Here is a 227,989-nt window from a genome sequence, read left to right on the forward strand (position 1 = left end):
TCCTCGAAGTCTACGGATCTGAAAGATCCTTAAAATGCGCGGGTGTAGCTCAGTTGGTTAGAGTGCCGGCCTGTCACGCCGGAGGTCGCGGGTTCGAGCCCCGTCACTCGCGCCATTTTATTCTCCTCCAGATCAATCGTCAGACTTCGCAAGGTACCCAAGGGTATTTTTGCCTTTTGTCAGCTCCGTTAAGAAGCTTCCGCGATGTCGCTCTTTGCTTCGCTTAATGTGCTGACTGCATCCTTTTGTCACATTGCATTTCCCGTCAAATTTCTTGTCAATCAGGCTCAAGTCTTGATGACATTTTTCGCCATTTTTTTGTTCCATTGTGGACAAAAATTTGCGACGATTGGGTATGATGCGCAAAATGGATATTGCCTAATCGATTGAAGTGGTTAGCGGTATCTTTAAGGTTTTGTGTGCATATAATGGGGCAAGAGAATTTGGTGTCCAAGTCACGATTGGCTTGAAATGGCACTTAATCTCTTGCAGAGAGAGCGTGGCTGCGATAACCACAGCGGCGTTGCAACATATTTCGGCCCTATGGATTCCACTGACCATAACGGCATGCTCGACGCTCGGTCGGGCAAGGAAGAGACAATGACTGAACTCCTCAGTTCCTACATTCCGATCGCAATCTTCATTGGTATCGCGCTTGTCATCGGTTTGGCGCTGTTGATTGCGCCTTTCGCTGTTGCCTACAAGAACCCCGATCCGGAAAAGCTATCCGCTTTCGAGTGCGGCTTTAATGCGTTTGATGATGCGCGCATGAAGTTCGACATTCGGTTCTATCTGGTGTCGATCCTGTTTATCATCTTCGACCTTGAAGTCGCTTTCCTGTTCCCGTGGGCAGTGTCCTTCGGTGAAATTGGCTGGTTCGGTTTCTGGTCCATGATGGTATTCCTGGGTGTTCTCACCATCGGCTTTATTTATGAATGGAAGAAGGGGGCACTGGAATGGGCGTAGTTCAAAACGACACGCTTGTCGCACCAAAGCCCAAGGGCATTATCGATCCCGCCACAGGCAAGCCTGTTGGCAGCGATGATGGCTACTTTACTGAAATCAACGACGAACTGGCCGACAAAGGCTTTCTCGTTACGTCCACGGACGAACTCATCACCTGGGCCCGTACCGGCTCCTTGATGTGGATGCAGTTCGGTTTGGCGTGCTGTGCTGTCGAAGGTCTGATGCAGGCTTCCGGTCCACGTTATGACATGGAGCGCTTTGGTGTTGCTCCGCGCGCTTCACCGCGCCAGTCTGACGTCATGATCGTTGCTGGTACGCTGACCAACAAGATGGCGCCTGCGCTCCGCAAGGTCTACGACCAGATGCCTGAGCCTCGTTACGTCATTTCGATGGGCTCCTGCGCAAATGGCGGCGGGTATTACCACTATTCTTACTCTGTGGTGCGTGGCTGTGACCGCGTGGTGCCAGTCGATATTTACGTGCCGGGCTGTCCCCCCACGGCAGAAGCACTGCTGTACGGCGTGCTGCTGCTGCAAAAGAAGATCCGGCGTACCGGTACGATCGAGCGTTAAGGGCAGAGGACAGAGAAGCAATGAGCGAAGCTCTTAACGATCTTGCCGCCTACATCAATGAAGCGCGCGGTTCCCTGCTGGAATCGTCGGCCATTGCCTATGGCGAACTGACGCTGAACACGACACCGGAGCGCATTATCGCGCTTCTGACATTCCTGCGTGATGACGTGCAATGCGGTTTTGTAAACATTATCGACATCTGTGGTGTTGACTGGCCGACACGCGAAAAGCGTTTTGATGTCGTCTATCATCTGTTGTCGCCGCGCCAGAACTTGCGCGTTCGCATCAAGCTCCAGGTCGCGGAAGATGAAGCCGTTCCATCGGCCACGTCTGTCTTCGTGGGCGCAGAATGGTTTGAGCGCGAAGCTTGGGACATGTATGGCATTCCGTTTGAAGGCCATTCGGACCTGCGCCGCATTCTGACCGATTACGGCTTTGAAGGTCATCCGCTGCGCAAGGATTTTCCGCTCACGGGCTTTGTGGAAGTGCGCTATGACGATGTTCTGAAGCGCGTTCTTTACGAGCCGGTCGAGCTTAAGCAGGAATTCCGCAATTTCGACTTTCTCTCCCCTTGGGAAGGAACAGATTATGTTCTTCCGGGCGATGAAAAGGCAAAGCCATGACAGAGCATAACGTCCGCAATTTTACGATCAACTTCGGCCCGGAACACCCGTCTGCGCACGGCGTGTTGCGTCTCGTTCTTGAACTCGACGGCGAAGTCGTTGAGCGCGTTGATCCGCATATTGGCCTGTTGCACCGTGGCACGGAAAAGCTGATCGAAAGCAAGACCTATCTTCAGGCTTTGCCGTATTTCGACCGCCTCGATTACGTCGCGCCGATGAACCAGGAGCATGCTTTCGCGCTCGCCGTCGAGAAGCTGCTTGGTCTTGAAATCCCGATGCGCGGCCAGTTGATCCGCGTTCTTTTCTCGGAAATCGGCCGCATTCTTTCGCACATCATGAACGTCACGACCCAGGCTATGGACGTCGGCGCCATGACGCCGCCGGTCTGGGGTTTCGAAGAGCGCGAAAAGCTCATGGTGTTTTACGAGCGGGCTTCGGGCGCACGTCTCCATGCTGCCTATTTCCGTCCGGGTGGCGTTCACCAGGACCTGCCGCCTGAGCTTGTCGATGATATCGGCAAGTGGTGCGATCCGTTCATCACGTTCCTCGACAATGTCGAGGGTCTGTTGACCGAGAACCGCATCTACAAGCAGCGTAACGTCGATATTGGCGTCGTGTCGCTCGAAGATGCGTTTGCATGGGGCTTCACAGGCGTCATGGTTCGCGGCTCAGGCGCTGCATGGGATTTGCGTCGCGCACAGCCCTACGAGTGCTATTCCGATCTCGAATTCGACATTCCTGTTGGCAAGAACGGCGATTGCTACGACCGTTATTTGATCCGCATGCAGGAAATGCGCGAATCGATCAAGATCATGAAGCAGTGCGTTGAGCTTTTGCAGGGCAAGCACCGCGTGGGCGCCGTGTCATCGCTCGACGGCAAGGTTGTTCCGCCAAAGCGTGGCGAGATGAAGCGTTCGATGGAAGCGCTCATCCACCATTTCAAACTCTACACTGAAGGCTATCACGTTCCAGCCGGCGAAGTGTATGCAGCGGTCGAAGCGCCCAAGGGCGAGTTCGGCGTGTATGTGGTGGCCGATGGTTCCAACAAGCCTTATCGCTGCAAGATCCGCGCTCCGGGCTTTGCACATCTGGCAGCCATGGATTACCTTTGCAAAGGCCATCAGCTTGCTGACGTGACGGCTGTTCTCGGCTCTCTGGACATCGTGTTCGGGGAGGTTGACCGCTGATGAGATTGCCGCTGGCCATATCGGCTTTTGTTGCCGCGACGGCACCCGTATTCGCCCAGACGGCGGACGTGGGTGTTTCTTCGCAGGCAGGCGGCGGTTCATCTTCTGTCAAGCAACTTCTGTCACAGGGATACGAGATCAAATCATCTCTTCCCAATGGCGGAAAATTTATTGTGTTCATGCAAAAAGACAAAACGGCCTATGCCTGCGAATTCGTCACGGTGACGAGATCGCGGTGCGAGTCGTTAAACTGATGGGGCGTGAGGTAGTATGTCCGTTCGTCGACTAGCCGAAGACCAGTTCCAGCCCGCCGGGTTCGCGTTCAACGCGGATAATAGCGCGTGGGCGGAAAAAACGATCCAGAAGTATCCGGATGGACGTCAGCAGTCAGCGGTTATTCCGTTGCTGATGCGCGCACAGGAGCAGGATGGCTGGGTTACCCGCGCCTGCATCGAGAAGATCGCCGACATGTTGGATATGGCCTATATCCGCGTGCTTGAGGTCGCTACTTTCTATACGCAGTTCCAGCTGAAGCCAGTTGGTACCCGTGCGCATATTCAGGTCTGCGGCACAACGCCCTGCATGCTGCGCGGCTCTGAAGCACTGATGGATGTCTGTCGCCACAAGATCCACCATGACCCGCTGACGCCCAATGAAAGCGGTACGCTTTCGTGGGAAGAGGTGGAATGCCAGGGTGCCTGCGTCAACGCGCCAATGGTCATCATCTTCAAGGATGCCTATGAGGACCTGACGCCGGAGCGGCTGGAAGAAATCATTGATACATTCGAGGCAGGCAAGGGCGATACCGTCAAGCCAGGCCCACAGATCGACCGGCATCTTTCTGCTCCGATCGGTGGTCTCACCACCTTGACGGAAGAGACGAAGCCGGATCGTTCCAATCTGGACAAGCCAGCGGAAGCGCCAGCTGCCGACGCCGCAGCGACAACGCCGCCTTCCAATGCGGCCAAGCCTAAAACCGACGCACCTGAGACTGATCCGAAGCTGAAGACACCTGCAACGGATCCGAAGGCAGCAGAGGCGAATGTCGAGGCGTCCGAGAAGGAAAACTCCGGCAAGAAGCCGCAGTGAGAGGTCAAGCATGTTAAAAGATCAGGATCGCATCTTTACCAATCTCTACGGCCTCAAGGACACGTCTCTTAAAGGCGTGATGGCGCGTGGACATTGGGATGGCACCAAGCAGATCATTGAAAAGGGCCGTGACTGGATCATCAACGAAATGAAGGCCTCCGGCCTTCGTGGTCGTGGTGGTGCGGGCTTCCCGACAGGCCTGAAATGGTCCTTCATGCCCAAGGAGAGCGATGGCCGTCCACACTATCTCGTGGTCAATGCCGACGAATCCGAGCCAGGCACCTGCAAGGACCGCGAAATCTTGCGCCACGATCCGCATACGCTGATCGAAGGCTGCGTGATTGCCGGTTTCGCCATGAGTGCGCATACGGCTTATATTTATGTTCGCGGTGAATATATGCGCGAACGCGAAGCGCTTCAGGCGGCAATCGACGAGTGCTATGACGCTGGCCTCCTTGGCAAGAACAACAAGAACGGCTGGGATTTCGATATCTACGTTCACCACGGCGCAGGTGCCTATATCTGTGGCGAGGAAACGGCACTGCTCGAAAGCCTTGAAGGCAAGAAGGGCCAGCCGCGCCTCAAACCTCCATTCCCGGCCAATATGGGCCTCTACGGCTGCCCGACGACGGTCAACAATGTCGAGTCCATCGCCGTTGCACCGACAATCTTACGTCGTGGCGCGTCCTGGTTCTCCTCCATCGGCCGCCCAAACAATGTCGGCACGAAACTATTCATGGTTTCAGGTCACGTCGAACGTCCTTGCACCTTCGAAGATGCGCTTGGACTTTCGTTCAAGGAACTGATCGAGCGTCACTGTGGTGGCATTCGTGGCGGATGGGATAATCTTCTCGGCGTCATTCCAGGCGGCGCATCGTGCCCCATCGTTCGCGGTGAGGACATGAAGGATGCCATCATGGATTTCGATGGCATGCGTGAAGTGAAGTCGTCCTTCGGCACGGGTGGCATGATCGTCATGGACAAGTCCACCGACGTCATCAAGGCCATTGCCCGCATCGCGGCGTTCTTCAAGCACGAAAGCTGTGGCCAGTGCACCCCTTGCCGCGAAGGCACGGGCTGGATGTGGCGCGTCCTGGAACGCATGGTCAAGGGCAACGCGCAGAAGCGTGAAATCGACATGTTGTTTGAAGTCACCAAGCAGATCGAGGGCCACACCATCTGTGCGCTAGGCGATGCTGCTGCATGGCCGGTTCAGGCATTGATTCGTAATTTCCGTCCGGAAATAGAAAAGCGGATCGACGAATATACCTACAGGGCCATGGATGACGGCGCTGTGCTTGAGGCTGCCGAGTAACACCGGCCAAAGTAACGCCCGAAGGGTGTTGCGAGAGGCGGGGATCGGGTGTACCGGTCCCTTATATCGTTAAAGCGTCTTGCGGATTTTGAGTCTGCTCGATGTCATCAGGATTTGTTGCGGAACGCATGAGACGGTGCGGGACGGACAGGCAACAGGACGTAAGTAGGACCATGACAAAGCTCAAGGTTGACGGTAAAGAGATCGAAGTCCCGGATCATTTCACGCTGTTGCAGGCGTGTGAGGAGGCTGGTGCCGAAGTTCCTCGCTTTTGTTTCCACGAGCGTTTGTCGGTCGCGGGCAATTGCCGCATGTGTCTCATCGAGGTGAAGGGCGGGCCGCCAAAGCCTGCGGCATCTTGCGCTATGGGCGTGCGCGATATTCGCGGTGGCCCCAATGGCGAACTGCCAGAAGTTTTCACCAACACGCCTATGGTCAAGAAGGCCCGCGAAGGCGTGATGGAATTTCTTCTCATCAACCATCCGCTTGATTGTCCCATCTGCGACCAGGGTGGCGAATGCGACCTTCAGGACCAGGCCATGGCCTTTGGTATTCCTGGCTCGCGTTACTCTGAAAACAAGCGCGCCGTAGAAGACAAATACATCGGGCCGCTCGTCAAGACGGTCATGAACCGCTGCATTCACTGCACGCGCTGCGTTCGTTTCACCACCGAAGTTGCTGGCATCTCTGAACTTGGCCTGATCGGCCGTGGCGAAGATGCCGAAATCACGACGTATCTCGAGCAGGCGATGACGTCGGAGCTTCAGGGTAACGTCGTTGATCTTTGCCCGGTTGGTGCGCTGACATCGAAGCCATTCGCCTTCACCGCCCGTCCATGGGAACTCGGCAAGACCGAAACCATCGACGTGATGGATGCCCTTGGTTCTGCGATCCGCGTGGATACACGTGGTCGCGAAGTTATGCGCGTCATGCCGCGTGTCAACGAGGCAATCAACGAAGAATGGATTTCCGACAAGAGCCGATTCATCTGGGATGGCTTGAAGACACAGCGTCTCGACAAACCTTATGTCCGCAGGGATGGCCGCTTGCAGCCAGCCACATGGGGTGAGGCTTTCGGCGCTATCAAGGCCGCTATGGCTTCGACATCGGGCGAAAAGATCGGTGCAATCGCTGGCGATCTGTCCACGGTCGAGGAAATGTTTGCGCTGAAGTCGCTGCTGGCATCTCTCGGCTCCACAAATATCGATTGCCGTCAGGATGGCGCAGCCCTTGATCCATCGCTGGGTCGTGCGAGCTACCTGTTCAACGCCACCATCGAAGGCATCGAAAATGCCGACGCTCTTCTCATCATCGGCTCGAACCCACGTTTCGAAGGTGCCGTTCTCAATGCGCGCATTCGCAAGCGTTGGCGTCGCGGCGGTTTCCCGATTGGTGTGATCGGCGAAGCTGGAGAATTGCGTTATGATTACGAATATCTCGGTTCTGGAACGGATACTTTGTCTGATCTGGTCAGCGGTGGACATAGCTTGATCGAAAAGCTGAAGGCCGCGAAGAACCCGCTCATCATTGTAGGGCAGGGTGCCTTGTCACGCGAAGATGGCGCAGCTGTTCTGAGCGCTGCAGCAAAGCTCGCCGTTTCCGTAGGTGCTGTATCTGCTGAGTGGAACGGCTTCTCTGTTCTTCACACGGCTGCTGCTCGCGTTGGTGGTCTGGACATTGGTTTCGTTCCTGCAGACAAGTCTGCCAACGCAGCGTCCATCGTTGCATCTTCGGAGGTTCTTTTCCTTCTTGGTGCCGATGAGATCGATCTTTCTGCCAAGGCAGCAAAGCTCACCGTTTACATCGGATCGCATGGTGACGCTGGCGCAATGGCTGCCGATGTCATTCTGCCTGGTGCTGCCTATACCGAAAAGTCAGGTATCTGGGTCAACACCGAAGGTCGGGTCCAGATGGGGAACCGCGCCGGTTTTGCACCGGGTGAAGCCCGTGAAGACTGGGCGATCCTTCGTGCGCTTTCCGATGTTCTCGGCAAGAAGCTGCCATTCGACTCGCTTTCGGCACTGCGCGCTCAACTCTACATTGCGCATCCGCATCTTGCTGATGCTGATGAGATTGCTGTTGCCAACGGGGCTGATCTCGAGGCTCTGGCTGCAAAGGCTGGAACTTTGTCCAAGGCGGGTTTTGCTTCGCCGGTTAAGGACTTTTATTTGACGAACCCGATTGCGAGAGCGTCTGCTGTCATGGCCGAGTGTTCCGCATTGGCCCGCAACAACTTCAAGGCTGCGGCAGAGTAAGGGTAGGGGATTATGGACTCGTTTTTCTGGAGCTACGTCTGGCCAGCGCTGATTATTGTCGGCCAGTCTCTGCTGCTTCTCGTTTTGCTGTTGGTGTCGATCGCCTTTCTTCTTCTGGCAGACCGTAAGATCTGGGCTGCCGTACAGTTGCGCCGTGGTCCCAACGTTGTTGGTCCCTTCGGTCTCCTCCAGTCGTTCGCCGACCTTTTGAAGTTCATTCTGAAAGAGCCGGTCATTCCATCGGGTGCCAACAAGGCAGTTTTCCTGCTGGCTCCGCTGGTTGCCGTGACGCTGGCGCTGGCAACTTACGCGGTCATCCCGTTTGCGGATGGTTGGGTGATTGCCAATATCAATGTCGGGATTCTCTACATCTTCGCGATCTCTTCGCTTGAAGTCTACGGCATCATCATGGGTGGCTGGGCGTCGAACTCGAAATATCCTTTCCTCGGCGCGCTTCGTTCTGCCGCACAGATGGTGTCCTATGAAGTCTCCATCGGCCTCGTTATTGTCACTGTTCTGCTCTGCGTTGGTTCGTTGAACCTGACAGATATCGTCAACGCTCAGCACACCGGCATCGGCACATCGCTTGGCTTGCCGTCATCCTTCTTGGATTGGCATTGGTTGCCGCTGTTCCCGATGTTCATCATCTTCTTCATCTCGTCGCTGGCGGAAACAAACCGTCCACCGTTCGATTTGCCTGAAGCTGAATCGGAACTTGTCGCAGGTCATATGGTGGAGTATGGCTCCACTCCGTACATGATGTTCATGCTGGGCGAATATGCGGCCATCGTTCTGATGTGCTGCCTCACAACCATCCTTTTCCTTGGTGGCTGGCTGCCTATCGTTGATGTGTGGTTCCTGAACTGGGTACCGGGTATCATCTGGTTCGTCCTCAAGGGCGGCATGGTCTTCTTCATGTTCGGCTTGGTGAAGGCATTCGTCCCACGTTACCGCTATGACCAGTTGATGCGTCTTGGTTGGAAGGTCTTCCTGCCTCTGTCACTCGCAATGGTTATTATTGTTGCATTCGTACTCAAGCTGACGGCGGGAGCGTAAGATGTCCGCAGTCCTCGCTTGCAGATTTGGAGGTTGATATGGCCAGTCTTTCACAAGCCGTCAATTCGCTGTTCCTCAAGGAATTCGTAGGCGCGTTCTTCTTGACGATGCGCCACTTCTTCAAACAGAAGGCAACAGTGAACTATCCATTCGAAAAAGGCCCGGTCAGCCCGCGCTTTCGTGGTGAGCATGCACTTCGTCGTTATCCCAATGGCGAAGAACGCTGCATCGCTTGCAAGCTGTGCGAAGCGATCTGTCCTGCCCAGGCGATAACCATTGAAGCCGGCCCGCGCCGCAACGATGGCACGCGCCGCACGGTTCGTTACGATATCGACATGGTAAAGTGCATTTATTGCGGCTTCTGCCAGGAAGCCTGCCCGGTCGATGCGATCGTGGAAGGCCCGAATTTCGAATTCGCAACCGAGACCCGCGAGGAGCTGTATTTCGACAAGCAGCGGCTTCTCGATAATGGCGATCGTTGGGAACGCGAAATCGCTCGCAACCTTGCTCTGGATGCGCCTTACCGTTAAGGCACATCCTTGTTTCGAAGCGCTGCTTCGAAGTGGGTAAAACAGTCACTGCCTGTCGGTTTTCGCTGACGGGAATAAAACGGGCATACGGCTTTTCGGCCGTGTTTGTCCGGTGAGGACAAAAAGGCACCAACATGGGTCTGCACGCTGTATTCTTTTACATATTCGCCTTCGTCGCAGTTGCGTCCGCGTTTATGGTCATCGCTTCGAAGAACCCCGTTCACTCGGTGTTGTTCCTCATCCTGACATTCTTCAACGCAGCGGCGCTTTTCCTGCTGACGGGTGCAGAATTTCTGGCCATGATCCTGCTGGTCGTTTATGTCGGCGCTGTGGCGGTGCTGTTCCTCTTCGTCGTCATGATGCTGGATGTAGACTTTGCAGAACTTCGCTCAGGCGTGCTGCAATACGCTCCGATCGGTGCGCTTGTCGGCATCATTCTGGCGGCCGAGCTCATCATAGTCGTTGGCGGCAGCGTGCTTAACCCGCAGGCAGCGAAATCGATCACCATGCCGATCCCCAACCCGGCAGAGCGCGCCAATACGGCAGCACTCGGCGATGTGCTCTACACCAACTACGTTTACTTCTTCCAGCTTGCCGGTCTGGTGCTGCTGGTTGCGATGATCGGTGCAATCGTGCTGACACTTCGCCACCGCACCGATATCAAGCGGCAGGATATTGCCACCCAGGTTGGTCGCGATCCCAAGACCGCTGTCACGACAGTCAAGGTCAAGCCGGGTCAGGGCATCTAAGGCGCGAACGGATCCAAGGAAAACATATTATGGAAATCGGTCTTTCCCATTACCTCACGGTCAGCGCGGTCCTCTTCACGATCGGCATCTTCGGTATCTTTCTCAACCGTAAGAATGTCATCGTTATCCTGATGTCGATCGAACTGATCCTGCTTGCGGTCAACCTCAACATGGTCGCGTTCTCGTCCTTCCTGAACGATATTGTTGGCCAGGTTTTTGCGCTGTTCATTCTGACTGTTGCTGCTGCGGAAGCCGCCATCGGTCTTGCAATACTCGTTGTCTTCTATCGCAACCGCGGTTCCATTGCCGTGGAAGACGTCAATATGATGAAGGGCTGATAAGGCTATGATCTACAAAGCTATCGTCTTTCTTCCGCTGATCGGCTTCCTGATCGCTGGCCTTTTCGGCCGCTCCATCGGCGCCAAGGCTTCGGAATATGTCACCACCGGCTTGATGATCGTCGTCGCGATCCTGTCGTGGATCGTCTTCTTCGATGTCGCGCTTCTGAGCCATGAAGCCGGTGAAGTCATCAAGGTGACTGTGCTTCGCTGGATCCAGTCCGGTGGCATAGACGTCGAATGGGCGTTCCGCATCGATACCTTGACGGCTGTGATGTTCGTCGTCGTCAACACCGTGTCGACCCTGGTTCACCTGTACTCCATCGGGTACATGCACCATGATCCGCACCGTCCGCGCTTCTTTGCCTATCTGTCGCTCTTCACCTTCGCCATGCTCATGCTGGTTACATCTGACAATCTGTTGCAGATGTTCTTCGGCTGGGAAGGTGTTGGCCTGGCGTCCTACCTGCTCATTGGTTTCTGGTACAAGAAGCCCTCTGCTTCCGCTGCTGCCATGAAGGCCTTCATCGTCAACCGCGTCGGTGACTTTGGCTTCATTCTCGGCATTTCCGGTCTTTTTGTGCTGTTCGGTTCGGTGAACTTCGAAACGATCTTTGCTGCCGCAGGCACCTACCTGCCTGCCGATGGCGCTGCCTCTACCGATGTCGTCATCAATCTGTTTGGCATGCAGCTTGACAAGGCCCATGCGTTGACAGGCGTTTGCCTTCTGCTCTTTATGGGCTCGATGGGTAAGTCTGCTCAGTTCCTGCTGCACACTTGGTTGCCAGACGCGATGGAAGGCCCAACACCTGTTTCGGCACTCATTCACGCCGCAACCATGGTTACGGCCGGTGTGTTCCTTGTCGCACGCATGTCTCCAATCTTCGAACTTTCGCCAGATGCGTTGACTTTCGTCACGCTCATCGGCGCGATCACTGCCTTCTTTGCGGCCACCGTCGGCCTGGTTCAGAACGACATCAAACGCGTTATCGCCTATTCGACCTGTTCGCAGCTCGGTTACATGTTTGTCGCACTTGGCGTTGGTGCCTATGGCGCAGCGGTCTTCCATCTCTTCACGCACGCCTTCTTCAAAGCGTTGTTGTTCCTTTGCGCAGGCTCCGTCATTCACGCTGTGGATGGAGAGCAGGACATGCGTCACATGGGCGGTCTGCGCAAGCACATCCCCATCACGTTCTGGACGATGACGATCGGCACACTCGCGCTCACTGGCGTTGGTATTCCGGGCACCATGTTCGGTTTCGCAGGCTTCTTCTCTAAGGACGTGATCATCGAATCCGCCTATGCATCGCACAATGCGGTCGCAGGCTTCGCCTTCACGCTTCTGGTTATCGCCGCGCTGTTTACCAGCTTCTATTCCTGGCGCCTGGCATTCATGACGTTCTTCGGCAAGCCGCGCGCGTCTGCTGATGTCATGCACCATGTCCATGAATCGCCGATGGTTATGCTGATTCCGCTGTTCATTCTGACTGTTGGTGCAATCTTTGCGGGCGTCGCCTTCGAAGGCCACTTCTTCGGCCATGAATATGCAGAATTCTGGAAGGGCGCTCTGTTTACGCTTCCGTCCAACGAAATCCTCGAAGAATTCCACCATGTCCCGTTGTGGGTCAAGTGGAGCCCGTTCTTCGCCATGGCACTTGGTTTCGTGACCGCTTGGTACATGTATATCAAGTCGCCTGAAACGCCTAAGCGTCTGGCAAAGACCCACCATGGCCTTTACCAGTTCCTGCTCAACAAGTGGTACTTTGACGAACTCTATGATTTTCTCTTTGTTCGTTCCGCTAAGGCGTTCGGTCGCTTCCTGTGGAAAAAGGGCGATGTCGCTGTCATCGACCACTACGGACCTAACGGTATTGCCGCGCGCGTGGCTGATGTGACCAACCGCGTCGTTCGTCTGCAATCCGGTTACCTCTATCATTATGCCTTCGCGATGCTGATCGGCATTGCCGGGCTTGTCACCTGGATGATGCTCGGGAGTGCCCTCTGATGACCGATTGGCCTATTCTTTCAACGGTCACCTTCCTGCCGCTCGTCGGCGTGGTGCTCTTGCTTCTGACGAATGCGAATGGTCCATTCGGCCGCCGCAACGTCCTGAACGTATCGCTGCTGACGACTGTCTTTACCTTTGTCGTTTCCCTGTTCATCTGGATCGGCTTCGACAATTCGAACCCGGGCTTCCAGATGATCGAGAAGCATGCCTGGTTCGGTGATCTCGCAGCCTATCATCTGGGCGTCGATGGCATCTCGATGCTGTTTGTGATCCTGACCACATTCCTGATGCCCTTCTGCATTCTGGCCAGCTGGAACTCGATCGAGAAGCGTATCAAGGAATACATGATCGCCTTCCTTCTCCTGGAAGTCGTGATGATCGGCGTGTTTGTCGCGCTTGATACGGTTCTGTTTTACGTTTTCTTCGAAGCAACGCTGATACCGATGTTCATCATCATCGGCGTCTGGGGCGGCAAGGATCGCGTCTACGCATCCTATAAGTTCTTCCTCTATACGCTTCTGGGCTCGGTTCTGACCATGCTCGCTATCATGGCGATGTATTGGCAGGCTGGAACTACCGATATGACTATACTTCTGAAGCACGGCTTTCCGGCTGGCATGCAGACGTGGCTCTGGCTTGCTTGTTTTGCAGCCTTCGCGGTGAAGATGCCGATGTGGCCTGTTCACACTTGGCTTCCGGATGCCCACGTTCAGGCGCCGACCGCTGGTTCCGTCATTCTGGCGGGTGTCATGCTGAAGCTTGGCGGTTATGGTTTCATCCGCTTCTCGCTTTCCATGTTCCCGATTGCATCGGATTACTTCGCGCCGTTCGTCTTCACTCTGTCTGTCATCGCCATCATCTACACGTCGCTTGTTGCGATGATGCAGGACGACATCAAAAAGCTGATTGCCTATTCGTCTGTTGCGCACATGGGTTACGTCACGATGGGTATCTTCGCCGCCAATGTTCAGGGCGTCCAGGGTGCGATCTTCCAGATGCTGTCGCATGGTATCGTCTCGGGCGCGCTGTTCCTTTGCGTAGGCGTGGTCTATGACAGGCTGCACACCCGCGAGATTTCCGCTTACGGCGGTCTCGTCAACAACATGCCGAAATATGCGGTTGCCTTCATGGTCTTCACCATGGCCAATGTCGGTCTGCCGGGCACATCGGGCTTCGTGGGTGAGTTCCTGACCATCATCGGCGTGTTCCGGGCCAATACCTGGGTTGCACTCTTTGCCGCAACTGGCGTCATCCTCTCCGCGTCGTATGCGCTGTGGCTCTACCGCCGCGTCATTTTCGGCGCGCTGGAGAAGGAAAGCCTGAAGGCCATGCTCGACCTTTCGACCCGCGAAAAGCTTATGCTGTATCCGCTAGTGGCGCTGACGATCTTCTTCGGCGTCTATCCGGCACCGGTTTTCGATGCTACGGCAGCGTCGGTGGACCTTTTGATCAATAATTATACGGCCGCATTGCAGGCAGCGCAGAATGTTGCGCTTTCTCTGAACTGACGACAGGACCCGTAGGACATGACCGCTGAAATTCTTTTTGCCAGTCTGCGCATCGCGACGCCCGAGCTGATCCTTGCGGTCGGCGCTCTGGCGCTGCTCATGATTGGGGTCTTCTCCGGGGACAAGTCGACCAACACGGTTACGGGTCTCGCCGTAGCGCTTCTGGTCGTCGTTGGTCTGTGGATCATCTTTGCACCAGCCACTGGCGAAGCCTTTGGCGGTGTTTACGTGGCCGATGCCTTCGGCAATTTCATGAAGATACTGGCGCTAATCGGTGCCATTGTCGCCATGATCCTGTCTGTCGGCCATAGCCGGGTCGAGCCTATCGGGCGCTTCGAATTCCCGGTGTTGCTGGTTCTTGCAACACTCGGCATTCTCCTGATGATCTCTGCCAACAACCTGATCTCGCTCTACATGGCGCTGGAATTGCAGTCGCTCGCGCTCTACGTCATCTGCGCCATCAACCGCGAAAGCCTGCGCTCCACAGAAGCCGGTCTGAAGTACTTCGTCCTGGGTGCACTGTCTTCCGGTATGTTGCTCTACGGCATGTCGCTGGTCTATGGCTTCACCGGCAACACAGGCTTCAATGAAATCGCAGCAGTTCTCTCCTCTGAGGCACGCTCGCTCGGCCTCGTCTTCGGTCTGGTCTTCGTGCTTGCTGGTCTGGCGTTCAAGATTTCTGCCGTGCCATTCCACATGTGGACGCCTGACGTTTACGAGGGTGCACCAACGACCGTTACGGCCTTCCTGGCTGCTGCGCCAAAGGTCGGCGCAATGGCTATCCTGGTCCGTATCGTGATTGATGCGTTCCAGCCTGTCTTTGGTGATTGGCAGCAGATCGTCGTTTTCATCTCCATCGCGTCCATGCTGCTCGGCGCTTTCGCTGCCATCGGCCAGCGAAACATCAAGCGTCTGATGGCATATTCTTCCATCAGCCATATGGGCTATGCGCTTGTTGGCCTCGCGGCCGGCAGTGAAGCTGGCGTTGCTGGCGTGCTGCTTTACATGGCCGTCTATATGGGCATGACGCTTGGTACCTTCGCCTGCATTCTCGCCATGCGCCGCAAGGATATTGGCAATGTCGAAGATATCAATGATCTCGCAGGCCTTGCGTCGTCCAACCCGATCATGGCGCTGGTCATGACCATCATGATGTTCTCGCTCGCTGGCATTCCGCCGCTGGCCGGCTTCTTCGGAAAATACTATGTTTTCCTCGCAGCCATCGAGGCGCATCTTTACCCGCTCGCCGTTATCGGCGTCATCGCTTCGGTTGTCGGTGCCTATTACTATCTGCGCATCGTCAAGGTAATGTGGTTCGATGAAGCGAAGGGTGGCTTTGAAAAGGCAGCGATTGAATTGCGTGTCGTTTACGCACTCTCTGGCCTCTTTGTACTCGGCTTTATTCTCTTCGGCGGTATGCTGGGCAACGCGGTAACAGTCGCAGCAAAGACGTTCTTTTGAGCGACACGCGAATGAAAACGGGCCGGGTGTCAAGGGATGACTTCCGGCACGAGGCGGTGACGGAAACGTCATCGACCAATATTGAGTGTTTTGCCCGGGCAAGGGCAGGTGATGGCGGCAATCTCTGGGTTACCGCCATCCGTCAGACCGGCGGGCGGGGCCGCCGCGGCAGGCCATGGGTGTCTGAGCCCGGCAATCTCTACGCCTCCCTTCTTCTCATCGATGCAGCTCCCATGGAGCATATTGGCTCTCTGCCGCTGGCCTTCGCGCTGGCGGTTTATCGTGCCGTGGCCTCTGTGCTGCCGGTTGGTTCTGCGCCACTCGAGATTAAATGGCCTAATGATATTCTGATCGGTCGCAGGAAGACCTGCGGCATTTTGATGGAAGCGGAAACATTGCCGGATGGGCGCTCGGCACTCGTCATCGGCATCGGCATCAATATTGCCCATATGCCCACTGATCCGGCTTACCCAGTAACTCGCCTTGGTGAACACGGCGCTACCTGTGGGCCGGATGAGCTTTTTGCGCATCTGTACCGTGAATCCGCGCATATTTTGCAGATGTGGAATCGCGGGCAGGGCGTGGCAGATGTCATGCGCCTGTGGCGCGCGGCGGCCTGTGGCATCGGAGAACCGATCACTGTTAATTTGCCGGATCGTTCTATACACGGGCGTTTTGCTGGAATTGATGATAAGGGTTTTCTGCTGCTGGAAGAAGATGGCGGTCCTACCCGCGCCATCGCGGCTGGCGATGTGTTTTTTGGTTGATCTGCACGGTGCGTGAAAGCGCCGAGGTTCGACATTGTAATCTGGAGCATTCCTGCTGCTCGGTAAATGTAGGACGCACGCTTGGCCACGCATCGGCCATCTCGGTGTGATTGATGAAAACCGATGCTTATCGCCTCGCTCTCGCACGTCCTTGCACGTGACGGTGCCAGGCATGATTGGACGAACACAGTAATGACGACAAAAGACGAATTCGTATTCTTGCCGCTGGGCGGGGTCGGCGAAATTGGCATGAACCTGGCGCTCTATGGCTACGGCCCGGCGTCCAAGCGTCAATGGATCATGGTGGATTGCGGCGTAACATTCGCAGGGCTTGATCTGCCAGGCATCGATCTCGTATTGCCCGATATCAGCTTTATTGAAGCGCAGCTCGCAAACCTCAAAGCTATCATCATCACCCACGCGCACGAAGACCACTATGGTGCGCTTAACGATCTCTGGCCGAGCCTCAAAGTGCCGGTCTATGCGTCCGGCTTCACCGCTGGCATGCTGGAAGCCAAGCGCAATTATGAGGGGACCCGCGCAGAAATTCCCATCACGCCGTTCAAGGCGGGTGATCGTATCAATGTCGGTCCGTTCGAGATCGAAGCTGTCGGCGTCAACCACTCCATTCCTGAGCCTATGTCGCTCGTCATCCGCACGCCGCTTGGCAATGCCGTGCATACCGGCGACTGGAAGATCGACCATGCGCCCTCGCTTGGACCGTTTACCGATGAAGCACGCTTCCGTGCCATCGGTGAAGAAGGCGTTCTGGCCATGATGTGCGATAGCACGAATGCGCTGCGCGATGGTGTCTCTCCATCCGAAGAGCAGGTCTCTGAAGGTCTGCGGCAGATCATTGAAAATGCCGAGGGCCGCGTTGCGGTCACCACCTTCTCATCCAATGTCGGGCGCATTCGCTCCATTGCCCAGGCGGCGGAACGTGCAGGACGTGAAGTGCTGTTGCTCGGTAGTTCGCTGAAGCGAGTGGTCAATGTCTCGCAGGATCTCGGCATCATGGAGGGCATTAAGCCGTTCCTCGCCGAAGATGAATTTGGTTACATTCCGCGCAACAAGGTTGTCATTATCCTCACCGGCTCGCAGGGTGAGGCACGTGCGGCGCTCGCTAAGCTTTCCCGCGATGAGATGCGTAATGTTGCCTTGGCTGCTGGCGATACGGTGGTGTTTTCCTCCCGTGCCATTCCCGGCAATGAAAAGGGTATTCAGGACATCAAGAACGGCCTGATAGAGCAGGGCATTCACATCATCACGGATAATGAAGCGTTGGTTCACGTGTCCGGCCACCCACGCCGCAGCGAACTCTTGCAGATGTATGAGTGGGTAAAACCGCAGATCTTGGTTCCCGTTCATGGCGAGGCTGCGCACCTGGTAGGGCAGAAAGAACTGGCCGAGCAGGCTGGCATCGGGCAGGTTCCGAAGGTCCGCAACGGCAATATTCTGCGCCTTGCGCCCGGTCCAGCCGAGGTTATCGATGATGCGCCGCATGGCCGTATCTTCAAGGATGGCCGCCTGCTGGGCGATTTCGAAGAAATGGGCATTGGCGATCGTCGGAAGCTCTCCTTCGCCGGTCACGTCTCCGTCAATGTCCTGCTGGACAGCCGCTATGATTTCCTGGGCGATCCCGATGTCATTCCATTCGGCCTGCCGGAATTCGATGATGAAGGCGAAGCCATGGAAGACACGCTCTATGATGCCGTGCTGGGTGCGGTCGAAAGCATTCCGCGTGCGCGCCGCAAGGATTTGAATATGGTGCAGGAATCGGTGCGTCGTGCCGTTCGCGCCGCCGCCAATCAGGTCTGGGGCAAGAAGCCAATCGTCACGGTGTTCGTCACCAAGGTTTAAGATCGGTCGCAGCTATTTGGAAGGGTAAGCATGCTTGGTCGTATCAACCATATCGCAATTGCCGTGCCGGATCTGGCTGCGGCAGTTTCCACCTATCGTGACACGCTGGGAGCTGCGGTTTCGCAGTCCCAGCCTTTGCCGGAACATGGCGTGACGGTTGTGTTCGTAGAGCTTCCCAATACCAAGGTGGAATTGCTGGAACCGTTGGGTGAAAAATCGCCCATTACGGCGTTTCTCGAAAAGAACCCATCGGGCGGAATGCACCATATCTGCTATGAGGTGGAAGATATCATCGCCGCGCGCGATCACCTCAAGGCAGAGGGTGCGCGTGTGTTAGGGGACGGAGAGCCGAAGCTCGGCGCCCATGGAAAGCCGGTGCTTTTTCTTCACCCGAAGGATTTTTTCGGTACATTGATAGAGCTTGAACAGATCTGAAACCCAAAGCGGGTTTGATCTGCATCGCGAAAAGGCGTCAAACGACGCAGGAGGATGAGTGCATGCAGTGGATTTCGGCCTTTGCCGTCTTTTTCATCGTCTGGTGGACCATCCTGTTCGTGGTCCTGCCAATTGGACTGCGCACACAGTCTGACGATGGCAATGTTGCGCTCGGCACCGTTGCCAGTGCACCGGCACGCTTCCGGGGCGGGAAGATCGTGCTGCTGACAACGCTGATTTCTCTGGCAGTCTGTGCACTTTGGTATGCAGTCACGTGGTATGCCGGCTTCACCATGGATGACCTGCCACGCATTATCCCGGTTTATGACTGATTTCTGTCATCCCGCTGTCATGTAGAGACGGCATACAGCCTCAGACCGATAAACTGCAAATTGACAATCACAAATTTGCCTTGATTGATTGTGCCGATTTGCTTATCCGGCAAAAAAGCAAAAAAAAACAAGGCTTTTCAGCCTTGTTTTTCAGTTTCGCGTGATCTGTAACCGTTGCCGGGGCAGCGAATGAACGCGCCTAAGATCTCATCCTCCCAAGACTGACCGCGAAATAGACAAGAATTTAAACTCCCTGCCTCTTTTGTGAGCTGAAACTAGCCCAAACATTAAACCTTGTCACCCAATTTTTTGTAAATTTGTTACAGTCGGCAAAAAAATTCTCCTGGCGCGATATGTCGCATGTACGGGGCAAAATTATTCCTCCTGTGGCCGATCAGAGGCGAAATCTGTCTAAAAGCTGTCGTAAAACTGACACGAATTGGGTTTGTCAGGGGCTTTTGCAAGGCTGAAATTCCGTTTTTTCAACATGTGTGCACGATCTCTTGAAAACGCTGGTAGAACTCGGAGTTTGGTGGCGTCAAGACCTTGGTGTGCGGGTTTCCTTCTGGTTCGGAAACCGCTATGTACGGCGCAAATATCCCGTTATTCCGGCGATTCCCGCGTAAATGCGAGGCTTCGTCACAAAATGGAATCCACCATGCGTCTTAGCCGTTACTTTTTGCCCATCCTCAAGGAAAACCCCAAGGAAGCCGAGATTGTCTCGCACCGCCTCATGTTGCGTGCGGGCATGGTCCGCCAGCAGAGCCAGGGCATCTATTCCTGGCTGCCGCTGGGCAAGCGCGTTTTGGATAAGGTCAACAAGATCGTGCGGGAAGAGCAGGATCGCTCTGGCGCCATCGAGCTTCTGATGCCAACGCTTCAGACGGCAGAGCTGTGGCAGGAGAGCGGTCGCTATGATGATTACGGCAAGGAAATGCTGCGCATCAAGGACCGTCAGGACCGTCAGATGCTTTACGGTCCGACCAATGAAGAGATGATCACTGATATCTTCCGGTCCTATGTGAAGTCTTACAAGACCCTGCCGCTGAACCTCTATCACATTCAGCTCAAGTTCCGTGACGAGGTACGTCCGCGTTTCGGCACGATGCGCTCGCGTGAATTCCTGATGAAGGATGCCTATTCCTTCGACCTGACCAAGGAAGACGCGATCCATTCTTATAACAAAATGTTCACGGCTTACCTGCGTACCTTCTCTCGTCTTGGCCTACGCGCCATTCCTATGCGGGCCGATACCGGCCCCATCGGCGGCAATCACAGCCATGAATTCATCATTCTGGCCGATACGGGTGAGTCCGAGGTATTCTGCCACAAGAGCTTTCTGGACCGCGGCATTCCGTCTGATGATACGAATTTTGACGATGTTGATGGCTTGCAGGGCGTCTTCAATGATTGGACGACTGACTACGCCGCGACATCTGAAATGCATGATGAAGCCGCATTCAACGCCATTCCCGAAGGCGAGCGTCTTTCGGCGCGCGGTATCGAAGTCGGTCACATCTTCTATTTCGGCACGAAATATTCCGAGCCGATGGGTGCGAAAGTGCAGGGTCCAGATGGCAAGGAACACCTTGTCCACATGGGTTCCTATGGCATAGGGCCGACACGCCTTGTTCCCGCCATCATTGAAGCATCGCATGATGAGAACGGAATCATCTGGCCAGAATCGGTTGCTCCGTTCGATGTCGTCATTATCAACATGAAGGCTGGGGATGCCGCCTGTGATGCAGCCTGTGAGAAGCTGTATTATTCGCTGAGCAACGCCGGCAAGGATGTTCTCTACGACGACACGGACGATCGCGCTGGCCAGAAGTTTGCGACGGCTGACCTCATCGGCGTGCCGATGCAGATCATCGTCGGTCCTCGCAGCGTCGCGGCTGGTGAAGTTGAAGTTAAGACCCGCAAGACCGGCGCACGTGAGACCGTGACCGTTGAAGCGGCTATGAACAGGGTACTTGGCTGAGAAGCCAACAAGGAGAAGACATGGCAAAAGCCGAGGCTGATACCGGTGCAGGCCCATCCGCAAAGGACCAAGGCGCCCGGCCATTTTCGGCCTTCGAGCGCATGGTGGCTTGGCGCTACCTGCGCTCGCGCCGCAAGGAAGCGTTTATCTCCGTCATCGCAGGGTTTTCCTTCGTCGGCATCATGCTTGGCGTTGCGACGCTGATCATCGTCATGGCGGTTATGAACGGTTTCCGCACTGAGCTGATTTCACGTATTCTCGGCATCAACGGCCATATGATCGTGCAGCCCATCGATGCGCCGTTGAAGGACTATGACGAGCTGACGAAGAAATTCGCCGCTGTTCCTGGCGTCACCATGGCGCTGCCATTGGTGGAAGGCCAGACGCTCGCATCCGGTCGCGGCGGTGCTGGCAGTGGTGCGCTGGTGCGCGGTGTGCGCGTCGAAGACATCGAAAAGATCAAGGAAGTCTCCGGCAACATCAAGGTCGGAGATCTCGTCGGCTTCATGTCAGGGCAGGGCGTCCTCGTCGGCTCCCGCCTTGCATCATCTCTCGGTGTTACCGCTGGCGACCAGATTACGCTGATATCACCAGAGGGTGACGTGACGCCGATGGGCGTCAATCCGCGTGTCAAATCCTATACGATCGCGGGCGTCTTCGAAATCGGCATGTCCGAATATGATGCCTCGATGATCTATATGCCGCTGTCTGAAGCGCAGCTCTATTTCAACGCTGAAGGCATCGTCCAGTCCATCGAACTCTTCGTCACTCACCCGGATAATGTGGATGGAATCAGGCCGTTGGTGGAAACGGCGGCTGGACGGCAGGTCTATATCACCGACTGGAGACAGCGAAACCAGACGTTCTTCTCCGCCCTTCAGGTAGAGCGGAATGTCATGTTCATGATCCTGACGCTCATCGTGCTAGTGGCGGCGCTTAACATCATTTCCGGCCTCATCATGCTGGTCAAGGATAAGGGCAGCGACATCGCTATCCTGCGGACCATGGGTGCCAGCGCCGGCTCCATCATGCGGATTTTCTTCATGACGGGTGCGGCAATCGGTATTGTCGGCACATTCGCGGGCGTCGGCCTTGGCGTCCTCGTCTGTCTAAACGTAGAATCGATCCGGCAGTTTTTCTCCTGGATTTCGGGCACGGTTCTGTTTGACCCTCAGCTTTATTTCCTCAGCCAGCTTCCGGCAGAAATGGAATTCAGCGAGACGATGACCGTGGTCATCATGGCGCTGACACTGTCATTTCTGGCAACGATCTTTCCGGCCTGGCGGGCCTCCAAGCTCGACCCGGTTCAGGCCTTGCGTTACGAATAAGGACCGCATCACACAATGGCACAGAAAACAGCGTTGCGGCTTAAGGGCGTGGAACGGACTTACGGACAGGGCGAACACAGCCTGTCCATTTTGAAGAATGCCGATCTCGAGCTGAAAAGCGGAGAGATTGTCGCGCTGGTCGCACCATCGGGCACGGGCAAATCGACATTGCTGCATCTGGCTGGCCTCCTGGAGCACCCGGATGCTGGCGAGGTTTCCATCAATGGCAAGCTTTGCGATAATCTTTCAGACGAAGAGCGCACATCCATCCGCCGCAGCGATATCGGCTTCGTCTACCAGTTCCACCATCTCCTGCCGGAATTCACCGCGCTTGAGAACATCATGATGCCGCAGCTCATTTCCGGGCTGCCGCATGCCGAGGCCAAGGAGCGTGCCAGCGCGCTTCTGGATTACATGCGCATAGGCCATCGTGGCGATCACCGCCCATCGGAACTGTCGGGTGGCGAACAGCAGCGCGTGGCAATTGCCCGTGCGGTCGCCAACGCGCCGCTTCTGCTTCTGGCGGATGAGCCGACAGGAAACCTTGATCCGGAAACGGCGTCCTATGTGTTCGGCGCGTTGGAGGCGCTGGTCCGCCAGTCAGGTCTCGCAGCACTCATCGCCACGCATAACCACGAGCTTGCTGGCCGCATGGACCGCCGCGTCACATTGAGCGAAGGCAAGATCGTCGAGTTCTGACGCGAACCGTCTACTCCCATAATCTACCAAGACCACAACAGGCACATCCGCAGAGACCGGATGTGCCTGTTGGCGTTTGTGGCGTTGAATTTCCCGGGCTGCGACATCTGATCGCTTCTGCTGCGCCTGCGGGGATGTAGCCTGCGCTTTATCCAAATTCACTAACGCCCCGCGGGCTTTCAAAGGGGGAACCCCCGCGAGTCGCGATGCGTTCATATTACGAGAGTCGAAAAAGACATTGACATCAGAACTAAATGGGAACAAAGTTAGAACATAGAGAGTATGGAGAGACAAATGACTGACATCATCCGTGATATTGCTGCATTCGCTTCCATCGCCGTCTTCGTTGCCAGCTTCGGTGTCATCCTCACTTCCATGTGAAGTGTGACTGTCGTTTCCGTTAGAAATGACGTGTAAACCTTGTCCGTGCCTGTAGACTCTGGTCGAGGAAAAGCCGAAAATCCCGTGACTCAGAATGACGGGATTTTACGAGATGGGCGATATTACAGTTACCGGCGCAGACGCTGGAAAAGACATTCAGACGCCCGGCTTCGTGCACTTGCGGGTTCACTCCGCTTACTCCCTGCTCGAGGGCGCCTTGCCCTTGAAAAAGATCATGTCCAAGGCTGTGGGCGATGGTCAGCCTGCTATTGCCATTACCGATACCAACAACCTCTTTGTCGCTCTCGAGTTCTCCGAAAAGGCTCGTGACGAGGGTTTGCAGCCGATCATTGGTTGCCAGATGTCTATCGACCTGCAGGACGCTGGCGATGATAAGCGCGGCAACAACAGTCTTGCAAAATTGCCAGCCATCGTCGTTCTGGCGGCAGATGCTAAGGGTTATGAGCGTCTCGTAGACCTCATCAGCCGTGCCTATCTTGATGGAGAGGACACCGGTCCTTCCGTCTGCATCACGAAAGATTGGTTGGATGAGGGGGATAATTCTGGCCTGATCGTCCTCAGCGGTGCATCCGGCGGGCCTATCGACATGGCGCTGAGAGAGGGCCATGCGGCTCAGGCCACAAAACGCCTGCTGACACTGAAAGAGCTTTTCGGTGATCGCTTCTATATCGAACTGCAGCGGCAGGGCAATTTTGACCGCGCCCACGAACGGCGCATGGTGGCACTTGCCTATGAGCATGACCTGCCTCTGGTTGCCACCAACGAGGCGTTCTTTCCATCGCGCGCTGATTATGACGCCCATGATGCTCTGATGGCGGTTGCCCACAATGCCATCGTGTCCGATGACACACGCTTTCGCCTGACGCCCGATCATTATCTCAAAAGCCGCGAAGAGATGATGGCGCTGTTTGCCGATCTTCCTGAGGCGCTTGAGAATACCATCGAGATCGCGCAGCGCTGCTCCTATGTGCTGAAGAAGCGCGGGCCGATCCTGCCGCGCTTTACCGGCGCAAGTGAAGACCCTGACGAGGCTGACCGTGCCGAGGGTGCTGAACTGCGCCGTCAGGCCGTCGAGGGTCTGGAGCATAGGCTATCGGCGCTCGGCATGGCGCCGGGCTATACCGAACAGGAATATCGCGACCGGCTGGATTTCGAACTCGGCGTTATCGAGCGCATGAAGTTTCCGGGCTACTTCCTCATCGTTGCCGACTTTATCAAATGGGCCAAGCTGCAGGATATCCCCGTCGGCCCCGGCCGTGGTTCGGGTGCGGGCTCGCTGGTTGCCTATGCGCTGACCATTACCGACGTCGATCCGCTTCGTTTCTCGCTCCTGTTCGAACGCTTCCTGAACCCCGAACGCGTGTCCATGCCCGACTTCGACATCGACTTCTGCCAGGATCGTCGCGAAGAAGTCATTCGCTACGTTCAGAAAAAATATGGCCGCGAACAGGTCGCGCAGATCATCACCTTCGGTTCGTTGCAGGCCCGTGCGGCGCTGCGCGATGTTGGTCGTGTGCTGGAAATGCCCTATGGGCAGGTGGACCGCATTTGTAAGCTGGTGCCGAACAACCCGGCCAACCCCACGCCCTTGTCCAAGGCCATCGAGGAGGAGCCGCGCTTTCAGGAAGAGGCGGACAAGGAGCCCGTCGTTGCTCGCCTTCTTGATATCGCCCAGAAGATCGAGGGGCTTTACCGCCACGCCTCCACCCACGCCGCCGGTATCGTGATCGGCGATCGCCCGCTTTCCAAGCTGGTGCCCATGTATCGTGACCCTCGCTCGGACATGCCGGTCACCCAGTTCAACATGAAATGGGTCGAAAGTGCCGGTCTCGTCAAATTCGACTTCTTGGGTCTGAAGACGCTCACCGTTTTGAAAGTCGCGGTGGATTTCGTTGCGCGCAAGGGCATCAAGGTTGATCTGGCTGCGATCCCGCTTGAGGACGTGAAGACCTACGAGATGCTGTCGCGCGGTGAAACCATTGGCGTGTTCCAGGTGGAAAGTGCGGGCATGCGCAAGGCGCTGATCGGCATGCGGCCTGACTGCATCGAGGATATTATTGCGCTGGTGGCGCTGTATCGTCCGGGTCCGATGGAGAATATCCCGGTTTATAACGCCCGTAAGCATGGCGAGGAAGAGATCGAGTCGATCCACCCGACCATCGATTACCTGCTGAAGGAAACCCAGGGCGTTATCGTCTATCAGGAACAGGTGATGCAGATCGCTCAGGTTCTCTCGGGCTATTCGCTCGGTGAAGCCGACCTTCTGCGCCGCGCCATGGGTAAGAAGATCAAGGAGGAGATGGACCAGCAGCGCGAACGTTTCGTTGAAGGCGCGATGCGCAACGACGTCTCCAAGGCGCAGTCCAACACCATTTTCGATCTTTTGGCGAAGTTCGCTAATTACGGCTTCAACAAATCCCACGCAGCAGCCTACGCCATCGTCTCGTACCAGACGGCCTATATGAAGGCACATTATCCGGTCGAGTTTCTGGCGGCATCCATGACGTTGGATATGGCCAATACGGAAAAGGTCAACGACTTCCGCCAGGATGCGGGCCGCATGGGCATCGAAATCGTTGCCCCTTCGGTGCAGACATCTCACCGCCGTTTTGAGCCGGGCGAAAACCGCATCTATTATTCGCTGGCTGCGCTGAAGGGCGTGGGCGAAGGCGCGGTCGATCATATTGTCGAGGTGCGCGGTGAAACGCCATTTGCAAGCCTTGAAGATTTCTGCCTGCGCATTGATCCCAAGCAGGTCAACCGCCGCGTTCTGGAAAGCCTCATCAATGCGGGTGCTTTCGATTGCTTTGGCAAGGATCGTGCCGAACTGATCGGCGGGCTGGACCGCATCATCGGTTATGCGCAACTGGCGCAAAGCCGGCGCGTTAGCGGCCAGCACGACATGTTCGGCTCAGGCGGGGCAAGCGGTCCGGAAAAGCTGGTGCTGCCAGCGTTCCAGCCATGGCTCGCCTCGGAAAAGCTGCTGCGCGAATATCAGGTGCTAGGCTTTTACCTCACCGCGCATCCACTGGATACGTATCGCGCCATTCTCGATAAGCTACGCGTGCAAAACATCGCAGACTTTACCGCCTCGGTGAAACAGGGCGCGACTGCCGGTCGCTTGGCTGGCACCGTTACCGGCAAGCAGGAGCGCAAGACCAGAACCGGCAACAAGATGGGCATCATCACCTTTTCGGACGCATCCGGCCAGTATGAGGCTGTGCTGTTTTCCGAAGGTCTGGCCCAGTATCGCGATCTGCTGGAGGTCGGCAAATCGCTGGTCATCACCGTTCAGGCTGAAGAACGCCCTGAGGGCATCGGCCTGCGCATTCAGACGGCGCAATCGCTGGAAGAACGCTCGGTGCAGATGCAGAAAGCACTGCGGGTTTATTTGCGCGATTCAGGCCCTATGAAGACTCTGGCGCATCACCTCAACCGGGGCGATGGCGCGGTGTATTTCGTGCTGATCAAGGATGACGGGCAGCGCGAGATTGAGCTCGAACTGCCCGGAAAGTACCGTATCTCACCTGAGATTGGCGCTGCGTTCCGCTCCGCACCTGGCGTCGTGGATGTTGAACTGATCTGACGCTTAAAACAGGCGCGTATACGGGTATGCGTAGCCGCCGCGGTCAACGAAGCCCTGGCGCGAAAGGCATGCTCTAACCGCGACAGTGTAATAGGTCGATGTGGTGTATGCCGTCCCACGTGGCGGTGTGCTGGCTTCCGCTGTGCATTTCATCACGGCGCGATCAAAAATGTCCAGTATGATAGGATCGCTCGTCACGTCAGGGCCCGCATAGATCCGGTAGTTTAGCGGCGCTTCGGCAGCCGATACGCATGCGAGGCCAAGAAGGGCTGCGGCAATATATTTGAAGTTCATCTGCTGGCTCTCCACGTTGTCATGTCGAGCCATTGCAACGCTTGCCACTCCACTTCGTTCCCGCAGGGCGTGCAGCCTGTCAGATCGGCCCGTCGCGGGTAATGGTAATGAAGTCCGTTCCCTTGCCAGTCTCCAGCCCGTGGCTCAGATCCGCAATGGTGATGGAACTGCCGGTCGTAAGGTTAGCCTCAAGCTCTGCACGGATTGAAACGGGAATTTCGAGACGATCCAGCACCGACTTAAGTGGGTTCGGCAGGCCGGGCGCATCCGCCACATCTATGCCGAGGCGCCTGCGTGCAGCCGTGGGAAGATGGTTTTCCAACGTCAGCCCGTTCCATTTCGCCTCGTCGCCATCCATATCGATCACTTCGAAGAAGTGCGTGCCGAGCGCCACATGCGGGTCCTTGATGTGAAGGGGCGCCTCAAACAATGGCTCGTGATCCCTGCGCACCATGATCTGTCCATTGGGTGCCGCGTCCGCGCCCGCAGATTCATAAAGCGCATCGATGAATTCATCGCTCAAAAGCGGGCCTGTCGTCTTGATGTTCTTCCAGCGTTTGAAGCCATTCACGGCGCTGATCGTCATCTGCCCCGAATAGCCATCTGCCACGCCGGCATCGAAGCCGATAGCGGTTAGAAGACGTTGTACGTCGATGATTTTCTCACGCTCGCCACGGCGGGTGATGAGAACGCGAAGCGGCAAAAGGTTGGTCGGCCTTGATGCTTTGGGTTTCACCGAGCTTGTTGTCTCGTAGACAGCCACCTCAACCAACTTCAGTGACGCATCGAAGTTTGAAGGGCGCAACTCCACATCAGACAGCATCAGCCCTTTGTCAGGCGTGCTGTGCGGCTGGGGAAGGGCAGGGTGCTCTATGGCGCGTGGCACGACATCGGCATCCGATATGATGACATGCACACCACGCCCTGTCATGCCAAACAGGTTCTTCGCGAATTTGGCTGGCAGGCGAACGCAGCCGTGAGAGGCGGGATAGTCAGGTACATGCCCCTCATGCAGCGCAATGCCGGACCATGTCAGCCGCTGCATGAACGGCATGGGCGCGGCGGAATAGATGTTGGATTCGTGATATTTCCGCTTGTCGAGAATAGAGAAGATGCCGCTTGGCGTCTCATGGCCGGTCTTGCCGGAAGAGACTTTCGATGTCGCGATTAACGCGCCGCCATCATAAAGAGACAGCGTCTGCTCGCTCTTGGAAATAATGACCTGCAAGCTGCGCGTATCGCCCGCCAAGGCGGTATGCACCAGAAGAGAGGTGGAAAGGAGACATGCTCCGACAAAGGCACGCAACATCATGTGTCACTCCAACGCATTACAAATCATGGCTTTTCGGAAAAGACATGGGGGAGCCTGACGACCGACCAAACCATGCGCGGCGTCTTGATGCGAAACCATAACGGTCGGAATTTAAGGAAACTTTTAAATAGTCATCACGCCTGCGTGTCGGGCGACTATTTTTGGGTGCCGAATGTATAACCTGTTTCAACAGCACCCTTGCCAAACTTGTCGCGCAGCTTGTCCATCGCAGCCTCCGCTGCCGCCCTGCGTCCGGCATTGATATCAACGAGGTCAGGCGGGTCGGCCAAATCTCCCTTGCAGAGGTCGGTCACGCCAATGCCGATAAGGCGGAACTTGGTCCCGTCAGTTTCCTTTTCCAGCAGGGAAATGCCCGTGCGGAAAATCCTGTCGGCCAGTTGCGTCGGGTCTTCCAGCCGCTTGTTGCGGGTGCGGGATTTGAAGTCTGAGGTCTTCATTTTCAAGACGACCGTATGGCCCGCCACTTCGTTCTTCTTCAATCGCCACGCCACTTTTTCCGAGAGTGACCTCAAAATGGAAACCAGCTCGTCATGGCGGGATATGTCATTGAAGAATGTGGTCTCGGCGGAAACGCTTTTGGCCGGATCATTGAGGTGCACATCGCGGTCATCAATGCCGCGGGAAAGGCGATAAAGACGCTGCCCCATAGTGCCGTAGCGGCGCATCAGGACACCTTCATCCATCTGCTGCAGTTGCGAGATTGTGCGGATGCCATCCGCTTCCAGCGTTGCGGCAAAGGCCTTGCCCACACCCCATATGGTTGTCACCGGGCGGGGACCAAGAAACTCCATCGCCTCTTTTTCCCCGATCACCGAAAAGCCGCGTGGCTTTTGCAGGTCGGACGCTACCTTTGCCAGAAACTTGCAATAGGAAAGGCCGACGGAGACAGAGATGCCGATTTCCTTCTCCACCCGGCGTGCAAAACCGGCCAGCACCCGGGCAGGCGGGTCGTGGTGCAAGCGCTCGGTGCCGGAAAGATCGAGAAATGCTTCATCGATGGAAACAGGCTGCACCAGCGGTGTCAGATCCTCCATCATGCTTCGGATCTGTTTTCCGACCCGGCTGTATTTCTCCATGTCAGGCCGCACGACCACGGCCTGCGGGCAGGCCTCCAGCGCCTTGAACATGGGCATGGCAGAGCGCACACCATGAATGCGGGCAATGTAGCAGGCCGTGGAGACGACGCCGCGCTTGCCGCCGCCTATAATCACCGGCTTGTCTGCCAGTTCAGGGTTGTCGCGCTTTTCCACAGAGGCATAAAACGCATCGCAATCGATATGGGCGATGGAGAGATCGTAGAGTTCGGCGTGATAGACGAGGCGAGGGCTGCCGCATCGCAGGCAACGCCTTGTGCCCACCGGCTGGCCAGCCAGACAGTCACGGCAGAAACCGGGATCGTAGTGCGTCGACAAAGCGGCCATGGCTCGAAACAAAGAGTGAACGTTTCGCACCATAGTATGTTATGGGTATAGTCTCAAGAGATGGAGAGACGCCGCTGGCTCAAAACTCGCCTGATCCCAGGCCCGGTCCGGAGAACTTATGCCACGCCGCCTCCACATCTTCGGGCTTCGTGCCGGTCACCTCGCAAAACGCCATGAGGTCAGGTTCGTGGCTCATCAGAAAGTCTACGAGGCCCGCCAGAAAACCGGGATCGTTGACGGCCTGTCGCAGCATGTTGGGCTGCAAGCCGGTGAGAGCCAGAAATCGTGCAAGCATATCCGGTTCGCTGGCGAGCCAGCCAAGTATGGCAACCGCCGTTTCATGACTGTCTTTGGGCGCGCGTCCGCTGTTTTTTGTGTCGTGCAACATTTGTTTACTGAAGTTACCTATTTCTCAACCAAATCCCCATAGCGTGCATGCTTCGGGGACAATGGAATCGCTTCTCAGGCACACTATATGTCTACGAACTGGTTTCAAAGTGAAACAAGGACTGATCGCATGCCCAAACAGGTCATGATAGTTGAAGACAATGAGCTGAATATGAAGCTCTTTCGCGACCTGATCGAGGCGTCTGGTTATACAACCATCCAGACCCGCAATGGCATGGAAGCACTTGAGCTGGCACGCAAGCACCGGCCTGACCTCATTCTCATGGACATTCAGTTGCCAGAAGTCTCCGGTCTGGAAGTGACCAAATGGCTGAAGGAAGATGACGAATTGCACGTCATTCCCGTCATTGCCGTTACGGCCTTCGCCATGAAGGGTGATGAGGAACGCATTCGCCAGGGTGGATGTGAGGCCTATGTTTCAAAGCCCATTTCCGTGCCAAAATTTATTGAGACCATCAAAACATATCTGGGCGACGTTTAAGTCGGGGCTAGGCAAATGACTGCGAGAATTCTGGTCGTCGATGACATTCCAACAAACGTAAAGCTTCTTGAAGCGAGGCTTTCAGCGGAATATTTTGACGTCCTGTGTGCAGATAATGGCGCGCGGGCTTTGGCCATCTGCCAGACAGAGCAGGTCGATATTGTTCTTCTGGACATCATGATGCCGGATATGGACGGCTTCGAGGTCTGCGAGCGGCTGAAGGCAAACCCTGTGACGGCGCATATTCCCGTGGTCATGGTCACCGCCCTCGACCAGCCGGCAGATCGCGTGCGCGGTCTAAAAGCCGGTGCCGATGACTTTCTGACAAAGCCCGTCAACGATCTGCAATTGATATCCCGCGTCAAGAGCCTCGTGCGCCTGAAGACGATGAGTGACGAGTTGCGCGCGCGCGTGAAGACCGCCCAGAACATCAATGCGGGTGATCCTATTTCCGAAAGCGCGCAGATCGAAAAGCCAGGCCGCGTCCTGCTGATTGACGAACGGCCAAGCTCGCAGGAACGCATCATCAAGGCTCTCAAGCCCGTTGCCGAGGTTTTCGCTATTAGCGAACCGGCTGCGGCTCTGTTTGAAGCAGCCGAGAATGACTATGAAATGGTCATCGTCAATTCGAACTTCGAGAATTTCGATCCGCTGCGTCTTTGCTCGCAGCTGCGCTCTTTGGAGCGAACACGGTTCCTTCCGTTGCTTCTGGTCACGGAGCAGGGCGATGAGGCGATGATCGTTCGCGGCCTGGAACTGGGGATCAACGACTATATCGTTCGCCCCATTGACCCCAATGAGCTTGTGGCGCGCACGCTGACGCAGATCAAGCGAAAGCGCTTCAACACCAAACTGCGGGAAAATCTGGACCAGACCATCGAAATGGCCGTGATAGACGCTCTCACGGGGCTCAACAATCGCCGCTACCTCGATAACCACCTCAAGGTGCTGTTCACCCGTGCCGCTGCACGCCAGCGTCCTCTGTCCGTCTGCATCACGGATATAGACCGCTTCAAGGACGTGAATGACACGTACGGGCATGATGCGGGCGACGAGGTTCTGCGGGAATTTGCTTCAAGACTGCGCTCGACCGTTCGTGGCGCGGATCTGGCCTGCCGGTACGGCGGCGAAGAATTCGTCGTGGTCATGCCGGATACGCCTGTTGATATGGCCGCTGCCGTGGCCGAGCGACTGCGCTCGATCATCGAAGGCGCGCCCTTTACGCTGCGTTCGGGCCGCGAGTTGCACATCACAGCATCGCTCGGCATCGCCACCAATGCGCAATCAGTGGAAACCCCTGAGGCGCTGATGCGGCAGGCGGACATGGCGCTCTACGAGGCGAAGACAGCCGGGCGCAACCGTGTCGTCGCTTCTGCCGCCTGAGTGACGTTCAACTCATCACAGAAACAGAAACTTGGTTTCACCTGGTCAGTACCGGTGAAGGGACAAGTTTTGTCTGTCGACAGTATAATTTAATTTCTCTGATTAAGAAGAAGCTGTTTGATTTAACTATTAATAATACTTACTGTGCGTTGTAATGCTTTAATTGGACGGAAATTCCGTATCATCCTGGGATATTTAACCATATCCAGAGACAACACAGCGATTTGATTAATAATCTGTTGATTTAGTTCGAGTGTTACGCGATAGTCCACTCACAAAAAAACTATCTGCACTTGCAGCAAACTTAAGCCGCTGCAATCATGACGATAGATCGGTAATTTGGACATCTGCTTTTCTTCAGGAAAAGCTTATATGCTTCAGTTACCCCATGGTGCTCAGGTCCGCCGCATTCCTGGGTCTTGGGGTTGGTCGACCGGTGATGCTTTGAATGGTTCCTCGTACTGTCATTGCTGTCCCGGTCGACCCACTTTTCTCTCTCATCTCCCACACACACACTCTCTCTACCTATAACGCTCGGCTGGTGGCTCGTTCGCGTTTCCGTGCGCGTCCGCATCTGACGGGCGCCCTGAAGTGCTGTGCTGGGCTATAAAAGGGCAGGCGCGGTGGGCTAAATGCGCGCAACAAAAAACGCGCCTCTGAGGGCGCGTTTTTGGCAGTTCATGGATAGAAGATTACTTGATCTTCGTTTCCTTGAATTCAACGTGCTTGCGTACGACTGGATCGTACTTTGTCTTCGTCATCTTGTCCGTGAATGTACGGCTGTTCTTTGTGGTGACGTAGAAAGTACCGGTGTCGGCCGTCGACAGCAGCTTGATCTTGATTGTTGTAGCTTTCGCCATGGTCGTCCTGCCTTTAACAAATAGTGAGTCCGCGGCCCTGTTGGACCCCGGCTAAATCTGGCGCGAAACTACGGATCGCGCCTGAAAAGTCAAGTCCGATTTGATCCGAAAACCGAACGCGCAATGGAAAGCACCACGTATAGCCCGAAAAACATCGCCAAAGCCCATGCAAAACCATCTGGTCCGACAATATCCATGGAGATACCCACCGTCTGCGGCCCGGCAATGGTGCCAATGGCATAACAGAAGATGAAGGCGGCATTGGCGGCCACAAGGTCCGAGCCGGTGAGGCGAGAGCCGAGATGAGTAAGGCCCACCGTATACATGCCCGATACGCAGCCACCCCACAGCAGCAGCATCGATGAGAGCAGCATCCAGTTATCCACCAGCAAAGGCAGCGCAAGCGTGCCTATGACGCCTGTGAGGGCCATGAGGCCCAACAGGACGCGTCTGTCCTTGATGCGGTCTGAGAGCATGCCAATGGGGATCTGGAACGCCATGTTGCCGATGGCCATGACTGTGAGAAGCAAGGCCGCCTGTGATTCGCTGAAACCTTCTCGAGTCGCATAGACTGGGAAAAGAGAAAGCCCGCCCGCCTGCACCGACCCGTAGACAAAAGCGGCGGCAGAGGCCATCGGCACCAGCCAGATGTAACGGACGAAATGGTGATTGGGCTTTTCATCAAGGCTGGGGCTCTCATGGCGTGCGAGATAAATTGGAATCGCCGCCAGAAGGATGATGGCCGCCCCTAGAAGGAAAGGGGTGATTCCCTCACTGCCAATCGCTGAAAACAGCAATGGCCCGCCCGCAAAGCCAACCGCCATGCCGGTGGCGTACATGCCCAGCACCAGGCCGCGCCGTTTGGGTGGCGCTGCGGCGTTGATCCAGAATTCCGACAGGATGAACAGCATGGTCGTTGCGCCGTGGAAGACGATTCGCAGCGGAAACCACATCCAGAATGCTTCTGCGAAATAAAATCCAAGCGCGCTGATGGCGGAGACGACGACGGCAGTCATCATGGTCCGCGCAACACCGAATTCATGCGCCAGCCTGCTGGTCATGGGTGCCGCGATCATGGCTGCAACGCCCGCCATGGCGGTGTTGAGGCCGATCATCGTTGAAGAGATGCCGCGTTTCTCAAGGATGATACTCAAAAGCGGCAGCCCCAGACCGATGGCGATGCCCACGGCGCTGATGGCGGATATGGCGGCTATGAGTGAGGGCCAGTGAATATCATCGGCGTCACTAGTCGGATGGGACATGTAGACCTTTATAGAAAGCCACGAGTAAACGTGCCGCGACGCTCAAAATATTGTCGCACCGGGCTCTCGAATTGCAATGAACGATCACCTATCACGAACTTTGTGACATCTTCGAGAACCATGCGCGTAATGGGCGCCATGTTCACACCGGAATTGTCCTGGATGTCAAGCCATTCGAGATGCTGCAGCTCATCTGAATCCCGGGCCGCCATCGGCTCTATGCCCACTTCATCCGTAAAACAGCAGAAAAAGCGTGTGTCATATCGCCTGATCCGGCCGGGAGGTGTGATGGCGCGTGCAACGAACCGCAGGCAGGACAAGTCAGGTCCGGTCCGGTGCTTCCTTGCTCATCGCTTCGAAAGCGAAGCCCCGTCTCCTCGTGCAATTCGCGCAGGGCCGCGAGCGCCAGCGCCCGTGCACGCTTCTGCGACACCGCTCTTGACGATGCGCGCATGAGCTTGTCGAGAACGACGGGGTGCAGATCGCTGGCAAAGGGCAGGGTGCTGTCTTCACGGTCGCGCTTGCCACCGGGAAAGACGTAAACGTCAGGCATGAACACATGCGCGCTCGAGCGTTTCCCCATCAGCACACGCATTCTGGGCGTCGATCTGTCCATCAGCAGGATCGACGCTGCATCTTTCGGGCGCAGATAAGGTGCTTTTTCAGCGGCGTGGTCGAGCGTCACAATGGCCGGATCCGATCAGTGAGATGAACCATCAATCTGCTTTTTCTCGGGCTCATCACCGAAACCATGCATGCGCAAGGCCCACTGCCAGCCAATGACCGCGCCTTTGATCGGCTGGATCGTCAGCAGCGCGACGAGAACAGTGATCGGCACCCAGATCGCGAAGTGGACCCACATCGGCACCAGAAACACCGTATCCGTCATCATGAAGCCGCCAACAGCAATGTGGCCGAGGATCGTGATGGAAATATAGGGTGGCAGATCGTCCGAGCGCTGGTGGTGCATATCCGCGCCACAGGAGGCGCACTCATCCACCGGCTTCAACCACTTACGAAACAGGTGGCCGTCGCCACAGGCCGGGCAACGGCTCAGCATGCCGCGCTTGATGGAGCGCCCGACAGGACGAACTTCCGGCGTACCGCCATACTGCACTGTCTGCGTCTCGATCGTCGTCATGCGCTTCATCCTTGCTCTTGCAGATCTATCTGCGTCTGCGTGGCGGTCTCGTGCCGGGTGTCGGTCCGCCACTGCGCCGTGTTGTCTTGTGGAACGAGCGTGTCGCTGCGGGCAGTTTCTTGCCTTCGCTCAACGCTTCGAACCGCAAAGCACCGGCCAGAGGTACCGCTTCCGCCAGACGAACCTGAATGGTATCGCCCAGCTGGTATCCAAGTCCCGACTTTTCACCCGTCAGCGCCTGATGCGCCTCATCATAGATGTAATAGTCTCGACCCAGCGTAGATATAGGAATGAATCCGTCAGCACCAAACTGTGGAAGCGCGACAAATAGTCCGGCTTTTGTCACGCCACCAACGCGTCCCTCGAATTCCTCGCCCACGCGCTCGGAAAGGTGATGCGCGATTAACCGGTTTACCGTGTCGCGCTCCGCCGCCATTGCACGACGCTCGAAGGTCGAGATTTCCGCCGCGATATCGGCAAGCGTTGCCTCTTCCTGCGGCGTGATGCCGCCTTCACCCAGACCCAGCGAACCAACCAGCGCCCGGTGCACGATCAGATCGGCATAGCGCCGGATTGGTGAGGTGAAGTGCGCATACTTCATCAGGTTGAGGCCGAAATGGCCGATATTGTCAGGGCTGTAGATCGCCTGGCTCTGAGAGCGCAGCACCATCTCGTTGACAATGATCTGGTGCGGCGTATCCAGCGCGCGGGCCAGAATGCCGTTGAAGGAATTGGCGCGAACCTGCCCGCCCTTGACCAGCGAAAAGCCGATGGTGGTCAGAAACTCGCGCAGCACTTCCTGCTTGGCAATGGTCGGCGCATCATGCACGCGGTAAACCAGCGGCTGCTTCTTGCCCTCAAGCGTTTCGGCTGCGCAGACATTGGCCTGGATCATCATCTCTTCGATCAGCTTATGCGCGTCGAGACGTTCAGGAACATGCACACGGTCAACCGTGCCGTCCGCTTTCAGAATGATCTTTCGTTCCGGCATATCCAGCTCAAGCGGCTGGCGGCGGTCACGGCCAATCGCCATGATCTCGTAGGCATGCCACAGGGGCCGCAGGATCGGCTCCAGCATCGGGCCGGTCTTGTCGTCGGGGTTGCCGTCGATTGCCGCCTGCGCCTGCTGGTAGGAAAGCTTGGCCGCACTCTTCATCATGATGCGGTGGAACGTATGGCTGGCCTTGCGGCCTTCCTTCGAAAACACCATGCGAACCGCGATGGCCGGGCGATCCAGCCCTTCTTTCAGCGAGCAGAGGTCGTTGGAAATCCGCTCTGGCAGCATCGGCACGACGCGGTCGGGGAAGTAGACAGAATTGCCGCGCTTCAGCGCCTCGCGGTCAAGTGCGGAACCAGTGCGGACGTAATAGGACACATCCGCAATCGCAACGGTTACGATCACGCCGTCAGGATTATCGGGAGATGGATCAAGCTCGGCATAAACCGCGTCATCGTGGTCTTTTGCGTCAGCCGGGTCGATGGTGATGAGCGGCAGTTTGCGCCAGTCTTCACGGTGCGCCATCGTCGCGGGCTTGGCAGCATCCGCTGCCGCCAGTGCGTCGGATGGGAAAATGTGTGGAATGCCGTGGGCATAGATGGCGATCATCGAGATCGCCTTCTCCGATGCGACAGAGCCGACCACCGACAGAACCTTGGCGCGTGGCAGCCCATAGCGCCCGCTGTTGCGTGAGGTTTCCACCTCCACCAGATCGCCGTCCTTGGCACCACCGACGCCATCGGGATCGATGACCATTTCTTCGCCGCGTCGCTCGACCGGCATCAAACGGCCACCGCCACCAGGTGTTTCCTTGAACACACCGAGCGAACCGCCCTGACGTCTGTCGATCAGCTTGATGATCCGCGCCGTATAGGCAGGGCCACCCAGCTCTTTCGAAGGGAAAATCTTCGCCAGTACGCGGTCACCAAGACCGCCAACGGGAACCTTGCCCTTGTTGCGGTCGGCAGAGGATTGCCGGATGGTCACAGCTGGGGCTGCGCCCTGATCGTCAGGCCATTCGGCAGGCCGGCCAATCAGTCCGCCATCCTTGTCGCGTGTGGTAATGTCCAGCACCGTCACCGGCGGCAGACCACCCGGCTTCATCAGGGATTTGCGGCTCTTGTGCACCATGCCATCGGTCTCAAGCTCCTTGAGCAGAGCCTTGAGAATGATGCGCGTTTCACCCTTCAGCCCGAAGGCCTTGGCGATTTCGCGCTTGGAGGCCTGATCGGGATGCTCGGCGATAAATTTCAGCAGCACGTCGCGCGGCGGAACCTCACCATGGATGATGCCCGCAGACTCGAGGACTTTTTTTCCGCGACCGGTACGGCCGAAGCCATCGCCCGCCGAGCCGGATGTCTTACGCGGTGCTTTGCTCAAGATTCTGCCTTCTTCGCTTTTGGAGCAGCCTTTGGTTTGGCTGCTGTTTTCGGCTTTGCAGCCGCTTTTGGTTTCGCTGCCGCCTTCGGCTTGGCCTTGGCTTTCGTCTCGCCATCGGCGCTCTCAGCCTTGACTGCCTTTTTAGGCGCAGCTGCTTTCTTGGCTTTCACGGGCTTGCCTGTGCTGCCGGTGCCGGTCTTGGCAATGCGCTCGGCAATCAGCACAAGGGCTTCGTCAAGCGTCACAGTGTCAGGAGCCTGCGCCTTGGGAATGGTCGCGTTGACCTTGCCCCAGTTCACGTAAGGCCCGTATTTGCCATCGCGAACGGTAATCGCGCCGCCATCGGGGTGGTCGCCCAGTTCCTTCAGCGCCGCCGGTGTCGCAGAGCGGCCACGTCCGGGCGATGCCTTCTTCTCGGCAATCACGGTCACGGCACGGTTCAGGCCGATGGAGAACACATCTTCGATGCTTTCCAGATTGGCATAGCCACCATCATGCAGCAGGAACGGTCCGTAACGACCAAGGCCCGCCGAAATCATCTTGCCCGATTCCGGGTGCTGGCCAATGTCACGCGGAAGGTTGATCAGCGCCAGCGCCTTCTCATGGTCGATATCTTCAGGCTTCCAGCCCTTGGGCAGCGACGAACGCTTGGCTTCCTTGCCCTCGCCACGCTGAATGTAAGGTCCGAAACGGCCGGAGCGCAATGTCAGCTCTTCGCCGGTGTGCGGGTCTGCACCCAGCGCCTTCGGCTCATTGAGCGCGGCAGCATCGGCTTCCGCTCCGTCAGAGTTCAACTGGCGCGTGAAGTTGCATTCGGGATAATTGGAACAGCCAACGAAGGCGCCGTATTTGCCGAGCTTCAGCGAAAGGTTGCCCGTGCCGCAAACCTGGCAGATGCGCGGATCGGAACCGTCTTCGCGGGTCGGGAACACCAGCGGTGCCAGAACCTCGTTCAGCGCGTCGAGCACGTTGGTAACGCGCAATTCCTTGGTGTCTTCAATCTGTGCGTAGAAGTCCTTCCAGAAATCGCGAAGAACCTGCTTCCAGTCCAGCTCACCTGCGGAAATACGGTCGAGCTTTTCTTCCAGATCCGCCGTAAAGTCGTATTCGACATATTTGGTGAAGAAGCTTTCCAGAAACGCCGTAACCAGCCGCCCGCGGGAGTGCGGGATGAGCTTGCGCTTGTCGACAATGATATATTCGCGGTCGCTCAGCGTTTTCAGCGTGGCTGCATAGGTGGAAGGGCGGCCGATGCCAAGCTCTTCCATCTTCTTGATCAGCGATGCTTCCGAATAACGCGGTGGCGGCTCGGTAAAGTGCTGGCTGGCATTGATCTTCTGCTTGGCAAGGTCTTCGCGGGCATTGATCTGCGGCAGACGGCCATCTTCATCACCATCGTCGCTCTGCTCGCCATCTTCCTTCTGGTCGGTATAGGCAGCGATAAAGCCATCGAAACGAATGACCGAACCGACAGCGCGAAGGCCTGCAGTCTCGCCCTTGTTTTCGGCCAGAATCTCAACCGTCGTGCGCTCGATTTCAGCCGACGCCATCTGGCTGGCAATGCCGCGCTTCCACACCAGTTCGTACAGACGCAACTGGTCGGCATCGAGGTACTTCTTGACCTGATCGGGCGTGCGGCTGAAGTCTGTTGGGCGGATCGCTTCGTGCGCTTCCTGGGCGTTTTTGGCCTTGGTGGAATAGATACGAGCCTTTTCCGGCACGTAACGGGCGCCGAATTGTTCGCCAATCGCGCCGCGCGCAGCTTCGATCGCCTCAGGTGCCATCTGCACGCCGTCGGTACGCATATAGGTGATCAGACCGACGGTCTCGCCGCCAATGTCGATACCTTCATAAAGGCGCTGGGCAACCTGCATGGTGCGCGAGGCTGAAAAGCCCATGCGCGAAGAGGCCGCCTGTTGCAGCGTCGATGTCGTGAAGGGAGGGCCGGGGTTACGCTTGACGGGCTTCGCCTCAACCGTATCCACGGTGTAGGTCGCGGCTTCCAGCAGCGTCTTCAGGCGGGTCGCATCATCGCCGGTCTTGACCGATCTTACTTGCAGGCGCTTGCCATCGGCAGAGACCAGCTTTGCCTCGAAATCATCGCCACGCGGCGTCTTCAGAAGGGCGGAAATGTTCCAATATTCTTCGGAAACGAAGCGTTCGATTTCCGATTCGCGGTCGCAGACGAGGCGCAGCGATACTGACTGAACACGGCCAGCCGAGCGCGCACCGGGCAGCTTGCGCCACAGAACCGGGGACAGGTTGAAGCCAACGAGATAATCCAGCGCACGGCGGGCAAGGTAAGCATCCACCAGCGGAATATCGATGTCACGCGGATCAGCGACCGCATCCAGAACGGCCTTCTTGGTGATGGCGTTGAACACGACGCGCTTCACCGGCTTGTCGCCAAGCACCTTCTTCTTTTTCAGGAGGTCGAGGACGTGCCAGGAAATGGCTTCACCTTCGCGGTCAGGGTCGGTTGCGAGAAACAATCCGTCCGATGCCTTCACGGCATCTGAGATTTCCTTCATGCGCTTTTGCGAGGCCGGATCGACCTCCCATGTCATTTCGAAATCCTGATCGGGAAGCACGGAGCCATCTTTGGCGGGAAGATCGCGAACGTGGCCAAACGATGCGAGTACCTTATAGCCGGAGCCGAGATACTTATTGATCGTCTTGGCTTTTGCCGGGGATTCTACGACGACGACGATAGTCATATTTTCTTCTTTCGGAACTTGCCCGTTAACATGCGCCACAGCTTTTCAGCCATCAGCGGCGCGACCTTTATTTCGACATGGACAGGTAATGCGCTTCGGTCAAGAGGCAAGCAACGTTTTTCTGCCATTACACCGTTATGCAACCTTTTGGCGACCGGATTGCATATTGCAATTCAGGATAAACAAGTTATGGTTGCCTGCATGGGGTGATGCTCTTTGGAAGACATCGCGTTTTGTCGGGTTGATCGGGGTAAACATGGGTGTGAATGCAGACAATAACAACAAGGGCAAAGACGCGCAGATACCGCCAAACATTGCTTATATCAGTCAGATGCTTTCAGAGTTGCGGTATGTCGCGAAGGTAGAGGGTGCCGACATGCTGCTTTACCTGATTGAAATGGCTTACATTGAGGCAGAAGACATTAAAACTGGTCGTCGCAAGCTGTCAGTCAGCCATATTGATCGAAACCCGCCCCTGGGAATGCCGATTTAACCGCCCCGCTATATCAAGCTCCAGAAGCACGAGATAGACAGTCGAGGCGGGCAGGCCTGTGTGGCGAATAATGTCATCCGTCTCAACCGGCGAGGGTCCGAGTGCGGATGCGATGATGCTGCGGTCATCCTCACGGGGTGGTGAAATCTCCATATCTTCGGCGCTTTCCTTGGCAATGTGCTGGAATGGCAGGGATGGCTCCATGAGTGGTCGCAGCGCGTTCAGAATGTCCGCTGCCTCCGTCACCAGCATTGCCCCATCCTTGATCAGCCGGTTGGTCCCGTGGCACCGAGCATCAAGGGGTGAGCCCGGAACCGCAAAAACCAGCCGCCCGAATTCGCCCGCCAGTCTCGCGGTAATCAGCGAACCCGAGCGGTCCGCCGCCTCCACAATCAGAACGCCCATGGAAACGCCTGCGATCAGCCGATTTCGGCGCGGAAAATCTCTGGCGCGCGGCTCCCAGCCAAACGGCATTTCACTGATGCTGGCGCCGCCATTTTCATAGATTTCATCCAGCAGACGCAGGTTTTCCGGCGGGTATGGCCTGTTCAGCCCGCCTGCCAGCATGGCGACGGTGCCGGTGGAAAGGCTGGCAGTGTGGGCCGCCGCATCGATGCCGCGAGCAAGACCGGATGCAATCGTATAGCCTGCTTGGCCGCATTGGCGCGCCAGCATGGCCGCAAACTTCGAACCATTGATGGAGGAATTGCGTGATCCGACAATGCCGATGGAGGGGCGAACCGCCGTGCGGCCTGAGCCCTTCATGGAAATGATCGGCGGCGCGCCATCGATTTCGCGCAGTGCCGGTGGATAATCCGGCTCGCCAATGCCCACGAATCGCGCGCCGAATTGTGCGGCGGCTTCGATCTCCCGTTCAACTTCTGAAACGGAGGCAATGCGCGGGCTGCGCGCCGATCCGCCCCGGCGGGAAAGATCGGGCAGGGCGTCCAGCGCCTTTTCGGCACTGCCGAAGTGGTTGATCAATTCCCGGAACGTCACCGGACCGATATTGTCGCTGCGAATGAGCCGAAGCCAGGCAATGCGTTGCCGGTCGTTAAGCGCGATGCCGCGCTTCGTTTCGCCGTCATGCGGCATGTCTTGCCCCCATCAGGGCAAGACGCTTGCGCCTCAGCCCTTCTTCCCGATTTTGCTTTCCGTCCCCGCCAGCAGCCGCTTGATGTTTTCCCGGTGCATGTACCAGGAGATCACGCTGAGCAGCGTCACCAGCAGAGCCGTCTTCTCAGGCCCTAATATCCACAATGCAACCGGAATGACAAGCATTGCAACCAGTGCGGAAAGAGATGAGTATTTTGTGATATAGGCGGTGGCGATCCAGATCGCCGCAAAGGCCAGCATCATCAACGGTGCAGCCCCCAGAAGAACGCCGATATAGACGGCAACGCCCTTGCCACCCTTGAAGCCGAGCCATACGGGAAACAGATGCCCGAGAAAGGCGAAGAAGCCCGCAACCAGTGAGGCCTCGTAACCCCAGAGGGCATTGGCGATCAGCACCGCTGCCGTGCCCTTCAGGGCATCCAGCAGCAATGTGGCGGCTGCCAGCTTCTTGTTGCCGGTGCGCAGCACATTGGTCGCGCCGATATTGCCGGAGCCGATCTTGCGAACGTCACCCAGACCGGCTGCGCGGGTCAGGATGAGGCCGAATGGGATTGAACCCAGCAGGTACCCCACCAGCGCTGCGAGCGCCAGCAATGCTGGCGCGGTTTCCCAAACAGTCAATGCGGTCATGGATGTCCCCTCAGTCCCGTCGAGTCTTTTATTGGTTGAAATAGACCAGCTTGCCTGCAACATAGGTTGCAACGGCGCGGCCGGTAAAGCGTGCATCTTCAAACGGTGTGTTCTTGGACCTCGACACCAGATTTTTCTCGGAAACCAGCCATGGCTCGTCAAGATCGATCAGCGTGATATCAGCCTTCGCGCCCGGTTTCAGCGTTCCGGCGTCCAGCCCGAAGATCTGCGCGGGGCGGGTGGAAAGCGCATCGATGAGGCGCATCAACGGCACCTGGTCGCTGTGATAGAGCCGAAGAGCGGCCGCCAGCATGGTTTCAAGGCCAATGGCACCGCTTGCCGCATCCGAGAATGGCAGGCGCTTGGTGTCCACATCCTGCGGATCATGCGATGAGACGATGATATCGATCGTGCCGTCCTTCAACGCATCCACCATGAACATGCGGTCGTCTTCGGAGCGCAGCGGCGGGGAAAGTTTGAAGAAGGTGCGATACTCGCCGATATCGTTCTCGTTCAGCGTCAGATGGTTGATGGAAATGCCGCAGGTCGCTTTCACGCCCCGCGATTTTGCATGCGCAATCGCTTCTGCCGATTCCCGCACGGAAATCTTGGCGGCGTGGTAGTTGGCACGGGTCAGCGCGGCGATGCGCAAATCCCGCTCCAGCGGAATGATTTCGGCTTCGCGGGGAATGCCTGAAAGCCCCAGCCAGCTCGCAAACAGGCCCTCATTCATGTCGCCATGGCCGATATAGGGGTCGCGGGTCTCCAGTGAAATCACCGCGCCCAGTTCTCGCGCATAGGTCATGGCCCGGCGCAGCACGGCGGTGTCTTGCATGGCCTTGCGGCCATTGGTGAAGGCAACGGCCCCGGCTTCGCGCAGCATGCCAAATTCGGTCATTTCCTCGCCGCGCAGACCCTTTGTCAGCGCCGCTGCCGGATAGATATTGACCAGCGCCTTGTCGCGCGCCTTCTTCTTCACGAATTCCACAAGCGCAATGTCGTCGATGACGGGATCGGTATCCGGCATCACGATCATGCTGGTCACGCCACCCGCTGCCGCAGCCCGCGAAGCGGATTCAATGGTTTCGCGGTGTTCCGCGCCCGGCTCACCCACAAACACGCGGGCATCCACCAGACCCGGCGCTGCAATCACGCCGCGTCCATCATGCACGGTCGCATCCTCGGGTGCACCCTGGTTTTGCGCATCCTTGCCAGCAGCCAGAATCGTGCCGTCAGCGCCGATGATGATCGTTCCGACCTCATCGAGATTGCGGGATGGATCGATGATGCGGACATTCTTGAGAACGGTTGCGGCGGTCATACGCGCTCTCCCTGGTTTTGCGAAAGAAGAAGGGTTTCCATAACGGCCATACGCACGGCCACACCCATTTCCACCTGGCTTTCGATCACGCTCTGCGGGCCATCGGCCACTTCGGAGGCAATTTCAACGCCACGGTTCATCGGGCCGGGGTGCATCACCAGCGCGTCTTCCTTGGCGGCTTTCAGCTTTTCGGCGTCCAGCCCGTAATAATGAAAATACTCGCGCACCGAAGGCACGAAGGAGCCGGACATGCGCTCGCGCTGCAGGCGCAGCATCATCACCACATCGGCGCCCGCAAGGCCTTCCTTCATGTCGTGATACACTTCCACACTCATCAGGTTGATGCCGGAGGGCAGGAGCGTTGGCGGTGCAACGACTCGCACCCGAGCGCCCATCTGGTTCAAGAGGATGATGTTGGAGCGGGCAACACGCGAATGCAGCACATCGCCGCAGATCGCTACCGTCATGCCAGAAAGCGTGCCCTTGGCGCGGCGAATTGTCAGCGCATCCAGAAGTGCCTGCGTCGGGTGTTCATGCTGGCCATCGCCGGCATTGACCACCGAGCATGCCACCTTTTGCGCCAGAAGGGCGGCAGCACCAGCGGAAGAGTGGCGCACCACCAGCACATCTGGCCGCATGGCATTCAGCGTCATGGCCGTGTCGATCAGCGTCTCGCCTTTCTTGACGGACGAATTGCCCACCGACATGTTCATCACATCGGCGCCCAGCCGTTTGCCGGCAAGCTCGAAGGATGATTGCGTGCGGGTCGAGGCTTCGAAAAACAGGTTGATCTGCGTCAGCCCGCGCAGGGTCGATGTCTTCTTCTCGCGCTGGCGGCTGATTTTCACAGCCTCGTCAGCTTTGTCTAGAAGAGTGGTGATATCCTGATGGGAAAGCCCCTTGATGCCAAGCAGGTGGCGGTGGGGATAATAGACCATGGAATATGTCCTCCGGGTCACAATAGCGCCTGTCCCGGCGCTCTGGCTTTGGTTATCGGGTCTATAAAGACAGGTGGCTTTGTCGGCAAGCATGCGATAAGCCGGGGCAGACCTAATACATGCAATAAAATGCGAATCCCGATATAGCCACGCGATGACGAATATGAACCGGACAGAAGAACAGCTCGCCGATTTGAACCAGCCTAGCCTCTGGTCCGGCATCAATGCCTATCGCACAGACCCGCTGATTGTGGATTTGACATCCAGTCTTTCGCGCCCTCTGCGAGATGAATTTGATCAGATCGGCCGCTATGTGACCTCCTCGGAAGCGCAGGAACTGGCCCGCATGGCCAATGTCAGCGAGCCGAAACTGCACACCCACGGCCCACGCGGAGAGCGGCTGGATCAGGTGGAATTCCACCCTGCCTGGCATGCGCTCATGCGCCGCTCCATGTCCTCAGGCCTGCACAGCAGCGCCTGGGAAAATACGCCCGAAACCCGTGGCAACGAGCACAAGGCACGCGCCACCAAATTCTACCTTACCTCACAGCTGGAAGCAGGGCACCTGTGCCCGCTGACCATGACCCATGCTTCCGTCGCCGCGATGATGTCATCGCCACGCGTGCAGAAGGAATGGGCACCGAAGATTCTCTCGCGCAAATATGATTCGTCGCAAAAGCCCGCCATGCAGAAGACAGCCGTGACCATCGGCATGGGCATGACGGAAAAGCAGGGTGGTACCGATGTGCGTGCCAACCGCACCACGGCAGAACGCGTGGGCGAGGGCATCTATCGCCTTTCCGGCCACAAATGGTTCCTGTCTGCCCCCATGAGCGATGGTTTCGTCATGCTGGCGCAGATGGGCGATGGCATGGGCTGCTTCCTCGTACCGCGCTTTCTGGAAGACGGTTCGGCCAATGGCCTGCATTTCCAGCGCCTGAAAGACAAGCTAGGCAACCGCTCCAATGCGTCAGCCGAAGTCGAGTTCACCGATGCGTTCGGCTATCTGCTGGGCGAGCCCGGTGGCGGCATCAGCACCATTCTGGATATGGTCACACTGACCCGGCTTGATTGCGCGCTTGCCTCCTCGGGCATGATGCGCGCATCGCTGGCGGAGGCTGTGCATTATGCCCGTGGCCGCAACGTCTTCGGCAAGGCGCTCGTCGCTCAGCCCATCATGACCCGTGTGCTGGCGGATATGGCGCTGGATGTGGCGGCTTCAACCGCCTTGTCCTTCCGTCTGGCTGCTGCGTTCGATAGCGCCCGAAACAATCCGGCAGAAGCGGCCTATGCCCGTGTGATGACGCCAATTGTCAAATACTGGTGCTGCAAGATCGCGCCTCCCTTGATTTACGAAGCCATGGAAAGCCTCGGCGGCAACGGCTACATCGAAGATCGCCCCATCGCCCGCCATTATCGTGAAGCTCCCGTCAATGCGATCTGGGAAGGTTCCGGCAACGTCATGGCACTGGATGTGCTGCGTGTTCTCCAGCGCGGTCGGGATCTCTTCGATCTCGTGTTCGAAGTGCTGGAACGCGATCTTGGCCCCTCTGGCAAGAAAACCACCGATGTGTTGCGCGCCGCAATCGCGCTGTGCGAACGCGACGAGGGTGCTGCCCGCATGCTGGTGGAACAGTTCGCGCTGGCCGCTGCCGCTGCGGAGCTTTGCCGCATCGGTGCCGGTCGCATTGCCGATGCTTTCCTCGAAACACGCCTCGCAGGCGGTTTCCGCCACACCTACGGCATGCTGGATAGCCGCTTCGACGCGTCCTACATCATCGATCTGCTTTATCCACCGGCAAACTAAAACCTAAGGCGCCGCCGGTTACAGTGTGACCGGCAGCGCTTTGAAAAAACAAAAAGGCAGGTGCACGATCAATGTGCACCTGCCTTTTCTCATTCAAGCTGTGTGTATCAGAACTCTTCCCAGCTCTCCTGGGGTTTGAGAGCCGCATTTCCATTGGTGGCGTAGGAAACAGTCTTCTTCATGGGCCGCGCCGGAGCAGGCGCCGAGGAGGGGGCTGGACGACGGCTCGGTGCCGAGACGGCAGAGCGCTGGTCCGTGTTGCGAACGCCAATGTTGAACTCTCCGATCAACGCGAACAGACGGGCCGCTTCATTTGCGAGCGTATGGGCGGCCGCGGATGTTTCCTCAACCATTGCCGCATTCTGCTGCGTGCCCTGGTCCATGGTGTTGACGGCGATGTTGATCTCTTTCAGACCTGTTGCCTGTTCGCGCGAGCTTTCAACAATGGCGTTAACGTTGCCATCGACCTCCACGACCTGTTGAACGATGTCCTGAAGTGCTGTGCCGGTATCCCCAACCAGTGACACACCGTTTTTGACGTGGCCGTTGGAGGCGTTGATGAGCGTCTTGATTTCCTTGGCAGCTTTTGCAGAGCGTTGCGCGAGTTCACGCACTTCCTGTGCAACAACGGCAAAGCCCTTGCCGGCCTCGCCAGCGCGTGCGGCTTCAACACCAGCGTTCAGTGCCAGCAAGTTGGTCTGGAAGGCAATTTCATCGATGACGCCGATGATGTTGCCGATCTCGCCAGCCGATTGCTCGATCTTGCCCATGGCCTCGACAGCCTGGCTGACGACCTTTCCGGAATACTCGGCATTTTCCTTGGTCTTGCGTACCAGTTGGCCGGCATCGTGAGCGCGGTTGCTGGAATCGGAGACAGTCGTGGTGATTTCTTCCAACGCCGCAGCCGTCTCTTCAACGGAGGCCGCCTGCTGCTCGGTGCGTTTGGCCAACTCATTGGAGGCTGTCTGAATCTGGCTCGATGCCGCTGAAATCGCTCCAGCATTCTCGAGAATTGTCTCCAGGGTTTTACGCAACTTGGCCGACGTAGCGTTAAAGTCAGTCCGCAAGCGTTCTAGCGCGGGAAGGAAAGGCACGGCAATCTGCTGTGTCAGGTCGCCTTCGGACAGGCTCTGCAGACCATCAGCCAGTTGCGCAACATTCGAGACGCGCTCGCTCACATCGGTCGCAAACTTCACAACCTTGAACACTTTGCCATTCATGTCGAAGATGGGGTTGTACGAGGCCTGGATATAGACCTTCTTGCCGCCCTTGCCGAGACGCATGAACTCATCCGCCACGAATTCTCCTGATGCCAACTTGGCCCAGAACTGGCGGTATTCCGCGCTCTGAGTGTAAGCAGGCTCGCAGAACATAGCGTGTTTCTTGCCCTTGATTTCGGAAAGCTGATAGCCGAGGGCATTCAGGAAGTTTTCGTTCGCATTCAGGATTTCGCCATCAGGCGTGAACTCGATGGTAGCCTGCGCGCGGGAAAGCGCGTTGAGTGTGCCCTCATCTTCCGCCGCTTTCAACTTCACCGCCGTGATGTCAGTCGCAAACTTCACGACCTTGTAAGGCTTGCCTCCACGAAAAACCGGATTGTATGAAGCCTGAATCCAGACTTCCTTGCCGTCTTTCGCGATGCGCTTGAACTGACGGCTGTCATACTCGCCACGGCCGAGCTTGGCCCAGAAAGCGCCATACTCAGGTGAATTTGCCTCAGCTGCGTCTACAAATACCCGGTGATGTTTCCCAACGATTTCCTGCAATTGGTAACCGAGCGCACGACAGAAATTCTCGTTCGCTGTCAAAATTGTACCGTCAAGCTTGAATTCGATGATAGCCTGAGACTTGCTCATCGCCTCAAGTACGGCTCTCGCATCCGCACCGCCAAAACCCAGCATTCCATTCTCCAACGTCGTATTCGCTCGCCGCTTGTCCGATGTCCTTCAGACGCTAGAGAGCAGGCCTTGCTTCATTTTGGCGATTGTCACTTAGACATGTTTACAAGCTCTAAATTATCGGCTCGATATTTGCATTTATTGCTGATTTTAGCAGCATTTTGCTCAGATGCAGCTTTGCTATTCTTGAGTTCCAACAAGAGATGCAACGAGGGGGCGAAATTTAGTATTGAAGTTCTTTAATTTGGACATGCCTGCAAGCATCCATACTGCATGATGATGGCAAAAAGGTCCGGTATTTCCAGTATCTTACAATTGTTCGATGCGTGCAAAAACGCCGTTTTTCTCTATCCAACGGTCACGTTAAACGCCAAGTCTTCATAAGGTCTCTGGTGTTTGTCATGCTGCAAAGAAGGCAGGTGCAATCAACATTCATCTGCCTTCTTTTACTTTCAAAATGCGTGTCTTAGAACTCTTCCCAGCCCCCTTGGGGTTTGAGTGCTGCGTTGCCGTTGGTGGCATAGGAAACACTCTTCTTCATGGGCCTCGCCGGAGCGGGCGCCGAGGAAGGGGCGGGACGACGGCTTGGTGCCGGGTGTTGATTCCTATTGCGGGCACCAATGTCGAACTTTCCGATCAACGGTAGCAGCCGGGCCGCTTCATCCGCCAGGGTATGGGCCGCTGCCGACGTCTCTTCAACCATTGCAGCATTCTGCTGTGTGCCGTGGTCCATGTTGTTCACGGCGACATTGATCTCTTTCAAGCCAGTCGCCTGTTCGCGGGAGCTTTCGACAATGGCACTGACATTGCCATCGACCTCCACGACCTGTTCGACAATCTCCTGAAGGGCTGCGCCGGTGTCACCCACCAGAGACACGCCATTCTTCACGTGGCCGTTGGAGGCGTTGATGAGCGTCTTGATTTCCTTGGCAGCCCTTGCAGAGCGTTGCGCAAGTTCACGCACTTCCTGAGCGACGACAGCAAAGCCTTTGCCAGCCTCGCCAGCGCGTGCCGCCTCAACACCGGCATTCAGTGCCAGCAGGTTGGTCTGGAACGCAATTTCATCGATAACACCGATGATGCTGGCAATTTCTCCGGCCGACTGCTCGATCTTGCCCATGGCTTCGATAGCCTGATTGACGACCTTGCCGGAGTATTCGGCATTTTCCTTCGTCTTGCGCACCATCTGCCCGGCCTCGTGAGCGCGGTTGCTGGAATCGGCGACTGTAGTGGTAATTTCCTTGAGCGCCGTCGCCGTCACCTCCACGGAGGCCGCCTGTTGCTCGGTTCGTTTTGCCAACTCATTGGAGGCGGACTGAATCTGCCGGGATGCCGTTGAAATCGCACCAGCGTTTTCAACAACGGTCTCCAGTGTGCTGCGCAGCTTTTCCGAGGTCGAGTTGTAGTCAAGCCGCAGGCGCTCCAGCGCAGGCAGGAAGGGGCTGGTGATCTGCTGTGTCAGGTCGCCTTCGGACAGGCCCTTGAGAGCGTTGGCCAACTGATCGACATTGTTGACGCGTTCGGTCACATCGGTCGCAAACTTCACGACCTTTAGCACCTTGCCATTCATGTCGAAGATGGGATTGTACGAGGCTTGAATGTGGACTTTATTGCCGCCCTTACCCAGACGTGTGAACTCGCCGGCCACGAATTCTCCAGCCGCCAGCTTTTGCCAAAACTGCTTGTATTCCGCGCTCTGGGTGTAGGCAGGCTCGCAAAACATCGCGTGTTTCCTGCCCTTGATTTCCGAGAGCTGGTAGCCGAGGGCGTTCAGAAAGTTGTCGTTCGCGTTCAGGATCTCGCCATCGGGCGTGAACTCGATGGTGGCCTGTGCGCGGGAAATGGCACTCATCGTGCCACTGTCTTCAGCGCTCCTCAGTTTCTGCGCCGTGATATCGGTCGCAAACTTGATGATCTTGTATGGCTTGCCACCACGAAAAATAGGGTTGTAGGAAGCCTGAATCCAGACCTCCTTGCCGTCTTTGGCAATGCGCTTGAACTGGTGGCTTTCGTACTCTCCACGGCCAAGCTTGGCCCAGAAGCCGCGATAATCGGGGGAATCTGCCTCCAGACGGTCGACAAACAGCCTATGGTGTTGCCCGACGATTTCGTGCAGTTGGTAACCCAGCACGCGGCAGAAATTTTCGTTTGCCTTAAGAATTGTACCGTCGGTCTTGAATTCGATAATCGCCTGAGACTTGCTCATTGCATCAAGCACGGCCTTCGCGTCCGCACCGCCGAAACCCAGCATTCCATTCTCCATGTCTGGTAAAATCGCATCGTTTCCACGTTCATCAGCTGCTTGGGGAGGCTGCTTGCGTTAGAAACTTATTATCTGATAACTTAACGATAAGACCTGAATCACAGGTAAATTTTTTGCACATCACGCTACGTAAGGTATTGTTTTTATTCGCACAATTAGCCCGAGTGTTTATTGCGCCTGAAAAACTTCCTGCAACTCAAAGTGCGTAAAAAGCGACAATGAAACGAAACGACGAACTGCACTTAACCTTCTCTGATGCTCGCCCCGCTACAGAAGTCCACACGGCAAAGAGCTGGCGTGGGGTATCCGTGCAATATTCCCGGCTTCATCTGCCTGCCGAATATGAGTTTCGCTGGGAGGGTGAAAGTCACTATCTGGCCCATCATGATCTGGTGCTGCTGGATGGGGAGATGGAAGTTTCCGGCGAACGGCCGGTTGCCGCGACCGACTTGCGGGATTTGATGACGTATGTCCCCAAGGGGCAAACAATTGAAGGCTGGGCAAAACCGGTAGACCGCCTGAACGCGTTTACCGTCGTCTGCTTTGACCCCGCCGTGATGGAGGAGGAGTTGCAGGCGGAGTTTGCGCGTTTGGAGCTGCGGGCGAATATTTACTTTCAGGACAGGGAACTTGGTTCAACGATGCGCAAGCTCGGCCACATCATGGCTGATCACGAACGGCCATCCTCAAAAGTCTATTCGGAAACCGTCGGGCTTACCGCTGCTCTGGAAATGGTGCGACTGGGCGCGCAGAACCCCGCAAAAATTGGCGGGTCCGGCCAGCTTGGCCAGACGCAGTGCCGTCTGTTGACGGATTATGTTGAGGCTAATCTCTCATCCGATATCGGGCTTGATGATCTCGCGGCCATCACCGGCTTGACGCGGTTTCATTTCTCTCGCGCGTTCAAAGCAACGTTCGGTGAGCCGCCTTATCAGTTCGTCATCCGCAAGCGGATCGAGCGGGCGCAGTCGATGCTGGCGAAAACGCGGCTATCCATCGCAGAGATCGCGACCGCTTGCGGCTTTGGCAGCGCAAGCCAGCTGGGGCGCTCGTTCCGGGATGTGGTGGGACAAACCCCACTCTCATTCCGCCGCAGTACCTGATACTTTCAGTTATTTTCGAGGCAATCTTTCGTCGCAAACGTCGCTTCTTCAACTCATCCACACATTCCTTCGCCTTCCGGGCTCCTCGCACATTGCCGTGAAATTAACCCTTTGCTAACTGCGTTAGTAACGTCACCACGCGGAGAGTTGCGGAAACATGCTGGCAATCAATGAGACCTCTGGCGAGGCTGTTTCCGAAAAACGCATCCGGGATCGCGCCGCGACCGAACGCTCTATCTTCAATGCGGCAAAAACGCTGCTCGCGGAGGAGGGGTTTCAGGGCTTTGGCATCAATGCCGTGGCGCGCCGCGCTGGCTGCGACAAGCAACTCATCTATCGATACTTCGGCGGGCTGGAAGGTCTGGTTGCGGCCATCGGCGAAGACCTGGGTTCCTGGGTGAAGGATCGCATTCCCGAAGATACCGGCGGCATGTTTCTGCTGACCTATGGCGATCTCATGGAAAAGCTGGCGCTCTATTATATCGAGGCGCTGCGCAGCGATCCGCTCGTGTGCAAGATCATCGCCTGGGAAGTTTCTGAAAACACCCCGCAGGTGAAGCAACTGGCAGATGCCCGCGCCAAGGCGCTGGCCAAGTGGCTGGAAAAGATGCGCGGCTCGCTTCAGGCCCCGAAGGGTGTGGATACGGCCACCGTCAACGCCGTGATCTTCGCGGCCATCCAGCACCTTGTCATCTCGTCGGTCACATCGGGACAGTTTGCCGGCGTTGCGCTGAAAACGCCCAAGGATTGGGACAAAATCGGCACAGCCGTGAAGCGAATCGTTCGCGGCGTTTACGGTTGAGAGAGCGCGATCAAACTTGCTCGGCAAAGCGTGCCCTTAAATAGCTGCTCGCGCGTTAATGCCTCAAGCGGAGAGCTTATCCACAGCCCTACGCCGTTTGTTAACCATAACACCAACTTCCATTTGCCCGTCTGGAGTGACGGGATCATTGTGTTAAGAAATCATTAACCATGCGCCTGTGGGCGTGTGAAAAGGAACCGCCGTGACCCGATGGATATCCTTGATCGTCATGATGACGTTCTTCGCAATGCTGCCGTTGGACATTGATGTTCCGACGGTAAACCTGTGCCTCATGGCTTGCCTGCGCTGGGCCGTTCTGGCGATTGCGCCCGAACCAGTCTTTTCACGGGAGCAGATGGCATGAAGTGGTTTCTGATTCTCTGGGCTGGGCCCGTCGCGTTTCTGGGTGCCTGGTACGGGCTGTCCTACAACGACATGAGCTTCGGCTTCTTCATGCTCACGCGCCAGTCGCATGATCTGGTGTTCCAGATTTACGGAAACATCCTCGGCATCCCGCCGGAAACCATCCCGCCGCTGGTGGCACGCGCCATCGCGATGGATAGCCTTATCGTCATGGCCATCATCGCGTTTCGCAAGAGAAAAGAAATCGCTGCATGGTGGCGCAAGCGTCAGTCCGCAAAGGCGGAAACATCTCGTCCTAGCGCCGAAAGCCTGTCCAGCGCACCTTGAAGAATGAAGCTGGCGGCCGCCGAATCGATCCGCTGCGCCCGCTTGGCACGAGACACATCCATTTCCAGCAAAGCCCGCTCAGCGGCCACGGTGGAAAGCCGCTCGTCCCAATAGACGAAAGGCAGGGCAGTCTTGTCGCTCATGGCGCGCACGAAAGCCCGCGTTGCCTGAACACGCGGCCCGGCGGAACCATCCATATTGGTTGGCAGGCCGATGATGAAGGCAGCAACCTTTTCCTTCGTCGCAAAGTCCAGCAGAAGCTCTGCATCCTGCGTGAACTTGATGCGCTTGAGAACCGGGCGAGGCGTGGCAAAACGCCGTGACAGATCGGACATGGCAAGGCCGATGGTCTTGGTGCCCAGGTCCAGCCCCGCAATAGCCTGTCCTGGCTGCAGAAAAGTTGCCAGTTCCTCAATCGTCAACGTCGCCATGGATAGGTCTCAGCGTTTGCGTACAAATTCGGTGCGCAGCACGAGGCCCTTGATGGCATCGTGACGGCAATCGATTTCTTCGGGATTTTCCGTGAGGCGGATGGACTTTATAACCGTGCCCTGCTTCAACGTCGTGCCCGCACCCTTGACCTTCAAGTCCTTGATGAGGGTAACGGAATCACCATCAACCAGAAGCGTGCCGCTGGCATCGCGCACCTCATTGCCCTTGGCAGCCTGGGCCGCAACCTCTGATGCAGGGCGCCATTCACCTGACGCTTCGTCGTACACATATTCGTCGTCATCGGCTGCCATTTGTCACTCCAGAATTTGAGACGGTCCAGTTGTATAGCCCGTCCTATGTCATAATATATCGGTAACACAAAGGAGAACCTCCATGAAACTGACCTGGCTTGGTCATGCCGCATTCCGCCTCGAAACCGGTAAAGCAAAAATCCTCATCGATCCGTTTCTCACCGGAAATCCCAGCTTTGCCGGGCAGGATGCCAAGGACGCTGCCAACGGCATCACCCACATTCTGCTCACCCACGGTCATGGCGACCATGTGGGCGATACGATCCAGCTGGCAAAGGACACTGGTGCTACAGTGCTAGCCAATGCTGATCTGGCCACATGGTTGGGTTCGAAGGGCGTATCCCGGCTGGAAATGGGCAATACCGGCGGCACAGTCGGTTTTGACGGATTTTCCGTCACATTCACCAATGCGCTGCATTCTTCATCGCAGATCACAGAAGATGGCGTCAGCCATGCTCTGGGCAATGCCAACGGCTTGATGCTGCATTTCGAAGACGGCCCGACCGTCTATCACATGGGTGATACGGACATCTTCTCCGACATGGCCCTGATCCAAGAACTGCACGAGCCCGACATCGGCCTCGTTCCCATCGGCGACCGTTTCACCATGGGCGGCGCGGTCGCGGCACTGGCCTGCCAGCGCTTCTTCAAGTTCCGCAACGTCATCCCCTGCCACTACGGCTCGTTCCCCATGATCGACCAGACCCCGGAAAAATTCGTCAACGGAATGGAAGGCGGGCAATCCCGGGTGGATACGCCAAGCGCTGGACAGGCATTGTCGTTCTGATCTGAAAACAGACTTCATCTACCCATGTCAGCCATCGAGAGATCAAAAGGGCTGACATGGGCGAAACATCCGGCTCCAGACGCGGCAGGTCTGCTGCGAGATATCTCGCCAAATTCGGCGCTCATCCAGACCGTTCCCGGTTGCGAACTTCGGGCGCGGTCATTATAGCGGGTAGGAAAATTCTTGACTGGAGTAGAACCATGTCCGTCGATCTTGCCACCGTAAAGCGCGTTGCGCGCCTTGCCCGTATTGCCGTCAGCGAAGACGAAGCCCAGAAGATGCTGGGTGAGTTGAATGGCATTCTCGGTTTCGTGGAGCAGCTTTCGGAAGTGAATGTCGATGGCGTCGAGCCGATGACATCCGTCACCCCCGTTGCCATGAAGAAGCGCACAGATGCGGTGAGCGATGGAGCCAAGGCCGAGGATATCGTCGCCAATGCGCCGAACACGGACCGCAATTTCTTCCTCGTCCCGAAGGTGGTCGAGTAAGCCTAAAGCCGGTTTGCTCCCGCCCGTCCGATTGATATAATTCGAAAGCCGTTGCCGATATGACCGACCTGACCAGCCTGACCATTGCCGAAGCCCGCGACAAACTTGGCGCCAAGGAATTCACCTCAGTTGAACTGACGAATGCCTATTTGTCCGCCATCGAAACGGCCAATGAAAAGCTGAACGCCTATGTGGCGCTCACTCCTGATATGGCGCGCGACATGGCGAAGGCCTCCGATGACAGGCGTGCTGCTGGCGCAGCTGGCGCGCTGGAAGGCATACCGCTCGGCGTTAAAGACCTTTTCGCCGTGCGCGACGTGCATACGCAGGCCTGCTCGCATGTACTGGATGGCTTCAAGCCGAAATACGAATCCACCGTGACCCAGAACCTGTGGGATGCCGGTGCTGTGATGCTCGGCAAGCTCAACATGGATGAGTTTGCCATGGGCTCGTCCAACGAAAGCTCCTATTACGGCCCAACCGTCAACCCGTGGCGCGCCAATGGTTCGGATAAGAACCTCGTGCCCGGCGGCTCTTCCGGTGGTTCGGCAGCCGCTGTTGCCGCGCATCTGTGCGCCGGTGCCACTGCAACCGATACTGGCGGCTCCATTCGCCAGCCCGCAGCCTTCACCGGCACTGTTGGCATCAAGCCAACCTATGGCCGAGTTTCGCGCTGGGGCATTGCCGCTTACGCGTCCTCGCTTGATCAGGCTGGCCCCATCGCCCGCGATGTGCGCGATGCCGCAATTCTGTTGAAGTCCATGGCCAGCGTCGATTCCAAGGATACGACGTCGGTCGATCTGCCGGTGCCGGATTACGAACAGGCCATCGGCCAGTCGCTCAAGGGCCTCAAGATCGGTATTCCCAAGGAGTACCGCGTTGATGGCATGCCGGAAGAAATCGAAAAGCTTTGGCAGCAGGGCATTGCATGGCTGAAGGATGCCGGCGCCGAGATTGTCGATATCTCCCTGCCGCACACCAAATATGCGCTGCCTGCCTATTACATCGTGGCCCCGGCTGAAGCCTCGTCCAACCTTGCCCGTTACGATGGCGTCCGTTACGGCCTGCGCGTCGATGGCAAGGACATTGCCGACATGTATGAAAAGACCCGCGCCGCCGGTTTCGGCTCGGAAGTCAAACGCCGCATCATGGTCGGCACCTACGTGCTCTCGGCCGGTTATTACGATGCCTATTACCTGAAGGCCCAGAAGGTACGCACGCTCATCAAGCGCGACTTCGAAACTGTCTTCCACGAGGGCGTCGATGCCGTTCTAGCCCCGATCACCCCATCCTCGGCCTTCGAAATCGGTGATAAGGAACTGGCGGCAGATCCGGTCAAGATGTACCTTCAGGACGTCTTCACCATCACCGTCAACATGGCCGGTCTGCCCGCCATGTCCGTCCCCGCCGGCCTGGATGGCAAAGGCCTCCCCCTCGGCCTCCAGCTCATCGGCAAACCGTTCGAGGAAGAAACCCTGTTCAAGACTGCCTACGCAATCGAACAGGCCGCAGGCAAGTTTACGCCTGCTAAGTGGTGGTAAGCGGACACAAAATTCGACCCATGACAGAGGCCGATCGCATTGCGGTCGGCCTTGTTGGTTTTACCGCTTGAACGTTCAATTGGACGTGAATGTTTATCGGGCGTAGGTCTGCGAGTCTGGCTCCCCATCAGGTAGGGATATAGGCAAGGCGCACAGACGGTTCGATCTTCCTCCTTGTGGGGGGAAACGCCGGGCAGGGCAGGAGGGGATTAGCCACACCCGCAATCCTAACCCACCAAAAATCCCTCCCCCAAAAAACTTAAATTTATTTTCTCAATGTCCCCAACACCCATGCCTAAAATCTACACGCGTCCCTGACGGCAGTGTATCGCGAGACATTGCAGGCAGGGGAGCTGGGAGCGTTGAATTTTGCCCGGAACGTGCGGGCGAGGCTCGATGCTGCCATGAGTGCAGGCCTCGGTCGGTGCTTCAACCATTCACTGTTGGAGCGGCGGCTAAGGCTTGATGGATGACGATTTGGGGCACAGCCGGGACCATTCACGGCTCAGCTGCTGCCCTAAGACTTTTCGACGCAAAGGGCCACGCAAATGCGCAGCCACAGAATGAACCATACCAGAGACGCAACAGCATTTGCGTGAGCTCTCCGGGTCGAATGAACATGCCACGGGCGCCAGCGCGCCGCGTGAATGCTGACGTGTGTTCAGGGGATTTTTGAAAATCGAATCTTTGTACAAAAGCGCTGTGTGGTGGTAAGATGCCGCATGTTCACAAAACGTTGGGAGGCGTGGCCGTGAAATCATCGATATTGTTCAAGGAAGACAATTCTGTTCGCCCGGATCCCGATCATAGATCGCGCAAGACGGGGGCGAATGACAATCTACGCAGTCTGGAATTCGAGGCAGACGGGCAGGGGCGCGATTGGCGCTTGCCGTGCTTAATCGCCGCCATTTCAGCGGCTTTTGCCGCCTTCATCTTCCTGCCGATGTGGTAAGCCGCGCAGACGAGAGATTTGTGCTTGAAAAAGCCCGGTTCGGCCTTTAGCCCCATAGTCTGGACAATCTGGCTGGATGGGTAGCTGACGAATGGCAATGAATGAACCGGTCGATGCTGTGCCGAGAGCCTTTCTCGGGGTGGATCGGTCGGCAACGGAGCAGAAGTGGATGTCGCGGCTGGATCAGGCCGGGCAGAACCGTGCTCTGGCCATGTCGCAGGTTCATGCCATTCCCGAGCTGATTGCCCGTGTGCTGGCAGGCCGTGGTGTCGGCGTTGATGATGCACTGGCCTTTCTGGACCCCACCATCCGTTCCCTCATGCCCGATCCACTGACGCTGACGGATTGCGAAAAGGCGGCCACACGCATTGCCGCCGCCATTAAGGGCCGGGAAAAGGTTGCCATCTTCGGCGATTATGACGTGGATGGTGCCTCTTCATCCGCGTTGATGTTCCGCTTCCTGCACCATTTCGGGCTGGAGCCGGAAATCTACATTCCTGACCGTATTTTCGAAGGTTACGGCCCCAACCCCGCCGCCATGCAGCAGCTTGCCGCCAATGGCAACACCCTCATCATCACCGTCGATTGTGGCTCCACAAGCCATGAGTCGCTGGCAGCTGCGCGCGATGCCAAAACCGATGTGGTCGTTATCGATCACCACCAGGTTGGCACTGAGTTGCCGCCAGCCGTGGCGCTGGTCAATCCCAACCGTGAGGACGACCTTTCGGGGCAGGGGCATCTCTGCGCGGCGGGCGTCGTTTTTCTGGTGCTGGTCGCCACGCTGCGCGTATTGAAGGACGCGCGCGACAGCCGCGCCTATACGCTCGATCTTCTGTCCCTGTTGGATATTGTGGCGCTTGCCACCGTGTGCGACGTGGTGCCGCTCAAGGGCCTGAACCGCGCCTATGTGGTGAAAGGCTTGATCGCCGCCCGCCATATGAAGAATGCTGGCCTTGCCGCCCTTTTCAAGAAGGCTGGCCTCGGTGGGCCTGTCACGCCCTATCACTTCGGCTTTCTGGTCGGCCCACGCATCAATGCCGGTGGCCGCATTGGCGATGCGGCGCTCGGCAGCCGTCTGCTGACGCTGGATGACGAATCGCAAGCCGAAATCATTGCGGAAAAGCTGGATGAGTTGAACCGCGAACGCCAGGCCATGGAAGCTGCCATGCTGGCCGAAGCGGAGGCAGAGGCTCTCTATGAATATGGAGACGGCACCGGCGCTGGCGTGATCGTCACGGCGCGGGAGAACTGGCATCCTGGCATCGTCGGCTTGCTGGCCTCCCGCCTGAAAGACCGCTTCCGCCGCCCGGCCTTCGCCATCGCTTTTGACTCGCAGGGTAAGGGCACAGGCTCCGGGCGCTCCATCAATGGCTTCGATATGGGCAAGATGGTGCGCAACGCCGTGGATGCCGGTCTGCTGGTCAAGGGTGGCGGTCACGCGATGGCAGCTGGACTGACGGTGGAGCGCGCCAATCTGGGGCGCCTGCGCACCTTCTTCGAAGAAGCGGCGCAGAAGACGGTCTTCCAATTGGTCGAGAACAGTGTGCTGAAGATCGATGGTGCCATCGGCGCATCCGGCGCCACGCTGGAGCTGGTAGAGCAGATGGAGCAGGCAGGCCCTTTTGGCTCCGGCCACTCGCAACCCATCTTCGCCGTGCCCGCCCATCGCCTGCGCGATGTGCGTATCGTCGGCACGTCCCACGTCAAGATCACGCTTGAGGCCATGGATGGCTCCCGGCTGGATGGCATCGCATTCCGTGCCGCAGACGCGCCTCTCGGCCAAATGCTGATGAACGCCCGGGGACGCCAAATCCACGTCGCGGGCACGTTGGGTGCAGATCAATGGCAGGGACAGAAAAGGGTGCAGCTGCGCGTGCTGGACGCCGCTCTCGCGCCTTAAACAGCGCAGGACGCAGACGAAGTCTTCAGCCGGAAGCCATTACAAACAGCTTTAACTGACGCGTCTATTACGATGAAATGATTAGAGAAGTGGTACGCCCTAGGGGAGTCGAACCCCTCTTTTCAGAATGAAAATCTGACGTCCTAACCGATAGACGAAGGGCGCATACCTTGTGTGGCGCCCTTATAGTCAGGCACTGGATTCTCCGCAAGCGCCTATTTTCATTTTTTTGCATTTCGATGACATTTTTTGTTCCAGCATGCAGCAAGGCTGTGGAAAACCCGCGCAACATCAGGATGATGCGGCGTAAAGCACTGTCACAAATGAAAATGGGAGAGGGGGAAGCGTGGGATTACATCGGGGTACAGGGGGCGTTCCCACATTGTAACCCCACGCCTCATCGGGGGACGTGGGAATAACGGACAATCCAGAAACTGGTTCCGCAGGTTTTGCAAAATATTTGCGGCCCAATTCAAAAACAAAACCGCCCGCAGACATCTCGTCGCGGGCGGCTTGAAAACTAGTTATCACCGCATGGTGATAATGGGATCGCTGGATGGCGATTACAGATCTACGTCGAGGATGGCCATGGAGAAATTGTAAGAGCGGTCGCCGTCTTCGTCATCGATATAGACGACGCCAAGGAATTCTTCGCCAGCATAAACTTCGGCCGAATCGTCCTTGCGTGGGCGGGCCTTCACAACCATGTTTTCATTGAAGGTACGCTTGAAATAGGCGTCGAGCTTTTTGATTTCTTCGGCTTTCACCACTGTTCTCCTGTGCGGTTCACGTTGCGCCGCTTTTGGCATGGCTTAAAGGCGAAAGTAAAGTGGAGCTGTAAAAACGCACAGCTCCGAAAGCCTAGATATCCGCCCCGACGATCTGATCCATGATGCGGGATGGCTCGCTGCATCCGGCTTCGCCAACCACACGCGCTGGCACACCGGCAACGGTTGCGTTGGGCGGCACGGGCTTGAGAACGACGGAGCCCGCGGCAATGCGCGAGCATGCGCCGATTTCGATATTGCCAAGGATTTTCGCACCCGCACCAATCAAAACGCCGCTGCTGATCTTGGGGTGGCGGTCTGCGCCTTCCTTGCCGGTGCCACCAAGGGTGACGCCATGCAGAATGGAGACATTGTCGCCAATGACAGCGGTTTCACCGACGACAAGGCCAGTGGCGTGATCGAGGAACATGCCCTTGCCGATGCGCGCTGCAGGGTTGATATCGGTCTGGAAAACGCTGGAGGCGCGGCTTTGCAGATAGAGCGCAAAATCACGACGTCCCTTTTGCCACAACCAGTGCGCCAGCCGGTGCGTCTGAATAGCCTGAAAGCCCTTGAAGTAAAGGACAGGTTCCAGAAAACGGGTGCAGGCGGGGTCGCGGTCATAGACCGCCTGAATATCCACGCGCAGAATGGAGCCCCATTCCGGCCAGTCTTCCAGCATTTCTTCAAATGTCTGGCGCAGCAGCACGGCCTGCATGTCGCGGTGGTCCAGCAGTTCGCAAATGCGATAGGTGACGCAGGCTTCCAGCGAGTGGTGGTTCAAAATTGTGGAATAGAAAAAGGCCGATAACAGCGGATCCTGCGCTGCCGCCGCACGTGCTTCGTTTTGTAGACTTCCCCAGATGGGATCAACCACGGAAAGGTGCTCCTGCTGGCGTGCCTCTGTACGTGCGACCATAACTGGTCTCCCTCGATTTCGTGCCGTTCTTATACAGAAAAAACTGTTGCCTAGAAATGGTGATTTACCAACGCGGTTAAAGACGCGAAAGCATCAGTTTTTCTGACAGAGTTTTGGATGGAATTATCTTGATCGCGGCTAGGCATCGATCTCGCGATAAAACTCCAGCACGGCTGCCTTGAACACGCGGTCGCCAACGGCCAGCATGTGGTCGCGTCCGGGGATGTCGATGGCTTTCGCATGCGGCATCAGATCAGCAAGTTCCTGGCCTGAACCGGCAATATCATCCTTGGTGCCAACGGCGATCAGCGTCGGAACGTCGATCTTTGCCGCTTCATCGCGGGTCACCAGAACGCGAGAGGTTTCGATGCAGGCAGCAAGGGCAATGCGGTCGCTTTTTGTCTGATCGGCGAAGGCACGGAACATGCGGCCGCGCTCGTGGGTCACGACATCAAGCGAGGGCGCGCGAAGAGCATCCGCAATCGGGTCCCAATCACCCACGCCATCCACCATGCCGATGCCGAGGCCCCCAAACACCAACGAAAGCACGCGCTCAGGGTGAGCCATGGCGAGAAAGGCGGAAATCCGCGCACCCATGGAGTAGCCCATGATATGGGCCTGTGAAATGCCCAGATGATCAAGCAGGCCGATAGCATCTTCCGCCATGGTGGCGGGGTAATAGGCATCGGAATCATGCGGCTTGTCGCTTGCGCCATGGCCGCGATTATCCAGCGCAATAACGCGGTATCCGGCATCGCCCAGCGTCTTCAGCCAGCCGGGGTGCACCCAGTTGACGGAGGCGCTGGAGGCAAAGCCATGGATGAGCAGAACCGGAACGCCTGATGGATCGCCCTCATCGAAATAGGCCAGTTGCAGACCATCGCGGGTGAAAGACAAATATTGCGGCACATTGAGATTCATCAAGCACATCCTTTTTTGCGCAGCATATGTCAGGAAATCGATGCGTTGAACATATTGCGCGATGATTTCTGTGGAGGTCAAAAGCATTTGAGGTTACATATCCGCAAAAGCTGAGCTTCCGCTCAATGATGAAATCGCATTTGGAGACGATTATGGCCGGGCATACCATTCCCCACTTCCAGAACGACGGCGGACATCGCATGATCGAAATCGGCGTCAAGGAATTCATGTGCACGGGCGCATCCGTGCCGTTTGATCATCCGCATATCTTCATCGATATGGGTGATGACAATGAGAAGGTCTGTTCCTATTGCTCGACGCTTTATCGCTATAATCCGGCGGTCAAAGCCACGCAGACAAACCCACCCGGTTGCGTCTTCCATGTGAAGGCCGCCTGAGCTTAGCTTTTAGACCTCATCATCTAGATTGGGGCTTTTCATGCCCGTAAAATCTGTGGCCCCCGTAAAATCCGTGGCCATTGTCGGTGCCGGTATCGCCGGTCTGACCGCGGCCCTTTCTTTTGCCCGGCACGGCATCCGGTGCGATATCATCGAGCGGGCCGAGCGGCTCGAAGAGGTTGGCGCGGGCCTGCAAATCTCGCCTAACGCGAGCCGGATATTAAGTGCGCTCGATGTGCTGCCGCAGATTGAAAAGCAATGGCTAGAGCCCGACGCGGTTAACCTTGCGTCCGGGCATTCCCTCAAGCAGCTCGTCTCACTGCCAATGCGGCAGGTTGCGCGGCAGAGATGGGGTGCGCCTTATTGCGTGATGCACAGGGCGACCTTGCAAAATGCGCTTCTGGCAGCGGTGCGGCACAACCCGCTCTGCCGTCTGCATCTGGGAAAGCGGGTGGATGCAGCCGACCCGGCTACCCTTTCCGCGATGACCCTTCAGGAATATGACCTGATCGTGGGTAGCGATGGGGTCTGGTCCAGCGCCCGTTACGCCATTGCAGGAAGTCCCGCCGCGACCTTTTCCGGCAACATCGCTTGGCGCTTCACCATTACCGCCGATCAACTGCCCGATTTTCTGCAAAAGCGCAGCGTTACGGCGTTTCTTGGTCCATCGGCGCATCTGGTGGCCTATCCGCTGGCGGAAACCGGTGGCTTCAACATCGTCGCCATCGCGACGGGCGCTAACCCCGGTGATACGTGGAAGGCAGAGGCGCAGTGCAAGCAGCATGCATTGCTGCTGAACCAGTTTCGCAACTGGCACCCGGCCTTCGCACATGTTCTGGAAGCTGTGACAAAGCCAACATTCTGGCCATTGTTTCAGGCCGGAGAGGGCAGGTGGCAGAACGGACGGGACACGGTGCTGATTGGCGATGCGGCCCATGCCATGATGCCATTCGCTGCTCAGGGTGCGGCCATGGCCATCGAGGACGCATTCGAGCTTGCCACATTCGTTACCCGCAAAGACAATCTTGGCGAGGCGCTGGCTCAGTTCGAAGCGCATCGCATTCCCCGGATTACGAAGGCACGCAAGCGGGCGGCGCTCAACAAATTTGCCTACCACGCACGCGGGCCGATGCGGCTGGGCCGCGACCTGATGCTCTCGATCAGGCCGCCAGAAGCGTTTCTGGCGGATTTTGATTGGCTCTATGGCTACAGAGCCGAAGGGCTTTAAGTCGCCGCCGCTGCGAATCCGGCTTCCAGATCGCGCTTCAGATCGGCAACATCTTCCAGGCCGATTTGCAGACGAATGAGTGGACCTTCGCTCGGGCCTTTTGCCACGGTGCGATCCCGCACGGACACGGGCACTGCCAGCGATTCGTAACCGCCCCAGGAAAAGCCGATACCGAAGATCGACAAGGCATTGAGGAAGGCGTGCGATGTCTCGGTAAAGCGGTCTGCTTCAGCCTTCAGGACGAAAGAAAAGACGCCGCTTGAGCCTTTGAAATCACGCTTCCAGATGTCGTGGGTGGGGAAGCTTGGCAAGGCAGGGTGCAGGACCTGCAAGACGTCATCGCGCTCTTCCAGCCACTTGGCGATCTCTAGTGCGCTTTTCTGGTGATGCTCCAGCCGCATGCCCATGGTTCGCATGCCGCGCAGAACCTGATAGGCATCATCTGACGTGACGCAGAGACCCATATCGCGGTTGATATCATGCAGCTTTTTCCAATGCTTCTCATTGGCTGAAACAAAGCCCATCAGCACATCGGAATGGCCCGCGGGATACTTCGTGGCGGCATGGATCGATACATCGACGCCGTGTTCCAGCGGCTTGAAATACAGCGGCGTGGACCACGTATTGTCCATGGTGACGACACAATCATGACGGTGGGCGATGGATGCCATCAGCGCCACATCCTGCATCTCGAAGGTGTTGGAGCCGGGGGCTTCCAGATGAAGCAGTCGCGTGTTGGGCCTGATCAGCGCTTCGATACCTGCACCGATAGCCGGATCATAATATTCTACTTCCACGCCGAACTGCTTGAGCATGGTGTTGCAGAAGCGGCGGGTGGGGAAATAGACGGAATCAACGATGAGAGCATGGTCGCCAGCCGAGAGATAGGCAAGGAACGGCACCGTGACGGCGGCAAGCCCGGATGACAGGAGAATGGTGCCCGCCGAACCCTCAAGCGCGTTGATCATATCGCAGAGCGCATCGGTGGTCGGTGTGCCGTGCGTGCCATAAGTATAGGCCTGATCCTCGGACACAAGCGTCTGCGCATCTGGAAACAGCACCGTCGAGCCGCGCACGATCGGCGGATTGACAAAGCCGTGGTTGCTGGCCGGATCGCTGCCAAGATGAGCAAGCCGCGTGTTGATGCCGGCGGCGTCGAGGAATCCGTCTTTGAATTTCATGCTGTATTGTCTCTCAATGATGTGTCGTTGGAAAATGTGACGCAAAGCCCGCCTTGGTCAAGACTTCGTTACCCTGCGCACAATTGTTTGAGGATATTTCCATCCCGCCTATACATTTCCCGATATGGCCAAGAGCATGCCCCGAAGTCACGCATATTAGGTGTGACGCACGCAAAAATTCAGTCTACCTGCCTGACAGCATGAGCAGAATTTAATCTGTTTTAGCGCATTTTATAGTCATATGCCCATAAAACGGACGGTATTTTAAAAAATCCGTTTTTTGGACACAATTATTGGGGGTGAGACTTGACCCTGACTGCGATTGCGATTGTGATAGGTGCGCGCACCGGGAGGTGAGGCGGGGAGCTTAAGCGTATACGACAAGATATACCGCTTTCTTCCGTGACGAATTAAGAAACAAAGGTTGGGAAAAAAATGAAAAAGGCAATTCTGTCAGCCGCCATTGGCGCAGCAGTTCTCGGAGCTGCATCGGCTGCATCTGCCGCCACGCTCGCAGACGTCAAGGCAAAGGGCTTTGTAACCTGTGGCGTGAGCTCCGGCATTCCAGGATTCTCTAACCCGGACGACAAGGGCGAATGGTCTGGTATCGACGTTGACTATTGCCGTGCGATCGCGTCTGCCGTTTTCGGTGATGCAAAGAAGGCAAAGTTCGTTCCGCTCACATCCAAGGACCGCTTCCCTGCGCTTCAGTCCGGTGAAGTCGATGTTCTGACACGTAACACCACATGGACAGCCAGCCGCGATACATCGCTCGGCTTCAACTTCCGTACCGTCAACTACTATGACGGCCAGGGCTTCGTCGTAAAGCAGGCGCTGAACGTTAAGTCTGCTCTCGAGCTTTCCGGCGCCGCCGTCTGCGTTCAGCAGGGCACGACAACCGAACTCAACCTCGCTGACTACTTCAAGACCAACAACCTTCAGTACAACCCTGTTGTATTCGAAAAGGAATCCGACGCGACTTCCGCTTACGATAGCGGCCGTTGCGACGTTTACACGACCGACCAGTCCGGTCTCTATGCCATCCGTTTGAAGATGAAGACACCAGACGAAAATATCGTTCTGCCTGAAATCATCTCCAAGGAGCCGCTTGGACCTGCCGTTCGCCAGGGCGACGACCAGTGGTTCGACGTTGTAAGCTTTGCTCACTACGCCATGGTCAACGCTGAAGAGCTTGGCATCACCTCCAAGAACGTTGACGAGCAGAAGACTGCCGCCAACCCAGACATCAAGCGTCTGCTCGGCACTGAAGAAGGCACCAAGATCGGTACCGATTTCGGCCTCACCAACGAATGGGCATACAACATCATCAAGCAGGTCGGTAACTACGGCGAAGTGTTTGATCGCAACGTTGGTGCCGGTTCTCCGCTGAAGATCGAACGCGGTCTGAACGCATTGTGGAGCAAGGGCGGCCTGCAGTACGCACCGCCAATCCGTTAATATCCTTTAAAACGGCATTCTCGGGAGGCAGGGCTAACGCTCTGCCTCCTGGCACACAATAAGCTCGCAAAGAGCAAAGAGAGGGAAAGGTGCCGATGGCAGGCAATGCGCTCCAATCGCAACCGTCGAGCGCAAACAGCGCGACGTCCATGATCAATGATCCGCGTGTGCGGGCGATTTTTTATCAAATTATTACTGTCGTTCTTCTAGCGCTGTTCGTGTGGATGGTCGCATCCAACACCGTTCATAATCTTCAGCGTTCCAACATTTCTTCAGGCTTTGGCTTTCTCGAAGGCAGAGCTGGTTTCGACATCGGCCAGTCGCTTATCGAGTACAACAACGACAACACGTTCGGACGTGCGTTGATCGTTGGTATTCTCAACACGCTTCAGGTTGCTATCCTCGGCATCATTACCGCGTCGATCATCGGTTTCATCGTCGGTATTGCGCGCCTGTCTCGCAACTTTCTGATCTCGAAGCTGGCGCAGGCCTATGTGGAACTCTTCCGCAACATTCCGCCGCTGCTCGTCATTTTCTTCTGGTACAAGGGCGTTATCACCATTCTGCCGCAGGCGCGCGACTCGCTGCAACTGCCGCTGGGCACCGTTTTGAACAACCGTGGTTTTTTCTATCCCAAGCAGGTCTGGGGCGACGGTAGCTGGTTGATTCCGCTGGCATTTCTGGTCGGCATCGTCATCACCTACTTCGTCTATCGTTGGGCGAAAGCCCGCCAGATGAAGACCGGCCAACCGTTTCGCACCGGCCTTGTGGGCACAGCCATCATCATCGGCCTGCCGCTTGTGACGTTCCTGGCATTGGGCGCGCCTCTCACCTTCGATTATCCGGTTGCTGGACGCTTCAATCTGACCGGCGGATCGGTCATCGCTCCGGAATTCCTGTCTCTGTATCTTGCTCTGTCGTTCTACACGGCATCCTTTATTGCCGAAATCGTTCGCGGTGGCATCAAGGCTGTGGCAAAGGGACAGACGGAAGCAGCTGATGCGCTGGGCTTGCGTTCCAGCACGACAACACGCCTCATCGTTGTTCCTCAGGCCATGCGGATCATCATTCCGCCGCTGACGAGCCAGTTTCTGAACCTGACCAAGAACTCCTCGCTTGCGGTCGCCGTCGGCTTTTCTGACCTGGTTTCCGTGGGTGGCACCATCCTCAACCAGACCGGACAGGCTGTCGAAGTCGTCGCGATCTGGCTGGTGGTCTACCTTTCATTGTCGCTGACAACCGCGCTGGTCATGAACTGGTTCAACGCGAAGATGGCGCTGGTGGAGAGATAAGCAATGACAACAACAACCACCTCTTACGTTCGTGCCAACATGGCCGCCGCCGAGCCTGCGCCCTCCAGCCAGGTTGGTGCTATGCACTGGCTTCGCACCCGGCTCTTTGCCACGCCCAAGGACGCGATCCTGACTTTGCTGGCAATCGCGCTTCTGGTCTATGTCATCCCGCCGATGGTGAACTGGCTGTTCATCGATGCGACATGGACAGGTGCAGACCGCACGGCCTGCCTGACCGTTGCCCAGGGCGGCGCTCTGCCGGATGGGCAGTCCGGCGCATGCTGGGCTTTCGTGAATGCGAAGTTCGAGCAGTTCATGTTCGGGCGTTATCCACTCGAAGAGCGCTGGAGACCGCTTCTGGTTCTGGCGAGCTTCACTGTTCTGCTGATCCCGATGCTGATTCCGAAGGCACCGCACAAGGCACTGAACGCACTTCTGCTGTTCATCGTCCTGCCGTTCGTGTCCTTCTTCTTGCTGGTGGGTGGCTATTTCGGTCTGCCGGTTGTGGAAACACAGCTGTGGGGCGGGTTGATGGTGACATTGATCCTGTCCTTCTTCGGCATCACCGTCTCGCTGCCTTTCGGCATCATTCTGGCCCTTGGACGGCGCTCCAACATGCCGGTCATCAAGACGCTCTGTGTGACCTTCATCGAGGTGATCAGAGGCATTCCGCTGATTACCGTCCTGTTCTTCGCCAGCATCATGCTGCCGCTGTTCCTTCCCGATGGCTGGACCTTCGACAAGTTCCTTCGCGCGCTCGTCGGTGTCTCGCTGTTTGCCTCGGCCTATATGGCGGAAGTCATTCGCGGTGGCTTGCAGGCGATCCCGAAGGGACAGTCTGAAGGTGCGGATTCTCTGGGTCTGAACTATTGGCAGAAGACACGTTTGATCGTTCTGCCGCAGGCGTTGAAGCTCGTCATTCCCGGCATCGTCAACACCTTCATCGGCCTGTTCAAGGATACCTCTCTCGTGTCGATCATTGGCATGTTCGACCTTTTGGGTATCGTCAATCTCAACCAGTCGGATGCGAACTGGGCGACACCTGTCACACCTGTGACCGGTTACATCTTCGCCGGGTTCATATTCTGGATATTCTGCTTCGGCATGTCGCGCTACTCGCTGTTCATGGAACGGCACCTCGACACCGGACATAAGAAATAAGGGGAAAAATCATGGCAGAAGCTCACGCACAAAAACTCGCCGTTTCATCGACTGACGTCGCGATTGAAATTACCGGCATGAACAAGTGGTATGGCGATTTTCACGTTCTGCGTGACGTCAACCTCAAGGTCATGAAGGGGGAGCGCATCGTTGTTGCCGGTCCGTCCGGATCTGGCAAATCCACGATGATCCGCTGCATCAACCGTTTGGAAGAGCACCAGTCGGGAAGCATCCAGGTCGATGGCATCGAGCTGACCAACGATCTGAAGAAGATCGATGAAGTGCGCCGCGAAGTCGGCATGGTGTTCCAGCACTTCAACCTCTTCCCGCATCTGACGATTCTGGAAAACTGCACGCTGGCTCCGATCTGGGTTCGCAAGACACCCAAGAAGGAAGCCGAAGAGATTGCGATGCACTATTTGAAGCGCGTCAAGATTCCTGAGCAGGCCCACAAATATCCCGGTCAGCTTTCCGGTGGTCAGCAGCAGCGCGTGGCCATTGCACGCTCGCTGTGCATGAAGCCGAAAATCATGCTGTTCGATGAGCCGACATCGGCTCTCGACCCTGAGATGGTGAAGGAAGTTCTGGATACGATGGTGGGCCTCGCCGAAGACGGCATGACCATGATCTGCGTGACCCACGAAATGGGCTTTGCGCGTCAGGTCGCCAACCGTGTGATCTTCATGGACCAGGGCCAGATTGTCGAACAGAATTCGCCTGCCGAATTCTTCGACAACCCGCAGCACGAGCGCACACGTCTGTTCCTGAGCCAGATCCTGCATTGATCGGCTGACATCATATGGAGTGCAAAAAGGGGTGGTCATCGACCGCCCCTTTTCGTTGTCCAGTTCAGCTTCCGCCGTGAATTAGCGCGACATCAACGTCAGCGCAGTCATCTTGCCGAGCAGGGAGCGGGTGACGCCGCCAAACAGCATTTCCCACCAGCGGGAATGACCATAGGCACCCATGACCAACAGGTCGATGCTGTTATCCGACAGGCGTTGCTCTATGGCTTTCTCTGGTGCCAGGGTGTGTGCACGTTGCTCCGACGTGACCACGACATTGATGCCATGGCGGGCAAGCGTTGCGGCGATCTCGGAACCGGCCAGTTCGGCTGATTGAGTTTCATTGTCTTCGGCGCCTACGGAGAAAATCTCGACACTTTCGGCGGCAAGCAGGAAAGGCATTGCATCGAATGTGGCGCGGGTGGCCTCGCGCGAGCCATTCCATGCAATCATCACTCGCCGGACAGATTTGGGCGATCGCAGCACATGCGGCACGAGCAGAATGGGGCGACCAGTCTCGTAAAGAAAATTATCGAGATCCAAGCGGCTGTCGGAGATCGACGAGTCCGTTGACTGCCGGGCGATGACGAGATCGGCGCAGCGCGCGCTTTGGATTGCGGCACTGGACCCGTATCCGACCGATGACATGCCGGTCCGCCATTCGCTAGATATCTGTTCCGCCGCCATCTTCGCCTTGAAGATGGCGGTGAACCTCGGGCTGGAGCTCTGACGCTTTGGAAGTCACCATCCTCGGGTTGAGCCGAGGATGGTATGGAAATTGGGATTACCCCCTTCGACCTCAGTGGTTTCCTGATGAGCGACTTCCTGCATGGCCTGGATGGTCACAGGATCGGGGAACTCCATGGGTGCTACCAGAGGAGCCGTCTCGGCAGTTTCCATATGAAGACCGATGACGTGGGACGCATAAGTCTGGGCGAGCGTCGCTACGAAGTCCCCCAGCCCATGCGCATTTTCTGCAGTGTCCATGACTGCCAGTATCGTCTTATAACCCATGACCTGTCTCCTCATCGTGATAAGCGGGATTATCCCAGTGCCAGCACAAAGGTTGTGTCAGGCCTCATCATCCAGTCGGATCGGCTTGATGGCCTTGATCGCGATCAAATTTATGCGTTACTGAGTGTTTTACGCTGACTTTGCGGCCTTTTCGCGGGCGATCTCTTCGATCATCGCGGTCACGTCCTGAACCGCAGCGTTGAGAGCGGCTGCATCGCGCGCGCGCACGATGATTTCGGTGGAGAACCGCTGCCCATCATATTTAGGGTAAGAGCCGATGCTCGTTTCCGGATGCGCCTTCTGGATCCCGGCAAGCGGTGTTCCGATGTCGCCTTCCGCAAACGGAGAGTAGACAGCATTCGAGAGAATTTTCGCTCCCGTGCTCAATGTGGGGAGAACGTTATCCAGCATGGCCTGGAAAATATGCGGCACGCCCGCCATGACATAGACATTCTCGACAATGAAGCCGGGCGCTGTGGAAACCGGATTGGCAATGTGTTTCGCGCCACGCGGCATGCGCGCCATGCGCTTGCGGGCATCGGTAAATTCCAGCTCTCTCACGCGGTACATATCCCCCAGCAGACGCATAGCATCTGCGTCATGCTCGCACGGCAGGCCGAAAGCGACCGAGACCGCATCTGCGGTGATATCATCATGCGTTGGGCCAATACCGCCCGAGGTAAAAACATAGTTATAGCGGGCACGCAGTGCGTTCAACGCTTCGACGATATCGGCCTCCTCATCCGCGACAATACGCACTTCCTTGAGATCGATACCCGCCATTGTGAGCACATCTGCGAGATGGCCGATATTCTTGTCTTTCGTGCGCCCGGACAGGAGTTCATCTCCGATCGCGAGCATGGCTGCAGATACGACTTTGGAAGCGGGGGAGGGTGCGGACATGAGGGTGCTCTTTATGGGGGAATGGCGATTGAAACCGAGCTGAGCCTAACGCCCCTGCCAGCGAATGCAATAAGCCGAATGGAATAAGATGTGCGGAAAGGCCCGCCCAATGGAAAGGCTTAAACCTCAAAAACAAAATGCGGCCCAGAGGCCGCATTTTTGTTATCGCTATACTGCGTAGCGTCGCTAAATTTGAGAATTAAATGCGCTTACAGAATGGGGTTAACCATCATAAGGCAAGTAATAACGACAAAACCAAGCAGTGAAACTTCAAGCAGACTGTTAAGACCGTCGCGCATCGCTTTTCTCTCCATCGTTCGTGGAAGAAGAACGTGCAATCGTTAACGGAGTTCCATGACGGGGCTGTGAATTATGCGGAAATTATGTCCATCAGCCGCGCGTCACGATTTACATGACAGCCAGAGAGAAGACCCAGTGTCCGACGATGCTGAGAACGAGGCATGCGACGAAAAGGATAAAAACAAATTTCTTCATGGAAGGGGACGCCTCGGTCTTTTTGATTTTGCTCACATCTTATCTTGGAAAGGCTGTGACCTTAAGCGGGAAAATCCCACTGCGTCATTATGACTTTACGTCAAGCCCGGCCTCGATGGCCGCCTTCACGAAGGCCTCACGGGCATCCTCTGGCTTTTTCTTGCCAGCATCAACAGCCGCGAACACCAGCAGGGCACGATCCAGCATTTCGCCATCTTCCGCTGGCCAGTCCTCGATCAGCGCCCATGAGGCAGCCTGGGTGGACTCGATACTGACGTAAACGCCGGGTTCTTCCAACGCGACGAGAACCGGCTTCTTCCAAGGCGTCTGCATGATGTTTCCTGTGATTTCACGATTGGAAACAGCGTTTAGAAGCTTATGCCGCCCACATCAATGGGCAATCGCGCCTAGTCGTCACGACCAAAGAACGACCAGTCGCGAATGATACGTCGATCGATGATCTTCAGCGAGCGGTCTGGCTGGATCTGGTAGGTTTCAATCACCCGGTCATCGAAGCGGCGAAAGTTGTGAGTGAATGTGCTGCCGATAGGCGACTTCGTCAGTTTGGAGCGTGGCTGACCCTTATAGGTAATGCTGCCGGGAATAGGATCAACGCTGTAAGTCGTAATGGGCGTCGTGCACCCGGCAAGACCAAATGCCAGCCCTGCGCACAGAGTAACAGCGGATAATTTCATGGGTTTCTCCCGATAAACACTGGCTTACGCTTGAATACGCAATTGCCAATGGCGAGTAAACTGGCTGGCATTGCCGATGTTCCGCTGCGTGGGAACTTTGTGATTCCAGCCAGTATCGCGCTCAGCCTGCATGGCGAAAGCCTTGAAAGCGGGAGATTTTAGAACTTGATGCCGAGGCCGATGCGCAAAGCCTGCTGGTCTATCTCAGCATCCAGTTTGGCACCGCCAAGGGCGGGGAAAACAAAAGAGTTGTTACCGAAATTGGTGTAGCGATATTCAAAATGGCCGAAAACCCGGTCCGTAAATGCGTAATCGAGACCCGCGCCAAACGTGTAGCCAGTAAAATTCTCTTGTTCTTCTTCCCCGCCGGCGACTGACGCATAGGCGCTTCCGACCGCCCAGCCAGCCGTGCCGTAAAACAGCGCCCGGTCTCCCGCGTAGCCGATGCGGCCGCGCACTGAGCCCTGCCAATCCAGGCCATAGTTGATATCGGTGGCTGCCAGGAGAAGATACGATGTCTTGTCGCTCCGGTTCTTCTCAAGGTCTGCCTCGATGCCGAGCACCAGATTATTGTCGAACTGATAGTTGAAACCCACAAAAGCGCCGCCGACCGCGCCATTGAAGTCAGTCGCAAGGCCCGCCAGCCCTCCAATCGTGCTGTCCTGACTGTTCCGGCTATATCCGCCCTGAACGCCGACGGTGAAGCCGGTCCATGAAAAAGCCACTGCATCCTCGGCCTTGGGCGCGCGCGGCATTTTAGTTGCGGCGTCGCCAGCAATTGCCGTTGAAGCAGCAAGGGTAAAAAGAATGGCTGTAAATGTCTTTTTCATGAATCGATTCCCCGGTGTAATGGGGATTCAATAACTCAACGCCAAAAAAGCGCCATGGCAAAAATGCAACTCAGGCGCGGAAGCGTAACCCAGGATTGCGCGAGGCTGGATTCGAGAAATTTATGCAATACAAACCCTGACTGCAAAAGGTTTGTGAATATATCGACTGGTAGTTTGTGGTGATTTTTTTGGAGGCCTCGCCCGGAATTGAACCGGGGTACGAGGATTTGCAGTCCTCTGCGTCACCACTCCGCCACGAGGCCTCACGTGCCTGATTGCTCAAGCATGGCGGGGATTTAGAACGAATCCATTTTCCGCGCAATAGGGTAGGATTGAAAAAAGAAGGTAAGCTTTGTGGAAAACCGCGTCGCCGCCATTTGGGAGACGCGGTTGTCTCGTCTGCGTCAGATCCGGCCGAGGAGAACGAGGATCAGCACAATCACCAGAACGAGGCCCAGACCGCCTGACAGACCGTATCCGTAATTGTGGAAGCCCCAGTTTGGCAGGGCGCCGATGAGGAAGAGGATAAGCAGGATAACGAGAATTGTGCCGAGCATGGTGGCCTCCAATGTTTTGTGTCGTCTCTGCTTGCAAGAATGATTAGGCAGATAAAAAGTTCCTGAATGGGCAATCCGCATGGGACGGGCGCCGGGGAAGGGGTGCGAAATTGCAAGGCGGGGCGGCAAGCCGTGTTTTTAACGGTTCCGGTGTATGCTGGCGCTTGAAAGCATCCGCGCGGGCAATTAAGACGGTAGGCAACCGCAGTCAGAATTTAAGGCTGCTCTCGAGCTTGTATTGAGGCGAAACGACATGATGGACTTCGAAAACGCACGCGGCAAAATGGTGGACAGCCAGTTGCGCACGACAGACGTGACCTCGCATTCTGTACTGAAGGCATTTCTGGCCGTGCCGCGGGAAGAGTTCGTTCCTGCCGACGTGAAGAAGATCGCCTATGCAGACGAAGATCTCCAGATCTGTCCAGCAAAGGACGGGCAGGCGGCTCGTTACATCATGAAGGCATCGCCTCTGGCCAAGATGCTGCAGCTCGCAGCCATCACCAAGGATGATGTGGTGTTGGAAATTGGCGGCGGCCGCGGCTATGTGGCCGCTATTCTGTCGCAGTTGGCAGGCTCCGTCATCTCGCTTGAGCAGGATGAAGAGTTGAGCGCCATCGCCACCGCGACGCTCTCTGCGCTGGGTTATGACAATGTTTCGACGGTGAAGGGCGAGCTTGCGCGCGGCCATGCAGCGGATGCGCCCTATGACGTGATCTTCATCAGCGGTTCTGTCGAAGAGGTGCCAGCAGCACTTCTCGAGCAACTGGGTGATGGCGGACGTCTGGTGGCTGTCGTTGGTTACGGCAATTCGGCCAAGGCAATGGTTTATCGTCGTGACGGCAAGGGCACATCGTCCACGGCGTTCTTCAATGCTTCGGTCAAGCCGGTTCCGGGCTTTGCCAAGGCACGCGAATTCGTTTTCTGATCAGTTACGCTGTTCAAACGTCATGCAATGCCGGGCCGTAGGGTCCGGCATTTTTGTTTGATTGCCCATTCCATCGAAATAAAGCTGTGCAGTGAGCAGCTTGAGGGGGCCTGACGGATTCATTTCTTCTTCACGGTGTCATACAGTGTGGGTGATTCGGAAGCTGACCATCTTCCGGTGTGAATATGACAATCGAGGATGAACAATGGCTCAGTCCAGCGTCGCGCGCGAACCATCGATGGAAGAAATTCTGGCGTCCATTCGCCGGATAATCGAAAGCAACGAGCCCGCCTCGGCTGATGCTCTATCTGCGCCTCTGGCTCCTGCCTATGACGAATATCAAGACTCGGATTCGGCCTATGCGGCAGAACCTGCAAGCCCGCCTGCCCATGTGCCGCCTGCGGCCAATCAGGGCTATGGCGCGCGCCAGCAGCACGAGCCGAGCATGATCGAACGGGTCGATATGGCCATGGCTGATTCCGGCGAAAAGACAATGTCTCTGGCTGATGTTGCCGCCCGCGTGCGTGCAGCGGCAGACCGCAATGCGGCCCTCGGCCCGCAGGGCGTTGCCGCCCAGCAGCGCGCGGCTGAAGCCGCTGCGGCCTCCCAGCCAGCGCCTGTTGCCCAATCCTATTTCCAGCAGGAGCGCCCTGCGCCAGCACCACGCCCGACAGACATGCGCCCCTTGCTGAATGCTGCACAGGCCCGCCCGCAGCCACAGGCGGTGCCAGCCTACACGCCGCCCGCAGCGGAAGCGCCAGCACCGGCACCGCAGATGCCTTTGCCCGTATGGGAAACCATGGAGCTTCGCGGCGCCGTGGAGCCGGAACAGTCTTCTGCGCCCGTGCCGCAGGTCGTTGCGCAGCAGCCTGTCAGCGTTGCGCCAGAAAAGCCGCAGAGCGAAGATCGCCTGTCGCTCAAGCTGATTTCGGAAGCCGCAGGTGCGCAGATCGCGCAGTCCTTCGGTGAGCTTGCCGAACTTTTCGACGGCGTCGAGCGCCCAACCATCGAAGAGATGGCGCAGGACATGTTGCGCCCTATGCTGCAGGAGTGGTTGGAAGACAACCTTCCGACGCTGGTGGAGCGGTTGGTGCGCGAAGAAATCGAACGCGTGGCCCGCGGCCCGCGTCGCTAAGAGCGAATTCAGACCCCATCAGGCCGCTCCATCACCTTGGGGCGGCTTTTTTGTTTGCAGCGCTTTGCCGTTGAAATGTGCAGATGCTGTTGACTCTCGACCCCCCATCCTTATTTAAAAATTCATCCCTATGGTGCGTCACGTTTTGTCAGATTCGTGAAACGCTGTAGTTTCTTTGAATTGTCGCGTGTGATTACCGTAAAACTGCTCCATTGTTTTGCGCAACATGCTCTGGAACTCTAAAATTCAGGTCCGTAAATGCTCGAGAAGACCTACGATTCCGCATCCGTAGAACCCAAGATCGCCAAGGCTTGGGATGATGCAAACGCGTTTCGCGCTGGTGCTAACGCAAAGCCCGGCGCTGAAACGTTCACGATTGTCATCCCGCCACCGAATGTGACCGGCTCGCTCCACATGGGGCATGCGCTGAACAACACGCTTCAGGACATCATGGTCCGCTTCGAGCGTATGCGCGGCAAGGACGTGCTGTGGCAGCCGGGCATGGACCATGCCGGCATTGCCACGCAGATGGTTGTCGAGCGCAAGCTGATGGAAAACAAGCTTCCTGGCCGTCGCGAGATGGGCCGTGAGGCTTTCGTCGAAAAGATCTGGGAGTGGAAGGAAGAATCGGGCGGGTTGATCTTCAATCAGCTGAAGCGTCTGGGCGCATCCTGCGACTGGTCGCGTGAGCGCTTCACCATGGACGAGGGGCTTTCCGAGGCCGTTCTCGAAGTCTTCGTTACGCTCTACAAACAGGGCCTGATCTACAAGGACAAGCGCCTTGTGAACTGGGACCCCAAGCTGCTGACGGCGATTTCCGATCTGGAAGTCGAGCCGCAGGAGATCAAGGGCAATCTCTGGCACTTCCGCTATCCGCTTGAAAAGGGCGTGACCTACGAATTCCCGGTTGCTTTCGATGAAGAGGGCAAGCCGACCGAATTCGAGACCCGCGATTATATCGTTGTTGCGACGACCCGGCCCGAGACGATGCTGGGCGATACCGGCATTGCTGTTAATCCGGAAGACGAGCGTTACAAGGGTATCGTAGGCAAGCATGTCATTCTGCCGATCGTCGGGCGCAAGATCCCGATCGTTGCGGATGATTATGCCGATCCGACCGCCGGAACCGGTGCGGTGAAGATTACGCCTGCGCATGACTTCAATGACTTTGAAGTTGGCAAGCGCGCGGGTCTTCGCGCCATCAACATCATGAATATCGATGGCACGATCTGCATCAAGGAAAACGAGGACTTCCTCGAAGGGCTGGATCATCCAGCCGCTCTGCATGGCGCATGGGACCGTCTGGAAGGGCAGGACCGTTTTGCCGCGCGCAAGATCATCGTGGAAATCTTCGAAGAGGCTGGTCTGCTCGACAAGATCGAGCCGCACAAGCACATGGTGCCGCATGGCGACCGTGGCGGCGTGCCTATCGAGCCGCGCCTGACGGAACAGTGGTATGTGGACGCCAAGACGCTGGCAAAGCCCGCGATTGAGAGCGTGCGCGAAGGCCGCACCAATTTCGTGCCGAAGAACTGGGACAAGACCTACTACGAATGGATGGAGAACATCCAGCCGTGGTGCGTTTCCCGCCAGCTGTGGTGGGGACATCAGATTCCCGCATGGTACGGCCCGGATGGTCAGGTCTTTGTTGAAAAGAGCGAAGAAGACGCGCTACAGGCGGCCATTCAGCACTATCTGTCCCATGAGGGACCATGGAAGGCATGGGTTGAGGAGAAGCTTGAGAACTTCAAGCCGGGCGAAATTCTGACCCGCGACGAAGACGTTCTCGACACATGGTTCTCGTCTGCTCTGTGGCCATTCTCGACGCTGGGCTGGCCGGAAAAGACGCCGGAAGTTGCGCGCTATTACCCGACCAACGTGCTCGTGACAGGCTTCGACATCATCTTCTTCTGGGTTGCCCGGATGATGATGATGGGCCTGCACTTCATGAAGGACGATGCGGGCAACCCCGTTGAGCCGTTCAACACGGTCTATGTCCACGCGCTGGTTCGTGACAAGAACGGGCAGAAGATGTCGAAGTCCAAGGGCAACGTCATCGATCCGCTGGACCTGATTGACGAGTATGGCGCGGATGCGCTGCGCTTTACGCTTGCCGTGATGGCAGCGCAGGGCCGTGACGTGAAGCTGGACCCGGCCCGCATCGCTGGCTACCGCAACTTCGGCACCAAGCTGTGGAATGCGACCCGCTTTGCCGAGATGAACGGGGTGAAGCGCGACCCGCATTTCATTCCTGAAGCCACGACGCAGAAGATCAACCGCTGGATTTTGACCGAGCTTGCCAATACGGCAAAGGAAGTCACAGGCTTTATCGAGAACTACCGCTTCAACGATGCGGCAAGCTCGCTTTATCGCTTCGTGTGGAATCAGGTCTGCGATTGGTATCTGGAACTGCTGAAGCCTGTGTTCAGCGGTGACGACGAAGACGCCAAGAGAGAAGCGCAGGCTTGCGTGGCCTACGTGCTGGAAGAAATCTACAAGCTGCTGCACCCGTTCATGCCGTTCATGACGGAAGAGCTTTGGGCGCATTCAGCGGGTGAGGGCGAAAGCCGTGCGGACCTGCTGTGCCACACGGATTGGCCAACACCTGAGTTCCGCGATGATGCGGCGGCGGCTGAAATCAACTGGCTTGTCGATCTGGTGTCGGGCATTCGCTCGACCCGTGCAGAGATGAATGTGCCACCGGGTGCCACCGCACCGCTGGTGATTGTTGCGGCAAACCCGACCACGGAAGCGCGCCTGGACCGCCATTCAGCGGCGATCCGCAGACTGGCCCGTGCAGACGAGATTCGGGCCGCTGATGTGGCTCCGAAGGGTTCTGCACAACTGGTGCTGGGCGAGGCGACCGTGTGCATTCCGCTCGGCAACCTCATCGATGTCGCGGCTGAAAAGGCGCGTCTCGACAAGGCTATTGGCAAGGCGGAAGCCGAGCTGGAGCGGATCGACAAGAAGCTCTCGAACGAGAAGTTCGTGGCCAATGCAGACCCTGAGGTCGTCGCTGCGGACCGCGAGCGAAAAGCCGAGCTTGATATGCAGGTGGCAAGCTTGCGCACCGCGCTGCTCCGTGTGAACGAAGCCGGATAACATTCAACATTTGGCCGCCTTCGGGCGGCCAAATTGTTTGCGCGTCATTTTTGTGGTGATGGCAGAGATTTATCGCGTAACAACGCGATCAGGGTGCTGCGAAATCAAAATAGCCGCAGACCGGCACGTGGTCCGAGGGCTTTTCCCAGGCGCGGACGTGCTTTTCAATCGAGACGGACTGGAGCTTATCAGCTGCCTGCGATGACAGCATGAGGTGATCGATGCGGATGCCGTTGTTCTTTGGCCATGCGCCAGCCTGATAATCCCAGAACGTATAAAGTCCAGCCTCATCGGTCGTGGCGCGGGTGGCATCAACAAGGCCGAGATTTTCCAGTTGCCGGAATGCGGCGCGGGTCTTGGGCAGGAACAGCGCATCGCCTTCCCAGGCGCGTGGATCATAGCAATCGAACGGTTCCGGGATGACGTTATAATCCCCGGCTAGAATGAGGGGTTCTTCAAGAAGAAGACGGTCCTTGGCGTGAAGGCGCAAGCGCTCCATCCATGCCAGCTTGTAGGGGTATTTGACCGGATCATCAGGTGGGTTGCCGTTCGGCAGATACAGCGAGCAAACGCGGATAACGCCGCCTTTGACGGAAAAGACGCCTTCGATGAAGCGCGCCTGTTCATCCGCATCATCACCGGGCAAGCCGCGATGGATTTCATCCGGCATCATCTTGGAAAGCAGCGCGACGCCGTTGAAACCCTTCTGGCCGTGGGTTTCCACATGGTAGCCAAGCGCCTCTATTTCGAGGCGGGGAAAGTTCTCATCGACCGATTTGATTTCCTGAAGGCAGGCAATATCCGGGCTCGAATCCTTCAGCCATTGGCAGAGGTTTTCGATACGCGCCTTGACGCCGTTGATGTTCCAGGTGGCAATCTTCATCGGACATTCCATTTTCGCTACGGTTTGTATTTAAACCATAGCCACGCGAATGCCACCCGTTTTCGCAGTTTCAACAGGCTATAAGCGACGTGGATCAGACCGAAAAGCTGGTGCCGCAGCCGCAGCTTGCTACTGCGTTGGGGTTCTTGATCTGGAAGGACTGGCCTAGGAGGTTATCGACAAAATCGATCTCGGAGCCTTCCATGTAGACAACCGACATGCTGTCGATCAGCACCTTGGCATTGTCTCTGGAAATCACGAGGTCATCGTCCGTCGGCGCGCCGTCAAGATCGAACTTGTAGGAGAAGCCCGAGCAGCCGCCGCCTTCGACGGAGACGCGCAGGGACTGCTTGCCCTCTTCGGACGAAACGATCTGGGCGATTCGCTTTGCAGCGGATTCTGAGAGTGTAATCTGTGTGGTCATGTGGTTTCTCCAACCGGGGTCAAGAACCGGAGAGCGGTGTTTTTCTGTCGAGCGATTATAAACCAGTCAAATTAACGGTCTATAGCCGTGTTGCGCGGCGATGACGCTTTGCTGCAACCTTCGAGATAGGTATGAAGGGTAAAGGCAAAGGTCAATGGCAAGACCGCGTGATAACGTTCAGCAGGAGAACGAATGATAATCGATCAGCGTGCACTGGGTTTCGGAAGCGGAGAGCGGGCGGTTTATGCCACCGACCCATGGACGACGCGCGGACGCCTGTTTCCCGAGACATCCAGCCTGACGCGCTCCGAGTTTCAGCGTGACCGCGACCGCATCGTTCACACAACCGCCTTCAGACGCCTGAAGCACAAGACGCAGGTGTTCATCAGCCCTGATGGCGACCATTACCGCACGCGGCTGACGCACACGGTGGAAGTGGCGCAGATTGCCCGCGCGCTGGCTCGCGCGCTCAAGCTGGATGAGGACCTTGCGGAAGGCGTGGCGCTGGTTCACGATTTTGGCCACACACCCTTTGGCCACACCGGCGAGGACGCGCTGGACGAGATGCTGAAGCCCTATGGCGGCTTTGACCACAATGCGCAGTCGCTGCGCATCGTGACCAAGCTTGAGCGTCGCTACGCCGAATATGACGGCATCAACCTGACATGGGAAACGCTGGAAGGGCTGGTGAAGCACAACGGCCCGCTGGTGGGCGAAAACGCCCATGGAAGCCACGGCCCGGTTGCCCTGCCCATTCTGGAATATTGCGCGTTGCAGGATCTGGAAATCGGCACATTTGCCAGCCTAGAAGCGCAGGTTGCGGCCATTGCCGATGATATCGCTTACAACACCCACGACATCGATGACGGCCTGCGGGCAGGGTATCTGACCTTCGACATGCTGGAGGAGGTGCCTTTTCTCAGCGGCCTGATGGCAGAAGTTCGCGGCAAATACCCGAATCTCGAAGATGATCGCTTCGCCCATGAAATCATGCGCCGCCAGATAACCCGCATGGTGGAAGACGTTATCGGCGTTGCGCAGCAAAACCTTTTGAAGCTGAAGCCGACTTGCGCCGCCGATATCAGGGCTGCCAGTTTCACGGTCGCTACGTTCTCGCCTGAGATGGCCGAAACAGACAGGCAAATCAAGAAGCTGCTGTTCAAGCATATCTACCGCCATGCCGATATCATGCGCATCCGGGCAGGTGCCACGCAGATTGTGACCGACCTGTTTCACCGTTACATGGAAACGCCAGCGGAAATGCAGAGCCATCATTGGGTTGATGTCATTTCAGGCATGAGCGTGGGGGCAAAAGCCCGGCATGTGGGGGATTATCTGGCCGGTATGACCGACAGTTATGCACTGAAAGCCCACCAGCGCCTGTTTGACCACACACCCGATTTACGATAGGCAGCGGCACCGCAGAACCGGTTTTTCAATGCCGGAACCTCAAGAGACAGCCTTCGCGCAGGTATATTATCATGAACCTTTTTGCCGATTTCGATACCAGAATCAAAAACGCGCTTGAGACGATCGACCTCGTCAAAGCCAACCGCGATGCTGTCGATTTCGGCCGAATCACCGTGGAGTCGCCGCGCGATCCAAGCCATGGTGATGTTGCGACCAACGCCGCCATGGTTCTGGCCAAGCCGCTGGGCACAAATCCCCGTGCGCTGGCAGAGCTGATTGTTCCGGCACTTGAGCAGGACGAGGACATTGACAGCGTCAATGTTGCCGGTCCGGGCTTCATCAATATCCGTGTTTCCGTGGCCTACTGGCAGCGGCTGCTGGCGGGCATGATCGGGCAGGGCGACAATTACGGCCGCTCGACTGTGGGTGCAGGCAAGAGCATCAACGTTGAATATGTCTCGGCCAACCCGACTGGCCCCATGCATGTGGGCCACTGCCGTGGCGCCGTGGTGGGCGATACGCTGGCAAACATTCTGGCGTTTGCCGGATATGGCGTGACCAAGGAATATTACATCAACGATGCTGGCTCGCAGATCGATGTGCTGGGCCGTTCCGTTTTCCTGCGTTACCGCGAAGCGCTGGGTGAAGATGTGGGTGCGATCCCGCCGGGCCTCTATCCCGGTGATTATCTGGTGCCGCTTGGGAAATCGCTGGCGCAGGAATTTGGCACAAAGCTTCGCGCCATGCCGGAAGACCAGTGGCTGCCCATCATCAAGGACCGGGCCATCGATGCCATGATGGCAATGATCCGCGAGGATCTTGCCGCGCTCAACGTCAAGCATGACCTGTTCTATTCGGAGCGCACGTTGCATGCGGGCAATGGCGGACCCATCCAGTCTGCTATCAACGATCTGACCTTCAAGGGCCACGTCTATAAGGGAACCCTGCCGCCACCAAAGGGTGAGCTGCCGGACGACTGGGAAGACCGCGAACAGACGCTGTTCCGCTCCACGGAAGTGGGCGATGACATGGACCGCGCGCTGATTAAGTCAGACGGTTCCTACACCTATTTTGCCGCTGACGTTGCCTATTTCAAGGACAAGTATGATCGCGGCTTCGGCGAGATGATCTATGTTCTGGGCGCTGACCACGGCGGCTACGTGAAGCGGCTGGAAGCAGTTGCGCGGGCTGTCTCCGAAGGCAAGTCCAAGCTGACGGTTCTTCTGTGCCAGATGGTCAAACTTTTCCGTAATGGTGAGCCGGTTAAAATGTCGAAACGCTCCGGCGATTTCGTGACATTGCGCGACGTTGTGGACGAGGTTGGACGCGACCCTGTGCGATTCATGATGCTCTATCGGAAGAATTCCGAACCTCTGGACTTCGATTTTGCCAAGGTAACGGAGCAATCCAAAGATAATCCGGTATTTTATGTGCAGTATGCGCATGCCCGCTGCATGTCTGTTTTCAGGCAGGCGAAAGAGGCATTTCCGAACCTGGATGTTGCCACGGCAACGCTGGTTGATGGTGCGTCTTTGATTAGCGATATCAATGAGTTGCAGCTTATTGCTAAACTGGCTGAATACCCTCGTCTGATCGAATCTGCGGCGCTCAATCACGAGCCGCATCGTCTGGCTTTTTACCTGTATGATCTGGCCAGTTCCTTCCATGGACACTGGAATAAAGGTAAAGATCAGCCAGAATTACGTTTTGTTAACGATAAAAACCGAGAATTGAGCGTTGCCAGATTAGGGCTGGTGAATGCTGTCGCAAACGTACTGCGGTCGGGACTGACGCTTTTAGGAGCGGACGCACCTGACGAAATGCGATAACATCTCACCATTATTTGCTCACAATACGCTGGCAAGTGCTGTGATGCGTAGATGGTGGAACACGTAATGGTCGAAAAAAATGTCGCGTATAACCGGGATAACCGGGCAGATGAGTTCGCTGACAACGATCCCTTGGCGCAATTGGCCCGTTTGGTTGGCCAAGAGGATCGCCCATCCCATGTTGCTTCCCCGGCTGCGCAGCATCCGGCGCAACGTCGGGAGCCTGAATTCAATCTCGAAGACGAACTGCTTCGCGAATTCGCGATCTATGATTCGCCACGCTATGAGCCCGTAGCGCTGGATGCGGCAAACGATACTCGTTCTCCGGTTCCTGCCAACGAATTCATGCAGCGCGTCGAATCCGTGTTCGCCCGCAAGGAGCCAGAACTGGCACCGCCAGCGCCTGCACCTGTGGAACACTATGCGCCAGCCGAAACGGAAGAGTTTCTGGTTGCCGAGCATGGAGCTCAGCCAACTGCCGCGTCCGACCTGCGTGATGAGTTCAGCGATGACCCTGAACAGGTAGCAGCACTGTTTGATGTTGCGCACCGTCAGGCGCCAGCGCCGCAGCCGTTCTACCAGGACGTCATCGAACAGGCACCTCAGTACGTCGAGCCAGCCGCCTATGTCGAGCCAGAGCCACAGGTTGAGCAAGCCTATTACGCTGAGCCTGTCTACGCCGAACCGGCCTTTGACATTCCAGCGCAGTCGCAGCTCGACGCATCGGTTGCGAACCAGCCGAACTGGGAGTTGATGGCTGAAACCTCTGGCGAGACGGCCATTGACCTGGCCAGCGAGCTGGAGCTTTCCGTTGCTGAAGACGCATCCGTCGCAGCACCCGTTCAGACATCCCCATCCATCGCCCGTCGTTCTTCGTTGGATTATTCCAGCCTTCGTCTGCCGCTTGCCAATTTCGGCGCGCCACGTGCAGCACCTGTTACGCCCAAGGCTGAAGAGCCAGCAGCCGTGGCGGCGCAGTTCGTGCAGCCGGTTGAAGCACCGGTCAGCCACGTTGAGCCTGTCTTGCCTGCCGGACAGAAGCTGTCCGCAATGGATGAGCTGATCTTCGACGTCGCGAAATACGAGATCGGCACGAAGGATTCTCGCGTTGCAGAGCCTGCAGCGCGCATTGAGCCTGTGGTTTCTGTCGCGCCGCCAATCGCTACGGCACCCGCCGCGCAGCCTGTTGCACCGCAGCCAGCACCTGTTGCCAGACGGGAAGAGCCAGCCTTCGTGGCAGCACCCGTTCAGCCTGTCGCAGCACCGGTTGCGACCGCGAAGTCCGAACCTGCATTCGAAGAGTTCAAGGATGATGACTTCGAACTGGCGCTCGATGATTTCGATTTTGATATCGACCTCTCCGAGATTGCCAACATTGATGTGGCTGTAGCTCCACCTGCAGCGCCTGTTGTTGCAGCCCGCCCTGCGCCGGTCGCGCCAGCACCCGTTCAGCCAAAGCCTGTTGCTGCTGCACCGGTGGCCGCTGCTCCTGTTGCACGCGTGGAGCCGCCGCGTCCGGCTGCGCCTGTCGTAACCGCGCCGCCAGCCACTTTGGACAGCCTGCCATTCGACCCATCGCAGATTGGCGAAACGGAAGACCAGACGGAAACCATCGCCGAGATGGAAGTTCCTGAGCTGCCCGTCGGCGTTTTCGAGCCAAAGCCTGCGCCACGTCGCCAGGAAGAAGATCTTGATCTTGATACCGAACTGGCAGCGCTCTTTGCACCGGCCATGTCTGGCGGGCTTGATCGCCACAAGAATGCCGCTGCCACGCGTCAGCCTCAGCCAACGCAGGATGAGGTGGATGAATTTGAACGTGCGCTGGAGCAGGATTTCCGCCGCAGCATGGAAGAAGCCGCGAAATCCGGCTCCTACACAGACCGCGTGACTCCAACCGATCTGGCCCAGAACGTGCGCTACGAGGATGAGGAGCGGAGCGGTGGCCGTCGCTGGTTCGTGCCAATGGCCGCTGCCATCGGCGTGTTGCTTGTTGGCGGTGGTACCTATGCGCTGATGTTCGGTGGCTCATCGAGCGAAGGCTCGAATGGCGCACCTGTCATCATCTCCGCCGATAGCGAACCGACAAAGGTTGTGCCTGATAATCCGGGTGGTCGTGTTGTTCCGAACCAGGACAAGGCGGTTTATGACCGCGTTGCCGGAGCCGCACCTGCGGACCCCAAGCAGCCATCGCTGATCTCCAGCAACGAGCAGCCCGTGGATGTCGTGCAGCGCACGCTGATCCCCGAGCAGCTGCCGCTTGAGGGCGAAAACGAAGACATGGAGGCACTGGCCTCGACACCGGTGGGTGAGACGGAAGATCCGCGCTTGCTGTCTCCGGAAGAAAAGGCACGGTCTGAAGAAAATCAGGGTGGCTCGCCTGTCAACGTATCGCCGCGCAAGGTTCGCACGATGATCGTTAAGCCTGACGGCACTCTTGTTGCGCAGGACGTACCAGCTCCCGCTGCACAGGCTGCGCCGCAGGCTGACAAGATCGACGAGCTTGCCGCACCGAAGGCCACGTCTGCCGCAGAAGCTGCCCCAACCGTGATTGCCGCGTCGCGTGTTCCTGTCGCACCAGAACAGCCCGCTCAGCCACAGACGCCTGCAGCTGCGCCAGTTGCAGCCGCACCGAAGCCTGCACAGACGGCGGCTCCGCTTCCGGCCTCTCGCCCGTCGGCCCAGCCTGCCAATGTAACGGCAACGGTGACCAGCGAGGGCAACGTTCGCCCGGCAGCGCCTTCGCAGCCTGCGCAGGAAACTGCCGCTGCGCCAACGCCTGCCACCAACACGTCCTCGACGGGTGGTTACTATGTGCAGGTTGCCTCGCTTCCAAGCCAGGCTGAAGCACAGAAGTCCTATCAGAGCCTGTCGGCAAAGTTCGGCTCGGTCATCGGCGGCCGTGGCGTTGATATCAAGGCTGCTGAAATTGCCGGAAAGGGCACGTTCTACCGCGTCCGCATTCCAGCCGGTGACAAGAACGAAGCGGCAGCACTTTGCGAACGCTTCCGCTCTGCCGGTGGCAGCTGCCTCATCGCCCGCTGATTTGGGGTGACAAACATTGAAGCCGGGACGTTGTCGCTCCCGGCTTTTTCATGCCTACCGATTTCCAAGCAGGATACATCCATGACCGACACAAAAGCTATGATCCTTGGCTGTAGCGGCCTGACACTGACGGATGACGAGATTGCGCTTTATAAGGCCGAGCGTCCCTGGGGCTTTATTCTGTTCGGGCGCAACATTGGCGACGCCAAGCAGATTGCCGATCTCGTTGCCTCCATGCGCGATACCGTCGGGCGTCCCAATGCGCCTGTGTTGATCGATCAGGAAGGTGGTCGCGTTCAGCGCATTCGCCCACCCATCCTGCAATCCTATCCCAATGCTCAGGCGCTGGGAGAGATCTATCGGCGAGACCGCAGCCAGGGCCTGAGAGCTGCGTGGCTGATGTCGCGCCTGCATGCCTTTGACCTGATGAAGCTTGGCATCAACGTGGATTGCCTGCCTGTGCTGGACGTTCCAGTCGAAGGGGCAAGCAATGTCATCGGCAACCGTGCCTATGGGTTCGATCCGGCGCTGGTATCGGCCATGGGGCAGGCGGCGGCGGATGGCCTGAAGGCGGGCGGCATGCTGCCTGTCATGAAGCACATTCCCGGCCATGGGCGAGGCATGGTCGATTCCCACCATGAATTGCCGGTGGTTGATGTGCCACTGGCCGAGCTGGACGCGCATGATTTCGTGCCCTTCCGCGCCCTGAACAAGGAACTGATGGCGATGAGCGCGCATCTTGTGTTTACCGCCATTGATGCCGAGCGTCCGGCCACGACATCGCCAGTCGTTATCGAAGAGATCATCCGCAAACGGATCGGCTTCGATGGTCTCCTGATCTCTGACGACAGCTCGATGAATGCGCTGAAAGGCACATTGGGAGAGCGGGCGGCGAATATTGTTGCGGGTGGCTGCGATATAGTCTTGCATTGCAATGGCGTGATGGATGAAATGCTTCAGGTCGTGAGGGAAGTCCCTGTTCTTTCCGGCAAAGCTCTGGAGCGTGCGCGCGCTGTCGAAACCGGCTTCCCGGTTGCTGATGGTGCGGATGAGGCGGCGCTGCGAGACGAATTCAACGCCATGCTGGCGGTTGCCTAAGAGGCAGCCCGGCCGGGCGGCTTCAAGGATCAGGCCCGGTGGACGAATGAATGGCGGCAGATAAATCGCGCGGCGGTGTGCCGATGGAGAAGCTCTGGGAGGATATCAAGCCAGAGCGTGCCACAGGCGAATCCGCTTTCATGATCGATGTGGCGGGCTTTGAAGGCCCGCTCGATCTGTTGCTTCACCTTGCCCGCACCCAGAAGGTCGATCTTTCGCGCATTTCGGTGCTGGCGCTGGCTGAGCAATATCTCGTTTTTGTGGAGCGTGCGCGCCAGGTGCGTATCGAGCTAGCAGCCGACTATCTTGTCATGGCGGCGTGGCTTGCGTTTCTAAAATCCAAGCTGCTCATTCCGCAGCAAAGCAAGGATGAGGGCCCAAGCGGCGAGGAAATGGCGGCGACGCTTGCCTTCCGGCTGAAGCGGCTGGAAGCCATGCGGGATGCTGCGGAACGGCTGGTTAACCGCCACCATCTGGGCCGTGACGTGTTTGCCCGCGGTGCGCCCGAGCATATTCCCCATAAGAGCCGGTCATCGTTTGAGGCAAGCCTCTATGACCTGTTGAGCGCCTATGCGAACCTGCGACAGCGTCAGGCGATTACGCAGGTCACTATCGAAAAGCGGCAGGTCTGGTCGCTGGTGGATGCGCGTGAGTTGCTGACCTCCATGCTGGGCGATATTGCGGAGTGGACGGAGCTGGATGGCTATTTGCTGCAATATGTTGCCGACCCCACCATGCGGGCAACAGCGATGGCGAGCGCCTTTGCCGCATCTCTGGAGCTGGTGCGCGAGGGTTCGCTGGAAATCCGCCAGGACGGAGCCTTCCAGCCCATCTTCATGCGCAAGGGATCTGGCCGGGAAAGGACAGATGATGTCAAATGAACTGGACCTCGATAACGACGCCGCATCGAGCCAAGAGCAGACGAGCGGTGCGAGCGTGACCGAGCGACAGATGAGGGAGGCCGAACGCATTGCCGAAGCTCTCGTGTTCGCATCCGCACAACCGGTCTCCGAGGCCTTCATTGCCGAGCGCGTGCCAAAGGGAATCGATGTCGCCACGCTGATGGCTAAGCTGAAGGGCCATTATGGCGAGCGCGGCGTCAATCTCATTCAGGTCGGTGGAAACTGGGCCTTCCGCACGGCTGGCGATCTATCATTCGTGATACGAACCGATGAGAAAGAGCCGAAAAAGCTCTCCCGCGCCGCATTGGAAGTGCTGGCCATCATCGCCTATCACCAGCCGGTGACGCGGGCGGAAATCGAGGAAATCCGGGGTGTTCAGACCTCTCGGGGAACACTCGATGTGTTGATGGAAGCCGGGTGGGTGCGCTTTCGCGGACGCCGGAGAACGCCGGGAAGACCCGTTACCATGGGCACGACCATTGAGTTTCTCGATCATTTCGGGCTGGAAGAATTGCGCGATTTGCCGGGGCTGGACGAGCTGAAGGGGGCAGGGCTGCTTTCGGGCCGCATTCCCTCCAACTTCGGTATTCCCTTGCCCTCCATGAGCGATGAACTGACCGAGGATGAAGATCCCATCACGCAGCTCGACCTTGAGGAGCTCGGCTTGCTCTCGCCCAGTGGCGATGAGCCGGAGAGGTGATCGATCTATCGATGCCGGGTAGATCACAAAGAGTTGCCAGCATTTGGTAATTGCAGGATTTATAGTGTGTTATCGTTTGTTGAATCACCATTTTGGTGTTTGAAAAACCGCCGCAAACGTCTTACATCGGTGCAAAGCAAAATTCAGGGAGTTTGCGTTATGGGTTCTTTTAGTGTGTGGCACTGGCTGATCGTTCTGGTGATCGTTCTTGTCCTGTTTGGCCGTGGCAAGATTCCCGAATTGATGGGCGATGTCGCAAAGGGCATCAAGAGCTTCAAGAAGGGCATGGCAGACGAAGACGGCACGCCGCGCGCTGCTGACCGCGACACAACGCCTGAGCCGACCACCACCGTTCACGCCAAGACTGTCGACCATAAGGCTGACGAGCTCAAGTAAATGATTTTGCGGCGCGGCGTTGAACGCTGCGCCGTAACACTGCGCATGTCAGGAGCTTTATGATGTTGGATATCGGCTGGAGCGAGCTGCTGGTGATTGCGGTCGTATTGATCGTCGTCGTCGGACCCAAGGACTTGCCGCCCATGATCCGCGCCTTTGGCAAGACCATGGCTGGTTTGCGCAAAATGGCGGGCGACTTTCGCTCACAGTTCGATGAAGCCTTGAAAGAGGCCGATATGGACGATGTGCGCCAGACGATTTCGGACGTGCGCAATCTCAATCCGACAAATTCCATTCGCGATGCGATGAACCCGCTTCGCCAGCTGGGAAATGATCTTCGCAACGACCTGAACGGTGTAACAACATCGTCCATAGCCACGAGCGCGCCTGAGGGTGCTCCGGCTGTCGATCTTGCTGCTCCTGAAATGAAGCTGCCTGACGGGCCACCGCCGATGACAACGCCGACAGCTGTGGCTGCTGCAGCGGCAACGCCAGCAACCGTCGCTGCGTCACCTGTCACGGCAATGAATGCAACACCTCTTGTGACCACGCCAGCAGTCGATCCAGGCGAAAAGCCCAAAGCCCCTCGCAAGCGTGCCGAGAAATCCGTGCAGGAAATCGAGGCCGAAAAGGTCGCAGCAAAGCCCAAGCGCGCAGCGAAGACCGTTTCTGCAAAAGACGAAGCGGCAAAGCCTGCCCGCAAGCGTGCAAGTGCCGCCGAGCCGGGTAGTGTCGCCTTGAGCAAGGATGCGCCCAAGCCCAGCACGGCGAAAGCTGCGAAAGCGGCGGTCGAGGCTGCAGCGCCGATGGTTGAGCTGGCAAAATCGATGGTCGAACCAGCTGCTACCGGGGCATCCGCTGCGAAACCAGTGAAGAAGGCCAAGGCCAAAAAGGGTGAAGCATGACTGCCGATACCGATGATAAGCCGCAGCCGCTTATTGAACATCTCATGGAGCTGCGCACGCGGCTCATCTGGTCCCTTGGTGCATTCTTCGTCGCCTTCATTGGCTGTTTCGCGGTTGCAAAGCACCTCTTCAACCTGCTCGTCATTCCATATAAATGGGCGGTCATCTGGGCCGGGCTGGACGTCGCCAAGTCGTCGCTGATCTACACCGCGCCGCAGGAATTCTTCTTCACGCAGATCAAGGTCGCCATGTTTGGCGCGCTGGTGATTTCCTTTCCGGTGATCGCTTCGCAGCTTTACAAGTTCGTGGCGCCGGGCCTTTATAAGAACGAGCGTGCGGCCTTCCTGCCGTTCCTCATTGCTTCGCCGCTTCTGTTCCTTCTGGGCGGTGCGCTGGTCTATTTCTTCTTCACGCCCATGGTCATGTGGTTCTTCCTTGCCATGCAGCAGCTGCCGGAAGATGGTGAAGTTGCGATTTCGCTGATGCCGAAGGTGTCGGAATATCTCAGCCTCATCATGACGCTTGTCCTGTCCTTTGGTCTGGTGTTCCAGCTGCCTGTGGTGACAACGCTTCTGGCGCGTGTAGGGCTGCTGACAAGCCAGTGGCTGCGCGAAAAGCGCAAGTTCGCCATTGTTGCCGCCTTCGTGGTGGCGGCTGTGCTGACGCCGCCGGACCCGATGTCCCAGATCGGTCTTGCGTTGCCCGCAATCATTCTCTACGAGATTTCCATACATTTGGCACGACTCGTGGAGAAGAAGCGCGCTGAGGAAAATGCAGGCCGTGAGCTTGAAAATTCCAGTGACGACTGACGATATTCGTCAGTATCTTCTTCAGACGCCGGGCCATGTGTCCCGGCGTTTTGTTTTTCAAAACATGATGTAAATTACGGTCTGGAACCACGATGCACGACATTAAATGGATACGCGAAAACCCTGAAGCTTTCGATGCCGGGCTTGCTCGCCGCAATGCAGAGCCGCAGTCCGCCATGCTGATCGCGCTGGATGAAAAGCGCCGCTCCGTGATCCAGACCCTGCAAGACATGCAGTCCCGACGCAACCTGGCCTCCAAGGAAATCGGCGCTGCGATGGCGCAGAAAAATACCGAGCTGGCTGAGAAGTTGAAGGCCGAAGTGGCTGACATCAAGGACACCATGCCACGGCTGGAAGAAGAGGACCGCCAGGTTTCGGCAGAACTCAACGATGCCCTGTCGCGCATTCCGAACATTCCATTCGATGATGTTCCCGTTGGCAAAGACGAGCACGACAACATCGTTGCCCGCGTTGTTGGCCAGAAGCCCGGCTGGAACCATCCGGCCAAGGAACATTACGAAATCGGTGAAGCCCTCGGCTACATGGATTTCGACCGTGCTGCCAAGCTTTCCGGTTCGCGGTTCACGGTGCTGACGAGCCAGATCGCTCGGCTGGAGCGCGCGCTTGGCCAGTTCATGATCGATCTGCACACGTCGGAGCATGGCTATACGGAAGTGTCCTCGCCACTGATGGTTCGCGATGAGGCGATGTATGGCACGGGACAGCTACCGAAATTCGCCGAAGACCTGTTCCGCACGACCGATGGCCGCTGGCTGATTCCGACTGCCGAGGTAACGCTGACCAACCTTGTTGCCGGTGAGATTCTCGACGCTGAAAAGCTGCCGTTGCGCTTCACGGCGCTGACGCCATCCTTCCGCTCGGAAGCCGGTTCGGCTGGCCGCGACACACGCGGCATGCTGCGCCAGCACCAGTTCTGGAAGTGCGAACTCGTGTCCATCACCGATGCAGAAAGCGCAATCGAAGAGCATGAGCGGATGACGGCCTGTGCGGAAGAGGTGCTGAAGCGCCTCGGCCTGCATTTCCGCACCATGACGCTGTGCACCGGCGATATGGGCTTCGGCGCGCGCAAGACCTACGATCTGGAAGTGTGGCTGCCGGGCCAGGACACGTACCGCGAAATTTCGTCCTGCTCCGTCTGCGGCGATTTTCAGGGCCGTCGCATGGATGCGCGGTACCGGGGCAAGGGCGAGAAGGCGACGAAGTTTGTCCACACGCTCAACGGCTCCGGCACGGCTGTCGGTCGCTGCCTGATCGCCGTTCTGGAAAACTACCTGAATGAAGATGGTTCGGTCACAATTCCGGACGTGCTGCTGCCTTACATGGGCGGCCTGACGCGCATCGAAAAGGCTGCTTGATAAGCCTGGGAGGACAATCATGCGGATTTTGCTGACGAATGACGACGGCATTCATGCCGAAGGGTTGGCGGTGCTGGAGCGCATCGCCCGCACGATCTCTGACGATGTCTGGATCGTTGCGCCGGAGACGGACCAGAGCGGGCTTGCGCATTCGCTGACGCTGTCTGAGCCGCTGCGACTGCGCAAGATTTCCGACAAGCATTACGCGCTGCGTGGCACGCCGACCGATTGCGTCATCATGGGCGTGCGCGAAGTGCTGCCGGGCAAGCCGGACCTTATCCTGTCAGGCGTCAATTCCGGTGCCAACATGGCCGATGACGTGACCTATTCCGGCACGATTGCGGGGGCTATTGAAGGCACGCTGCAAGGCGTTCGCTCCTTTGCGTTGAGCCAGGCCTATGCCTATACGGGCAACGCCGAACGGGTGGTGCCTTGGGAGGTTGCCGAGACCTATGCGCCTGATCTCATTCGCAAGCTGATGAATGTCGAGCTGCCCAACGAAACCTTCCTCAATCTCAACTTCCCTAATTGCGCCCCTGCCGATGTGCAGGGTGTGAGCGTGACGGGGCAGGGCAAGCTGGATTTCGGCATGACTGTCGAGCAGCGGCAGGATGGGCGAGGAATGCCCTATTATTGGCTGCGCTTTGGTGAGCGGTTGGGCACGTTCCTTGACGGTACGGATATCCATGCGGTCAAGGCGGACAGGATTTCGGTTACGCCGCTCAAGCTCGATCTGACCGACTACACGGTGAAGGATCGCGTCGCGAAGGCGCTTGGGCTGGGAGTGGACGGTTGAAATCCGCCATGGTGGAAAAAGAGGGCTTTGCCGCCCTCGTCCTGCGGCTGCGGGCCGAAGGGATTTCCGACATTGACCTGCTGACCGCTGTGGAGCAGACGCCGCGTTCGCAATTTGTGCCTGCGCAATTTGCAGCTGACGCCTATTCCAGCCGAACCATTCCCATCGATTGCGGTGCCTTCATGGAAAGCGCCGATATGGCCGTGAAGCTGGTTCACCGCCTTCAGGTCAAGCCCGGCCAGCGTGTGCTGGAAATCGGCACCGGCAGCGGTTTCATGACCGCTGTTCTGGGCAAGCGGGCAGAGCGTGTGGTTTCCATCGACCGCTACAAGACGCTGGTGGACATGGCGCACAACCGGATGGATGACCTCGGCATTCGCAATGTCGTGATTCGCCAAGCCGATGGTACGAACGGGCTGGTCGGCGAGGGCACTTTCGACCGGATCATCTCCACGGCTGCGTTTCCTACCCTTCCGCGCTTCTTTACCGAGCAGATTGTCTCGGGCGGCATGATGATCGTACCCATCACGATGGAAGATGGGCGCTGCATCATGACCCGTTTTTCCAAGACCGGCAGCCGATTCGAGTGCGAAGAAATGTTCGAGGCTCCCTACCTGCCGATAGAGCCGCATATCGCCCGATATTTGTAACATATCGGGACACTGCGCCACGCGCCGGGGTGCGGGTGGCGTGCAGGATTGATTTTATTCAAAATATTGCATGCGCGCTGTTTTGTGCAGGAACCCCCTGCCAAACAAGGCTTTCCGTTGGGCGCATGGTTATCGAATTGTCAAAAATTATCAAAACTCTATGCCGTTTTAACGACGTGGTAACACTAACACGCTTTAATCATCTCCATCGACGCATGGTTTTCCCGAGACGGGAGAGGGGCCTTGCAAAGTGTAATTCAGCCGGATCGATCCCGATGCGGTGGTTGGCGTCAGTGTAGATCGAGTCATGCGTATGAGTAATTCGCCCAAAATCGGAAAATCAATCGCAAAGATGTTCGCAGCGGCATTGCTGGCAAGCGTCGCAACGGGTTGTAGTTCGGACGCCACGCGATTTGGCGGCCTGTTTTCCGGCGGCCCGGACCAGATGACCACGGCATCCATTCCATCTCGCAGCGGTAATGTGCCAGCGCCTGTTCCGCAGAACGACATGGGCGGCGGCGGATACGCGTCTTCCGCACCGCAGGGCGGCTACGCCAACCAGAATTCTGGAATGAATCAGGCTTATCCGGCTTCCAACGGTGGTTATGGTTCGGTCCAGCCTTCGTCGGCGCGCGCGGCCTCGTCCTCGGCATCTGTCCAGCGACAGGAGCTTGCGGCACCATCGCCTGCGACACGCCGCGAACCAGCAAACCGCAGCGAAGCCATGGCTCAGCCAATGCCAACGGGCAAATCCACAGCCGCGCCTTCCATGGCTTCGGCACGTGTCAATTCCAACACGGCAGATACGCTCTCCACCGGTTCCGTCAAAGCTGCCGATACCGGCTGGCACACCGATGGTGCGTCTTCGGTAACGCTGAAGTCCGGCGAAACGATTGCGACGCTGTCCAAGCGTTACGGCGTGCCTGAGAAGGCTCTGCTTCAGGCAAACGGCCTTTCCAGCGCCTCTGCTGCTGCGCCCGGTCAGTCCGTCATCATTCCAAAGTTCGGTCAGTCTCGTAACGCCGCACGTGTGGCATCGGGCAATATCGATCTGAGCAAGGACAATAACGGCCCTGCGCCAACACGTGGACCAGAGCAGAACGTCGCTGTTCTGCCAAGCCAGAATGCCGCCCGTGACAAGGCTTCGGCAGAGGCCGGAAAGCTGACGCCTCCCGGCGGCAAGCCGCTTCCGCCAACGGGTGGATACAAGGTTCAGTCAGGCGATAGCCTTGCAAAGATTGCCCGCGCTAACGGCGTTTCGGTTGCAGACCTGAAAGCTGCAAACGGCATCACCGATGGCAATGTGCGCATTGGCCAGACGCTCAAAATCCCGGGTGCAGGCACTGACGGCATCAAGACGGCATCGGTTCAGCCACAGGCACCAGCCGCTTCCAAGCCGGTCGAGGCCCCAGTTGCTGCGGCCAAGGTCGAGGCACCAAAGGCACCAGCTGCCGCAGATGCGAGCGTCAGCGATGTCGAGAAGAAGTCCGACATGGCGTCACTTGCGCCTGAGTCCACGGGCATCGGCAAATATCGCTGGCCGGTTCGCGGCGCTGTGATCTCCGGTTTCGGTGAAAACGTCGATGGCAGTCGCAATGATGGCATCAACATCTCTGTGCCAGAGGGTACGCCGATCAAGGCTGCTGAAAACGGTGTCGTCATCTATTCCGGCAACGGCCTGAAGCAGCTGGGCAACACGGTTCTGATCCGCCACGACGATGGTCGTGTCACGGTTTACGGCAATGCGGCAAACCTTGAGGTCCAGCGTGGCCAGAAGGTTCAGCGCGGCCAGACCGTTGCCACTTCAGGCATGACGGGCAGCGCCAAGCGTCCACAGGTTCACTTCGAAGTCCGCAAGGACGCGACACCTGTGAACCCATCCTCTTTCCTTGAATAGGATCATCCTTTTTCCTTGATCAGGTATTGCGTCTCAAGGATAGGAAAAGCCGGGCTTGTGCCCGGCTTTTTCGCATTTCAGGGTTGGTTCAGCTTAGGTCTCGTCAGGCCGACCGTGCGCTCGATGAAGTCGGCAATGGTTGCCGTATCATCAAGATCGAAGACCGGCAGCGGGGTGTCAGGCACGGCGTGGTCGGCGGCGATGGCGATGATATTTAAATCATTGGGTGCGAGCGGCTCGGTCTTTGCCGCGTCCCGCCTTCGGGCCTCGATCTTTGGAATGGGCTCGTATTTGTAACCTTCGATCAAAACCAGATCGCACGGGGCGATGCGGGAGAGGATTTCCTCGAAAGACGGCTCCGGCCCGCCGCGCAGTTCGTGCATGATGGCAAAGCGGGTGCCTGAGACGATGGTAACTTCGTGCGCGCCAGCCTGCCTGTGCCGCCAGCTATCGGCACCGACCTTCTCGATATCGAAATCGTGATGCGCGTGCTTGATGGTGGAAACACGATAGCCGCGAGCGGTCAGCTCGGTCACGATGCGAACGGCAAGGCCGGTCTTGCCCGAGTTTTTCCATCCGGAAATGCCAAATACTTTCCGCGTCATTCAGACAGGCTCCTCAGAAATGTCTCGGCGGTTGCGAGTTCATCCGGCGTGTTGATGTTGTAGAATGGGTCGATGGAGACCGTTGCGCTTTCGACCGGGGGAAAGGCCACGCCAAGCGTGACATGCCGCGCCATGTAGCTGCGGATACGGCGATTGTTGTCATCCTCAAGCCATTGCTCAAGATCGTCAGCAATCGAGACCGGCCACAGCCCGAAGACCGGATGAACATGGCCGCTGGAGGCGGCGATGACGATGGCGTCGCTACCCGTGATGTGCTGTGTGAGTTGCGCCGAAAGATCCGCCGGAAAGAACGGACTATCGGCCGGCACAGTCAGGAAATGCGTGGCCTGCGGGGCATGGGCCGCAAAGTGGCGCATTCCTGCCAGAATGCCTGCCAGCGGCCCGGCGTGACCGGGCTTTGTATCCGGCACTAGGGGCAGGGCGAAAGCGTGGGCCCAGTTTTCCGGGGCGTTCAGCACAAGCTGTGACACCTGCGGTGTTACCCGATCAATCACATGGGACAGAAGAGGCCTTTCGCCGAGGTGGCTGAGCGCCTTGTTCGTGCCCATGCGGCGCGATAGTCCACCGGCAAGGATAAGGCCAGGCAGCGTATCTGTTTGGTTCATTTCATGCCTCGTATATGGCGATTCTCCTGCATGCCTGTATAGGCACTCGCTGCCAGCGCAAGAAGCGCGTTCACCGTCATGACTAGCAATAACGGCGTTGTGCCTGCTTCCTTTGAAAGCAGCGAAGACGCAAGGACGGCCAAAGCAGCGCCACCACCAATGGTCAAGGCACCGCCGAGGCCGGATGCCGAACCGGCCAGATGCGGTTGGACATTGACCATGCCAGCATTGGCGCTGGGCAATGTCACGCCATTGCCGAGGCCGATCAGGGCAAGCGGAAGAAAGAATTCGTAATGGCTGTTCAGCCCTAGATAGGACAGCGCTAGCGCAACGAAAATGCCGGCTGCGGCAATGGCGTTTCCTGCCAGCATCATGCGCGAGATACCGATGCGCTGCGCATAGCGCCCGGACAGGAAGTTGCCGAACATGTAACCGCCCGCCATGAAGAAGAACTGCATGCCCAGCACCGCGGGTGACAGGCCGTAAAGCACATTGCCAACGAAGGGCGCGCCACCCAGAAAGGAGAAGAACAGGCCGGACGAGAATGTAGACGTTAGCGCGTAGCCCCAGAAGCGGCTGGAGCGAAGCAATTGCGGCCAGGCGTTGAACTGAGCGGAAAAGCTGGCTGATTTCTGTGTGTTCGTTTCGCCAAGGTCGAAAAAGACCAGGGTGAAGATCGCCGCGCCGCAAAAGGCGAGCAATATGAAACTGGCGTGCCATGACGCGAATTCATTCAGAAAGCCGCCGATGGTGGGGCCGACCATGGGAACGACGGACATGCCCATGGTGACGTAACCAATCATCGACGCCGCCTGATCTGCCGGAACCATATCTCGCACCACGGCGCGCGCCAGTACGAAGCCTGATGCCACGACAGCTTGCAGCATGCGCCCGATCATAAAGACGGTGACATTGGGTGCAAACGCGCAGATGAGGGTTGCGATAACCATGACGGCAAGAGCAACAAGCATGACCGGGCGACGCCCGAAGAGATCCGATAGCGGGCCGATGACGAGTTGCAGAATAGCTGTGGTTGCCAGATAGCCCGAGACGGCAAACTGCATGACGGCGTAATCGGTCTCGAAATAAACGGCCATGGCGGCAAGCGACGGAAGGAAGATGTTCATGCTCAGCGCTGCAACGCCTGAGATCAGAACGAGCGTCGCAATATGCGGCGGCGTCGACCGCTTTAAAAAAACGACCGCACTCATGGTATTCTCGTGGATGTTTTCGCGAGCGGCGGCTGGCGGCGCCTGCTTTCGCGATAGAAAGTGTAAAGCCCTGAGGCAACGATGATGGCCGTGCCGCTAAGGATAAAGGCGTTCAACTCTTCTCCAAACACGAAAAAGCCTATGGAGAAGGCCCAGATCATGCTGGTGTAGCGGAACGGTGCCACGAAGGCGATTTCACCCCGGCGCATGGACAGAATGACAGCCTGATAGCCGATGACAACGAGAACGGCAGAGGCGAAGAGGTGCGACCAGATATAGCCGTCCATCGGCTGCCAGCCGCCGAAAGGCAGGACGAGGGCTGCGCCAAACAGCGTGTTGACGATGGCGGTGGTCATGGTGACTGTCATGGATGGCACATCGGTATACATGCGCCGCGTGAGCAGATCGCGCCCGGCGGTAACGAAGACAGCACCAACGACCAGCAAGGCTGCCGTGGTGAAGCCATCGGGGCCCGGCCGCAGAATGATGAGCACGCCCGCGAAGCCGACCAGAATGGCGCTCCAGCGCCGCCAGCCGACGGGTTCACGCAGGAAGATGGCGGCACCCAGTGTCACAGCCAGCGGGAGCGATTGCATGATGGCCGCCACATTGGCAAAGCCCATGACCGCCAGCGCGCTGAGGTAAAGAATGGATGCCGCAACCTCGCACAGGCAGCGAGCGACGATGATGGGCCGCAGCATCATTTTGATCGGTCGCAGCGCTCCCATCTGACGGGCAATGACATAGACCAACACGCAGGTGATGATGCCACGCACGAAAAGGATCTGGCCTGTGTTGATGTAGGGCGTGACGGATTTGGTGAAGGCGTCATTTATGGTGAAGCAAGCCATCGCGAGCGTCATGAGCAACGCGCCGCGCGTATTGTCCGTCAGTGCCATTTTATTCACATTCCCAGATACAACGGTGTCCGCGACGGTGCTAGGCACATCGTACGACTCCGCCCACTCCTCTTACATTGAATGCGTGGCATGCTGCCGAGGCGAATTCAATCGAATTATATTGGAAGACGGAATAAAGCTTCGCGTCAGACGGGTCTGGATTCCGAAAAGGCCATCAGCCGCCGGTCACACTCATGTGGCGGGCAACAGCGGGGCGCTTGTGGGTGCGGTCTATGATGAAATCATGTCCCTTCGGCTTGCGCAGAATGGCATCATCGATGGCCTGTGACAGAAGCGCATTGTCATCCGAAGCGCGCAGCGCCGTGCGGAGATCTGCGGCATCATCCTGGCCTAAGCACATATAGAGCGTTCCCGTGCAGGTGAGGCGGACACGATTGCAGCTTTCGCAGAAATTATGCGTCATTGGCGTGATGAAGCCAAGGCGGCCACCGGTTTCCTTGACGCGGACGTAGCGCGCGGGGCCGCCGGTCTGGTAGCCGATATCATCAAGTGTGAAACGCTCTTCCAGCGATGCGCGCACCTGCGACAGCGGCAGATATCGATCCGTGCGGTCTTCCTCGATTTCGCCCATCGGCATGGTTTCGATGACGGTCAGATCCATGCCGCGCTCATGGGCGAACTGCATGAGATCAGGAATTTCATGCTCGTTGAAATCCTTCAGCGCCACGGCGTTTAGCTTGATCTTGATACCGGCGGCGAGGGCCGCATCGATACCGCTCATGACCCTTGAGAAATCTCCCCAGCGGGTGATCTGCCGAAACTTTTCAGGATCGAGCGTATCCAGCGACACGTTGATGCGGCGAACACCGCAATCGAACAGTTCTGTAGCGTGAGTTGCCAGTTGCGACCCGTTGGTTGTGAGGGTCAATTCGTCCAGCGTACCGGCCTGCACATGGCGACCGAGGTCACGGACGAGATGCATGATGTTCTTGCGCACGAGTGGCTCGCCGCCTGTCAGCCTGATCTTGCGCACACCCTTGGAAATGAAGGCGGAACAGAGCCGGTTCAGCTCTTCCAGCGTCAAAAGATCCTTCTTGGGCAGGAAGGTCATGTGTTCGGACATGCAGTAGGTACAGCGAAAATCGCAGCGATCCGTAACCGACACACGCAGGTAGGTCACGGCGCGGCCGAAGGGATCGACCATCGGTGCCGTGCTTTCCGTGAGGGAATTCGCGTGGGGCAGCGAACCGAGAAAGCTGTTCAAACTGAAGTCTCCAGTGCATTCTTTGGGAGGCGGGCGAAGCTTGGGCCTTCATGTAGTGTCTTGCCCGCAGAGCGGCAAGGTCATAAGTGTGCAGTATATTATCATGTTGCGGAAATGAAAAATGAGTGATCCCTGGCCAACGGAACTGCGCGTCTCGAAAGACAAGCGACATCTTGTCGTGACATTCGACAACGGCGCCTCTCATGATCTGCCCGCCGAGATGCTGCGCGTGCTCTCGCCTTCAGCAGAGGTTCAGGGCCATGGGCCGGGGCAGAAGGTTACCGTTCCGGGCAAGCGCAATGTTGGCATCCGCGCCGTTGTCGCTACGGGTAACTATGCCGTGCGCATCGCATTTGATGACGGTCACGACAGCGGGATTTTCACATGGAGATATCTGCTGGAACTTGGGCAGACGGGTGACACACTGTTCTCTGAATATGAGCAGGAGCTGAAGGAAAAAGGCTTGAGCAGGGAGCCTAAACTCCGCTAGCAGACATATACGAATTCACGCAGGGACAGGGGTGACACTTGGCAGTCGAGGGAAATGCAAACGATCTGGCGCAAGTGGTCGTCCTGTTGGCGGCGGGGGTTATTGCGGCCCCTATTTTCAAACGAATAGGCCTCGGTTCGGTTCTAGGCTATCTCGCCGCCGGTCTTGTCATAGGTCCCTTCGGTTTCGGTGCCTTTTCCGATTCACAAGCCATCATCCATATAGCCGAACTTGGCGTGGTGATGTTTCTCTTCATCATCGGGCTGGAGATGCAGCCATCGCGGCTGTGGTCCATGCGCAAGGATATTTTCGGGCTCGGTGCCTTTCAGGTGCTGACCTGCATGGCGGGCCTGACGATGGTGGGCCTCGCGCTCGGCTTCTCGCTTGTGCCGTCCTTCGTTGCGGGCACAGGCTTCGTGCTGACATCGACTGCTATCGTCATGCAAATGCTGCAGGAGCGCAACAGCATGTCGACGCTGAAAGGCCAGCGCATCATCGCTATTCTTCTGTTTGAAGATCTGGCCATCGTGCCGCTTCTGGTCCTTGTCGCGTTTCTGGGTGCAGGTGGTGAAGCCGTGACGCTGACGGAGCGGATGACCTCCATCGGAATCGCACTTGCCGCCGTCGTGGCGCTTGTCGTCGCAGGCCGCTATCTGCTCAACCCGTTCTTCCGGCTTCTTGCGGCATCCGGCGCGCGGGAAGTGATGACGGCGGCGGCCTTGCTGGTGGTTTTGGGTTCAGCACTTTTGATGCAGGTCAGCGGCCTTTCCATGGCGATGGGCGCATTTCTGGCGGGTGTTCTCCTGTCTGAATCCTCCTTCCGGCATCAACTCGAAGCCGATATCGAACCCTTCCGCGGCATTCTTCTCGGCCTGTTTTTCCTTGGTGTGGGCATGGCCATCGATCTCACCGTCATTGCCGCCAACTGGCAACTGGTGGTGATGAGTGTCATCGCCTACATGCTCATCAAGGCGCTGTTGATTTACTGCGTGGCACGGATGCTGGGCACGTGCCAGCGCGAAAGCATAGAGCGGGCCGTGCTGATGGCTCAGGGCGGCGAATTCGCGTTCGTGCTTTATTCAGCAGCCGTCGCCGCTGGCATTCTTGATACTGAGGCCAATGCGGTGCTGACGGCGACCATCATCATTTCGATGATCCTGACACCGTTGATGGTGATTGCCCATGATCGCATCATGCCCAAGCATGTTCCCGATACCGGCGATCTGGATTTGCCGGAAAACGTTGAAGGCAGCATTCTGATGATCGGCTTTGGCCGGTTCGGCCAGATTGTCAGCCAGCCGCTTCTGGCGCGTGGATACACGCTGTCGCTCATCGATAAGGACGCAGACTTCGTGCGCGATGCAGCCGGTTTCGGCTTCAAGGTCTATTACGGCGATGGCTCACGGTCTGAAATTCTGCATGCGGCAGGGGCGGGGTCGGCGCGTGCGGTGCTGATCTGCGTGGATGACAAGGATGCTGCCGTCCGGATCGCCGAAATTGTGAAGCACGAATTTCCCTTGGTGCCGGTGTTGGCGCGCGCCTATGATCGAGGCCATGCGCTGGATCTGTTGAAGGCGGGTGTCGATTACCAGATTCGCGAGACCTATGAGTCAGCTCTGGATTTCAGTGGAAAGGTATTGACCGCCATTGGCGAGGAAGCCGATCTTGCCGAGCGGTTGGTGGAAGAATTCCGCGATGTCGACAGAGAGCGGTTCGCGCTCGAGGTCGTTGGCGGTATCTATGCCGGGCGCTCGCTGGTGCGCGGCAATTCTCAGCCAGCCGACCTCGTGGCTGCCCGCACGGCCCGCGAGCGTGCAGAACGAGAGGCCCGCGAAGAGGCGCAGGAGCAAGGCTGACGCGCTATGCGAGGCAGGGAGATGACGTCATGACAATCATCCGTTCCGTAGACGAACTGAGAGCTATTTATGGCGAGGTGAAGGAAACCTCCTACACCAAGGTCACCGAGGCGCTGACCCCGGGTTACAGGCGGATGATCGAGGCGTCCCCCTTCATGGCGCTGGCGACCGTGGGGCCAGAGGGATTGGACTGCTCACCGCGTGGTGACAAGGGCGGACTTGTTCGGGTTGTTGATGATAAGACGCTGATGTTACCCGATTGGCATGGTAACAAGCGTGTCGACTCGCTGACCAACATCGTGCGCGATCCGCGCGTCGCCCTTCTGTTTCTGGTTCCCGGTTCCAACACAACGATGCGTGTGAACGGAACGGCAGAGGTGTCAATCGACCCTGAATTGCTTCACAGCTTCGAAATGGATGGCAAGCACCCGCGAACGGTCGTTGTTTTCACCATTGATGAGGTCTATTTCCAGTGCGCGCGCGCATTGCTGCGTTCGGAACTGTGGAACCCGGATAATTTCGTCGATCCTGCATCTCTACCGACGCCCGGCGCGCTGGTGAAAGATGCAAAGGCGGATTTCGATCAGGAAACCTATGATCGTGAATGGCCAAAAATTGCCGAAAAAACCATGTGGTGACAAAGTGGGGAGAGACGCGGCAACGCGCCTTACGACTTGTAAATGAGCCAGCTTTTTCCAGCGTAGCTTTTTTGCATTCCGTCCTGAAAGAGCACCGTGCGATTACGTCCCGTTTCCTTGGCGTGGTAAAGTGCAATATCGGCATTTGCGTAAAGCTCGCCGGGATTTTTCGCTTGCGATGCCAGCGTGTAGCCTAGAGATATCGTGACCTGACCGTAGTCGATTCCTGTTTTCGAATGCCGGAACGGGGTTTTTTCAAGCGTCGTGCGAATCCGCTCGCACATCCCGTGGATTTCTTCCTGGCTGCTGCCTTCGAGAATGATGGCAAACTCCTCACCGCCACTACGGGCAACAAAGATATCCTTGCGCACGCAGGCGCGAATGACCGAGGCCACGCTTGCGAGGATCTTGTCTCCTACAGGATGACCGAACGTATCGTTGATACGCTTGAAATTATCGACATCCACCACCACAAGCCCCGAAAACTGCAGGCCGATAGAGCTGTCATACATGGAGGCCAGCTTTTCATCGAAAGCGCGACGGTTGGAAAGCCGCGTCAAGGAGTCGGTGTTGGCGATGCGCTTGTATTCATCAAGCTCAAGGCGAACCTGCTGCATTTCCTCGGCGTGACGATCAACATTTTTCGCAGTGGTCTCGTTTTCCGCCATCTTGTTTCCCGTCGCCTCGACAAGCATGGCGACGGCGGTGCGCAGAAGATGGGTACTTGCGTGGTTCTTGTCCGCAATCTCGGCGCGGGTCTCATCCAGAATGCGATTGTAGTTCTCAAGATTCGCCTGTTCGTGCTGGAGGACGCCCAGTACCCGGCTTAGCTCTAGTGCCAGCTTTGCTCGCGCCGATTCGAGAAGTTGGCTGTGGTTATGATCGAAATATCTCGAGCCGAGCTCGTCCAGCTCTTCTTGCGTCGCATTATTGCCAAGCGCGGCGAGATCTTTGGTCAAATCGGGGTTGGAGCCAATATAGGCTTCATAGAACAGCGTGTAATTCCGCGGAATGGGAACGATACCCATATTGCGCATCGCAAACAGAATCTGCGCGGAGATATCCAGTCCTCTGGACGTTGACGGCATCTTCATCAAGTCACTCCCGGCAATAGGCGCGTTTACATCCGCGATCATCATAAAGTTCTAATGGAAATCTTGATTGACGAAAATCGGTATTTATCGAAAATGCAGATATTCCAGTATGTCCCCGGCTTTGTAAGGCCTTGTTTTTAAATAATTAGATTCGCCTAACAAAATCTTTGGTAGCAACCCAATATCATTACGCCGACAAATTTATAGTGGTAATTTCTTATAGTCCTATAAATTTTCTTGGTGTTTTAAAATTCGTCAAGAAAATCAGAAAAAATGGAGGCGGATCATGAGAGCCGCCTCCATGGTTTTGGTTTATTTAGGGCCGATCATGTTCTCTGGACGAACATACTGATCGAACTCCTCATTGGTCAGATAGCCACCGCCGACAGCCTCTTCGCGAAGCGTCGTGCCGTTCTTGTGCGCGGTCTTGGCGATCTTGGCGCAGGCGTCATATCCCAGCTTTCCGTTGAGGGCTGTGACGAGCATCAGCGAGTTTTCGACGCCTTTTTTGATGTTGTCTTCACGCGCTTCAATGCCGACGACGCAATTGTCTGTGAAGGACACGGCCGCATCGCCCAAAAGTTGTACCGACTGCAGGAAGTTATAGGCCATCATCGGGTTGTAGACGTTGAGTTCGAAATGACCCTGGCTGCCTGCGAAGGTGATTGCCGCCTGGTTTCCGAAGATATGAGCGCAAACCTGGGTCAGCGCTTCTGACTGCGTCGGGTTGACCTTGCCCGGCATGATGGACGAGCCGGGCTCGTTTTCAGGCAGTGCCAGTTCACCAAGACCGGCGCGCGGGCCGGAACCGAGGAAGCGGATGTCGTTGGCGATCTTAAACAGCGCGGCCGCAGCGGCGTTGATCGCGCCGTGAGCAAAGACCATGGCGTCATGGGCTGCCAGTGCTTCGAACTTATTGGGGGCCGTAACAAAAGGAAGGCCGGTGATCTTGGCAATCTCTTCGGCAACCTGTTCCGCAAAGCCGACGGGCGCGTTGAGACCTGTACCGACAGCGGTGCCGCCCTGAGCCAGTTCATAAAGACCGGACAGAGTGAGTTCGATGCGCTTGATGGCGGAAGCGACCTGCGCTGCATAGCCGGAAAATTCCTGGCCGAGCGTCAGTGGTGTCGCATCCTGGGTGTGGGTGCGGCCGATCTTGATGATGTGGGCAAAGCCCTTGGCCTTTGCATCCAGTGCAGCATGCAGGTGCTTGAGGCTTGGCAGCAGGTGGTGCACCATCTGCTCGGCGCAGGCAATGTGCATGGCCGTTGGGTATGTGTCGTTGGACGACTGGCTCATATTGACGTGGTCATTGGGGTGAACAGGCTTCTTGGTGCCCATCTCGCCGCCGAGCATTTCAATCGCCCGGTTGGAAATGACTTCGTTGGCATTCATGTTGGACTGCGTGCCGGAACCCGTCTGCCAGACCACGAGCGGAAAGTGATCGTTGAGCTTGCCATCGATGACCTCCTGTGCGGCCTTGATGATGGTTTCGCCAACCTGCGCATCCAGCCCGGCCAGTGCCATGTTGGTGCGGGCGGCGGCCTGCTTGACGATGCCGAGCGCACGAACGACGGATGCGGGTTGCTTTTCCCAGCCGATCTTGAAGTTTCCAAGCGAACGCTGTGCCTGGGCGCCCCAGTAACGGTCGCTTGCAACATCGATCGGGCCAAATGTGTCGGTTTCAGTGCGTGTGGCTGTCATCAGTCCTGCCTCTCCTGTGTATCCCTCCGGCAAGCCAGCTTTTCGCTTAAGGCTTTGCGCGCGGGCCGACATATAAAGGGATAGCGCAATCATGGAAAGCCTGTCGCAGCAGCCGGACACCATATTTCGCCACGGATTTGAAGCCGCGCATGGCTTGGTTCCGAAAGTCCGGCAGCGTGGCATTTGGGTCACGTTACTGGAGGCACGTAAATGACGCTGAAAGTGCCCCTGCGTGACGAAAACTTGTTTGCTCAATGATAAGAAACTAAAGAGAAATTTAACTATTCTGGCCAAACGTGGAGCCCACGCCAGCACGATTTTTTTCGTGCTGGAAACCCATGTCTGATAAAGGATCGGCCTTCTTCCGTTTCTTCCCAAAAGAAGACCAATCAGCTAGACAGACACATACTTCTCATATGCGCATCGATGAATGATGGCGCGGGACGCGGCGAGGATTACATTGAAAATCACATCAGGAAAAATATCGGCAGCATGGATCTTGGCTCTCGGTCTTTCCGTTTCGGCTGGCGTGCCAGGCACAGCCAGTGCCGTCACTCTCATGGATCTCCTGCGTGGTGGACCGGGCAAGGTTGAGCGTGAGCGTGAGCGTCAGGATCGCGGTCTTCCGGGTGTGACTCAGCCAGGCATCGCTGCCACCCGTGATGTGGACCCCGAGCCGCTGCCACGCGTGGCTGGCCCGCGTTATTACACCTACAAGGCAGACAGCACGCGCGTCATCGACAGCTCAAAGTTTTCGTCTGGTCTTGCCGGTGTCAAGGTTTCCGCAACGTCTGACGTCGCCAAGGCTGTGGAAGCCTATTACAACGCCGGTGGCGCGCCTATCTGGGTGTCGAACGGCGATCTGAGCGAACGCGCAAGCGCCGTTCTCGCATTCTTTGAAACGGTTGGTGACAGCGGTCTCAACCCTGCCGATTACGCCGTTTCCGCGCCATCGCAGGATGTGACCGCCAGCATTTCGGCAGAGCCGCAGGCGCAGGTCCAGAACGTTTCCGTAGCCGCCGAGCAGAACATTCCACCTGCGATGATGCAGTTTGAACTGGCATTGTCCGTCAAGGTTCTGACCTATGTGCAGGATACGGCCCGTGGCCGCGTCGACCCGAACAAATTGTCGGGCTACCATGACTTCAAGCGCAAGACGGTCAATCTGGCGCCTGTGCTGAAGCTTGCCAGCATGAGCCCTGACGTCGGCGCCTATCTTCGCAGCCGCGAGCCATCCAATGTTGAGTATCAGTCCCTGAAGGCGGAGCTTGTTAAGCTGCGCAACGAGGACAAGGATAACACCAACAGAATCGTGGTGCCGAACGACCTCGTTCTGAAGCCGGGCGAAAACAACGCCGAGATGGCAATGGTCGTCAAGGCCATCGAGCACCGCTCATCCGCCAGCTTGAAGACTGAACATGCCATGACATTGGCCGGATACCAGCAGACGCCGGAATACACGCCTGATCTGGTTGATCTCGTAAAGTCGTTCCAAAGCGAAAAGGGCCTGAAAGCCGATGGCGTAATTGGCCGTGCCACCGTGCGTGCCATGATCGGCGACAGCAACGAAGCCAAGATTGCGAAGCTTGAAGTGGCAATGGAACAGGTTCGCTGGCTGCCAGCAGATCTGGGTGACCGCTTCGTGTTCATCAACCAGCCCGCATTCATGGCTTACTACCATAATGAAGGGAAGGAAGATTTCGGAATGAAGGTGGTCATCGGCTCCAAGGCCAACCAGACCTACTTCTTCCAGGATGAGATCCAGACCGTGGAATTCAACCCATATTGGGGTGTTCCACAGTCCATCATCGTCAATGAAATGCTGCCTAAACTACGCCGCGATCCATCCTATCTGGATCGTCAGGGTTATGAAGTTTCCGTCAATGGACGCGCCGTGTCTTCGTCGAGCGTTGACTGGTACGGTTCGACAAACGCGATTTCCGTTCGCCAGCCACCCAGCAGCGACAATGCGCTCGGCGATCTGAAAATCCTGTTTCCGAATGCGCATGCCATCTACATGCACGACACGCCAGCCAAGAGCTTCTTTAACCGCGACATGCGCGCACTCAGCCATGGTTGCATTCGTCTGGTCGATCCACGCCGCATGGCCGCTGCCGTTCTGGGCACGACCATCGACAATGTAGACAAGCAGATTGCCGCTGGCCAGAACCGCGCAGTGCAGGTGCCAGGCAAGATCCCTGTCTATGTCGCATACTTCACAGCATGGCCGGACAAAGACGGCCACGTGCAGTATTTCGACGATGTATATGACCGCGACAGCTCTGTCATGAAGGCCTTTGACGCGACGACCAAGACGCGCTCATCGTCTATTTGACGACCAGCGAGTAAAAACGGAAAGCGCCTTGACGGGCGCTTTTTTATTATCAAAAGGCAGGGGCCATGCGGGACATTCAGACGGTAATCGATTCCATTTGCAAGCACATGCAGACTCGTCTGGGTGAGGGCAAGGTTGCCGATTATATCCCGCAACTGGCCAAGGTTGACCCCAAACAGTTCGGCATTGCCGTGACCACGGTGGAAGGCGAAACCTATGTGGCGGGGGATGCCCGGGTTCCGTTTTCCATTCAGAGTATTTCCAAGGTCTTCATGCTGACGCTTGCGTTGGGCAAAGCCGGTGAAACTGTGTGGAAGAGGGTGGGGCGCGAACCATCCGGTTCGTCATTCAACTCCATCGTTCAGCTGGAGCGAGAGGCGGGCATTCCGCGAAACCCCTTCGTCAATGCTGGCGCCATCGTCATTACGGATATGGTTCTGGCGGGACATCAGCCGCGCGAGGCCATTGGCGAATTGCTGCGTTTCATTCAGTATCTGGCCAATGACGATACGATTTCCATCGACAACTCAGTCGCAAAGTCCGAACAGACGACGGGTTTTAGAAATCTTGCGCTGGCCAACTTCATGCGCAGTTTCGGCAATCTTCACCACCCGGTAGAACATACGTTGGGCGTCTATTTCCACCAATGCGCCATTTCCATGAATTGCGTTCAATTGGCGCGGGCAGGGCTGTTTCTGGCCAATCATGGCCGCAACCCGGTCACGGGCCACTCCGTGGTATCGGACAAGCGGGCGCGGCGCATCAACGCGCTGATGCTGACGTGTGGGCATTATGATGGCTCTGGTGACTTTGCCTATCATGTCGGCCTGCCGGGCAAGAGCGGCGTCGGCGGCGGCATTCTGGTGGTCGCACCCGGGAAGGCGTCCGTCGCCGTGTGGTCTCCGGGGCTGAACGAGGTTGGCAACTCCGCGCTGGGTTCGGCTGCGCTGGAAATGCTGGCCAACGAAATGGGCTGGTCCGTATTCGGGGCTTGATCTTCGCGGCATATGCGGGCATTGCCTGAGGCAAGGACGCTTCAAACGTTCAGGACCAAGCGAGATTGCCATGACCATTGCCGCAGAAATCGATGACATGCCAGAGGGCGTCGAGCCTGATGAGCAGGGTGGTGCTCATCCGCTGTTTGCGCATGTGCCGCAATCCGTCTCGTTCAACAAGCTGCGCAAGCGCCTGCTGCGCAATGTGCGCCAGGCCTTCGATGATTTCGATATGCTGAAGGGTCAGAAGCGCTGGCTGGTGGGCTTGTCAGGCGGCAAGGACAGCTATGGTCTGCTGGCGCTGCTGTTGGATCTGAAATGGCGTGGCCTGCTGCCGGTTGAGCTCATTGCCTGCAATCTCGATCAGGGCCAGCCCAACTTTCCAAAGCATATATTGCCGGAATATCTGACCAAGATCGGCATGCCGCACCGCATCGAGTATCGCGATACTTATTCCATCGTGAAGGAAAAAGTGCCTGCGGGCGGCACCTATTGCTCGCTCTGTTCGAGGCTGCGCCGCGGTAATCTCTACCGTATTGCGCGCGAAGAAGGTTGTGATGCACTGCTTCTTGGCCACCACCGCGAAGACATTCTCGAAACCTTTTTCATGAACCTCTTTCACGGTGGGCGGCTGGCCGCCATGCCGGCCAAGCTGATGAATGATGAAGGCAACCTGATGGTGCTGCGTCCGCTGGCCTATTGCGCAGAAGACGACATGGCGAAATTTGCCGCAGCCATGGAATTTCCAATCATTCCCTGTGACCTGTGTGGGTCGCAGGACGGCTTGCAGCGAAATGCGATGAAGGACATGCTGGCGGATATCGAGCGGCGCATGCCTGGCCGCAAAGATGTGATGTTGCGCGCGATGGCGCACGTCAATCCGTCCCATCTTCTTGACCCTAAGCTTTTTGATTTCGCGGGCCTTGCTGTCACGGAGCCGTCACGCTTGGAGCTTACGTGAGCACAGCATTTCATCCTTAAAAGAAGCCCTTCATGACCATTTCCGACTCCGATCTCGATTACCTCGTTTCCATTGTCGCCGATGCGGGTGTAACTGAAATCATGCCACGCTTTCGCAACCTCAGTGCCTCTGACGTTTCGGAAAAAACCTCGGTCATCGATCTCGTCACTGAAGCTGATCTTCTGGCGGAAAAACGCATTACCGCTGCTTTGCTTGAACGTTTTCCAACAGCCCATATTGTCGGTGAAGAGGCCTATGATGCCGACCGTTCGGTCGTGCCCGCATTGGTCGATGCTCCCTTGGCTTTCGTGATCGACCCCATTGACGGCACGTTCAATTACGCCTCTGGCCTGCCAGCCTTCGGAACATTGCTGGCTGTGACCATCAAGGGTGAGACGGTTGCCGGCATCATCCATGACCCTATAATGGGTGACACGATTGTTTCCGTGAAAGGTGCTGGGGCAAGGTTGATACGCAAGAACGGCGCTGAGGCGAAACTTGATGTAGCCAAGCCGGTCGATCTTTCACAGATGGTTGGCGTGTTTTCGTGGGGGCATAGCTTCGAGGAGCGCCGCCCGGTTATCGCTGCCAACATGACGAAGGCCAAGATGGCGCTTTCGCTGAATTGCTCGGCGCACGAATACTGGCTTGTTGCCAGCGGCAAGATAGACTTCATAGGCCATGAAAAGCTGATGCCCTGGGACCATTTGGCCGGTGTGCTGACCCACCAGGAAGCTGGCGGATATACTGCTAAATTCGATGGCACGCCCTATCGTCCCGGAGATCTGGCAGGCGGTATCCTGTCCGCCCCTGACAAGGAAAGCTGGAAGATGCTGCGGCGCGAAATCGTCGGCCTATGATTTGAGACCAGTTGTAACGCATGTCGCTGGCTCTAAATGCCTCACATTGACGCGACATGCCTTGAGGAAGGAACGACCCATGACCGTGGAACTCGACATCGCATCTCTTGCCAACGCCCTGCAAGAAGCGGCGGCAGTGGAAATTCTGCCAAGGTTTCGCAATCTGGGTGAAGGCGATGTGCGGATCAAGACTGAGGCCATCGACCTTGTGACGGAAGCTGATGAGGCTGCGGAACGCCTGATCCGGGCACGCGTTGCCGAGTTCATGCCGGATGCCCTGTTTGTGGGCGAGGAAGCAGTGGCCGCTGATCCATCCCTGTTGACGAAGCTTGGCGAGGCGGATCTGGCTGTGGTGGTCGATCCCATCGACGGCACATTCAACTTCGCTGCTGGCCTGCCGCTTTTTGGCGTCATGCTGAGTGTGATTTCCAAAGGCGAGACTGTTGCTGGCCTGATCTACGATCCGATGGGCAATGACTGGGTGATCGCCGAGAAGGGTTCCGGTGCGTGGTTGTGCAGCGCCGATGGCTCACAAACCCAGATGAGCGTCGTGCCACCGCCAGAGCTTTCGCAAATGGTGGGCATTGCCAATACCGGCTATTTCGAAGGCGACGTGCGCCGCCGCCTGCTGAACAATCTGGCCGATGTGCGCCTGTTCACGAGCTATCGCTGCGCAGCGCATGAGTACCGCATTTTCTGCGGCGGCCACATGCACTTCCTGATGTACAACAAGCTGATGCCCTGGGACCACCTTGCCGGCACCCTGATTTCGCAGGAATCTGGCGCTTACGCAGCACGTCTGGATGGTTCGCCTTACCTGCCACACCATGTCGATGGCGGGCTTTTGCTGACGGCGAACGAGGAAACCTGGGAACTGCTGCGCGAGAAGATTTTCACGGTCTGAGCCAAGGCTCTGCCGTACAAACGAAAAAGGCGCGGATGTTACCATCCGCGCCTTTTCTTTATTCCGCATGTTCAATGCGTGGGTTTGTTCTGCGGCTGGAACAGGACGCCCTTTTCGCCGAGCAGTACGAACAACAGCCCCACGACCGACACGATGAAGAAGCCAGCCACCATGGGCAATGCCGTGCCGTTATAGGCCTGGCCGATGACCGCACCGATCAGCGAGCCGCCAATCGTGCTCATGAAGCCGATGACCGATGAGGCCGTGCCAGCGACGTGGCCAAGCGGTTCCATGGCCAGCGAGTTGAAGTTGGACCCGATAAGGCCGAACTGGAACATGGCGAGCGCAAACATCACGATGAAAAGTACGAATGGCATGGGCTGTGGCCCGTACATCTGTGCCAAGAGCCACACGAAGGTGATGACGATGAAGCCGATCAACGATCCATGCGACAGCTTGCGCATGCCAAAACGGCCAACGAGCTTGGAGTTGAGGAACGAGGACAACGCCATGAAGAGTGCGACGCCCGCAAAGGCGGCGGCAAACCAAGGCCCCAGTCCATAAATGCCCTTGTAAACCTGCTCCGCCGAGTTGATGAAGCCGAAGAGCGCACCAAAAATGATCGTGCTGGCTATGGTATAGCAAAGCGCTATCCGGTTGGTCAGGACGATCTTGAAGCCCTGCAAGACAGAGGCGACGGTGAGCGGACGTACATCTTCGGCATGCAGGGTTTCTGGCAAGCGAAGATACATCCACAGGGTCACGATGGCGGCAATGCCAGCCATGAAGCCGAAGATCAGGTGCCAATCACCGAAGAACAGAACGATCTGTCCGGTCCCAGGCGCGATAACGGGCACGACCATGAACACCATCATGATCAGGGACATGACTTCCGCCATCTGCCGTCCGCCATAGATATCGCGAACGATGGAAATGGTAATGACGCGCGTTGCAGCCGAGCCGATGCCCTGAATGAAGCGCAGCACGAGAAGGCCGGCAAAGGACGGCACGAAAATAACGGCAATGGACGAGAGGATATAAATCGCCAAGCCGACCAGCATGGGCGTGCGGCGACCGAAACGGTCAGCGAGCGGCCCGTAAAAGAGCTGCGAAATACCAAAGCCTATCAGATAGGCCGAGATGACATATTGACGGTGATTTTCATTGTCGACGCCAAGCGAAGCGCCGATCTCCTGCAAGCCAGGCAACATGATGTCGATTGCCAGCGCATTGAGCGCCATCAACGCCGCTGCCAGCGCGATGAATTCCGTACGCCCCATGGATATGGTGCGCGCCGGATCTGATTGTGAAGGATTTGTCACAGAATTTGTCCCAATAGAACGGCAAAGGCGTTGCTTGGGGCAACGCCTAGACAGGTTTTTAAAAGTAGGGGGGCCGGTCTGGACCGGCCGGAATCATGCCGCGCCGCGGACGCTGATACCCTGTTCCTGAAGATGGTCCTGCAGTTCGCCGGACTGGAACATCTCTCTGATGATGTCACAACCGCCGAGAAACTCGCCCTTGATATAGAGCTGAGGGATGGTGGGCCAATTGGAGTAATCCTTGATACCCTGGCGCAGATCTGCATCGGCAAGCACGTTGACGCTCTTGTACTGCACGCCGAGGTAATCAAGAACCTGAACGACCTGACCGGAGAAACCACACTGTGGAAACTGTGGGGTACCCTTCATGAAAAGCACGATATCGTTGCTCTTCACTTCTCCGTCGATCATTTCGTGAATGCCGCTCATGGCCATATCCTTTCACATGCGGTTCAAGGCCGCTGCTTCGTTTGTTCTTAGATAACACGGGAGCGCACGATTTCCAGCCGTTAATGGCAAAAAATCAAATGTGCCAAAAACCGGCGTCGTCAGATATCGAGATTTTCCGCAAATGCCGAGCGATCCTGAATGAAACGGAAACGCGCCTCGGGCTTTGAACCCATGAGATTATCAACGGCTTCGCGGGTTCCCTCAAAGTCCACATCATCGATTTCCACCCGCAAAAGCGTGCGCTTGGACGGGTCCATGGTGGTTTCCTTCAACTGCGCCGGCATCATTTCGCCAAGGCCCTTGAAGCGACCGATCTCGACCTTCTTGCCCTTGAAAACGGTCTCCATCAGCTCGGCGCGGTGCGCGTCGTCGCGGGCATAGACAGTCTTGGCACCCTGACGGATGACGTAGAGCGGCGGAACGGCCAGATAGAGGTGGCTACCGCGAATGAGCTCAGGCATCTCCTGATAGAAGAAGGTGATGAGCAGCGAGCAGATATGCGCACCGTCCACGTCGGCATCTGTCATGATGACGATGCGTTCATAGCGCAGATCCTCATCACGATATTTTGTGCGTGTGCCACAGCCCAGCGCCTGAATGAGATCGGCAATCTGCTGGTTGGCAGACAGCTTCTCGCGGCTGGCATTGCCAACGTTGAGAATTTTTCCGCGAAGGGGCAGAATGGCCTGATTAGCGCGGTTGCGCGCCTGTTTGGCCGATCCCCCAGCCGAATCACCCTCGACGATGAACAGTTCGGCACCCTCGGCAGTGTTCTGCGAACAATCCGCGAGCTTGCCGGGCAGACGCAGCTTGCGAACGGCGGTCTTGCGGTTGACTTCCTTTTCCTTGCGGCGGCGCAAACGCTCTTCGCAACGCTCGATAACCCAGTCCAGAAGCTTTGCCGCTTCATTGGGATTGCCAGCCAGATAGTGGTCGAACGGATCGCGAAGCGCGTTTTCGACGATGCGCTGTGCTTCCACCGTTGCCAGCTTATCCTTGGTCTGGCCCACAAATTCGGGCTCACGAATGAAGACCGAGAGCATGCCGACAGCCGAAATCATCACATCATCAGTGGTGATTTCGCGGGCGCGCTTGTTCTGCGTCAACTCAGCGTAGTTCTTCAGGCCCTTGGTCAGCGCAATGCGCAGGCCAGCCTCGTGGGTGCCGCCTTCGGGCGTGGGGATTGTGTTGCAATAGGAATGCAGCTGGGCATCACCGCCGTACCAGGTAACAGCCCATTCCATGGCGCCGTGGCCACCGGTCTTTTCCGTTTTGCCAGCGAAGATTTCGCGGGTGACGGTGAAGTCCTTGCCAAGCGTAGCCGCCAGATAATCCTTCAACCCGCCGGGGAAGTGGAAAACCGCCTTTTCCGGAATGTCACCATCCGGTGGCACCATGCCGGGGTCGCAGCTCCAGCGAATTTCCACGCCGCCGAACAGATAGGCCTTGGAGCGCGCCATGCGGAAAATGCGCGCTGGTTCAAACTTCGCGTGGTCGCCAAAAATTTGCGGATCGGGGTGAAAGCGAACGCGCGTGCCACGGCGATTGTGCACATCACCCAGCTCTTCCAGGCCACCCATGGGAATGCCGCGAGAAAAACGCTGGCGATAAAGCTTGCGGTTTCTGGCGACTTCCACTTCGAGAAGGTCCGACAATGCATTGACCACAGATACGCCAACGCCGTGCAGACCGCCGGATGTTTCGTAAGCCTTGCCATCAAACTTGCCGCCCGCATGCAGCTTGGTCATGATGACTTCGAGCGTGGATTTGCCCGGAACCTGCGGATGATTTTCCACCGGAATACCGCGGCCATTATCGCTGACCGTCAGAAAGCCTTGCGCATCCAGATGCACTTCGATGAAATTGGCGTGGCCAGCAACAGCCTCGTCCATCGAGTTATCGATGACTTCGGCAAAAAGGTGATGCAGCGCTTTTTCGTCCGTGCCGCCAATATACATGCCCGGCCGCATGCGCACCGGCTCTAGACCTTCGAGAACGCGAATGGAGGACGCGCCATATTCCTGTTCGGAAGACGTAGTCACAGTGGCAGGCTTCGGCGTGCTCGCAACTGCCTTTACGGCAGGCGCAGGCTTGGCCACGGCCTCCTTAGGCTCCTGTGGCATGGCTACGGGTTGGCTTGAAAAAAGATCGTTGCTATCGTCCATTGTGCCCAGTTCAATCAGAATTTGGCCATGCGAGCAGGCTTATGATCTGCCACAGACGGCAACGCATACTTGCTGCTCAAGCACGGATGATCGGTTTTCGCGTATCCGAGGATTGCGCCGCGCACGCCCGGATGGCAAGTGTTGTGGCCGAATTGAATGGGTTCCTCAAGGCATGTCCACAGCTATTTTCACCTTTTGTACTCTTATTTGCCTGTCTGTTGCCATCGTGCCAGCCTCGGCGCAAAACGCCAACGGACCTCTGAAGCCGTTCAAGGATGAGCTGTTTTCAAGCCAGACGGTACTTGCCACCGGCGATGGTGGTGCGTCACAGGTCATCGATTATCAGGAAATGCGCGATATCAACGGCCGCGATGAGACGCCGGAACGCCGCGTCAAACGGCAATATGTTGATCTTTCTCCAAAGAGATTCCAGACGCTGGAAACGATTTCTGTGGAGGGCAGGGCGCTTGATGTTGGCCGCGTTGGCCCAGCCTCCGGCCAGGCATTTACCGTGATATTTATCCACGGCCGTGGCGGAGACCGGCGGTTGGGCATGAATGACTACAGCTTCGGCGGAAATTTCAACCGGCTGAAAAACCTCGCCATTGCCAATGGCGGCACCTATTATGCGCCGAGCGCCCGCAGCTTCGACCAGAATGGCGTTGATGACATGGCGGCATTGATTGCCGAGGCAAAGGCGAAGTCCGGCGGGCGACCGGTTATTCTCGCCTGCGCCTCCATGGGCAGCTTCCTGTGTTACGGCATCAGCCGCGATGCGCAGGCCGTGGCGAATTTGAAGGGCATGGCCATTCTGGGCGGCGCGGTTGATCCCGATTTTCCCAAGAGCGCTTTTGCCAAGGCGAAAAAGCCGGTGTGGTTCACCCATGGCAGTGCAGATACCACGTATTCGGCAGAGCAGCAGGCCGCCATGTTCCGCACGCTGCTGAAGGCCGGACAGCCCGTGCGTTTCACGCTTTACCAGACGGGAACACACGGCACGCCCGTGCGCATGACGGACTGGCGCGCTGTTCTGAACTTTCTGGTTGCGCACTAAGCAGAATTCTCGCCTTGCACTCTTAAATACGTGCAGGCTGCTGAGAATTTAACCAAGGTTGTGAACCAAAAACGTTCTTTTTTGTACCAAAACGTGGGCTGAGCCTTTAAGAGAAAGAGGAATAGGCCACGAACAGGCACTCGTCATAATCGAGCGCTTTTTTAGCTAGAAGGAATGGATCGCATATGACCCCTGATGTTCGCCCGCTCGTCGCTGGAAACTGGAAGATGAACGGAACACGCGATTCGCTCGATCAGATCAAGGCGATGGCAGAGGGTGTCAAAGGTCCGCTTTCCGAGAAGGTGGATGCGCTGATCTGCCCGCCTTCGACGCTGCTCTATGTGGCGACAGCGCTGTGCGATGACAGCCCCCTTCTCATCGGCGCGCAGGATTGCCACCAGAACCCTTCAGGGGCCCATACGGGCGATATTTCCGCTGAAATGATTGCCGATTGCTTCGGCACGCATGTCATCGTCGGCCATTCCGAACGCCGCACAGATCATGCCGAAACAGACCATCTGGTGCGGATCAAGGCGACGGCTGCCTATGCGGCTGATCTGGTTGCCATCATCTGCACTGGCGAGACAGCGGATGAGCGCAAGTCTGGCCAGACGCTTGATGTGCTCAAGCGCCAGCTTGCGGGCTCCGTGCCGGATGAAGCCGTAGCTGAAAACACCGTGATCGCCTATGAGCCCGTTTGGGCCATCGGCACCGGTCTCACGCCCACCACGCAGGATGTGCGTGAGGCGCATGCCTTCATGCGCGACGAGCTTGTGAAGCGTTTCGGCGCTGAAGGGCAGGGCATGCGGATTCTCTACGGCGGCTCTGTCAAGCCAAACAACGCGCTGGAGCTGATGGGCGTCGAAAATGTGGATGGCGCGCTGATTGGCGGCGCCAGCTTGAAAGCATCCGATTTCCTCTCCATCTATGCCGCGTATGAGCAATTGACGGCTTGATATCGTCTTTCGTCTCTCAGGGGGTTGGAATACGCTTTCGCCTCATGTAAAGAGCCGCAAACTTCTTCATTGTGCTCCAAACGGGGCATGGAATGGATTGTCATGCAGAACGTACTGATTGTTATTCATCTCATGATCGTGCTGGCGCTCGTCGGCGTGGTCCTGATCCAGCGGTCCGAGGGCGGTGGTCTTGGTATCGGCGGCGGCTCGGGCTTCATGTCCGCACGCGGCACCGCAAATGCCCTGACGCGCGCAACGGCCATCCTCGCGGCTTTGTTCTTCGCAACATCGCTCGGCCTTGGCCTTCTCACACGCTACGAATCGCGTCCCACAGATATTCTGGATCGTATTCCGGCCACGCAAGGCCAGGGTAACGGCATTCTGGATACGCTTGGGCCTTCGTCGTCCACGCCTGCAGCACCTGCACAGAACGGCGTCCCATCGTCCACGAATGGTGCCGCTGCACCGGCAACGCCCGCTGCACCGGCAACGCCCGCTGCTCCGGCACCGGCCACGCCCGCTCCGGCAAATCCAAACGCAGTTCCAACCGGTCAGTAAACCCGGTTGATGCATAACGCTCCGGCAGGCCAAAAGCCTGCCGGTTTTCTTTTGTTCATATTCCGGCCAGGCTTTGCCCTTCATCAACAGGTGAATGCGGGCTTTCAGAAATTTGGGCTGGCGGAATCACTCTTTTAAAGGTAAGCGGTAAATCCCATGGCGCGATATGTATTCATCACAGGCGGCGTGGTCTCCTCACTTGGTAAGGGCATTGCGGCCGCAGCACTCGGAGCGTTGTTGCAATCCCGTGGTTACCGGGTGCGGCTTCGCAAACTTGACCCCTATCTCAATGTCGATCCCGGTACCATGAGCCCCACCCAGCACGGTGAGGTGTTCGTGACCGATGACGGCGCGGAGACGGACCTCGATCTCGGTCACTACGAACGCTTCACGGGGCGCTCGGCTACCAAGACCGATAACATCACCACGGGTCGGATCTACAAGAACATCATCGACAAGGAACGGCGCGGCGATTATCTCGGCGCGACGGTGCAGGTCATTCCGCACGTGACCAACGAGATCAAGAATTTCGTGACGGAAGGTAACGAGGAATACGATTTCGTCATCTGCGAAATCGGCGGCACGGTGGGCGATATCGAAGCCATGCCGTTCATGGAAGCGATCCGTCAGGCCAAGAACGACCTGCCACGCGGCACGGCCATCTTTGTGCATCTGACGCTGATGCCTTACATTCCGGCAGCCGGCGAGTTGAAGACGAAGCCTACTCAGCACTCCGTCAAGGAATTACAGGCGCTTGGCATTCACCCGGATATCTTGCTGGTACGTGCTGACCGGGAGATTCCCGAAGCTGAACGCCGCAAGCTTTCGCTGTTCTGCAACGTGCGTCCTTCCGCCGTTATTCAGGCGCTGGATGTTGCCAATATTTATGACGTTCCGATTGCCTACCACAAGGAAGGCCTCGACAACGAGGTTCTGGCTGCATTCGGCATCGAGCCTGCGCCCAAGCCACGCCTTGAGCAGTGGGAAGAGGTCTGCAACCGCATTCACACGCCGGAAGGCGAGGTAACGATTGCCATCGTCGGCAAATATACTGGCCTGAAGGATGCGTATAAGTCTCTGATTGAGGCGCTGCACCATGGTGGCTTTGCCAACCGCGTGAAGGTCAAGCTGGAATGGATCGAGTCGGAGGTCTTCGAAAAGGAAGATCCTGCACCCTATCTGGAAAAGGTCGACGCCATTCTCGTGCCCGGTGGGTTCGGTGAACGCGGCTCTGAAGGCAAGATCCGCGCAGCACAGTTTGCCCGCGAGCGTCAGGTTCCTTATTTCGGCATTTGCTTCGGCATGCAGATGGCGGTCGTGGAAGCGGCGCGCAATCTCGCTGGCATCGCGAACGCATCGTCTACCGAATTCGGCACCACGCAGGAACCAGTCGTTGGCCTGATGACTGAATGGGTGAAGGGTAACGAGCTTGAAAAGCGCAATGCGGCTGGCGATCTCGGCGGTACGATGCGTCTCGGCGCTTACAAGGCTAAGCTCAAGAAAGATACGCGGATTGCCGATATCTACGGCTCCACGGATATTTCCGAACGCCACCGCCACCGCTATGAAGTGAACGTTGATTACAAGGACCGCCTCGAAAACTGCGGCCTCGTCTTCTCCGGCATGTCTCCGGATGGCGTTCTGCCTGAAACGGTGGAATACCCGGATCATCCATGGTTCATCGGCGTGCAGTACCACCCCGAGCTCAAAAGCCGCCCATTGGACCCGCACCCTCTTTTCGCCAGCTTCATTGAAGCGGCCTTGGAGCGCAGCCGGTTGGTTTGAGGCATCCGTGTGCTGAGATCAAAATGCAGAAGGCCGCAGCGATGCGGCCTTTTTTTGTTGAGTTCATTCACGGCATATCTGCCGTTGAGCGCTAGGCCTGACCAATAGCGATGACTGGCCTGATGGCGCCGAAAAGGGCTTTCGCGAATATCCCATAAATTTTAAGAGTATTTAAATGGTCGCTGTTTAGTCGTTAACCAGACAGGTTCACCGAGCCGCGATGATTGCGAGCGATGGTTGTCATCAATCATCAAAATGCCGATTTCTCCGTAGTAGCGCTGGCTTAGACCAGTGAGCGCGTTCTTGCGTGCTGCTACGCGTTTGGCGATCAATAGGGCTCTCAGAAAATAATGTCATTTCTTAAAAACGCGAGCATACGCGCGAAGATACTCGCTCTCGTCCTGCCCTTGTGTGTTGTAGGGTTGAGCGCGACGGCTTTTATGGCAAATAGCTTCAAGAATGCAGATAAAAGCTACACGGATTTTATATCCAATGACATGGCCGGTGTTACGGCGATGTCTCGCGCGAATAGAAATCTTGCCGCTACGGCCTATAGCGCTTACCAAACCTTGGCCTATGGTCGTGACACTGGTGGCATGAAGGCAGCAGTAGCGCTTTATGCTGATGCCAAAGCCAAGCTCTTTGATCGGCTGGAAACGACGGCAAAACTTCTGCCCGCAGAAAAGCAAACTATTGACGCGTTCATTTCCAGGTCAAAAGATGTGGTTGCTTTGACCGATGAGGCCGTCAAGCTGGGCGCGAACGATCAGGATGCTGCTGCCAACACCGCTCTGGCGAAAGCAGATTTGTTGATCGGGCCGCTTGCAGCAGATGCAGCCAAATTCCTGGATAAGGTGATGACTGATGTGGCAAGCAGAAGTCACGCACTGAGCGATCAGACTGGCTCAACGATCCTGTGGTCGCTGGCAATTGTCGGTCTCACATTCGCGCTTGGCATCATTGCTTCGCTCGTGGTTGCTGCCAAGGGCATTACCACGCCGATTTCGAGCTTGTCCAAGCGCATGATAACGCTGGCCAATGGCCAAACAGATGCGCCAGTTGATGGGCAGGATCGCAAAGACGAAGTCGGACAAATGGCGCAGGCTGTTGCAGTGTTCCGTACCAATGCGCTGGAAACCATTCGCCTTGAAACGGAAGCCGAAGCAAACCGCAGCATGTCTGAAAAAGAACGTGCAGCCAATGAAGCGCAGAAGGCTAAGGATGCTGAAGAAACGCAGTTTGCTGTCGATAATCTGGCCAAGGCACTCAACCGCCTGGCGGACGGCGATGTTGCCTATCGCATTGAGACACCATTCGCTGCGCATCTCGATACGCTTCGCGCAAATTTCAACAGTTCGGTCGGCAATCTGAACGACGCTCTGCGTGCTGTTGGACAGAACGCCCGTGGAATTGACGCCGGTGCGAACGAAATCCGCTCCGCCGCTGATGATCTTTCCAAGCGCACCGAGCAGCAGGCAGCCTCTGTTGAACAAACAGCTGCCGCACTGGAAGAGATCACCACAACGGTGAAAGACAGCAGCAGCCGTGCAGAAGAAGTCGGCCATCTTGTTTCCAAGGCCCGTCAAGGCGCTGAAAAGTCCGGCGACGTCGTTCGTCAGGCCGTGACCGCCATGAACGAGATCGAACGCTCCTCGGGTGAAATCACCAACATCATCAGCGTTATCGATGAGATTGCGTTCCAGACCAACCTTCTTGCCCTGAACGCCGGTGTCGAAGCCGCGCGTGCCGGTGAAGCAGGCAAGGGCTTTGCGGTTGTTGCGCAGGAAGTTCGCGAACTTGCGCAGCGTTCCGCCAAGGCCGCCAAGGAAATCAAGGCATTGATCACTACATCCGGCGAGCATGTCCGCTCTGGCGTCAACCTTGTTGGCGAAACCGGTCGTGCGCTTGAGGTGATTGTCAGCGAGGTTCAGGAAATCAACCGCCACATCACCGCGATTGTTGAATCGTCGCGTGAACAGTCGGTCGGTCTTCAGGAAATCAACACTGCCGTCAACACGATGGATCAGGGCACGCAGCAGAACGCGGCCATGGTCGAGCAGTCCACAGCTGCCAGCCACAGCCTTGCGAAGGAAGCCGCATCTCTCAACCAGTTGCTGGCGCGCTTCAATGTTGGAAACAGCGAAGGCGCAAGCCGGAGTGTTCCAACTGCCCCGGCACCAAAGGTTGCGTCCAACCACTCAAGACCCGCAGCATCACCAGCGCGCGCCCTCGGCCGCAAGATCGCCAGCGCCTTCGGCGGCGGTGCATCGTCTGCCGCAGTCGCACCGGACACGTGGGAAGAGTTTTAAGCTCTTGTGCGAATCCAACGGCTAGTGCGCTCCACGGCACACGGCCAACACAATAAGTGAAATACAAAGGGCCGCAGTGATGCGGCCCTTTTGTATTGAAGTACGGTTTGCGCCAAAGGAAGCCATAGATGGTTCTGATGGTTTCGTGCTATTGGCATCCAGGTTTTGAAACTAGCACCTATCCTCGGTTACAGCATACGGGGTCTACACGAGTAAGGATCGAGCATTGGCCCGCAAGAATAGAGATGAATTCGTTTCATGGGACGAGCCTGCGCCTGAGCCGGTATTCTGCCCGATGTGCGAGCGCGTTATCCCGGAGGATCAGAGAGACGAGCATCATCTCGTTCCCAAGAGCAAAGGTGGAAAGAAAACAGTTTCCCTGCACCGTATCTGCCACGACCAGATACATTCGATCTTTACCGATGCCCAACTCGCCAAGAAGTTTTCGACGATCGAAGCCATTTTGGAAGATCCTGCGGTGGAGACATTCGTGACTTGGGTGAGAACCAAGCCGCCAGGCTTTTCGGATTCTGCAAAAGAATCACGTCAGTCATTCCGTCGAGGCCGCTAGTCGTACCCGGCTAGAGTTACAGCCGGGATAGAATGCTGCCTTAACGGAAACGCGCCACAAGCGGACCTCGTTGAGGCCGGGCAATCGTAAACACCTGCCAGAATTTGGCGCTTTCCTTTCGCAATAAGACATTCGCGCGTCGTGTCGTCACCATCATTGGCAGGACCGATCGTCTATAACATCGATTATCTGCGGGTCTTACTTGGGAGCGAGTTGGACATGAACCCGGCACATGATCGTCTTGTTGGCATCTACATGGTGATAGCTTCAGCGGTGATGTGGAGCACAGCCGGCCTTTTCGTGCGCATGGCGGATATGGATGTATGGTCCATGGTTGCCTGGCGCTCGGGCTTTGCGGCAATCAAGCTCGGGGCCTTCCTGCTTGTTAGACAGAGGACCACCAAGCGGCATCCGCCAAAGACCTTTGGGCTACCAGGTGTTGCGGCATGCGTGGTGTCAGCCGTCACGGCGATAAGCTATATTGCCTCACTGCAATGGACGACCGTGGCTAATGTCATGACGGTCTATGCCACTCTGCCCTTCGTGGCGACAGGCATTGCCTTTGTGTGGTTGCGAGATCAGGTGACGTACCGCTTTGTCATCGCAGGTTGCGTCGCTTTCATAGGGGTGGCGATTTCAGCTGGCGCGGCGGTTTCGGCAACCGATTTCATTGGAATCCTTGCGGCGTTTCTCATGACCGCCGGTTGCGCGACGCAGATTGTCATCGCTAAGCGTTTTCCCAGTATGGATTCCACGCTGATGACGGTCTGTGCGGCTATCTTATGTTTATGTGTTGCTCTGCCCTTCATGCAGTTTTCGCTTCCTGCACCAACACAGCTTATCGCCTGCGCTTTGTACGGCGTCCTGACGACAGGCGTGGGCTATATTCTCCTGCTCCTAGGCTCTCGTCGCGTCGGCTCCGGGGAAGCTGGTCTGCTTTCAATGCTCGATGTTGTGCTCGGCCCTCTTTGGGTCCTGCTGTTCTATAACGAGTATATCTCGCTTCCTGTTCTGGCTGGCGGGGCGGTCGTGCTGACAGCCGTAGTTTGGTACCTGATAGCAGACCGCAAGACGGTCGCTGCAGCGGCTTCAACCACGCCTTAGGGCCAAGGGGCAGGATCAGGATTTCTAAACCAACGAAAGAAAGTGCGCGCCTACCTCAGCCTCACCACTAAACACTCGCCACCAGCCTGCAACTCCTCAGCAAACGGCGCACGCACAATCAGGCAATCCGAGCCTGCCATGATCTTCATCATCGAGGAATCCTGCTTCGTGAAGGTTTCGACGATGGGTTGGCCGTTTTCGTGGCCGATGATGCGGGCGCGCAGATAGTCCTGGCGCTGGTCGTTGGCTTTCAGCGTGGTGGCGGTTCGAGCGGTCATTTCGCGGGAGGTGGGCTTGCGGTGGCTGAGTTTTTGGATGAGTGGTTCCAGAAAAAGGAGGCTGCACACGAGGCTGGCGACGGGGTTGCCGGGCAGGCCCAGCACCTGCATTTTGTCGATACTTCCGACCATCAGCGGCTTGCCGGGGCGCATGGCGATGCGCCAGAAATCCAGTGCCATGCCCTGCGCTTTGAGTGCGGCCTGAACGAGATCATGATCGCCAACCGATGCGCCGCCAAGCGTGACCAGCACGTCGGCTTTGGCGGCGATGGCCTTGTCGATGGCTGCACAGATGAGAGCTTCGTTATCGACCACGATTCCGAGGTCGAGAATGTTGGCACCGGCCTTCCGCGCTAATGCGGCGACGCCGAATGTGTTGGAGGCGACGATTTGCGCCGGATTGGGCGTGCCGCCGGGCGGCACGAGTTCATCGCCGGTGGCGAGTATAGCCACAAGCGGTTTGTGAAACACCGGCAGCGACGCATGGTTCATGGCAGCGGCGAGGGTGATATCTGTGAAAGTCAGTTCCGTTCCGGCCTTGAGAACGGTTTCTCCCTCGGCAAAATCCTGCCCACGAGGACGGATATGTCGCCCCTCGGTGACTTGGAAAGTCGTGCGGATTTGGCCCGCGTCAAGCACCTCGGCATCTTCCTGAATGAGAACGGCGTCGGCACCTTCTGGCAATGGTGCACCGGTGAAAATGCGCACGGCCTCGCCTTCGCTAACGCGACCCGCAAAGGCGTGTCCTGCCGCGGCTTCACCGATAACTGTCAGCACGGAGCCGATCTGCGGGGCATCCACAGCCCGCAGCGCGTAGCCATCCATGGCAGAGGCATGAAACGGTGGCTGGGTGAGGCGGGCTTGCAGATCATGCGCAAGCACGCGCTGGTCTGCGCTCTCAAGCGGTACGGTTTCCACTGAGGTGATGGGGGTCGCCGCAGCCAGCAATCGGCTTTGAGCCTCCGCAACGGGCAAAAGAGGTTTCATGTGGTGTGTCCTCTTCCTTGTGGGAGCGATGCAGGTTGCAGAACTATGAGACGCCTTACGCCTTGTAGTGGCCGGATTTGCCGCCGGTTTTTTCCAGAAGGCGAATGGAGCCGATTTCCATGCCCTTATCAGCGGCCTTCGCCATATCGTAGATTGTGAGGCACGCGACGGATACGGCGGTCAGGGCTTCCATCTCGACGCCCGTCTTGCCGGAAAGCTTGACGGTCGCTTGTACGCGCAGGCCGGGCAGGGCGTCATCCTCGGTAATATCGACCAGGATTTTCGTCAGCAGCAGCGGATGGCAGAGCGGAATGAGGTTCGAGGTCTGCTTGGCGGCCATGATGCCAGCCAGCCGCGCTGTGCCAATGACATCGCCCTTCTTGGCGTTGCCTTCGCGGATCAGCGTCAGCGTCTCAGGTTTCATCTTCACGAAACCTTCGGCGACTGCAACGCGGGTGGTTTCGGCCTTTTCGCCGACATCGACCATGTGGGCTTCGCCGGAGGCACCGATATGCGTGAGCTTCGCGTCGTCGCTCATTCCGCAGCCATCGCGTTTTCGCCATTCAGCAGCGCACGCGTGGCGGCCGTTACATCGGTCTTGCGCATTAGGCTTTCGCCGACGAGGAATGTCGTGATGCCCGATGTCTGAAGGCGCTTGCAGTCTTCGTATGTAAAGATGCCGCTTTCACCGACAAGCAACTTATCCGCCGACACCATGGACGCCAAACGCTCGCTGACATCAAGGCTGACCTCGAATGTGCGCAGGTTGCGATTGTTGACGCCGAGAAGCGGAGAGGCGAGTTTGAGTGCCCGCTCTGTTTCTTCCTCGTCATGCACTTCCACCAGCACATCCATGCCAAGCGAGAAGGCTTCGTCTTCAAGACGCTTTGCTTCATCATCGGAAAGAGATGCCATGATGAGCAGGATGCAATCAGCACCCCAGGCGCGGGCCTCATGCACCTGATAGGTCTCGAACATGAAATCCTTACGAAGCGCGGGCAGGGAACAGGCGTTGCGAGCGGCTGTCAGAAATTCTGGCGCGCCTTGAAAGCTCGGCGTATCAGTCAACACGGATAGGCAGGCCGCGCCGCCAGCTTCATAGGCTTGCGCGAGCGAAGGCGGATCGAAATCCGGGCGGATGAGACCCTTGGATGGGCTCGCCTTCTTGATTTCGGCAATCAGGCCGAAGGCACCGTCGGCCTGCTTGCGCTTCAACGCATTGTAGAAACCGCGCGGCGGCGTCTGGTCAGAAGCCATCGCCTTGAGATCATTAAGTGAAACCCGGGCCTTGGCCGCCGCGATTTCCTCGCGCTTATAGGCTTCGATCTTCTTCAGAATGTCGCTCATGGCTTTGCCCTATTCTTCGTTCGAAACGGCAATCAGCCTGTCCAGCGCAGCCGCAGCTTTGCCTTCGTCCAGGGATGCGCTCGCGATTTTCATGCCTTCAGCCAGCGTTCCGGCCTTGCCGGAAACAACCAGCGAGGCTGCCGCGTTGCAAAGAGATACGTCGCGATAGGCATTTTTGTGACCAGCCAGAACTTCGCGCAGCGCCGCCGCATTGGCAACGCCATCGCCACCCTTGAGGTCATTGATGCTGGCGGGTTCGACGCCGAAATCCGCAGGCGTCAGATCGAATGTTCTGATGTTGCCGTTTTCCAGCGCCGCGACATGGGTGGTGCCTGTCGTGGTGATTTCGTCCAGACCATCGCCATGCACGACCCAGACCGATTCTGAGCCAAGATCACGCAGCACTTCGGCCAAGGGCACAAGCCAACGTGGGGCAAATACGCCAAGCAACTGCTTTTTGGCGCCCGCCGGATTGGAGAGCGGGCCGAGCAGGTTGAAGATTGTGCGGGTGCCAAGCTCGACGCGGCTTGGGTTCACGTGGCGCATGGAGGAATGGTGACGCTGGGCGAACATGAAGCCCAGACCGGCCTCGGTCACGCAGCGGGTGATCAATTCTGGCTCAATATCGAGCTTCACGCCGAGCACCGAGAGGGCATCAGCCGTACCGGATTTCGAGCTCAAGGCCCGGTTGCCGTGCTTGGCAACTGGTACACCAGCTCCAGCCACAATGATGGAGGCCAGTGTGGAGATGTTATAGGTGCCGAGACCATCGCCGCCCGTGCCGACAATATCCATGGCATCGGCGGGTGCCGTGACAGGCAGCATGCGCGAGCGCATGGACGAGACCGCGCCGACGATTTCATCCACCGTTTCACCGCGCACCCGCAAGGCCATGAGGAAAGCGCCGATTTGCGATGGCGTTGCCTCGCCGGACATCAGCACGTCAAAAGCCTGACGTGCCTCTTCCCGGTTCAGGCTTTCGCCATTGGCAACTTTCGCAATCAGCGGCTTCAATTCAGCCATGTCGTCACGCCCCCTGGTCTACGATTTTAGTAAGCAGCCGTCATAGCCTGATCTGCCGCAGCCTGATTGATGGTCACACCATAATCATTCTGCAACCGGTTGACCATCTGGTCGAGCATGTCGTCGCCAGCGGCACTTGCCATGGCTGTGACCTGCTGATCGCTATCTGCAAGCGCTTCGGTCGAGGTGCTGGTGTTGACTTCGGTGACCTTGAACAGGATGCGGCTGGAACCTTCAGTATCCGGCGCGGTGCCGACGAGGCCATCTGCGCCCGCGAAGACAGCTGCCACGGCCTGCTGGCCGAGAACGGCATCTTCACTTGTGCGGCGAAGGCCCATCTTGTTTTCAACGGAAAGGCCCATCTCGCCGGCAATTGCAGCAAGGGTTTCGCCCTTTTCAGCGCGCGCCTTCAACTCGTCCGCCTTTGCCGCAAGTGCTGTGCGCTGCTGCTCGGCAGTCCAGTCGGCTACAACCTGCTCCTTGACTTCGCTCAAGGTACGGTCACGCGGTGGCGTAACCTGCTGGAGGTCAAACCACACATAGCCATCACGACCGATATTGACGGCTGGCGCATCCGCACCTTGCTCAGCCTTGAACACTTCAGCAACCAGGGCAGGGGTCGGCAGGCTCTCGATAGGGTTGCCCTTCTCGTCTTCGCCCTTTTCATCGATGGCGTTGACAGTGACGGGCGTCAGCTTGAGCTGCGTTGCCGCGTCGCTCAGCGAAGAACCGCCGCCGCGCAGATCTTCGTAGCGGTCATGAACATTGTTCAGCTCTTCCGCTGCATTTGTCGTGGCGAGGTTGGTGCGAATTTCTTCCTTCGCCTCATCCAGCGTCTTCATGCTTTCATTCTTGATGCCTGTGACGCGCAGGATGACCGGGCCAAATGCGCCATCGACCACAGGCGAAACGCCGCCATCCTTCTGGATAGCAAAAGCTGCCTCAGCAATGGACTGATCTGGCACGGTGTCTTTCGTGAACTCGCCAAGGGTTACGTCTTCAGGGCGCTTGCCCTGATCCTTCACCACCTGATCGTAGGTCGTGGTGCCAACGCGAATCTGCGTTGCAGCGGCTTCCGCCATTTCCTTGTCGGTAAAGGTCAGCTGCTCGATGGTGCGGCGACCAGCCGTGCGGAAATTGTCTTTGTTCGCATTGTAAAAATCGGAAATCTGCTGATCGGTGATTGCGGCCTGATCGGCAATATCGGAAGGCTCAAGCTTCACATAGGTGAACTTGCGATATTCCGGAGCGCGGTACTGCGCCTTGTTCTTTTCGAACCATGGAGCAAGAACGTCGTCGCCTGGTGCCTTAACCGGATCGATATTGGCGTTGGAGAGCAGCACATAGTCAATCGAGCGCTGTTCATCGCGATACTGCTTCAGCGCATCCACCAGCACCTTCGGTGCGGTGAAACCATCCGAAATCGCATCAACGATCTGCCCGCGTACGGCAACCTTGCTGCGTTCTTCGACGTAGTCGTCTTCATTGAAGCCGGCACCACGCAGGCGCTGGCTAAACAGAGCGCGGTCAAACTGGCCGCCCGGAGCCTTAAAGGCAGGATCGTCCGCAATCAGCGTGGCGAGGCGGTCTTCCGAAAGCCCGAGATTCATGTCCGATGCGAGCTGATCAAGTGCAGCACCTGCGGATAGCTGGCTGAACACCTGACGGTCGATTCCAAACGCCTTGGCCTGTTCCGTCGTCAGCCGCGTGCCGAACTGGCGGCCCACATCTGCGAGCTGGCGCTGATAGGCAAAACGAAACTCGTTCTGCGTGACCGCCTGGTCCCCAACTGTCACGACAGAATGCGAGTTAGGAGACACCAGAGATGCGGAAACGCCCCACACGCCGAAGGAAAGAACGAGAAGGAGAAGAAGGATCTTCGCCGCCAGGGTACGAGAAGCATTTCTCAGGGAATCGAGCATCGTTATGCAAACCTCACAATATCAGCCCGTTATGCCGGGTCTATGGGGCTTCCTTAAATCAATCCACTTTGAAATTGAAGGCTAAATACCGCTGAAAATGGCGCAAGCTCAAACGAAGGCGTGAGTGGGAGCAATTGCGCGGCCCAAACAGGCGCAACCACGTGGGCGGGCACAAAAAAACCGCCTCGGATCAGGCGGTTTTGTAGGCGAGGTAGACAAATCCAGCCGTGACGGCCTTAAAAGGATTTGCTGCGCTCAAGCATTTTTCTGAACTGCTCGTCTTCTTTCTTGGACTCGATCACGGCTGTCATGACAGACGCTACGAACATGGCACTGATGAGGGCTGCAAGCAAAGTCAAGAAAGTAAACATGGAGAATCTCCAGAAAAGTGGATGATTACTCCCGCTCGATCAATAGTAATTCATATATTGAGTGCGGGATGTGAGCTGTGGAAAGTCCGGGCCGTTCTGAGCCGACTTTTCGCTGTGAAGGCTGAACATGACGGCGACCATCGCGATAACCAGCATGGTCCAGGCTGTGCTGATGACGCCAATTTTAGCCGAAGTAGACTGTTTTTCTTTGGAAAACATGTGCTTGTTCCTTACCTGCGATTTCAACGCGCAATCTCTGATCCGGTTCCGCGTTATTGTTAAAAATCGATTAGCATTGCGCCTCTGAAGCGTTGTTGAATGCTTCGTTCATCTGCCGTTCAGAAAATCGGCAGTTTGCGTCAATCCATGAAAACGTATTCGACAGCAAAAGATGTTGCGATTGTCAGCATCATCATGAACACCAGCATTTCCGTCTCCGTGAGGGCATCTTGCCCGTTCGCCATTCGATGAGACCTTTATAGTGGCCTGCTTTGAAGCCGCGCTGAACGGGGTATTCATGTGATGTTCACTCCGCAGTTTGGCCGTTGAGGCAAGCTTACGGTCTTGCGAAGACCGGGCTTCCATGACAAAAGGCGGCACAACCAACGTTAAGTATCGGGAGCGATATGACGATTGCCTTTTACCCCGGATCATTTGATCCGATGACCAACGGACATCTGGATATATTGATCCAGGCGTTGAACGTTGCGTCAGAGGTTATCGTTGCTATCGGCATTCACCCCGGCAAGTCGCCCATGTTCAGCTTCGAGGAACGGGCTGACCTTATTCGTCGCTCGATGAACGATGCTTTGCCGGAAGCGGGCACGCGTCTACGGGTCGTCTCATTTTCCAATCTGGTCGTGGATGCCGCTCGTGAAAATGGCGCGACGTTGCTGGTGCGTGGCCTGCGCGATGGCTCTGATCTCGACTATGAAATGCAGATGGCCGGTATGAACAGCCAGATGGCGCCGGATATTCAGGCGATCTTTCTGCCTGCGGCAACGGCATCACGGCCCATTACCGCCACATTGGTTCGTCAGATCGCAGCAATGGGCGGTCGTGTAGAGTCCTTCGTGCCGAAAGCTGTGCTTGAAGCCCTTAACAGCAAGCTGAAACGCTAGTTCAGCCATTATTCTGGAGCCAATTCCAATGAAACTGCTTCGCTATGCCTTTGCCGGCGCACTTTTTGTCAGCGCCGTTGCTGCCAGCACATTCGCTTCTGCTGCTGAATTTCTGACGATCCAGCTGAAAGACGGCCCCGTCGTCATCCAGCTCGCGCCCGAAGTTGCGCCAAAGCACGTTGCGCAGATCAAAGCGCTGGCTGAAAAGGGTGCCTATGACAATGTCGCGTTCCACCGCGTCATTCCAGGCTTCATGGCCCAGACGGGTGATGTGCAATACGGCAATATGGCCAAATCCTTCGATGCCCAGCGCGCAGGAACAGGCGGCTCGGACCTTCCGGACCTTCCCGCCGAGTTTTCCAAGACACCGTTTGAGCGCGGCACGGTTGGCATGGCCCGCTCTCAGAGCCCCAACTCTGCCAACTCGCAGTTCTTCATCATGTTCGATCAGGGTTCGTTCCTGAACGGACAATACACCGTTGTCGGCCAGGTTGTATCCGGCATGGAATTTGTCGACAAGATCAAGAAGGGCAAAGGCGGTAACGGCGAAGTTTCCGATCCTGACCGCATGGTCAAAGTTACCGTCGGCAAGAAATAAAACCGGGCGAAGACGCCAAAACTAGGAGAAATATCATGACCGAGATCAAAGATCCCGAAAACACCCTCATCATGGAAACCACCAAGGGTAAAGTTGTCATTTCACTGTTGCCGGACGTAGCTCCTGGCCACGTTGCTCGCATCAAGGAACTGGCAACTGAGAAGGCCTATGATGGCGTCGTGTTCCATCGGGTAATCAACGGCTTTATGGCGCAGACCGGCGATGTGAAATTCGGCAAACAGGGTGAAAGCCTCAGCCGGGCCGGTACGGGCGGCTCCGATAAGCCGAATCTGAAAGCTGAGTTTTCCAATGTAAAACACCTCCGCGGTGTTTGCTCAATGGCGCGCTCCAGCGATCCAAATTCGGCCAACTCGCAGTTCTTCATCTGCTTCGACGATGCAACATTCCTGGACAAGCAGTACACCGTGTGGGGCCAGGTCATCGAAGGCATGGAGAATGTCGATCTCATCACGAAGGGTGAGCCGCCGAAGAACCCTGATTCCATCGTTTCCATGCGCCTTGCTTCTGAAGCTTAAGCGTAGGATATAGACATTTAGCCCGCCTCGCAGGCAACTGCGGGGCGGGTTTTGATATTCAAGAGCCCCATCATGCGTGTAGACCTTTTCGACTTCGACCTTCCAGATGAGAATATTGCGCTTCGCCCGGCCAATCCGCGCGACATTGCGCGTTTGCTTGTGGTCGATCCGAATGCGGACGGCATGACGGACCATCAGGTTTTCGATCTTCCCGGTTTTCTGAAACCCGGCGATGCGCTGGTGTTCAACGATACGCGGGTGATTCCCGCCCAGCTAGAAGGTGTGCGGCTGCGCGAGGGTGCGCCGGAAACGGCTGTTTCCGCCACGCTGCATTTGCGTGTTGATGCCAGCCGCTGGAAGGCTTTCGCGCGACCCGGCAAGCGCATCAAGCAGAATGATCGTATCCGCTTCGGTTACGAGCGCGACAATGCCTGCGGTCTGGCGTTTCTGGAGGCGACGGTTGAGGAGAAAGGCGAGGAGGGTGAAATCACCCTGCTTTTCGATTTGTCCGGTCCGGCGCTTGATGAAGCCATCGCATCTGTCGGCCATATTCCGCTTCCGCCTTACATCGCGGCCAAGCGTCCAGAAGATGCGCAGGACCAGACGGATTACCAGACCATCTATGCCCGCGAAAAAGGTGCTGTTGCGGCACCCACGGCTGGCCTTCATTTTACGCCCGAGCTTTTCGAAAAGCTCGATCAGGCCGGTGTGGAACGCCACTTCGTGACGCTGCATGTGGGCGCGGGCACGTTTTTGCCCGTCAAGGCTGATGACACCGAGGAGCACAAGATGCACCTTGAAATCGGCTATGTATCCGAAGAGACGGCAGTGAAGCTGAATGCTGTCAAGGCGCGGGGCGGGCGCATCATCTGCGTCGGTACCACCTCGCTACGCCTGATCGAGAGTGCGGCGACCGATGAAGGCCAGATCAAGCCTTGGTCCGGTCCGACAGGCATTTTCATAACGCCGGGATATCGCTTTAAGGCGGTCGATATTCTGATGACGAATTTTCACCTGCCGAAATCCACGCTGTTCATGCTGGTCTCAGCGTTTTGCGGGCTGGAGACGATGCGCAAGGCCTATGCCCACGCGATCTCGACCGGCTACCGTTTCTATTCCTATGGCGATTCCAGCCTGCTTTTCCGGAAGAACTGATGCAAGAGAACTTTACCTTCACCCTCAAAGCAACCAGCGGCGGCGCGCGCCTTGGCGAAGTGGCCATGCCACGCGGCGTCATCCGCACACCGGCATTCATGCCGGTCGGCACGGTTGGCACCGTCAAGGCCATGTATCTGGATCAGGTGCGCGATCTGGGTGCGGATGTCATTCTGGGCAATACCTACCACCTGATGCTGCGGCCCGGCGCAGAGCGCGTGGCGCGACTGGGCGGCCTGCACGAGCTGATCCGCTGGCCGCACCCGATCCTGACCGATAGCGGCGGGTTTCAGGTCATGTCGCTCTCGGGGCTGCGCAAGCTTGATGAGAAGGGCGTAACGTTCAAAAGCCATATCGATGGCTCTTCTCACCACATGTCACCGGAACGCTCAATCGAGATTCAGGGGCTGCTGGGTTCTGATATCCAGATGCAGTTGGACGAATGCATTGCGCTGCCAGCCGAGCGCAAGGAAATCGAGCGTGCCATGGAAATGTCGCTGCGCTGGGCAGAGCGTTGCCGCGTGGCGTTCGGCGAACAACCGGGCAAGGCGATGTTCGGCATCGTGCAGGGCGGCGACCAGCCAGATCTGCGCATACGCTCAGCTGAAGCATTGAAGCAGCTTGATTTGAAGGGTTACGCAGTTGGCGGCCTTGCTGTGGGCGAGCCGCAAGAAGTGATGCTGGGAATGCTCGACATTACCGTTCCCGCTCTTCCAAGCGAAAAGCCGCGTTACCTGATGGGCGTGGGAACACCGGACGATCTGCTGAAATCCGTGGCACGTGGCATCGATATGTTCGATTGCGTCATGCCGACACGCTCAGGCCGTCATGGTCTGGCCTTCACGCGCCGCGGCCGCGTCAACCTTCGCAATGCCCGCCATGCGGAAGACATGCGTCCGTTGGACGAACAGTCCAACTGCCCGGCATCGAGGGATTACTCTCGCGCCTATCTGCACCATCTTTCGCGCTCCAACGAAGCGCTGGGCGGCATGCTGCTCTCCTGGCACAATCTCGCTTACTATCAGGAACTGATGCAGGGCATCCGCAAATCCATCGAAGAGGGCCGCTTCGCGGATTTCTACGCCGAGACCATTGAAATGTGGGCAAAAGGCGATATCGATCGCCTATGATGTCATTTATGGCCGGATCGAATGGATTTGCAGACTTCGCCCTATGTTCTGTTTCGTGATGACAAGACCGGCACGGTAACGCTGTTTACCGAGCCGGAAGAACTTATCGTCGCCAATGAGGCGGAAGAGTTCTTTCCGGCACTGGAGCGGATGCAGGCTGCGCGTGCTGGCGGCAAATATCTTGCCGGTTACATGTCCTATGAAGCCGGATATCTTCTTGAGCCTAAGCTGGCACCGCTTGCGCAGGTTAAGCGGGACGTGCCGCTGCTGTGCTTTGGTGTGTTTACAGCACCCTCCAGTGACATATCGCCACCACCGTCTCTCATGAATGCCGACGACTTTCTGAGCGATCTCAAGCCCGGATGGACCCTTGACGAATACAGCGCGCAATTTGCAAGACTGCACCAGCATCTGCGGCAGGGTGATTGCTATCAAGCGAACCTGACCATGCCGATCAATGCACGCTGGTCGGGCGATCCGCTGACCGCGTTCTGGTCGCTGATATCTCGGCAGCCGGTCAAATACGGCACGCTTCTCGATTTCGGTGGCCCTGTTATCCTCTCTCGTTCACCTGAGCTTTTCTTCTCCTTGAAGGATGGTTGGATCGAGACTCATCCCATGAAGGGAACGGTCAAGCGTGGCGCATCGCCGGAAGACGACGCCGCATTGATCGCGACCATGCTGGAGGATGAGAAGACGCAGGCCGAGAACCGCATGATCGTGGATCTCTTGCGCAATGATATCTCTCGCATCATCGAAGTCGGCACACTTGAGGTGCCAAAGCTGTTCCACATCGAAACCTATCCCACCGTGCACCAGATGGTGAGCCATGTGCGGGGCAAGCTTTTGCCGGATATGACCGTCACGGATATTTTCTCCGCACTCTTCCCATGCGGTTCGATAACGGGTGCGCCGAAAATGCGGGCCATGGAAATTCTTCACGATCTGGAAACCGGCGCCCGGAACGCCTATTGCGGCGCAATCGGCATGATGTCACCCGATGGAGATATGCGCTTCTCGGTGTCGATCCGCACCATCACGCTGTTTGAGGATGGCAAGGCTACCTTCAATGTAGGTGGCGGCATCGTGTTCGATTCGGTGGCTGAAGCGGAATATGAGGAGTGCCTGCTAAAGGCGAAATTCGCGACGGGTGACAGGCAGCTGGCTTAACCAGCGCCGGGACCGCTTGCAGAGAACCTGACCTTGTAGATGTCCTCCGGCGCATGGCACCGAAGGAAAATTTTGGTTGATTGATCAATCAATCAATAAACGACAACGCCACGGATGCTTTCGCCCGAATGCATCATGTCGAAGCCCTTGTTGATGTCTTCGAGCGGCATGGTGTGGGTGATCATTGGGTCGATCTGGATCTTGCCTTCCATGTACCACTCGACAATCTTCGGCACGTCGGTGCGGCCACGCGCGCCACCGAAGGCGGTGCCCATCCAGTTGCGGCCTGTGACGAGCTGGAACGGGCGGGTGGAGATTTCCTGTCCCGCACCGGCCACGCCGATGACGACCGATTTGCCCCAGCCGCGATGCGATGATTCCAGCGCCTGACGCATGACCTTCGTGTTGCCGGTGCAATCGAATGTGTAATCCGCGCCGCCGATTGTGTCGCCGTTGCGCTTTGTCAGATTGACAAGATAAGGCACGATGTCGTCGCCAACTTCCTTTGGATTGACGAAGTGCGTCATTCCGAACTTTTCACCCCAGGCCTTGCGGTCGTTGTTGATATCGACGCCGATAATCATGTCGGCACCGGCAAGACGCAGGCCCTGTAGCACGTTGAGGCCAATGCCGCCGAGACCGAAGACGATGGCAGTGGAGCCGATCTCGACCTTGGCGGTGTTGATGACAGCGCCGATGCCCGTGGTCACGCCGCAACCGATGTAGCAAATCTTGTCGAAAGGCGCGTCGGGATTGACCTTGGCCAGCGCAATTTCCGGCAGAACCGTGAAATTCGCGAAGGTCGAACAGCCCATATAGTGGAAGATCTTGTCCTTGCCGATGGCGAATCTGCTGGTACCATCGGGCATCAAGCCCTGGCCCTGGGTGGCGCGGATGGATGTGCAGAGGTTCGTTTTACGGCTAAGGCAGGAATAGCATTCACGGCACTCCGGCGTGTAAAGTGGAATGACGTGATCGCCCTTCTTCAGCGACGTCACACCCGGGCCGACGTCAACGACGATGCCCGCACCCTCATGGCCGAGAATGGCTGGAAACAGGCCTTCCGGGTCTGCGCCTGAGAGCGTAAAATCATCCGTGTGGCAGATGCCGGTGGCCTTGACCTCGATCAGCACTTCGCCAGCGCGTGGTCCTTCAAGCTGAACCGTCATGATTTCCAGTGGCTTGCCTGCCTGAACAGCGACTGCGGCGCGAACGTCCATTTGCGTCTCCATGATTGCTTTGTAAATTCAAAACGACTTTTGCCCGACCTCAGCGGTTGGAACAAGTGCGAGAACCGACATTCGTTAAACTTCTAACACCGCTGTCCGTTTGGCGGCGCGGCGCTCTCGCCAGATGATGAATAGGCCTGACGCAACTATGATGACGATGCCGAGCCATTTCGATGCGGTGGGGAAATCTGAAAACAGCACGTAGCCCAGCACGGTTGCGGAAATGATTTCGAAATACTGAAACGGGGCGAGCAGGGACACGGGTGCCAGACGAAATGCCTTGACGACGAGGAGGTGCATGTAGCCGGATATGGAGCCGAGCAACACAAGCAGAACGAGGCCATGGCCCCAGCCGGGCAGCGCCATTTCAAAATTCACATCGCCGAGCCCGTGGCCTATCAGCAAGGCAGCGCCCATGAACACTGTCCCGGCAATGCCAGACATGGTCTGCATAACGAGCGGGCTGTCCGCATCTCCCATTGCACGGTTGAGAAACAGATAGAGCGTGAAAAGGAATGCGCAGGCAACCGGCAAAAGCGAGGTCCAGCCGAAGACTTCGAAGCTGGGCTGTATGACGATCATCGCGCCGATGAAGCCGACGGCAATGGCCGACCAGCGCATCCAACCGACCCTCTCGCCCAGAAACAGCGCGGACATCATGGTCAGCAGAAAAGGCTCAACAAAATAGATGGCGAAGACATCTGCCAGCGGCATGTATTTGACCGCCGCGAAGAAGCAGAGGCTGGCCGCCGCATGCAGCACGCCGCGCAACAGGTTCAGCCACGGGCGTTTGGCCGCCAGCAACGCCTTTGGCGACATGATCATCAGCAATGGAAGTGTGCAGACGAGCTGAAAGAAGAACCGGTAGAACGTGACCTGCGCAGGAGACATGCCTTCGCTGACCGCCATATATTTCGCAATCGCGTCCATGATCGGCAGCACGATCATGCAGCCAGCCATGATCAGCATGCCCTTCAAAGCGTTTGGATTTGTTAGGGATGAGGTCATTCGATCACCATTTGTTCCGAAAATGACCTACATCTGAGTCTCAATGCCGTTGCAACCGGGATGATCGAAAAACTGGATCTAAGAAAGAGCAGGTTCGCATAAGCGCGGATCTTGCCCGCATGGCCTCAATGCCATGCGGGTCGCTTCACATCATTTGTCGCGCGTTACGGACATTTCACCGAAGATGCGCGCCATTTCCTTCTGAACATTCTCGTCTGTGGAACTGCTCGTGTTTGCAGGAGCAACGCGTTCCGGCTCAACCTTTCCACCAAGTTGCTCAAGGGTCACGGCAGGCGCGCCAGCGGCATTGTTCCGGGCTATTTCCGCCTCGAGAAAGCTTTCGAAATCACTGGTCAGCTGATCGCCGAAAACAGCGCCATTTTCATCCGGCGCGAGTGGGGCGGGTTTGGCCAGGCTTGCCGTAGCCGTGATGGGTGCCTCGGCGCGGTATGTCGGCAGCACGCGCTCCCTTGCGGCTTCAAGAAAGTCGACAGCACTGTTTTGATCGATGACCGGCACGGTGAAGGCAGGCTCCGGCTCAATTGAAGGCGTTGGCGCAGGCGCTTGCACTACGGGCGGTTCCTGCACGGTAGGGGCTGACGGTTTTGGCCTCGCAACGGGTTCGGCTGCCACGGCTGCCGGTGTCATCGCAGGCACTACGGCTGCGGTGAGCGGCGCAGACGCGGGCTCTCTGGCAAAGCTTCTCGGCGCGTTTGAGACGTCTGGAACGGGTTGTGTTGCTGGTGGCGCTGGTCTTGGTGCGGGCTGGGCTGGGGCCGCGATGCTTGCCGCAGCTTGGGAAGGAGCGGGCCTTGGTGCTGGCGCTGGTGCTGATGGTGCAACGGGCGCAGGTGTTGGCCTCGCAGCGACAGGCGGTGCTGGCTGTGGAGCAGGCGAGGGGGCGCGTGCCGGTCTTGGCTCAGGCTGGGGTGCTACTGCTCTCGGTGCCGCTGGCACAGGCGTGCGCATCTCTGTCTCGGTGCTTGGCGCCAGTGCTCTTGTCCGTTCGGCTGCAATTGCCTTTTCGGGAGCCGTGGTTTCAAGCATCGCATTCTGAGGCTCTTGCACATCCTTCATGAAAGGAATGGCACCGATGCCGCTCTCGATCACGATATCTGTCGGGCCGCCGATCATGACGAGATGTTCGACATTGTCCCGGCGAACGAGAACGAGCCTGCGGCGCGCATCTACGGCTGTTGCATCCAGAACCTGCAAGCGGGGTTGGCGATTTTTGCCGCCGCGAATGAAGGGCGAAGATCCGCCACGCCGGCGAATGATCCACAAGATGATTGCTAAGGCCAGAAGTGCCGCGCCGACGCCAACGACAGCAACGATGAGGTTGTTGCCATAAGCGCCGATAAATTCGTCCATCATGGAGCCAATCCCTTTGGTCTTTTGTCGGTCAAATGAATGTCGCACCTGAAGTCATCAAGCTATTTGGTGCGAAAAGACGATTTTTTTCCGTTGAGTACAAGTTTTTATGCGTTGGACTTAGCCAAATTGCTGAGCATTTCAACCGTCCTCAACGCTTCGACGTGGCAAAGGTGCCACGCGAGCCCCGATATCGCATGAAAAATGTTGCATTCGCTGTGTATTGACAAAGGTTTATGGGGGCTTGGAGCTTTTTGACATTTGAGCGAATTGCTACAAGGGATAGACAAAGACGATTCCGTTCGGGGCATTTGTGCCCGAATGCGCAGGGATCGGCAAAACTGCAAGGGTTAGAGCCTCAATGACCAAGGTCAGCCAAGCCAGCGACAATGATTTTCCGTTGGTGGACAGGCGCGCCAGATCAGGCACCCTGTTGCGCATTCTGTTGCTTGCACTTGTGCTTGTGGCTGCTGCCGTGGGTTTTGTCTATTTCAAGGACTCGCTTGAAAATGAGGTAGTCCTCGGTATCCTCGGCATTCTTGCGATGCTCGGTATCTTCTTTCTGGTGTCTTCCGCCATTGGCTTCATCGAGGTCATGCCGCAATCCCAGTCCGATGGTATGGCGAGGCGCTTCCTCTCGTCCCACCCCGATGGAACGCTGATCACCGATATCAAGGGTCGCCTGGTCTATGCCAATGCGACCTATTGCCAGATGACGGGCGCGACACGGGCAACCGACATTCAGAGCCTCGAAACATTGCTTTCGAAGGACAGGGAATCGACCGAGGCGCTGTACCGGCTGATCAACGGCCTGCGCGATGAGAAAAATGGCTATGAGGAGTTTCGGCTGCTCAGACCCTTGAGCGAGACGAAATCTCAAGCCGGTCCGCACTGGTATCGCCTGAAAGCGCGTCTTTTGAAGGACACCAGCGACAACACTCTGCACGTGTTTCAGATTGCCGATATCACGACTGAACGCGAAGATCAGGAGCGGTTTTTCCGCGAATTGCAGAATGCCATTGACTATCTCGACCACGCTCCTGCTGGCTTCTTTTCGGCGGGCAAGAAGGGCGAGATCGTCTATCTGAATGCGACGCTCTCACAATGGCTCGGAATTGATCTGGCGCAGTTTTCACCTGGATCGCTGACGGTATCCGATATCGTGGCCGGGGAAGGCATGGCGCTGATCGAATCTGTTCATCCGCAGGCGGGCACAAACCGCACTGAGATGCTGGATCTGGACATGCGCCGGGTCAACGGCCAGAGCATGCCAGCGCGGCTGGTGCATCAGGTCACCGCCACGCGCGATGGTGCGCCGGGCGAAAGCCGCACCATCGTGCTCATGCGTTCAAAGGGCAAGGAGGATGCCGAATCGGCGTCCGCCATGCGGTTTACCCGTTTCTTCAACAACACGCCGATGGCGATTGCCTCTCTGGATGGTGAAGGTCGCATTCTGCGTACCAATGCGCCGTTCCTCAAACTGTTCTCGGGCATTGTCGGGCGTGACGATATCGACAATGGCGTCGTTCTGGATGCGGTGCTGCTGGAAATTGACAAGCCAAAACTGTTGCAGGCCATCGAAGCCGCAAAGGACGGTCAGGGCGATATTCCGCCTTTCGACTCGCGCCATCCGACCGACGAGACACGGCACTTCCGTTTCTATGTTCACGCCGTGCTGGATCAGGATGACGAAGCGCCGGAAGAGGTTGCCATTGTTTATGCCATCGAAGTGACCGAGCAGAAGGCGCTTGAGACACAGATGGCGCAGACGCAGAAGATGAATGCGGTCGGCACGTTGGCTGGCGGCATCGCGCACGACTTCAACAACGTTCTGACAGCCATTCTGCTGTCGTCGGACCACCTTTTGCTTCAGGCGCGCCCTGCGGATGCAAGCTTTGCAGACCTTATGGAAATCAAGCGCAATGCCAACCGCGCGGCTGTTCTGGTGCGCCAGTTGCTGGCTTTCTCCCGCAAACAGACGATGCGTCCGGCCGTGCTGAATCTGACCGATGTCATCGGTGATCTCAGGATGCTGGTTGACCGGTTGATTTCCGGCACGAATGTCAAGCTTGAGGTGGACTACGGTCGTGACCTGTGGCCTGTCAAAACCGACCTTTCGCAGTTCGAGCAGGTGCTGATCAACCTTTGCGTCAATGCGCGCGATGCGATGCCGCAGGGCGGAAAAATCAAGATCATTACTCGCAATATGGCTGCGGATCAGGTTATCGCGCTTGGGCGTGCAGACCTGCCGCAGGAAGATCTGGTCATGATCGAGGTGGCCGATACCGGCACTGGTATTCCGCCCGAAATCATGGACAAGATTTTCGAGCCCTTCTTCACCACGAAGGAAGTGGGCAAGGGGACAGGCCTTGGTCTTTCGATGGTCTACGGCATCGTCAAACAGTCGGGTGGATATATCTATCCCGATTCCGAAGTGGGCAAAGGCACAGCCTTCCGCATCTTCCTGCCCCGTCACATTATCGAAGTGGTGCATCAGACCGAAGAAGAGATCGCTGCACGCACAATCGCAGATGCCGCTGCCGCAAAGGATGTGGGAAAGGCAGAGCTGCTTGATCTGACGGGCAAGTCCGCTGTCGTACTGCTGGTTGAGGACGAGGAAGCGGTGCGCCGTGGTGGCAAGCGCATGCTGGAAACGCGGGGCTACACCGTGCATGAGGCAGGCTCCGGCACCGAGGCGCTTGAGGTGCTGGAAGAGCTGGAAGGCAAGGTCGATATTGTCGTTTCGGACGTCGTGATGCCCGAAATGGATGGACCGACGCTGCTGCGCGAGCTTCGCAAGACCTACCCGGACATGAAGTTCATTTTCGTTTCTGGATACGCGGAAGACGCCTTCGCCAGAAACTTGCCCGCCGACGCCAAATTCGGTTTTCTTCCTAAGCCATTCTCCTTGAAGCAGCTTGCTGTTGCCGTGCGTGAAATGCTCGATAGTGAAAATTGACAGGCCACGGGACTTCAAATACCCTGATTTCCGGGTATTTGGAGATAGTGCGTTGACAAGCTGGCCTATCAAAGCCTTGCGTCTCCACTTTCGCCATTTGGAGGCGCAAAATTTACGATGACCTGCTGATACAGCTGCAGAATAACAAGACTCTGGACGAAGTCGGAGACACGCTGGCCGAAATTCAGGCTCTCTTCGGGTTCCGTTGCTACTACGTGCTCGATATGTCGCGTCTGGTGGCAGAGGAGCCAATCTCCTCACTCTTCCCTTTTAATATCGCATCTTCCATCGTCTACAAACTGGACGAGGGGCTGACGGATTTTGCGTCCCATCTCTTCACCCATTCACCTGATACGCTCGGGCCGTTTCAGTGGCAGCTCGACGAGTTGGAAGCCATGGGCTGCGCCCCACCGGCCATGTTGAAATCATTCCGCGGTTTCGACCTCTCCATGGGGGCGGACTTTCCGGCCTTGGGCATGTTCGGTGCGCCACGGATCATCGGTTTTGCAGGCGCCAGGCCAGCGCTTGATGTCGATGAGCTGGAGAGCCTGAGCGTTTTGATGTTCCAGCTTCACGCCCGCCTGACGGTGATCGGAAACGCGCGAACGGAAAAGAAGGCGCCTTTGACGAGCCTTGAGCGAGAGATTCTCAGCCTCGCATCAGATGGAGAAAGCTTCGAGACAATTTCAGCGCATATGGAATTGTCGAGCCGCACGATCAATTATCTTGTTGATTCCATATGCAAGAAAATGGAGGTGGCGACGGTTGAGCATGCCGTTGCGTTGACGTTGAGACGGCGGCTGGCATCGTGAGGCGCTATTTTCAGCAGGCAGCCGCGTTTCGGTGAACTGTTTCATCGCGGGAACGGATTATTGATTGCAGTGCGGCGCAAGGGGCTTAAAATCACGTTCTAACGACCTAAATAGAGGTCAGCGAAATTCTGGCGCGCGCCAATATGGAGTGGAGCGTGTTTGATCTGGAGAATGATAAAAAATGATCGAGAAGTCGATCTACATGCAAGGTGATGGTGAAGGGGAAGATGGCGGTACCAACCGTGGCACATCTGTTATCACCCGCACGAAACCTAAGACAAAAAAGCCCAATCTATACCGTGTTCTTTTACTGAACGACGATTATACTCCCATGGAGTTCGTCATTCATATTCTGGAGCGTTTTTTCCAGAAGGACAGGGAAGGGGCAACCCGCATCATGTTGCATGTACACCAGCACGGTGTCGGCGAATGCGGGGTGTTTACATATGAGGTCGCAGAGACAAAAGTAAGTCAGGTCATGGATTTCGCCCGACAGCACCAGCACCCGCTTCAGTGCGTCATGGAAAAGAAATGAGGATCGCAACGTGCCAACTTTTTCCCCAAGTCTAGAGAAGGCGCTGCATCAGGCACTGACCTTTGCTAACGACCGCCACCACGAATATGCGACGCTGGAGCACCTTTTGCTGGCGCTGATAGAAGATGCGGATGCAGCAGCCGTGATGGGTGCATGCAACGTTGATCTCGACGCGCTTAAAAAGACAGTTGTCGATTATGTCGACAATGAATTGTCCAACCTTGTGACGGGTTACGATGAGGATTCAAAGCCGACTTCTGGCTTCCAACGTGTGATCCAGCGCGCCGTGATTCATGTTCAATCATCCGGTCGTGAAGAAGTCACTGGTGCCAATGTGCTGGTGGCGATCTTTGCCGAGCGCGAAAGCCACGCCGCTTACTTCCTGCAAGAGCAGGAAATGACGCGCTATGACGCCGTGAACTTCATTTCTCACGGTATCGGCAAGCGTCCCGGCACATCCCAGACCCGCACGCCACGCGGTTCCGAGGAGAGCGAGAGCGAATCCAAGCCACCACGCAGCAGTTCTGACGACGACAATGCGGCGCCCAAGAAGCAGCCGGATGCGCTGAAAGCCTATTGCGTCAACCTCAACGACAAGGCCCGCAACGGCAAGATTGATCCGCTGATCGGTCGCCATGCCGAGGTGAACCGGACGATCCAGATCCTGTGCCGTCGTTCCAAGAACAATCCGCTTTATGTTGGTGATCCCGGCGTTGGCAAGACGGCGATTGCCGAAGGTCTGGCCAAGCGCATCGTGGAAGGTAAGGTTCCAGAGGCGTTGAAGAACGACACGATCTTCTCCCTCGATATGGGCACGCTTCTGGCAGGCACCCGTTATCGCGGTGACTTCGAAGAGCGTTTGAAGCAGGTCGTCAAAGAGCTGGAAGAATATCCAGGTGCGGTGCTTTTCATTGATGAAATCCACACCGTGATCGGTGCTGGCGCGACTTCGGGCGGGGCTATGGACGCCTCCAACCTGCTCAAGCCTGCTCTGTCCTCGGGTGCAATCCGCTGCATCGGTTCGACCACCTACAAGGAATATCGCCAGTTCTTTGAAAAGGACCGCGCTCTGGTGCGTCGCTTCCAGAAGATCGACGTCAATGAGCCATCCATCGAAGATGCAATCGAGATCATGAAGGGTTTGAAGCCCTATTTCGAGAGCTACCACCACCTGCGTTATTCCAACGAAGCCATCAAGGCGGCGGTTGAGCTTTCGGCCCGTTATATTTCTGACCGCAAGCTGCCGGACAAGGCGATCGACGTCATCGACGAAACCGGTGCCGCCCAGATGCTGTTGCCGCCATCCAAGCGTCGCAAGCTGATCACCGAAAAGGAGATCGAGGTTACAATTGCGACCATGGCTCGCATTCCGGCCAAGACGGTTTCCAAGGATGACGAGATGGTTCTCGCCAACCTTGAGAAAGAGCTGCGCTCCGTGGTTTATGGCCAAGATATCGCGATTGAAGCGTTGTCTACCGCCATTAAGCTTGCACGTGCGGGTCTTCGCGAACCGAACAAGCCGATTGGCTCCTATGTGTTTTCCGGCCCGACTGGCGTGGGCAAGACCGAAGTTGCCAAGCAGCTTGCTGCCTCGCTCGGCGTGGAAATGCTGCGCTTTGACATGTCGGAATATATGGAGCGGCATACGGTTTCGCGTCTTCTGGGTGCACCTCCCGGCTATGTCGGCTTCGATCAGGGTGGGCTTTTGACCGATGGTGTGGATCAACATCCGCACTCTGTGGTCCTGCTCGACGAAATCGAAAAGGCTCATCCAGACATCTACAACATCCTGTTGCAGGTGATGGACCACGGCTCGCTGACGGACCATAACGGCAAGAAGATCGACTTCCGCAACGTCATTCTGATCATGACGACCAATGCGGGCGCATCCGAGATGGCCAAGTCGGCCATCGGTTTCGGTTCTTCCAAGCGCACGGGCGAAGATGAAGAGGCGCTCAACCGCCTGTTCACGCCGGAATTCCGCAACCGTCTGGATGCGATCATTCCGTTCTCGCCGCTTCCGACTGCGGTTATCCACAAGGTTGTGCAGAAGTTCGTCATGCAGTTGGAAACCCAGCTGTCCGAACGCAATGTGACCTTCGACCTGCACGAAGACGCCATCGCGTGGCTTTCCGAGAAGGGCTACGACGAGAAAATGGGTGCGCGTCCGCTCGGTCGCGTCATTCAGGAGCACATCAAGAAGCCGCTCGCCAATGAGATCCTGTTCGGGAAGCTCAAGAAGGGTGGCGTCGTCAGCGTGTTCGTGGGTAAGAATGATGACGGCACGGATGGCCTGAAGCTGAATGTTCTGCCGGAGACTGCGCCGGTAAAGCCCAGGCCTGAAGCTGAGCTGAAGGCGGCAAAATCGCCCGGCAAATCCAAGGCCAAGGCAAAGGTGGTAAAGCCTGAGCCAGAGGCCGAGGTTGTGGCTGCTGCGACGGACAAGACGACCGAGGAGGTCGCTCCCCGCCGCAAGGCAAACACAGTGCCGAAGGTACCAAAAAAGAAGTAAGCTGCGTTCAATTCCGACGCGTTCAATGCTACAGACCAGTGCCGGGCCTCTTGCCCGGCACTTTATTTTTGTCGATACCGGATATCCACATGGATCTAGAACGCGATGCAGACTCCGCTTACCTCTGGTTTTTCAGAGGCATGAAGGGGATTTTTTCGCTGCCCTCGCTCATTCTCATGATCTCCTTTGTGGGGTTCAGCGCATTCGCGCTGGAATCAGGCGTTCCGCGCGAAGAAGCGGTTTTCATGACGCTGGTCATCTGGGCCTTGCCTGCCAAGATGATCCTCATTGGTGCAATGACCAGCGGGGCGGGGTTAGCGACATGCTTTCTCGTCGTCACCCTGTCATCCATCCGCATGATGCCGATGGTGGCTTCCATCGTGCCGGAAATGCGCACCGCCAAAACGCCGACCTGGATCCTGCTTTTTCTTTCGCATTTCGTGGCGATCACGGCCTGGGTCTATGCCACGCAAAATCTCACCAAGGTGCCGAGGCCTGCGCGTGTGGCATGGTTTATCGGCTTCGGCATGACACTGACACTGGTGAATGCCGCTATCGTCGCCATCTGCTATGGCGTCGTGGCAGCGTTTCCGCCGCTGGTGGCTGGCGTGCTGTTCTTCCTGACGCCGGTCTACTTCATTTCCTCGATCTGGGCGTCGGCCAGACACAGCGTCGTCAAGGTGGCCTTCGTCATCGGCGTGATCGGCGGCCCGCTATTTGCCGTTATCGAGCCGGAATTCGACATTCTCTATGCCGGTATTGGCGGTGGAACGCTTGCCTACCTGATTGACCGCTTCTGGTTTCGCCGCAAAATCGAGCCTGTTACTGTGGAGGGAGAGCCATGATGACCGATGCGTGGTGGGCGCCCTATCTCTTTATCGCGATTGCAGGCTGGATTGCGACAGACCTCTGGCGCTGGCTCGGTGTTCTCGCCGGAAACCGCCTGAAAGAGGGATCTGAGGTCTTGAACTGGGTCAGAGCCGTCGCAACGGCCCTCGTCATGGCCGTGACAGCAAAGCTGATCGTCTTTCCGACAGGTGTTCTGGAGCAAACGCCGCTTTGGCTGCGAATAGGGGCGGCTGTCGTGGGGTTCGTTGCGTTCCTCGCAAGCGGCCAAAAAGTCATCGTCGGGGTTGTGGCGCCGCTGGCTATCCTTGCGTCCGTTATGGCGTTTTTAATGTATTGATGATTAGCGTTCGCGTGTAAGAGATATCGAAACTTTTCTTCGCGTGGAGCGCATGTTTCTTCAGCCAGTTGAACGTTTTTTATTTATAATTATCTGCGCTTTAGCGATCTTCGATATCATTGCTGTGAACCATAAATCAATTAGCCTTGATATCACGGGCTATGCGATCAGTCTGGCAATGGGCTTGGTGCCTCTGATCATCGGACAATATTATAGATTTCTTGATCGAGATGAACGGTTGGGAACCGTTCTCACCGCGTCCGGGCTCTACATCCTGTTTTCGATCTTCGCCTCCATCTTCAACTACATGTTTCTGCCGATATCGTTCGCCCCGATCGACGCGATTCTAATAAAGACCGACGGATTGATGGGTTATAGCTGGCCCACGATTGTTACACTGGCGGCATCCTATCCGTGGGCAGGAACAGCACTTTACTTCGTTTACATGACCACCCTTCCGCAGTTGCTCGTGATCCTTATCGTGCTTGGTTTCACAGGTCAGCAGAAGAGGCTCCATTGCTTCCTGGTCACGGGCACGATTGGGGCACTTTTGAGTATCAGCTTCTGGGTGATTTTCCCGACATTCGGAGCGAAAGCCTATCACAGCTTGCCGGAATGGGTCACGCTTGCGATACCTTTAGCTGTCAATCCTGCATATGGACAGGAGTTGATGCGGTTGGGAGCTGAGGGCGTTCAATATCTTTCGCCAGCAAATATCCTGGGGCTGATCGGCTTTCCATCGTTTCATATCTTCATGGCGCTCATGTCATTCGTCTTCGTCCCAAGGCATGTGTTTTTTATCGTGACAATTGGCACGCTTAACATACTCATGTTGCCCGCGGTGCTGGTCCAGGGTGGCCATCACCTAACTGATATTTTCGGTGGCATAGCATTCTTTGCCATCGTCTATCCAATTTCGCGATCCATTGTGAATGCACTTACCAAACACGATACGCCGACAGGTGCATCACAAGTATCGGTCCCGGTGACGAACGGCTAAGCGCCGATGTTGCCGAACTAGAGCGCCGCCTTGATACGCTCCGCATGCTCTCTCAACATATCCCCATCCGCCATCGCACCGCTATGCGGCTTCATGGGCTCTGCCTCGTTGCGGGGTATGACGTGGAAGTGCAGGTGGAACACCGTCTGGCCTGCGGCGGGTTCGTTGAACTGCGCGATGTAAACGCCATCGGCATCGAATGCCTGCTTGGCGGCAATGGCGAGTTTTTGAACGACGGCGATTGTTTTAGCCAGAATGTCAGGGTCAGCGTCCAGAATGTTGCGGGAGCCTGATTTGGGAATGACGAGCAAATGGCCCGGCGCCTGCGGCATTACATCCATGAAAGCCAGCGTGTGTTCGTCCTCGTAGACCTTTGCGCAAGGGATCTCGCCGCGCAGGATCTTGGCGAAAATGTTGTTGGTGTCATAGGTGGATGTCATCAAATCTCTCCTCAGGCAATCAATCGTCGGTTTCGGGGCGCTCGCCCTTGCGGAAAGGGCTGTGCTCGTCAAGATAGTCCCCGATCTGCTCCACCTCGTTTCGCTCGCGCTCAAGATAATCGGCAATGGCACGGCGAAGACCTGGGTGGGTTATGAAGTGCGCAGAACGGGTGGTGACCGGTGTGTAACCCCGTGCAAGCTTATGTTCGCCCTGTGCTCCAGCCTCCACACGGGCAAGGCCACGCGCCAGCGCGAAATCTATGGCTTGATGGTAGCAGACCTCGAAGTGGAGGAACGGGTGGTCCTCGATGCAACCCCAATGGCGGCCGTAAAGCGCCTGTCCACCGATGAAGTTGATCGCGCCCGCAATATAGCGGCCTTCACGCTTTGCCATGACCAGAAGAATATCTTCCGGCATGCGCTGGCCGATCAGGGAATAGAATTCGCGGGTAAGGTAAGGACGCCCCCATTTGCGGCTGCCTGTATCCCTGTAGAAGGCATAGAACTGGTCCCATATGTCTTCGGTCAGATCGCTGCCCGTCAGCCAGTCGATCTCTATGCCATTTTCGAGAGCGGCGCGGCGCTCCTTCTTGAGGCCCTTGCGTTTGCGAGAGGAGAGCGCATCGAGAAAATCTGTGTGGTCCCGGAAGCCATTGTTGATGAAATGAAACTGCTGGTCGGTGCGGGGTAGGAAACCTTCTTGCACCAGCGCATCCATGTCGTCATCGGGGGCAAATGTTACGTGCGCCGAGGAAATCTCGATCGCCTCCGTCACCTGCCGTAAACCGGAGGCCAGAACCTGCCGGAAAGCAGCATCGTCGATACCAGTTGTGAGAAGCCGTGGTCCGGTTGCAGGCGTGAAGGGAACCGAGCATTGCAGCTTGGGATAATAACTGCCGCCCGCCCGCTCCAGTGCATCCGCCCATCCATGGTCGAACACATATTCGCCCTGGCTATGGCTTTTCAGATAGGCAGGGATCGCGCCCTTCAATTCTCCCTCACCATCTTCCAGAAGCAGATGGTGGCCCCGCCATCCGGTCTTGGCTGTAGCGGAACCGGACTCTTCCATGGAAGAGAGGAAAGCATGGGATATGAATGGGTTGTAGTCATCTGTTCGCGTAAGTTTTGAAGTCCCGGAAAGCATGTTCCAGCTTTCCGGGGCAATGTCCTTGAAGGACTGTTCTACGCGAATGGAATATTCATCGCTCATGCGCTGGCTGTAACGCCTTCTCTTGGGTCGAAACCTTCAAACGTCATCTGGTCCGCATATTTATAGGTATTCGCGCGACCGGTTTCATCCCGCACCGTCCAGGTAATCACGGGAATCCCGAGTTTTCTTTGGGCATCGATGAAGCGGTTGGGCAGATGTGACCAGGCATAAGAGATGAAATCAAGGCCGATCTGCATGGCTTCATCATGCTTGAAAAAGTCTTCAGGCTTTGCGCCCTCCGCCGTCAGGCCAAGTGGCCAGGGCGAACCAGCGGCCTTGAGGTCTTTCAGCAGATGACGATCAAAGCTCATCAGCGCGACATGACCTTCGTAGCCTTCAAGCTCTTCGAGAACCGCTTCGGCAAAGCCGATATCGACATTGTCGCCCGCACGGCCCTTAAGTTCCAGAACGAGTGGGACCCTGCCGCCGCAGAGCTTCAACAACTGCTTGAGCGTCGGCACACGGTCTTTGGTCTGCCCGACGGACAACATGCCGAGTTCGCCAGACGTGCGCTCCCGCACATCACCCTTGATGCCGGTCAGGCGGCTCATCTCGTCATCGTGGAAGACGACGGGAACGCTGTCTGAGGCCAGCTGCAAGTCACATTCGATGGCGAAACCCGCGTCGATTGCGCGAGAGAACGCCGTCAGGGTGTTTTCCCAGACGGTTTTGTTCTGATCATGATAGCCACGATGAGCGACGGGAGTGGCGGTGAGCCAGGAAAGTTTCAGCGTCATACGTCAATTTCCACGATGGCGTCGATTTCGACTGCGGCATTGAAGGGCAGGGAGGCCATGCCCACGGCGGCACGCGCATGTTTGCCAGCATCGCCCAGAACATTGGCGATCAGGTTCGATGCCCCGTTGATAACAAGATGCTGCTCGGTGAATTCAGGTACGGAAGCGACAAATCCGTTCAACTTCAGAACGCGGCGGACCTTCGAGAGGTCGCCGTTGAGCGCGGCTTTGACTTGCGCGAGAATGTTCACGGCGCAGAGTTCGGCTGCGCGCTGCGCGGTCGCAACATCGACATCGCGGCCAACATGGCCCGTGACCGCAATCTTGCCGGATTCCATCGGCAATTGACCTGAAATGTAAAGAAGATTGCCGCTTATTGTGTAGGGTACATAGTTTGCAGCAGGCGCCGCGGCGGCGGGCAGGGTGTAGCCAAGTTCCTTCAGGCGAGCTTCGATGGCATCCGACATTTTCGTCTCCGCTTTTGTTGTAAATCTTTCAAAAATCCGGCAGACAGATCATGATGTCCAGAAGCCGGGCGATTGCTTGTACAATATGAGCGGTGAGTCCAACAGGAGATATTGAATGTTTGTCAGGAACCTTGCCATCGCACTTGGCTGCGGCACCCTTTTGGTGATGCCCGGTGTCGCAAGTGCTGTGCCTGCCTCCGTTCCCAACCTGATCTCTCACCGCGCCGTCTATGACCTGGAATTGAAGGATGCGTCCGATCGCTCCGGTATCGAGGGCATGACCGGCCGCATGGTGTATGAGTTCACCGGCTCGTCCTGCAAGGGTTACAAGACCGACTTTCGCTTCGTTACACAGATCAATACCGGCGACGCGGTGCGCATGACAGACCAGCAGACCACAACCTTCGAGGACGTTGCTTCGCAGAAGTTCACCTTCGCGACCAAGTCATTTACGGATGAAAAGCTGGACAAGGAAGTGACGGGTTCTGCCGCGGACCAGAACGGGGCTATGAAAATCGACCTCGTCAAACCCGATGCACGGACAATCGATCTGGACGCTGGCGAGTTTCCGACCGAGCACATGGTACAGGTCATCGAGAACGCGAAACTCGGCAAGCGCATTTTCGAATCCCGCGTTTTCGATGGTTCTGATGACGGCGACCAAAGCCTCATCACCTCGACCCTGGTTGGCAAGCAGCAAACGCCCGGTGATGCGGACCCGGATGCTGGCAAGGCAGGTGATTTCGCCAAGACCTCGTTCTGGCCGGTGACGATTGCCTATTACAATGACAAGTCCGCCACCGATTCGCTTCCGATCTACCGCATATCGTTCAAGCTCTATGAAAATGGAATCACACGCGATCTGACCATGGATTACGGTGACTTCGTGCTGACGGGAAAACTGGCGAAGCTTGATATTCTTCCGCCCGAAAGCTGTGAAAAGCAGCCACTTCGCTGATCATATCGGCTAATTTCGCATATTGACTTGCGTTTCGTTGAAACAGTCTGTATGCGGCACACCATTCCACACGCGAAGCTTGGGATGTTCCGGGAGAAATCCGGATCATTCCGCCCGGTGGTGCCAGTTTGCTGGCGCTGTTTGCTTCGCGGGGGTTAAACCGGAAAAGGATAACTAGGCATGGCATTGCCCGATTTCTCTATGCGTCAGCTTCTGGAAGCTGGCGTTCACTTTGGTCACCAGACACATCGCTGGAACCCAAAGATGAAGCCGTACATCTTCGGCGACCGCAGCAACATCCACATCATCGACCTTGCACAGACAGTTCCTTTGCTGTCGCGCGCCCTTCAGGTCGTGTCTGACACGGTTGCCCGTGGCGGTCGCGTTCTGTTCGTTGGCACGAAGCGTCAGGCTTCTGAAATCATCGCCGACAGTGCAAAGCGTTCTGCCCAGTACTACGTCAACTCGCGTTGGCTCGGCGGCATGATGACCAACTGGAAGACGATTTCGAACTCGATCGCACGTCTGCGCAAGGTCGACGAAATCCTCAACTCCGACGCATCTGGCTACTCCAAGAAAGAGCGCCTGAACCTTGAGCGCGAACGCGAAAAGCTTGAAAAGGCTCTCGGCGGTATCCGCGATATGGGCGGCGTTCCTGATCTGATGTTCATTGTTGACACCAACAAGGAAAAGATCGCCATCGAAGAAGCAAAGCGTCTGGGCATTCCAGTCGTTGCGATCATCGACAGCAACTGCGATCCAGACCAGATCGACTTCCCGATTCCCGGCAACGACGATGCTTCGCGCGCTATCTCGCTCTATTGCGATCTGATTGCCCGTGCAGCTATCGACGGTATCGCACGTCAGCAGGGTTCTTCCGGTCGTGACCTCGGCGCGATGGAAGAAGCACCAATCGAGCCAGCGCTCGAAGACGAAGCTGCTCCTGCTGCTGATACGACTGCCTGATAAGGCTACAGGCGGCGCTGATTTGCCGCCTTCTCCATGAGACGAGACAAGGCCGTTCTGGACTAGAAAAGTTCGGCGGCCTTGTTCGTTTCCATCACGCCGTTTGCTTGGCAGGGCGTGAATTTTGACGTTTCGTGATGGCCTCTTCATCAGGCTGTCACAGTTCCGGGTACATTCGTTCCCAAAATCCGATTGAGGTCTGGCCGCATTCGTGCCGTGACCGACGAACCGACAAGAGGCACACAATGAGCGAAATCACAGCCGCAATGGTAAAGGAACTGCGCGAGAAGTCTGGCGCAGGCATGATGGATTGCAAAAAGGCGCTGTCCGAGACCGGTGGCGACATGGAAGCCGCAATCGACTGGCTGCGCGCCAAGGGTATCGCCAAGGCTGACAAGAAGTCTGGCCGTACGGCTGCTGAAGGTCTCGTTGGTATCGCATCTGCCGGCCACAAGGCTGTTGTCGTTGAAATCAACTCCGAAACCGACTTCGTTGCGCGCAACGATGCGTTCCAGGACATCGTTCGCGGCATTGCATCCGTTGCTCTGACAACAAACGGTTCCGTTGACGCCGTTGCTGCAGCAACCTACCCAGCAACCGGCAAGTCTGTTGCAGACACCATCAAGGACGCAATTGCGACCATCGGTGAGAACATGACGCTGCGCCGCTCGGCAATGCTCGAAGTTGAGCATGGCGTTGTTGCGACCTACGTTCACAATGCAGCTGGCGACGGCATCGGCAAGCTGGGCGTTCTCGTTGCGCTGAAGTCTGAAGGCGACAAGGCCGTTCTGACATCCATCGGCCGCCAGATCGCAATGCACATTGCTGCGACCAACCCGCTTGCTATCCGTTCGGAAGAAGTTGACGCGGCTGTTGCCGAGCGTGAACGCAATGTCTTCATCGAGCAGGCTCGCGAATCCGGCAAGCCAGAAGCCATCATCGAAAAGATGGTTGACGGCCGCATGCGCAAGTTCTTCGAAGAAGTCGCTCTTCTGTCGCAGGCATTCGTCATCAACCCTGACATCACCGTTGGTGACGCCGTCAAAGAAGCTGAAAAGGAAGCTGGCGCGAAGATCGAAGTTGTCGGCATGGCTCGCCTGTTGCTGGGCGATGGCGTCGAAAAGGAAGAAAGCGACTTCGCAGCTGAAGTTGCTGCTGTCGCCAAGGGCTGATCTATTTACCCAAATACGGGAAAACTATGGGGCATCGCGTGACAACGCGGTGCCCTTCGTGTATCGGCGTTGCGGTTATATCCTGCAGCGGCTAGCAATCATCCAGATTCGTCGTGCGCTGTGGTTTTTCAAGTTTCGCATGTTGCGATGTTTCGCCGGCCATTGCTGCGAGTTCACGCATTCCATGCCTTAAGGAGTCATGATGTCTTCCAAGCCGCTTTATAAACGTGTTCTTCTCAAGGCGTCGGGCGAAGCCCTCATGGGCGATCAGGGTTTCGGCATCGACGTTGCTGTCGCGGACCGCATCGCATCTGATATTGCCGAGGCGAGAGCCATGGGTGTCGAGGTGGGTGTTGTCGTTGGCGGTGGTAATATCTTCCGCGGTGTTGCCGTGGCATCCAAGGGTGGAGACCGGGTGACGGGCGACCATATGGGTATGCTCGCAACCATCATCAACGCCCTGGCGCTCGCGACATCACTGCGCAAGCTCGATATCGACACCGTGGTGCTTTCTGCCATCGCCATGCCGGAAATCTGCGAGAGCTTCTCTCAGCGCGCGACGCTTTCGCACATGGCGCAAGGTCGCGTCGTGATTTTCGCCGGTGGCACCGGCAACCCGTTCTTCACCACGGATTCGGCTGCGGCCTTGCGCGCCGCCGAAATGGGTGCTGAAGCGATCTTCAAGGGCACTCAGGTTGACGGCATCTATTCTGCCGACCCGAAGAAGGATCCGACGGCCACGCGCTTCGAGGAGTTGACGCATTCGGAAGTTCTCGCCAAGGGACTGGCCGTCATGGACGTAGCAGCCGTTGCACTGGCGCGGGAAAACCACATCCCGATCATCGTCTTCTCGATCCACGAAAAGGGTGGTTTTGCGCAAATATTGACGGGTGGCGGTCGCAAGACCATCGTACACGACAAGTAACACCCGGCGCTGATTCCACGCTACACATAAGGCCGCGAGCGCCAAGAACTGATGGAGTATGAAAATGAGTGATGTTGACCTCAACGATATCAAGCGCCGCATGGACGGTGCCATCAATGCATTCAAGAGCGACATTGCATCGCTGAGAACCGGCCGCGCTTCTGCCAACATTCTCGATCCGGTCACGGTTGATGCCTACGGCTCCCGTGTGCCGCTTTCGCAGGTCGCAAACATCACGGTTCCAGAAGCGCGCATGCTGGGTGTGAACATCTGGGACAAATCGATGGTTGGTGCGGTTGATCGTGCCATCCGCGAATCCAATCTTGGTCTGAACCCGATCGTTGATGGCCAGAACCTCCGTATTCCTCTTCCAGAGCTGAACGAAGAGCGCCGCAAGTCTCTCGTGAAGGTCGCGCATGACTACGCGGAGAAGGCCAAGGTTGCCATTCGGCACGTCCGGCGCGATGGTATGGACGGCCTGAAAAAGGCTGAAAAGGATGGCGACATCGGCCAGGATGAAAGCCGTGCAAAGTCTGACAAGGTTCAGAAGATGACGGATGACACAATTTCGGATATTGATCGCTTGCTTGCTGAGAAAGAAAGAGAAATCATGCAGGTATAGTTGGTCGCAGACCAACAGCATATTTCCCTGTCAACGCCACGCTGCTTAAACTGGATCGAGATGTCGGACACTAGCCGTTCCTCACTACCCGAGCATGTTGCCATCATCATGGATGGCAATGGGCGTTGGGCCAAGCAGCGTGGGCTTCCGCGCATCATGGGCCATAGACGTGGCGTCGAAGCTGTGCGCGAAACGGTGCGGGCCGCGGGCGAATGCGGCCTGAAATATCTGACGCTTTTCGCATTCTCCTCGGAAAACTGGCGCAGGCCAGAATCCGAGGTGAGCGATCTCTTAGGGCTTCTCAAAGCCTTCATTCGCCGAGACCTTGCCGATTTGCACAAGGAAAATGTGCGGGTTCGTATCATTGGAGACCGGCAGAGTTTGAAGGATGACATCCGCAGCCTGTTGATCGAAGCCGAGCAGATGACGGCCGCCAACACCGCACTGACGCTGGTCATCGCCTTCAATTACGGTTCGCGCGATGAAATAGCCCGCGCGGCTGCTTCGCTGGCAGCAGATGTGGCTGCAGGCGTGTTGAGCCCGTCTGACGTCGATGCTGACGCGATCTCTTCGCGCCTCGACACCGCCGGAATGCCGGACCCCGATCTCATCATCCGCACCAGCGGCGAAGAGCGGCTATCCAACTTCATGTTGTGGCAGGCGGCTTACGCTGAATTTCTCTTCATTCCTGAGTACTGGCCGGACTTTGACCGCAAGACGTTTGTCTCAGCCATTGACCAGTATATGACGCGTGATCGCAGGTTTGGCGGCCTTTCGAGCCAAGTCGCTCTGGCGGGTGCCTAATGAGCCGGGAACTGAGGCTAAGGCTTATCTCTGGCATCGTGCTCGCCGCCGTCATACTCACAGCCACCTGGTACGGCGGAATGATGTTCCGCCTTGTCGCCGGGGTTCTGGCGCTGTTGCTCTATTTCGAGTGGAGCACCATCACCAAGCTGTCCGATACCAATCCGACGGGTTATGCCTGGGGCTGGTTTTCGGTAGCGGTCATGGCTGGCAATACGATTTTCGGCGAGTCTTCGCTCGATCTGCCCCTTCTGTCAGGTTTCGCGCTCACCGCAGCGCTCTTTCCGGTCTTGCGCGGTCGCAACTGGTGGCTGGTGGGCGGCATCGTCTATGCCGGTCTCAGTGGCATTTCCCTGGCGGCAATTCGCGGTGACGAGCTGACGGGCTTTGCAGCCATGGTCTTCGTCTTCGCCATCGTCTGGGCTACAGATATCCTGGCCTACTTTGTTGGCCGTGCCATCGGTGGTCCAAAGCTTGCACCGGCCATATCGCCGGGAAAGACGTGGTCGGGAGCCATAGGCGGCACGGTCTCTGGCGTCGCTGCGGGCTCGGCAGTGGCCTATATTGATCACGGTCGCATCGGCATGGGCATCATTGGCCTTGCGCTGTTACTATCCGTTTTCAGCCAGATCGGCGATCTCTTCGAATCCTTCATCAAACGACGTTTCAAGGTCAAGGATTCCAGCAATCTCATTCCCGGACATGGCGGGTTTCTGGACCGGGTTGACGGTCTTGTTTTCGCCTGTTTTACCGTATTCCTCATTGCTGTCGTTCATGCGGCGATAACAGGTGATGTGCCAGGTTCGGGCAGCGGAATTCTTCCGGGATTCTGACAAGCGTAGAGCGGCATTAGCGAAAGGCTAGACACATATGGAAATGGTGACGGCGACGGTTGGTTTTTTGACCGGGTACATGGTGCCGTTCATTCTCGTCCTTTCCCTGCTCGTTTTTGTTCATGAAATGGGACATTATCTGGTTGGGCGCTGGTGCGGCATACGATCCACAGCTTTTTCCATCGGTTTTGGACCTGAGCTGATCGGCTTCACCGATAGTCGCGGTACCCGCTGGAAGATCTCGGCAGTGCCCTTGGGTGGCTACGTCAAGTTCTTCGGTGACGAAGACGTCGCCAGCAAGCCAGACAAGGATTCTCTCGCAGGTTTGACGCTGGAAGAGCGTTCACAGACACTTGGCGGCGCAAAGCTGTGGAAAAGAGCGGCGACCGTTGCTGCAGGGCCAATCGCGAATTTTCTTCTGGCGATCCTTATTTTTGCGGCACTTTTTGCAATTTACGGGCGGATGATTTCAGATCCGATCGTATCTGAAGTGCGGGAAAACAGCGCGGCGCAAGTTGCAGGTGTTCTACCGGGTGACAGGCTGGTTGCAATCGACGGCGAAAATGTCAGGACTTTCGAAGACGTTCGTCGCTACGTTGCCGTCCGGCCAGCCACGCCGATCACGGTAACGGTGGAGCGCAATGGGCAGCAGCTGGACTTAGGCATGGTCCCTACGCGGACCGAGACGACAGACCAGTTCGGTAACAAAATGGAATTGGGGATCATCGGTATCGTGACCGATCAGACCCGCGGAAACTTCAGGCATATCAGCTTTTCCCCAGGGGAGGCGCTGGTTGAAGGTGTGCGTGAGACGGGCCATGTCGTGACCGGAACCTTTGCCTATATCGGCAATCTGGTGACGGGGCGCATGAATGCAGACCAACTCGGAGGACCTGTGCGGGTCGCTCAGGCTTCGGGCCAGATGGCATCGCTTGGCTTTGCAGCTGTCATCCAGCTTGCAGCGCTGCTTTCGGTGTCGATCGGCCTTTTGAACCTCATGCCTGTGCCGGTTCTGGACGGGGGGCATCTCGTGTTTTACGCCATCGAGGCCGTGCGGGGAAAGCCGCTCGGTTCCGGCGCGCAAGAGGTCGCATTCAGGATTGGTCTTGCGATGATCTTCAGTCTGATGGTATTTGCTACATGGAATGATATCAGCAGCTTGATTGGCTAAATCGCGCTTTTGAGGCTGTATTTTAAGGGGTCGTTTACCTTGTTTTCATGCGAAAGTGGCGATTGAGCCACGGTCGCACGCGAAGTAAACAGAAATTAACGGTCGGGCTTGCTTGTAGAGGAAAAGCAGGTAAAAACGACGACAGATGGCCGGAGTCGGGTTCCGCCCGCTGAGGGACAACGGGAAAAGGTAAGAATTGAAAATGAAGGCTGGTTCAAGATTTTTGAACGCGGTGTCGGCGGTTGCGCTGTCTGCTGGTGTTTCTTCGGTTGCGGCTCTCGGAGTTGTTGTCTCCGCTGGTGTTGCCAATGCGGCTGTCATCAGCAAGGTTGATGTTCGCGGTGCTGAACGCGCCGGTGCAGACGCTGTGCGCTCCAACATCACGATCGCTCCCGGTCAAAACTTTTCCAACGCTGACATCGATGAATCGGTCAAGCGCCTTTATGCGACGGGATACTTCTCCAACGTCAGCATGAGCGTTTCTGGCAAGACTCTCGTTGTTACGGTGAGTGAAAACAATCTCGTCAACCAGGTCGTGTTCAACGGCAACCGGAAGATCAAGGACGACAAGCTTCAGGGCATCGTTCAGACCCAGTCTCTCGGCCCATACGACCAGACGCTGGTAACGGCCGATATCGCTCGTATCAAGGATGCATATGCTGCGATTGGCCGTAGCGATATTCAGGTTACGACGCAGGTCGTGAACGTCGGCCAAGGCCGCGTGAACCTCGCTTTCGTCATCAACGAAGGTGAGCGCACAAAGATTGCCCGCATCGATTTCGTTGGTAACAATGCCTACAGCGATGGTCGCCTTGCTGCCGTTCTGAACACCAAGAAATCCAACATGCTGTCGTTCTTGACGCGTAAGGATGTCTACAATGAGGACAAGCTGCGCGCTGATGAAGAAGCGCTGCGCCAGTTCTATTACAACCGTGGCTATGCCGACTTCCGCGTGACGTCTTCGGACGCCGTGCTGGACGAAGCCACCAACGAATACACCATCACCATCAATGTGGATGAAGGTCAGCGTTACGCATTCGGTAATGTGGCTGTTGAATCCACAGTTCCTGGTGTTGATGGCTCGCAGTTGCAGGGTCTGGTCGAAACCAAGGCTGGTTCCGGTTACAGCGCCAAGGAAGTTCAGCAGAGCATGGAAGCTATTTCCAAGCGCGTTTCCGCTGAAGGCTATCCATTCGCTCGCGTCACTCCGCGTGGCGACCGTGATATGGCAGGCAACACCATTGGCGTGACCTACATTGTTGATCAGGGTGAGCGCGCTTATGTCGAGCGTATCGAAATCCGTGGCAACACACGTACACGTGACTACGTGATCCGCCGCGAATTCGACATCAGCGAAGGCGATGCGTTCAACCAGACGATCATCTCTGCTGCCAAGCGTCGTCTTGAAGCTCTGGGCTACTTCTCCAAGGTTAACATCGGCACCTCGCAGGGCAGCGCGCCCGACCGCGTCGTCATCGTTGTGGATGTTGAAGATCAGGCAACCGGTTCCTTCGGTATCGGTGCTGGTTACTCGCAGAACGATGGCGCGCTTCTCGAAGCCTCTATCGAAGAGAAGAACTTCCTCGGTCGCGGTCAGTACATTCGTATCGCTGCGGGTGCCGGTCAGGATGATGCGCGTAGCTACAACCTGTCCTTCACAGAGCCATACTTCCTGGGCTACCGCCTTGCTGCAGGTTTCGACCTCTTCAAGAGCCAGAGCTCGAGTGAAGATTATTATGACTATGACGAGCAGGGCTTCGCGCTTCGCGTAACTGCGCCGATCACAGAAAATCTGGCGACGACGTTCAAGTACACCTACAAGCAGATCAATTATGATGGCCAAGGTGACTGGGATACTCCCGGTAATCTTGCTTCGCCTTACCGTGATTTGATCGCCGGTGGTGACTGGACGCAGTCCATCATCTCCAACACGCTGGCTTACAATTCTCTCGATGACCGCAACATGCCTCGCGATGGCTGGCAGGGTGCGTTGACAAACGAATTTGCCGGACTTGGTGGCGACTCCGAATACTACAAGATCTATGCTAAGGCTCGCTACCACCACACGCTCTCTGATGAGTATGACATCATCGGCTCGATCACAGGTCAGGCTGGTTATGTTGCACCGACAGGTGACAATCTCCTCGTATTCGACCAGTTCAAGATCGGCGGACGTGTGATCCGTGGCTTCGAGAATGATGGTATCGGTCCTCGTATCAACGGCGACTCCATCGGGGGCACGACATATTTCGCAGCTTCTGCTGAAGTGACTGCGCCTATGCCTGGCATTCCTGAAGACTTCGGTCTTCGTGTTGCTGGCTTCGTGGATGCTGGTACTCTGTACGGTAACAAGGTCAACGTTTCCGGTGGTGAGACTGTGCAAGACGACAGCTCTATCCGTGCATCCGCTGGTATCGGCGTCATGTGGGCTTCGCCATTCGGTCCTCTGCGTGTAGACTACGCAGTACCGTTCATGAAGGAAGACTACGACGAAGTGCAGAACTTCAGGTTTGGCATGTCCAACACTTTCTGATATCGGCAGTCCAGAACTGCAAGTTTGAACGTTCTGGAGTATTCGGTTGATGGAATATAATGCTTTTTTTCCGCCCCACGAAGGCATGCGATTGAAAGATATCGCTGACCGTCTTGGGGCGGAACTGTCTGATGAAACGGCAACTGATCGTATGGTGCGTTCCATCGCACCCGTTTACAGGGCCAAGTCTGATCAGTTGTGCTACATCCTGTCTCGGAAGAACCGTGAGGATATCGAGACCTGTGACGCGGCAGCGATCATCTGTGATCCTGCGCTGCAGTATCTCGTGCCAGCCCATATTCCGGCTCTGATTACCAAGCATCCCCATACGGTATTTGCGCAGGCTGGCGCCTTGCTGCATCCCTCAGCCATGAAGCCATCGGCTGTTTGTGCGCAGGACGAAGAAATTTCGCCTCTCGCGCATATTCATCCCTCTGCCAAACTTGAAGGCGGTGTGATTGTCGAGGCCTATGCCGTCATCGGTTCCAACGCGAATATAGGCTCCGGCACACGAATCGGACCCGGCGCCATCATTGGTGAAGAAGTGCAGATCGGACGCGATTGCACGATTGCCGGTGGCGCGAGCATTCTCTCGTCGCTGGTTGGCAATGGCGTCATCATCCACAATGGTGCGCGCATTGGGCAGGATGGCTTTGGTTACGCCCCTGGTCCGCGTGGCATGCTGAAGATCGTGCAGATCGGCCGTGTTATCATTCAGGACCACGTCGAAATTGGTGCAAACACCACGGTCGATCGCGGCACGATGGATGACACCATTATTGGTGAAGGCACGAAAATCGACAATCAGGTCCAGATAGGCCACAACGTTCGCATTGGCCGCCATTGCGGTATCGTCAGCAAAGTCGGTATTGCCGGCAGCACGCGGATTGGCGATGGCGTGATGATCGGTGGTGCCAGCGGCATCAACGGACACATTTCGATTGGCGATGGCGCGCAGATTGCCGCGATGAGCGGCGTCGTTGCCGATGTGCCAGCTGGAGCAAAATATGGCGGCGTACCAGCGCGGCCTCTGAAACATTTCCTACGCGACATGGCAGAACTGCTGGCGCGCGCCGAGGAGCGAGACAAGAAGACAGGAGAGAAGAATGTCTGAAGAGACGAAGACGGTGCTTGGCGCGGCTGACATCCTTGAAGTGATGAAGCTGCTGCCACATCGTTATCCCTTTTTGCTGATCGACAAGATCATCGATATCGATGGTGATAGCTCCGCGACCGGCATCAAGAATGTTACGGTCAATGAGCCGCATTTCACCGGCCATTTTCCAGATCGTCCCATCATGCCTGGCGTGCTGATTGTTGAAGCCATGGCGCAGACGGCCGGGGCCATCTGTGCCCGCAGGCAGGGTGATGGCGGCCATCTCGTTTACTTCATGACGATCGACAATGCACGCTTCCGCAAGCCTGTCGTGCCGGGCGATCGTCTGGAGATTTACGTTGTGAAGCAGCGTCAGCGCGGTAATGTCTGGAAATTCCATTGCGACGCCAAGGTCGATGGTGTGCTGGTGGCTGAGGCGGATATCGGCGCGATGATGATCCCCGAGGGTCAGCAATGAGCAAGATCGCGGCTTCGGCCAGGGTTCATCCGTCTTCATTCATAGAAGATGGAGCTGTGATCGGTGAAAACGTCGTCGTTGGTCCGTTTTGCCACGTTGGACCTAAGGTGACATTGCATGATGACGTGCAACTGCTCGGCCACGTTGTTGTGCTGGGCTGCACGACTGTGGGCAAAGGCACAAAGATCTGGCCATCTGCCGTGATCGGCGGCGATTCGCAGAGTGCCCATCACAGCGCGGTTGATACAACGCTCGTCATCGGTGAAAACTGCACTATCCGTGAAGGTGTTACAATGAACACCGGCACGGTAGAGCATGGCGGAACGACGGTTGTCGGTAACAACAACCTGTTCTTGGCCTATGCGCATGTGGCCCATGACTGCCGTTTGGGCGACAACATCATTCTGTCCAATAACGTCATGCTGGCTGGCCATGTGACGATTGAGGACCGCGCCATTCTGGGTGGCGGCTCTGCCGTGCACCAGTTTACGCGCGTTGGCCGTCAGGCCTTCGTTGGTGGCCTTTCTGCCGTCAGCTATGACGTCATTCCTTATGGCATGCTGAATGGAAATCCAGGTATTCTGGGTGGTTTGAACATTGTCGGGATGACCCGTGCAGGTATCGAGCGCGCGGAAATTCACAAGGTTCGCCGCGCCTACAAGCAGATCTTCGAAAGCGAAGGCAATGTGCGCGCCAATGCTGCCGCCATTCGTGAAGAGTATCTGGATTGCCCGCAGGCGCTGGAAGTCATCGATTTCATCGCGGCTGCCAATGAGCGGGCCATTTCGTCGCCCAACCGGGGAAAATAGCGCGTGCCACAGGATGCGGGGCGTCTGGCGATCATAGCAGGCAGCGGCTTTCTGCCATTTTATGTGGCGCAAGCAGCACTCGACGCAGGCGAGACGCCCTTCATCATCCGCTTGCAAAACCAGGCCGATCTGGATTGGTCGGCGTTTGAAAACGCATGCATCAGCGTGGGTGATGTGTCGAGCCTCGGAAGGCTCATGGCGAGCCATGGCATTGATCGCGTTGTGCTGTCTGGCGCGGTATCTCACCGGCCTGAATGGCGGGAAATTCGCCCCAATTTCAAAATGATTGCAAAGATGCCGTCCATCATCCGCACGCTTCTGTCGGGCGGAGATGATACGGTGCTGCAAATGGTGATCGGGCTGATTGAGGCGCAGGGTGCGCGTGTCATCGGCGCACATGACGTCGCACCGGGTCTACTTGCCACAACGGGCTCTTTGGGAAAAATCGAGCCAAGCGATGAAGACCGGCGGGATATTGCCAAAGCGGCGAAGGCGGCACTCGCGCTCGGCGCGCTCGATGTGGGGCAGGGTGCGGTCTGCGTCGGCGGCCGTCTGGTTGCGCTTGAGGGCGTCGAAGGCACCGATGGCATGTTGGCAAGGGTCGCTACATTGCGTGCCGAAGGCCGCATTTCCAGCCGTCGAAAAGGTGTGCTGGTCAAGCTGTGTAAGCCGCAGCAGGATATCAGGGCCGACCTGCCCACCATCGGCCCATCGACCGTGCACAATGCCGCTAAGGCGGGGCTTGCCGGCATTGCGGTGGAGGCGGGCAGGGCATTCGTGCTGGATCGCGAAGCCATGTTGCAGGCCGCCGATGAAGCCGGGCTGTTCGTTTGTGGTATCGATACAGGCCTTGCGGGAGAAATGATGTGAGTGACACGGTTCTGAAACTGGCTGTCATTGCCGGTGAAGTCTCTGGCGATCTCTTGGGCGCTGATCTGGTTCGCGCCTTGAAGGTGCAATATCCGGGCAAGGTTGAGCTGATTGGCGTTGGTGGCGATGGCCTGACCAGCGAAGGACTATCATCGCTATTCGATTATTCCGAACTGTCGATCATGGGCTTCACGCAGGTTCTGAAAAAACTGCCGCAGCTGATTGCGCGAATAAAAGAAACGGCAAACGCGATAATTGCAGCCAAACCAGATGTGCTGCTGATTATTGATAGCCCGGACTTTACGCACCGTGTGGCGCGTCGTGTGCGCAAAGCCATGCCGAACCTGCCTGTAGTCAATTACGTGTGCCCCAGCGTTTGGGCCTGGAAGGAAAAGCGTGCGCCGGCAATGCTTGGCTATGTCGACCACGTTCTGGCGCTGCTGCCATTCGAACCAGGAACCATGCGGCGTTTGGGCGGCCCGCCCACGAGCTTCGTCGGCCACCGCTTGAGTGTTGATACTGACCTGTTGTCTGTTCGTGAGCAGCGCGCTGAACGGGCGCTACCAAAGGATGGGGAGCCGAGAACCATTCTTTTGCTGCCCGGCTCACGCTCAACGGAAATCACGCGGCTGATGGAGCCGTTTCAAGCGGCTGCGGCTGCATTTGTGGAGCGCAACGGGCCGACACGATTCGTGCTTCCTACGGTTTCGAGACAGGAAGCGCGGATACGTGAACTTGCCGCATCTTGGCCAGATCATATCCGCCCTGAGATTGGAGTGGACTCAGCATTCAAGTGGAAGGCTTTTGCTCAGGCCGATGCGGCGATTGCTGCATCCGGCACGGTCATTCTGGAGCTTGCGCTTGCCAATGTGCCGGTTGTTTCCGTTTACAAAACGGACTGGATCTTCACCATGTTGAGCAGGCGTATAAAAACCTGGACTGGCGCATTGCCAAACCTGATTGCCGATTATGCGGTGGTTCCGGAATATATCAACGAGGTTGTGCGCGCAGGCTCCATGTTGCGCTGGGCTGAGCGCCTTTCCACCGATACGCTGCAAAGGCAAGCGATGTTGGAAGGTTTTGCGCTGGTTCGTGAGCGTCTGCAGACAGAGCGTCCGCCGGGTGAGGTGGGGGCAGAGATATTGCTTTCAGTTTACCGCCAAAAGTCCGGTGCTGCGATCACGGCTTGATCCGCCCAATATTTGACCGTGATGAAAAATTTCGCTGTCTAAAAAATCATCATTGGTCATCGGAGCACATTTAAGTTCCATCGCGAAGGCCGTTTTTCAAAGCTACACCAGAATGGCACGCACCTTGCTTTCTCATCTTGTATGCAAGACAGACATACAGCCGAGACAGATCAGAGTGCGATAGAACAGGCCATATTTTCCGGCATCCTGTCTGCACGCATATGCCCCGGCACCCGGCTGGGCGAATCGCAGCTTGCGGAAATATATGGCGTTTCCCGTACCAAGATTCGTGAAGTCATGATGCGGCTCGTTACGCGCGGTGTCGTTGAGGTCAGCCCCCGTCGCGGCTGGTTCGTGGTGGAACCATCAGCCGAACAGGCGGTAATGGTGTATCAGGCGCGGCGCGTTATCGAGTTTGGCCTGCTGCGCACCATGACAAGCCTTTCTCCCGCCGGACGCCAGATACTTCTTGATCATCTGGATGAAGAGCGGGAAGCGCTCGCCGTGGCCGATCGCCAGCGGCTCACATGCCTGATGGGCGATTTCCATATCCGCATTGCAGAGATTGTCGGAAACGACATCATTATCGATCTTCTGCGGGACCTGACCGCACGCACAATCCTCATTTCGATGCTTTATCAGTCCGATTTCCATGCTGCCCAATCCCATGAAGGGCACTGCCGCATTTTTGAGGCGATGGATGCGGGCGATTTCGTGCGCGCAGCAGAGCTTGCCGTCACGCATCTGGATGAGGTCGAGACCGGGCTGGATCTCACGCGCCAGCGAGACCCGCTCCGGGACCTTCGCAGTTCACTATCCCTACCACCCCTTCATATTGCCAACTCATAGGAGAATTTGAAATGTTCAGCAGACGCATATTTCTCGCCACTATTGCCATTGCAGCCACCTCCAGCTTCGCAGCACCCGTCTTTGCAGATGCCTTGAGCGACATTTCATCTCGCGGTGCGATCCGCGTTGCCGTTCCGCAAGACTTTCCTCCATTTGGCAGCGTTGGCGTTGATATGGCCCCGCGTGGCTATGACATTGATGTGGCCAATCTGATTGCCGAAAAGCTGGGTGTGAAGACCGAGCTAGTGCCCGTAACCAGCGCAAACCGCGTGCCATATCTCCAGACCAACAAGGTCGATCTCGTCATTTCGAGCCTCGGCAAGAATGCAGAGCGTGAGAAGGTGATTGATTTCTCCGTGGCCTATGCGCCGTTCTTTAATGGTGTGTTCGCGCCTGACGCCGTCAAAATCGAAAAGGCAGAAGATCTCGCAGGAAAGACGATTGGCGTCACACGCGGTGCGGTGGAAGATCTGGAACTGACGAAAATCGCGCCAGCCGATGCTACCATCAAGCGCTATGAGGACAATAACGGCACGATCTCGGCATTCCTGTCAGGCCAGGTCGAAACCGTTGCCACCGGCAACGTCGTTGCGGCCGCGATTCTCGAAAAGAACCCGCCAAAGCGCCCGGAGCTGAAATTCCTGATTAAGAACTCGCCTTGCTACATCGGTCTTAACAAGGACCAGCCCGCTTTGCGTGAAAAGGTCGATGCCATCATCGCTGCCGCGAAAGCTGATGGCAGCCTGAATGCCATTGCACAGAAGTGGCTGAAGACGGATCTGCCGAAGGATCTTTAAGACCAAAGAGAATGCGCGTCCCGGGTTTTCGGGGCGCGTTTTCCGTCTTATCTCGAAAGGACCGAACGTGAATTACACCTTCGAGTTTGGGTGGCTTCTCGAATATTACCCTGCAATCGTGAAGGGAGTGTTCATCACTCTTCAGTTGATTGCGATTGGTGGCATTCTGGGAATCACTCTTGGTATCATCTGCGCCTGGGTCCGTGCGCTCGGGCCACGCTGGCTGCGCCCGCCCGTTGCGCTTTATGTGGAATTGATCCGCAACACGCCGTTTCTGATCCAGCTCTTTTTCATTTTTTTCGGTCTGCCATCCCTCGGCTTGCAGATGACGGAACTGACCGCCGCCAATATTGCCATGGTCATCAATCTGGGTGCCTATAGTTGCGAAATCATCCGCGCCGGCATTCAGGCAACGCCGAAGGGCCAGTTCGAGGCCGGTGCAAGCCTTGCCATGACGCGCTTTGAAACGTTCCGTCATGTTGTGCTGGTGCCATCGCTGCAGCGCATCTGGCCCGCTCTGTCGTCTCAGGTGGTCATCGTCATGCTAGGTTCCTCCGTCGTGTCGCAGATTGCGGCCGAGGACCTGACCTTTGCGGCCAACTTCATCCAGTCGCGCACATTCCGCGCTTTTGAAGCCTATATGGTCTCGACGGTCATCTATCTCGGGCTTGCGATTTTGCTGCGACAGATCCTGCTGGTGCTGGGCGGCTTTATATTCCCCCGAAGGAGCGTCAGATGATTGAGTTTTCCACTTGGGACATATTGAGAAACCTGCTTCTGGCCGCACGCTGGACGGTGCTGCTGTCTCTGGTTTCGTTCATTGGCGGGGCGATGGTTGGCCTCGTCTTGCTGTTCATGCGCATTTCCAAGAAAAAATCGCTTCGTCTCTTCTCCAAATATTATGTCGAGCTGTTTCAGGGCACGCCTCTTCTGATGCAGCTGTTCATTGCCTTTTTCGGGCTCGGGCTGGTTGGCATCGATGTTCCTGCCTGGCTGGCTGCGGGAATAACGATCATTCTCTGGGCCGCAGCCTTTTTGACAGAGATATGGCGCGGCTGCGTTGAAGCCGTTGCCAAAGGCCAGTGGGAAGCATCCGCAAGCCTTGGCATGGGGCGCTTCCAGCAGATGCGCTACGTCATCCTGCCGCAGGCCCTGCGGGTAGCCATTCCGCCGACCGTGGGCTTCGCCGTTCAGGTCATCAAGGGAACAGCGGTAACGTCGATCATCGGCTTCGTGGAGCTCTCCAAGGCCGGTACCATTGTCACCAACGCCACTTTCCAGCCCTTCACCGTTTATGGCCTCGTTGCCCTCATCTATTTCGCGCTGTGCTGGCCATTGTCGAAGAGCAGCCAGATTCTCGAAAGGAAGCTTAATGTCGCTCATCGAAATCACTGAAGTCCGCAAGAGCTTTGGCAGCAACGAGGTGCTGAAAGGCATCAACCTCGATATCGAGCCCGGCGAGGTGATCGCCATCATTGGCAAGAGTGGATCCGGCAAATCAACGTTGTTGCGCTGCATCAATGGTCTCGAGACCATCTCGTCTGGTGCAATTTCAGTTGCAGGTGCCCAGTTCATCGACGATGAGCTTCATCTGAAAGCGTTGCGGTTGAAAGTCGGCATGATCTTTCAGCAGTTCAACCTTTTCCCTCATCTCAATGTTGGGGAAAACGTCATGCTTTCTCAAACTGTTGTGAAGAAAACGCCGAGGCCTGAGGCGGAAGCCTTGGCGCGCAAGATGCTGGAGCGAGTGGGCCTTGCCCACAAGTTCGATGCCTATCCCGATGAACTCTCTGGTGGCCAACAGCAACGAGTCGCCATTGCCCGCGCACTCGCGATGCAACCCACAGCGCTGCTCTGCGACGAGATTACATCGGCCCTTGACCCGGAACTGGTCGCTGAGGTTCTGGCCGTGGTGCGGGAGCTGGCGGCGGAAGGCATGACGCTGGTGATGGTCACGCACGAAATGAAGTTCGCCCGCGATGTCTGCTCTCGCGTTGTCTTCATGCACGAGGGAAAAGTCCACGAAATTGGCCCGCCGGAAGAGGTGTTCTCAGCGCCTAAGACAGCGGAGTTGAAGCAATTTCTGGGTGTGACGGCCCATTGATAAGCGTCGTTTTCAACACCCGTCCAGACAAATAAAAAAGCCGGGCGTTGACCCGGCTTTTCTTTGAATTCTTTGCTTCCGCGCTTAGCGCTTGGAAACTGGCAGGTAATCGCGCTTTGCTTCGCCGGTGTAGAGCTGGCGAGGGCGACCGATGCGCTGCTGTGGGTCTTCGATCATTTCGTTCCACTGTGCGATCCAGCCGACGGTGCGGGCGAGCGCGAAGAGAACAGTGAACATGGTTGTGGGGAAGCCGAGCGCCTTCAGCGTGATGCCGGAGTAGAAATCGACGTTCGGATACAGCTTCTTCTCGACGAAGTAAGGATCGGACAGAGCGATCTTTTCCAGTTCGAGCGCAACCTGCATGATCGGATCATCCGAGTTGCCGGTGGCTTCCAGCACTTCGTACATCGTCTTTTGCATAATCTTGGCGCGCGGATCGTAGTTCTTGTAAACGCGGTGGCCAAAACCCATCAGGCGGAACGGATCGTTCTTGTCCTTGGCGCGGGCAATGAACTCGGGAATGCGATCAACTGAACCGATTTCGTTGAGCATGTTGAGCGCAGCTTCATTCGCGCCGCCATGGGCGGGGCCCCAGAGGCAAGCGATACCGGCAGCGATACACGCGAACGGGTTTGCACCAGACGAGCCAGCAAGACGAACAGTCGAGGTCGACGCGTTCTGCTCATGGTCGGCATGCAGGATGAAGATTCGGTCCATGGCGCGGGCCAGAACTGGATCAACCTTGTAGTCTTCGCATGGAACGGCAAAGCACATGTTGAGGAAGTTAGACGCATAATCCAGATCGTTCTTCGGGTAAACGAAGGGCTGGCCAATGTGGTACTTATAGGCCATTGCCGCAATTGTCGGCATCTTCGCGATCATGCGCAGCGACGCGACCATGCGCTGGTGCGGATCTGTGATGTCAGTGGAGTCGTGATAGAAGGCCGAGAGAGCGCCGACCGTGCCGCACATGACAGCCATCGGGTGGGCGTCGCGGCGGTAACCGGTGAAGAAGCGGCTCATCTGCTCATGCACCATGGTGTGGCGCGTAACCCGGGTATCGAAGTCCTTCTTCTGTGCGGTAGTCGGCAATTCGCCGTAAAGCAGCAGATAGCAGGTTTCGAGGAAGTCACCCTGTTCAGCCAGTTGCTCAATGGGGTAGCCGCGGTGAAGCAGCACGCCTTCGTCACCATCGATATAAGTGATCTTGGATTCGCAAGAGGCAGTCGACGTAAAGCCGGGATCGTATGTGAAGGTGCCGGTGTTTTTGTAAAGCGTTCCGATATCTACGACCTTGGGTCCGATCGTGCCTTCCCGGACAGGGAGATCGACCGTGCTATCGCCGAGGGTCACTTTAGCGCTTGATTCCGTCATACCATACCTCCGATATATGCGGGCGATGCGGGATGACGCACCAGCCTGTTAAGCGTTACCGATTAGCTATATGATCCTAGCCATGATGCCAAGCTATCCAACTGGCAAATTGTGCATTGCGACACGCCAATATCCCAAAATGGTGCGATTCCGAGGCAGAGTGTTTCATTCTAGGTCAATGCTTCCTTAACTCAGCAAATGGTTGCAATAATACTTTGAGAGTTGCAAACTGAAAGGCTACGGCAGGGGGAGCCGGGCTTTGAATACGCAGAACGAAAAATATTACTTTAGCGAGACCCAGGCGAGGTTCGTTCCGCATGGAGAACTCGATGACTTGCTGTCGCCCCTGCATACCTCGAGTGGTAGCGCGCTTCGAAAAGATGAGCAATCGGACTTACGTCTAGGGGCGATGGCGCGCCTCAGGCGCGTGTTGAATAGATGTATTGCTGAAGAGGCAAACCACCGCCACGAGTTCCTCTTCATACCCGTGTTGGTCGCGGCAGGAGCCGCCCTCTGGTTCAGCCTGCCGACCACACCGCCGCAATGGCTTCTGTTTTCGCTTGCCGCATGTGCCATCACCATCGTTTGCGCCCTGTCTTATAGGCAGGGACCCATCTCCATGGCTTTGAAGGCTGGGGCGCTTGTGGTGCTGGGCATGGTTTTGGCCGATGGGCAGTCACGGCGGGCGGGCACGATCATTCTCGATACCCCGGTAACGACCGAGATTGCCGGAACTGTGGAACGCCGCGAGCTGGATGCAAGGGGGAACTGGCGATATGTCGTTGCGCTGAAGCAGACATCAGCCCCGCAGCTTGCCCGCGCGCCGCAAAAGGTTTCGCTGGTTGCTCGCAGCCGTCATGAAGCGGTAGCGATCGGTGCGTCGATTACCGGCAAGGCACGCCTGTCACCGCCTTCCGGTCCAGCTCTACCGGGGCTGAACGATTTCGCCTTTGGCTCCTATTTCGGTGGCATTGGTGCAACCGGATTCTTTTATGGCGCGCCGCGAGTGTGGACGGATCCGGCCGGCGAGGCGAAAGGCGGCACGTGGGCAGGGGCGGCGGATCGGCGGCTTTATGCGCTGAGAAGCAACATAGCCAACCGCATTCGCGACCTGATCGGCGGTGATGCCGGAGCCTTTGCTGCATCGATTGTCACCGATGAGAGACGCGCCATATCAGACGAAACAATGGAGGCTTTGCGCATCTCGGGCCTCGCGCATATCGTCGCGATTTCCGGGCTGAACATGGCGCTCGCGGCCGGTATTTTCTTTGTTGGCATGCGAACCGTATTCAGCTTCTTTCCCGGCTTCTCGCAACGATGGCCCGTGAAGAAAATCTCCGCCTTTGCGGCACTTCTCATGACATTCTGCTACTATCTGATATCAGGCTTTGCCGTCTCTGCGGAGCGAGCCTGGCTGATGATGTCGATCATGCTGGTTGCGGTTCTGGTGGACAGGCCATCGATCAGCGTTCGAAATGTTGCGCTTTCCGCCATCGTCATCATTGTCTTGTCTCCCAACGAGGTGATGGGGCCGAGCTTCCAGATGTCATTTGCTGCGACGCTTGCTCTTGTGTCGGGCTTCGCGGCCTGGAGCCGGTGGAGAGGAGAACGCGAGCGCCCTGTTATCGCGCATCCGCCGTGGTGGCTCAGCGCCGCTTCTAAATGCGCAACCATCATTGGTGGTGTAGTCGTGACATCCCTCATTGGCGGTCTTTCAACCGCGATCTATACCATCGAACATTTTCACCGCATCACAACCTATGGGCTTGCCGCAAATCTGGCGGCGATGCCCATCATGTCACTCATCGTCATGCCGTTTGCGCTGATGGGCATGCTGCTCATGCCGTTCGGGCTCGATGGACCATTCATCAAGGTGATGGGGTATGGCATGGCAATGGTCATCGACATCGCGACAACGGTGTCAGGCTGGGGCGGGGATGTGACGATTGGACGGCAGAACAGCTGGTTCCTCGCTGTGTCGACGACAGGTTTTCTACTGCTCGCCCTTTTACGCACCCGGCTTGCATTGATCGGACTACCCTTCGTTGCGGCGGGCTATGTGCTGCTGAGCGCGGAGCAATGGAGCAGCAAACCGGACCTTTTGATTTATGAGGATGGGTCGCTCGTTGCTCTTTTGACTGACGATGCCGTGGCAACCACAAAGCAGCGGGCATCGGGCTTCATCTATGACCAGTGGGCGAGGGCGCTGCCCCTGCCGGAGCGCCACATTCCAGCTGACATGCTTGACGCAGAAAAGTCACCAGATGGTGATGACGAGGCTGGGGATGACGCGCAAACCGGACGCCGCAAAACGCTGACGGACCAAGACAAAGCGAGAGAACGGCAGGAAATGCAGCGGGTTATTCTCAAAACAGATGGATTCACCTGCCGAAAAAACAGCTGGTGCATATCGAAATCCAAAAGCGGCGTCAGTGTTGCGGTGGTGCTCGACAGTGCATTCGCGGGATTGGCCTGCGATATCGCCAATATTGTCGTCACGACACGCAGCGTTCCCTTCAGCACCTGCCGTTCCGGCGCCATTCTCGTCACTGAGGAAACCTTGCGTCGCACCGGTTCTATGGAGCTATGGCTGGGCGATGCAACAAAGCCCGTCCTGACAGCAAGAGCTGCCATGCTGAGCGATGATCGGCCATGGACGGTGCACCGTCATTACGACTGGCGCGACAAAAGCTTCAACACAGTAATTCCGGCCCATATCGAACACCTGCTCGCAGTCCGCCCATAGCCATCGCACCTCTGAACGTGCCGCTGCACGTCACGACGTGACAGCGCGCAAATCCGCTAGCCATTCCCCCACATTCCGCGCCTCGGCCTCATGCGCATCATCGCGCCACGGTTCCAGAAGGGCTGCCTGTTCCCATTCTCGCATTGCCGGAAGGGATAGGAGGTGATCCATATAGTTCTTAGACGCGGCAGACAGCACAGTTCCATATGTCTGGAACCGAAACGCAACCGGGCAGAAAAACGCATCCACAGCCGTGAATTCGGCCCCGGCCAGGAATGGACCGCCATGGGCTGCCAGCCCTTGCTGCCACAAGGCGTCGATCCGGGAAATATCTCTCCGCAATGCTTCGGATATGGAAGATGGCCGTATTCTAAGACCAACGCTCATCGGATGGTTGTTGCGCAACGTGGAAAAGCCCGCATGCATTTCCGCAGCGGCAGAGCGAGACCAGGCCCGGGCCTTGGCATCCGCTGCCCAAACGCCATCATGCTTTTCCGCAAGATATTCGGTGATGGCGAGCGATTCCCATACGGTCAGATCGCCATCCACAAGACATGGAACTTTCGATGTCGGTGAAAACTCCGAAAATGCATGGTCCTTGTCATCGAAACGCATGAATCGCTCAGAAAATTCAATTCCGAGCGTGCGCATCAGCACCCAGATTCGCAGTGACCAAGACGAGTAATTCTTGTTGGCGATGAAAAGTTGATACATGAGCAGCGCTCCTGAAAGGCAGCGATCAAAAAGAAGAAGACTATCAATAACCCAGAGAATTTCTTGCATAAAGCCATGCACAGCGATGGCATCATTCAAATTATTTGATGGCCGTAACCAGCTTGGCGATCAATGTGGGTCACAAACGGCATTCTAAACGCAGCAGCCAATTCCCATGCAAAATCTCTGCCGCTATAACGGAAATCCGCTACAAAGCACACAATCACAGTGGAATGGATACCCGGCTAATAAGTTTCATCCTTGTTGTCGCTGCGTGGTGACTTGAGGCCCCGCGAGCGCAACAGAATTAAGACTCCGTATGAAACGCGCGTGCAGAGCTTTCCAAGCTGATCAGTGATAACGCCTGATCAGACCAACCAGCTTTCCCTGAATCTTGACTCTATCCGGTCCAAATATGCGGGTTTCATAAGCAGGGTTCGCAGCTTCCAGTGCGATAGAGGCGCCGTTGCGACGGAAGCGCTTGAGCGTTGCCTCCTCTTCGTCCACCAGAGCCACGATGATATCTCCGGGATTTGCGGTGCTGGTATCCTTGATAATGACGGTATCGCCGTCAAATATACCGGCTTCGATCATCGAATCGCCTTTAACCTCAAGCGCGTAATGCTCGCCTGCACCCAGCATATCCATCGGCACGACCACATCATGAGTGTTGTTCTGGATGGCGGAGATTGGCACGCCCGCTGCAATGCGTCCCATGACCGGTACGCTGACTGATTCGGAGTTTCTGCTGTTGGAAGATGATGGCTGAGGCCGTTGTTCGACCGCTGCAGCTTTGCCCAGACTGCCTTCAATAACGCTTGGCGTGAAGCCGCGCTGTGGCTTTTCTGGGGGTGAATATGATTCGGGAAGCTTGATAACCTCAAGCGCACGGGCTCTATTTGGTAGCCGGCGAATGAAACCGCGCTCCTCCAAGGCTGTGATCAACCGATGGATGCCTGACTTGGAGGCAAGCTCGAGTGCATCCTTCATTTCATCGAAAGATGGTGGCACGCCGGACTCTTTCATTCTCTCATGAATGAATAGAAGCAGTTCCTGCTGTTTGCGCGTGAGCATGAAGAGACCCTTGACGATTCGAGGCGGAGATTCGGGAAACAAATACAGAACGAACACTATCTGTTCCATATGTGTTCTGCAATCCCTTAAAACTCAGTGAAAGTACAAACGAGTTTCAACGTTGCCCACAATCCCGCCGAATACCGCTCCTATACCGTGACTCGCTGTCGGCTTACTGCTACATGCGTTGCTAAGATCGGGCGTGATGCCCGTGCACTGTTTCATTTGTTCCAAGGGAAAACCATGAGTGCGACGAACAATCTGAAGGTCATTGCCGGCGAGGGCGCTGGAGCGGTCTCTTTCTCGAACACCGAACGATTTTCCCTGATTGCCGGTCCGTGCCAGATGGAAAGCCGCGACCATGCTTTCATGATTGCCGAAACGCTGGCCGAACTCTGTGGCAAGCTGGGAATCGGTCTGGTTTACAAATCATCCTACGACAAGGCCAACCGCACCTCGCTTTCGGGCCAGCGTGGCATTGGCATCGACAAGGCGCTTGAAGTTTTCGCAGAATTGAAGGCGCAGTTCGGATTTCCAGTCTTGTCGGACATTCACACCGAAGAGCAGTGCGCCATTGTCGCGCCCGTCATAGATATTCTGCAGATTCCGGCATTTCTCAGCCGTCAGACGGACCTGCTGGTGGCTGCTGCAAAGACCGGCCGAGTGATCAACGTAAAGAAGGGCCAGTTTCTGGCACCTTGGGACATGAAGAACGTGCTGGCCAAGCTAAATGACAGCGGCAACTCCAATGTGCTGCTGTGCGAGCGTGGTGCATCCTTCGGCTACAATACTCTAGTGTCGGATATGCGCTCACTGCCAATCATGGCATCGCTCGGTGCGCCAGTGATATTCGACGCGACCCATTCGGTTCAGCAGCCGGGCGGGCAGGGTGGCTCGACGGGCGGTCAACGCGAATTCGTGGAAACATTGGCACGCGCGGCGGTGGCAGTTGGTGTTGCCGGTCTTTTCATAGAAACGCATGAAGACCCTGATAATGCGCCATCCGATGGCCCCAACATGGTTCACCTGAAAGATATGCCGAAGCTTCTCGAAAAACTTCTGGCTTTCGACAATATCACCAAGTCCACCTGATAGTTCGGCGCCGAGAGGCGTCGAAGGAAACCATCGCGCAGGACGGGGCTTGTCATTGTAATTTCTTCCGCATCGGCTACAGCGGAAGACGACCACCAAACGACTCGCCGCTCTGGCGACGTGTTTTTATCGCAAGCCGGAATCTGAAACTTCTTCACAGGTTCCCTCATGCGCTTTAAGACATGCACCTGAAAAACACTGTTCCAATCCTAAGGGAGAGATCATGACAGCCATTACCGACATTATCGCACGCGAAATTCTCGACAGCCGCGGCAACCCGACCGTTGAGGTAGATGTCTATCTTGAAGACGGCTCCTTCGGCCGCGCAGCGGTTCCATCGGGCGCATCCACCGGCGCACATGAAGCTGTAGAGCTGCGCGATGGCGGTAAGCGTTACCTCGGTAAGGGCGTCGAGAAGGCAGTCGAAGCCGTCAACACGGAAATCTTCGATGCGCTGGGCGGTTTCGATGCCGAGAGCCAGATCCATGTCGACCAGACGCTGATCGAACTCGACGGCACGCCGAACAAGTCGCGCCTCGGTGCAAACGCCATCCTCGGCGTTTCCTTGGCTGTTGCAAAAGCTGCTGCCGAAACCACAGGCCTGCCACTCTATCGTTACGTTGGTGGCCCAAACGCGCATCTGCTGCCGGTCCCAATGATGAATATCATCAACGGTGGCGCGCATGCCGATAACCCAATCGACTTTCAGGAATTCATGATCATGCCAATCGGCGCGGAAAATATCCGTGACGCGGTGCGTATCGGCGCTGAAATCTTCCACGTTCTGAAGAAGGAACTGTCTGCGCAGGGTTTCAACACCAATGTGGGCGATGAAGGCGGCTTTGCGCCGGGCCTGAAGAGCGCACCGGAAGCACTCGATTTCATCATGAAGTCCGTTGAAAAGGCTGGTTACAAGCCAGGCGAAGACGTGGCGCTTGCTCTCGATTGCGCCTCGACGGAATTCTTCAAGAACGGCAAATACGTGATGGAAGGCGAAGGCCGCACGCTGGAGCCTGAAGCCATGGCGGATTATCTCGCCGAGCTGGCCGGTAAGTATCCGATCATCTCCATCGAAGACGGCATGGCCGAAGACGATTGGGACGGCTGGAAGTACCTCACAGACAAGATCGGCAAGAAAGTTCAGCTGGTTGGCGACGATCTGTTCGTGACCAACTCTGCCCGCCTTCGTGACGGCATCAAGATGGGCGTCGCCAATTCGATCCTCGTCAAGGTCAACCAGATCGGCTCGCTGACGGAAACGCTCGACGCTGTTGAAACTGCACACAAGGCTGGCTACACGGCTGTCATGTCTCACCGCTCTGGTGAAACAGAAGACTCCACAATTGCCGATCTTTCGGTTGCCACCAACTGCGGACAGATCAAGACGGGCTCGCTTTCGCGCTCTGACCGTCTGGCCAAGTACAACCAGTTGATCCGTATCGAAGAAATGCTCGGCCCACAGGCCGCCTATGCAGGCCGCTCCATTCTTCGCGGCTGATTTCGATATCGATATGACACGACGAAAAGCCCGGTTAACGCCGGGCTTTTTTGTGCGCTGCGGTCGGAGCGTGCGTTAAGGTCAACGGATGGTTAAGCATATGTCGCTATGATGCCTTCAGTAACGCGTTTGAAGGCTGTTTCAGAGTATGTGGACCAAGCATCACAAGAAAAGACGTTTTGGCCGTCTTGTCGTTCCGGCAATCACGGTCGCGTTTCTCTCCTATTTCGGGTATCATTCCATCCATGGTGATTTCGGGCTGAAGGCTGCGGAGCAGCTGGAGAGGCAGCGCGTCGCCCGTTCGGCAGAATTGGCCAAGCTTACCAAGGCCCGCACGGCGCTGGAGCGCCAAGTTGAGCTGATGAGTGATGGCTCGCTGGAGCGTGATATGATCGATGAGATCTCGCGCTATCAGTTGAACATGTCGCGCGCCGACGAAATCGTCATCATGAACACATATTTTTGATTAACCGAATTTCAGTTAATCTCGTTTTTTAATTTATTCGCAGTCACTTAGGGCGAATACGAGCCATGCGTTTATGCCATTGCTGCTTCGCGTTTTCTTGCATATGGTGCGATCCGATCCAACCATTCTAAATGGCAACTCAGGGAGGGATGTATGGCGCCGCGAAAAAACGCGACCGTATCCGGCCGCAAGACCACGGCAAAGACAGCCGCTAAGGAATTTACCGGCCAGAACACGCCGGAGTTCGGCAAAGATGAAGAGCTCCACGCGTATCGCGAGATGCTGTTGATCCGTCGATTCGAGGAAAAGGCCGGCCAGCTTTACGGCATGGGCTTCATCGGCGGCTTCTGTCACCTCTACATCGGGCAGGAAGCTGTCGTTGTGGGCATGAACATGTCGCAGAAGGAAGGTGATCAGGTTATCACCGCCTATCGTGACCACGGCCACATGCTGGCTGCTGGCATGAGCGCACGTGGCGTCATGGCTGAGTTGACCGGACGCAGCGGCGGCTTGTCAAAGGGCAAGGGCGGCTCCATGCACATGTTCTCCAAGGAAAAGCATTTCTACGGCGGACACGGCATCGTCGGCGCGCAGGTTTCGCTCGGAACCGGTCTGGCCTTTGCGAACAAGTATCGCGGCAATGACAGTGTGTCCGTCGCCTATTTCGGCGATGGCGCGGCCAACCAGGGCCAGGTCTATGAGAGCTTCAACATGGCTGCTCTCTGGAAATTGCCGATCATTTACATCGTCGAGAACAACCACTACGCCATGGGTACATCGACTGCGCGCGCAACCGCACAGTCCAACTACTCGCTTCGTGGTGTTGGCTTCGGTATTCCGGGCATGCAGGTTGATGGCATGGATGTTCGCGCCGTCAAGGCTGCCGCTGATGAGGCGCTGGAACATTGCCGCTCCGGCAAGGGTCCGATCATCCTGGAAATGCTGACATATCGTTACCGTGGTCACTCCATGTCCGACCCGGCGAAATACCGTTCCAAAGACGAAGTGCAGAAAATGCGCGCGGAACATGACCCAATCGAGCAGGTCAAAGCCCGTCTCCTTGAAAAGGGCTGGGCTTCTGAGGATGAACTCAAGGCAATCGACAAGGATGTTCGTGACATCGTTGCCGACAGCGCGGAGTTCGCCCAGAACGATCCGGAGCCGGATGTATCCGAGCTCTACACCGATATTCTGCTCTGATTTGGGAAGGGAGACATCATGCCTATAGAGATTCTCATGCCCGCCCTTTCCCCAACCATGGAGGAAGGCACGCTTTCCAAGTGGCTCAAGAAAGAGGGTGACAAGGTTGTTGCTGGCGACGCGATCGCTGAAATCGAAACAGACAAGGCAACGATGGAAGTCGAAGCCGTGGATGAAGGCACGATTGGCAAGCTGCTGATCGAGGCTGGCACCGAAGGCGTCAAGGTCAACACAGCGATTGCTGTGCTGCTTCAGGATGGCGAAAGCGCAGATGATATGTCTGCTGCATCCGCTCCCAAGAAGGAAGAGCCAAAGGCCGAGGCTTCCAACTCCGGTTCGGACGCTGCTGGTGGCAAGACCCGCGAAGCAACGGAAGAGCCTTCTGCTGCCAAGGAAGCAGCCAAGGTTCCTGCCGCACCGAAGATCGAAGTGGCTGCCGACCCTGACATTCCAGAGGGCACCGAATTCGTAACGCAGACCGTGCGTGAAGCATTGCGCGATGCGATGGCGGAAGAAATGCGCTCTGACGAAAACGTCTTCGTCATGGGCGAAGAAGTTGCCGAATACCAGGGTGCCTACAAGATCACTCAGGGCTTGTTGCAGGAATTTGGCGCCAAGCGCGTGATTGATACGCCTATCACCGAGCACGGTTTTGCCGGTATCGGCGTCGGCGCTGCGATGACGGGTCTGCGCCCGATCGTTGAATTCATGACATTCAACTTCGCCATGCAGGCCATTGACCAGATCGTCAACTCTGCTGCCAAGACGCTCTACATGTCTGGCGGTCAGATGGGTGCGCCGATGGTGTTCCGTGGTCCGTCTGGCGCTGCTGCCCGCGTTGGCGCACAGCACTCGCAGTGCTACGCGGCATGGTACAGCCATATCCCGGGCCTCAAGGTTGTCATGCCGTATTCGGCTGCTGATGCCAAAGGTCTGCTCAAGGCTGCGATCCGCGATCCGAACCCTGTCGTCTTCTTGGAAAACGAAATTCTTTACGGTCAGAGCTTCGAAGTACCGAAGCTGGATGATTTCGTGCTGCCAATCGGCAAGGCGCGCATTCACCGCAAGGGCAAGGACGTTACCATCGTTTCCTTCGGTATCGGCATGACCTACGCCATTAAGGCTATCGCGGAACTGGAAAAGCTCGGTATCGATGTCGAACTCATCGATCTGCGTACAATTCGTCCGATGGATCTGCCAACAGTTATCGAATCGGTCAAGAAGACCGGTCGTTTGGTGACGGTGGAAGAAGGCTTCCCGCAGTCATCGGTCGGTGACTTCATCGCCAACCAGGTCATGCGCGCTGCATTCGATTATCTTGATGCGCCGATCTTGACGATTGCTGGCAAGGACGTTCCGATGCCTTACGCTGCGAACCTTGAAAAGCTTGCTCTGCCGAACGTTGATGAAGTTATCGAGGCGGTCAAAACCGTCTGCTACAAGTGAAGGGGGAGAGTGTGAGTAAAATCAAACAGATCCTCCCGGCCACTGAAAACTGGCACCGCGTTCTCGGTTCCAAGGATGCCCCGCAATTCGAGCGGGTTATCTTCTGGGCTGTGGTCAATGACGGCGAAGGCGATGTTGTTGTCGGCGTTCCGCGTGAGAACATCGGTGTCATCGGTGCCGTCAGCGAATGGCTGAACGACGTTGCGGGATATATCGAAATCGAGCCATCGCAGATCAGCCGGCTCGTGGAGCATCCCGAAGAGTTGGAACAGTATAATCTCGTTTGGGGGGAGGGCTAGTCATGCCTATCAACATCACAATGCCTGCCCTGTCTCCGACGATGGAAGAGGGTAATCTCACGAAGTGGCTCGTCAAGGAAGGCGACAAGGTCGGTCCTGGCGACGTGATTGCCGAGATCGAAACAGACAAGGCGACCATGGAAGTGGAAGCCGTGGATGAAGGCATCGTTGCCAAGCTCGTCGTTCCCGCCGGTTCCGAAGCGGTCAAGGTCAATGCCGTAATCGCCATTCTCGCCGCCGAAGGTGAAGATGTGGCCGATGCTGCCAAGGGCGGCGGTTCCGCACCTGCAAAGGCAGAGGCGAAAGCCGAGGCGCCAAAGGCTGAAGCTGCCAAGGCTGATGCACCCGCGGACGTGAAGGCTGAAGCAGTACCTGCCAAGGCTGAAAAGCCTGTTGCTGACCAGGGTCCTGCGCCTTCCACACCAGCTCCGGTCTCCAAAAGCGGCGAGCGTATCTTCGCTTCGCCTCTGGCCCGTCGACTGGCGAAGGATGCCGGTCTTGATCTGTCTGCTGTTTCCGGTTCCGGCCCGCATGGCCGTATCGTGAAGACAGACGTGGAAAAGGCAGCAGCTTCCGGCGGCGCAAAGGCGGCCCCTGCTGCTGCACCATCGGCTGGTACTGCGGCTCCTGCGCCTGCCAAGGGTGCGTCGGACGAAAGCGTGCTCAAGCTGTTTGCCGAAGGCTCCTACGAGCTTCTGCCGCACGACGGCATGCGCAAGACAATCGCCTCGCGCCTTACGGAATCGACGCAGACGGTACCGTCCTATACGGTATCGATGGAATGCGAACTCGATGCGATGCTGAAGCTGCGCGCCGAGATCAATGCGTCCGCACCGGTGAAGAAGACCGAAAAGGGCGAGGTTCCGGCCTTCAAGCTTTCCGTCAACGACTTCATCATCAAGGCCATGGCGCTTGCTCTGCGTGACGTTCCGATGGCGAATGCTTCGTGGACATCGACGGCTCGTGTTCTGCACAAGCATGCCGATGTTGGCGTTGCCGTATCGATCCCTGATGGTTTGATCACGCCAATCGTTCGCAAGGCCGAGACAAAAACCCTGTCTGCCATCTCCAACGAGGTCAAGGATCTTGCCAAGCGTGCGCGTGACAAGAAGCTGAAGCCGGATGAATACCAGGGCGGCACGACATCCGTGTCCAACCTCGGCATGTTCGGCGTCTCGTGCTTCACGTCCATCGTCAACCTGCCGCAGGCATCCATCGTGTCGATCGGCGCTGGCGTAGAGAAGCCGGTTGTTCGTGGCGGCAAGATCGAAGTTGGTACGGTGATGACGGCAACCTTTGCCTTCGACCACCGCGTCATCGATGGTGCGCTGGGTGCAGAACTTGCGTCTGCCTTCAAGCGCTACATCGAAAACCCAATGGGTATGCTGGTCTAAAAAACGCGGAGCCGAGAACCGATCAGGTTTTCGGCTCGCTCCATTCGGGAGGCCGACGTGACGAAGAACGTTCTCTGCTATGGCGACAGTCTGACATGGGGATATGATGCCGAAAATCTCGGGCGTCATGCTTATGAAGACCGTTGGACGAGTGTCCTGCAAAAGGCGCTGGGCGCTGGTGTCAATGTCATCGCCGAAGGGCTGAACGGCAGAACGACGGCCTATGACGATCACTTGGCGGATTGCGACCGCAATGGCGCGCGCATCCTGCCAACATTGCTGCACAGTCACGGCCCTCTCGATCTCGTCATCATCATGCTCGGCACGAATGACCTGAAACGTGGCATCGGAAGCGGCAACGCTGTTGGTGCTGTGAAAGGCGCAGAGCGGCTCATAAATCTTGTGCGCAGCCACGTCTGGTCTTTTGATGGTGAACAGCCCGAAATCCTGCTCGTTTCCGCGCCGCATATTTGCGAAACGGGCAATGAAATGTTTGCGGCGATGTTCGTAAACGCCATCGAGCAATCGCAGATGATGGGTTCGCTGTACCGGGATCTGGCGGATGAAAAGGGCTGCGGCTTCTTTGATGCGGCATCCGTAGCTGTCACCACGCCGGTTGATGGCGTTCATCTTGATGCAGAAAATACGCGTGCAATCGGACGAGGCCTCGAGCCCGTCGTTCGCATGATGCTTGGACTTTAAAAGAAATTGATTGAGGCGGCGACCATGTTTCGCCCTCAAGAAGCAAAGACAGGAAACAGACATGGCTCAGTCTTATGACGTCATCATCATCGGTTCGGGTCCGGGCGGGTACGTCACGGCCATCCGTGCGGCACAGCTTGGCCTCAAGACTGCGATTGTCGAGCGTGAACATCTGGGCGGCATCTGCCTGAACTGGGGCTGCATTCCCACAAAGGCGCTGCTTCGCTCTGCCGAAGTTCTGGATAATTCCAACCACGCCAAGAATTATGGCCTTAAGCTTGAGGGTACCATCACGCCGGACGTGAAGGAAGTGGTCGCCCGTTCGCGTGGCGTCTCAGCGCGCCTGAATGGCGGCGTGGCTTACCTGATGAAGAAGAACAAGATCGACGTTATCTGGGGTGAGGCAAAGCTGACCAAGCCGAACGAGATTGTCGTCGGCAAAATTTCCAAGCCAATCGTTCAGCCACAGAACCCTGTTCCCAAAGGCGTGCTGGGTGAGGGCACCTATACGGCAAAGCACATCATCGTTGCGACCGGTGCGCGTCCGCGTGCGCTGCCCGGCATCGAGCCGGATGGCAAGCTGATCTGGACTTATTTTGAGGCGATGAAGCCAGATTTCCTGCCGAAGTCCATCGTCGTTATGGGTTCTGGCGCCATCGGCATAGAATTCGCGTCCTTCTATCGCTCGATGGGCGTGGATGTAACGGTTGTGGAATTGATGGCCAACATCATGCCGGTCGAAGATGTGGAAATCTCCGCATTCGCTCGCAAGCAGCTGGAAAAGCGCGGCCTCAAGATCATCACCGAAGCCAAGGTTTCCAAGGTTGAGAAGGGCGCTGACTCGATCACGGCCCATATCGAAACCAAGGATGGCAAGGTGCAGACGATCACTGCTGATCGCCTGATTTCAGCTGTCGGCGTGCAGGGCAATATCGAAAACCTCGGTCTGGAAGCGCTTGGCGTCAAGACGGATCGCGGTTGCGTGGTCATCGATGGCTATGGCAAGACCAATGTTCCCGGCCTCTACGCCATCGGCGATGTGGCCGGTCCGCCAATGCTTGCTCACAAGGCAGAGCATGAAGGCGTGGTCTGCATTGAAAAGATCGCCGGTCTGCCCAACGTACATTCAATGGACAGACTGAAGATCCCCGGCTGCACCTATTGCAACCCGCAGGTCGCCTCTGTCGGCCTGACAGAAGCCAAGGCAAAGGAACAGGGCCGCGAAATCCGCGTCGGCCGCTATTCCTTCGCGGCCAACGGCAAGGCGATTGCGCTGGGCGAAGATCAGGGCATGGTCAAGACCATCTTCGACAAGAAGACCGGCGAGCTGATCGGCGCTCATATGGTTGGCGCTGAAGTGACCGAGCTCATTCAGGGCTTCGTGGTCGCCATGAACCTTGAAACGACCGAGGAAGAACTGATGCACACCATCTTCCCGCATCCGACGCTTTCGGAAATGATGAAAGAAAGCGTGCTGGACGCCTATGGACGTGTGCTGAACGCATAACATCTGCCCGTTACCCGGCATTGCCTAGCAAAGCCGGGTACACCATATGTCGTTGAAATGCGATTGACGGAGTTTGAAGATGGAAAGTGTTGGCTGGATAGCAGCAATCATCATCGGCGGACTGGCGGGTTGGCTCGCGGGTAAGCTGATGGATATGCGCTTTGGCATTTTCATGAATATCGTTCTCGGCATCGTCGGCTCTGTCGTTGCGGTCGCAGTGCTACGGACATTCGACGTTTTCGTGCAGGACAGCCGTCTAGGCTATTTCGTCACATCTTTCCTGGGCGCGAGCCTTCTGTTATTTCTCGCCAAACTCGTTAGGCGTTGAACCGCGACAAGCGGTGGAAGCAGGTTTCTATGGTCACTATTCTCGACAGGACATCGCAGGACGACAAGCGCGTTCGCCACCCGGAAAAGGCGCATCGTCCCGACACCGAAGTTATGCGCAAGCCGGAGTGGATTCGCGTCAAGGCGCCGACATCCAAGGGCTACCACGAGACACGCGAGCTGGTGCGTTCGCACAAACTTGTCACCGTGTGCGAGGAAGCCGGCTGTCCGAATATCGGCGAATGCTGGGACAAGAAGCACGCCACCTTCATGATCATGGGCGAGATCTGCACACGCGCCTGCGCCTTTTGCAATGTCTCCACTGGCAAGCCAAATGCGCTTGATATGCTGGAACCGGAAAACGTTGCCAAGGCCGTCAAGCAGATGGGCCTCAACCACGTGGTCATCACCTCTGTCGACAGAGATGATCTGGCCGACGGTGGAGCCGAGCATTTTGAGAAGGTGATCTGGGCCATTCGCGCAGCATCGCCCGGCACAACGATTGAAATTCTGACGCCAGACTTTTTGAAGAAGCCCGGTGCGTTGGAGCGGGTCGTTGCCGCCAAGCCAGACGTTTTCAATCACAACATGGAAACCGTTCCGGGCAACTATCTGACGGTTCGCCCCGGTGCGCGTTACTTCCACTCCGTTCGCCTTTTGCAGCGGGTGAAGGAACTGGACCCGACAATGTTCACCAAATCCGGCATCATGGTCGGCTTGGGCGAAGAGCGTAACGAAGTGCTTCAGTTGATGGATGACCTTCGCACTGCCGATGTCGACTTTCTGACCATCGGCCAGTATCTGCAGCCGACCAGAAAGCACCACAAGGTGGAAGCCTATGTGACGCCGGAAGAGTTCAAGTCCTACGAAACGATTGCTTACACCAAGGGCTTCCTGATGGTGGCATCCAGCCCGCTCACCCGTTCCTCGCACCATGCGGGTGATGACTTTGAGCGCCTGCGCGCAAACCGTGAGCGCAAGCTTCTGGCAGCGGCTGAGTAATCCTCAGCCCGCTTTTGGCGGTCGATGCGCTTGCATGCACAGCAGCACGCTGAGCACGACTGAAACAATCGCTGCAGCTTCGATCAACGTTGGACCGCGCTGTTCCCACACGAAGCCGTAGAGAAGCGCAAACAGCGTTTCGAACAGGATCATCTGGCCGACCATCGTCAGTGGCAGAAGACGGCTCATGCGGTTCCAGAACGCATTTCCTAAGATCGAGGCCGAGATGCCGAGACCAACCGCGATGGATGCGAATTGAAACCAATCGGCATTGCTGTGGACGTTTTGGTTGAAGGCGAACGCGGGCACCGCGACAACCAGCGCCAGAGCACCTGTGACCACGCCTGTCATGAGGTTCCATTCATCGGCGCTGACATCATGAAGGCGTGTAAGCCAGCGGGCGTTTCCAACAGCAAATGCAGTCCATGATGCGAGAGCGCCGATGGCGCAGACAAGACCGATGATCTTCGTCGGATCGAGACTGCCTTGACCTTCAAACAGTGACTGCCACGAAATTCCAAAAATGCCGATGGCTCCAAAAAGAAGCGATGGCCACAACCGTTTCAGCGACACCGCGCCATGGTCGCGGCTGCCGATGATGGAAATGGCCACGGGCATGAAGCCGATGATGATGGAGGTGAAGGCAACGCCGCTCAGTTGGACGGCGGTTGAGATCAGGAAATAATAGGCGATATTGCCAATTAAACTAAGCCAACCCAGAGCGAGCCATTCGGCCTTGCCGAAACGCGAAGCTACACGCCGGATTTTAGGGGCGATAAGCACCAGTGCCAGCACTCCATATGTGAGATATCGCGCAGTCGAAAGCTGCAAGGGCGTGAAGCCGGCCGGGATCAGTTTCGGAGCCAGAAAAATGCCGCCCCAGAGTGCGCCCGCCATCATTCCGTAAAATACGCCCAGTCCCGTCTTGTTCATGCCATTTCCATCCGTTGCATGGCGCTGTTTGCCACGGGGTGGAATGCCTGTCTTGACATAAACTACTGTGACAGCGCTGAAAATTCACGACGATAGGCGGCGGGTGTCGTTCCCAAAGCTTTTTTCATGGCGCGGGTGAGGGCGGTCTGGTCGGAAAAGCCTGCTTTATCGGCAATCTCTGCAATGGGCAGAAGCGTGTTGGTGAGGTAATCGCAGATTTTGCGCATGCGGATATCGGCCAGCCAAAGATGTGGTGTTTCATCGAACTTCTCGCGGAAAATGGCATGCAGGCGGCTGACGCTGATTTCAGCCTGTTCGGCCATCCGCTCAAGGCTCCACGGCATGAACGGGTCGATTTCGACAATCGTTCTAAGCAGCGAAACTCGGGACAAAACATCCGGGGTCTGATCCGTCAGGCTGCCAATCAGGATAGGTGCCCAAGCGATGCTGGCCTTTGCGTTCTGTTCGTCTCTTTGCAACAAGCCGTGCATATAATGCGTCAGCCTGCTCGTTCGGGGCTGGATATCGAAAAATGAGTTTGATGAGAATGTTTCAAGCATCTGCGCAGAGACTGCTTGTTCGCTCACATCAACGATCAGAGATCGGTTCAGGCCCGTTGCGACCTGCGTGTGTGACGTGCCCTTGTGAACAAGTGCACCCTTCAAAGGTGATAATCTTTGCTGACGTCCGCAAACATCTATGTCCAGTTGGCCTGACAGGGGGAGAACGATCTGCACGAAGGGATGGCGCTCATCCGGGGTCTCGCCACGATAGGAGCGCAGGTCGACTGATACTGTCGGCATTGATCGTCCTCCTGGATATCAAACCGAACGTGGCCGCAAGCTGACCGGTCGGACTCCGTTCGTCTCAGATTTCAACTTCCTGCTTTACCGTCGATTCGCCACGCTTGCGCTTGCGCAGAACAGGCTTGTTCTCTCGTGCTTCGCACTTGGCCACATCAATGAGATAAGCCAGCATCGGCATGCTGTTCATGGATGCAAGTTGCTTCGCGGATTCGAGAAGGTTGATGATATTTGCAAAGTCGTCCATCGTATCACTCGGCTGTTTGGTTGCACCCAAGGCTGCAATCGGTGGTGTTCAATAACGCCCAGCCCGGCCAGCTTGCAATAGTCAATTTCTGCAAACAGCCATGCGCGGAGTGGGCAAGATGAACCTTCTGGATGATATCGAGCAGGCTGCCCGGCTCGTATCCAACGCTGCACGCGTCATGGTGCTGGGCAATTCAGGCGCGGGGAAGACTACGCTCTCGAAAAAGCTATCTGGTCATCTCAACTGCCAATATTTCTCGATAGACCGCGATGTGAGGTGGCAATCCAACTGGACGCAACGTGACAGCGCGGAGCAGCGCAGAATTTTACACGATATAGTCGGGCGCGAACGTTGGGTGCTGGATGGCGCCAATCCATCCACACTGGATATCAGATTGCCGCGTACCGATGTCGTTATCTGGATGCGCCTGCCAAGGATGACGTGCCTGATGGGTGTGGCGCGGCGTGTGGTGAAATATTACGGAACGGTGAGGCCTGATATGGCGGAAGGCTGCCCGGAACCGCTGCCAAATCGTGAGTTCCTGACCTATATCTGGAACTTCGAGAAACATCATGCTCCGAAATTCATTCGGAATTTTGAGCTGTACGGGCCTGAAACACCAATATTTCAGGTGAAATCTCGAGCGCAGGCAAGCAAGCTTCTTGATCTTGTAGGCGCAGCGCATTAACTGCCCCTCATGCCGCAATTCGAAACCCGCCGCCCTGTCAAGCACTCCCCCGAACGGATGTATAATCTCGTTGCCGACGTGGAGAAATACCCGGAATTTCTGCCACTTTGTGACAGCTTAACTGTTCGCTCGCGCAAGGAGCGCGACACAAAGACCTTGCTGGTTGCGGATATGACGGTTGGTTATAAAGCCATTCGCGAAACCTTCACGACCCAGGTTTTGTTGAAGCCCGAGGAATCGGCCATCGACGTGAAATATCTGGATGGTCCGTTCAAATATCTCGACAATCGCTGGCGTTTCGAGCCCGGTGAGAATGGCGGCTGCTCGGTCTATTTCTTCATTGATTATGAGTTCAAGAGCCGGTTACTCGGCGCTGTGATGGGCTCTATGTTCGACCGTGCATTTCGAATGTTCGCGGAAGCTTTCGAAGCGCGCGCCGATAAGATTTACAAGGACTGATGAAGTTCCAGCAGCATTTCGAGCGCCGTCTTGACGGTGGCGAGGCGAACCTGCTCGCGCCCTATATCGCCATATCGCATTTCTCGAAGAAGCATATGCCCTGAACGCCCTTTTGCGGCGAGATGCACAAGACCGACGGGCTTGGTGGCCGTTCCACCGCCTGGACCCGCGATGCCTGTTACCGCGACAGAAAACTTAGCCTCTGAGCGGTAAAGCGCACCGTGGGCCATCTGGAGTGCGGTTTCCTTTGAAACCGCGCCGAAAGCCTCCAGCGTCGCAGCGCTGACCCCAAGCATGTCCATCTTGGCATCGTTGGTATAGGTGACGAAGCCACGGTCCACCACGGCTGACGAGCCCGAAATCTGCGTCAGCGCAGCGGCAATTAATCCGCCGGTGCAGCTTTCCGCCGTTGAGACCATATGACCGGACGCGGCAAATTCCTGCACGATGCGTTGCGCCAAAGCCTCAATGTCTGTCGGAAACAGGCTCATTGCGGCCTCTGCAGATAGACGACCGTCGCCGTTGCGATTGCTGCGATACCTTCACGCCGCCCGACGAAGCCAATGGTCTCGTTTGTGGTTGCCTTCACCGAGCAGCGGTCCAGCGAGATATCAAGAATAGCGGAAAGGTTCTCGCGCATGGCTTGCCGATGTGGGCCTACCTTTGGTGCTTCGGCAATCAATGAAACATCCGCATTCATGATGGTGCCGCCATGGTCACGGACGATTTTCGCCGCATGCTCCAGAAAAATCCGTGATGCCGCGCCCTTCCACTGAGGATCGGAAGGGGGGAAATGGTCGCCAATATCACCCGCACCACAGGTGGCGAGCAGTGCATCCGTCAACGCATGAAGCGCCACATCGGCATCCGAATGGCCCATCAGTTTCTGATCATGCGGAATGAAGACGCCGCACAGGGTGACGCCGTCGCCGGGCACGAGTTGATGCACATCGTAGCCATTGCCAGTGCGCACATCAGGTAACGCAGCGCCAAGCTTTTCATCAGCCATGGTAATATCCCGTTTCAGCGTGAGTTTAACATTATCGACAAGGCCTTCCACCAATTGAACGGGAATGCCAGCCCATTCGGCAATCGCCGCATCATCGGTAAAATCAAGCCGCCCCGATGCGGCAGCGGCCTGGTGTGCCTCGAATATGGATGGGTAGTGAAAGGACTGCGGCGTTTGCGCAGCATAAAGGTTGCTGCGAGACACCGTCTCGCCCACGAAACCATCATGGCCGCGCTTCAGCGTATCAGCCACCGGCACCGCTGGCAAAACCGCTTTCGCGCCTGCCGAAAGTGCTGCGGTGATCCGTTGCAGCAAAGGTGCATCAATGAAGGGGCGAACTGCATCATGGATCATGACATTGATGATGCCGAGCCCATCCAGTGCTTCGAGACCGGCAAGAACCGATTGCTGACGCGTCGCGCCACCCGTCACCGTCGAGAGACTATCTTCAGCATTTAGCCTTCTGGCGATGGGCTCGAAAAGCGCGGCGTCGTCGGCGTGGGTGACGACTACGATTTTTGCTGCATGCTCCCAGCCCAGAAAGCGCTCCAGAGTGTGTTCAATGACGGGCTTTCCGCCAATGAGGCGATACTGTTTCGGCCCCTCTTGCGGAGAGCCAGCGCGTTCGCCGCGTCCCGCCGCAACGATGACGATTGCTGTTGTCATTGCACTTCCCTGCATTGAACCCATGTCATTTATGCATTTCTTCAAAGGTTTACACGGGGTTGTCTAGCGTTTTAGAAAACGATTGGCCAGTCAGAATGCCGGACATGATGCACGCATCGAAAGCCCGCGATTAAGCAAATTCCATTTTGCCCTGTCGCAAAACAAGGCACGAAAAAAACAAATGAAAATCCGTGCAAAAGTGCTTGGCAACCGCCCAAACACTGTCTAAAAATAATGCAAATTTTAGAAATGCATGAAAGTTGACCATTTGCCCATTTCAACGCTGGCAGACCCATTTCAGATTGATACTGTGACGGTACGCAACCGCGCGGTACTGGCACCCATGTCCGGCGTAACCGACCTACCGTTCCGCAAGCTTGCCTGGCGGTTCGGTGCAGGACTGGTGGTGACCGAGATGGTAGCCAGCCGTGAACTCGTCGCCAACAGGGGCGAATCATGGGCGAGGCTGAAAAATGCGGGCATGGTTCCGCATATGGTGCAGCTTGCGGGACGCGAGGCGCATTGGATGGCGGAGGCGGCAAAAATTTCTGCCGATAACGGTGCTGGCATCATCGATATCAATATGGGTTGCCCGGCAAAGAAGGTGACCGGCGGTTATTCCGGTTCTGCGCTTATGCGTGAGCCGGACCACGCGCTCAGCCTCATCGAAGCGACAGTGAAGGCTGTCAACGTGCCGGTGACCTTGAAGATGCGGCTGGGCTGGGACGATGATTCCATCAATGCACCAGAGATTGCTGCGCGTGCTGAAGCCGTTGGTGTGAAGCTCATCACCATTCACGGCCGCACACGCATGCAGTTCTATGAAGGCCGCGCCAATTGGGATGCGATCAAGGCCGTGCGCGATGTCATATCCGTGCCGCTGATTGCCAATGGTGACGTGGAAACGTCTGCCGACGCCAGCGAAATTCTGCGCCGTTCGGGCGCGGATGCTGTGATGGTCGGGCGAGGGACTCAGGGTCAGCCCTGGCTGCCGGCGGTTCTTGCGGGCCATGCGCCGCCAAAGGCTGAAGAGATCGCCGACATCGCCGTCGAACATTACGAATTGATGCTGGAATTTTACGGTATCGAGGCCGGACTTCGTCATGCGCGCAAACATCTCGGATGGTATTTGGATCGGTTTGCGCCAGACATGAAAACAGATGACAAGGTTGCCATCATGACATCTAAAAACACCATGCAGGTGACAGAGCGTCTGCGCTCCGCCCTGCAGCAGGGTGCGGAAATCTCCGCCGCGAGGAAAGCCGCATGAGTGGCGATACCGCACCTCCCGGCGGCGGGGCAAACAACGCGCTTGCCATGGCTGTTCTCAACGCCGTGCAGAACCCCGTCATTCTCGTGGATGGCGAAGGCTTCATCGCTTTTGCAAACTGGGAGGCGGAGGCCTTTTTCGGGGCAAGCGCCACGCATCTGGCACGCTATCGCATCTCCACCTTCATTCCCTTCGGCAGTCCGCTTCTGGCCTTGATTGATCAGGTCCGGGAGCGCCGTGCGCCGGTCAACGAATATCGGGTAGACCTGTCATCGCCGCGTCTTGGGCAGGATAAGGTCGTCGATCTCTATGTGGCACCTGTTGTCAGTGAGCCGGGTTCGGTCGTCGTGGTGTTTCAGGAACGCTCCATGGCCGACAAGATTGATCGCCAGTTGACGCATCGCGCTGCTGCCCGTTCGGTCACCGGCCTGGCATCCATGCTGGCCCATGAAATCAAAAATCCGCTCTCCGGCATTCGCGGTGCAGCACAATTGCTGGAAACTTCGGTGCCCGACGAAGACCGCTCGCTGACGCGGCTGATCTGCGATGAGACGGATCGCATCGTTTCGCTGGTCGATCGGATGGAAATATTCTCCGATGAGCGCCCGGTCGATCGCATGCCGATCAACATTCACTCCGTTCTGGACCACGTCAAGGCTGTGGCGAAGGCTGGCTTCGCCCGCAACGTCAAGATCAGCGAGAACTATGATCCATCCCTGCCGCCGGTTTATGCCAACCGCGACCAATTGGTGCAGGTCTTTCTCAATCTGGTCAAAAATGCTGCCGAGGCGGTTGGCAATCAGCAGGATGGCGAGATCATTCTGACGACAGCTTACCGCCCCGGTATTCGCCTCTCTGTGGCAGGCAGTCGTGAGCGAATTTCGCTGCCGCTGGAGTTCTGCGTGCATGACAATGGTCCCGGTGTTCCAGCAGACCTTGTGCCGCATCTCTTCGACCCGTTTATTACCACCAAAACCAACGGTTCCGGTTTGGGCCTTGCTCTCGTTGCAAAACTCATTGGTGCCCATGGCGGCATTGTTGAATGCGACAGCCAGAACCACCGCACCACATTCCGCGTTTTGATGCCCGTTTCCCCCGAAGTGGCGGCTGACGACATTTTGCCGAACCCGACAGGACTAAATCGATGACAGCAACGATTCTCGTGGCCGATGATGATGCGGCCATCCGTACCGTTCTCAATCAGGCTCTCAGCCGTGCCGGGTATGATGTCCGCATTACCTCCAACGCGGCGACGCTGTGGCGCTGGGTGGCAGCGGGCGAGGGTGATCTGGTCGTAACCGATGTGGTGATGCCGGATGAAAACGCATTCGATCTTTTGCCGCGTATCAAAAAGGCTCGGCCCGATTTGCCGGTGCTGGTCATGAGCGCGCAGAACACCTTCATGACGGCCATCAAGGCGTCTGAAAAAGGTGCTTACGACTATCTGCCCAAGCCATTCGATCTGACCGAACTGATTGCCATCATCGGTCGTGCATTGTCCGAGCCCAAGCGCAAGCCCGCCAAGTTGGATGATGACATGCAGGACGGCATGCCGCTGGTGGGACGATCTGCGGCGATGCAGGAAATCTACCGCGTGCTTGCGCGCCTGATGCAGACAGACCTGACGCTGATGATCACAGGCGAATCCGGCACGGGTAAGGAACTCGTTGCTCGCGCGCTGCACGATTATGGCAAACGCCGCAACGGTCCCTTTGTGGCCATCAATATGGCTGCTATTCCGCGAGACCTGATCGAGTCGGAACTGTTCGGACATGAGAAGGGCGCGTTCACGGGCGCGCAGAACCGCTCCACCGGCCGGTTCGAGCAGGCTGAAGGCGGCACGCTGTTTCTGGATGAAATTGGCGATATGCCCATGGACGCCCAGACCCGTCTGCTGCGCGTACTTCAGCAGGGCGAATATACCACGGTTGGGGGGCGTACGCCGATCCGCACCGATGTCCGCATCGTTGCCGCAACCAACAAGGATTTGAAGACCTCGATCAATCAGGGACTTTTCCGCGAAGACCTTTATTATCGCCTCAATGTCGTTCCCTTGCGGTTGCCGCCTCTTCGTGACCGTGCGGAAGACATTCCTGATCTCGTTCGTCATTTCATCCAGACGGGTGAGAAGGAAGGCTTGGAAGGGAAGCGCTTCGAGACGGAAGCCCTGGAACTGATGAAGGCGTATGCCTGGCCGGGCAATGTGCGTGAACTGGAAAACCTCATTCGCCGCCTGATGGCGCTCTATCCACAGGAAGTTATCACACGCGAAATCATCGATCAGGAACTTCAGTCTGACGTGCCTGATAGCCCGATCGATCGCACAGCTGTCCGCAATGGTTCGCTGACCATCTCTCAGGCCGTTGAAGAAAACATGCGCGATTACTTCTCCGGTTTTGGCGAAAACCTACCGCCGGCAGGGCTTTATGATCGCGTATTACGCGAGATGGAGTATCCGTTGATACTAGCTGCTCTGACCGCCACACGTGGCAACCAGATCAAGGCTGCTGACTTGCTGGGGTTGAACCGAAATACCCTGCGTAAGAAGATTCGTGAGCTGGGCGTATCTGTTTACCGTAGTTCACGAACTGCTTGAACGGTTGACAAGAGTCACCAGTCGTTGCATTTTCGCCACATTGTGTTGCTTGAAAATCACGGGACCGCAGGTGTCGCTTCGCAGCGTCCAGCGGTCTTTTTCAAGATTATGGTGCTGCATTACGCGGCATAGGAAAATGTTCGATGCGCAAACCTGTCCCAGATAAGGTTTCCGACCGTGCGTCGGCAGACATAGTAATTGCCGACCGAAGAATGTCTTTTGCCTTGCCGGGTCTGGTGCTGGCAGGCGTCGCGCTGGTCTGCGCCACGCTGACGCTGTTTGTTCTGCTGGGCCTCACCCCAATCGCGCCCACCACCAACGTCGTTATCGCCTCCGTTGTCATCAACTCCCTGCTGGTGCTGGGCTTGATGTATCTGATCGGTCGCGAAATTGGTCGGTTGGTGAAGGCGCGGCGCAGGGGCCGCGCAGCAGCGCGCCTGCATGTTCGTATCGTTGGGTTGTTTTCCATTGTCGCGATTACGCCCGCCATCCTTGTCGCGGTTTTCGCCAGTATCACGCTGAATGTCGGGCTGGACCGTTGGTTTGCGTTGCGCACGCAGTCCATTGTGGATTCATCCAGCAATATTGCTCAAGCCTATATGCTTGAAAATGCTGGTTATCTTCAGGGACAGACCTTGTCCATGGCGACCGATCTGGACCGGAACCGCGCGCTCTTCTATCTCGACCGTACGGGCTTTGTTGAACTGATGACGCGCCAGGCCAAGGGCCGCGGCTTCCTGGGAGCTTTTCTCGTTCAGGAAGACGGCGACGCCGTTGTGCAGGCTGACATCAAGACGGAAAGGCCGCTACCTGCCATTCCGCAGGATGCGCTGGAAAAGGCGGCCGCTGGCCAGCCAACTCTCATTCCTCCCGGCGTTACCAATCTCGTCGGTGCCATCATCAAGCTGGAAGGCATTGGCGGCACGTTTCTTTACACCGTTCGCGCCGTGGACCCCAAGGTCATGGCGGCGATGCGGCAGATGGAGGAAAACCGCGCCGAATACAAGGCGATGGAAGCGGGTCGCGCGCCGCTACAAATCGCCTTCGCTATCCTCTATCTCGGTTTTGCGCTGATTGTTCTGCTTGCCGCCATCTGGACGGCCATCGCCATTGCCGACCGAATCGTTCGGCCTATCCGCTTGTTGATCAGCGCCGCAGACAGTGTTGCCATGGGCAATATGCATGTTCTGGTGCCTGTGCGTGCCGTGGATGGGGACGTTGGCCGATTGGCGCGTACCTTCAACAAGATGATTTCGGAAATCCGCAGTCAGCAGGATGAAATCATCGAGGCGAAAGACGATATCGACAACCGCCGCCGCTTTATTGAGGCCGTGCTGTCTGGTGTTACCGCCGCTGTTATCGGGGTTGATGAGCATCGCAACATCACCATCGCCAATCCGTCTGCAGAAGAGTTTCTGGCCGTGCCATCCGACAGGCTCGTTGGCTCACCTCTCGTCGAGGTTGCGCCTGAGATCGAGCAGGTCGTGACGGAAGCGACCGCTTCTGCGCGAATGGATTTCCGCAAGCAGATCAACATCATCAGGCGCGGCAAGGAACGCACATTGAACGTGCAGGTCACCCGCGAAGACGCACGCGATGGCCACGAATCCTACGTCATCACGCTCGATGACATCACCGATCTGGTCATCGCTCAGCGATCCACCGCATGGTCCGAGGTCGCGCGTCGCATCGCCCACGAAATCAAGAACCCGCTGACGCCGATTCAGCTATCCGCCGAGCGCATCAAGCGTCGGTTTGGCAAGCAAATCCACGACGAGGGTGACCGCGCTGTGTTTGATCAGTGCACGGATACTATCGTTCGACAGGTTGGCGATATCGGTCGCATGGTAGATGAATTCTCCGCTTTTGCCCGCATGCCGAAGCCGACCAAAGAGCTGTCCGATTTGCGCACGATCCTGAAGGACGCGACGTTCCTGCGGGAAATGGGCGCGGCCCACGTGAAGTTCGCAACCGAGCTGGGCGAGCGTGAACTAGAAGGCATGTTCGATCAGCGCATGCTCGGTCAGGCCTTTGGCAATCTCATCAAGAATGCGGCTGAGGCCATTGAATCGGTAGAGACGAGTGATGCGCCGCGTGAGGGGAAAATCCTTGTGCGCGCGTCTTACGACGAGGAAAATAACCGGTTCATAGCCGATGTGATCGACAATGGCCGTGGTTTGCCCGTGGAAAACAGGCACCGCATTCTTGAGCCCTATATGACGATGCGCGACAAGGGCACAGGTCTGGGCCTCGCGATCGTCAAGAAAATTATTGAAGAGCACGGTGGTCATCTTGAGTTGCATGATGCGCCCGCCGATTTCGATCATGGCCATGGAGCCATGATTAGAGTGCTGCTGCCGCGTGTCGATGTGGCAGCCAGCGAGAAAGACAAGGAAATTGCATATGGCGTCTGATATTCTGGTCGTTGATGATGAGGCTGACATCCGCGAGATCGTTGCAGGCATCCTGTCCGACGAAGGTCATGAAACCCGCATGGCGTTCGACAGCGACAGCGCGCTGGCCGCCATTTCCGAGCGTGTGCCTCGGTTAATCTTTCTTGATATATGGATGCAGGGCAGCAAGCTGGACGGTCTGGCGCTTCTTGACGAAATCAAGAGTCGCCATCCAGACCTTCCCGTCGTGATGATTTCGGGCCACGGCAATATCGAAACCGCCGTCAACGCGATCAAACGCGGTGCATTCGACTTCATCGAAAAGCCCTTCAAGGCAGATCGCCTGATTCTCATTGCTGAGCGTGCGCTGGAAAACTCCAAGCTCAAGCGCGAAGTGTCAGAACTTAAAAAGCGCACGGGAGATGCCGTCGAGCTGATCGGTGCATCGCTCGCGGTTTCACAGCTGCGCCAGACCATCGATCGCGTTTCGCCGACCAACAGCCGCATCATGATCCTCGGCCCCTCCGGCTCTGGCAAGGAGCTGGTGGCGCGGATGATTCACAAGAAATCATCGCGGGCAACCGGACCATTTGTGGCTTTGAACGCTGCGACGATCACACCTGATCGCATGGAAATTGCACTGTTCGGCACAGAGGGTCTTCCGGGCCAACCGCGCAAGGTGGGGGCATTGGAAGAAGCGCACCGAGGCGTTCTCTACCTGGATGAAGTGGGTGAAATGCCGCGCGAGACGCAAAACAAGATTTTGCGCGTGCTTGTCGATCAGCAGTTCGAGCGCGTCGGCGGCGGCAAGCGGGTGAAGGTCGATGTTCGCATCATCTCCTCCACGGCGCATAATCTGGAAGGGCTCATTGCCGACGGTCTGTTCCGTGAAGACCTGTACCACCGGCTGGCTGTCGTTCCGGTCAAGGTGCCAGCGCTGTCTGAGCGTCGCGAAGATATTCCGTATCTGGTCGATATGTTTATGCGCCAGATTTCAGAGCAGGCAGGCATCCGTCCACGCAAGATCGGTGATGACGCTATGGCGGTTCTTCAGACGCACGACTGGCCGGGAAATATACGCCAGTTGCGCAACAACATCGAACGCCTGATGATTCTTGCGCGACCCGAGGGCAATGACATGCCCATATCGGCCGATATGTTGCCCGCCGACATTGGAGACATGCTGCCGAGAATCGCCGCTCAGGGCGACCAGCACATCATGACTTTGCCCTTGCGCGAAGCCCGCGAAATGTTCGAGCGCGATTATCTGGTGGCGCAGATCAACCGCTTTGGCGGAAATATTTCGCGGACTGCAGAATTTGTTGGCATGGAACGCTCAGCACTGCATCGCAAATTGAAATCGCTCGGCGTATAACGATCCGCAGTTGCGGCAAACTTCCGTCAGAGAGAGCGTATGAAAGTCATCATTTGTGGTGCTGGCCAGGTGGGTTACGGCATTGCCGAGCAATTGTCGCGGGAAGATAACGACGTTTCCGTTATCGATACCTCATCGGCATTGATTACGGCGATCACCGAAACGCTCGATGTGCGCGGCTATGTGGGGCATGGCGCTCATCCGGATATGCTGGCAAAGGCGGGTGCCGACCAGGCGGACATGATCATCGCGGTCACGCTTTATGATGAAATCAACATCGTGGCCTGCGAAGTGGCGCACGCTCTGTTCAGCGTGCCAACGAAGGTCGCCCGTATCCGTGACCAGAGTTATCTTGCGCCTGAATATGGCGACCTTTTCAGCCGCGAGAATATGTCTATCGACGTGACGATTTCGCCTGAAATCGAGGTTGGCAAGATGGTCTTGCGGCGTATCGCATTTCCAGGTGCTACGGATGTCGTTCGCTTCGCTGACGATAATGTTTTCATGCTTGCGATTGAGTGCATGGAAGATTGCCCTGTCATCAACACGCCGCTCCAGCAACTCAGCCACCTCTTTCCCGATCTCGTCGCGACCGTGGTCGGGGTTTACAGAGATGGCCATCTCAAGGCCGTCGACTCGGCAGAGCAGCTCCGGTTTGGCGATTTGGCCTATGTCATCTGCCAGCAGCAACACGCACGCCGAACGCTTGGACTTTTCGGTCATGAGGAAAAGGAAGCCAGCCGCATCGTGATCGCTGGCGGAGGCAATATTGGTCAGTATGTTGCGCGCTCCATTGAGCAACTCCAGCCGAAAACACGGGTCAAGATCATCGAGTCTGATCGGGAGCGCGCTGTTGCAGCCTCTGAAAAACTGAATTCTACAATCGTTCTGAATGGCTCTGTGCTTGACCAGAAGATATTGCATCAGGCCGATATCGCCGATGCGGACCTGATCGTCACACTCACCAACAACGACCAGACCAACATTCTTGGTGCCGTGATGGCAAAACAGCTTGGCTGCAAGTCCAACCTTGCCTTGTTGAACGGACCGTCCTTTCATGATGTGGCCAAGTCGCTCGCGCTGGACGCCTACATCAATCCACGCGCCGTGACGATTTCACGCGTCTTGCAGCATGTTCGAAAAGGCCGAATCCGCTCCGTCTATGCCGTGCAAAGGGGCAACGGCGAAGTGATCGAAGCCGAGGCACTGGATACTTCGCCACTGGTGGGGCAGGCGTTGCGGGACATAGACTTTCCGCAGGGTGTACGAATCGGCGTGATCTACCGCGACAAGAAAGTTCTTCGTCCAGATGGATCTACGAAAATCAAGGCGAAGGACAGAGTCGTCCTTTTCGCGTCATCAGACGCGGTGCGGGAGGTTGAACAGCTATTCCGTGTATCAATTCAATATTTCTAATATCTTTGGTTTCGAAGGGAAAAAGGACCTTCCGAGAAATTGGGGTGAGTTTTTCCACATTGCGGAACAGATCGTGATTTGATACCAGAGTTGCTGATCGGCTGACGGGGGACATGTTTCAACCGATCCTATTATTGATTGTTTATTTCCCGGTCTCCCATCCGGGCAAGAAAGAAAGAATCGGCGCCATGGCGGAACGTTCTCAAAACCTGCAAGATCTGTTTCTCAATACCGTTCGCAAACAGAAGATTTCGTTGACCATTTTCTTGATCAACGGCGTCAAACTGACCGGTGTTGTTACATCCTTCGACAATTTCTGCGTCCTTCTTCGTCGTGACGGGCATTCTCAACTTGTCTACAAGCACGCAATCTCGACGATCATGCCGGGGCAACCCATGCAGATGTTCGAATCGGAAGAGGGTGCCGCGTAACGGCAAAGGCGATCTGATCGTCATCCACCTCATGAGTTGATGGACAACGGAACCTTAGCCGGGGACCGTTGTTTTCTATGACATGCGCCGGACATTTCCGTTGCGCTACGGCAGACAATGAAAAGGTGCGGGCTCATTTCTACACGCGACACATCCAACGAATCCATCATCCCGGAACTCGAAAAGCACCGGGACGATATGCGTGCGGTGGTGATTATCCCGGTTTTGAAACAGGGACGTCAGCCGAAAGAAGCTTCGGCAACAACTGCCCCTCGCACCATGGAAGCCAAGCTTGAGGAAGCCAAGGGCCTAGCTCTGGCCATTGATCTCCACATCACTCAAGGCCTGATCGTTCCGGTCAATCAGCCGAAGCCTGGAACCTTGTTCGGCAGCGGCAAGATAGAAGAAATAAAGCAGCTTCTGAATGAAACGGACGCAGGTCTCGTTATCATTGACCACCCATTGACGCCGGTGCAGCAGCGCAATCTTGAAAAAGAATGGAACGCCAAGGTTATTGATCGTACCGGTCTGATCCTGGAGATTTTCGGCCGTCGCGCGTCCACGAAAGAAGGAACGCTGCAGGTTGATCTCGCCCATCTGAATTACCAGAAGGGTCGTCTGGTCAGAAGCTGGACCCACCTTGAACGTCAGCGCGGTGGTGCGGGCTTCATGGGCGGTCCCGGTGAAACGCAGATCGAGGCTGACCGTCGTTTGCTGCAAGACAAGATCGTCAAGCTGGAGCGCGAGCTGGAGCAGGTGGTGCGTACGCGCCAGCTCCACCGCGCCAAGCGCCGTAAGGTGCCTCACCCCATCGTCGCGCTCGTCGGTTATACCAATGCTGGCAAGTCCACGCTGTTCAACCGCATCACCGGTGCAGGGGTGCTGGCTGAAGACATGCTGTTTGCCACGCTGGACCCGACACTGCGACGCATGAAGCTGCCGCACGGCCGCACGGTTATTATGTCAGACACGGTTGGATTTATTTCCGACCTGCCCACCCATCTTGTGGCCGCCTTCCGTGCGACCCTGGAAGAGGTGCTGGAGGCGGACCTTATCCTGCACATCCGTGATATGTCAGACCCTGACAATGCTGCGCAATCGGGCGACGTGCTGCGTATTCTGAATGATCTGGGCATTGATGAGAAGGTCGCTGACGAGCGGATCATTGAGGTATGGAACAAGGTTGATCGGCTGGAGCCGGAAGCGCACGATGCTATCGTGCAAAAGGCTGAGGGTCGTAACAACGTTCGCGCTGTCTCGGCCATCACAGGTGAGGGCGTTGATAGCCTCATGGACGAGATTTCTCGTCGCCTGTCCGGCGTTCTCCTGCCAATGACCGCCACGCTGAGCGTCGAGCAGTTGCACCAGCTTTCCTGGGTCTATGACAATGCCATCGTTGATTCCCGTGAGGATAACGAGGACGGTTCAGTGACGCTTGATCTGCGCCTTTCAGACGCCCTTTGGCAAGAGCTTGAAAGACGCACCGGCAAGGGCCAGAAACCTGCCGAGGATGATTGGCAGCGCTGAGGTGCTGGAAAATGGGGGACCTCGCAAACGCGAGTTCCCTTCAATCATCACCTTGATAATGTGCGCTCAATAGCTTTGGCCGATTGCCACAGTTCTTCCATACGTTCCAGCGTCGCGGCCTCCAGTGTTTCTCCGCTTTCCGTCAAAGATGTCTCTATGTGGTGAAATCGGCGACGGAATTTTGTGTTGGTGCCGCGCAGCGCGTTTTCCGGGTCTGCCTTCACATGTCGACCAATGTTTACGAGGGCGAATATGAGATCGCCCAGTTCATCCGCAACCCTGTCCGGCTTTCCTTGCGCGAGTGCTTCGCGCAACTCGCGCACTTCTTCCTCGATCTTGTCGAGGATCGGCTCCGGCTCAGACCAATCAAAGCCAACGCGGGCGGCTTGCTCTTGAAGTTTCAAAGCTTCCGTTAGCGCTGGCTGCGTGCGTGCAATGCTGCCCAGAAATCCTGCTTTAGAATCACCGGTAATACCGCGTGCGAGCCGGCGCTCGGCGCGCTCCTGCTTTTCCTGTTTCTTGATGGCATCCCACTGGATTTTGACGGATTCCGCCGTATCTGCGCCAGAGACTGCGAAAACGTGAGGATGGCGTCGAATCATCTTTGTAGTGACCGCGTGGACGACATCACCGAAAGAAAACGCGCCTATCTCTTCGGCAATGCGAGAATGAAAAACGACCTGCAACAACAGGTCGCCCAGCTCTTCGCAGAGGTCGTCCATATCATTCCGCTCGATAGCGTCGGCGACCTCGTAGGCTTCCTCAACCGTATAGGGCTTGATGGTCTCGAACGTCTGGACGATGTCCCAAGGGCATCCGGTCTGGGGATGGCGTAACGCTTCCATGATCTCGATGAGACGGGAAATATCCTTCGAGGCTTCCATGTGACTGCTTTCTGCGGTTTTCAATTCAGGGGAATGTTGTTGTCATCTTTCGACGACTGATAGTCTGATGAGAGAGCGTCGTAAGCCGCTTTGATGCGCGCCGTCTGGTCTTTCAGGCGTGAACGCAGCGGCTCAGCTTCACTCTCCACAAGGTCGGCAATGAAGTACGAATTCCAGAACGCGTTGCTGCGCCGGTAGCCGCCCGGCTCAAGGCCGAAAACTTCCTTGAGAATTTTCAAGTCATGCGGAATGGCGAAAGCATCGCGGGAATCCTCATGGCTGAAAAAGGAGTAAAAGTTATCAAAGCCCGCCCAGGTAATGGCCGACATACACATGGTGCACGGTTCGTGTGTCGACAGAAAGATGAGGTCTTTCGTGTCAGGCTTTTCTCCCAATTCGTGGAAGAGTTTCAGCGTGTGGACTTCGCCGTGCCAGAGTGGGTTCTCCAGCTCATTATTGGTTTCTGCGACAACCAGGGAAAGGTCAGACTTTCGCAGAATCGCAGCGCCAAACACCTTGTTGCCAAGCGCGACACCCTTTGAGGTGAGGGGGAGAATGTCGTTCTCGATGACATCGAGCAAGCGGGACGCTATCGTGTGTTCAGTCAAGTTCATGATCCTGTTCGATTGATGCCTAACGATTGGACGCTTTGGCCCGAAACTGCTGAAAAAAGATACAGATGGGTGGGCGAAATGTGTGGGATTACAACAGCGTGACACATTCGTTGCGTCGGTTGGTTTTCCTCCAAATCAACGCTTGCCCAGAAATAATAATCTACTGCACTATGGCAAGCGAATTTCTGTACCTTCAATTCTGACGCTGGATCGGACATATTATCAGCATGCTTAAGACCGCTTCAGATAGGGCTGACCACCGGCTTACGACTTTTCCCGCTTTTTTCAAGGTGGACAAGCGTCCTGTCGCGGTTTTCGGAAATGGCGATGAAGCCTATGCCAAGGTGCGCCTGCTGCTGAACACCAGCGCCGATATCCGCGCTTTTGCTGATGCGCCGCAGGATGATTACGCTTCACTGTTGAGCCAAGGCAAGGTTTCGCACCACCCGCTTCCATTTTCGCCTGAGCTTGTGGACGGCATGGTGCTGGTTTTCGCGGCAACGGGCGAAGAAGCGCTGGACCGTGAGATTGTGGATGCCGCGCGCGCCAGATCAATCCCCGCCAATGCGGTCGATCAACCCGGCTATTGTGATTTCTATACGCCGGGTCTTGTTTCCCGTGCACCTCTTGCCGTGGCAATCTGTACCGAAGGTGCCGGGCCTGTTCTGGGCCAGATGGTTCGTGCGCGCATAGATCAGATGCTTGCGCCATCGCTTGGGCATTTGCTGCGTCTGGCTGTCGAGTATCGGGATGCTGCGGAACAGAACATCAAGAAGGGTGCGCTGCGTCGCAACTTCTGGCGTCGCTTCTTTACAGGCGGTGTTGCCGACTCGGTGGCTTTGAATGATATGGACGCTGCCAATAAGGCCGCACACCAGCTTCTCGCCAATCCAGAACGGCCTGAGGGTTATGTTTGGCTCGTTGGTGCCGGTCCAGGTGCTGAAGACCTGCTGACTTTGCGCGCACAGCGCGTGCTGATGCAGGCCGACGTTATTGTTTACGACGCTCTGGTGCCGCAGGAAATCGTGGATATGGGCCGCAGAGATGCCGAGCGCCTGTCTGTTGGCAAGCGTAAGGGCTGTCACTCCAAGTCTCAGTCCGACATCAACAAGCTGCTGGTTGCGCTTGGCGAAGAGGGCAAGCGGGTCGTGCGCCTGAAGTCTGGAGATCCGCTGGTTTACGGTCGTGCGGGCGAGGAGATGGCGGCACTGCGGGAAGCCGGTATCGGCTACGAAATTGTGCCGGGCATCACCTCCGCATTTGCTGCCGCCGCTGATTTCGAGCTGCCGCTGACGCTGCGCGGCATAGCATCATCGCTGATATTCACGACTGGCCACGATTTGGCGGGGGATATTCTGCCGGATTGGGCACGTCTGGCTGTGTCTGGCGCGACCATCGCCGTTTATATGGGCCGCACCGTGGCGGCATCCGTGGCGACGCGTTTGATGAGCGCCGGACTGAATGCCGATACGACGGTCGCGGTGATTGAAAATGCCAGCAGGCCTTATCGCCGGCTGATGCACGGCACATTGAAGGATCTGCCGCAACTGGAACACCGCGATGAACTGACTGGTCCGGTCATGGTTGTCATTGGTGATGCCGTTGCGGGTGCGAATTTTGAACGGTCCGAAGCGCTGGCCTTTGCCGATGCGCCTTCAGACCTGAAGCAGGAGTATGCAAATGGTTGACAAGGTTCTGACGGCCAACCGTCTCGATGACGGCATTGCGGTCTGGCTCAACGCAAACGGTGAGTGGACCGAAGATCTCCAGTCCGCACTCGTTGCCCGCCACGCTGAAGCAGAAGCTTCGCTTGAGCAGATCGGCAAGCGCGATTTTTCCGCCAACAAGGTTGTGGATGTCAACATTGTTGACGTGACCGAAGAGAACGGCCAGCTTTGGCCAACGCGCCTGCGTGAACGCATCCGCGCAGCAGGCCCAACCATTCATTACGCCACCGGCTTCAAGGCCGCCGACGCGGCATTCATCGCAGTCTGAGGAATACCATGTACCGTTACGACGAGTTCGACCATGCTTTTGTTCAGGGCCGCGTGGAGCAGTTCCGCGACCAGGTAGAACGACGCCTTTCCGGCGAATTGGCCGAGGATGCCTTCAAGCCGTTGCGACTGATGAACGGCGTTTACCTCCAGCTTCACGCCTATATGCTGCGCGTGGCCATTCCCTATGGAACGCTCAATGCGAAGCAGATGCGGATGCTGGCCCATATTGCCCGGAAATATGATCGCGGTTACGGCCACTTCACCACGCGTCAGAACATCCAGTATAACTGGCCCCGCCTTGCCGATACGCCGGATATTCTGGCTGAACTCTCAAGCGTTGAAATGCACGCCCTTCAGACATCGGGCAACTGCATTCGCAACGTGACGGCTGATCATTTTGCCGGTGCTGCCGCCGACGAGGTTGCCGATCCCCGTCCTTATGCAGAAATTCTGCGTCAATGGTCGTCCGTACATCCTGAGTTTTCGTTCCTGCCACGCAAGTTCAAGATTGCGGTGACCGGAGCAGAGCGTGACCGTGCTGCCATTCAGGTGCACGACATTGGCCTGCATCTGAAAAAGAACGATCAGGGCAAAATCGGCTTCGCAGTCTATGTTGGAGGCGGACAGGGCAGAACACCGATGATCGCCAAGAAGATCAACGACTTCCTGCCCGAGGAAGATCTGCTGTCCTACACCACCGCAATCATGCGCGTTTACAATCTGCATGGCCGCCGTGACAACAAGTACAAGGCGCGCATCAAGATTTTGGTGCACGAGACAGGCGTCGAAGAGCTCTCGCGCCAGGTGGAAGCCGAATTCGCACAGCTGAAAAACAGCGAGTTGAAGCTGCCGGATGCGGATATCGCCGCCATCACATCCTATTTCGCTCTGCCGGATTTGAAGGCACGTCCCGAAGGTTGGGAAAGCCTCGCACGCTGGAAGAAGTCCGATCCGGATTTCGCCCGCTGGGTGGACCAGAACGTCCAGCCGCACAAGAACCCAGACTACGGCATGGTCACCGTTTCACTGAAGCCCATCGGCGGCATTCCCGGCGACGCGACCGATGAGCAGATGGAGCTCGTCGCTGATATCGCGGAAGAATACGCGCTGGATGAAATTCGTATCAGCCACGAGCAGAATATCATTCTGCCGCATGTGGCGCTGGCAGACCTTGAGCCGGTCTATCGTGCGCTCGCGGGTGCTGGCCTCGGCACCGCCAATGCCGGGTTGATTACCGATATCATTGCCTGTCCCGGGCTGGATTATTGCGCGCTGGCTAATGCGCGCTCTATTCCAGTGTCTCAGGAAATTTCCAACCGTTTCGGCGCACCAGAACGTCAGGCTGAAATTGGCGAGTTGAAAATCAAGATTTCCGGCTGCATCAACGCCTGCGGCCACCACCATGTCGGCCATATCGGCCTGTTGGGTGTAGAGAAGAAGGGTGCAGAGCTTTACCAGATTACGCTTGGTGGCTCGGGCGACGAGAACTCGTCCATCGGTGAAATCATCGGGCGTGGTTTTGAGCCGGAGAAGGTGACGGACGCGGTGGAAACCGTTGTCGATACCTATCTTGGTCTGCGCCTATCCAAGGAGGAGACTTTCCTTCAGGCCTATCGCCGCGTCGGAGCGCAACCTTTCAAGGAAGCACTCTATCCGACCGCATCTGCAGCCGCATAAGGAACCGTATCATGACAAAGATTTGGAACGAGAGCGGTTTCGTTGAAAACGACCCTTGGGTGATCGAAACGGACGAGGTGAAGGCCGAGGGTGACCAGCGTGCGCTGCTCGGTTTCGATGCCTTCATTGCACGCGCCGATGAAAGCAATGATGTCGGTCTTGGCGTGCTGATCGGGCCCGCTGACGATGTGGAAAAGCTGCGCCCCTTCATTGACCGCATCGGGCTTGCCGCTGTGAGCTTTCCCGCATTCAACGATGGCCGAGGCTTCAGCCACGCCTCGCTGCTACGTTCGCGATTGGGTTATGACGGTGAGTTGAGAGCCGTGGGCGATGTCTTGATTGACCAGGTTCCGCTCATGCTTCGCACCGGTTTCACCAGCTTTGCCGTGACGAACGAGACGGCAATTCGTCGTCTGGCCGAAAACCGCCTGCCAGCAATCGACGTTTATTACCAGCCGACGGCGAAGCAATCCGAAGGTGGCGAGGCGTATAGCTGGCGCAGCCACAAGGCGGTCTGAGCCATTGCCAAGCGCGGGGCTTTGATCAATATTTCTACGCGCATGGCAGCAATGAACAATCCTGTACCTTCAATAGTCGGTTCAGATGGTATATTGCCCCACACGAAAGTGTCGCTCACAATTTGAAAATGGATCGATAGAGAATGAACGCTCCAGCCAAGACGGAAGAATTTGCTGTGAAAATCCCTGACGGTGTGTATGCCGAGACGGTTCTGTCGGTCGAACATTATACCGACCATCTGTTCCGCTTCCGCATGACCCGCCCGGCAGGCTTCCGTTTCCGCTCTGGCGAATTTGCGATGATTGGCCTGATGGTTGGTGAAAAGCCCATCTACCGCGCCTATTCGATTGCCAGCCCCGCATGGGACGAGGAACTGGAGTTCTTCTCGATCAAGGTTCCCGATGGTCCGCTGACATCCCATCTTCAGCAGATCAAGCCGGGCGACACGGTGCTGATGCGCAAGAAGCCGACAGGTACGCTGGTTCTGGATGCGCTGACACCCGGCAAGCGTCTCTACATGTTCTCTACAGGCACGGGCATCGCGCCTTTCGCAAGCCTCATCCGCGACCCCGAAACCTATGAGAAGTTCGAGGAAGTCATCCTCACGCACACCTGCCGCGATATTGCTGAATTGCAGTATGGCTTTGACCTCGTCGAAGAAATCAAGAACCACGAATTCCTAAACGAAATCGTCGGTGACAAGCTGAAGCACTATGCCACAGTCACCCGCGAGGACTATGCCTTCACGGGTCGTATTACCGACCTGATCGAAAACGGCAAGATGTTCACGGACCTTGGAGTGCCGCCGCTGGACCCCGCCATTGACCGCGGGATGATTTGCGGTTCTGCCGCCATGCTGAAGGACACCAAGGTGTTGCTTGAAAAAGCCGGGTTGACCGAAGGTGCGAACAACAAACCTGCGGAATTCGTGATCGAGCGCGCTTTCGTAGGCTGATTGAACACAGATAAATGAAATTGAAAAGGAGGCCGCGGCCTCCTTTTTTTGTTTTAAGCTGTCAATTTCTGACCGTCGTCTTTTTGGGCAGGAGCGATATCATGCCTGTAGACGAGGAACAGGGCGATGGCGATGGCGGCTATTCCGGCACCCACAAGGTGAGATAGAGCGTAGCCGCCTTGCGTGGTCAGCCAACCGGCAACACCGTTGCTCAGCGACGCGCCTATGCCTTGGACAGTCATCACGCTGGCGAGGCCAACATTGAACCGTCCGGTACCCTTCAATATGCGCTCGACCGCGATGGGCGTTGCAATACCCAAAAGGCCAGCACCGATGCCATCCAGAAGCTGAACCGGATAGATAACCCAGAAATCACTGAACGATGCAGCCAGCAAGCCACGCACGGGCAGGGCGGCAAGCGCGATTACAAACACGACGGAAAGCCCGAAACGCCTGATGAGCCAGGGCGTGATCGCGGCCACAAATATCATCGCCAATTGGGCGACGCCGGTGATGATGGCGGTGGTTCGGAAAGGTGAGTTGAGTTCGATAGCGAAATTTTGCGCGATCAAACGTCCCATTGGCGCATTGCCGAAATGGAAAATGAGCAGGATAATCGACAGGAAAATTAGGCCGCGTTCCTTGAACAGCACTTTGACACCTGATGGCCCGGGCTTGCCCTTGTCCTCCCCCAACCCACGGGCCACCTTGTGGTCGATCTGTTTCGGGTCGATAGCCGAGATGGCGATGAGGGTTCCTAGGGCCGTGACGATCATCAAACCGATGACGCCGGAGATGCCGAAAGCCGTTACAGCAAAATAGGTGGCAAACAGCGAGACGAAATTGCCGCCGTGATTCCAGAACTCGTTTCTTGAAATCTGCCTTGAGAACATCTTTTCTCCGACCAACCCCAACGTGAGGCCAGCCAGCGCGGGGCCGACTACAGCGCCGACGACAGCGGTCATGATCTGCCCCGTCCAGACGACCGCTTCATTGGTGAAGAGCAGCGTGATCAGCGCACCAATGGTGACGAGAACGACTGGTATTGCGATCAGTGTTCTTTTCCAGGTGGAGCCGTCGACCACTGCGCCGCACAATGGAGTGGCGGCAAGACCGATAAGGCCACCAACAGTCGCGATCACGCCCAGCTGCATTGCCGACCACCCATTGGTTGCCAGAAACGCATCCAGAAACGGACCAAGCCCGTCACGTGCATCTGCGAGAAAGAAATTGAGGGCAGCGAGTGCGAAAATAGAGCGGTCAGACAAGGCGGTATTGGGCGTTCCGCCAGCGGTAACGCCGCGCTCGGTCGAAGGCAATGACATTGGGGAACTCCAGATGGATGGGGAAAGCTGGCGAGAAACGCGCGACATCAATTTAGGTTGCCGGGGGGCATTAAGACATGATGACGGAACAATAGGATTTGCAGAGCGTTCGGTCTTCACACACAGAAGGACGATGCGCATGATCCGCAGGCTGATTTCCACCATAGCACTCTCGACCGCTCTCCTGGCACCACCCGCCATGGCCCAAGAGGCTCAGTTCCTGTCCACGTTAAAAGGGAGCTGGAAGGGTACGGGCACTGTCACAACCAAGATCGGCTCCCGACCGATCAACGTGAACTGCACATTCGATTCGACTACATCGGGGCCGTCCCTGCAAATGAATGGCACATGTCGCGGTCTGGTCGTGGTGCGCCGCGCAATTTCAGCTGATCTTCGTGCCAATGGCACACGATATGGCGGCAACTATGTCGGCCCATCCGGCATCCCATCAGCACTTTCCGGTAGCCGCAGCGGCAATTCCATCAATCTCTCGATCACCTGGAAGCGTGTCATCAACGGTGACAAGGTCGCGGGCATGACCATCACCAAGGTCGGCAATAATGGCCTGCGCCTGCGCACCACTGACAAGGATGGAGCCAATGGGCCCACCGTTGTCACTGCCGACATCAGGCTGACGCGATAGCGACATGTACATGGAACAAAGAAAAGGCCCGGATCGCTCCGGGCCTTTTGTCGTTTGAGGCTTACTCAGCCGCCTCGGCATATTCGCTCATGGGCGGGCATGTGCAGACGAGGTTTCGGTCCCCGTAGACGTTATCAACGCGATTGACCGGCGACCAGTATTTGTCCACGCGGAACGCGCCGGGTGGATAGCAGGCCTGCTCGCGGGAATATGGGCGATCCCAGTTTCCAACGAGATCTTCCACCGTATGAGGTGCGTTCTTGAGCGGGTTGTTGGTCTTGTCCGAGCGACCTTCCTCGATGTCACGGGCTTCCTGGCGGATGGCCAGCATCGCGTCGCAGAAACGGTCGAGTTCAGCCTTGGGTTCGGACTCGGTCGGCTCGATCATCAGCGTGCCGGCAACCGGCCAGCTCATGGTCGGTGCGTGGAAGCCGCAATCGATGAGACGCTTGGCAACATCGTCAACCGTCACACCGCAGCTATCGGCGAGCGGACGGGTGTCGATGATGCACTCATGCGCGACACGTCCAGCCTCCGACTTGTAGAGCACGTCGTAGGCGCCCTTCAGTCGTGCCGCGATATAGTTGGCGTTGAGGATCGCGACCTTCGTGGCCTGCGTCAAACCTTCGCCGCCCATCATGAGGCAATAGCTCCAGGAAATTGGCAGGATCGAAGGAGAGCCGAAGGGAGCCGCGGAAACAGCACCTGAGCGTCCATCGCTTGCGGGATGGCCGGGCAGGTGAGGTGCCAGATGTGCTTTGACGCCAATCGGACCCATGCCAGGACCGCCGCCACCATGTGGAATGCAGAAGGTCTTGTGCAGGTTGAGGTGCGATACGTCTGAGCCAATATCGCCCGGGCGGGAAAGGCCGACCATGGCGTTCATGTTGGCGCCATCCAGATAGACCTGGCCACCATGGGTGTGGGTTATATCGCATATCTCGCGAACAGTCTCTTCAAACACGCCGTGGGTCGATGGGTACGTGATCATGCAGCACGAGAGGTTATCCGCATACTGCTCTGCTTTTGCACGGAAATCATCGATATCGATGTCGCCGTTTTCACGCACCTTGACCGGGACTACACGCATGCCGACCATCTGTGCGGAGGCTGGATTGGTGCCGTGGGCAGAGGTTGGAATGAGGCACACATCGCGGTGGGCATCGCCGTTTGCGAGGTGGTAGTTGCGGATGGTCAGAAGGCCCGCATATTCGCCCTGCGCGCCGGAATTGGGCTGCATGGAGAAAGCATCGTAACCCGTCACCTGGCAAAGCTTGGTGGAGAGATCGTCAATCATCTCTCGGTAGCCAAGAGCCTGATCGGCTGGCACGAAGGGGTGGATATCAGAAAATTCCGGCCATGTGATCGGCAGCATTTCGGCTGTCGCGTTCAGCTTCATGGTGCAGGAGCCGAGCGGTATCATGGAACGGTCAAGCGCCAGATCGCGGTCCGAAAGGCGACGGATGTAGCGGGTCATCTCGCTTTCGGCGCGGTTCATGTGGAAGATCGGATGCGTCATGTACTGGCTGGTACGCAGCAGGTCCTTCGGCAGACGGTAATCCGGCTCGAAATCCGAGATGGAGAAGTTGCCACCGAATGCACGCCAAACGGCTTCCAGCGTGGCAGGGCGCGTGCGCTCGTCCAGGCTCATGCCGATCTTTGTCGAGCCGACCTTGCGCAGGTTGACGCCTTCGGCAACCGCTGCCCGAAGGATGAGGGCCTGCATATGCCCGACATCGACAGTGATGGTGTCGAAGAAGGTTTCGGGCTCAATGGTGTAGCCGAGCTTTTCCAGACCCTTGGCCATAAGAACGGCCTTCTGGTGGGTCTGCTGGGCAATCGCCTTCAGGCCCTGCGGTCCGTGGAAAACTCCATACATGGAGGCCATAACGGCAAGCAGCACCTGCGCTGTGCAGATGTTGGACGTCGCTTTTTCGCGGCGGATATGCTGTTCGCGGGTCTGGAGCGAAAGACGGTAGGCGCGGTTACCGCGTGCATCGACGGATACGCCGACGAGGCGACCCGGCATGGAACGCTTATGCGTATCCTTCACCGCCATATAGGCAGCGTGCGGGCCACCGTAACCAACAGGCACGCCGAAGCGCTGCGAGGTGCCGATTGCAATGTCTGCACCCATCTCGCCAGGAGATTTAAGCAATGTCAGCGCCAGAAGGTCGGCAGCAACAGTTGCGATGGCGCCCGTCTGGTGCAGGCGGGAAATCAGCCCAGAGAAATCGCTGACATGACCATGCGTGCCGGGATACTGGAAGATGGCACCGAACACGTCGACCGGATCGAGATCCGTGAAGGGATTTCCAACGATCACGCTCCAGCCGAGTGGCGCGGCGCGGGTTTCGATCAGTGCAATGGTCTGCGGGTGGCAGTTGGCATCCACGAAGAAGGACGTCGCCTTTGACTTCGCAACGCGCTGGCACATGGCCATGGCTTCGGCTGCAGCGGTCGCCTCATCCAGAAGCGAGGCGTTTGCGACATCGAGCCCGGTCAGATCGGAGATCATCGTCTGGAAATTCAGCAAGGCTTCAAGGCGGCCTTGCGAAATTTCGGGCTGGTAAGGCGTATAGGCCGTGTACCATGCCGGGTTTTCCAGAATATTGCGCTGGATCACGGGCGGCGTGATGGTGCCATAATAGCCCTGACCGATCAGCGAGGTCAGAACCTTGTTCTTGTTGGCGGTTTCGCGAAGGCGGTCCAGTGCTTCACGCTCCGTCAAAGCAGGGCCCCAGGCGAGTGGAGCCTCCTGGCGGATCGAAGGTGGCACGGTCGCATTGATGAGGGCGTCGAGGCTGTTATAGCCGATCACCTTGAGCATATCCGCCATTTCCGACGGCGACGGGCCGATATGACGCCGATTGGCAAAGTCATAGGGCTGGTAGTCGGTAAAATGGAATTCTGTGGGGGTCGTCATCAGGAAATAAGCTCCTTATAGGCAGCTTCATCCAGCAACGCATCAACGTCAGACGTGTTGGAAAGCTTGAGTTTGAAGAACCAGCCAGCGCCCTGCGGGTCGGAGTTGACAAGCGATGGGTCATCAACGATGGCCTGATTGATCTCGGTGATCTCACCATCCAGCGGACAATAGACATCGGATGCTGCTTTCACGCTTTCGACGGTTGCGGCATCGCCATCCTTTGCGAAGGTTGCGCCAACTTCTGGCAGTTCAACAAACACCAGATCGCCCAACTGTTCTGCAGCGTGGGTGGTGATGCCAACAGTGGCGACATCGCCTTCGATCTTCAGCCACTCGTGCTCTTGAGTAAATTTCAGCATTGGTTTCTCCGGAAATTAGCGTTTGTAAGTGGGAGTAATAAAGGGCAGGTCGGCAACGGTGAGGGGCAGGTACTTGCCGCGAACTTCCGCAAAAATTGCCGTACCTGGCGTAGCAAACTCTTTAGGCACATAGCCCATCGCAACGGGGCTCTCGACTGTCGGGCCAAACCCGCCAGAGGTGACTTCACCGATTTCATGGCTGCCATCTGCATCTGCAAAAAGCTTCGCATGACCGCGAACAGGCGCTTTGCCTTCCGGCTTGAGGCCAACGCGGCGGCGCGCCGTGCCATTGGTCAATTCACCCAGAATGCGTTTCTCACCGGGAAAACCGCCTTCGCGATCTCCGCCTGTGCGGCGTGCCTTCTGGATTGCCCATTCAAGCGATGCCTCGATGGGAGAGGTCGTGGTGTCTATGTCATTGCCGTAGAGGCACAAGCCAGCCTCAAGGCGCAGGCTGTCACGCGCACCGAGACCGATTGGCTCGCAATCGGGATGCTCCAGCAATGCCTTGGCAATTGCTTCCGCCTTGTCGGCCGGGATCGAGATTTCAAAACCGTCTTCGCCGGAATAGCCTGACCGGGACACGATGCACTGCACGTCCATCAGCGGGACCTCGCGCACATCCATGAACTTCATGCCGGAAACGCCAGCCCAGAGCTCGGCCAGAACCGCTTCGGCACGTGGTCCCTGAAGGGCGATCAGAGCGCGGTCGTTAAGCAGGGTGATATCGCAGGCGCCGGACAAGTAGGCCTGCATATGCGCCAGATCCGCATCTTTACAAGCAGCATTGACGACCACGAAAAGATGGTCGCCGCGATTGGTGATCATGAGATCATCCAGAATGCCGCCATTCTCATCGGTGAAGAAGCCGTAACGCTGACGGCCTTCTTTCAGGCCGAGAATGTCAACGGGAACCAGTGTTTCCAGAGCAAGAGCTGCATCTTCTAGCCTGCCGGACTTGGCCTTTATATTGACCTGGCCCATGTGGGACACATCAAACAGGCCGGCAGCGGCGCGGGTGTGCAGATGCTCTTTCATGACGCCGGCAGCGTACTGCACCGGCATATCGTAACCGGCAAATGGCACCATGCGTGCGCCAAGCGACAGGTGAAGAGAATGAAGCGGGGTGACTTGTAACTCGGCTGTTTCGGCCAAGGACGCCTCCAGGGTTACGCGATGTCGCGCGGGCTCATGTCATGGCACTGTTTAGAGTGCCGGGTTCAAGAGCCCCCTCTGTCCTTGTCGCCTGAGATTGTTATCCCTTCGGCGAGCCGTCCTTTGCAGGTGGCTTCTCTCCAGAGTTCCGTCCTGTTCCGCTGGTCCTTTTGCCTGAGAGTTTCCGGGGCGGTTGCTCCTTCGGCCCCGCACGAATGCGGTGTCTCCCAGCGGGATAGAAGCTCATTATCCGCTAAGCCGGTTTATTGGCAAGGACCAAATGACGCAGTCAAACAGTTTTTTGTTCAGCCTGCGCCATTGGGCAGAAGCGTCTTTGGGTGGCTCTCGCCATCTTGCCTAAGCCGAAACTACTTTTCTTGCTTCTCCGGCAGCGCTTCTCGCTTAGTGGAAGCGAGTTCTTCAAGTTCCTTTTCAGTCATGGACTTAGCCATGGTTTTTGAAGCGCCTTGTAAACGGGCATCCGGTATCTCTCCGCGTTTTGAAGCAAGTGCGGCGCCAGCAGCCTTCTGCTGAGCTTTGGATTTTGCGGGCATGGCAGGGTCTCCTCCGAAGTTTTCAGACGAAACGAAAAACCCTTGGATTGGCGTCGGAGTTCCGCCTGCTTCAAATTGCACTTTGATTTACCGCAAAAACCGGGATATCGCTTCGTGGCATGGGGAGTGCAATGAACAAGCGAGCAACCACGGCTGAGAGACTTTTGCGCATGCTTTGCGCCGTCGTGATGCTGTCGCTCGGTTTTGCGCACAAGCCTGTGGTTGCGGTTGCAGCTCCGGTCATGGCGCTCGACGAAGCCTACCGGTTGCCGGATGGCAGTTTTGCAGAGATCTGCGCCGCGCATAGCGATGTTGAGACGCACGCCAAGGGCAAGACCGACCACTCAGGCATGAGTTTGCCTCTTTGCGAAGCCTGCCTTCTGGCCGCTTCCATCCTGTTGCCGACGCCGGATACGACATCCTGGGCGAGGGCGGACATTGCGTCGCTCGAAAATGCGCCGGTTCTGTATCAGGCCGTGGCGCATGATGTGCACAGGCAACGTCCCAAAGCCCGCGCGCCCCCGGCATTTCTTTAAATCCTATTTGAACGAAACCGTTATGGCAGCCGCGATCGAGCGGCAGAGACGACTGCTGATGCCAAGGGCCGCAGTCGAGAGGAACATGAAATGAATATTGTTAGAATCACAGCTTTGGCGACCTTGATGGCGTCTGCTTCCAGCGTTCATGCCTTCGCGCATGCCAGCTTCGTCAATCCTGTCGCCGAACAGGAAAGCACGATTGTTGCAGCGCTTCAGGTTCCGCATGGCTGCGAAGGCGGACTTGCCACGACTGAAGTCCGCATGGTCCTGCCGGAAGGTTTTATTGCGGCCAAACCTCAGCCCAAGGCTGGCTGGGAACTAGAAATCATCTCAGGCGACTATCAGAGGGCCTATGATAATCATGGCACGGAGATGAAAAGCGGCCCCGTTGAGATTCGCTGGAAGGGGGGCAATCTGCCGGACGCTTTTTATGACACCTTCAACGTGCGCGGAAAAGTTTCCGGCATCGACGCCAATGTGGAGCTGCCCTTCAAGGTGACGCAGTTGTGCGGAGCGACCGCGACCGCGAAGTGGGATGAGATTGCCAAAGCCGGTCAGGACCCACATTCGCTGGACCACCCAGCACCAACAATAAAGATATCGGCAAAGAAGGACAGCGCACACGCCGGTGGTCATGATCACGGTGCTGCCAGCCACCATGCATCTGATGTCGTGAAGGTCGGCAATCTAGAGCTTTCCGGTGCTGCTGCAAAGGCAATGCTGCCGGGCCAGCCTGTTGGCGGTGGCTTCGTCACCATCAAGAATGACGGGTCATCTGATGATCGGCTGGTAGCGGTGGAATCTCCACTTGCTGGCCGCTCTGAAATTCACGAGATGGCAATGGTCGATAACGTGATGAAGATGCGCAAGCTGGGTGACGGCATCGCCGTTCCCGCGGGCAAGACCGTGGAGCTGAGCCCAGGTGGCCTGCATTTCATGTTTTTCAATGTGAAGAAGCCGTTTGCAGAGGGCGACATGGTGCCCGCGACGCTGACATTTGAAAAGGCCGGCAAAGTCGACATCATGATCCAGGTTGGATCGGCAAACGGTGAGGGCCATTCCCACAATCACAACTAATGGGAACCAGATCGCCGGGGCGGTTATCGTCCCGGCGGTTTTCGACTGGAAGGCGGTTGCCTATTTCGTGACCGTCAATCTGGCCTGCATTCCGGCCGAGTAGTGGCCCTTGATATTGCAGAACAGAAGGTAGCTGCCGGGCGTGAGGTTCGCTTTCAGCGTTCCGTGTTTGCCGGGTTTCAAATCCGCCACTTCACCTAGGCTTTTCAGCTTCTTTTCATCGATACGGTCTTTTGCAGGGTCAACCGGGATCGTCTCATCGGGCGTCTTAAGCTTGATAAGAACCATCTCATGTTCTTCAGACACGGCATCATTGTGCACATTGAACGTGGTGCTGCCCGCTTTGACAGTTGATTGATCGAGCACGAGCGTCATCGGCTGACCGCCTTCGCCGCTTTCAGTCACTTTGATGGTATTTGCCGCGAAAGCTGGTGCGGCCACCAATAGGGCGGCTGCGGCGAGTGTGTATCTGGAAGGCATTCTCATTCGGTGGCTCCTTGTTGTAAGAAGCACTTTCACCGTTATGCTGACACCAGACTGAACGCCGGGCGACAATCTGCGCAGATCAATCCGACGCCGTCTTGTTTTCTTCGTAGGCCTCGATCACCTCTTCCAAAGTGGCCTGAGGGTTCTGGTGTCTTCCGGCGGTCAGGAAATCAAGTGAGAGCGCGGGTTCCTTGACCACAGCAGACATGGCGCTGACAAGACTGTCTTCGACTTGGCCGGTTCTGCGCGCAAGCTCACGCCCCGCCTGCTCGATCTCTGCTTTTCTAGAGGCGCGCTGCGTGGCCTTCAAGCTGTCCGCCACATAACCTGCGGTGGTCGCTGAAACTGTTAAAACCTGCACCATGCGATCACCTTCTTGATCCTGAATTGAACCAAGATATCCCAAGCGAATTTCTTCTCGATTAAATCCAACCGATCAATTTTATCGAATTTTTAACGGTCTCAAAAATGCAATTTTTACCAATGGATATGTGAGCGCGGGAATTTCCCTTGTCCTCACTTTGTCGTAGACAAAAGCATATCTAATGGAGTGACCCCATGCTGAATATCTTCCTTGTGGCGCTGGGTGGCGCGCTCGGCTCGGTGGCGCGGTATCTTGTTTCCGTCTGGAGCGTGAGACTGGCGGGACCGAACTTTCCCTGGGGTACGTTGACAGTCAACGTCGTCGGCGCTTTCCTCATCGGGCTGATGGTGGAAACGATTGCGCGCCGATTTGATGCCTCCGCAGAAATGCGCCTGTTTCTTGTAACGGGCATTCTGGGCGGCTTCACAACCTGGTCGTCCTTCACGCTAGATGCCGTGTCGCTGTTTGAGCGCGGCGATTTAGGGCTTTCGGCCCTTTATCTTGGCTGTAGTCTTGTCGTTTCTTTCGCAGCGGTCTTCGCCGGGCTGGCCTTAGGCCGCGCTTTGTTCTAAAGGCAACGGAAAATACCGCACACAGACGATGCGGAGTTGAGAAAAGAAAGACTGGAATTACCATGGCAGGTATCGAGCATATCAAGGTTGAAGCCGAAGAGTCCGGCATGAGGCTCGATCGCTGGTTCAAGATCCATTATCCCGGCCTCGGCTTTGGGCCTCTTCAGAAGCTGATGCGCTCCGGACAGGTGCGCGTCGATGGCGGTCGTGTAAAGACGGATGCGCGCCTCGAAGCTGGCCAGATGGTGCGCGTGCCGCCGCTGGATGTCGATGCCAAGGTCAAGGGCGGGCCTATCAGCTCGACAGACCTGAAGAACTCCGACGATGTCGATCTTTTGAAGCGCATGCTGCTGCATGAAGATGACAAGGTCTTCGTGTTCAACAAGCCCGCTGGCATTGCCGTGCAGGGCGGCTCTGGCATCAATCGTCATATGGATGGTCTGCTGGAAGCATGGACAAGTTCCAAGGGCGAGAAGCCGCGTTTGGTCCACCGCATCGACCGCGATACATCTGGGGTTCTCGTGGTAGCTCGCACCAGAGGTGCCGCGCAGAAGCTGACGGCTGCCTTCCGTGAACGCGATACCAAGAAGACCTATTGGTCTTTGGTCAAGGGCGTGCCGCGCAAGCATCAGGACAAGCTATCGACGTGGCTGGTCAAGGAGCAGACGCCGGACGGCGACCGCATGCGCATTGCCAAGCATGGTGAAGAGGGTGCCGACCACGCCGTTTCCTATTACCGCGTTATCGATACAGCCGCGCAAAACCTGGCATGGCTGGAGATGGAGCCCTACACGGGCCGCACCCACCAGCTGCGTGTTCATGCGCTGCACATGGGTCACCCGATTATCGGCGACCCAAAATATTTCATCGAAGATACCAACTGGGATTTCCCCGGTGGTGTTCAGAAGCGCCTCCATCTGCATGCGCGCCGTATCGACATTCCACACCCATCAGGTGGTCGCCTGCGCGTGACTGCACCTCTGCCACCACACATGGTTCAGACCTGGAACCTGCTTGGTCTTGACGTTGCCGATGGCGACAGGGACGACGAATGAAACTGGTCCTTTTCGATTGCGACGGCACGCTGGTGGACAGCGTTGGCCTGATCCATGAGGTCATGGCCCGCACCTTCGTTCATTTCGGCCACGACCGGCCGGAGATGTCGCTGACCAAATCGATCATCGGCCTGACGCTCGATATCGCCATTGCCCGCATGCAGGGAAAGCCGCATGTGGACGATGAAGCGATAGCGATGACGGCGCACTACAAATCGATCTACGGCGAAACCCGCGCAGAAGCTGGTTTTCAGGAACCGCTCTTTGACGGTATCACCGCAATGATCGAAACGCTGGCAAAGCGCGACGAACTGCTGATGGGTGCGGTGACTGGCAAATCCCGGCGCGGTCTTGACCTCATCATGGACACCCATGGTTTCCGCCCGCACTTCATCGTTTCGCGGACTGCCGATGACTGCCCATCCAAGCCGCATCCGGCCATGGTTACGGAATGCTGCAGCCAGACCGGCATCGTTCCGGCGGACACCATTGTGATTGGCGATGCGATTTACGATATGCAAATGGCCAAGGCTGCCGGTGCGAAGGCGATCGGCGTGGCTTGGGGTTATGCCTCCGTGGATGATCTATGGAAAGCGGGCGCCGATGCCATCGTCGAACATGCCAGTGAAATTCCCGGTCACATTCCGGGGTGAGAAGGACGTATCATGCGTGATCTGTTGAATGATCTTACGGAAGGCTTAAGCCATCCTGACCCCATTCGCCGCTCCCAAATCCAGATGCAAAAGCCGTTGCCAAAGCGCTTCTACAAGGACGTGACCGTAGGTGAAACGGAGGAGGGCGCTTTTACCATTCTTCTGGACGGCAAGACCATGCGCACGCCTGCCAAGAGCACGCTTTCGGTGCCAACCCGTGCGCTGGCGCAGTTGCTGCGAGACGAATGGGATGCTCAGACCGAGGTCGTCGATCCAACGATCATGCCCGTTTCGCGCCACGTCAATACGGCCATTGATGGCATTGCGAGTGATCCCCAGGCCGTGTTCGAGGATATCCTGCGTTTTTCCTCCAGCGATTTGCTCTGCTACCGGGCAGGCGAGCCGCAAGAATTGGTCGAACGCCAATCCGATCAATGGGATCCCATCTTGCACTGGGCGGCCAATACGCTGGGTGCACGTTTCATTCTGGTCGAAGGCGTCATCCATCAGGAGCAGCCACGCGAGGCGATCGCTGCCTTCGCCGTGACCTTAAGAAAATACGATACGCCGATCGAACTCGCCGCGCTCCATACCATGACGTCGCTGACCGGTTCGGCTATTCTCGCGGTCGCCCTGGCCGAAGAAGAGCGCGATCTGGATGATATCTGGTCGCTCGCGCATCTGGATGAAAACTGGACGGCCGAGCAATGGGGCGAAGACGAGGACGCCCAGATCCGCACTGCCAAGCGCCTTGTGGACATGCGCGCCGCAGTTGACGTCTTGCGGGCGGCACGATCCGATCTCAAGTGACGCTTTAACGGTTTTCTAACCGTAAATGATGATGATGGATGCCGAGCCTGACGTTGGGGGAGGCGTCTATCATGCATCACTCGCTAAAGCGTCTTTGCATACTTGTTCTGGCATCGCTGTCGCTCATGTCTTTCAGACTTGAGACCGAGACGAGAGACGCCGATCGCTTGCTTTATGATGTCCGGGGCGCTTTTGTTGCGGCGAGACCTGAAGTCTCCGCCGACCTTATGCAGACAATCCACTACGAGATTTCAAGCGCCATACAGGCAACAACCCGAGATAAAACCCGGCCGCGTGTCGTGCTGACGATCCGGCTTTTAAAGGTCACCAACACATCCTTGATGTTTGGGGAGAGGGCGTCGGCACGCGTTCTCGTACGCGCCGCCGCCGTGCAGACCGGCGAAGTGGTCGCGGAGACCACATTTACCGCGACCATTCTCGGCCTCGACAGATCAACAATCCAGCGTGAACTTGCCAACGGAATTGCCGATAGGGTGATTACCGAGTTCCGCCTCGATAATCCCTCATCTGTCACGACAGCCTTGTTCCCGGGCCGTTAGTGCGATCAACCAAGACGTTCGGCGTGCCACTTCAAATGATCATCCATGAATGTTGAGATGAAATAGTAGGAGTGGTCGTAGCGTTCATGCATGCGCAGCGTGAGATCAATGTCGGTGCCCTTGATTGCCTCTTCGAAAAGCCATGGCCGAAGACCGGTCTCGAGGAAGTTGTCCGCTTTGCCTTGATCGATCAGGAACTCCGGGAAGCGTGCGCAGTCTTCAACCAATGAGCATGCGTCGTATTGGCGCCACGCAGCCTGGTCTTTGCCGAGATATTTCTCAAATGCAGGCGCTGACCAGTCAGCTGATGAAGGTGCCACAATGGGAGCGAAAGCCGAGCAGCTTTTGAAACGCTCAGGGTTTTTGAGCGCGATGGTCATGGCGCCATGTCCGCCCATGGAATGCCCGAAAATGCCTTGGCGGTTCATATCGACGCGGAATTGTTCAGCAATAAGGGCAGGGAGTTCCTGCGTTACATAGCTGTACATCTGATAATGCGCCGCCCAAGGTGCCTCGGTCGCATCCAGATAAAAGCCTGCGCCCTTGCCCATCTGCCAATTGGTCAGCTCGTCTGCGACGTCGTTGCCGCGCGGGCTCGTGTCTGGGCATACAATAATCAGGCCGAGCTCTGACGCCATGCGACGATATTCACCCTTGTCCATCACGTTGGCATGGGTGCAGGTCAACCCGGAAAGATACCAGACCACAGGGCAGGGCTCGTGAATGGCTTTTGGCGGAACATAGACTGAGAATGTCATCTCGCATTGATTGACGTCTGAATCGTGGGAAAAGACGCCCTGCATGCCGCCGAATGCGGTATTCTGAGAAATGATTTTCATGGGATTCCTGTGTTGACTGGAGCGATCAACCGGCCAGCGAAACTGCGGCATTGACAGCCGCCGCAACCAGCACGGTGTTGAAGAAGAACGACACGATGGAGTGCACAAGCACAAGCTTTCGCATGGATGTCGTCGTGATGGTCACATCGGATGTTTGCGCTGTCATACCGATGACGATTGAGAAATAGAGAAATTCGTAGATTCCGGGGTCTTTTGTCTCAGGAAACTCCATCCCGCCGCGCATTTGCTGTTTGCCACCAACCTTTGCCGGACGCCAGAACACATGGGCGTAATGCATCGCGGTCATCGTATGGATGGTCAGCCAGCCGAAAACGACTGACAGAATTGCCAAGGACAGCGACCAGATCGTTTCGCCAGTCGTATGGTTCAGCGCGCTGAAAAGCGATACGACCGCAACGCCGACGGCGAGACATGCGATCGCAATAATCACGAATGTTGGCAGATCATCGCTATCAGCATGCGCCTTCAAATGGGCCGCGGTGAGACGCGGCAGCCGGAACAGCAAGCCAACGAGATAGGTCAAGAAGAAGACGATAACAGCACCTTCGACCGCCAGAGATGGTCTGACAATCAGCGCGCCGATCAGCACAAGCGCACTCAGCAAAATCGCAATGATGAATGAGCGGTGGCGCTGGAAATTATGAACCGTCGGCTGAGTGGTTTTCATGATCGCGTCCTTAAGCGTTGCCTTTTTGGGCACGACGGCAAAGACGGTCAAGTGTCTCCAGAAACTGTGACCGGTCGCGCGGAGAAAATGCCGCGTTATAACCCTTGCTTTCACCTGTTTCACGCAAATGCGCGCCGAGATCACGCATCGCTGTTGCCATGCCGATGTTGGTCTTATCGAAAACACGACCGCTCGGTCCGGTCACCTGCGCACCATTGGCGACGCAACGCCCGGCCAAGGGCACATCTGCCGTAACAACGATATCGTCTTCGCCGGCACGTTCTGCAATCCAGTCATCGGCAGCATCAAACGAGCTTGAAACAATGACGTTCTTGACCATGGGATCGCGTGATGGGCGCAAACCAGAATTTGCGACAAACGTCACTTCCAGCCCGTGCCGTTCCGCAACCTTCAAAATCTCGGATTTCACAGGGCACGCATCGGCATCAACGTAAATCTGCGACATGATTCTCTTCTCAGGCTCATTTTTTAGATCACTTTTAGAAGGATGACACCAAACTCCCAAGCGCTATTTGCATCGGTGGGTGAGCATTGATCAAAAGCCGAGTGGCATATCAGATGTGGCACACGGTACGACGACGCTGTGAAGGATAATCATAAATAGCGCCAGCGCCGGAGTAAGGGGGGGGTATACGTCATTCAACAGCTCGCAAATATAAATCACATAAGATATATTATGGAACATTCTGAGCAATCTAGTCGATGTCACGTTTATGCGCACCATAGAGATTGCAGCATTCGCATATAATCGCTCACCATTATACCCATCATGAAAATGAGAAATACACTCCCTCCGGTAGCACGTGGACTGGTCGGCATCAGGTCGCTAGCTTTATGAGGTGCCAGTGAGAGCGGCGATTTGCAAGCTAGCCGAATGTCGTCGCGAACGATGGACATGTCGCATTCCCAAGCGCGCTGAAGTCACGACTGTGTTCTTTTATTCATTGCTCAAGGTGTCGATACGACCGTAGGAAATGCCTATAGTCATAGCTTCGGAAGGCGTCGGGTCGTCCAAAAAGACAATTCCGAGGTCCTGGAACCAGCCCTGAGTGTTGCGCAGACCGATTGCGGCGGGCAATCAAGGAGCAATGGGCGGTCTTGCCTTACCTCTCCATTCCCGTTGGGTCGCCATGCCCTGGGAGTAGCACTCGTGCCTTCTAGGGAAATTCAATGACTGGGCATTATCACGGAGGAGTGACGGTGTTTGGTTGCAACCGTGGAGGAGATGGAAATGAGCAAGAACAGAGGCGTCGTTTACCTGCGACCCGGCAAGGTCGAGGTCCGAGATATCGATGACCCGAAGCTGGAGGCTCCTGATGGCCGTCGCATCGAGCATGGTGTTATTCTGAAGGTCATCTCGACGAATATCTGCGGATCGGACCAGCATATGGTGCGTGGTCGTACATCGGCGATGCCCGGTCTCGTGCTAGGCCACGAAATCACCGGTGAAGTCATCGAAAAAGGCATCGATGTCGAGATGCTCGAAGTCGGCGATATCGTTTCCGTACCATTTAACGTCGCATGCGGTCGCTGCCGCTGCTGCAAATCTCAGGATACCGGTGTCTGCCTTACCGTTAACCCGTCGCGTGCCGGTGGCGCTTACGGTTATGTAGACATGGGTGGCTGGATCGGCGGACAGGCTCGGTATGTAACCATCCCTTACGCCGACTTCAATCTCCTGAAATTTCCGGATCGTGACAGAGCGATGTCCAAAATTCGCGACCTCACGATGCTTTCCGACATCTTGCCGACCGGCTTCCACGGCGCAGTCAAGGCGGGCGTTGGCGTCGGATCGACAGTCTATGTCGCAGGTGCCGGCCCGGTCGGTCTTGCTGCTGCCGCCTCCGCACGCATCCTTGGGGCGGCAGTTGTGATGATCGGCGATTTCAACAAGGATCGTCTCGCACACGCTGCCAAGGTCGGTTTCGAGCCGATTGATCTTTCAAAGAGCGATCGTCTCGGCGACATGATTGCGCAGGTGGTCGGGACGAACGAAGTTGACAGCGCAATCGATGCCGTTGGCTTCGAAGCGCGCGGCCACACTGGTGGCGAACAGCCAGCGATCGTCCTCAACCAGATGATGGAGATTACCCGCGCCGCTGGCTCGATCGGTATTCCTGGTCTTTACGTGACCGAAGACCCCGGCGCGGTCGATGACGCGGCCAAGCAGGGCAGCCTATCTCTTCGCTTCGGACTCGGCTGGGCGAAGGCGCAATCTTTTCACACAGGACAGACGCCGGTCTTGAAATATAATCGGCAACTCATGCAGGCTATCCTTCATGATCGGCTGCCAATCGCCGACATCGTCAACGCCAAGATCATTCCGCTCGATGACGCCGTTCAGGGATACGAGAGCTTCGATCAGGGTGCGGCGACCAAATACGTTCTCGATCCACATGGCGATCTTTCAAAAGTCGCGTAGTCGGTCAAGGATGATGCGCACGTAGCGGTGTGATTGTTGAACGCTCGTCACTCCGACGGGCGTTCATTCGCGTCCATATAATGATCGCTTTTGGCAAGTTGCGAGATCGACCCATTGAGTGAGGTTCGGCCGCACAGGCATAAATCCTCCTCCCCTACTCCCGGAGGTTCTAATAAAAGCGACCCCAATAAATCTCAGTCGGCTCCTTACGAGGCTCGCGAAATTATTAGCCATCGTCATCAAATCTCTCCAGATGCTTCACGACGTCTGATGTCTAGCTCTTCTGTGTAGCGTCGCAGCGTGTGGCTTTCTGTGAGCAGTCCAATCGGTCTATTTTCGATCTTGTCGTTAACCACCGCCAGCGCTTCGCTTTCCGTGGTGTCGAACAAGGCTGCGGCTTGGCGGGCATTCATCGTTGGAAGAAGGACGTCGCTTTTGTAGCGCAGATAGGTTTCCAGGCTTATCTTCGCTGCGTCACGTTCCATCGGGTCTGCATAGATTTCCGCCACCAACACTATACCAGCGTAGCGCCCGTCATCATGCACCATGATAACGCGTTGCGTCGACCCTAAGGAGAACTCCTCCTTGAACGCTGGCAAGC

Annotated in this window: 213 protein-coding genes, 3 tRNA genes, 3 pseudogenes and 1 riboswitch (1 of these 220 running past the window's edge); of the genes and pseudogenes, 142 read left to right on the plus strand and 77 right to left on the minus strand. The window is 56.7% G+C overall.

Annotation, left to right across the window (positions count from 1 at the left end; genetic code table 11):
* The first annotated feature begins 38 nt into the window (after positions 1–38).
* From ACQZ51_RS09485 to dnaE, 24 genes and pseudogenes are all read left to right on the plus strand, one after another.
* Positions 39–115 (plus strand) — tRNA-Asp (locus ACQZ51_RS09485).
* A 485-nt stretch (positions 116–600) separates the two neighbouring features.
* Positions 601–966: an NADH-quinone oxidoreductase subunit A gene (locus ACQZ51_RS09490; RefSeq protein ID WP_042619792.1), complete on the plus strand. Its 366-nt coding sequence runs from the start codon at positions 601–603 to the stop codon at positions 964–966.
* Positions 957–1,538, plus strand: coding sequence for a NuoB/complex I 20 kDa subunit family protein (locus ACQZ51_RS09495; RefSeq protein WP_192066564.1), 582 nt, complete (start codon positions 957–959; stop codon positions 1,536–1,538). The genes ACQZ51_RS09490 and ACQZ51_RS09495 overlap by 10 nt, the downstream gene beginning before the upstream one ends.
* 20 nt (positions 1,539–1,558) lie before the next feature.
* Complete coding sequence (locus ACQZ51_RS09500) at positions 1,559–2,161, plus strand: NADH-quinone oxidoreductase subunit C (protein ID WP_448776732.1); 603 nt, start codon at positions 1,559–1,561, stop codon at positions 2,159–2,161.
* On the plus strand, positions 2,158–3,348 hold the full coding sequence (locus ACQZ51_RS09505; protein ID WP_042619663.1) for an NADH-quinone oxidoreductase subunit D: 1,191 nt from the start codon (positions 2,158–2,160) through the stop codon (positions 3,346–3,348). The genes ACQZ51_RS09500 and ACQZ51_RS09505 overlap by 4 nt, the downstream gene beginning before the upstream one ends.
* A complete protein-coding gene (locus tag ACQZ51_RS09510) occupies positions 3,348–3,602 on the plus strand; it encodes a hypothetical protein (protein WP_042619662.1) in 255 nt (84 codons plus the stop codon). Before ACQZ51_RS09505 ends, ACQZ51_RS09510 begins: the two co-directional genes overlap by 1 nt.
* Positions 3,603–3,618: 16 nt before the next feature.
* Positions 3,619–4,422, plus strand: a pseudogene (gene nuoE / locus ACQZ51_RS09515) (NADH-quinone oxidoreductase subunit NuoE); the annotation flags it as partial.
* A 25-nt stretch (positions 4,423–4,447) separates the two neighbouring features.
* Positions 4,448–5,752 carry an NADH-quinone oxidoreductase subunit NuoF gene (gene nuoF, locus ACQZ51_RS09520; RefSeq protein WP_448776733.1) on the plus strand — a complete coding sequence of 435 codons (1,305 nt, stop codon included), beginning with the start codon at positions 4,448–4,450 and terminating at the stop codon, positions 5,750–5,752.
* Positions 5,753–5,925: 173 nt separating this feature from the next.
* Positions 5,926–8,007 carry an NADH-quinone oxidoreductase subunit NuoG gene (gene nuoG / locus ACQZ51_RS09525; RefSeq protein WP_448776734.1) on the plus strand — a complete coding sequence of 694 codons (2,082 nt, stop codon included), beginning with the start codon at positions 5,926–5,928 and terminating at the stop codon, positions 8,005–8,007.
* A 12-nt stretch (positions 8,008–8,019) separates the two neighbouring features.
* A complete protein-coding gene (gene nuoH / locus ACQZ51_RS09530) occupies positions 8,020–9,063 on the plus strand; it encodes an NADH-quinone oxidoreductase subunit NuoH (protein ID WP_448776735.1) in 1,044 nt (347 codons plus the stop codon).
* 38 nt (positions 9,064–9,101) lie between these two features.
* Positions 9,102–9,593 (plus strand): NADH-quinone oxidoreductase subunit NuoI, encoded by a 492-nt coding sequence (gene nuoI, locus ACQZ51_RS09535; protein ID WP_042619657.1) that lies wholly within the window; start codon positions 9,102–9,104, stop codon positions 9,591–9,593.
* A 134-nt stretch (positions 9,594–9,727) separates the two neighbouring features.
* A complete protein-coding gene (locus ACQZ51_RS09540; protein ID WP_042619656.1) occupies positions 9,728–10,342 on the plus strand; it encodes an NADH-quinone oxidoreductase subunit J in 615 nt (204 codons plus the stop codon).
* Positions 10,343–10,371: 29 nt separating this feature from the next.
* Positions 10,372–10,680: an NADH-quinone oxidoreductase subunit NuoK gene (gene nuoK, locus ACQZ51_RS09545; RefSeq protein ID WP_042619655.1), complete on the plus strand. Its 309-nt coding sequence runs from the start codon at positions 10,372–10,374 to the stop codon at positions 10,678–10,680.
* A gap of 7 nt (positions 10,681–10,687) precedes the next feature.
* Positions 10,688–12,685, plus strand: a complete 1,998-nt coding sequence (nuoL, locus tag ACQZ51_RS09550) for an NADH-quinone oxidoreductase subunit L (protein ID WP_448776738.1) — start codon at positions 10,688–10,690, stop codon at positions 12,683–12,685.
* Entirely contained in the window at positions 12,685–14,196 is a 1,512-nt protein-coding gene (locus tag ACQZ51_RS09555; protein WP_448776740.1) for an NADH-quinone oxidoreductase subunit M, read from the plus strand. Before nuoL ends, ACQZ51_RS09555 begins: the two co-directional genes overlap by 1 nt.
* A gap of 18 nt (positions 14,197–14,214) precedes the next feature.
* Positions 14,215–15,657 carry an NADH-quinone oxidoreductase subunit NuoN gene (nuoN, locus tag ACQZ51_RS09560; RefSeq protein WP_448776741.1) on the plus strand — a complete coding sequence of 481 codons (1,443 nt, stop codon included), beginning with the start codon at positions 14,215–14,217 and terminating at the stop codon, positions 15,655–15,657.
* An 11-nt stretch (positions 15,658–15,668) separates the two neighbouring features.
* Positions 15,669–16,424, plus strand: a complete 756-nt coding sequence (locus ACQZ51_RS09565; RefSeq protein WP_448776743.1) for a biotin--[acetyl-CoA-carboxylase] ligase — start codon at positions 15,669–15,671, stop codon at positions 16,422–16,424.
* Positions 16,425–16,616: 192 nt separating this feature from the next.
* The gene (locus ACQZ51_RS09570; RefSeq protein ID WP_448776744.1) at positions 16,617–18,284 is read left to right on the plus strand and encodes a ribonuclease J; all 1,668 of its coding nucleotides are present in this window, start codon (positions 16,617–16,619) and stop codon (positions 18,282–18,284) included.
* 30 nt (positions 18,285–18,314) lie between these two features.
* Positions 18,315–18,719, plus strand: coding sequence for a methylmalonyl-CoA epimerase (mce, locus tag ACQZ51_RS09575; RefSeq protein WP_448776746.1), 405 nt, complete (start codon positions 18,315–18,317; stop codon positions 18,717–18,719).
* Between the two features lie 62 nt (positions 18,720–18,781).
* Entirely contained in the window at positions 18,782–19,051 is a 270-nt protein-coding gene (locus tag ACQZ51_RS09580; protein WP_448776748.1) for a DUF1467 family protein, read from the plus strand.
* A 658-nt stretch (positions 19,052–19,709) separates the two neighbouring features.
* Positions 19,710–21,032 carry a proline--tRNA ligase gene (proS, locus tag ACQZ51_RS09585; RefSeq protein WP_448776750.1) on the plus strand — a complete coding sequence of 441 codons (1,323 nt, stop codon included), beginning with the start codon at positions 19,710–19,712 and terminating at the stop codon, positions 21,030–21,032.
* Positions 21,033–21,052: 20 nt separating this feature from the next.
* Positions 21,053–22,360, plus strand: coding sequence for a lipoprotein-releasing ABC transporter permease subunit (locus tag ACQZ51_RS09590; protein WP_042619648.1), 1,308 nt, complete (start codon positions 21,053–21,055; stop codon positions 22,358–22,360).
* 15 nt (positions 22,361–22,375) lie between these two features.
* The gene (locus tag ACQZ51_RS09595) at positions 22,376–23,059 is read left to right on the plus strand and encodes an ABC transporter ATP-binding protein (protein WP_448776751.1); all 684 of its coding nucleotides are present in this window, start codon (positions 22,376–22,378) and stop codon (positions 23,057–23,059) included.
* 493 nt (positions 23,060–23,552) lie between these two features.
* On the plus strand, positions 23,553–27,047 hold the full coding sequence (gene dnaE / locus ACQZ51_RS09600) for a DNA polymerase III subunit alpha (RefSeq protein ID WP_448776753.1): 3,495 nt from the start codon (positions 23,553–23,555) through the stop codon (positions 27,045–27,047).
* 3 nt (positions 27,048–27,050) lie between these two features.
* On the opposite strand, the gene ACQZ51_RS09605 is transcribed toward dnaE, so the two are convergent.
* The 4 genes from ACQZ51_RS09605 to ACQZ51_RS09620 form a co-directional block, all read right to left on the minus strand.
* Complete coding sequence (locus ACQZ51_RS09605; RefSeq protein WP_448776754.1) at positions 27,051–27,341, minus strand: hypothetical protein; 291 nt, start codon at positions 27,339–27,341, stop codon at positions 27,051–27,053.
* A gap of 79 nt (positions 27,342–27,420) precedes the next feature.
* Positions 27,421–28,653 carry a L,D-transpeptidase family protein gene (locus ACQZ51_RS09610; RefSeq protein ID WP_448776756.1) on the minus strand — a complete coding sequence of 411 codons (1,233 nt, stop codon included), beginning with the start codon at positions 28,651–28,653 and terminating at the stop codon, positions 27,421–27,423.
* A 155-nt stretch (positions 28,654–28,808) separates the two neighbouring features.
* Entirely contained in the window at positions 28,809–30,095 is a 1,287-nt protein-coding gene (locus ACQZ51_RS09615) for a DNA polymerase IV (RefSeq protein WP_448776758.1), read from the minus strand.
* A gap of 79 nt (positions 30,096–30,174) precedes the next feature.
* On the minus strand, positions 30,175–30,483 hold the full coding sequence (locus tag ACQZ51_RS09620) for a DUF3572 domain-containing protein (RefSeq protein ID WP_448776760.1): 309 nt from the start codon (positions 30,481–30,483) through the stop codon (positions 30,175–30,177).
* 129 nt (positions 30,484–30,612) lie between these two features.
* On the opposite strand from ACQZ51_RS09620, the gene ACQZ51_RS09625 reads away from it, so the two are divergent.
* Positions 30,613–30,984: a response regulator gene (locus ACQZ51_RS09625; RefSeq protein WP_042619642.1), complete on the plus strand. Its 372-nt coding sequence runs from the start codon at positions 30,613–30,615 to the stop codon at positions 30,982–30,984.
* A 15-nt stretch (positions 30,985–30,999) separates the two neighbouring features.
* Complete coding sequence (locus ACQZ51_RS09630) at positions 31,000–32,367, plus strand: PleD family two-component system response regulator (RefSeq protein WP_192066535.1); 1,368 nt, start codon at positions 31,000–31,002, stop codon at positions 32,365–32,367.
* Positions 32,368–33,059: 692 nt separating this feature from the next.
* On the opposite strand, the gene rpmG is transcribed toward ACQZ51_RS09630, so the two are convergent.
* The 6 genes and pseudogenes from rpmG to topA form a co-directional block, all read right to left on the minus strand.
* Positions 33,060–33,227 carry a 50S ribosomal protein L33 gene (gene rpmG, locus ACQZ51_RS09635; RefSeq protein ID WP_003496403.1) on the minus strand — a complete coding sequence of 56 codons (168 nt, stop codon included), beginning with the start codon at positions 33,225–33,227 and terminating at the stop codon, positions 33,060–33,062.
* A gap of 89 nt (positions 33,228–33,316) precedes the next feature.
* Positions 33,317–34,489, minus strand: a complete 1,173-nt coding sequence (locus tag ACQZ51_RS09640; RefSeq protein ID WP_448776761.1) for an MFS transporter — start codon at positions 34,487–34,489, stop codon at positions 33,317–33,319.
* A gap of 8 nt (positions 34,490–34,497) precedes the next feature.
* Positions 34,498–35,105, minus strand: a pseudogene (locus ACQZ51_RS09645) (NUDIX domain-containing protein).
* Positions 35,106–35,189: 84 nt separating this feature from the next.
* Positions 35,190–35,630, minus strand: a complete 441-nt coding sequence (locus tag ACQZ51_RS09650) for a DUF983 domain-containing protein (protein ID WP_448776763.1) — start codon at positions 35,628–35,630, stop codon at positions 35,190–35,192.
* A gap of 25 nt (positions 35,631–35,655) precedes the next feature.
* Positions 35,656–38,007 carry a ribonuclease R gene (rnr, locus tag ACQZ51_RS09655; protein WP_448776764.1) on the minus strand — a complete coding sequence of 784 codons (2,352 nt, stop codon included), beginning with the start codon at positions 38,005–38,007 and terminating at the stop codon, positions 35,656–35,658.
* The gene (gene topA, locus ACQZ51_RS09660) at positions 38,004–40,724 is read right to left on the minus strand and encodes a type I DNA topoisomerase (protein ID WP_448776766.1); all 2,721 of its coding nucleotides are present in this window, start codon (positions 40,722–40,724) and stop codon (positions 38,004–38,006) included. The genes rnr and topA overlap by 4 nt, the downstream gene beginning before the upstream one ends.
* Before the next feature lie 88 nt (positions 40,725–40,812).
* On the opposite strand from topA, the gene ACQZ51_RS09665 reads away from it, so the two are divergent.
* Entirely contained in the window at positions 40,813–41,217 is a 405-nt protein-coding gene (locus ACQZ51_RS09665; protein ID WP_448776767.1) for a hypothetical protein, read from the plus strand.
* Here ACQZ51_RS09665 and dprA read toward each other — a convergent pair.
* The 4 genes from dprA to ACQZ51_RS09685 are packed head-to-tail and all read right to left on the minus strand — an operon-like array spanning position 41,170 to position 45,222.
* Positions 41,170–42,312, minus strand: a complete 1,143-nt coding sequence (gene dprA / locus ACQZ51_RS09670) for a DNA-processing protein DprA (protein ID WP_448776769.1) — start codon at positions 42,310–42,312, stop codon at positions 41,170–41,172. The genes ACQZ51_RS09665 and dprA overlap by 48 nt on opposite strands.
* A 33-nt stretch (positions 42,313–42,345) precedes the next feature.
* Positions 42,346–42,963: a glycerol-3-phosphate 1-O-acyltransferase PlsY gene (plsY, locus tag ACQZ51_RS09675; RefSeq protein WP_448776771.1), complete on the minus strand. Its 618-nt coding sequence runs from the start codon at positions 42,961–42,963 to the stop codon at positions 42,346–42,348.
* Positions 42,964–42,991: 28 nt separating this feature from the next.
* Positions 42,992–44,284: a dihydroorotase gene (locus ACQZ51_RS09680; RefSeq protein ID WP_448776773.1), complete on the minus strand. Its 1,293-nt coding sequence runs from the start codon at positions 44,282–44,284 to the stop codon at positions 42,992–42,994.
* The gene (locus tag ACQZ51_RS09685) at positions 44,281–45,222 is read right to left on the minus strand and encodes an aspartate carbamoyltransferase catalytic subunit (RefSeq protein WP_448776774.1); all 942 of its coding nucleotides are present in this window, start codon (positions 45,220–45,222) and stop codon (positions 44,281–44,283) included. The genes ACQZ51_RS09680 and ACQZ51_RS09685 overlap by 4 nt, the downstream gene beginning before the upstream one ends.
* Before the next feature lie 154 nt (positions 45,223–45,376).
* On the opposite strand from ACQZ51_RS09685, the gene ACQZ51_RS09690 reads away from it, so the two are divergent.
* Positions 45,377–47,029 carry an acyl-CoA dehydrogenase family protein gene (locus ACQZ51_RS09690; protein ID WP_448776776.1) on the plus strand — a complete coding sequence of 551 codons (1,653 nt, stop codon included), beginning with the start codon at positions 45,377–45,379 and terminating at the stop codon, positions 47,027–47,029.
* 107 nt (positions 47,030–47,136) lie between these two features.
* Here the strand turns inward: ACQZ51_RS09690 and ACQZ51_RS09695 are convergent, their stop codons facing one another.
* Together ACQZ51_RS09695 and ACQZ51_RS09700 are read right to left on the minus strand one after the other, a co-directional pair.
* Positions 47,137–48,930, minus strand: a complete 1,794-nt coding sequence (locus ACQZ51_RS09695; protein WP_448776777.1) for a methyl-accepting chemotaxis protein — start codon at positions 48,928–48,930, stop codon at positions 47,137–47,139.
* Positions 48,931–49,393: 463 nt separating this feature from the next.
* On the minus strand, positions 49,394–51,178 hold the full coding sequence (locus tag ACQZ51_RS09700) for a methyl-accepting chemotaxis protein (protein ID WP_448776780.1): 1,785 nt from the start codon (positions 51,176–51,178) through the stop codon (positions 49,394–49,396).
* Positions 51,179–51,408: 230 nt separating this feature from the next.
* On the opposite strand from ACQZ51_RS09700, the gene ACQZ51_RS09705 reads away from it, so the two are divergent.
* From ACQZ51_RS09705 to ACQZ51_RS09720, 4 genes are all read left to right on the plus strand, one after another.
* The gene (locus ACQZ51_RS09705; protein WP_448776782.1) at positions 51,409–52,293 is read left to right on the plus strand and encodes a helix-turn-helix domain-containing protein; all 885 of its coding nucleotides are present in this window, start codon (positions 51,409–51,411) and stop codon (positions 52,291–52,293) included.
* A 157-nt stretch (positions 52,294–52,450) separates the two neighbouring features.
* Entirely contained in the window at positions 52,451–53,095 is a 645-nt protein-coding gene (locus ACQZ51_RS09710) for a TetR/AcrR family transcriptional regulator (protein WP_448776784.1), read from the plus strand.
* A gap of 202 nt (positions 53,096–53,297) precedes the next feature.
* Entirely contained in the window at positions 53,298–53,459 is a 162-nt protein-coding gene (locus tag ACQZ51_RS09715) for a hypothetical protein (protein WP_448777599.1), read from the plus strand.
* The gene (locus ACQZ51_RS09720; protein ID WP_448776786.1) at positions 53,456–53,785 is read left to right on the plus strand and encodes a DUF6105 family protein; all 330 of its coding nucleotides are present in this window, start codon (positions 53,456–53,458) and stop codon (positions 53,783–53,785) included. The genes ACQZ51_RS09715 and ACQZ51_RS09720 overlap by 4 nt, the downstream gene beginning before the upstream one ends.
* On the opposite strand, the gene ruvX is transcribed toward ACQZ51_RS09720, so the two are convergent.
* A complete protein-coding gene (gene ruvX, locus ACQZ51_RS09725) occupies positions 53,725–54,216 on the minus strand; it encodes a Holliday junction resolvase RuvX (protein WP_448776788.1) in 492 nt (163 codons plus the stop codon). The two genes, ACQZ51_RS09720 and ruvX, sit on opposite strands and share 61 nt — an antisense overlap.
* Before the next feature lie 9 nt (positions 54,217–54,225).
* Entirely contained in the window at positions 54,226–54,528 is a 303-nt protein-coding gene (locus ACQZ51_RS09730) for an alkylphosphonate utilization protein (RefSeq protein ID WP_448776790.1), read from the minus strand.
* Positions 54,529–54,610: 82 nt separating this feature from the next.
* Between ACQZ51_RS09730 and ACQZ51_RS09735 the strand changes: the two genes are divergently transcribed.
* The 5 genes from ACQZ51_RS09735 (at position 54,611) to recJ (ending at position 60,196) form a co-directional block, all read left to right on the plus strand.
* A complete protein-coding gene (locus ACQZ51_RS09735; RefSeq protein ID WP_448776792.1) occupies positions 54,611–55,315 on the plus strand; it encodes a metal-dependent hydrolase in 705 nt (234 codons plus the stop codon).
* Between the two features lie 200 nt (positions 55,316–55,515).
* On the plus strand, positions 55,516–55,803 hold the full coding sequence (gatC, locus tag ACQZ51_RS09740) for an Asp-tRNA(Asn)/Glu-tRNA(Gln) amidotransferase subunit GatC (protein WP_042619626.1): 288 nt from the start codon (positions 55,516–55,518) through the stop codon (positions 55,801–55,803).
* 59 nt (positions 55,804–55,862) lie between these two features.
* Positions 55,863–57,344 (plus strand): Asp-tRNA(Asn)/Glu-tRNA(Gln) amidotransferase subunit GatA, encoded by a 1,482-nt coding sequence (gatA, locus tag ACQZ51_RS09745; RefSeq protein WP_448776794.1) that lies wholly within the window; start codon positions 55,863–55,865, stop codon positions 57,342–57,344.
* 751 nt (positions 57,345–58,095) lie between these two features.
* A complete protein-coding gene (locus ACQZ51_RS09750) occupies positions 58,096–58,296 on the plus strand; it encodes a hypothetical protein (protein WP_448776796.1) in 201 nt (66 codons plus the stop codon).
* A gap of 97 nt (positions 58,297–58,393) precedes the next feature.
* Entirely contained in the window at positions 58,394–60,196 is a 1,803-nt protein-coding gene (recJ, locus tag ACQZ51_RS09755; protein ID WP_448777558.1) for a single-stranded-DNA-specific exonuclease RecJ, read from the plus strand.
* Between the two features lie 90 nt (positions 60,197–60,286).
* On the opposite strand, the gene ACQZ51_RS09760 is transcribed toward recJ, so the two are convergent.
* The 4 genes from ACQZ51_RS09760 to ACQZ51_RS09775 form a co-directional block, all read right to left on the minus strand.
* Positions 60,287–60,361: transfer RNA gene (locus ACQZ51_RS09760), tRNA-Glu, on the minus strand.
* 398 nt (positions 60,362–60,759) lie between these two features.
* On the minus strand, positions 60,760–60,963 hold the full coding sequence (locus tag ACQZ51_RS09765; RefSeq protein ID WP_042619327.1) for a DUF3126 family protein: 204 nt from the start codon (positions 60,961–60,963) through the stop codon (positions 60,760–60,762).
* Between the two features lie 94 nt (positions 60,964–61,057).
* A complete protein-coding gene (cysE, locus tag ACQZ51_RS09770) occupies positions 61,058–61,882 on the minus strand; it encodes a serine O-acetyltransferase (protein WP_042619328.1) in 825 nt (274 codons plus the stop codon).
* A gap of 138 nt (positions 61,883–62,020) precedes the next feature.
* Entirely contained in the window at positions 62,021–62,803 is a 783-nt protein-coding gene (locus tag ACQZ51_RS09775) for an alpha/beta fold hydrolase (protein ID WP_448776799.1), read from the minus strand.
* A 152-nt stretch (positions 62,804–62,955) separates the two neighbouring features.
* Between ACQZ51_RS09775 and ACQZ51_RS09780 the strand changes: the two genes are divergently transcribed.
* Positions 62,956–63,201, plus strand: a complete 246-nt coding sequence (locus ACQZ51_RS09780; protein ID WP_192066883.1) for a zinc-finger domain-containing protein — start codon at positions 62,956–62,958, stop codon at positions 63,199–63,201.
* A gap of 40 nt (positions 63,202–63,241) precedes the next feature.
* Complete coding sequence (locus ACQZ51_RS09785) at positions 63,242–64,429, plus strand: FAD-dependent monooxygenase (protein WP_448776801.1); 1,188 nt, start codon at positions 63,242–63,244, stop codon at positions 64,427–64,429.
* Here the strand turns inward: ACQZ51_RS09785 and ACQZ51_RS09790 are convergent.
* The gene (locus tag ACQZ51_RS09790; protein ID WP_448776802.1) at positions 64,426–65,610 is read right to left on the minus strand and encodes a cystathionine beta-lyase; all 1,185 of its coding nucleotides are present in this window, start codon (positions 65,608–65,610) and stop codon (positions 64,426–64,428) included. The two genes, ACQZ51_RS09785 and ACQZ51_RS09790, sit on opposite strands and share 4 nt — an antisense overlap.
* A gap of 435 nt (positions 65,611–66,045) precedes the next feature.
* Here ACQZ51_RS09790 and ACQZ51_RS09795 point away from each other — a divergent pair, with 435 nt between their 5' ends.
* The 4 genes from ACQZ51_RS09795 (at position 66,046) to ACQZ51_RS09810 (ending at position 70,306) form a co-directional block, all read left to right on the plus strand.
* The gene (locus ACQZ51_RS09795) at positions 66,046–67,068 is read left to right on the plus strand and encodes an amino acid ABC transporter substrate-binding protein (RefSeq protein ID WP_448776803.1); all 1,023 of its coding nucleotides are present in this window, start codon (positions 66,046–66,048) and stop codon (positions 67,066–67,068) included.
* A gap of 95 nt (positions 67,069–67,163) precedes the next feature.
* Entirely contained in the window at positions 67,164–68,360 is a 1,197-nt protein-coding gene (locus ACQZ51_RS09800) for an amino acid ABC transporter permease (RefSeq protein WP_448776805.1), read from the plus strand.
* 3 nt (positions 68,361–68,363) lie between these two features.
* Positions 68,364–69,521: an amino acid ABC transporter permease gene (locus tag ACQZ51_RS09805; RefSeq protein WP_448776807.1), complete on the plus strand. Its 1,158-nt coding sequence runs from the start codon at positions 68,364–68,366 to the stop codon at positions 69,519–69,521.
* Between the two features lie 11 nt (positions 69,522–69,532).
* Positions 69,533–70,306: an amino acid ABC transporter ATP-binding protein gene (locus ACQZ51_RS09810; RefSeq protein WP_448776809.1), complete on the plus strand. Its 774-nt coding sequence runs from the start codon at positions 69,533–69,535 to the stop codon at positions 70,304–70,306.
* 81 nt (positions 70,307–70,387) lie between these two features.
* Here the strand turns inward: ACQZ51_RS09810 and ACQZ51_RS09815 are convergent.
* The 7 genes and pseudogenes from ACQZ51_RS09815 to ACQZ51_RS09845 form a co-directional block, all read right to left on the minus strand.
* Positions 70,388–71,320 (minus strand): annotated as a pseudogene (locus ACQZ51_RS09815) (universal stress protein).
* Positions 71,321–71,449: 129 nt separating this feature from the next.
* The gene (locus ACQZ51_RS09820) at positions 71,450–72,223 is read right to left on the minus strand and encodes a competence/damage-inducible protein A (protein ID WP_448776811.1); all 774 of its coding nucleotides are present in this window, start codon (positions 72,221–72,223) and stop codon (positions 71,450–71,452) included.
* A 582-nt stretch (positions 72,224–72,805) separates the two neighbouring features.
* The gene (locus tag ACQZ51_RS09825) at positions 72,806–73,051 is read right to left on the minus strand and encodes a DUF982 domain-containing protein (RefSeq protein WP_192066870.1); all 246 of its coding nucleotides are present in this window, start codon (positions 73,049–73,051) and stop codon (positions 72,806–72,808) included.
* A 74-nt stretch (positions 73,052–73,125) separates the two neighbouring features.
* A complete protein-coding gene (locus ACQZ51_RS09830) occupies positions 73,126–73,413 on the minus strand; it encodes a hypothetical protein (protein ID WP_448776813.1) in 288 nt (95 codons plus the stop codon).
* A 158-nt stretch (positions 73,414–73,571) separates the two neighbouring features.
* Positions 73,572–74,243: an outer membrane protein gene (locus tag ACQZ51_RS09835; protein WP_448776815.1), complete on the minus strand. Its 672-nt coding sequence runs from the start codon at positions 74,241–74,243 to the stop codon at positions 73,572–73,574.
* 189 nt (positions 74,244–74,432) lie between these two features.
* A tRNA-Cys gene (locus ACQZ51_RS09840) sits at positions 74,433–74,506 on the minus strand.
* A gap of 141 nt (positions 74,507–74,647) precedes the next feature.
* A complete protein-coding gene (locus tag ACQZ51_RS09845; protein WP_065701140.1) occupies positions 74,648–74,800 on the minus strand; it encodes a DUF3309 family protein in 153 nt (50 codons plus the stop codon).
* A gap of 253 nt (positions 74,801–75,053) precedes the next feature.
* On the opposite strand from ACQZ51_RS09845, the gene ACQZ51_RS09850 reads away from it, so the two are divergent.
* The 3 genes from ACQZ51_RS09850 (at position 75,054) to ACQZ51_RS09860 (ending at position 79,962) form a co-directional block, all read left to right on the plus strand.
* The gene (locus tag ACQZ51_RS09850; protein WP_448776817.1) at positions 75,054–75,725 is read left to right on the plus strand and encodes a protein-L-isoaspartate O-methyltransferase family protein; all 672 of its coding nucleotides are present in this window, start codon (positions 75,054–75,056) and stop codon (positions 75,723–75,725) included.
* Positions 75,726–75,930: 205 nt separating this feature from the next.
* Positions 75,931–76,860 (plus strand): PopZ family protein, encoded by a 930-nt coding sequence (locus ACQZ51_RS09855; RefSeq protein WP_448776819.1) that lies wholly within the window; start codon positions 75,931–75,933, stop codon positions 76,858–76,860.
* A 258-nt stretch (positions 76,861–77,118) separates the two neighbouring features.
* On the plus strand, positions 77,119–79,962 hold the full coding sequence (locus ACQZ51_RS09860; RefSeq protein ID WP_448776821.1) for a valine--tRNA ligase: 2,844 nt from the start codon (positions 77,119–77,121) through the stop codon (positions 79,960–79,962).
* Between the two features lie 88 nt (positions 79,963–80,050).
* Here ACQZ51_RS09860 and xth read toward each other — a convergent pair whose 3' ends face one another.
* Both xth and erpA read right to left on the minus strand, forming a co-directional pair.
* On the minus strand, positions 80,051–80,845 hold the full coding sequence (xth, locus tag ACQZ51_RS09865; protein ID WP_448776822.1) for an exodeoxyribonuclease III: 795 nt from the start codon (positions 80,843–80,845) through the stop codon (positions 80,051–80,053).
* Positions 80,846–80,939: 94 nt separating this feature from the next.
* Positions 80,940–81,269, minus strand: a complete 330-nt coding sequence (gene erpA, locus ACQZ51_RS09870) for an iron-sulfur cluster insertion protein ErpA (RefSeq protein ID WP_042619345.1) — start codon at positions 81,267–81,269, stop codon at positions 80,940–80,942.
* A 192-nt stretch (positions 81,270–81,461) separates the two neighbouring features.
* On the opposite strand from erpA, the gene ACQZ51_RS09875 reads away from it, so the two are divergent.
* From ACQZ51_RS09875 to ACQZ51_RS09935, 13 genes are all read left to right on the plus strand, one after another.
* The gene (locus ACQZ51_RS09875) at positions 81,462–82,679 is read left to right on the plus strand and encodes a deoxyguanosinetriphosphate triphosphohydrolase (protein ID WP_448776824.1); all 1,218 of its coding nucleotides are present in this window, start codon (positions 81,462–81,464) and stop codon (positions 82,677–82,679) included.
* A 71-nt stretch (positions 82,680–82,750) separates the two neighbouring features.
* Complete coding sequence (gene argS, locus ACQZ51_RS09880) at positions 82,751–84,508, plus strand: arginine--tRNA ligase (RefSeq protein WP_448776826.1); 1,758 nt, start codon at positions 82,751–82,753, stop codon at positions 84,506–84,508.
* Positions 84,509–84,574: 66 nt separating this feature from the next.
* Positions 84,575–87,550: an SPOR domain-containing protein gene (locus tag ACQZ51_RS09885; protein ID WP_448776828.1), complete on the plus strand. Its 2,976-nt coding sequence runs from the start codon at positions 84,575–84,577 to the stop codon at positions 87,548–87,550.
* Between the two features lie 81 nt (positions 87,551–87,631).
* Positions 87,632–88,648: a beta-N-acetylhexosaminidase gene (gene nagZ / locus ACQZ51_RS09890; RefSeq protein ID WP_448776829.1), complete on the plus strand. Its 1,017-nt coding sequence runs from the start codon at positions 87,632–87,634 to the stop codon at positions 88,646–88,648.
* A 50-nt stretch (positions 88,649–88,698) separates the two neighbouring features.
* A complete protein-coding gene (locus tag ACQZ51_RS09895) occupies positions 88,699–89,529 on the plus strand; it encodes a segregation and condensation protein A (RefSeq protein WP_448776831.1) in 831 nt (276 codons plus the stop codon).
* Positions 89,530–89,599: 70 nt separating this feature from the next.
* A complete protein-coding gene (scpB, locus tag ACQZ51_RS09900; protein WP_448777559.1) occupies positions 89,600–90,250 on the plus strand; it encodes an SMC-Scp complex subunit ScpB in 651 nt (216 codons plus the stop codon).
* 159 nt (positions 90,251–90,409) lie between these two features.
* Entirely contained in the window at positions 90,410–90,646 is a 237-nt protein-coding gene (locus tag ACQZ51_RS09905) for a twin-arginine translocase TatA/TatE family subunit (protein ID WP_448776833.1), read from the plus strand.
* A gap of 62 nt (positions 90,647–90,708) precedes the next feature.
* Positions 90,709–91,551: a Sec-independent protein translocase protein TatB gene (gene tatB, locus ACQZ51_RS09910; protein ID WP_448777561.1), complete on the plus strand. Its 843-nt coding sequence runs from the start codon at positions 90,709–90,711 to the stop codon at positions 91,549–91,551.
* A complete protein-coding gene (tatC, locus tag ACQZ51_RS09915) occupies positions 91,548–92,360 on the plus strand; it encodes a twin-arginine translocase subunit TatC (RefSeq protein ID WP_192066850.1) in 813 nt (270 codons plus the stop codon). The genes tatB and tatC overlap by 4 nt, the downstream gene beginning before the upstream one ends.
* A gap of 92 nt (positions 92,361–92,452) precedes the next feature.
* On the plus strand, positions 92,453–93,736 hold the full coding sequence (serS, locus tag ACQZ51_RS09920; protein ID WP_448776835.1) for a serine--tRNA ligase: 1,284 nt from the start codon (positions 92,453–92,455) through the stop codon (positions 93,734–93,736).
* Positions 93,737–93,755: 19 nt separating this feature from the next.
* The gene (surE, locus tag ACQZ51_RS09925; protein ID WP_448776836.1) at positions 93,756–94,532 is read left to right on the plus strand and encodes a 5'/3'-nucleotidase SurE; all 777 of its coding nucleotides are present in this window, start codon (positions 93,756–93,758) and stop codon (positions 94,530–94,532) included.
* Positions 94,529–95,182, plus strand: coding sequence for a protein-L-isoaspartate(D-aspartate) O-methyltransferase (locus ACQZ51_RS09930; protein ID WP_448776838.1), 654 nt, complete (start codon positions 94,529–94,531; stop codon positions 95,180–95,182). The genes surE and ACQZ51_RS09930 overlap by 4 nt, the downstream gene beginning before the upstream one ends.
* Before the next feature lie 307 nt (positions 95,183–95,489).
* Positions 95,490–97,079 (plus strand): peptidoglycan DD-metalloendopeptidase family protein, encoded by a 1,590-nt coding sequence (locus ACQZ51_RS09935; protein WP_448776839.1) that lies wholly within the window; start codon positions 95,490–95,492, stop codon positions 97,077–97,079.
* Between the two features lie 77 nt (positions 97,080–97,156).
* Here ACQZ51_RS09935 and mobB read toward each other — a convergent pair whose 3' ends face one another.
* The 5 genes from mobB to moaA form a co-directional block, all read right to left on the minus strand.
* Positions 97,157–97,684: a molybdopterin-guanine dinucleotide biosynthesis protein B gene (gene mobB, locus ACQZ51_RS09940; RefSeq protein ID WP_448776841.1), complete on the minus strand. Its 528-nt coding sequence runs from the start codon at positions 97,682–97,684 to the stop codon at positions 97,157–97,159.
* Positions 97,681–98,310: a molybdenum cofactor guanylyltransferase MobA gene (mobA, locus tag ACQZ51_RS09945; RefSeq protein WP_448776843.1), complete on the minus strand. Its 630-nt coding sequence runs from the start codon at positions 98,308–98,310 to the stop codon at positions 97,681–97,683. The genes mobB and mobA overlap by 4 nt, the downstream gene beginning before the upstream one ends.
* On the minus strand, positions 98,307–99,521 hold the full coding sequence (locus ACQZ51_RS09950; protein ID WP_448776845.1) for a multidrug effflux MFS transporter: 1,215 nt from the start codon (positions 99,519–99,521) through the stop codon (positions 98,307–98,309). Before ACQZ51_RS09950 ends, mobA begins: the two co-directional genes overlap by 4 nt.
* Positions 99,518–100,420: a DMT family transporter gene (locus tag ACQZ51_RS09955; RefSeq protein ID WP_448776846.1), complete on the minus strand. Its 903-nt coding sequence runs from the start codon at positions 100,418–100,420 to the stop codon at positions 99,518–99,520. The genes ACQZ51_RS09950 and ACQZ51_RS09955 overlap by 4 nt, the downstream gene beginning before the upstream one ends.
* 175 nt (positions 100,421–100,595) lie before the next feature.
* Positions 100,596–101,585, minus strand: a complete 990-nt coding sequence (gene moaA / locus ACQZ51_RS09960) for a GTP 3',8-cyclase MoaA (RefSeq protein ID WP_448777563.1) — start codon at positions 101,583–101,585, stop codon at positions 100,596–100,598.
* A 181-nt stretch (positions 101,586–101,766) separates the two neighbouring features.
* On the opposite strand from moaA, the gene ACQZ51_RS09965 reads away from it, so the two are divergent.
* The 3 genes from ACQZ51_RS09965 to ACQZ51_RS09975 are packed head-to-tail and all read left to right on the plus strand — an operon-like array spanning position 101,767 to position 104,629.
* Positions 101,767–102,135: a gamma-butyrobetaine hydroxylase family protein gene (locus ACQZ51_RS09965; RefSeq protein WP_042619363.1), complete on the plus strand. Its 369-nt coding sequence runs from the start codon at positions 101,767–101,769 to the stop codon at positions 102,133–102,135.
* 38 nt (positions 102,136–102,173) lie between these two features.
* Complete coding sequence (locus ACQZ51_RS09970) at positions 102,174–103,991, plus strand: monovalent cation:proton antiporter-2 (CPA2) family protein (RefSeq protein WP_448776848.1); 1,818 nt, start codon at positions 102,174–102,176, stop codon at positions 103,989–103,991.
* A gap of 29 nt (positions 103,992–104,020) precedes the next feature.
* The gene (locus ACQZ51_RS09975) at positions 104,021–104,629 is read left to right on the plus strand and encodes a pyridoxamine 5'-phosphate oxidase family protein (protein ID WP_448776850.1); all 609 of its coding nucleotides are present in this window, start codon (positions 104,021–104,023) and stop codon (positions 104,627–104,629) included.
* Positions 104,630–104,658: 29 nt separating this feature from the next.
* On the opposite strand, the gene ACQZ51_RS09980 is transcribed toward ACQZ51_RS09975, so the two are convergent.
* The gene (locus ACQZ51_RS09980; protein WP_448776852.1) at positions 104,659–105,723 is read right to left on the minus strand and encodes a GGDEF domain-containing protein; all 1,065 of its coding nucleotides are present in this window, start codon (positions 105,721–105,723) and stop codon (positions 104,659–104,661) included.
* A gap of 312 nt (positions 105,724–106,035) precedes the next feature.
* Positions 106,036–107,427, minus strand: a complete 1,392-nt coding sequence (gene fumC / locus ACQZ51_RS09985) for a class II fumarate hydratase (RefSeq protein WP_448776854.1) — start codon at positions 107,425–107,427, stop codon at positions 106,036–106,038.
* 433 nt (positions 107,428–107,860) lie between these two features.
* Between fumC and ACQZ51_RS09990 the strand changes: the two genes are divergently transcribed.
* The 5 genes from ACQZ51_RS09990 (at position 107,861) to ACQZ51_RS10010 (ending at position 113,482) form a co-directional block, all read left to right on the plus strand.
* The gene (locus ACQZ51_RS09990) at positions 107,861–109,762 is read left to right on the plus strand and encodes a L,D-transpeptidase family protein (RefSeq protein ID WP_458575369.1); all 1,902 of its coding nucleotides are present in this window, start codon (positions 107,861–107,863) and stop codon (positions 109,760–109,762) included.
* Positions 109,763–109,827: 65 nt separating this feature from the next.
* Complete coding sequence (locus ACQZ51_RS09995; RefSeq protein ID WP_448776856.1) at positions 109,828–110,757, plus strand: glutaminase; 930 nt, start codon at positions 109,828–109,830, stop codon at positions 110,755–110,757.
* A 70-nt stretch (positions 110,758–110,827) separates the two neighbouring features.
* Positions 110,828–111,718: a tRNA 2-thiocytidine(32) synthetase TtcA gene (ttcA, locus tag ACQZ51_RS10000; protein ID WP_448776858.1), complete on the plus strand. Its 891-nt coding sequence runs from the start codon at positions 110,828–110,830 to the stop codon at positions 111,716–111,718.
* A gap of 32 nt (positions 111,719–111,750) precedes the next feature.
* On the plus strand, positions 111,751–112,578 hold the full coding sequence (locus ACQZ51_RS10005) for an inositol monophosphatase family protein (RefSeq protein WP_448776860.1): 828 nt from the start codon (positions 111,751–111,753) through the stop codon (positions 112,576–112,578).
* 79 nt (positions 112,579–112,657) lie between these two features.
* Entirely contained in the window at positions 112,658–113,482 is an 825-nt protein-coding gene (locus ACQZ51_RS10010) for an inositol monophosphatase family protein (RefSeq protein ID WP_448776861.1), read from the plus strand.
* Between the two features lie 71 nt (positions 113,483–113,553).
* On the opposite strand, the gene ACQZ51_RS10015 is transcribed toward ACQZ51_RS10010, so the two are convergent.
* The 3 genes from ACQZ51_RS10015 to parE form a co-directional block, all read right to left on the minus strand.
* Positions 113,554–114,762: a multidrug effflux MFS transporter gene (locus ACQZ51_RS10015; protein ID WP_448777566.1), complete on the minus strand. Its 1,209-nt coding sequence runs from the start codon at positions 114,760–114,762 to the stop codon at positions 113,554–113,556.
* A gap of 135 nt (positions 114,763–114,897) precedes the next feature.
* The gene (gene grxD / locus ACQZ51_RS10020; protein WP_042619730.1) at positions 114,898–115,233 is read right to left on the minus strand and encodes a Grx4 family monothiol glutaredoxin; all 336 of its coding nucleotides are present in this window, start codon (positions 115,231–115,233) and stop codon (positions 114,898–114,900) included.
* A 119-nt stretch (positions 115,234–115,352) separates the two neighbouring features.
* A complete protein-coding gene (gene parE, locus ACQZ51_RS10025; RefSeq protein ID WP_448776863.1) occupies positions 115,353–117,419 on the minus strand; it encodes a DNA topoisomerase IV subunit B in 2,067 nt (688 codons plus the stop codon).
* Positions 117,420–117,591: 172 nt separating this feature from the next.
* Here parE and ACQZ51_RS10030 point away from each other — a divergent pair, with 172 nt between their 5' ends.
* The 7 genes from ACQZ51_RS10030 (at position 117,592) to ACQZ51_RS10060 (ending at position 125,756) form a co-directional block, all read left to right on the plus strand.
* Positions 117,592–118,473 (plus strand): alpha/beta fold hydrolase, encoded by an 882-nt coding sequence (locus ACQZ51_RS10030; protein ID WP_448776865.1) that lies wholly within the window; start codon positions 117,592–117,594, stop codon positions 118,471–118,473.
* 185 nt (positions 118,474–118,658) lie between these two features.
* Positions 118,659–119,429 (plus strand): triose-phosphate isomerase, encoded by a 771-nt coding sequence (tpiA, locus tag ACQZ51_RS10035; protein WP_448776867.1) that lies wholly within the window; start codon positions 118,659–118,661, stop codon positions 119,427–119,429.
* Between the two features lie 102 nt (positions 119,430–119,531).
* Positions 119,532–119,987 (plus strand): preprotein translocase subunit SecG, encoded by a 456-nt coding sequence (gene secG, locus ACQZ51_RS10040; RefSeq protein WP_448776868.1) that lies wholly within the window; start codon positions 119,532–119,534, stop codon positions 119,985–119,987.
* A gap of 156 nt (positions 119,988–120,143) precedes the next feature.
* Positions 120,144–121,772 (plus strand): CTP synthase, encoded by a 1,629-nt coding sequence (locus ACQZ51_RS10045; protein WP_448776870.1) that lies wholly within the window; start codon positions 120,144–120,146, stop codon positions 121,770–121,772.
* Between the two features lie 350 nt (positions 121,773–122,122).
* Entirely contained in the window at positions 122,123–124,081 is a 1,959-nt protein-coding gene (locus ACQZ51_RS10050; protein ID WP_448776871.1) for a methyl-accepting chemotaxis protein, read from the plus strand.
* 226 nt (positions 124,082–124,307) lie between these two features.
* On the plus strand, positions 124,308–124,652 hold the full coding sequence (locus tag ACQZ51_RS10055; RefSeq protein ID WP_448776872.1) for an HNH endonuclease: 345 nt from the start codon (positions 124,308–124,310) through the stop codon (positions 124,650–124,652).
* A 219-nt stretch (positions 124,653–124,871) separates the two neighbouring features.
* On the plus strand, positions 124,872–125,756 hold the full coding sequence (locus ACQZ51_RS10060) for a DMT family transporter (RefSeq protein WP_448776873.1): 885 nt from the start codon (positions 124,872–124,874) through the stop codon (positions 125,754–125,756).
* Between the two features lie 50 nt (positions 125,757–125,806).
* Here the strand turns inward: ACQZ51_RS10060 and ACQZ51_RS10065 are convergent, their stop codons facing one another.
* From ACQZ51_RS10065 to ACQZ51_RS10095, 7 genes are all read right to left on the minus strand, one after another.
* Entirely contained in the window at positions 125,807–127,021 is a 1,215-nt protein-coding gene (locus ACQZ51_RS10065) for a molybdopterin molybdotransferase MoeA (protein WP_448776874.1), read from the minus strand.
* A 55-nt stretch (positions 127,022–127,076) separates the two neighbouring features.
* Complete coding sequence (gene moaC, locus ACQZ51_RS10070) at positions 127,077–127,559, minus strand: cyclic pyranopterin monophosphate synthase MoaC (RefSeq protein ID WP_448776876.1); 483 nt, start codon at positions 127,557–127,559, stop codon at positions 127,077–127,079.
* The gene (trpC, locus tag ACQZ51_RS10075) at positions 127,556–128,368 is read right to left on the minus strand and encodes an indole-3-glycerol phosphate synthase TrpC (protein ID WP_448776878.1); all 813 of its coding nucleotides are present in this window, start codon (positions 128,366–128,368) and stop codon (positions 127,556–127,558) included. The genes moaC and trpC overlap by 4 nt, the downstream gene beginning before the upstream one ends.
* A gap of 9 nt (positions 128,369–128,377) precedes the next feature.
* The gene (gene trpD / locus ACQZ51_RS10080; RefSeq protein ID WP_448776880.1) at positions 128,378–129,391 is read right to left on the minus strand and encodes an anthranilate phosphoribosyltransferase; all 1,014 of its coding nucleotides are present in this window, start codon (positions 129,389–129,391) and stop codon (positions 128,378–128,380) included.
* Positions 129,392–129,417: 26 nt separating this feature from the next.
* Positions 129,418–131,313, minus strand: a complete 1,896-nt coding sequence (locus ACQZ51_RS10085; protein WP_448776882.1) for a SurA N-terminal domain-containing protein — start codon at positions 131,311–131,313, stop codon at positions 129,418–129,420.
* Positions 131,314–131,549: 236 nt separating this feature from the next.
* Positions 131,550–131,684, minus strand: a complete 135-nt coding sequence (locus ACQZ51_RS10090) for a hypothetical protein (protein ID WP_448776884.1) — start codon at positions 131,682–131,684, stop codon at positions 131,550–131,552.
* Positions 131,685–131,723: 39 nt separating this feature from the next.
* Positions 131,724–131,903, minus strand: coding sequence for a hypothetical protein (locus tag ACQZ51_RS10095; protein WP_192066805.1), 180 nt, complete (start codon positions 131,901–131,903; stop codon positions 131,724–131,726).
* A gap of 407 nt (positions 131,904–132,310) precedes the next feature.
* Between ACQZ51_RS10095 and coaD the strand changes: the two genes are divergently transcribed.
* From coaD to ACQZ51_RS10125, 6 genes are all read left to right on the plus strand, one after another.
* Positions 132,311–132,805: a pantetheine-phosphate adenylyltransferase gene (gene coaD / locus ACQZ51_RS10100; protein ID WP_448776885.1), complete on the plus strand. Its 495-nt coding sequence runs from the start codon at positions 132,311–132,313 to the stop codon at positions 132,803–132,805.
* A gap of 28 nt (positions 132,806–132,833) precedes the next feature.
* Positions 132,834–133,403: a peptidylprolyl isomerase gene (locus ACQZ51_RS10105; RefSeq protein ID WP_243255918.1), complete on the plus strand. Its 570-nt coding sequence runs from the start codon at positions 132,834–132,836 to the stop codon at positions 133,401–133,403.
* A gap of 35 nt (positions 133,404–133,438) precedes the next feature.
* Positions 133,439–133,939 (plus strand): peptidylprolyl isomerase, encoded by a 501-nt coding sequence (locus ACQZ51_RS10110; protein WP_448776887.1) that lies wholly within the window; start codon positions 133,439–133,441, stop codon positions 133,937–133,939.
* A gap of 72 nt (positions 133,940–134,011) precedes the next feature.
* Complete coding sequence (gene queA / locus ACQZ51_RS10115) at positions 134,012–135,094, plus strand: tRNA preQ1(34) S-adenosylmethionine ribosyltransferase-isomerase QueA (RefSeq protein ID WP_448776888.1); 1,083 nt, start codon at positions 134,012–134,014, stop codon at positions 135,092–135,094.
* A complete protein-coding gene (tgt, locus tag ACQZ51_RS10120; protein WP_448776889.1) occupies positions 135,094–136,224 on the plus strand; it encodes a tRNA guanosine(34) transglycosylase Tgt in 1,131 nt (376 codons plus the stop codon). Before queA ends, tgt begins: the two co-directional genes overlap by 1 nt.
* Positions 136,225–136,251: 27 nt before the next feature.
* Entirely contained in the window at positions 136,252–137,394 is a 1,143-nt protein-coding gene (locus ACQZ51_RS10125) for an aminodeoxychorismate synthase component I (protein WP_448777568.1), read from the plus strand.
* A 92-nt stretch (positions 137,395–137,486) separates the two neighbouring features.
* Here the strand turns inward: ACQZ51_RS10125 and ACQZ51_RS10130 are convergent, their stop codons facing one another.
* The 3 genes from ACQZ51_RS10130 to ACQZ51_RS10140 all read right to left on the minus strand — a co-directional run bounded on the left by ACQZ51_RS10130 (position 137,487) and on the right by ACQZ51_RS10140 (position 141,005).
* A complete protein-coding gene (locus ACQZ51_RS10130) occupies positions 137,487–138,614 on the minus strand; it encodes an S-(hydroxymethyl)glutathione dehydrogenase/class III alcohol dehydrogenase (protein WP_448776891.1) in 1,128 nt (375 codons plus the stop codon).
* An 84-nt stretch (positions 138,615–138,698) separates the two neighbouring features.
* A complete protein-coding gene (locus tag ACQZ51_RS10135; protein WP_448776893.1) occupies positions 138,699–139,631 on the minus strand; it encodes a DMT family transporter in 933 nt (310 codons plus the stop codon).
* Positions 139,632–139,781: 150 nt separating this feature from the next.
* Entirely contained in the window at positions 139,782–141,005 is a 1,224-nt protein-coding gene (locus ACQZ51_RS10140) for a flagellar biosynthetic protein FliO (RefSeq protein WP_448776894.1), read from the minus strand.
* 358 nt (positions 141,006–141,363) lie between these two features.
* Here ACQZ51_RS10140 and cckA point away from each other — a divergent pair, with 358 nt between their 5' ends.
* From cckA to ACQZ51_RS10175, 7 genes are all read left to right on the plus strand, one after another.
* Positions 141,364–143,961 carry a cell cycle histidine kinase CckA gene (gene cckA / locus ACQZ51_RS10145; RefSeq protein WP_448776896.1) on the plus strand — a complete coding sequence of 866 codons (2,598 nt, stop codon included), beginning with the start codon at positions 141,364–141,366 and terminating at the stop codon, positions 143,959–143,961.
* A 224-nt stretch (positions 143,962–144,185) separates the two neighbouring features.
* A complete protein-coding gene (locus tag ACQZ51_RS10150; RefSeq protein WP_448776898.1) occupies positions 144,186–144,773 on the plus strand; it encodes a helix-turn-helix transcriptional regulator in 588 nt (195 codons plus the stop codon).
* Between the two features lie 181 nt (positions 144,774–144,954).
* Positions 144,955–145,308, plus strand: a complete 354-nt coding sequence (gene clpS, locus ACQZ51_RS10155) for an ATP-dependent Clp protease adapter ClpS (protein WP_448776900.1) — start codon at positions 144,955–144,957, stop codon at positions 145,306–145,308.
* A gap of 10 nt (positions 145,309–145,318) precedes the next feature.
* On the plus strand, positions 145,319–147,820 hold the full coding sequence (clpA, locus tag ACQZ51_RS10160) for an ATP-dependent Clp protease ATP-binding subunit ClpA (RefSeq protein ID WP_448776902.1): 2,502 nt from the start codon (positions 145,319–145,321) through the stop codon (positions 147,818–147,820).
* An 89-nt stretch (positions 147,821–147,909) separates the two neighbouring features.
* Complete coding sequence (locus ACQZ51_RS10165; RefSeq protein ID WP_448776903.1) at positions 147,910–148,665, plus strand: AzlC family ABC transporter permease; 756 nt, start codon at positions 147,910–147,912, stop codon at positions 148,663–148,665.
* Positions 148,662–149,006: an AzlD domain-containing protein gene (locus tag ACQZ51_RS10170; RefSeq protein WP_448776905.1), complete on the plus strand. Its 345-nt coding sequence runs from the start codon at positions 148,662–148,664 to the stop codon at positions 149,004–149,006. The genes ACQZ51_RS10165 and ACQZ51_RS10170 overlap by 4 nt, the downstream gene beginning before the upstream one ends.
* Before the next feature lie 52 nt (positions 149,007–149,058).
* A complete protein-coding gene (locus tag ACQZ51_RS10175; protein ID WP_448776907.1) occupies positions 149,059–150,006 on the plus strand; it encodes a phosphatase PAP2 family protein in 948 nt (315 codons plus the stop codon).
* A gap of 17 nt (positions 150,007–150,023) precedes the next feature.
* Here the strand turns inward: ACQZ51_RS10175 and ACQZ51_RS10180 are convergent, their stop codons facing one another.
* From ACQZ51_RS10180 to ACQZ51_RS10195, 4 genes are read right to left on the minus strand one after another with little or no spacing between them, the layout of a single operon-like run.
* Positions 150,024–150,446, minus strand: a complete 423-nt coding sequence (locus tag ACQZ51_RS10180; protein ID WP_448776909.1) for an HIT family protein — start codon at positions 150,444–150,446, stop codon at positions 150,024–150,026.
* 19 nt (positions 150,447–150,465) lie between these two features.
* Entirely contained in the window at positions 150,466–151,656 is a 1,191-nt protein-coding gene (locus ACQZ51_RS10185) for a GNAT family N-acetyltransferase (protein WP_448776910.1), read from the minus strand.
* Positions 151,653–152,393, minus strand: coding sequence for a glycerophosphodiester phosphodiesterase family protein (locus tag ACQZ51_RS10190; RefSeq protein ID WP_448776912.1), 741 nt, complete (start codon positions 152,391–152,393; stop codon positions 151,653–151,655). The genes ACQZ51_RS10185 and ACQZ51_RS10190 overlap by 4 nt, the downstream gene beginning before the upstream one ends.
* Positions 152,390–152,860 (minus strand): RidA family protein, encoded by a 471-nt coding sequence (locus tag ACQZ51_RS10195; protein ID WP_111838281.1) that lies wholly within the window; start codon positions 152,858–152,860, stop codon positions 152,390–152,392. The genes ACQZ51_RS10190 and ACQZ51_RS10195 overlap by 4 nt, the downstream gene beginning before the upstream one ends.
* 115 nt (positions 152,861–152,975) lie before the next feature.
* On the opposite strand from ACQZ51_RS10195, the gene ACQZ51_RS10200 reads away from it, so the two are divergent.
* The 19 genes from ACQZ51_RS10200 (at position 152,976) to ACQZ51_RS10290 (ending at position 171,037) form a co-directional block, all read left to right on the plus strand.
* Positions 152,976–153,818: a cell envelope integrity EipB family protein gene (locus ACQZ51_RS10200; RefSeq protein ID WP_448776914.1), complete on the plus strand. Its 843-nt coding sequence runs from the start codon at positions 152,976–152,978 to the stop codon at positions 153,816–153,818.
* Positions 153,819–153,998: 180 nt separating this feature from the next.
* Entirely contained in the window at positions 153,999–154,784 is a 786-nt protein-coding gene (gene rpsB / locus ACQZ51_RS10205) for a 30S ribosomal protein S2 (protein ID WP_448776916.1), read from the plus strand.
* Between the two features lie 245 nt (positions 154,785–155,029).
* Positions 155,030–155,956 (plus strand): translation elongation factor Ts, encoded by a 927-nt coding sequence (gene tsf, locus ACQZ51_RS10210; protein ID WP_042619404.1) that lies wholly within the window; start codon positions 155,030–155,032, stop codon positions 155,954–155,956.
* Between the two features lie 202 nt (positions 155,957–156,158).
* Positions 156,159–156,881, plus strand: coding sequence for a UMP kinase (pyrH, locus tag ACQZ51_RS10215; protein ID WP_042619736.1), 723 nt, complete (start codon positions 156,159–156,161; stop codon positions 156,879–156,881).
* A gap of 64 nt (positions 156,882–156,945) precedes the next feature.
* Positions 156,946–157,503, plus strand: a complete 558-nt coding sequence (gene frr / locus ACQZ51_RS10220; protein ID WP_042619405.1) for a ribosome recycling factor — start codon at positions 156,946–156,948, stop codon at positions 157,501–157,503.
* 60 nt (positions 157,504–157,563) lie between these two features.
* Entirely contained in the window at positions 157,564–158,307 is a 744-nt protein-coding gene (locus ACQZ51_RS10225; protein WP_448776918.1) for an isoprenyl transferase, read from the plus strand.
* The gene (locus ACQZ51_RS10230; protein ID WP_192066768.1) at positions 158,307–159,140 is read left to right on the plus strand and encodes a phosphatidate cytidylyltransferase; all 834 of its coding nucleotides are present in this window, start codon (positions 158,307–158,309) and stop codon (positions 159,138–159,140) included. The genes ACQZ51_RS10225 and ACQZ51_RS10230 overlap by 1 nt, the downstream gene beginning before the upstream one ends.
* Before the next feature lie 37 nt (positions 159,141–159,177).
* On the plus strand, positions 159,178–160,311 hold the full coding sequence (gene rseP, locus ACQZ51_RS10235) for an RIP metalloprotease RseP (protein ID WP_448776920.1): 1,134 nt from the start codon (positions 159,178–159,180) through the stop codon (positions 160,309–160,311).
* Positions 160,312–160,513: 202 nt separating this feature from the next.
* Positions 160,514–162,844 carry an outer membrane protein assembly factor BamA gene (gene bamA, locus ACQZ51_RS10240; protein WP_448776922.1) on the plus strand — a complete coding sequence of 777 codons (2,331 nt, stop codon included), beginning with the start codon at positions 160,514–160,516 and terminating at the stop codon, positions 162,842–162,844.
* A 49-nt stretch (positions 162,845–162,893) separates the two neighbouring features.
* On the plus strand, positions 162,894–163,958 hold the full coding sequence (gene lpxD / locus ACQZ51_RS10245; protein WP_448776924.1) for a UDP-3-O-(3-hydroxymyristoyl)glucosamine N-acyltransferase: 1,065 nt from the start codon (positions 162,894–162,896) through the stop codon (positions 163,956–163,958).
* Entirely contained in the window at positions 163,951–164,418 is a 468-nt protein-coding gene (gene fabZ, locus ACQZ51_RS10250) for a 3-hydroxyacyl-ACP dehydratase FabZ (RefSeq protein ID WP_042619410.1), read from the plus strand. The genes lpxD and fabZ overlap by 8 nt, the downstream gene beginning before the upstream one ends.
* Positions 164,415–165,227 (plus strand): acyl-ACP--UDP-N-acetylglucosamine O-acyltransferase, encoded by an 813-nt coding sequence (gene lpxA / locus ACQZ51_RS10255; RefSeq protein WP_448776926.1) that lies wholly within the window; start codon positions 164,415–164,417, stop codon positions 165,225–165,227. The genes fabZ and lpxA overlap by 4 nt, the downstream gene beginning before the upstream one ends.
* A gap of 3 nt (positions 165,228–165,230) precedes the next feature.
* Positions 165,231–166,097 carry an LpxI family protein gene (locus ACQZ51_RS10260; RefSeq protein ID WP_448776928.1) on the plus strand — a complete coding sequence of 289 codons (867 nt, stop codon included), beginning with the start codon at positions 165,231–165,233 and terminating at the stop codon, positions 166,095–166,097.
* Entirely contained in the window at positions 166,094–167,287 is a 1,194-nt protein-coding gene (gene lpxB, locus ACQZ51_RS10265; protein WP_448776930.1) for a lipid-A-disaccharide synthase, read from the plus strand. The genes ACQZ51_RS10260 and lpxB overlap by 4 nt, the downstream gene beginning before the upstream one ends.
* A 141-nt stretch (positions 167,288–167,428) precedes the next feature.
* Positions 167,429–168,136, plus strand: a complete 708-nt coding sequence (locus ACQZ51_RS10270) for a GntR family transcriptional regulator (protein ID WP_448776932.1) — start codon at positions 167,429–167,431, stop codon at positions 168,134–168,136.
* 11 nt (positions 168,137–168,147) lie between these two features.
* Entirely contained in the window at positions 168,148–168,933 is a 786-nt protein-coding gene (locus tag ACQZ51_RS10275) for a transporter substrate-binding domain-containing protein (RefSeq protein WP_448776934.1), read from the plus strand.
* A 67-nt stretch (positions 168,934–169,000) separates the two neighbouring features.
* Positions 169,001–169,672: an amino acid ABC transporter permease gene (locus ACQZ51_RS10280; RefSeq protein WP_448776936.1), complete on the plus strand. Its 672-nt coding sequence runs from the start codon at positions 169,001–169,003 to the stop codon at positions 169,670–169,672.
* Positions 169,669–170,328, plus strand: coding sequence for an amino acid ABC transporter permease (locus tag ACQZ51_RS10285; protein WP_448776938.1), 660 nt, complete (start codon positions 169,669–169,671; stop codon positions 170,326–170,328). The genes ACQZ51_RS10280 and ACQZ51_RS10285 overlap by 4 nt, the downstream gene beginning before the upstream one ends.
* The gene (locus tag ACQZ51_RS10290) at positions 170,306–171,037 is read left to right on the plus strand and encodes an amino acid ABC transporter ATP-binding protein (protein ID WP_042619416.1); all 732 of its coding nucleotides are present in this window, start codon (positions 170,306–170,308) and stop codon (positions 171,035–171,037) included. Before ACQZ51_RS10285 ends, ACQZ51_RS10290 begins: the two co-directional genes overlap by 23 nt.
* 84 nt (positions 171,038–171,121) lie before the next feature.
* On the opposite strand, the gene gltA is transcribed toward ACQZ51_RS10290, so the two are convergent.
* Positions 171,122–172,411 (minus strand): citrate synthase, encoded by a 1,290-nt coding sequence (gene gltA, locus ACQZ51_RS10295; protein ID WP_192066749.1) that lies wholly within the window; start codon positions 172,409–172,411, stop codon positions 171,122–171,124.
* Between the two features lie 427 nt (positions 172,412–172,838).
* Between gltA and ACQZ51_RS10300 the strand changes: the two genes are divergently transcribed.
* Positions 172,839–175,157 carry a ComEC/Rec2 family competence protein gene (locus tag ACQZ51_RS10300; RefSeq protein ID WP_448776939.1) on the plus strand — a complete coding sequence of 773 codons (2,319 nt, stop codon included), beginning with the start codon at positions 172,839–172,841 and terminating at the stop codon, positions 175,155–175,157.
* Positions 175,158–175,187: 30 nt separating this feature from the next.
* Here the strand turns inward: ACQZ51_RS10300 and ACQZ51_RS10305 are convergent, their stop codons facing one another.
* Together ACQZ51_RS10305 and lexA are read right to left on the minus strand one after the other, a co-directional pair.
* Positions 175,188–175,871 carry a glutathione S-transferase family protein gene (locus ACQZ51_RS10305; RefSeq protein ID WP_448776941.1) on the minus strand — a complete coding sequence of 228 codons (684 nt, stop codon included), beginning with the start codon at positions 175,869–175,871 and terminating at the stop codon, positions 175,188–175,190.
* Between the two features lie 351 nt (positions 175,872–176,222).
* Positions 176,223–176,945 (minus strand): transcriptional repressor LexA, encoded by a 723-nt coding sequence (lexA, locus tag ACQZ51_RS10310; RefSeq protein ID WP_042619740.1) that lies wholly within the window; start codon positions 176,943–176,945, stop codon positions 176,223–176,225.
* A 243-nt stretch (positions 176,946–177,188) separates the two neighbouring features.
* Here lexA and kdsA point away from each other — a divergent pair, with 243 nt between their 5' ends.
* The 11 genes from kdsA to lipA all read left to right on the plus strand — a co-directional run bounded on the left by kdsA (position 177,189) and on the right by lipA (position 187,878).
* Positions 177,189–178,037 (plus strand): 3-deoxy-8-phosphooctulonate synthase, encoded by an 849-nt coding sequence (kdsA, locus tag ACQZ51_RS10315; RefSeq protein WP_448776943.1) that lies wholly within the window; start codon positions 177,189–177,191, stop codon positions 178,035–178,037.
* Positions 178,038–178,260: 223 nt separating this feature from the next.
* Positions 178,261–179,535: a phosphopyruvate hydratase gene (gene eno, locus ACQZ51_RS10320; RefSeq protein ID WP_448776945.1), complete on the plus strand. Its 1,275-nt coding sequence runs from the start codon at positions 178,261–178,263 to the stop codon at positions 179,533–179,535.
* 148 nt (positions 179,536–179,683) lie between these two features.
* On the plus strand, positions 179,684–180,001 hold the full coding sequence (locus ACQZ51_RS10325) for an FtsB family cell division protein (RefSeq protein WP_448776947.1): 318 nt from the start codon (positions 179,684–179,686) through the stop codon (positions 179,999–180,001).
* Positions 180,002–180,154: 153 nt separating this feature from the next.
* Positions 180,155–181,201, plus strand: coding sequence for a pyruvate dehydrogenase (acetyl-transferring) E1 component subunit alpha (pdhA, locus tag ACQZ51_RS10330; RefSeq protein WP_192066740.1), 1,047 nt, complete (start codon positions 180,155–180,157; stop codon positions 181,199–181,201).
* Positions 181,202–181,219: 18 nt separating this feature from the next.
* Positions 181,220–182,647 (plus strand): pyruvate dehydrogenase complex E1 component subunit beta, encoded by a 1,428-nt coding sequence (locus ACQZ51_RS10335; protein ID WP_042619424.1) that lies wholly within the window; start codon positions 181,220–181,222, stop codon positions 182,645–182,647.
* An 11-nt stretch (positions 182,648–182,658) separates the two neighbouring features.
* Positions 182,659–182,946, plus strand: a complete 288-nt coding sequence (locus ACQZ51_RS10340; protein WP_448776949.1) for a hypothetical protein — start codon at positions 182,659–182,661, stop codon at positions 182,944–182,946.
* A 2-nt stretch (positions 182,947–182,948) separates the two neighbouring features.
* Positions 182,949–184,340 carry a pyruvate dehydrogenase complex dihydrolipoamide acetyltransferase gene (locus tag ACQZ51_RS10345; RefSeq protein ID WP_448776951.1) on the plus strand — a complete coding sequence of 464 codons (1,392 nt, stop codon included), beginning with the start codon at positions 182,949–182,951 and terminating at the stop codon, positions 184,338–184,340.
* 57 nt (positions 184,341–184,397) lie between these two features.
* On the plus strand, positions 184,398–185,042 hold the full coding sequence (locus ACQZ51_RS10350) for an SGNH/GDSL hydrolase family protein (RefSeq protein WP_448776953.1): 645 nt from the start codon (positions 184,398–184,400) through the stop codon (positions 185,040–185,042).
* Between the two features lie 61 nt (positions 185,043–185,103).
* Positions 185,104–186,549 carry a dihydrolipoyl dehydrogenase gene (gene lpdA / locus ACQZ51_RS10355; protein WP_448776955.1) on the plus strand — a complete coding sequence of 482 codons (1,446 nt, stop codon included), beginning with the start codon at positions 185,104–185,106 and terminating at the stop codon, positions 186,547–186,549.
* A 79-nt stretch (positions 186,550–186,628) separates the two neighbouring features.
* Positions 186,629–186,877 carry a GlsB/YeaQ/YmgE family stress response membrane protein gene (locus ACQZ51_RS10360; RefSeq protein WP_042619429.1) on the plus strand — a complete coding sequence of 83 codons (249 nt, stop codon included), beginning with the start codon at positions 186,629–186,631 and terminating at the stop codon, positions 186,875–186,877.
* 29 nt (positions 186,878–186,906) lie between these two features.
* Positions 186,907–187,878, plus strand: a complete 972-nt coding sequence (gene lipA / locus ACQZ51_RS10365) for a lipoyl synthase (RefSeq protein ID WP_192066729.1) — start codon at positions 186,907–186,909, stop codon at positions 187,876–187,878.
* Positions 187,879–187,881: 3 nt separating this feature from the next.
* On the opposite strand, the gene ACQZ51_RS10370 is transcribed toward lipA, so the two are convergent.
* The 3 genes from ACQZ51_RS10370 to ACQZ51_RS10380 form a co-directional block, all read right to left on the minus strand.
* The gene (locus tag ACQZ51_RS10370; RefSeq protein ID WP_448776958.1) at positions 187,882–188,811 is read right to left on the minus strand and encodes a DMT family transporter; all 930 of its coding nucleotides are present in this window, start codon (positions 188,809–188,811) and stop codon (positions 187,882–187,884) included.
* A gap of 62 nt (positions 188,812–188,873) precedes the next feature.
* Complete coding sequence (locus tag ACQZ51_RS10375) at positions 188,874–189,614, minus strand: AraC family transcriptional regulator (RefSeq protein WP_448776960.1); 741 nt, start codon at positions 189,612–189,614, stop codon at positions 188,874–188,876.
* A 64-nt stretch (positions 189,615–189,678) separates the two neighbouring features.
* Positions 189,679–189,861 carry a hypothetical protein gene (locus tag ACQZ51_RS10380; protein WP_448776962.1) on the minus strand — a complete coding sequence of 61 codons (183 nt, stop codon included), beginning with the start codon at positions 189,859–189,861 and terminating at the stop codon, positions 189,679–189,681.
* A gap of 118 nt (positions 189,862–189,979) precedes the next feature.
* Between ACQZ51_RS10380 and ACQZ51_RS10385 the strand changes: the two genes are divergently transcribed.
* Both ACQZ51_RS10385 and ACQZ51_RS10390 read left to right on the plus strand, forming a co-directional pair.
* Complete coding sequence (locus tag ACQZ51_RS10385; protein WP_448776964.1) at positions 189,980–190,549, plus strand: AAA family ATPase; 570 nt, start codon at positions 189,980–189,982, stop codon at positions 190,547–190,549.
* 9 nt (positions 190,550–190,558) lie between these two features.
* Positions 190,559–191,008, plus strand: a complete 450-nt coding sequence (locus ACQZ51_RS10390) for a type II toxin-antitoxin system RatA family toxin (RefSeq protein ID WP_042619434.1) — start codon at positions 190,559–190,561, stop codon at positions 191,006–191,008.
* On the opposite strand, the gene ACQZ51_RS10395 is transcribed toward ACQZ51_RS10390, so the two are convergent.
* Positions 190,996–191,499 (minus strand): CinA family protein, encoded by a 504-nt coding sequence (locus tag ACQZ51_RS10395; RefSeq protein WP_448776966.1) that lies wholly within the window; start codon positions 191,497–191,499, stop codon positions 190,996–190,998. The genes ACQZ51_RS10390 and ACQZ51_RS10395 overlap by 13 nt on opposite strands.
* Positions 191,496–192,683, minus strand: a complete 1,188-nt coding sequence (locus tag ACQZ51_RS10400) for a bifunctional 2-C-methyl-D-erythritol 4-phosphate cytidylyltransferase/2-C-methyl-D-erythritol 2,4-cyclodiphosphate synthase (protein ID WP_448776968.1) — start codon at positions 192,681–192,683, stop codon at positions 191,496–191,498. Before ACQZ51_RS10400 ends, ACQZ51_RS10395 begins: the two co-directional genes overlap by 4 nt.
* A 253-nt stretch (positions 192,684–192,936) precedes the next feature.
* On the opposite strand from ACQZ51_RS10400, the gene dusB reads away from it, so the two are divergent.
* From dusB to hflX, 8 genes are all read left to right on the plus strand, one after another.
* Complete coding sequence (dusB, locus tag ACQZ51_RS10405) at positions 192,937–193,953, plus strand: tRNA dihydrouridine synthase DusB (protein WP_448776970.1); 1,017 nt, start codon at positions 192,937–192,939, stop codon at positions 193,951–193,953.
* Entirely contained in the window at positions 193,950–195,101 is a 1,152-nt protein-coding gene (locus ACQZ51_RS10410; RefSeq protein WP_448776971.1) for a two-component system sensor histidine kinase NtrB, read from the plus strand. Before dusB ends, ACQZ51_RS10410 begins: the two co-directional genes overlap by 4 nt.
* Positions 195,098–196,549 (plus strand): nitrogen regulation protein NR(I), encoded by a 1,452-nt coding sequence (gene ntrC / locus ACQZ51_RS10415; RefSeq protein ID WP_042619438.1) that lies wholly within the window; start codon positions 195,098–195,100, stop codon positions 196,547–196,549. Before ACQZ51_RS10410 ends, ntrC begins: the two co-directional genes overlap by 4 nt.
* A 143-nt stretch (positions 196,550–196,692) precedes the next feature.
* Entirely contained in the window at positions 196,693–198,963 is a 2,271-nt protein-coding gene (locus ACQZ51_RS10420) for an ATP-binding protein (protein ID WP_448776973.1), read from the plus strand.
* Positions 198,953–200,317 carry a nitrogen assimilation response regulator NtrX gene (ntrX, locus tag ACQZ51_RS10425; RefSeq protein WP_042619440.1) on the plus strand — a complete coding sequence of 455 codons (1,365 nt, stop codon included), beginning with the start codon at positions 198,953–198,955 and terminating at the stop codon, positions 200,315–200,317. The genes ACQZ51_RS10420 and ntrX overlap by 11 nt, the downstream gene beginning before the upstream one ends.
* A gap of 39 nt (positions 200,318–200,356) precedes the next feature.
* Positions 200,357–201,733, plus strand: coding sequence for a Trk system potassium transporter TrkA (gene trkA / locus ACQZ51_RS10430; protein ID WP_448776975.1), 1,377 nt, complete (start codon positions 200,357–200,359; stop codon positions 201,731–201,733).
* A 188-nt stretch (positions 201,734–201,921) separates the two neighbouring features.
* Entirely contained in the window at positions 201,922–202,164 is a 243-nt protein-coding gene (gene hfq, locus ACQZ51_RS10435) for an RNA chaperone Hfq (protein ID WP_003496145.1), read from the plus strand.
* Between the two features lie 198 nt (positions 202,165–202,362).
* Complete coding sequence (hflX, locus tag ACQZ51_RS10440) at positions 202,363–203,691, plus strand: GTPase HflX (RefSeq protein ID WP_448777571.1); 1,329 nt, start codon at positions 202,363–202,365, stop codon at positions 203,689–203,691.
* A 47-nt stretch (positions 203,692–203,738) separates the two neighbouring features.
* Here hflX and mazG read toward each other — a convergent pair whose 3' ends face one another.
* Both mazG and ACQZ51_RS10450 read right to left on the minus strand, forming a co-directional pair.
* Complete coding sequence (gene mazG / locus ACQZ51_RS10445) at positions 203,739–204,575, minus strand: nucleoside triphosphate pyrophosphohydrolase (protein WP_448776977.1); 837 nt, start codon at positions 204,573–204,575, stop codon at positions 203,739–203,741.
* 20 nt (positions 204,576–204,595) lie between these two features.
* On the minus strand, positions 204,596–205,183 hold the full coding sequence (locus ACQZ51_RS10450; RefSeq protein WP_448776979.1) for a nucleoside deaminase: 588 nt from the start codon (positions 205,181–205,183) through the stop codon (positions 204,596–204,598).
* A 233-nt stretch (positions 205,184–205,416) separates the two neighbouring features.
* On the opposite strand from ACQZ51_RS10450, the gene cysG reads away from it, so the two are divergent.
* The 5 genes from cysG to ACQZ51_RS10475 all read left to right on the plus strand — a co-directional run bounded on the left by cysG (position 205,417) and on the right by ACQZ51_RS10475 (position 210,337).
* Positions 205,417–206,877, plus strand: coding sequence for a siroheme synthase CysG (gene cysG, locus ACQZ51_RS10455; protein ID WP_448776980.1), 1,461 nt, complete (start codon positions 205,417–205,419; stop codon positions 206,875–206,877).
* The gene (locus tag ACQZ51_RS10460; protein WP_042619443.1) at positions 206,870–207,184 is read left to right on the plus strand and encodes a DUF2849 domain-containing protein; all 315 of its coding nucleotides are present in this window, start codon (positions 206,870–206,872) and stop codon (positions 207,182–207,184) included. The genes cysG and ACQZ51_RS10460 overlap by 8 nt, the downstream gene beginning before the upstream one ends.
* Before the next feature lie 8 nt (positions 207,185–207,192).
* Complete coding sequence (locus tag ACQZ51_RS10465; RefSeq protein ID WP_448776983.1) at positions 207,193–208,863, plus strand: nitrite/sulfite reductase; 1,671 nt, start codon at positions 207,193–207,195, stop codon at positions 208,861–208,863.
* Positions 208,864–208,874: 11 nt separating this feature from the next.
* The gene (locus tag ACQZ51_RS10470; protein ID WP_448776984.1) at positions 208,875–209,381 is read left to right on the plus strand and encodes a DUF934 domain-containing protein; all 507 of its coding nucleotides are present in this window, start codon (positions 208,875–208,877) and stop codon (positions 209,379–209,381) included.
* 143 nt (positions 209,382–209,524) lie between these two features.
* Complete coding sequence (locus ACQZ51_RS10475) at positions 209,525–210,337, plus strand: ferredoxin--NADP reductase (RefSeq protein WP_448776986.1); 813 nt, start codon at positions 209,525–209,527, stop codon at positions 210,335–210,337.
* Positions 210,338–210,390: 53 nt separating this feature from the next.
* On the opposite strand, the gene ACQZ51_RS10480 is transcribed toward ACQZ51_RS10475, so the two are convergent.
* Entirely contained in the window at positions 210,391–211,662 is a 1,272-nt protein-coding gene (locus tag ACQZ51_RS10480; protein WP_448776988.1) for an MFS transporter, read from the minus strand.
* Positions 211,663–211,795: 133 nt separating this feature from the next.
* Between ACQZ51_RS10480 and ACQZ51_RS10485 the strand changes: the two genes are divergently transcribed.
* Positions 211,796–212,305, plus strand: a complete 510-nt coding sequence (locus tag ACQZ51_RS10485; protein WP_448776990.1) for a hypothetical protein — start codon at positions 211,796–211,798, stop codon at positions 212,303–212,305.
* A gap of 61 nt (positions 212,306–212,366) precedes the next feature.
* On the opposite strand, the gene gcvP is transcribed toward ACQZ51_RS10485, so the two are convergent.
* From gcvP to ACQZ51_RS10505, 4 genes are all read right to left on the minus strand, one after another.
* Positions 212,367–215,231: an aminomethyl-transferring glycine dehydrogenase gene (gene gcvP / locus ACQZ51_RS10490; RefSeq protein WP_448776992.1), complete on the minus strand. Its 2,865-nt coding sequence runs from the start codon at positions 215,229–215,231 to the stop codon at positions 212,367–212,369.
* Positions 215,231–215,593 (minus strand): glycine cleavage system protein GcvH, encoded by a 363-nt coding sequence (gene gcvH / locus ACQZ51_RS10495; protein WP_448776994.1) that lies wholly within the window; start codon positions 215,591–215,593, stop codon positions 215,231–215,233. The genes gcvP and gcvH overlap by 1 nt, the downstream gene beginning before the upstream one ends.
* Before the next feature lie 15 nt (positions 215,594–215,608).
* Positions 215,609–216,748 carry a glycine cleavage system aminomethyltransferase GcvT gene (gene gcvT, locus ACQZ51_RS10500; RefSeq protein WP_448776996.1) on the minus strand — a complete coding sequence of 380 codons (1,140 nt, stop codon included), beginning with the start codon at positions 216,746–216,748 and terminating at the stop codon, positions 215,609–215,611.
* Between the two features lie 152 nt (positions 216,749–216,900).
* Positions 216,901–216,988, minus strand: a riboswitch (glycine riboswitch).
* Positions 216,989–217,116: 128 nt separating this feature from the next.
* Entirely contained in the window at positions 217,117–217,302 is a 186-nt protein-coding gene (locus tag ACQZ51_RS10505; protein WP_448776998.1) for a DUF3008 family protein, read from the minus strand.
* Positions 217,303–217,433: 131 nt separating this feature from the next.
* Here ACQZ51_RS10505 and ACQZ51_RS10510 point away from each other — a divergent pair, with 131 nt between their 5' ends.
* Both ACQZ51_RS10510 and ACQZ51_RS10515 read left to right on the plus strand, forming a co-directional pair.
* Positions 217,434–217,838 (plus strand): DUF2946 family protein, encoded by a 405-nt coding sequence (locus ACQZ51_RS10510; protein ID WP_448776999.1) that lies wholly within the window; start codon positions 217,434–217,436, stop codon positions 217,836–217,838.
* A gap of 90 nt (positions 217,839–217,928) precedes the next feature.
* Positions 217,929–218,918, plus strand: a complete 990-nt coding sequence (locus tag ACQZ51_RS10515; protein ID WP_448777001.1) for a copper chaperone PCu(A)C — start codon at positions 217,929–217,931, stop codon at positions 218,916–218,918.
* Positions 218,919–218,978: 60 nt separating this feature from the next.
* On the opposite strand, the gene ACQZ51_RS10520 is transcribed toward ACQZ51_RS10515, so the two are convergent.
* Both ACQZ51_RS10520 and ACQZ51_RS10525 read right to left on the minus strand, forming a co-directional pair.
* Positions 218,979–219,404 (minus strand): plastocyanin/azurin family copper-binding protein, encoded by a 426-nt coding sequence (locus ACQZ51_RS10520; protein WP_448777002.1) that lies wholly within the window; start codon positions 219,402–219,404, stop codon positions 218,979–218,981.
* 79 nt (positions 219,405–219,483) lie between these two features.
* On the minus strand, positions 219,484–219,768 hold the full coding sequence (locus tag ACQZ51_RS10525; RefSeq protein ID WP_448777004.1) for a hypothetical protein: 285 nt from the start codon (positions 219,766–219,768) through the stop codon (positions 219,484–219,486).
* 194 nt (positions 219,769–219,962) lie between these two features.
* On the opposite strand from ACQZ51_RS10525, the gene crcB reads away from it, so the two are divergent.
* From crcB to ACQZ51_RS10550, 5 genes are all read left to right on the plus strand, one after another.
* Entirely contained in the window at positions 219,963–220,340 is a 378-nt protein-coding gene (gene crcB / locus ACQZ51_RS10530; RefSeq protein WP_448777006.1) for a fluoride efflux transporter CrcB, read from the plus strand.
* A gap of 62 nt (positions 220,341–220,402) precedes the next feature.
* Positions 220,403–221,395, plus strand: a complete 993-nt coding sequence (locus tag ACQZ51_RS10535) for an RluA family pseudouridine synthase (protein ID WP_448777008.1) — start codon at positions 220,403–220,405, stop codon at positions 221,393–221,395.
* Positions 221,392–222,048 (plus strand): HAD-IA family hydrolase, encoded by a 657-nt coding sequence (locus ACQZ51_RS10540; RefSeq protein ID WP_448777009.1) that lies wholly within the window; start codon positions 221,392–221,394, stop codon positions 222,046–222,048. Before ACQZ51_RS10535 ends, ACQZ51_RS10540 begins: the two co-directional genes overlap by 4 nt.
* 12 nt (positions 222,049–222,060) lie before the next feature.
* Positions 222,061–222,858: an ATP12 family chaperone protein gene (locus tag ACQZ51_RS10545; RefSeq protein ID WP_448777010.1), complete on the plus strand. Its 798-nt coding sequence runs from the start codon at positions 222,061–222,063 to the stop codon at positions 222,856–222,858.
* A 71-nt stretch (positions 222,859–222,929) separates the two neighbouring features.
* Positions 222,930–223,418 carry a hypothetical protein gene (locus ACQZ51_RS10550; protein WP_448777011.1) on the plus strand — a complete coding sequence of 163 codons (489 nt, stop codon included), beginning with the start codon at positions 222,930–222,932 and terminating at the stop codon, positions 223,416–223,418.
* Positions 223,419–223,423: 5 nt separating this feature from the next.
* Here ACQZ51_RS10550 and fghA read toward each other — a convergent pair whose 3' ends face one another.
* Genes fghA through ACQZ51_RS10565 form a run of 3 tightly spaced genes read right to left on the minus strand, consistent with a single transcriptional unit; the run spans position 223,424 to position 225,411 of the window.
* Positions 223,424–224,257: an S-formylglutathione hydrolase gene (fghA, locus tag ACQZ51_RS10555; RefSeq protein WP_448777012.1), complete on the minus strand. Its 834-nt coding sequence runs from the start codon at positions 224,255–224,257 to the stop codon at positions 223,424–223,426.
* A gap of 25 nt (positions 224,258–224,282) precedes the next feature.
* On the minus strand, positions 224,283–224,945 hold the full coding sequence (locus tag ACQZ51_RS10560; RefSeq protein ID WP_448777014.1) for a DUF1345 domain-containing protein: 663 nt from the start codon (positions 224,943–224,945) through the stop codon (positions 224,283–224,285).
* Between the two features lie 10 nt (positions 224,946–224,955).
* On the minus strand, positions 224,956–225,411 hold the full coding sequence (locus ACQZ51_RS10565; protein ID WP_448777016.1) for a YaiI/YqxD family protein: 456 nt from the start codon (positions 225,409–225,411) through the stop codon (positions 224,956–224,958).
* 786 nt (positions 225,412–226,197) lie between these two features.
* On the opposite strand from ACQZ51_RS10565, the gene fdhA reads away from it, so the two are divergent.
* Positions 226,198–227,388 (plus strand): formaldehyde dehydrogenase, glutathione-independent, encoded by a 1,191-nt coding sequence (gene fdhA, locus ACQZ51_RS10570; RefSeq protein ID WP_448777018.1) that lies wholly within the window; start codon positions 226,198–226,200, stop codon positions 227,386–227,388.
* Between the two features lie 239 nt (positions 227,389–227,627).
* Here the strand turns inward: fdhA and ACQZ51_RS10575 are convergent, their stop codons facing one another.
* Positions 227,628–227,989, minus strand: the final stretch of a protein-coding gene (locus ACQZ51_RS10575; RefSeq protein ID WP_448777020.1) for a chloride channel protein. 1,420 nt of this gene lie beyond the right edge of the window; the window shows 362 of its 1,782 coding nt (coding positions 1,421–1,782); the start codon falls outside the window, past its right edge; it ends in the stop codon at positions 227,628–227,630.

The sequence above is a fragment of the Agrobacterium sp. CG674 genome (assembly GCF_053521645.1).

What these genes read in the sequence shown, in the direction of transcription:
- ACQZ51_RS09700 (WP_448776780.1), bottom strand. Translation starts at nt 51,178, where the DNA reads ATGCTGGGTTTCGGCGGTGCGGACGCGAAGGCCGTGCTTGATGCAATG.
- nagZ (WP_448776829.1), top strand. Translation starts at nt 87,632, where the DNA reads ATGACCGACACAAAAGCTATGATCCTTGGCTGTAGCGGCCTGACACTG.
- queA (WP_448776888.1), top strand. Translation starts at nt 134,012, where the DNA reads ATGCGTGTAGACCTTTTCGACTTCGACCTTCCAGATGAGAATATTGCG.
- trpD (WP_448776880.1), bottom strand. Translation starts at nt 129,391, where the DNA reads ATGGCTGAATTGAAGCCGCTGATTGCGAAAGTTGCCAATGGCGAAAGC.
- nuoL (WP_448776738.1), top strand. Translation starts at nt 10,688, where the DNA reads ATGATCTACAAAGCTATCGTCTTTCTTCCGCTGATCGGCTTCCTGATC.
- ACQZ51_RS09595 (WP_448776751.1), top strand. Translation starts at nt 22,376, where the DNA reads ATGGCACAGAAAACAGCGTTGCGGCTTAAGGGCGTGGAACGGACTTAC.
- nuoG (WP_448776734.1), top strand. Translation starts at nt 5,926, where the DNA reads ATGACAAAGCTCAAGGTTGACGGTAAAGAGATCGAAGTCCCGGATCAT.
- ACQZ51_RS09690 (WP_448776776.1), top strand. Translation starts at nt 45,377, where the DNA reads ATGACGAATATGAACCGGACAGAAGAACAGCTCGCCGATTTGAACCAG.
- ACQZ51_RS09720 (WP_448776786.1), top strand. Translation starts at nt 53,456, where the DNA reads ATGAAGTGGTTTCTGATTCTCTGGGCTGGGCCCGTCGCGTTTCTGGGT.
- surE (WP_448776836.1), top strand. Translation starts at nt 93,756, where the DNA reads ATGCGGATTTTGCTGACGAATGACGACGGCATTCATGCCGAAGGGTTG.
- nuoI (WP_042619657.1), top strand. Translation starts at nt 9,102, where the DNA reads ATGGCCAGTCTTTCACAAGCCGTCAATTCGCTGTTCCTCAAGGAATTC.
- ACQZ51_RS09805 (WP_448776807.1), top strand. Translation starts at nt 68,364, where the DNA reads ATGACAACAACAACCACCTCTTACGTTCGTGCCAACATGGCCGCCGCC.
- ACQZ51_RS09685 (WP_448776774.1), bottom strand. Translation starts at nt 45,222, where the DNA reads ATGGTCTATTATCCCCACCGCCACCTGCTTGGCATCAAGGGGCTTTCC.
- ACQZ51_RS10535 (WP_448777008.1), top strand. Translation starts at nt 220,403, where the DNA reads ATGGCAGGTATCGAGCATATCAAGGTTGAAGCCGAAGAGTCCGGCATG.
- hflX (WP_448777571.1), top strand. Translation starts at nt 202,363, where the DNA reads ATGCGTGCGGTGGTGATTATCCCGGTTTTGAAACAGGGACGTCAGCCG.
- ACQZ51_RS10460 (WP_042619443.1), top strand. Translation starts at nt 206,870, where the DNA reads ATGGTTGACAAGGTTCTGACGGCCAACCGTCTCGATGACGGCATTGCG.
- ACQZ51_RS10560 (WP_448777014.1), bottom strand. Translation starts at nt 224,945, where the DNA reads ATGAAAACCACTCAGCCGACGGTTCATAATTTCCAGCGCCACCGCTCA.
- ACQZ51_RS09995 (WP_448776856.1), top strand. Translation starts at nt 109,828, where the DNA reads ATGCGGGACATTCAGACGGTAATCGATTCCATTTGCAAGCACATGCAG.
- moaC (WP_448776876.1), bottom strand. Translation starts at nt 127,559, where the DNA reads ATGAGCGACGACGCGAAGCTCACGCATATCGGTGCCTCCGGCGAAGCC.
- ACQZ51_RS10230 (WP_192066768.1), top strand. Translation starts at nt 158,307, where the DNA reads ATGAGCCGGGAACTGAGGCTAAGGCTTATCTCTGGCATCGTGCTCGCC.
- mce (WP_448776746.1), top strand. Translation starts at nt 18,315, where the DNA reads ATGCTTGGTCGTATCAACCATATCGCAATTGCCGTGCCGGATCTGGCT.
- trpC (WP_448776878.1), bottom strand. Translation starts at nt 128,368, where the DNA reads ATGAGCGACATTCTGAAGAAGATCGAAGCCTATAAGCGCGAGGAAATC.
- ACQZ51_RS09555 (WP_448776740.1), top strand. Translation starts at nt 12,685, where the DNA reads ATGACCGATTGGCCTATTCTTTCAACGGTCACCTTCCTGCCGCTCGTC.
- ACQZ51_RS09580 (WP_448776748.1), top strand. Translation starts at nt 18,782, where the DNA reads ATGCAGTGGATTTCGGCCTTTGCCGTCTTTTTCATCGTCTGGTGGACC.
- ACQZ51_RS10390 (WP_042619434.1), top strand. Translation starts at nt 190,559, where the DNA reads ATGCCGCAATTCGAAACCCGCCGCCCTGTCAAGCACTCCCCCGAACGG.
- bamA (WP_448776922.1), top strand. Translation starts at nt 160,514, where the DNA reads ATGAAGGCTGGTTCAAGATTTTTGAACGCGGTGTCGGCGGTTGCGCTG.
- nuoF (WP_448776733.1), top strand. Translation starts at nt 4,448, where the DNA reads ATGTTAAAAGATCAGGATCGCATCTTTACCAATCTCTACGGCCTCAAG.
- ACQZ51_RS10345 (WP_448776951.1), top strand. Translation starts at nt 182,949, where the DNA reads ATGCCTATCAACATCACAATGCCTGCCCTGTCTCCGACGATGGAAGAG.
- ACQZ51_RS09800 (WP_448776805.1), top strand. Translation starts at nt 67,164, where the DNA reads ATGGCAGGCAATGCGCTCCAATCGCAACCGTCGAGCGCAAACAGCGCG.
- dnaE (WP_448776753.1), top strand. Translation starts at nt 23,553, where the DNA reads ATGGGCGATATTACAGTTACCGGCGCAGACGCTGGAAAAGACATTCAG.
- ACQZ51_RS09975 (WP_448776850.1), top strand. Translation starts at nt 104,021, where the DNA reads ATGACAATCATCCGTTCCGTAGACGAACTGAGAGCTATTTATGGCGAG.
- ACQZ51_RS10200 (WP_448776914.1), top strand. Translation starts at nt 152,976, where the DNA reads ATGTTTGTCAGGAACCTTGCCATCGCACTTGGCTGCGGCACCCTTTTG.
- hfq (WP_003496145.1), top strand. Translation starts at nt 201,922, where the DNA reads ATGGCGGAACGTTCTCAAAACCTGCAAGATCTGTTTCTCAATACCGTT.
- ACQZ51_RS09620 (WP_448776760.1), bottom strand. Translation starts at nt 30,483, where the DNA reads ATGTTGCACGACACAAAAAACAGCGGACGCGCGCCCAAAGACAGTCAT.
- ACQZ51_RS09500 (WP_448776732.1), top strand. Translation starts at nt 1,559, where the DNA reads ATGAGCGAAGCTCTTAACGATCTTGCCGCCTACATCAATGAAGCGCGC.
- ACQZ51_RS10015 (WP_448777566.1), bottom strand. Translation starts at nt 114,762, where the DNA reads ATGGGGCGTACGGAATTCATCGCGCTGGCAGCGGCGTTGATGGCGCTC.
- ACQZ51_RS10400 (WP_448776968.1), bottom strand. Translation starts at nt 192,683, where the DNA reads ATGACAACAGCAATCGTCATCGTTGCGGCGGGACGCGGCGAACGCGCT.
- ACQZ51_RS10410 (WP_448776971.1), top strand. Translation starts at nt 193,950, where the DNA reads ATGAGTGGCGATACCGCACCTCCCGGCGGCGGGGCAAACAACGCGCTT.
- ACQZ51_RS09820 (WP_448776811.1), bottom strand. Translation starts at nt 72,223, where the DNA reads ATGTCCGCACCCTCCCCCGCTTCCAAAGTCGTATCTGCAGCCATGCTC.
- lexA (WP_042619740.1), bottom strand. Translation starts at nt 176,945, where the DNA reads ATGCTCACGCGCAAACAGCAGGAACTGCTTCTATTCATTCATGAGAGA.
- ntrX (WP_042619440.1), top strand. Translation starts at nt 198,953, where the DNA reads ATGGCGTCTGATATTCTGGTCGTTGATGATGAGGCTGACATCCGCGAG.
- ACQZ51_RS09775 (WP_448776799.1), bottom strand. Translation starts at nt 62,803, where the DNA reads ATGAATCTCAATGTGCCGCAATATTTGTCTTTCACCCGCGATGGTCTG.
- gcvP (WP_448776992.1), bottom strand. Translation starts at nt 215,231, where the DNA reads ATGACGACCCCCACAGAATTCCATTTTACCGACTACCAGCCCTATGAC.
- ACQZ51_RS10325 (WP_448776947.1), top strand. Translation starts at nt 179,684, where the DNA reads ATGTGGACCAAGCATCACAAGAAAAGACGTTTTGGCCGTCTTGTCGTT.
- ACQZ51_RS10185 (WP_448776910.1), bottom strand. Translation starts at nt 151,656, where the DNA reads ATGAGCGATGAATATTCCATTCGCGTAGAACAGTCCTTCAAGGACATT.
- ACQZ51_RS10085 (WP_448776882.1), bottom strand. Translation starts at nt 131,313, where the DNA reads ATGCTCGATTCCCTGAGAAATGCTTCTCGTACCCTGGCGGCGAAGATC.
- ACQZ51_RS09630 (WP_192066535.1), top strand. Translation starts at nt 31,000, where the DNA reads ATGACTGCGAGAATTCTGGTCGTCGATGACATTCCAACAAACGTAAAG.
- crcB (WP_448777006.1), top strand. Translation starts at nt 219,963, where the DNA reads ATGCTGAATATCTTCCTTGTGGCGCTGGGTGGCGCGCTCGGCTCGGTG.
- ACQZ51_RS09825 (WP_192066870.1), bottom strand. Translation starts at nt 73,051, where the DNA reads ATGCAGACGCCTTGGAAGAAGCCGGTTCTCGTCGCGTTGGAAGAACCC.
- ACQZ51_RS10135 (WP_448776893.1), bottom strand. Translation starts at nt 139,631, where the DNA reads ATGACCTCATCCCTAACAAATCCAAACGCTTTGAAGGGCATGCTGATC.
- ACQZ51_RS09605 (WP_448776754.1), bottom strand. Translation starts at nt 27,341, where the DNA reads ATGAACTTCAAATATATTGCCGCAGCCCTTCTTGGCCTCGCATGCGTA.
- ACQZ51_RS10095 (WP_192066805.1), bottom strand. Translation starts at nt 131,903, where the DNA reads ATGTTTTCCAAAGAAAAACAGTCTACTTCGGCTAAAATTGGCGTCATC.
- pdhA (WP_192066740.1), top strand. Translation starts at nt 180,155, where the DNA reads ATGGCGCCGCGAAAAAACGCGACCGTATCCGGCCGCAAGACCACGGCA.
- gatA (WP_448776794.1), top strand. Translation starts at nt 55,863, where the DNA reads ATGACCGACCTGACCAGCCTGACCATTGCCGAAGCCCGCGACAAACTT.
- ACQZ51_RS10395 (WP_448776966.1), bottom strand. Translation starts at nt 191,499, where the DNA reads ATGAGCCTGTTTCCGACAGACATTGAGGCTTTGGCGCAACGCATCGTG.
- ACQZ51_RS10005 (WP_448776860.1), top strand. Translation starts at nt 111,751, where the DNA reads ATGACCATTTCCGACTCCGATCTCGATTACCTCGTTTCCATTGTCGCC.
- ACQZ51_RS09590 (WP_042619648.1), top strand. Translation starts at nt 21,053, where the DNA reads ATGGCAAAAGCCGAGGCTGATACCGGTGCAGGCCCATCCGCAAAGGAC.
- moaA (WP_448777563.1), bottom strand. Translation starts at nt 101,585, where the DNA reads ATGGTCGATCCCTTCGGCCGCGCCGTGACCTACCTGCGTGTGTCGGTT.
- ACQZ51_RS09860 (WP_448776821.1), top strand. Translation starts at nt 77,119, where the DNA reads ATGCTCGAGAAGACCTACGATTCCGCATCCGTAGAACCCAAGATCGCC.
- cysE (WP_042619328.1), bottom strand. Translation starts at nt 61,882, where the DNA reads ATGGTCGCACGTACAGAGGCACGCCAGCAGGAGCACCTTTCCGTGGTT.
- tatC (WP_192066850.1), top strand. Translation starts at nt 91,548, where the DNA reads ATGACTGCCGATACCGATGATAAGCCGCAGCCGCTTATTGAACATCTC.
- ttcA (WP_448776858.1), top strand. Translation starts at nt 110,828, where the DNA reads ATGACCATTGCCGCAGAAATCGATGACATGCCAGAGGGCGTCGAGCCT.
- ACQZ51_RS09830 (WP_448776813.1), bottom strand. Translation starts at nt 73,413, where the DNA reads ATGAAATTATCCGCTGTTACTCTGTGCGCAGGGCTGGCATTTGGTCTT.
- ruvX (WP_448776788.1), bottom strand. Translation starts at nt 54,216, where the DNA reads ATGGCGACGTTGACGATTGAGGAACTGGCAACTTTTCTGCAGCCAGGA.
- cysG (WP_448776980.1), top strand. Translation starts at nt 205,417, where the DNA reads ATGCTTAAGACCGCTTCAGATAGGGCTGACCACCGGCTTACGACTTTT.
- ACQZ51_RS09845 (WP_065701140.1), bottom strand. Translation starts at nt 74,800, where the DNA reads ATGCTCGGCACAATTCTCGTTATCCTGCTTATCCTCTTCCTCATCGGC.
- ACQZ51_RS09570 (WP_448776744.1), top strand. Translation starts at nt 16,617, where the DNA reads ATGACGACAAAAGACGAATTCGTATTCTTGCCGCTGGGCGGGGTCGGC.
- ACQZ51_RS09950 (WP_448776845.1), bottom strand. Translation starts at nt 99,521, where the DNA reads ATGAGTGCGGTCGTTTTTTTAAAGCGGTCGACGCCGCCGCATATTGCG.
- fabZ (WP_042619410.1), top strand. Translation starts at nt 163,951, where the DNA reads ATGTCTGAAGAGACGAAGACGGTGCTTGGCGCGGCTGACATCCTTGAA.
- ACQZ51_RS09625 (WP_042619642.1), top strand. Translation starts at nt 30,613, where the DNA reads ATGCCCAAACAGGTCATGATAGTTGAAGACAATGAGCTGAATATGAAG.
- ACQZ51_RS10540 (WP_448777009.1), top strand. Translation starts at nt 221,392, where the DNA reads ATGAAACTGGTCCTTTTCGATTGCGACGGCACGCTGGTGGACAGCGTT.
- ACQZ51_RS10130 (WP_448776891.1), bottom strand. Translation starts at nt 138,614, where the DNA reads ATGGACGTTCGCGCCGCAGTCGCTGTTCAGGCAGGCAAGCCACTGGAA.
- gltA (WP_192066749.1), bottom strand. Translation starts at nt 172,411, where the DNA reads ATGACGGAATCAAGCGCTAAAGTGACCCTCGGCGATAGCACGGTCGAT.
- ACQZ51_RS09990 (WP_458575369.1), top strand. Translation starts at nt 107,861, where the DNA reads ATGGCGCGGGACGCGGCGAGGATTACATTGAAAATCACATCAGGAAAA.
- ACQZ51_RS09965 (WP_042619363.1), top strand. Translation starts at nt 101,767, where the DNA reads ATGAGTGATCCCTGGCCAACGGAACTGCGCGTCTCGAAAGACAAGCGA.
- coaD (WP_448776885.1), top strand. Translation starts at nt 132,311, where the DNA reads ATGACGATTGCCTTTTACCCCGGATCATTTGATCCGATGACCAACGGA.
- ACQZ51_RS10515 (WP_448777001.1), top strand. Translation starts at nt 217,929, where the DNA reads ATGAATATTGTTAGAATCACAGCTTTGGCGACCTTGATGGCGTCTGCT.
- ACQZ51_RS09710 (WP_448776784.1), top strand. Translation starts at nt 52,451, where the DNA reads ATGCTGGCAATCAATGAGACCTCTGGCGAGGCTGTTTCCGAAAAACGC.
- erpA (WP_042619345.1), bottom strand. Translation starts at nt 81,269, where the DNA reads ATGACCACACAGATTACACTCTCAGAATCCGCTGCAAAGCGAATCGCC.
- lpxA (WP_448776926.1), top strand. Translation starts at nt 164,415, where the DNA reads ATGAGCAAGATCGCGGCTTCGGCCAGGGTTCATCCGTCTTCATTCATA.
- ACQZ51_RS09540 (WP_042619656.1), top strand. Translation starts at nt 9,728, where the DNA reads ATGGGTCTGCACGCTGTATTCTTTTACATATTCGCCTTCGTCGCAGTT.
- ACQZ51_RS10465 (WP_448776983.1), top strand. Translation starts at nt 207,193, where the DNA reads ATGTACCGTTACGACGAGTTCGACCATGCTTTTGTTCAGGGCCGCGTG.
- ACQZ51_RS10505 (WP_448776998.1), bottom strand. Translation starts at nt 217,302, where the DNA reads ATGCCCGCAAAATCCAAAGCTCAGCAGAAGGCTGCTGGCGCCGCACTT.
- ACQZ51_RS10385 (WP_448776964.1), top strand. Translation starts at nt 189,980, where the DNA reads ATGAACCTTCTGGATGATATCGAGCAGGCTGCCCGGCTCGTATCCAAC.
- ACQZ51_RS10485 (WP_448776990.1), top strand. Translation starts at nt 211,796, where the DNA reads ATGCGCATGATCCGCAGGCTGATTTCCACCATAGCACTCTCGACCGCT.
- ACQZ51_RS10140 (WP_448776894.1), bottom strand. Translation starts at nt 141,005, where the DNA reads ATGATGGACGAATTTATCGGCGCTTATGGCAACAACCTCATCGTTGCT.
- ACQZ51_RS09895 (WP_448776831.1), top strand. Translation starts at nt 88,699, where the DNA reads ATGGCGGCAGATAAATCGCGCGGCGGTGTGCCGATGGAGAAGCTCTGG.
- ACQZ51_RS09835 (WP_448776815.1), bottom strand. Translation starts at nt 74,243, where the DNA reads ATGAAAAAGACATTTACAGCCATTCTTTTTACCCTTGCTGCTTCAACG.
- dprA (WP_448776769.1), bottom strand. Translation starts at nt 42,312, where the DNA reads ATGCCGCATGACGGCGAAACGAAGCGCGGCATCGCGCTTAACGACCGG.
- ACQZ51_RS10285 (WP_448776938.1), top strand. Translation starts at nt 169,669, where the DNA reads ATGATTGAGTTTTCCACTTGGGACATATTGAGAAACCTGCTTCTGGCC.
- grxD (WP_042619730.1), bottom strand. Translation starts at nt 115,233, where the DNA reads ATGAGCGGCATTCACGAAATGATCGACGGAGAAGTGAAGAGCAACGAT.
- cckA (WP_448776896.1), top strand. Translation starts at nt 141,364, where the DNA reads ATGACCAAGGTCAGCCAAGCCAGCGACAATGATTTTCCGTTGGTGGAC.
- fumC (WP_448776854.1), bottom strand. Translation starts at nt 107,427, where the DNA reads ATGACAGCCACACGCACTGAAACCGACACATTTGGCCCGATCGATGTT.
- ACQZ51_RS09850 (WP_448776817.1), top strand. Translation starts at nt 75,054, where the DNA reads ATGATGGACTTCGAAAACGCACGCGGCAAAATGGTGGACAGCCAGTTG.
- frr (WP_042619405.1), top strand. Translation starts at nt 156,946, where the DNA reads ATGAGTGATGTTGACCTCAACGATATCAAGCGCCGCATGGACGGTGCC.
- argS (WP_448776826.1), top strand. Translation starts at nt 82,751, where the DNA reads ATGAACCTTTTTGCCGATTTCGATACCAGAATCAAAAACGCGCTTGAG.
- clpS (WP_448776900.1), top strand. Translation starts at nt 144,955, where the DNA reads ATGATCGAGAAGTCGATCTACATGCAAGGTGATGGTGAAGGGGAAGAT.
- ACQZ51_RS10170 (WP_448776905.1), top strand. Translation starts at nt 148,662, where the DNA reads ATGATGACCGATGCGTGGTGGGCGCCCTATCTCTTTATCGCGATTGCA.
- ACQZ51_RS09640 (WP_448776761.1), bottom strand. Translation starts at nt 34,489, where the DNA reads ATGTCCCATCCGACTAGTGACGCCGATGATATTCACTGGCCCTCACTC.
- ACQZ51_RS10510 (WP_448776999.1), top strand. Translation starts at nt 217,434, where the DNA reads ATGAACAAGCGAGCAACCACGGCTGAGAGACTTTTGCGCATGCTTTGC.
- ACQZ51_RS10370 (WP_448776958.1), bottom strand. Translation starts at nt 188,811, where the DNA reads ATGAACAAGACGGGACTGGGCGTATTTTACGGAATGATGGCGGGCGCA.
- ACQZ51_RS09935 (WP_448776839.1), top strand. Translation starts at nt 95,490, where the DNA reads ATGCGTATGAGTAATTCGCCCAAAATCGGAAAATCAATCGCAAAGATG.
- rseP (WP_448776920.1), top strand. Translation starts at nt 159,178, where the DNA reads ATGGAAATGGTGACGGCGACGGTTGGTTTTTTGACCGGGTACATGGTG.
- ACQZ51_RS10110 (WP_448776887.1), top strand. Translation starts at nt 133,439, where the DNA reads ATGACCGAGATCAAAGATCCCGAAAACACCCTCATCATGGAAACCACC.
- ACQZ51_RS09695 (WP_448776777.1), bottom strand. Translation starts at nt 48,930, where the DNA reads ATGCTGGGTTTTGGCGGTGCGGATGCGAGAGCCGTACTTGAGGCGATG.
- ACQZ51_RS09680 (WP_448776773.1), bottom strand. Translation starts at nt 44,284, where the DNA reads ATGACCGCCGCAACCGTTCTCAAGAATGTCCGCATCATCGATCCATCC.
- ACQZ51_RS10290 (WP_042619416.1), top strand. Translation starts at nt 170,306, where the DNA reads ATGTCGCTCATCGAAATCACTGAAGTCCGCAAGAGCTTTGGCAGCAAC.
- plsY (WP_448776771.1), bottom strand. Translation starts at nt 42,963, where the DNA reads ATGACCGCATTGACTGTTTGGGAAACCGCGCCAGCATTGCTGGCGCTC.
- gatC (WP_042619626.1), top strand. Translation starts at nt 55,516, where the DNA reads ATGTCCGTCGATCTTGCCACCGTAAAGCGCGTTGCGCGCCTTGCCCGT.
- recJ (WP_448777558.1), top strand. Translation starts at nt 58,394, where the DNA reads ATGAATGAACCGGTCGATGCTGTGCCGAGAGCCTTTCTCGGGGTGGAT.
- nuoH (WP_448776735.1), top strand. Translation starts at nt 8,020, where the DNA reads ATGGACTCGTTTTTCTGGAGCTACGTCTGGCCAGCGCTGATTATTGTC.
- ACQZ51_RS09795 (WP_448776803.1), top strand. Translation starts at nt 66,046, where the DNA reads ATGAAAAAGGCAATTCTGTCAGCCGCCATTGGCGCAGCAGTTCTCGGA.
- ACQZ51_RS10420 (WP_448776973.1), top strand. Translation starts at nt 196,693, where the DNA reads ATGCGCAAACCTGTCCCAGATAAGGTTTCCGACCGTGCGTCGGCAGAC.
- ACQZ51_RS10565 (WP_448777016.1), bottom strand. Translation starts at nt 225,411, where the DNA reads ATGTCGCAGATTTACGTTGATGCCGATGCGTGCCCTGTGAAATCCGAG.
- ACQZ51_RS10195 (WP_111838281.1), bottom strand. Translation starts at nt 152,860, where the DNA reads ATGTCGGATGCCATCGAAGCTCGCCTGAAGGAACTTGGCTACACCCTG.
- ACQZ51_RS09615 (WP_448776758.1), bottom strand. Translation starts at nt 30,095, where the DNA reads ATGGCCGCTTTGTCGACGCACTACGATCCCGGTTTCTGCCGTGACTGT.
- ACQZ51_RS10050 (WP_448776871.1), top strand. Translation starts at nt 122,123, where the DNA reads ATGTCATTTCTTAAAAACGCGAGCATACGCGCGAAGATACTCGCTCTC.
- ACQZ51_RS10150 (WP_448776898.1), top strand. Translation starts at nt 144,186, where the DNA reads ATGTCGCGTCTGGTGGCAGAGGAGCCAATCTCCTCACTCTTCCCTTTT.
- scpB (WP_448777559.1), top strand. Translation starts at nt 89,600, where the DNA reads ATGAGGGAGGCCGAACGCATTGCCGAAGCTCTCGTGTTCGCATCCGCA.
- lpdA (WP_448776955.1), top strand. Translation starts at nt 185,104, where the DNA reads ATGGCTCAGTCTTATGACGTCATCATCATCGGTTCGGGTCCGGGCGGG.
- secG (WP_448776868.1), top strand. Translation starts at nt 119,532, where the DNA reads ATGCAGAACGTACTGATTGTTATTCATCTCATGATCGTGCTGGCGCTC.
- ACQZ51_RS10270 (WP_448776932.1), top strand. Translation starts at nt 167,429, where the DNA reads ATGCAAGACAGACATACAGCCGAGACAGATCAGAGTGCGATAGAACAG.
- dusB (WP_448776970.1), top strand. Translation starts at nt 192,937, where the DNA reads ATGAAAGTTGACCATTTGCCCATTTCAACGCTGGCAGACCCATTTCAG.
- ACQZ51_RS09780 (WP_192066883.1), top strand. Translation starts at nt 62,956, where the DNA reads ATGGCCGGGCATACCATTCCCCACTTCCAGAACGACGGCGGACATCGC.
- ACQZ51_RS09790 (WP_448776802.1), bottom strand. Translation starts at nt 65,610, where the DNA reads ATGAAATTCAAAGACGGATTCCTCGACGCCGCCGGCATCAACACGCGG.
- ACQZ51_RS10045 (WP_448776870.1), top strand. Translation starts at nt 120,144, where the DNA reads ATGGCGCGATATGTATTCATCACAGGCGGCGTGGTCTCCTCACTTGGT.
- ACQZ51_RS09510 (WP_042619662.1), top strand. Translation starts at nt 3,348, where the DNA reads ATGAGATTGCCGCTGGCCATATCGGCTTTTGTTGCCGCGACGGCACCC.
- serS (WP_448776835.1), top strand. Translation starts at nt 92,453, where the DNA reads ATGCACGACATTAAATGGATACGCGAAAACCCTGAAGCTTTCGATGCC.
- ACQZ51_RS10190 (WP_448776912.1), bottom strand. Translation starts at nt 152,393, where the DNA reads ATGACGCTGAAACTTTCCTGGCTCACCGCCACTCCCGTCGCTCATCGT.
- proS (WP_448776750.1), top strand. Translation starts at nt 19,710, where the DNA reads ATGCGTCTTAGCCGTTACTTTTTGCCCATCCTCAAGGAAAACCCCAAG.
- ACQZ51_RS09495 (WP_192066564.1), top strand. Translation starts at nt 957, where the DNA reads ATGGGCGTAGTTCAAAACGACACGCTTGTCGCACCAAAGCCCAAGGGC.
- ACQZ51_RS09955 (WP_448776846.1), bottom strand. Translation starts at nt 100,420, where the DNA reads ATGGCACTGACGGACAATACGCGCGGCGCGTTGCTCATGACGCTCGCG.
- ACQZ51_RS10060 (WP_448776873.1), top strand. Translation starts at nt 124,872, where the DNA reads ATGAACCCGGCACATGATCGTCTTGTTGGCATCTACATGGTGATAGCT.
- ACQZ51_RS10335 (WP_042619424.1), top strand. Translation starts at nt 181,220, where the DNA reads ATGCCTATAGAGATTCTCATGCCCGCCCTTTCCCCAACCATGGAGGAA.
- ACQZ51_RS10475 (WP_448776986.1), top strand. Translation starts at nt 209,525, where the DNA reads ATGAACGCTCCAGCCAAGACGGAAGAATTTGCTGTGAAAATCCCTGAC.
- ACQZ51_RS09665 (WP_448776767.1), top strand. Translation starts at nt 40,813, where the DNA reads ATGCGCTTCGGTCAAGAGGCAAGCAACGTTTTTCTGCCATTACACCGT.
- ACQZ51_RS10380 (WP_448776962.1), bottom strand. Translation starts at nt 189,861, where the DNA reads ATGGACGACTTTGCAAATATCATCAACCTTCTCGAATCCGCGAAGCAA.
- ACQZ51_RS10305 (WP_448776941.1), bottom strand. Translation starts at nt 175,871, where the DNA reads ATGTATCAACTTTTCATCGCCAACAAGAATTACTCGTCTTGGTCACTG.
- trkA (WP_448776975.1), top strand. Translation starts at nt 200,357, where the DNA reads ATGAAAGTCATCATTTGTGGTGCTGGCCAGGTGGGTTACGGCATTGCC.
- parE (WP_448776863.1), bottom strand. Translation starts at nt 117,419, where the DNA reads ATGGACGATAGCAACGATCTTTTTTCAAGCCAACCCGTAGCCATGCCA.
- nuoN (WP_448776741.1), top strand. Translation starts at nt 14,215, where the DNA reads ATGACCGCTGAAATTCTTTTTGCCAGTCTGCGCATCGCGACGCCCGAG.
- eno (WP_448776945.1), top strand. Translation starts at nt 178,261, where the DNA reads ATGACAGCCATTACCGACATTATCGCACGCGAAATTCTCGACAGCCGC.
- ACQZ51_RS10225 (WP_448776918.1), top strand. Translation starts at nt 157,564, where the DNA reads ATGTCGGACACTAGCCGTTCCTCACTACCCGAGCATGTTGCCATCATC.
- gcvH (WP_448776994.1), bottom strand. Translation starts at nt 215,593, where the DNA reads ATGCTGAAATTTACTCAAGAGCACGAGTGGCTGAAGATCGAAGGCGAT.
- ACQZ51_RS09980 (WP_448776852.1), bottom strand. Translation starts at nt 105,723, where the DNA reads ATGAAGATGCCGTCAACGTCCAGAGGACTGGATATCTCCGCGCAGATT.
- tpiA (WP_448776867.1), top strand. Translation starts at nt 118,659, where the DNA reads ATGACCCCTGATGTTCGCCCGCTCGTCGCTGGAAACTGGAAGATGAAC.
- ACQZ51_RS10090 (WP_448776884.1), bottom strand. Translation starts at nt 131,684, where the DNA reads ATGTTTACTTTCTTGACTTTGCTTGCAGCCCTCATCAGTGCCATGTTC.
- mobA (WP_448776843.1), bottom strand. Translation starts at nt 98,310, where the DNA reads ATGAACCAAACAGATACGCTGCCTGGCCTTATCCTTGCCGGTGGACTA.
- ACQZ51_RS10030 (WP_448776865.1), top strand. Translation starts at nt 117,592, where the DNA reads ATGTCCACAGCTATTTTCACCTTTTGTACTCTTATTTGCCTGTCTGTT.
- tatB (WP_448777561.1), top strand. Translation starts at nt 90,709, where the DNA reads ATGTTGGATATCGGCTGGAGCGAGCTGCTGGTGATTGCGGTCGTATTG.
- rpmG (WP_003496403.1), bottom strand. Translation starts at nt 33,227, where the DNA reads ATGGCGAAAGCTACAACAATCAAGATCAAGCTGCTGTCGACGGCCGAC.
- xth (WP_448776822.1), bottom strand. Translation starts at nt 80,845, where the DNA reads ATGAAGATTGCCACCTGGAACATCAACGGCGTCAAGGCGCGTATCGAA.
- ACQZ51_RS09505 (WP_042619663.1), top strand. Translation starts at nt 2,158, where the DNA reads ATGACAGAGCATAACGTCCGCAATTTTACGATCAACTTCGGCCCGGAA.
- topA (WP_448776766.1), bottom strand. Translation starts at nt 40,724, where the DNA reads ATGACTATCGTCGTCGTCGTAGAATCCCCGGCAAAAGCCAAGACGATC.
- ACQZ51_RS09705 (WP_448776782.1), top strand. Translation starts at nt 51,409, where the DNA reads ATGAAACGAAACGACGAACTGCACTTAACCTTCTCTGATGCTCGCCCC.
- tgt (WP_448776889.1), top strand. Translation starts at nt 135,094, where the DNA reads ATGCAAGAGAACTTTACCTTCACCCTCAAAGCAACCAGCGGCGGCGCG.
- ACQZ51_RS10545 (WP_448777010.1), top strand. Translation starts at nt 222,061, where the DNA reads ATGCGTGATCTGTTGAATGATCTTACGGAAGGCTTAAGCCATCCTGAC.
- ACQZ51_RS10175 (WP_448776907.1), top strand. Translation starts at nt 149,059, where the DNA reads ATGTTTCTTCAGCCAGTTGAACGTTTTTTATTTATAATTATCTGCGCT.
- fdhA (WP_448777018.1), top strand. Translation starts at nt 226,198, where the DNA reads ATGAGCAAGAACAGAGGCGTCGTTTACCTGCGACCCGGCAAGGTCGAG.
- ACQZ51_RS10105 (WP_243255918.1), top strand. Translation starts at nt 132,834, where the DNA reads ATGAAACTGCTTCGCTATGCCTTTGCCGGCGCACTTTTTGTCAGCGCC.
- ACQZ51_RS10275 (WP_448776934.1), top strand. Translation starts at nt 168,148, where the DNA reads ATGTTCAGCAGACGCATATTTCTCGCCACTATTGCCATTGCAGCCACC.
- ACQZ51_RS09875 (WP_448776824.1), top strand. Translation starts at nt 81,462, where the DNA reads ATGATAATCGATCAGCGTGCACTGGGTTTCGGAAGCGGAGAGCGGGCG.
- ACQZ51_RS09810 (WP_448776809.1), top strand. Translation starts at nt 69,533, where the DNA reads ATGGCAGAAGCTCACGCACAAAAACTCGCCGTTTCATCGACTGACGTC.
- ACQZ51_RS09855 (WP_448776819.1), top strand. Translation starts at nt 75,931, where the DNA reads ATGGCTCAGTCCAGCGTCGCGCGCGAACCATCGATGGAAGAAATTCTG.
- ACQZ51_RS09735 (WP_448776792.1), top strand. Translation starts at nt 54,611, where the DNA reads ATGAAACTGACCTGGCTTGGTCATGCCGCATTCCGCCTCGAAACCGGT.
- ACQZ51_RS10375 (WP_448776960.1), bottom strand. Translation starts at nt 189,614, where the DNA reads ATGCCGACAGTATCAGTCGACCTGCGCTCCTATCGTGGCGAGACCCCG.
- ACQZ51_RS10550 (WP_448777011.1), top strand. Translation starts at nt 222,930, where the DNA reads ATGCATCACTCGCTAAAGCGTCTTTGCATACTTGTTCTGGCATCGCTG.
- ACQZ51_RS09610 (WP_448776756.1), bottom strand. Translation starts at nt 28,653, where the DNA reads ATGATGTTGCGTGCCTTTGTCGGAGCATGTCTCCTTTCCACCTCTCTT.
- rpsB (WP_448776916.1), top strand. Translation starts at nt 153,999, where the DNA reads ATGGCATTGCCCGATTTCTCTATGCGTCAGCTTCTGGAAGCTGGCGTT.
- pyrH (WP_042619736.1), top strand. Translation starts at nt 156,159, where the DNA reads ATGTCTTCCAAGCCGCTTTATAAACGTGTTCTTCTCAAGGCGTCGGGC.
- lipA (WP_192066729.1), top strand. Translation starts at nt 186,907, where the DNA reads ATGGTCACTATTCTCGACAGGACATCGCAGGACGACAAGCGCGTTCGC.
- ACQZ51_RS09885 (WP_448776828.1), top strand. Translation starts at nt 84,575, where the DNA reads ATGGTCGAAAAAAATGTCGCGTATAACCGGGATAACCGGGCAGATGAG.
- mazG (WP_448776977.1), bottom strand. Translation starts at nt 204,575, where the DNA reads ATGGAAGCCTCGAAGGATATTTCCCGTCTCATCGAGATCATGGAAGCG.
- ACQZ51_RS10065 (WP_448776874.1), bottom strand. Translation starts at nt 127,021, where the DNA reads ATGAAACCTCTTTTGCCCGTTGCGGAGGCTCAAAGCCGATTGCTGGCT.
- fghA (WP_448777012.1), bottom strand. Translation starts at nt 224,257, where the DNA reads ATGAAAATCATTTCTCAGAATACCGCATTCGGCGGCATGCAGGGCGTC.
- ACQZ51_RS10520 (WP_448777002.1), bottom strand. Translation starts at nt 219,404, where the DNA reads ATGAGAATGCCTTCCAGATACACACTCGCCGCAGCCGCCCTATTGGTG.
- lpxD (WP_448776924.1), top strand. Translation starts at nt 162,894, where the DNA reads ATGGAATATAATGCTTTTTTTCCGCCCCACGAAGGCATGCGATTGAAA.
- ACQZ51_RS10010 (WP_448776861.1), top strand. Translation starts at nt 112,658, where the DNA reads ATGACCGTGGAACTCGACATCGCATCTCTTGCCAACGCCCTGCAAGAA.
- ACQZ51_RS10470 (WP_448776984.1), top strand. Translation starts at nt 208,875, where the DNA reads ATGACAAAGATTTGGAACGAGAGCGGTTTCGTTGAAAACGACCCTTGG.
- ACQZ51_RS09490 (WP_042619792.1), top strand. Translation starts at nt 601, where the DNA reads ATGACTGAACTCCTCAGTTCCTACATTCCGATCGCAATCTTCATTGGT.
- ACQZ51_RS10480 (WP_448776988.1), bottom strand. Translation starts at nt 211,662, where the DNA reads ATGTCATTGCCTTCGACCGAGCGCGGCGTTACCGCTGGCGGAACGCCC.
- ACQZ51_RS09905 (WP_448776833.1), top strand. Translation starts at nt 90,410, where the DNA reads ATGGGTTCTTTTAGTGTGTGGCACTGGCTGATCGTTCTGGTGATCGTT.
- mobB (WP_448776841.1), bottom strand. Translation starts at nt 97,684, where the DNA reads ATGACGCGGAAAGTATTTGGCATTTCCGGATGGAAAAACTCGGGCAAG.
- ACQZ51_RS10165 (WP_448776903.1), top strand. Translation starts at nt 147,910, where the DNA reads ATGGATCTAGAACGCGATGCAGACTCCGCTTACCTCTGGTTTTTCAGA.
- ntrC (WP_042619438.1), top strand. Translation starts at nt 195,098, where the DNA reads ATGACAGCAACGATTCTCGTGGCCGATGATGATGCGGCCATCCGTACC.
- tsf (WP_042619404.1), top strand. Translation starts at nt 155,030, where the DNA reads ATGAGCGAAATCACAGCCGCAATGGTAAAGGAACTGCGCGAGAAGTCT.
- ACQZ51_RS10180 (WP_448776909.1), bottom strand. Translation starts at nt 150,446, where the DNA reads ATGACATCCACCTATGACACCAACAACATTTTCGCCAAGATCCTGCGC.
- kdsA (WP_448776943.1), top strand. Translation starts at nt 177,189, where the DNA reads ATGAGTGCGACGAACAATCTGAAGGTCATTGCCGGCGAGGGCGCTGGA.
- ACQZ51_RS09785 (WP_448776801.1), top strand. Translation starts at nt 63,242, where the DNA reads ATGCCCGTAAAATCTGTGGCCCCCGTAAAATCCGTGGCCATTGTCGGT.
- ACQZ51_RS10525 (WP_448777004.1), bottom strand. Translation starts at nt 219,768, where the DNA reads ATGGTGCAGGTTTTAACAGTTTCAGCGACCACCGCAGGTTATGTGGCG.
- nuoK (WP_042619655.1), top strand. Translation starts at nt 10,372, where the DNA reads ATGGAAATCGGTCTTTCCCATTACCTCACGGTCAGCGCGGTCCTCTTC.
- ACQZ51_RS09565 (WP_448776743.1), top strand. Translation starts at nt 15,669, where the DNA reads ATGAAAACGGGCCGGGTGTCAAGGGATGACTTCCGGCACGAGGCGGTG.
- ACQZ51_RS09650 (WP_448776763.1), bottom strand. Translation starts at nt 35,630, where the DNA reads ATGACGACGATCGAGACGCAGACAGTGCAGTATGGCGGTACGCCGGAA.
- ACQZ51_RS10360 (WP_042619429.1), top strand. Translation starts at nt 186,629, where the DNA reads ATGGAAAGTGTTGGCTGGATAGCAGCAATCATCATCGGCGGACTGGCG.
- ACQZ51_RS09730 (WP_448776790.1), bottom strand. Translation starts at nt 54,528, where the DNA reads ATGGCAGCCGATGACGACGAATATGTGTACGACGAAGCGTCAGGTGAA.